The 230,686-nt window shown below is 61.9% G+C and carries 198 protein-coding genes, 1 pseudogene and 1 riboswitch (2 of these 200 cut by a window edge); of the genes and pseudogenes, 110 read left to right on the forward strand and 89 right to left on the reverse strand.

Annotated elements, in window-relative coordinates; all coding sequences use genetic code 11:
• The 4 genes from JH15_RS09105 to JH15_RS17505 all read left to right on the forward strand — a co-directional run.
• Positions 1-396, forward strand: the 3' portion of a protein-coding gene (locus JH15_RS09105) for a hypothetical protein (protein WP_043529594.1). Its footprint begins 192 nt before the window's first position; only the last 396 of its 588 coding nucleotides appear in the window; its start codon lies off the left edge, out of view; the stop codon is at positions 394-396.
• 92 nt (positions 397-488) lie between these two features.
• Entirely contained in the window at positions 489-713 is a 225-nt protein-coding gene (locus tag JH15_RS18605; RefSeq protein WP_081948956.1) for a helix-turn-helix transcriptional regulator, read from the forward strand.
• Positions 713-904 (forward strand): hypothetical protein, encoded by a 192-nt coding sequence (locus tag JH15_RS18215; RefSeq protein WP_197053298.1) that lies wholly within the window; start codon positions 713-715, stop codon positions 902-904. Before JH15_RS18605 ends, JH15_RS18215 begins: the two co-directional genes overlap by 1 nt.
• Complete coding sequence (locus JH15_RS17505) at positions 901-3,582, forward strand: VapE domain-containing protein (RefSeq protein ID WP_052383998.1); 2,682 nt, start codon at positions 901-903, stop codon at positions 3,580-3,582. The genes JH15_RS18215 and JH15_RS17505 overlap by 4 nt, the downstream gene beginning before the upstream one ends.
• Positions 3,583-4,002: 420 nt before the next feature.
• On the opposite strand, the gene JH15_RS17510 is transcribed toward JH15_RS17505, so the two are convergent.
• Positions 4,003-5,754, reverse strand: a complete 1,752-nt coding sequence (locus tag JH15_RS17510; RefSeq protein ID WP_081948957.1) for an NUDIX hydrolase — start codon at positions 5,752-5,754, stop codon at positions 4,003-4,005.
• 458 nt (positions 5,755-6,212) lie between these two features.
• Between JH15_RS17510 and JH15_RS09125 the strand changes: the two genes are divergently transcribed.
• From JH15_RS09125 to JH15_RS09135, 3 genes are all read left to right on the forward strand, one after another.
• Positions 6,213-8,390, forward strand: a complete 2,178-nt coding sequence (locus JH15_RS09125; protein ID WP_043529596.1) for a type I restriction-modification system subunit M — start codon at positions 6,213-6,215, stop codon at positions 8,388-8,390.
• Positions 8,391-8,490: 100 nt separating this feature from the next.
• The gene (locus tag JH15_RS17785; protein ID WP_081948958.1) at positions 8,491-9,759 is read left to right on the forward strand and encodes a restriction endonuclease subunit S; all 1,269 of its coding nucleotides are present in this window, start codon (positions 8,491-8,493) and stop codon (positions 9,757-9,759) included.
• The gene (locus JH15_RS09135; protein WP_043529599.1) at positions 9,759-12,824 is read left to right on the forward strand and encodes a type I restriction endonuclease subunit R; all 3,066 of its coding nucleotides are present in this window, start codon (positions 9,759-9,761) and stop codon (positions 12,822-12,824) included. The genes JH15_RS17785 and JH15_RS09135 overlap by 1 nt, the downstream gene beginning before the upstream one ends.
• A gap of 425 nt (positions 12,825-13,249) precedes the next feature.
• Here the strand turns inward: JH15_RS09135 and JH15_RS18610 are convergent, their stop codons facing one another.
• Positions 13,250-13,339: a tyrosine-type recombinase/integrase gene (locus JH15_RS18610; protein WP_081948959.1), complete on the reverse strand. Its 90-nt coding sequence runs from the start codon at positions 13,337-13,339 to the stop codon at positions 13,250-13,252.
• Positions 13,340-14,582: 1,243 nt separating this feature from the next.
• Between JH15_RS18610 and JH15_RS17525 the strand changes: the two genes are divergently transcribed.
• From JH15_RS17525 to JH15_RS09155, 3 genes are read left to right on the forward strand one after another with little or no spacing between them, the layout of a single operon-like run.
• Entirely contained in the window at positions 14,583-18,590 is a 4,008-nt protein-coding gene (locus JH15_RS17525; RefSeq protein ID WP_052384002.1) for an EAL domain-containing protein, read from the forward strand.
• 2 nt (positions 18,591-18,592) lie between these two features.
• A complete protein-coding gene (locus JH15_RS09150; protein ID WP_043529602.1) occupies positions 18,593-20,044 on the forward strand; it encodes a GAF domain-containing protein in 1,452 nt (483 codons plus the stop codon).
• Positions 20,041-20,664, forward strand: a complete 624-nt coding sequence (locus JH15_RS09155; protein WP_052384003.1) for a biliverdin-producing heme oxygenase — start codon at positions 20,041-20,043, stop codon at positions 20,662-20,664. Before JH15_RS09150 ends, JH15_RS09155 begins: the two co-directional genes overlap by 4 nt.
• A gap of 369 nt (positions 20,665-21,033) precedes the next feature.
• Here the strand turns inward: JH15_RS09155 and JH15_RS09160 are convergent, their stop codons facing one another.
• From JH15_RS09160 to JH15_RS18080, 5 genes are all read right to left on the reverse strand, one after another.
• Entirely contained in the window at positions 21,034-21,285 is a 252-nt protein-coding gene (locus JH15_RS09160) for an integrase core domain-containing protein (RefSeq protein ID WP_422730559.1), read from the reverse strand.
• Between the two features lie 192 nt (positions 21,286-21,477).
• Positions 21,478-21,624 carry a hypothetical protein gene (locus tag JH15_RS18075; RefSeq protein WP_156105287.1) on the reverse strand — a complete coding sequence of 49 codons (147 nt, stop codon included), beginning with the start codon at positions 21,622-21,624 and terminating at the stop codon, positions 21,478-21,480.
• A 223-nt stretch (positions 21,625-21,847) separates the two neighbouring features.
• Positions 21,848-22,039, reverse strand: a complete 192-nt coding sequence (locus JH15_RS09165; RefSeq protein ID WP_043529604.1) for a hypothetical protein — start codon at positions 22,037-22,039, stop codon at positions 21,848-21,850.
• Positions 22,040-22,070: 31 nt separating this feature from the next.
• On the reverse strand, positions 22,071-22,340 hold the full coding sequence (locus tag JH15_RS09170; RefSeq protein WP_081948960.1) for a glutaredoxin family protein: 270 nt from the start codon (positions 22,338-22,340) through the stop codon (positions 22,071-22,073).
• Positions 22,341-22,452: 112 nt separating this feature from the next.
• Positions 22,453-22,611, reverse strand: coding sequence for a hypothetical protein (locus tag JH15_RS18080; protein ID WP_156105288.1), 159 nt, complete (start codon positions 22,609-22,611; stop codon positions 22,453-22,455).
• A gap of 330 nt (positions 22,612-22,941) precedes the next feature.
• Here JH15_RS18080 and JH15_RS09175 point away from each other — a divergent pair, with 330 nt between their 5' ends.
• The 3 genes from JH15_RS09175 (at position 22,942) to JH15_RS09185 (ending at position 25,773) form a co-directional block, all read left to right on the forward strand.
• A complete protein-coding gene (locus JH15_RS09175; protein WP_197053319.1) occupies positions 22,942-23,562 on the forward strand; it encodes a LysE family translocator in 621 nt (206 codons plus the stop codon).
• A gap of 139 nt (positions 23,563-23,701) precedes the next feature.
• Positions 23,702-24,880: an EAL domain-containing response regulator gene (locus tag JH15_RS09180; protein WP_043529608.1), complete on the forward strand. Its 1,179-nt coding sequence runs from the start codon at positions 23,702-23,704 to the stop codon at positions 24,878-24,880.
• Positions 24,877-25,773: a sensor histidine kinase gene (locus JH15_RS09185; RefSeq protein WP_052384006.1), complete on the forward strand. Its 897-nt coding sequence runs from the start codon at positions 24,877-24,879 to the stop codon at positions 25,771-25,773. Before JH15_RS09180 ends, JH15_RS09185 begins: the two co-directional genes overlap by 4 nt.
• Before the next feature lie 9 nt (positions 25,774-25,782).
• Here JH15_RS09185 and JH15_RS09190 read toward each other — a convergent pair whose 3' ends face one another.
• Both JH15_RS09190 and JH15_RS09195 read right to left on the reverse strand, forming a co-directional pair.
• On the reverse strand, positions 25,783-26,268 hold the full coding sequence (locus tag JH15_RS09190; RefSeq protein WP_043529610.1) for a copper chaperone PCu(A)C: 486 nt from the start codon (positions 26,266-26,268) through the stop codon (positions 25,783-25,785).
• A 30-nt stretch (positions 26,269-26,298) separates the two neighbouring features.
• Positions 26,299-27,945, reverse strand: coding sequence for an acyl-CoA dehydrogenase family protein (locus JH15_RS09195; RefSeq protein ID WP_043529612.1), 1,647 nt, complete (start codon positions 27,943-27,945; stop codon positions 26,299-26,301).
• 161 nt (positions 27,946-28,106) lie between these two features.
• On the opposite strand from JH15_RS09195, the gene JH15_RS09200 reads away from it, so the two are divergent.
• The gene (locus JH15_RS09200; RefSeq protein WP_043530618.1) at positions 28,107-28,607 is read left to right on the forward strand and encodes a glutathione peroxidase; all 501 of its coding nucleotides are present in this window, start codon (positions 28,107-28,109) and stop codon (positions 28,605-28,607) included.
• Positions 28,608-28,622: 15 nt separating this feature from the next.
• Here the strand turns inward: JH15_RS09200 and JH15_RS09205 are convergent, their stop codons facing one another.
• Positions 28,623-29,012: a DUF7079 family protein gene (locus tag JH15_RS09205; RefSeq protein WP_043529614.1), complete on the reverse strand. Its 390-nt coding sequence runs from the start codon at positions 29,010-29,012 to the stop codon at positions 28,623-28,625.
• Between the two features lie 167 nt (positions 29,013-29,179).
• Here JH15_RS09205 and fabV point away from each other — a divergent pair, with 167 nt between their 5' ends.
• The 3 genes from fabV to JH15_RS09220 all read left to right on the forward strand — a co-directional run bounded on the left by fabV (position 29,180) and on the right by JH15_RS09220 (position 31,787).
• Complete coding sequence (gene fabV, locus JH15_RS09210; protein WP_043529616.1) at positions 29,180-30,379, forward strand: enoyl-ACP reductase FabV; 1,200 nt, start codon at positions 29,180-29,182, stop codon at positions 30,377-30,379.
• 58 nt (positions 30,380-30,437) lie between these two features.
• Complete coding sequence (locus tag JH15_RS09215; protein ID WP_043529618.1) at positions 30,438-30,650, forward strand: hypothetical protein; 213 nt, start codon at positions 30,438-30,440, stop codon at positions 30,648-30,650.
• Positions 30,651-30,809: 159 nt separating this feature from the next.
• Positions 30,810-31,787, forward strand: coding sequence for a GlxA family transcriptional regulator (locus tag JH15_RS09220; protein ID WP_052384007.1), 978 nt, complete (start codon positions 30,810-30,812; stop codon positions 31,785-31,787).
• 11 nt (positions 31,788-31,798) lie between these two features.
• On the opposite strand, the gene JH15_RS09225 is transcribed toward JH15_RS09220, so the two are convergent.
• Positions 31,799-32,455, reverse strand: a complete 657-nt coding sequence (locus JH15_RS09225; protein ID WP_043530620.1) for a class I SAM-dependent methyltransferase — start codon at positions 32,453-32,455, stop codon at positions 31,799-31,801.
• A 141-nt stretch (positions 32,456-32,596) separates the two neighbouring features.
• Here JH15_RS09225 and JH15_RS09230 point away from each other — a divergent pair, with 141 nt between their 5' ends.
• The 5 genes from JH15_RS09230 (at position 32,597) to astB (ending at position 38,814) form a co-directional block, all read left to right on the forward strand.
• Positions 32,597-33,811, forward strand: a complete 1,215-nt coding sequence (locus JH15_RS09230; RefSeq protein WP_043529620.1) for an aspartate aminotransferase family protein — start codon at positions 32,597-32,599, stop codon at positions 33,809-33,811.
• 50 nt (positions 33,812-33,861) lie between these two features.
• On the forward strand, positions 33,862-34,926 hold the full coding sequence (locus JH15_RS09235; protein ID WP_043529622.1) for an arginine N-succinyltransferase: 1,065 nt from the start codon (positions 33,862-33,864) through the stop codon (positions 34,924-34,926).
• Positions 34,926-35,942, forward strand: coding sequence for an arginine N-succinyltransferase (gene astA, locus JH15_RS09240; RefSeq protein WP_043529623.1), 1,017 nt, complete (start codon positions 34,926-34,928; stop codon positions 35,940-35,942). Before JH15_RS09235 ends, astA begins: the two co-directional genes overlap by 1 nt.
• 62 nt (positions 35,943-36,004) lie before the next feature.
• The gene (gene astD, locus JH15_RS09245) at positions 36,005-37,474 is read left to right on the forward strand and encodes a succinylglutamate-semialdehyde dehydrogenase (protein ID WP_043529624.1); all 1,470 of its coding nucleotides are present in this window, start codon (positions 36,005-36,007) and stop codon (positions 37,472-37,474) included.
• Positions 37,471-38,814, forward strand: coding sequence for an N-succinylarginine dihydrolase (gene astB, locus JH15_RS09250; protein WP_043529625.1), 1,344 nt, complete (start codon positions 37,471-37,473; stop codon positions 38,812-38,814). Before astD ends, astB begins: the two co-directional genes overlap by 4 nt.
• 78 nt (positions 38,815-38,892) lie before the next feature.
• Here the strand turns inward: astB and JH15_RS09255 are convergent, their stop codons facing one another.
• The 4 genes from JH15_RS09255 to JH15_RS09270 form a co-directional block, all read right to left on the reverse strand.
• A complete protein-coding gene (locus tag JH15_RS09255) occupies positions 38,893-39,882 on the reverse strand; it encodes an SDR family oxidoreductase (RefSeq protein ID WP_043529626.1) in 990 nt (329 codons plus the stop codon).
• Positions 39,883-40,018: 136 nt separating this feature from the next.
• Positions 40,019-40,222, reverse strand: coding sequence for a hypothetical protein (locus JH15_RS09260; protein ID WP_043529627.1), 204 nt, complete (start codon positions 40,220-40,222; stop codon positions 40,019-40,021).
• Positions 40,223-40,311: 89 nt separating this feature from the next.
• A complete protein-coding gene (locus JH15_RS09265) occupies positions 40,312-41,691 on the reverse strand; it encodes a 3-hydroxyacyl-CoA dehydrogenase NAD-binding domain-containing protein (RefSeq protein WP_052384008.1) in 1,380 nt (459 codons plus the stop codon).
• 2 nt (positions 41,692-41,693) lie between these two features.
• Positions 41,694-42,464 (reverse strand): enoyl-CoA hydratase-related protein, encoded by a 771-nt coding sequence (locus JH15_RS09270; RefSeq protein WP_043529629.1) that lies wholly within the window; start codon positions 42,462-42,464, stop codon positions 41,694-41,696.
• Between the two features lie 167 nt (positions 42,465-42,631).
• Here JH15_RS09270 and JH15_RS09275 point away from each other — a divergent pair, with 167 nt between their 5' ends.
• From JH15_RS09275 to JH15_RS09335, 13 genes are all read left to right on the forward strand, one after another.
• Entirely contained in the window at positions 42,632-44,917 is a 2,286-nt protein-coding gene (locus JH15_RS09275; RefSeq protein WP_043529631.1) for a bifunctional salicylyl-CoA 5-hydroxylase/oxidoreductase, read from the forward strand.
• The gene (locus JH15_RS09280) at positions 44,914-45,678 is read left to right on the forward strand and encodes an SDR family NAD(P)-dependent oxidoreductase (RefSeq protein WP_197053299.1); all 765 of its coding nucleotides are present in this window, start codon (positions 44,914-44,916) and stop codon (positions 45,676-45,678) included. Before JH15_RS09275 ends, JH15_RS09280 begins: the two co-directional genes overlap by 4 nt.
• A gap of 22 nt (positions 45,679-45,700) precedes the next feature.
• The gene (locus tag JH15_RS09285) at positions 45,701-46,153 is read left to right on the forward strand and encodes a MarR family winged helix-turn-helix transcriptional regulator (protein WP_043529633.1); all 453 of its coding nucleotides are present in this window, start codon (positions 45,701-45,703) and stop codon (positions 46,151-46,153) included.
• Positions 46,150-46,959: an enoyl-CoA hydratase family protein gene (locus JH15_RS09290; RefSeq protein ID WP_422730556.1), complete on the forward strand. Its 810-nt coding sequence runs from the start codon at positions 46,150-46,152 to the stop codon at positions 46,957-46,959. The genes JH15_RS09285 and JH15_RS09290 overlap by 4 nt, the downstream gene beginning before the upstream one ends.
• Positions 46,959-48,107, forward strand: a complete 1,149-nt coding sequence (locus tag JH15_RS09295) for an acyl-CoA dehydrogenase family protein (RefSeq protein WP_043529635.1) — start codon at positions 46,959-46,961, stop codon at positions 48,105-48,107. The genes JH15_RS09290 and JH15_RS09295 overlap by 1 nt, the downstream gene beginning before the upstream one ends.
• A gap of 99 nt (positions 48,108-48,206) precedes the next feature.
• Positions 48,207-49,895 carry an AMP-binding protein gene (locus tag JH15_RS09300; RefSeq protein ID WP_052384009.1) on the forward strand — a complete coding sequence of 563 codons (1,689 nt, stop codon included), beginning with the start codon at positions 48,207-48,209 and terminating at the stop codon, positions 49,893-49,895.
• A complete protein-coding gene (locus JH15_RS09305) occupies positions 49,892-51,040 on the forward strand; it encodes an ABC transporter substrate-binding protein (RefSeq protein WP_043529637.1) in 1,149 nt (382 codons plus the stop codon). The genes JH15_RS09300 and JH15_RS09305 overlap by 4 nt, the downstream gene beginning before the upstream one ends.
• Before the next feature lie 89 nt (positions 51,041-51,129).
• Complete coding sequence (locus tag JH15_RS09310) at positions 51,130-52,050, forward strand: branched-chain amino acid ABC transporter permease (protein ID WP_043529639.1); 921 nt, start codon at positions 51,130-51,132, stop codon at positions 52,048-52,050.
• Positions 52,051-52,066: 16 nt separating this feature from the next.
• A complete protein-coding gene (locus tag JH15_RS09315) occupies positions 52,067-53,110 on the forward strand; it encodes a branched-chain amino acid ABC transporter permease (RefSeq protein WP_081948962.1) in 1,044 nt (347 codons plus the stop codon).
• A complete protein-coding gene (locus tag JH15_RS09320) occupies positions 53,103-53,846 on the forward strand; it encodes an ABC transporter ATP-binding protein (RefSeq protein WP_043529643.1) in 744 nt (247 codons plus the stop codon). The genes JH15_RS09315 and JH15_RS09320 overlap by 8 nt, the downstream gene beginning before the upstream one ends.
• A gap of 1 nt (position 53,847) precedes the next feature.
• On the forward strand, positions 53,848-54,528 hold the full coding sequence (locus JH15_RS09325; protein ID WP_043529645.1) for an ABC transporter ATP-binding protein: 681 nt from the start codon (positions 53,848-53,850) through the stop codon (positions 54,526-54,528).
• 12 nt (positions 54,529-54,540) lie between these two features.
• Positions 54,541-54,954, forward strand: a complete 414-nt coding sequence (locus JH15_RS09330) for an acyl-CoA thioesterase (protein ID WP_043529646.1) — start codon at positions 54,541-54,543, stop codon at positions 54,952-54,954.
• Between the two features lie 4 nt (positions 54,955-54,958).
• Positions 54,959-55,366, forward strand: coding sequence for a RidA family protein (locus JH15_RS09335; RefSeq protein ID WP_043529648.1), 408 nt, complete (start codon positions 54,959-54,961; stop codon positions 55,364-55,366).
• A gap of 7 nt (positions 55,367-55,373) precedes the next feature.
• Here JH15_RS09335 and JH15_RS09340 read toward each other — a convergent pair whose 3' ends face one another.
• Complete coding sequence (locus tag JH15_RS09340) at positions 55,374-56,222, reverse strand: alpha/beta hydrolase (RefSeq protein ID WP_043529650.1); 849 nt, start codon at positions 56,220-56,222, stop codon at positions 55,374-55,376.
• A 165-nt stretch (positions 56,223-56,387) separates the two neighbouring features.
• On the opposite strand from JH15_RS09340, the gene JH15_RS09345 reads away from it, so the two are divergent.
• Positions 56,388-57,275, forward strand: coding sequence for an NAD(P)-dependent oxidoreductase (locus tag JH15_RS09345; protein ID WP_043529652.1), 888 nt, complete (start codon positions 56,388-56,390; stop codon positions 57,273-57,275).
• Here JH15_RS09345 and JH15_RS09350 read toward each other — a convergent pair.
• From JH15_RS09350 to JH15_RS09365, 4 genes are all read right to left on the reverse strand, one after another.
• Positions 57,258-58,034 (reverse strand): PEP-CTERM/exosortase system-associated acyltransferase, encoded by a 777-nt coding sequence (locus tag JH15_RS09350; RefSeq protein WP_052384010.1) that lies wholly within the window; start codon positions 58,032-58,034, stop codon positions 57,258-57,260. The genes JH15_RS09345 and JH15_RS09350 overlap by 18 nt on opposite strands.
• A gap of 90 nt (positions 58,035-58,124) precedes the next feature.
• Complete coding sequence (locus JH15_RS09355; protein WP_043529654.1) at positions 58,125-60,959, reverse strand: bifunctional diguanylate cyclase/phosphodiesterase; 2,835 nt, start codon at positions 60,957-60,959, stop codon at positions 58,125-58,127.
• A 17-nt stretch (positions 60,960-60,976) separates the two neighbouring features.
• Positions 60,977-62,197: a hypothetical protein gene (locus tag JH15_RS09360; RefSeq protein ID WP_231566409.1), complete on the reverse strand. Its 1,221-nt coding sequence runs from the start codon at positions 62,195-62,197 to the stop codon at positions 60,977-60,979.
• Positions 62,166-62,612 carry a type 2 periplasmic-binding domain-containing protein gene (locus tag JH15_RS09365; RefSeq protein ID WP_231566410.1) on the reverse strand — a complete coding sequence of 149 codons (447 nt, stop codon included), beginning with the start codon at positions 62,610-62,612 and terminating at the stop codon, positions 62,166-62,168. Before JH15_RS09365 ends, JH15_RS09360 begins: the two co-directional genes overlap by 32 nt.
• A 437-nt stretch (positions 62,613-63,049) precedes the next feature.
• On the opposite strand from JH15_RS09365, the pseudogene JH15_RS17795 reads away from it, so the two are divergent.
• A pseudogene (locus tag JH15_RS17795) lies at positions 63,050-64,126 on the forward strand (DUF3541 domain-containing protein); the annotation flags it as partial.
• A 45-nt stretch (positions 64,127-64,171) separates the two neighbouring features.
• Here the strand turns inward: JH15_RS17795 and nhaD are convergent.
• Both nhaD and JH15_RS09375 read right to left on the reverse strand, forming a co-directional pair.
• Positions 64,172-65,656 (reverse strand): sodium:proton antiporter NhaD, encoded by a 1,485-nt coding sequence (nhaD, locus tag JH15_RS09370; RefSeq protein ID WP_052384011.1) that lies wholly within the window; start codon positions 65,654-65,656, stop codon positions 64,172-64,174.
• Between the two features lie 118 nt (positions 65,657-65,774).
• A complete protein-coding gene (locus JH15_RS09375; RefSeq protein WP_043529660.1) occupies positions 65,775-69,191 on the reverse strand; it encodes a hypothetical protein in 3,417 nt (1,138 codons plus the stop codon).
• Positions 69,192-69,390: 199 nt separating this feature from the next.
• On the opposite strand from JH15_RS09375, the gene JH15_RS09380 reads away from it, so the two are divergent.
• Positions 69,391-70,104: a DUF3581 domain-containing protein gene (locus JH15_RS09380; RefSeq protein WP_043529661.1), complete on the forward strand. Its 714-nt coding sequence runs from the start codon at positions 69,391-69,393 to the stop codon at positions 70,102-70,104.
• 26 nt (positions 70,105-70,130) lie between these two features.
• Here the strand turns inward: JH15_RS09380 and JH15_RS09385 are convergent, their stop codons facing one another.
• Complete coding sequence (locus JH15_RS09385; RefSeq protein WP_231566411.1) at positions 70,131-71,198, reverse strand: acyltransferase family protein; 1,068 nt, start codon at positions 71,196-71,198, stop codon at positions 70,131-70,133.
• Between the two features lie 62 nt (positions 71,199-71,260).
• Here JH15_RS09385 and JH15_RS09390 point away from each other — a divergent pair, with 62 nt between their 5' ends.
• From JH15_RS09390 to corA (JH15_RS09400), 3 genes are all read left to right on the forward strand, one after another.
• A complete protein-coding gene (locus tag JH15_RS09390) occupies positions 71,261-72,166 on the forward strand; it encodes an alpha/beta hydrolase (RefSeq protein ID WP_052384012.1) in 906 nt (301 codons plus the stop codon).
• 113 nt (positions 72,167-72,279) lie between these two features.
• Positions 72,280-73,089 (forward strand): 2,5-didehydrogluconate reductase DkgB, encoded by an 810-nt coding sequence (gene dkgB / locus JH15_RS09395; protein ID WP_043529666.1) that lies wholly within the window; start codon positions 72,280-72,282, stop codon positions 73,087-73,089.
• Positions 73,090-73,187: 98 nt separating this feature from the next.
• The gene (corA, locus tag JH15_RS09400; RefSeq protein ID WP_043529668.1) at positions 73,188-74,156 is read left to right on the forward strand and encodes a magnesium/cobalt transporter CorA; all 969 of its coding nucleotides are present in this window, start codon (positions 73,188-73,190) and stop codon (positions 74,154-74,156) included.
• Positions 74,157-74,226: 70 nt separating this feature from the next.
• Here corA (JH15_RS09400) and JH15_RS09405 read toward each other — a convergent pair whose 3' ends face one another.
• The 3 genes from JH15_RS09405 to JH15_RS09415 form a co-directional block, all read right to left on the reverse strand.
• Positions 74,227-75,417: an MFS transporter gene (locus tag JH15_RS09405; protein ID WP_052384013.1), complete on the reverse strand. Its 1,191-nt coding sequence runs from the start codon at positions 75,415-75,417 to the stop codon at positions 74,227-74,229.
• 47 nt (positions 75,418-75,464) lie between these two features.
• A complete protein-coding gene (locus JH15_RS09410; RefSeq protein WP_231566412.1) occupies positions 75,465-79,052 on the reverse strand; it encodes a S41 family peptidase in 3,588 nt (1,195 codons plus the stop codon).
• A gap of 152 nt (positions 79,053-79,204) precedes the next feature.
• A complete protein-coding gene (locus tag JH15_RS09415; RefSeq protein ID WP_231566413.1) occupies positions 79,205-80,809 on the reverse strand; it encodes an alpha/beta fold hydrolase in 1,605 nt (534 codons plus the stop codon).
• A gap of 136 nt (positions 80,810-80,945) precedes the next feature.
• On the opposite strand from JH15_RS09415, the gene JH15_RS09420 reads away from it, so the two are divergent.
• Both JH15_RS09420 and JH15_RS09425 read left to right on the forward strand, forming a co-directional pair.
• The gene (locus tag JH15_RS09420) at positions 80,946-81,272 is read left to right on the forward strand and encodes a thioredoxin family protein (RefSeq protein ID WP_052384014.1); all 327 of its coding nucleotides are present in this window, start codon (positions 80,946-80,948) and stop codon (positions 81,270-81,272) included.
• A gap of 123 nt (positions 81,273-81,395) precedes the next feature.
• Complete coding sequence (locus JH15_RS09425) at positions 81,396-81,818, forward strand: CBS domain-containing protein (protein ID WP_043529670.1); 423 nt, start codon at positions 81,396-81,398, stop codon at positions 81,816-81,818.
• A gap of 63 nt (positions 81,819-81,881) precedes the next feature.
• Here the strand turns inward: JH15_RS09425 and arfB are convergent, their stop codons facing one another.
• Positions 81,882-82,295, reverse strand: a complete 414-nt coding sequence (gene arfB, locus JH15_RS09430) for an alternative ribosome rescue aminoacyl-tRNA hydrolase ArfB (RefSeq protein ID WP_043529673.1) — start codon at positions 82,293-82,295, stop codon at positions 81,882-81,884.
• A 187-nt stretch (positions 82,296-82,482) separates the two neighbouring features.
• Between arfB and JH15_RS09435 the strand changes: the two genes are divergently transcribed.
• From JH15_RS09435 to JH15_RS09455, 5 genes are all read left to right on the forward strand, one after another.
• Entirely contained in the window at positions 82,483-83,103 is a 621-nt protein-coding gene (locus tag JH15_RS09435; RefSeq protein ID WP_043529675.1) for a PRC-barrel domain-containing protein, read from the forward strand.
• 359 nt (positions 83,104-83,462) lie between these two features.
• Complete coding sequence (locus JH15_RS09440; RefSeq protein WP_043529677.1) at positions 83,463-83,894, forward strand: phage holin family protein; 432 nt, start codon at positions 83,463-83,465, stop codon at positions 83,892-83,894.
• Positions 83,891-84,382 (forward strand): DUF3618 domain-containing protein, encoded by a 492-nt coding sequence (locus JH15_RS17530; RefSeq protein ID WP_052384015.1) that lies wholly within the window; start codon positions 83,891-83,893, stop codon positions 84,380-84,382. The genes JH15_RS09440 and JH15_RS17530 overlap by 4 nt, the downstream gene beginning before the upstream one ends.
• A gap of 189 nt (positions 84,383-84,571) precedes the next feature.
• Positions 84,572-85,630 carry an SDR family oxidoreductase gene (locus JH15_RS09450; protein ID WP_043529679.1) on the forward strand — a complete coding sequence of 353 codons (1,059 nt, stop codon included), beginning with the start codon at positions 84,572-84,574 and terminating at the stop codon, positions 85,628-85,630.
• Between the two features lie 89 nt (positions 85,631-85,719).
• Positions 85,720-86,784 (forward strand): aldo/keto reductase, encoded by a 1,065-nt coding sequence (locus JH15_RS09455; protein ID WP_043529680.1) that lies wholly within the window; start codon positions 85,720-85,722, stop codon positions 86,782-86,784.
• A gap of 87 nt (positions 86,785-86,871) precedes the next feature.
• On the opposite strand, the gene JH15_RS17800 is transcribed toward JH15_RS09455, so the two are convergent.
• Positions 86,872-87,036 (reverse strand): YjiS-like domain-containing protein, encoded by a 165-nt coding sequence (locus tag JH15_RS17800; protein ID WP_081948964.1) that lies wholly within the window; start codon positions 87,034-87,036, stop codon positions 86,872-86,874.
• 169 nt (positions 87,037-87,205) lie between these two features.
• Here JH15_RS17800 and JH15_RS09460 point away from each other — a divergent pair, with 169 nt between their 5' ends.
• Complete coding sequence (locus tag JH15_RS09460) at positions 87,206-88,681, forward strand: aminotransferase-like domain-containing protein (RefSeq protein ID WP_052384016.1); 1,476 nt, start codon at positions 87,206-87,208, stop codon at positions 88,679-88,681.
• Between the two features lie 11 nt (positions 88,682-88,692).
• Here JH15_RS09460 and JH15_RS09465 read toward each other — a convergent pair whose 3' ends face one another.
• The 6 genes from JH15_RS09465 to hmuQ form a co-directional block, all read right to left on the reverse strand.
• Positions 88,693-89,475 carry a DUF1499 domain-containing protein gene (locus JH15_RS09465; protein ID WP_043530647.1) on the reverse strand — a complete coding sequence of 261 codons (783 nt, stop codon included), beginning with the start codon at positions 89,473-89,475 and terminating at the stop codon, positions 88,693-88,695.
• A 79-nt stretch (positions 89,476-89,554) separates the two neighbouring features.
• Positions 89,555-90,583, reverse strand: a complete 1,029-nt coding sequence (locus JH15_RS09470) for a DUF1853 family protein (protein WP_052384017.1) — start codon at positions 90,581-90,583, stop codon at positions 89,555-89,557.
• A complete protein-coding gene (locus JH15_RS09475) occupies positions 90,570-91,202 on the reverse strand; it encodes a hypothetical protein (RefSeq protein WP_043529682.1) in 633 nt (210 codons plus the stop codon). The genes JH15_RS09470 and JH15_RS09475 overlap by 14 nt, the downstream gene beginning before the upstream one ends.
• Before the next feature lie 46 nt (positions 91,203-91,248).
• Positions 91,249-91,461 carry a DUF3820 family protein gene (locus JH15_RS09480; RefSeq protein WP_043529684.1) on the reverse strand — a complete coding sequence of 71 codons (213 nt, stop codon included), beginning with the start codon at positions 91,459-91,461 and terminating at the stop codon, positions 91,249-91,251.
• Between the two features lie 38 nt (positions 91,462-91,499).
• Entirely contained in the window at positions 91,500-92,438 is a 939-nt protein-coding gene (locus JH15_RS09485; RefSeq protein WP_052384018.1) for an oxidoreductase, read from the reverse strand.
• A 6-nt stretch (positions 92,439-92,444) separates the two neighbouring features.
• Positions 92,445-92,768 carry a heme-degrading protein HmuQ gene (gene hmuQ, locus JH15_RS09490; RefSeq protein ID WP_043529686.1) on the reverse strand — a complete coding sequence of 108 codons (324 nt, stop codon included), beginning with the start codon at positions 92,766-92,768 and terminating at the stop codon, positions 92,445-92,447.
• A gap of 118 nt (positions 92,769-92,886) precedes the next feature.
• Between hmuQ and JH15_RS09495 the strand changes: the two genes are divergently transcribed.
• The 5 genes from JH15_RS09495 (at position 92,887) to JH15_RS09510 (ending at position 96,088) form a co-directional block, all read left to right on the forward strand.
• Entirely contained in the window at positions 92,887-93,252 is a 366-nt protein-coding gene (locus tag JH15_RS09495) for a helix-turn-helix domain-containing protein (RefSeq protein ID WP_197053300.1), read from the forward strand.
• Positions 93,224-94,054, forward strand: a complete 831-nt coding sequence (locus tag JH15_RS18465) for a type II toxin-antitoxin system HipA family toxin (RefSeq protein ID WP_197053301.1) — start codon at positions 93,224-93,226, stop codon at positions 94,052-94,054. Before JH15_RS09495 ends, JH15_RS18465 begins: the two co-directional genes overlap by 29 nt.
• Positions 93,976-94,494: a type II toxin-antitoxin system HipA family toxin gene (locus JH15_RS18470; protein ID WP_331280877.1), complete on the forward strand. Its 519-nt coding sequence runs from the start codon at positions 93,976-93,978 to the stop codon at positions 94,492-94,494. The genes JH15_RS18465 and JH15_RS18470 overlap by 79 nt, the downstream gene beginning before the upstream one ends.
• Before the next feature lie 68 nt (positions 94,495-94,562).
• Entirely contained in the window at positions 94,563-94,859 is a 297-nt protein-coding gene (locus tag JH15_RS09505) for a YciI family protein (RefSeq protein WP_043529690.1), read from the forward strand.
• A 65-nt stretch (positions 94,860-94,924) separates the two neighbouring features.
• The gene (locus JH15_RS09510) at positions 94,925-96,088 is read left to right on the forward strand and encodes a GGDEF domain-containing protein (RefSeq protein WP_052384019.1); all 1,164 of its coding nucleotides are present in this window, start codon (positions 94,925-94,927) and stop codon (positions 96,086-96,088) included.
• Here JH15_RS09510 and JH15_RS09515 read toward each other — a convergent pair.
• Together JH15_RS09515 and JH15_RS09520 are read right to left on the reverse strand one after the other, a co-directional pair.
• A complete protein-coding gene (locus tag JH15_RS09515) occupies positions 96,076-96,930 on the reverse strand; it encodes a sirohydrochlorin chelatase (RefSeq protein WP_043529692.1) in 855 nt (284 codons plus the stop codon). The genes JH15_RS09510 and JH15_RS09515 overlap by 13 nt on opposite strands.
• A 167-nt stretch (positions 96,931-97,097) precedes the next feature.
• Positions 97,098-97,322 carry a hypothetical protein gene (locus JH15_RS09520; RefSeq protein ID WP_043529694.1) on the reverse strand — a complete coding sequence of 75 codons (225 nt, stop codon included), beginning with the start codon at positions 97,320-97,322 and terminating at the stop codon, positions 97,098-97,100.
• Positions 97,323-97,793: 471 nt separating this feature from the next.
• Between JH15_RS09520 and nfsA the strand changes: the two genes are divergently transcribed.
• On the forward strand, positions 97,794-98,525 hold the full coding sequence (gene nfsA, locus JH15_RS09525) for an oxygen-insensitive NADPH nitroreductase (protein ID WP_043529696.1): 732 nt from the start codon (positions 97,794-97,796) through the stop codon (positions 98,523-98,525).
• 90 nt (positions 98,526-98,615) lie between these two features.
• On the opposite strand, the gene JH15_RS09530 is transcribed toward nfsA, so the two are convergent.
• On the reverse strand, positions 98,616-99,317 hold the full coding sequence (locus JH15_RS09530; RefSeq protein WP_052384020.1) for a GntR family transcriptional regulator: 702 nt from the start codon (positions 99,315-99,317) through the stop codon (positions 98,616-98,618).
• A 279-nt stretch (positions 99,318-99,596) separates the two neighbouring features.
• On the opposite strand from JH15_RS09530, the gene JH15_RS09535 reads away from it, so the two are divergent.
• From JH15_RS09535 to JH15_RS09580, 10 genes are all read left to right on the forward strand, one after another.
• Positions 99,597-101,036, forward strand: a complete 1,440-nt coding sequence (locus JH15_RS09535; protein ID WP_052384021.1) for an NAD(P)H-dependent oxidoreductase — start codon at positions 99,597-99,599, stop codon at positions 101,034-101,036.
• 66 nt (positions 101,037-101,102) lie between these two features.
• Positions 101,103-102,065: a Bug family tripartite tricarboxylate transporter substrate binding protein gene (locus tag JH15_RS09540; RefSeq protein WP_231566414.1), complete on the forward strand. Its 963-nt coding sequence runs from the start codon at positions 101,103-101,105 to the stop codon at positions 102,063-102,065.
• Positions 102,066-102,176: 111 nt separating this feature from the next.
• Complete coding sequence (locus JH15_RS09545; RefSeq protein WP_043529699.1) at positions 102,177-102,662, forward strand: tripartite tricarboxylate transporter TctB family protein; 486 nt, start codon at positions 102,177-102,179, stop codon at positions 102,660-102,662.
• Between the two features lie 14 nt (positions 102,663-102,676).
• Positions 102,677-104,167, forward strand: coding sequence for a tripartite tricarboxylate transporter permease (locus JH15_RS09550; RefSeq protein WP_043529700.1), 1,491 nt, complete (start codon positions 102,677-102,679; stop codon positions 104,165-104,167).
• Between the two features lie 19 nt (positions 104,168-104,186).
• The gene (gene otnK / locus JH15_RS09555; RefSeq protein ID WP_043529702.1) at positions 104,187-105,485 is read left to right on the forward strand and encodes a 3-oxo-tetronate kinase; all 1,299 of its coding nucleotides are present in this window, start codon (positions 104,187-104,189) and stop codon (positions 105,483-105,485) included.
• A 4-nt stretch (positions 105,486-105,489) separates the two neighbouring features.
• A complete protein-coding gene (gene otnC, locus JH15_RS09560) occupies positions 105,490-106,137 on the forward strand; it encodes a 3-oxo-tetronate 4-phosphate decarboxylase (RefSeq protein WP_043529704.1) in 648 nt (215 codons plus the stop codon).
• Between the two features lie 94 nt (positions 106,138-106,231).
• Positions 106,232-106,576, forward strand: a complete 345-nt coding sequence (locus JH15_RS09565; protein WP_043529706.1) for a DUF427 domain-containing protein — start codon at positions 106,232-106,234, stop codon at positions 106,574-106,576.
• A gap of 29 nt (positions 106,577-106,605) precedes the next feature.
• Complete coding sequence (locus JH15_RS09570; RefSeq protein ID WP_043529709.1) at positions 106,606-107,004, forward strand: GFA family protein; 399 nt, start codon at positions 106,606-106,608, stop codon at positions 107,002-107,004.
• Positions 107,005-107,061: 57 nt separating this feature from the next.
• Positions 107,062-108,309 carry an AGE family epimerase/isomerase gene (locus JH15_RS09575; RefSeq protein WP_043529711.1) on the forward strand — a complete coding sequence of 416 codons (1,248 nt, stop codon included), beginning with the start codon at positions 107,062-107,064 and terminating at the stop codon, positions 108,307-108,309.
• A gap of 166 nt (positions 108,310-108,475) precedes the next feature.
• A complete protein-coding gene (locus tag JH15_RS09580) occupies positions 108,476-109,561 on the forward strand; it encodes a mechanosensitive ion channel family protein (RefSeq protein WP_043529713.1) in 1,086 nt (361 codons plus the stop codon).
• 229 nt (positions 109,562-109,790) lie between these two features.
• Here JH15_RS09580 and JH15_RS09585 read toward each other — a convergent pair whose 3' ends face one another.
• The 5 genes from JH15_RS09585 to JH15_RS09605 form a co-directional block, all read right to left on the reverse strand.
• Positions 109,791-110,546 (reverse strand): phosphatase PAP2 family protein, encoded by a 756-nt coding sequence (locus JH15_RS09585; protein ID WP_052384023.1) that lies wholly within the window; start codon positions 110,544-110,546, stop codon positions 109,791-109,793.
• A 73-nt stretch (positions 110,547-110,619) separates the two neighbouring features.
• Entirely contained in the window at positions 110,620-112,740 is a 2,121-nt protein-coding gene (gene recD, locus JH15_RS09590; RefSeq protein ID WP_231566430.1) for an exodeoxyribonuclease V subunit alpha, read from the reverse strand.
• 197 nt (positions 112,741-112,937) lie between these two features.
• Positions 112,938-116,915, reverse strand: coding sequence for an exodeoxyribonuclease V subunit beta (gene recB / locus JH15_RS09595; RefSeq protein ID WP_043529716.1), 3,978 nt, complete (start codon positions 116,913-116,915; stop codon positions 112,938-112,940).
• Entirely contained in the window at positions 116,912-120,541 is a 3,630-nt protein-coding gene (gene recC, locus JH15_RS09600; protein ID WP_043529718.1) for an exodeoxyribonuclease V subunit gamma, read from the reverse strand. Before recC ends, recB begins: the two co-directional genes overlap by 4 nt.
• 88 nt (positions 120,542-120,629) lie before the next feature.
• On the reverse strand, positions 120,630-121,559 hold the full coding sequence (locus JH15_RS09605; RefSeq protein ID WP_043529720.1) for a siderophore-interacting protein: 930 nt from the start codon (positions 121,557-121,559) through the stop codon (positions 120,630-120,632).
• A gap of 147 nt (positions 121,560-121,706) precedes the next feature.
• Here JH15_RS09605 and JH15_RS09610 point away from each other — a divergent pair, with 147 nt between their 5' ends.
• Both JH15_RS09610 and JH15_RS09615 read left to right on the forward strand, forming a co-directional pair.
• Complete coding sequence (locus JH15_RS09610; protein WP_052384024.1) at positions 121,707-122,183, forward strand: hypothetical protein; 477 nt, start codon at positions 121,707-121,709, stop codon at positions 122,181-122,183.
• The gene (locus JH15_RS09615) at positions 122,180-122,731 is read left to right on the forward strand and encodes a sterol desaturase family protein (protein WP_043529721.1); all 552 of its coding nucleotides are present in this window, start codon (positions 122,180-122,182) and stop codon (positions 122,729-122,731) included. Before JH15_RS09610 ends, JH15_RS09615 begins: the two co-directional genes overlap by 4 nt.
• On the opposite strand, the gene crtB is transcribed toward JH15_RS09615, so the two are convergent.
• The 5 genes from crtB to fni are packed head-to-tail and all read right to left on the reverse strand — an operon-like array spanning position 122,670 to position 128,659.
• A complete protein-coding gene (crtB, locus tag JH15_RS09620) occupies positions 122,670-123,611 on the reverse strand; it encodes a 15-cis-phytoene synthase CrtB (protein WP_043529724.1) in 942 nt (313 codons plus the stop codon). The genes JH15_RS09615 and crtB overlap by 62 nt on opposite strands.
• Positions 123,608-125,131: a phytoene desaturase gene (locus tag JH15_RS09625; protein ID WP_043529726.1), complete on the reverse strand. Its 1,524-nt coding sequence runs from the start codon at positions 125,129-125,131 to the stop codon at positions 123,608-123,610. The genes crtB and JH15_RS09625 overlap by 4 nt, the downstream gene beginning before the upstream one ends.
• A complete protein-coding gene (gene crtY, locus JH15_RS09630) occupies positions 125,128-126,330 on the reverse strand; it encodes a lycopene beta-cyclase CrtY (protein WP_043529728.1) in 1,203 nt (400 codons plus the stop codon). The genes JH15_RS09625 and crtY overlap by 4 nt, the downstream gene beginning before the upstream one ends.
• Positions 126,327-127,601, reverse strand: a complete 1,275-nt coding sequence (locus tag JH15_RS09635) for a glycosyltransferase (protein WP_043529730.1) — start codon at positions 127,599-127,601, stop codon at positions 126,327-126,329. Before JH15_RS09635 ends, crtY begins: the two co-directional genes overlap by 4 nt.
• On the reverse strand, positions 127,601-128,659 hold the full coding sequence (gene fni / locus JH15_RS09640) for a type 2 isopentenyl-diphosphate Delta-isomerase (protein WP_052384025.1): 1,059 nt from the start codon (positions 128,657-128,659) through the stop codon (positions 127,601-127,603). The genes JH15_RS09635 and fni overlap by 1 nt, the downstream gene beginning before the upstream one ends.
• Positions 128,660-128,768: 109 nt before the next feature.
• Between fni and JH15_RS09645 the strand changes: the two genes are divergently transcribed.
• The gene (locus JH15_RS09645; RefSeq protein WP_231566415.1) at positions 128,769-129,743 is read left to right on the forward strand and encodes a polyprenyl synthetase family protein; all 975 of its coding nucleotides are present in this window, start codon (positions 128,769-128,771) and stop codon (positions 129,741-129,743) included.
• Between the two features lie 19 nt (positions 129,744-129,762).
• Positions 129,763-130,260, forward strand: coding sequence for a metallophosphoesterase family protein (locus tag JH15_RS09650; protein ID WP_043529732.1), 498 nt, complete (start codon positions 129,763-129,765; stop codon positions 130,258-130,260).
• A gap of 29 nt (positions 130,261-130,289) precedes the next feature.
• On the opposite strand, the gene JH15_RS09655 is transcribed toward JH15_RS09650, so the two are convergent.
• The gene (locus tag JH15_RS09655; protein WP_043529734.1) at positions 130,290-130,964 is read right to left on the reverse strand and encodes a hypothetical protein; all 675 of its coding nucleotides are present in this window, start codon (positions 130,962-130,964) and stop codon (positions 130,290-130,292) included.
• A gap of 204 nt (positions 130,965-131,168) precedes the next feature.
• On the reverse strand, positions 131,169-131,996 hold the full coding sequence (locus JH15_RS09660; protein ID WP_052384026.1) for a DNA-3-methyladenine glycosylase family protein: 828 nt from the start codon (positions 131,994-131,996) through the stop codon (positions 131,169-131,171).
• Between the two features lie 157 nt (positions 131,997-132,153).
• Here JH15_RS09660 and JH15_RS09665 point away from each other — a divergent pair, with 157 nt between their 5' ends.
• The 3 genes from JH15_RS09665 (at position 132,154) to JH15_RS09675 (ending at position 137,286) form a co-directional block, all read left to right on the forward strand.
• Entirely contained in the window at positions 132,154-133,644 is a 1,491-nt protein-coding gene (locus JH15_RS09665) for a protein adenylyltransferase SelO (protein ID WP_043529736.1), read from the forward strand.
• A gap of 132 nt (positions 133,645-133,776) precedes the next feature.
• Complete coding sequence (locus tag JH15_RS09670) at positions 133,777-135,276, forward strand: CoA-acylating methylmalonate-semialdehyde dehydrogenase (RefSeq protein WP_043529738.1); 1,500 nt, start codon at positions 133,777-133,779, stop codon at positions 135,274-135,276.
• Between the two features lie 141 nt (positions 135,277-135,417).
• Positions 135,418-137,286 (forward strand): sensor domain-containing diguanylate cyclase, encoded by a 1,869-nt coding sequence (locus JH15_RS09675; protein ID WP_043529740.1) that lies wholly within the window; start codon positions 135,418-135,420, stop codon positions 137,284-137,286.
• 64 nt (positions 137,287-137,350) lie between these two features.
• Here the strand turns inward: JH15_RS09675 and JH15_RS09680 are convergent, their stop codons facing one another.
• Complete coding sequence (locus JH15_RS09680) at positions 137,351-138,022, reverse strand: hypothetical protein (protein ID WP_043529742.1); 672 nt, start codon at positions 138,020-138,022, stop codon at positions 137,351-137,353.
• Between the two features lie 102 nt (positions 138,023-138,124).
• A riboswitch (TPP riboswitch) is annotated at positions 138,125-138,238 on the forward strand.
• Here JH15_RS09680 and JH15_RS09685 point away from each other — a divergent pair.
• The 3 genes from JH15_RS09685 to JH15_RS09695 all read left to right on the forward strand — a co-directional run bounded on the left by JH15_RS09685 (position 138,228) and on the right by JH15_RS09695 (position 142,936).
• The gene (locus JH15_RS09685) at positions 138,228-139,628 is read left to right on the forward strand and encodes a sodium:solute symporter family transporter (RefSeq protein ID WP_043529744.1); all 1,401 of its coding nucleotides are present in this window, start codon (positions 138,228-138,230) and stop codon (positions 139,626-139,628) included. (Overlaps the previous riboswitch by 11 nt.)
• 83 nt (positions 139,629-139,711) lie before the next feature.
• Positions 139,712-141,403, forward strand: a complete 1,692-nt coding sequence (ilvD, locus tag JH15_RS09690) for a dihydroxy-acid dehydratase (protein WP_043529746.1) — start codon at positions 139,712-139,714, stop codon at positions 141,401-141,403.
• A gap of 93 nt (positions 141,404-141,496) precedes the next feature.
• Positions 141,497-142,936, forward strand: coding sequence for an APC family permease (locus tag JH15_RS09695; RefSeq protein WP_043529748.1), 1,440 nt, complete (start codon positions 141,497-141,499; stop codon positions 142,934-142,936).
• Positions 142,937-142,956: 20 nt separating this feature from the next.
• Here JH15_RS09695 and JH15_RS09700 read toward each other — a convergent pair whose 3' ends face one another.
• From JH15_RS09700 to JH15_RS09720, 5 genes are all read right to left on the reverse strand, one after another.
• Positions 142,957-144,447, reverse strand: coding sequence for a PhnE/PtxC family ABC transporter permease (locus JH15_RS09700; protein ID WP_043529751.1), 1,491 nt, complete (start codon positions 144,445-144,447; stop codon positions 142,957-142,959).
• A 31-nt stretch (positions 144,448-144,478) separates the two neighbouring features.
• On the reverse strand, positions 144,479-145,132 hold the full coding sequence (locus tag JH15_RS09705) for an ATP-binding cassette domain-containing protein (protein ID WP_043529753.1): 654 nt from the start codon (positions 145,130-145,132) through the stop codon (positions 144,479-144,481).
• Complete coding sequence (locus tag JH15_RS09710; protein ID WP_043529754.1) at positions 145,132-145,983, reverse strand: putative selenate ABC transporter substrate-binding protein; 852 nt, start codon at positions 145,981-145,983, stop codon at positions 145,132-145,134. The genes JH15_RS09705 and JH15_RS09710 overlap by 1 nt, the downstream gene beginning before the upstream one ends.
• Before the next feature lie 108 nt (positions 145,984-146,091).
• Positions 146,092-146,361, reverse strand: coding sequence for an XRE family transcriptional regulator (locus JH15_RS09715; protein WP_043529756.1), 270 nt, complete (start codon positions 146,359-146,361; stop codon positions 146,092-146,094).
• Between the two features lie 127 nt (positions 146,362-146,488).
• Positions 146,489-147,175 (reverse strand): SDR family oxidoreductase, encoded by a 687-nt coding sequence (locus tag JH15_RS09720; RefSeq protein ID WP_043529758.1) that lies wholly within the window; start codon positions 147,173-147,175, stop codon positions 146,489-146,491.
• Between the two features lie 153 nt (positions 147,176-147,328).
• On the opposite strand from JH15_RS09720, the gene JH15_RS09725 reads away from it, so the two are divergent.
• The 7 genes from JH15_RS09725 to JH15_RS09755 all read left to right on the forward strand — a co-directional run bounded on the left by JH15_RS09725 (position 147,329) and on the right by JH15_RS09755 (position 156,058).
• Positions 147,329-147,874, forward strand: coding sequence for a YaeQ family protein (locus JH15_RS09725; RefSeq protein WP_043529760.1), 546 nt, complete (start codon positions 147,329-147,331; stop codon positions 147,872-147,874).
• A gap of 181 nt (positions 147,875-148,055) precedes the next feature.
• A complete protein-coding gene (locus JH15_RS09730) occupies positions 148,056-149,018 on the forward strand; it encodes a TAXI family TRAP transporter solute-binding subunit (RefSeq protein WP_043529762.1) in 963 nt (320 codons plus the stop codon).
• 67 nt (positions 149,019-149,085) lie between these two features.
• Entirely contained in the window at positions 149,086-149,631 is a 546-nt protein-coding gene (locus JH15_RS18225) for a DUF1850 domain-containing protein (protein ID WP_081948966.1), read from the forward strand.
• Positions 149,632-149,653: 22 nt separating this feature from the next.
• Complete coding sequence (locus JH15_RS09740) at positions 149,654-151,669, forward strand: TRAP transporter permease (RefSeq protein WP_043529764.1); 2,016 nt, start codon at positions 149,654-149,656, stop codon at positions 151,667-151,669.
• A gap of 133 nt (positions 151,670-151,802) precedes the next feature.
• Positions 151,803-152,309 (forward strand): 5-(carboxyamino)imidazole ribonucleotide mutase, encoded by a 507-nt coding sequence (gene purE, locus JH15_RS09745; RefSeq protein WP_043529766.1) that lies wholly within the window; start codon positions 151,803-151,805, stop codon positions 152,307-152,309.
• A gap of 19 nt (positions 152,310-152,328) precedes the next feature.
• Positions 152,329-153,456, forward strand: a complete 1,128-nt coding sequence (locus JH15_RS09750) for a 5-(carboxyamino)imidazole ribonucleotide synthase (protein WP_043529767.1) — start codon at positions 152,329-152,331, stop codon at positions 153,454-153,456.
• A gap of 226 nt (positions 153,457-153,682) precedes the next feature.
• A complete protein-coding gene (locus JH15_RS09755) occupies positions 153,683-156,058 on the forward strand; it encodes a putative bifunctional diguanylate cyclase/phosphodiesterase (RefSeq protein ID WP_081948967.1) in 2,376 nt (791 codons plus the stop codon).
• A gap of 23 nt (positions 156,059-156,081) precedes the next feature.
• Here JH15_RS09755 and JH15_RS09760 read toward each other — a convergent pair whose 3' ends face one another.
• Complete coding sequence (locus JH15_RS09760) at positions 156,082-156,882, reverse strand: TraX family protein (RefSeq protein WP_043529769.1); 801 nt, start codon at positions 156,880-156,882, stop codon at positions 156,082-156,084.
• Between the two features lie 129 nt (positions 156,883-157,011).
• Here JH15_RS09760 and JH15_RS09765 point away from each other — a divergent pair, with 129 nt between their 5' ends.
• The 8 genes from JH15_RS09765 (at position 157,012) to JH15_RS09800 (ending at position 166,242) form a co-directional block, all read left to right on the forward strand.
• Positions 157,012-157,974, forward strand: a complete 963-nt coding sequence (locus tag JH15_RS09765; protein ID WP_043529771.1) for a LysR family transcriptional regulator — start codon at positions 157,012-157,014, stop codon at positions 157,972-157,974.
• A gap of 167 nt (positions 157,975-158,141) precedes the next feature.
• Entirely contained in the window at positions 158,142-158,669 is a 528-nt protein-coding gene (locus JH15_RS09770; protein ID WP_043530670.1) for a TRAP transporter small permease subunit, read from the forward strand.
• Positions 158,666-159,988: a TRAP transporter large permease gene (locus JH15_RS09775; protein WP_043529775.1), complete on the forward strand. Its 1,323-nt coding sequence runs from the start codon at positions 158,666-158,668 to the stop codon at positions 159,986-159,988. The genes JH15_RS09770 and JH15_RS09775 overlap by 4 nt, the downstream gene beginning before the upstream one ends.
• Before the next feature lie 82 nt (positions 159,989-160,070).
• Positions 160,071-161,126: a TRAP transporter substrate-binding protein gene (locus tag JH15_RS09780; protein ID WP_043529776.1), complete on the forward strand. Its 1,056-nt coding sequence runs from the start codon at positions 160,071-160,073 to the stop codon at positions 161,124-161,126.
• A gap of 98 nt (positions 161,127-161,224) precedes the next feature.
• Complete coding sequence (locus tag JH15_RS09785) at positions 161,225-162,604, forward strand: glutamine synthetase family protein (RefSeq protein WP_043529777.1); 1,380 nt, start codon at positions 161,225-161,227, stop codon at positions 162,602-162,604.
• Positions 162,605-162,825: 221 nt separating this feature from the next.
• Positions 162,826-164,211 carry an aldehyde dehydrogenase family protein gene (locus tag JH15_RS09790; RefSeq protein ID WP_043529778.1) on the forward strand — a complete coding sequence of 462 codons (1,386 nt, stop codon included), beginning with the start codon at positions 162,826-162,828 and terminating at the stop codon, positions 164,209-164,211.
• Positions 164,212-164,260: 49 nt separating this feature from the next.
• Complete coding sequence (locus JH15_RS09795; RefSeq protein ID WP_043529780.1) at positions 164,261-165,442, forward strand: iron-containing alcohol dehydrogenase; 1,182 nt, start codon at positions 164,261-164,263, stop codon at positions 165,440-165,442.
• A gap of 74 nt (positions 165,443-165,516) precedes the next feature.
• Positions 165,517-166,242, forward strand: coding sequence for a glutamine amidotransferase-related protein (locus JH15_RS09800; RefSeq protein ID WP_043529782.1), 726 nt, complete (start codon positions 165,517-165,519; stop codon positions 166,240-166,242).
• Here the strand turns inward: JH15_RS09800 and JH15_RS09805 are convergent.
• Together JH15_RS09805 and corA (JH15_RS09810) are read right to left on the reverse strand one after the other, a co-directional pair.
• A complete protein-coding gene (locus JH15_RS09805) occupies positions 166,199-168,487 on the reverse strand; it encodes a heavy metal translocating P-type ATPase (RefSeq protein WP_081948968.1) in 2,289 nt (762 codons plus the stop codon). The two genes, JH15_RS09800 and JH15_RS09805, sit on opposite strands and share 44 nt — an antisense overlap.
• Positions 168,488-168,605: 118 nt before the next feature.
• Positions 168,606-169,559 carry a magnesium/cobalt transporter CorA gene (corA, locus tag JH15_RS09810; RefSeq protein ID WP_043529784.1) on the reverse strand — a complete coding sequence of 318 codons (954 nt, stop codon included), beginning with the start codon at positions 169,557-169,559 and terminating at the stop codon, positions 168,606-168,608.
• Between the two features lie 102 nt (positions 169,560-169,661).
• Here corA (JH15_RS09810) and cadR point away from each other — a divergent pair, with 102 nt between their 5' ends.
• A complete protein-coding gene (gene cadR, locus JH15_RS09815; protein WP_043529786.1) occupies positions 169,662-170,120 on the forward strand; it encodes a Cd(II)/Pb(II)-responsive transcriptional regulator in 459 nt (152 codons plus the stop codon).
• A 119-nt stretch (positions 170,121-170,239) separates the two neighbouring features.
• Here the strand turns inward: cadR and JH15_RS09820 are convergent, their stop codons facing one another.
• The 6 genes from JH15_RS09820 to JH15_RS09845 all read right to left on the reverse strand — a co-directional run bounded on the left by JH15_RS09820 (position 170,240) and on the right by JH15_RS09845 (position 175,470).
• Positions 170,240-171,010 (reverse strand): ABC transporter substrate-binding protein, encoded by a 771-nt coding sequence (locus JH15_RS09820; RefSeq protein ID WP_043529788.1) that lies wholly within the window; start codon positions 171,008-171,010, stop codon positions 170,240-170,242.
• A 161-nt stretch (positions 171,011-171,171) separates the two neighbouring features.
• The gene (locus JH15_RS09825; RefSeq protein WP_043529790.1) at positions 171,172-171,903 is read right to left on the reverse strand and encodes an ABC transporter permease; all 732 of its coding nucleotides are present in this window, start codon (positions 171,901-171,903) and stop codon (positions 171,172-171,174) included.
• Positions 171,903-172,607 carry an ABC transporter permease gene (locus JH15_RS09830; RefSeq protein ID WP_043529792.1) on the reverse strand — a complete coding sequence of 235 codons (705 nt, stop codon included), beginning with the start codon at positions 172,605-172,607 and terminating at the stop codon, positions 171,903-171,905. Before JH15_RS09830 ends, JH15_RS09825 begins: the two co-directional genes overlap by 1 nt.
• Positions 172,608-172,636: 29 nt before the next feature.
• Positions 172,637-173,407: an ABC transporter ATP-binding protein gene (locus JH15_RS09835; RefSeq protein ID WP_043529794.1), complete on the reverse strand. Its 771-nt coding sequence runs from the start codon at positions 173,405-173,407 to the stop codon at positions 172,637-172,639.
• A gap of 223 nt (positions 173,408-173,630) precedes the next feature.
• Positions 173,631-174,614, reverse strand: a complete 984-nt coding sequence (locus JH15_RS09840) for a succinylglutamate desuccinylase (RefSeq protein ID WP_043530674.1) — start codon at positions 174,612-174,614, stop codon at positions 173,631-173,633.
• Positions 174,615-174,648: 34 nt separating this feature from the next.
• Entirely contained in the window at positions 174,649-175,470 is an 822-nt protein-coding gene (locus JH15_RS09845; protein WP_043529796.1) for a DUF1338 domain-containing protein, read from the reverse strand.
• Between the two features lie 321 nt (positions 175,471-175,791).
• Between JH15_RS09845 and wrbA the strand changes: the two genes are divergently transcribed.
• Positions 175,792-176,394 (forward strand): NAD(P)H:quinone oxidoreductase, encoded by a 603-nt coding sequence (wrbA, locus tag JH15_RS09850; RefSeq protein ID WP_043529798.1) that lies wholly within the window; start codon positions 175,792-175,794, stop codon positions 176,392-176,394.
• 117 nt (positions 176,395-176,511) lie between these two features.
• Here wrbA and JH15_RS09855 read toward each other — a convergent pair whose 3' ends face one another.
• On the reverse strand, positions 176,512-177,471 hold the full coding sequence (locus tag JH15_RS09855) for a YihY/virulence factor BrkB family protein (protein ID WP_043529799.1): 960 nt from the start codon (positions 177,469-177,471) through the stop codon (positions 176,512-176,514).
• A 215-nt stretch (positions 177,472-177,686) separates the two neighbouring features.
• Positions 177,687-178,715, reverse strand: a complete 1,029-nt coding sequence (locus JH15_RS09860) for an SMP-30/gluconolactonase/LRE family protein (protein WP_043529801.1) — start codon at positions 178,713-178,715, stop codon at positions 177,687-177,689.
• Between the two features lie 294 nt (positions 178,716-179,009).
• On the opposite strand from JH15_RS09860, the gene JH15_RS09865 reads away from it, so the two are divergent.
• Positions 179,010-180,590: a methyl-accepting chemotaxis protein gene (locus JH15_RS09865; RefSeq protein WP_052384089.1), complete on the forward strand. Its 1,581-nt coding sequence runs from the start codon at positions 179,010-179,012 to the stop codon at positions 180,588-180,590.
• A gap of 75 nt (positions 180,591-180,665) precedes the next feature.
• Here JH15_RS09865 and JH15_RS09870 read toward each other — a convergent pair whose 3' ends face one another.
• Positions 180,666-181,739 (reverse strand): tartrate dehydrogenase, encoded by a 1,074-nt coding sequence (locus JH15_RS09870; protein WP_043529803.1) that lies wholly within the window; start codon positions 181,737-181,739, stop codon positions 180,666-180,668.
• Positions 181,736-182,635, reverse strand: coding sequence for an alpha/beta fold hydrolase (locus tag JH15_RS09875; protein ID WP_043529805.1), 900 nt, complete (start codon positions 182,633-182,635; stop codon positions 181,736-181,738). The genes JH15_RS09870 and JH15_RS09875 overlap by 4 nt, the downstream gene beginning before the upstream one ends.
• 109 nt (positions 182,636-182,744) lie before the next feature.
• On the opposite strand from JH15_RS09875, the gene JH15_RS09880 reads away from it, so the two are divergent.
• Both JH15_RS09880 and JH15_RS09885 read left to right on the forward strand, forming a co-directional pair.
• Positions 182,745-183,677 carry a LysR family transcriptional regulator gene (locus JH15_RS09880; protein WP_043529807.1) on the forward strand — a complete coding sequence of 311 codons (933 nt, stop codon included), beginning with the start codon at positions 182,745-182,747 and terminating at the stop codon, positions 183,675-183,677.
• Positions 183,674-184,990: a glycosyltransferase gene (locus JH15_RS09885; RefSeq protein ID WP_052384027.1), complete on the forward strand. Its 1,317-nt coding sequence runs from the start codon at positions 183,674-183,676 to the stop codon at positions 184,988-184,990. Before JH15_RS09880 ends, JH15_RS09885 begins: the two co-directional genes overlap by 4 nt.
• A gap of 5 nt (positions 184,991-184,995) precedes the next feature.
• Here JH15_RS09885 and JH15_RS09890 read toward each other — a convergent pair whose 3' ends face one another.
• The 5 genes from JH15_RS09890 to JH15_RS09910 all read right to left on the reverse strand — a co-directional run bounded on the left by JH15_RS09890 (position 184,996) and on the right by JH15_RS09910 (position 190,021).
• Positions 184,996-185,685 (reverse strand): TVP38/TMEM64 family protein, encoded by a 690-nt coding sequence (locus JH15_RS09890; RefSeq protein ID WP_043529808.1) that lies wholly within the window; start codon positions 185,683-185,685, stop codon positions 184,996-184,998.
• A 92-nt stretch (positions 185,686-185,777) separates the two neighbouring features.
• Complete coding sequence (locus JH15_RS09895; RefSeq protein WP_081948969.1) at positions 185,778-186,743, reverse strand: ABC transporter substrate-binding protein; 966 nt, start codon at positions 186,741-186,743, stop codon at positions 185,778-185,780.
• 95 nt (positions 186,744-186,838) lie between these two features.
• Entirely contained in the window at positions 186,839-187,411 is a 573-nt protein-coding gene (locus tag JH15_RS09900) for a TauD/TfdA family dioxygenase (RefSeq protein WP_052384028.1), read from the reverse strand.
• A gap of 157 nt (positions 187,412-187,568) precedes the next feature.
• Complete coding sequence (locus tag JH15_RS09905) at positions 187,569-188,441, reverse strand: M90 family metallopeptidase (protein ID WP_081948970.1); 873 nt, start codon at positions 188,439-188,441, stop codon at positions 187,569-187,571.
• 8 nt (positions 188,442-188,449) lie between these two features.
• Complete coding sequence (locus tag JH15_RS09910; protein ID WP_043529811.1) at positions 188,450-190,021, reverse strand: carbon-nitrogen hydrolase family protein; 1,572 nt, start codon at positions 190,019-190,021, stop codon at positions 188,450-188,452.
• Between the two features lie 244 nt (positions 190,022-190,265).
• On the opposite strand from JH15_RS09910, the gene JH15_RS09915 reads away from it, so the two are divergent.
• From JH15_RS09915 to JH15_RS09935, 5 genes are all read left to right on the forward strand, one after another.
• Positions 190,266-191,435, forward strand: coding sequence for an ABC transporter ATP-binding protein (locus JH15_RS09915; protein WP_081948971.1), 1,170 nt, complete (start codon positions 190,266-190,268; stop codon positions 191,433-191,435).
• Positions 191,432-192,724, forward strand: a complete 1,293-nt coding sequence (locus JH15_RS09920) for an ABC transporter substrate-binding protein (RefSeq protein WP_231566416.1) — start codon at positions 191,432-191,434, stop codon at positions 192,722-192,724. Before JH15_RS09915 ends, JH15_RS09920 begins: the two co-directional genes overlap by 4 nt.
• A gap of 301 nt (positions 192,725-193,025) precedes the next feature.
• Positions 193,026-193,913, forward strand: a complete 888-nt coding sequence (locus JH15_RS09925; RefSeq protein WP_043529813.1) for a carbohydrate ABC transporter permease — start codon at positions 193,026-193,028, stop codon at positions 193,911-193,913.
• Entirely contained in the window at positions 193,910-194,752 is an 843-nt protein-coding gene (locus JH15_RS09930; RefSeq protein ID WP_043529815.1) for a carbohydrate ABC transporter permease, read from the forward strand. The genes JH15_RS09925 and JH15_RS09930 overlap by 4 nt, the downstream gene beginning before the upstream one ends.
• A 37-nt stretch (positions 194,753-194,789) precedes the next feature.
• Positions 194,790-195,695, forward strand: coding sequence for an NAD(P)-dependent oxidoreductase (locus tag JH15_RS09935; protein WP_081948972.1), 906 nt, complete (start codon positions 194,790-194,792; stop codon positions 195,693-195,695).
• Between the two features lie 15 nt (positions 195,696-195,710).
• Here JH15_RS09935 and JH15_RS09940 read toward each other — a convergent pair whose 3' ends face one another.
• The 8 genes from JH15_RS09940 to JH15_RS09975 form a co-directional block, all read right to left on the reverse strand.
• Positions 195,711-196,409 (reverse strand): dienelactone hydrolase family protein, encoded by a 699-nt coding sequence (locus JH15_RS09940; RefSeq protein ID WP_043529818.1) that lies wholly within the window; start codon positions 196,407-196,409, stop codon positions 195,711-195,713.
• 55 nt (positions 196,410-196,464) lie between these two features.
• Positions 196,465-197,025 carry a gamma-glutamylcyclotransferase gene (locus JH15_RS09945; protein WP_043529820.1) on the reverse strand — a complete coding sequence of 187 codons (561 nt, stop codon included), beginning with the start codon at positions 197,023-197,025 and terminating at the stop codon, positions 196,465-196,467.
• A 16-nt stretch (positions 197,026-197,041) separates the two neighbouring features.
• Complete coding sequence (locus tag JH15_RS09950) at positions 197,042-197,941, reverse strand: DMT family transporter (RefSeq protein WP_043529822.1); 900 nt, start codon at positions 197,939-197,941, stop codon at positions 197,042-197,044.
• A 127-nt stretch (positions 197,942-198,068) separates the two neighbouring features.
• Positions 198,069-198,470, reverse strand: a complete 402-nt coding sequence (locus JH15_RS09955) for a GlcG/HbpS family heme-binding protein (protein WP_043529824.1) — start codon at positions 198,468-198,470, stop codon at positions 198,069-198,071.
• A gap of 63 nt (positions 198,471-198,533) precedes the next feature.
• Positions 198,534-199,769, reverse strand: coding sequence for a glycolate oxidase subunit GlcF (gene glcF, locus JH15_RS09960; RefSeq protein ID WP_043529827.1), 1,236 nt, complete (start codon positions 199,767-199,769; stop codon positions 198,534-198,536).
• A gap of 3 nt (positions 199,770-199,772) precedes the next feature.
• Entirely contained in the window at positions 199,773-200,897 is a 1,125-nt protein-coding gene (gene glcE / locus JH15_RS09965; RefSeq protein ID WP_081948973.1) for a glycolate oxidase subunit GlcE, read from the reverse strand.
• A 10-nt stretch (positions 200,898-200,907) separates the two neighbouring features.
• Positions 200,908-202,407 (reverse strand): glycolate oxidase subunit GlcD, encoded by a 1,500-nt coding sequence (glcD, locus tag JH15_RS09970; RefSeq protein WP_043529829.1) that lies wholly within the window; start codon positions 202,405-202,407, stop codon positions 200,908-200,910.
• A 211-nt stretch (positions 202,408-202,618) separates the two neighbouring features.
• On the reverse strand, positions 202,619-204,316 hold the full coding sequence (locus JH15_RS09975; protein ID WP_043529831.1) for an L-lactate permease: 1,698 nt from the start codon (positions 204,314-204,316) through the stop codon (positions 202,619-202,621).
• A gap of 307 nt (positions 204,317-204,623) precedes the next feature.
• Here JH15_RS09975 and JH15_RS09980 point away from each other — a divergent pair, with 307 nt between their 5' ends.
• Positions 204,624-205,334 (forward strand): glutathione S-transferase N-terminal domain-containing protein, encoded by a 711-nt coding sequence (locus tag JH15_RS09980; protein WP_043529833.1) that lies wholly within the window; start codon positions 204,624-204,626, stop codon positions 205,332-205,334.
• An 83-nt stretch (positions 205,335-205,417) separates the two neighbouring features.
• The gene (locus tag JH15_RS09985; RefSeq protein ID WP_043529835.1) at positions 205,418-206,107 is read left to right on the forward strand and encodes a glutathione binding-like protein; all 690 of its coding nucleotides are present in this window, start codon (positions 205,418-205,420) and stop codon (positions 206,105-206,107) included.
• Positions 206,108-206,169: 62 nt separating this feature from the next.
• On the opposite strand, the gene JH15_RS09990 is transcribed toward JH15_RS09985, so the two are convergent.
• The 3 genes from JH15_RS09990 to JH15_RS10000 all read right to left on the reverse strand — a co-directional run bounded on the left by JH15_RS09990 (position 206,170) and on the right by JH15_RS10000 (position 209,775).
• The gene (locus JH15_RS09990) at positions 206,170-208,305 is read right to left on the reverse strand and encodes a pyrroloquinoline quinone-dependent dehydrogenase (RefSeq protein ID WP_043529837.1); all 2,136 of its coding nucleotides are present in this window, start codon (positions 208,303-208,305) and stop codon (positions 206,170-206,172) included.
• Positions 208,302-208,673: a hypothetical protein gene (locus JH15_RS09995; protein ID WP_043529839.1), complete on the reverse strand. Its 372-nt coding sequence runs from the start codon at positions 208,671-208,673 to the stop codon at positions 208,302-208,304. The genes JH15_RS09990 and JH15_RS09995 overlap by 4 nt, the downstream gene beginning before the upstream one ends.
• Before the next feature lie 157 nt (positions 208,674-208,830).
• Entirely contained in the window at positions 208,831-209,775 is a 945-nt protein-coding gene (locus JH15_RS10000) for a LysR family transcriptional regulator (protein ID WP_043529841.1), read from the reverse strand.
• A 206-nt stretch (positions 209,776-209,981) separates the two neighbouring features.
• Between JH15_RS10000 and JH15_RS10005 the strand changes: the two genes are divergently transcribed.
• From JH15_RS10005 to JH15_RS10020, 4 genes are read left to right on the forward strand one after another with little or no spacing between them, the layout of a single operon-like run.
• Positions 209,982-210,941, forward strand: coding sequence for an ABC transporter substrate-binding protein (locus JH15_RS10005; protein WP_043529843.1), 960 nt, complete (start codon positions 209,982-209,984; stop codon positions 210,939-210,941).
• A 1-nt stretch (position 210,942) separates the two neighbouring features.
• The gene (locus tag JH15_RS10010) at positions 210,943-211,959 is read left to right on the forward strand and encodes a FecCD family ABC transporter permease (protein ID WP_081948974.1); all 1,017 of its coding nucleotides are present in this window, start codon (positions 210,943-210,945) and stop codon (positions 211,957-211,959) included.
• Positions 211,960-211,999: 40 nt separating this feature from the next.
• Positions 212,000-213,094: a FecCD family ABC transporter permease gene (locus JH15_RS10015; protein WP_156105290.1), complete on the forward strand. Its 1,095-nt coding sequence runs from the start codon at positions 212,000-212,002 to the stop codon at positions 213,092-213,094.
• Positions 213,091-213,909, forward strand: a complete 819-nt coding sequence (locus tag JH15_RS10020) for an ABC transporter ATP-binding protein (RefSeq protein WP_043529847.1) — start codon at positions 213,091-213,093, stop codon at positions 213,907-213,909. The genes JH15_RS10015 and JH15_RS10020 overlap by 4 nt, the downstream gene beginning before the upstream one ends.
• On the opposite strand, the gene JH15_RS10025 is transcribed toward JH15_RS10020, so the two are convergent.
• Positions 213,906-214,853, reverse strand: a complete 948-nt coding sequence (locus JH15_RS10025; protein WP_043529849.1) for a threonine ammonia-lyase — start codon at positions 214,851-214,853, stop codon at positions 213,906-213,908. The two genes, JH15_RS10020 and JH15_RS10025, sit on opposite strands and share 4 nt — an antisense overlap.
• A 180-nt stretch (positions 214,854-215,033) precedes the next feature.
• On the opposite strand from JH15_RS10025, the gene JH15_RS10030 reads away from it, so the two are divergent.
• The 3 genes from JH15_RS10030 to JH15_RS10040 all read left to right on the forward strand — a co-directional run bounded on the left by JH15_RS10030 (position 215,034) and on the right by JH15_RS10040 (position 219,013).
• Complete coding sequence (locus JH15_RS10030) at positions 215,034-215,402, forward strand: phasin family protein (protein WP_043529851.1); 369 nt, start codon at positions 215,034-215,036, stop codon at positions 215,400-215,402.
• A gap of 142 nt (positions 215,403-215,544) precedes the next feature.
• A complete protein-coding gene (locus JH15_RS10035; protein WP_043529853.1) occupies positions 215,545-217,062 on the forward strand; it encodes an NAD(P)H-dependent oxidoreductase in 1,518 nt (505 codons plus the stop codon).
• A 202-nt stretch (positions 217,063-217,264) separates the two neighbouring features.
• Positions 217,265-219,013, forward strand: a complete 1,749-nt coding sequence (locus JH15_RS10040; RefSeq protein ID WP_043529855.1) for a sensor domain-containing phosphodiesterase — start codon at positions 217,265-217,267, stop codon at positions 219,011-219,013.
• 59 nt (positions 219,014-219,072) lie between these two features.
• Here JH15_RS10040 and JH15_RS10045 read toward each other — a convergent pair whose 3' ends face one another.
• From JH15_RS10045 to JH15_RS10060, 4 genes are all read right to left on the reverse strand, one after another.
• Positions 219,073-219,366, reverse strand: a complete 294-nt coding sequence (locus tag JH15_RS10045; protein WP_043529857.1) for a hypothetical protein — start codon at positions 219,364-219,366, stop codon at positions 219,073-219,075.
• Between the two features lie 250 nt (positions 219,367-219,616).
• Positions 219,617-220,468 carry a deoxyribonuclease IV gene (nfo, locus tag JH15_RS10050; protein WP_043529859.1) on the reverse strand — a complete coding sequence of 284 codons (852 nt, stop codon included), beginning with the start codon at positions 220,466-220,468 and terminating at the stop codon, positions 219,617-219,619.
• An 88-nt stretch (positions 220,469-220,556) separates the two neighbouring features.
• Complete coding sequence (locus tag JH15_RS10055; protein ID WP_043529862.1) at positions 220,557-221,924, reverse strand: HlyD family type I secretion periplasmic adaptor subunit; 1,368 nt, start codon at positions 221,922-221,924, stop codon at positions 220,557-220,559.
• On the reverse strand, positions 221,924-223,711 hold the full coding sequence (locus tag JH15_RS10060) for a type I secretion system permease/ATPase (protein ID WP_043529864.1): 1,788 nt from the start codon (positions 223,709-223,711) through the stop codon (positions 221,924-221,926). Before JH15_RS10060 ends, JH15_RS10055 begins: the two co-directional genes overlap by 1 nt.
• Positions 223,712-224,284: 573 nt before the next feature.
• Between JH15_RS10060 and JH15_RS10065 the strand changes: the two genes are divergently transcribed.
• Positions 224,285-230,686 carry the start of a carbohydrate-binding protein gene (locus JH15_RS10065; protein WP_052384029.1) on the forward strand. It continues 7,350 nt past the right edge of the window, so 6,402 of the gene's 13,752 nt are visible here — the first part of the coding sequence; the start codon lies at positions 224,285-224,287; the stop codon falls past the right edge of the window.

Consider the following 230,686-nt stretch of genomic DNA (forward strand, 5'->3'; position numbering starts at 1 on the left):
GTACCGGAAGAGGATTGGCGACTGCACCCCATTGATGAGGTGCGGCTTACCTTCGAGCGCGCGGAAATCTACCGTTGGCTGCGAGAATTAGGCTATGCCGATAATGATATAAATGAGGATCTACGTGTCCCGAGGAAGCCACAATCGCAGGCAGAGCAGCAAGACAAGCCGATAAATGCTCGCCGCCGGCAAACTTACCTGAAGCTGATAGAAGGGCTGGCGCTTGAGGTACTGGGTGGTGAGATACCGGCAGAGCCCTACAAAGCCGCCGCCGTGCTACAAGCTGTTCTGGCGCGCCACGCGCTGAAGCTGGACGATGAGCCAATAGCTAAGATAGTGAAGGAGATTCAAGCCGCCCGGGAGGAGCGCAACAGCGATCCGTTTGATGCGACATAGGCCTATTACGGACAGTAGTTATCCGATATAGGACTACCGGCCAAACCGCCACGTCATGCTGCCTGTGAATCCTCAATGCAAGGCAGTACCACATGACAGTTTCTACTTCCCCCACCAATACGAACAGCCAAGGCGCCAGTATTGCTTGGCTGTCCGTCAAACACTTACGCCATCGCTTTGGCGTACACGATGCCACCATCTGGCGCTGGGTCCGTGAGGGCCGCTTTCCTCGGCCAGTAAAACTAGCCGGCAATATTACCCGTTGGTCCCTTTGTGACGTCGAGAGCTGGGAGCAAGCTCAGCGGAGGGCATCGTAATGGAAGTGTTTTCCCACTACATCTGCGCGCCTTACCACCTTCCGACAATTCTCAGCAGGCGCGAGTTGGCAGGCCATGAAAATCGACCTCTGGCCTGCCTTCCTGCCAATGCGCTGATGTCGCCTTACACCCTAAAGCAGCTCGACGCCATTTTCATGGCCTGTCTAGGAAGAAGGAGGGCGGCGGTATGATGACGGCTGACAGCATCATCGATAAGTTTCGTGCCGCCATGCGTCAGCAAGGTATTAATGTATGCGAGCAGATCATCGCCGACGGAAAAATCCACCGTTACCACGTGGAAGGCGACAGGAAAGGGTCGCGCAATGCCTGGGCGATTTTGTATATCGATGACAAGCCGGCCGGCAGCTTTGGCTGTGCCAAGCGCCACGGCATCGACGCGAAGTTTTCCTGGTCGGCCAAGCGCCCGGCCAAGCCGCTGTCCCGCGAGGAGCGCCAGGCGTGGCACGAGAAGATGCAGCAGCAGCAGGCCGAAAAGGCCGCGCTCGAGGCGGCACGACACGCCGCCGCGGCAGCACGCGCCCGGGATATCTGGGACAACGCCCACCCGGTGGACGCGCACCCCTATCTGGCGAAGAAGGGCATCGGCGCGCATGGTGCCCGCCTGGGTGTCTGGGAACTCATCAACGAAAATAGCGGCGTCGTCAGCCAGGTGACCGACAACGCTCTGCTGATCCCCATCAGCAAGCTGGGCGTGGGCGTGGTGTCGCTGCAGGCCATCTTCCCGGATGCCAACAACTTCCTAGAGCGCGACCGCGACTATCTCAAGGGCGGCGAAAAGAAGGGCTGCTATTTCGGTATCGGCACGCCCAGGCTGCACGATGAACGAAAGGTATTCATCGTCTGCGAAGGCTTCGCCACCGGCGCGGCTATCCATGAGGCGACCGGGCATTGCGTGATCGTGGCGTTCGACACCAGCAACCTGGCCACCATCGCCACGGCCATGCGCCAGCGCCAGCCCGAGGCCATCATCGTGCTGGCGGCCGACAACGACCAGTGGACCACCCGTCCGGTCGCCAACCCGGGCGTGCACTACGCGCGCGCCGCGGCGACCATCGTCAAGGGCCGTCTGGCGATCCCGCCGTTCGACGCCAGTGAAGGTGAAGCCCAGTCCGATGGCCAAGTGAAGGGGCCGACCGACTTCGACGATCTGCGCCGGCTGCGTGGTGACGACGCGGTCAAAGCCGTGCTGGAGGCCTGTCTTAATGATTCACAGGGCCCCGACACGCCGCCTGCATCGCCGGCGGTATCCATGGGGGCCCAGATGGCGGAGCAGGGTACAGCGGGACAGGTTGGGGACGGTAGCCTGCTCAACCAAGGTACGTTGCGACTGCCCACCGATATAGGGGTGATTCCCCTGGGGACCACCGGTTATTACTACGGTTTCTGGCGTCGTAGTACTGGGCGTGTTGAGTTGATTCGCCAGCAGGATATCCTGCATGAGGCTCAACTGCTGCGACTGGCCGACCGCACTCTCTGGGAGCAGTGGTGCCTAAATGGGCCGGGAAAACTTGATCGCAGCTATATCGGCAACCACCTGGCGCAGGTCTGCCAGCATCTGGGAGAAATTAGTATTTCCCGGGTTCCCTCAGACCTGGCGAACGCCGAGGAAGCTAGACTTGCGCTGTCGATAGCCTGGCTAACTACGTCCCCCTCGGCAGGGCACTTGGTGGAGGTATTGCGCCTTCATCCTGATTGGCGCGACGTTGGAGTGTGGCGGAACCTGCTATCGACCGAGATTCACTGTGATCATGCCCCGCCGTGGGGTGGTGAGGCCGGTGTCTGGGGCGATGATCACGACAGGCAGCTTAGCGCCTGGGTTGCACAGCAGTTGGGTATTTCGGTCAGCGCCCGCCTTGCGGGGGAAGCGATCGAAGGGGTGGCTAATCAGGCTCCACGCCACCCGGTGCGTGACTATCTGGAAAGCCTGACGTGGGATGGGACGCCGCGCCTGGATACTTGGCTGACCGACTGTGCTGGGGTGGAGGCCACCCCGTATAGCCAGGCCGTCGGCGCCAGGACACTGATTGCAGCCGTAGCGCGGGCCATAAAGCCCGGCTGCAAGGTCGATACCATGCTGGTCTTAGAAGGCCCCCAAGGGCTCAAAAAGTCCTCGCTGATTGCCGCTCTGGTGCCCGATGAACGCTGGTTAGCCGAAGACCTGGGCGCCGACATTGGCGACAAGGATGCGCTGCAGGCCCTGCGTGGTAAGTGGATCATTGAACTGGCGGAAATGGCCAACATGGCGCGCTCCCAGGTGCGCAAAGTCAAGCAGTTCCTTTCCAGTCGTGTGGACCGTTATCGGCCATCCTATGGGCGTTGCACCAAAGACTTCCCACGCCAGGCGATCTTCATCGGTACCATCAACCCGGAAGGGGGTGGCGGCTACCTGAGCGACCCCACCGGCGGGCGTCGTTTCTGGCCAGTGGTGTGTGTGCGTGTCGATATAGAGCGGATGCAGACCGAGCGAGAACAACTGTGGGCCGAGGCCGTGGCGCGATATCGGCAAGGGGAGCCTTGGTGGCTGGACAGTGCCACCGAAGCTGTAGCCCGTGAGGAGCAGGCGGCCCGTCAAATCGAAAATCCCTGGGAGGAGCGGGTTTGCCAGTTTATCGATGAGCTGCCTCCGACCAGAGCGGGGGGCTGCTGGGGAGGGCGCCGCGCAGTCTCGCTGACAGAGACTACGACAGCGGAGGTATTCCAGGCCTTCGAGGGGCGTCTGGCCGGTGATCGAGATATGCGTGACTTGAAACGTATCAAAGCTGCTTTTGTTGGCCTCGGCTGGGCGCAAGGGAAGCAGACGCTAGCAAGCGGCCGCCGAGTCAAATGCTGGCGAGCCCCGTCACCCTAACGCCACATGATCGTCACACAGCCCGGCTTCGTGCCGGGCTTTTTGCTTTCCAGGGCCCGAGGCGTTCTACGTAGGACAGAAGCGTTCCGCCGCTAGCCTGCACCACCACTGGCTTGGCCCGGGTGGAACGGGTGGAACCCCTGATCTAAAAACTTTTTCTCTATAGGAAGCAGGTTATAGGGAAAGGGATATAGAAGGACGGTCTCATGCATATAGTAGGGTGAGAAGTGTAGCGATCAGGCGTTCCATGCGGGACAGGCTTGCCAGCCCGCAGGAGACGTAGCTTCCAGTAGGAACGGGTGTGTCCCGGGTGGAACGCCTTCAGTGCATCAAGCGACTGACCCTAGCTTTCCCATCACAAAAAAGGGGCCATTTTGTTCGGCGCAGTCTATTGTCAGATCTCCACAGTTCCCTAGTGTGTCACTCGCTCTCTAACCCTTGATCCTCAACCAGCCCCCGAAAGTAGGCTGTGTGCATTTCGACGTCTTCTGCCATCTCTCGGATCTGTTTCTCGAACCACTCGGCGGATATCGCCTGCTCGGGTTTGAAGATGCATTGGAAGTGCAGGTTGGCGGCTTCAGCGCACGCCTCCAATACACCCATAACAACCACGTTCAGCGGCGGCACGTCCTCCCACTCGGTAAATTGATCTTGGTGGTAGTAGACCTGGCGCAGATAGGCAGGCATTTGCTCTAGGTGCCAGGCGGGTAGTATGGCGTAGCATTGATGTTCCCCTGCGAAGATCGCCGTGGCCCAGCGCACCTCCACCCGCTGTCGATAGTGCGCTTCAGCTTCGCTGATCTCGCCGCGCCACCAGGCGCACCACGCCGCCCAGGTCGCCGCCTGCATTTCACTCAGCACCCGCTCCACCACGCCCGGGGCGTTTAGCCAAGTCTGTCCCTGGGCTTCGGCCTGGCCCTGGGCGTTCACGGCAGCGAGGGTATGCCAGGGTGGGGTAGTGGAGCTGAGGTAGGGAGTGGACTGGTAAGTAGCGCACCGGGGCGAGCCGGCCTCGCTACTGGAGTAAGTTTCTTCTCGTGATGCCTTGGCCTCTCTTATTTCCCTTGTCTCTCGCATCTCGTCTTGATCCACCCGACAGTCACCACGGAGCGCACAGGCCTCGGGTACTGGGCAGAAAGGGCACAGTGGCAGTGTCTGAATATCGAGACTGGCGGGCACATCGAGCAGCACGTCAAGCGCATGCGCAATGATGGGTGCCTCTGGATTGTCCTGGCTCCGCCATGCTGCCAGAAAGGGTCTCTTCGCCCCACTGTAACGCGCTAGCACGCGACGACAGCCTGGGCTATGCCCAGGGCCTAACGCCGCCGACAGGCCTTCCAGTAGCGAGGGAAGGCTCGCTAGCTCAGTGTCGGGCTCGGGGTCAAAGCTCCGGTAAACTTCACTCGGCGAGAATGCCTGGCCGTCGTGGATGATAGTTAATATTGCGACACGCTCGCGCTGGTCTAACGGTAGGTGCTCAGGCAAGCCCGTGGACATGTTTGTCGGGCTGGCGTGATGCTCGGAGCTATCTTCTGTATCATCTGCCAGTTGCTGAATAGCATCTAGAAGCGGCTTATCGTTCGGATGGTGCAGGACCTCAGCCAGATGCTTTCTGGGCACCAGGCTCACCGCCTGGCTCTCCCAGCCCATGGCAGCCGGGGTGCCGCCGATCCGCCGGGCCGTGAAATAGCGTGTCGTGCTGGTCGAGCGCGGCACGTCGGAAAGCCAGCCGGTCAAAGTGATTGCCAAGCCAGCCTCCTCGAACGTCTCCTTGATAGCGGTCTGTTCAAGGCTTAGCCCAGGCTCCTGCTTGCCTTTGGGAAAGGTCGCCTTGTAGCCGCCAAAGGCGTTGCTTGGGTGGATAACCCATACCCGGCCGTCGGGCTCCAGCACCACTGCCCCTGCCGCCGGCGACTTGCCTGAGGCGAGCTTAAGCTGAGGTGCTTGGATCGGTGTGTCGGATGCGGTTTTCCACAGCGCTTCAAGGGCATTCTCAGCTTCTCGCCAATGCTCAAGCGCCAGCCCGTTCAGTTCATCTGGTAGTGGCCCGTCCGGCACCACTCTGGCGATAGTCGTGGGGTCATCCCAGCATGACAACGACGTCGCTGTAGAAGGGGTTTTCAGGACGACCGGTTTTCCGGCATCGTTGTGTCGCGGATGGATCTTAGACATGGCACGGCCTCAGCAGGGTAACCAGCCATGCTAGCCGGGGTCGGGCAATATCTCCATTGGGTCAATGGCTTGACTAGGCCAAGGTCAAACTGGTGCCCTCAACTTTGCTCGGCGCAATAGCCCAAAATTTGCCTTTTCCCCAGCCTGGCCGGGCAACTCCATGCCTACTCCATGTGGCTTGCCCGGCGATGCATAGAGGCGTAGGCATCGGCTTCTGTATCGAGCCGGCCCCCTCACTACGCTTTGTTGGGTATGATACTCCTCGTCGACGGAATCATAACCAAGAACGCAGGGGCGTATCAGTGAACACTGAAAGGCACCCTCTGCCACCTTGCTAAGGCTGCAGCCAACCAGGCGAGAAGGCGTCAGAAGCTCCTGCCCCTGCTTCTAGACGACCCAGCCGCTGTGGCTTAGCGCTCACATACCAAATTCAGCATGACGCCAAGGATGTTTTTCGAATGAACTTGCAGGTGCATGACCAACTAAAAGGCCACATTTGGGAAATCGCTAACCGGCTTCGAGGTCCCTATCGACCTCCGCAGTATCGCCTGGTCATGCTGCCCATTGTGGTGCTACGTCGCCTGGATTGTGTGCTGGAGCCCACCAAAGACAAGGTGCTCAAGCAATACGAAAAGCTGACTGCCCAGGGTATGCCGGAAAGCGCGATGGAGAAGTTGCTTGGCAGGGCAGCGGACCCAAGTCGCAAGAACCCACTCTACAACACCAGTCCATTCACCTTTCAGCGACTGCTAGGTGATCCGGAGAATATCGCATCCAACTTGGTAGCCTATATCAACGGTTTTTCGCCTACCGCTCGCGCCATCTTCGAGCGTTTTAAATTTAATGACCAAATAGAAACCCTGGAAGCTAGCAACCGCCTTTTCACAATCGTCAAAGCTATGGCGGCAGTTGATCTACATCCAGAACGTATCAGCAACCTGCAGATGGGATATTTATTCGAATATCTCATAATGCGCTTTAACGAGCAGAATAACCAAGAGGCCGGAGATCACTTCACTCCTCGTGAGGTCGTCCGTCTGATGGCCAACCTCGTCTACACTGGCGAGCAGGATGTATATACACCGGGCATCTTCCGCACGATTTATGACCCGGCCTGCGGCACCGGCGGTATGTTGTCGGAATCCGAGAAATTCATCCTCGACCAGAACGACCAGGCCAACCTTGCCCTGTTCGGGCAGGAGTATAATGACGAATCCTGGGCCATATGCTGTTCGGACATGCTGATCAAGGATGAGGACACAAGCAGCATCGTTCTCGGCGACACTTTGGGCGATGGCAAGACCCGTGATGGTTTCGAGGGCAAGAAATTCCATTACATGCTGGCCAACCCTCCCTTTGGCGTAGAGTGGAAAGATCAAAAGAATGTCGTCGAGAAGGAGCATAAGGAGATGGGCTTTGCCGGGCGATTTGGCGCCGGGCTGCCCGCCATTGACGACGGCTCGCTGCTGTTCCTTCAGCATATGATCTCCAAGATGCATCCTTATAAAGATGGGGATGAAAACGCTGCCGGCTCAAAGATAGCTATCGTGTTTAACGGCTCACCATTGTTTTCTGGCCACACAGGCAAGGGAAGCTCAAGTATTCGCCGATGGATCATCGAAAATGATTGGCTCGACACCATCGTAGCGCTACCCAACCAGCTATTCTACAACACCGATATTTTCACCTATGTCTGGCTGGTAACCAACCGCAAGGCTCCCGAGCGGCGCGGCAAAATACAACTCATCGACGGCACACTCTTTTTCCAGCGTATGAAGAGGAGCCTAAATAAAAAGCGCAACGAAATTACGGAAGACCAGATCCGCGAACTCACTCGCCTTTACGGTAATTATCAAGATGGCGAGACGGCCGAGGTGGAAATTAACGGCATCTCCGAGACCCGCGTAGTCTCAAAGATTTTCGAGAATCGTGAGTTCGGTTTTCTCAAGGTAACGGTGGAACGGCCCCTGCGCATGAGCTTCGAGGCTACTCCGGAGCGCATTGCCCGGCTGGATGAGCAGACCGTCTTTGCCAATCTGGCTACTTCCAAAAAGCGCAAGAATGAAGCCGCCGCTGAGCGGGAAATCGAAGAAGGCCGTCAACTGCAGTCATCTATTCGCACCGTTCTGGCGACACTGACCGATAACGGCCAGTACAACGATCGCGCTATCTTCGACGCCGATCTGAGCACTGCTGCTAAGAAGGCGGGGATGAAACTTCCGGCGCCCATCAAAAAGGCTATTTTCAGCGCGCTTGGCGAGCGTGACCCTGACGCAGAAATTTGTCGTGACAGCAAAGGCAGACCAGAGCCGGACAGCGAATTGCGCGACACGGAAAACATTCCGTTGCCGGCGGGCACCCGGCTGCCCTTGCCCATGCAAATGGGGCCAGACAAGCCCAATGACGAACTGATAGAAACCTTTAGAGGCGATATCGATACTTACATGACTAGCGAAGTGCTGCCGCATGTGCGCGACGCCTGGGTGGACTACAGCAAAACCAAGGTAGGCTATGAAATCCCCATTAACCGGCATTTCTTTGTCTACAAGCCACCGCGTCCGCTAGATAAGATCGAGGCAGAGATTAACGAGCTGGAAGGTGAGATCGCTGGACTTTTGAAGGGGTTGTTGTCATGAGCAATGATGAAAAATTACAGCTGGGCGAGCAGGTAGCCGTAAGAAGTAAAAATAAAAGGGTTAAAAGCAAGCGCGGCGCGAAAAAGAGCGAAGGCGATTTATGAGTTTCTTTTCCTATAGTGACGAATTGCCAGCGTGGATCGGCACCCCGCCAGAAAGCTGGGGAAAGAATTGGCTTAAGTGGAGCGTTTCACTATCTACCGAGCGGCCAAATGAACAAGAGCAGAGCGATCTGCCCTACCTTTCCAATGAGGATATCGAATCTTGGACAGGAAAATTGTTAAGAGATGAGCTTGAGTCTTCGGAGTCTGATAGCCGCAAGTTCAAGGCCGGCGACGTGTTATTCAACAAATTGCGTCCCTATCTTGCTAAGGCCTTTCATGCTGATTTTAGCGGTGTCAGCTCAGGCGAACTACTGTGCTTGCGTTCGTCCAGCCGGGTAGTCCCTCGCTATCTTTTCTATTTAGTTACTTCGAAAGGCTTCATCGATGCGGTTGACGCTGAAACGTTTGGCTCAAAAATGCCTCGCGCCGATTGGGAGATCGTTGGTCATCAGCCATTGCCTTTACCACCCTTAGATACCCAACATCGCATCGCGCAGTTTCTAGATGAAAAAATAGACCGCATCGACGGTCTGATTGAGAAAAAACGCGCCTTGCTGAATCGCTTGGCCGAAAAGCGTCAGGCTCTTATCACTCGAGCAGTCACAAAGGGCCTGAATCCCGACGCCCCCATGAGACCTTCTGAAATTGACTGGCTGGGGGATATTCCGGCGCATTGGGAGATCAAGCAGATAAAGCATAGCTGTCGGATACTTAGGGGTAAGTTCTCGCATAGACCGAGAAATGCGCCTCATCTTTATAATGGCGAATATCCATTTATTCAAACAGGAGACGTTGCTCGAGCTGATAAATACGTAGAAAGCTACGCTCAAACACTCAGTGAAGAGGGCTATGCTGTTTCAAAAGAGTTTCCCGAAGATACTCTTTGCATGGCTATTGCTGCAAATGTTGGAGATGTGGCCATTCTTCGCTTTAAAGCTTGCTTTCCGGATTCTGTTGTTGGCTTTGTGCCTGGCCCCTCGACAGAATTAGATTACCTCTACTTTCTTTTTGCTGCATGCGTAAAGCAGTTTGAGAAAGTCTCTGTGACTAATACTCAGGCCAATCTAAATATAGACCGGATTGGTGGATTAATGATACCGATTCCACCCCCTAATGAGCAGGCGGAAATATCTTCGCTCCTTAATGGCGAGGACGAAGAAATTCGTCAAATTTCTGCCGAAATCAACCGATCGATTAACCTACTCGTAGAATATCGCGCTACGCTCATCGCCGCTGCCACCACTGGCCAACTGGAGGTCGACTGATGTCCGGTCACACAGAGCCCGATTTTGAAACCGCGATTGAAGCAGGCCTGATCAGCGCGGGCGGTTATGAAAAGCGAGAAGCGACTTCCTATGATGAGGCGCTGGCGTTATGCCCCGAGGACGTGACTAACTTTTTGAAAGACAGCCAGGCCGCTAAATGGGGGCAGTTGGAAGCGCTGCTTGGTGATAAGACCCAGTCCACATTGCTTGACAACCTCGTCAAGGAACTCGCGATCAAGGGGACGTTGCATGTGCTGCGCTATGGCTTCAAGTGTTACGGCAAGACCTTCCGGCTGGCCCACTTTCGTCCCAATTCCGGCATGAACCCGGAGGCGGCGGCGGCCTACGCCAAAAATCGCCTGACCATTACGCGGCAGGTGGCCTTTACCTCGGTGATGAAAAGTGCGAACGGCAAGAACCGCCGCTGCATTATTGATGTAACCCTGAGCCTGAATGGCCTCCCGGTAGCCACTGTTGAGTTGAAAAACCCACTTACGGGACAACGGGCTGCGGATGCAGTCACGCAGTACAAGCAGGATCGCGATGAGCGCGACTTGCTGTTCAGCTTCAAAAAGCGTGCGCTGGTGCATTTTGCCGTGGACCCGGACGAAATATGGATGACTACATGCCTTAAGGGCAAGGATACGGTATTCCTGCCTTTCAACCGCGGACACAAGCATGGCGCAGGCAACCCGCCCGTGGAGAACAATTGGAAGACTCACTATCTCTGGGATGAGGTGCTGGAAAAGAATAGCTTGATGGATATCCTGCAGCGCTTTATGCACCTGGAGGTGAAGGAGCGGCAGGTCAAGACCGAAAAAGGCGTGCGCACCATTCGCAAGGAAACCATGATTTTTCCGCGCTATCACCAGCTTGACGCAGTGCGCAAGCTGGTGGGCCATGCGCAAGCCAACGGCTCCGGGCATAACTATTTGGTGCAGCACTCGGCTGGGTCGGGTAAATCCAATTCTATTGCCTGGCTAGCGCATCGCCTGGCTAGCCTGCATGATGCCGAGGATCAAAAGGTCTTCCATTCGGTGGTAGTGGTCACTGACCGCCGCGTGTTGGACCAGCAATTGCAGAACACTATCTACCAGTTCGAGCATAAGACCGGGGTGGTGGAAAAGATCGACGAGAATACGCAGCAGCTCGCCCAGGCCTTGTCCAGCGGAACGCCAATCATCATCACCACCTTGCAGAAATTCCCCTTCATCTCTCAGGCGCTATCCACGCTGGAGAAGAAGGGGGAAAGCGTGAACATCAGCACCGTAGGCAAGCGCTTTGCAGTTATTGTGGACGAGGCGCACTCGTCGCAGAGCGGCGAGACGGCCACCGAGCTACGGGGGATGCTCAACAAAGATGGCATCGAGGCGGCGATTGCCGCTCAGTTGTCCGATGAAGAAGACGACGCGCTATCCGATGAGGCCAAGGCGGCCATTCTCCGTGATTCCCTAAAGCGAGCACGTCAGCCGAACCTGAGTTTCTTTGCTTTTACCGCCACTCCTAAGTTCAAGACCAAAGCTTTGTTCGATGAGCCAGGCCCTTCCGGCACGTCACCTTTTCACGAGTACTCCATGCGGCAAGCTATTGAAGAACGCTTCATCATGGACGTGTTGCAGAACTACACCACATACAAACGCTTCTTTGGCCTGATCAAGCAGGTGGAGAATGATCCGGAGGTGCCTCGAAAGAAGGCGGCCAAGGCTTTGAGCCGTTATCTAGAATTGCACCCGGTCAACATTGATCAAGTAGTGTCGGTGATTGTCGAGCACTTCCGGTTGTATGTGACGAGCGAAATGGGCGGGCGCGCTAAGGCCATGGTGGTCACCGGTTCGCGACTGGCCGCGGTGAAGTATAAGTTAGCATTCGATCAATATATCAAGGATAACGGCTATAGCGGTATCCGCTCATTGGTCGCCTTTTCGGGCAGTGTGGAAGACCCCGAAGACCCCGGCTCGGCCTACACCGAAGTGGCGATGAATGACGGCTTGGCGGAAAGAGAACTGCCCGAAGCCTTTGAGCGTGACGATTACCGAGTTCTTTTGGTGGCGGAGAAGTACCAAACGGGTTTTGATCAGCCGCTGTTGCAAACCATGTATGTGGTTAAGCGATTGGCTGGTATACAGGCGGTACAAACACTGTCACGACTCAATCGCATGGCGCCGGGCAAGGCCCGCACTTTTGTGCTGGATTTTGCCAACGAGGAAGACGACATCTATCAAGCTTTCAAGCCCTACTACGAGGCAACACCGGTCGGTGAGAATGCCGATCCGCATCAACTGTCCGAATTGCAGCACAAGCTGTTGGCATGGGCGATCTTTGCGCCTGATGATATAAATGCCTTTGCGGAAGTTTGGTATCGCGGCAAACGTGATCACTCAGCCTCGGATCACAGGGTGATGAACGCTGTACTCGACGCGGTTGTCGTCCGCTTCTGTGAGCGAGAGGAGGCAGAGCAGGAGGAGTTTCGCGGACAGCTGACCGCCTATCGCAACCTTTATGCATTCCTATCGCAGATCATTCCCTATCAGGATAGCGAACTGGAAAAATTCTACGCTTTCGTGCGCAACCTGTTTGCCAAGCTGCCACCGTCGGGTGATGGCCAGGTGTTCGCCCTGGATGACGAGGTGGCTCTGCGCTATTTCCGCCTGCAACAGATGACGGAAGGCTCCATCGACTTGGGCACAGGCGAAGCCTGCCCCCTCAAGGGGCCTACCGATGTAGGGACTAGCGGCGTAAGGGATGAAGCCGTCGCGCTGTCATCGCTGGTTGAAAAGCTCAATGAACGCTTCGGCACGGACTTTACCGAAGCCGATCAGCTGTTCTTCGACCAGATCAGCGCCAGCGCGGAAGAAAATGAAAAAATCGTTGAAGCCGCAAAAGCGAACAACCTGCCCAACTTTTCAGCATTCTTGGAACGTATGCTCGATGAGCTGTTCATCGACCGTATGGAAAACAATGAAGATATCTTTTCCCGTGTAATGACGGATAAGGAGTTTCGTTCGGCTGCGCATGAACATCTAGCGGAAGAAATTTTCAAGCGTGTACGAAGAGGTAAGGGCTGATTAGGCCCTGAGCCATGCGTGATCAACTTTGAGAGAAATGTAAGAAGTATTCACATTCTTGTCTGGCGTCTCTTTTGCGCTTTGTCATAGCAGCGGGAAAGGGTTGCCAGCCATTGGCGCATACTGACGCGGCGAGTAGCATCCAAGCGCATGCCTAGATGTTGGTAAGGTTGTTGGTTATTTTGAAAAATTCTACCTAAGTTGTTGATTAATAAATAAGCGCTGCGGATTCAAAATCCGCCGCTAGCGATAGCGTGTCGGTTCGAGTCCGACCACCGGCACCATTTCCCGATTAGTATCTTCGCTTCAATCCCCCTCTCGTTTTAACCTCGTTTAATGCTTGGTCGCAGAAGGCGGCACTCAGGCTTTCAACCTAGCCTAGTTTTCGTTCAGGTTGGCATAAAATATATGAGCGTAGCGGCACGTCACGTAAGGCTTGAATGACCCAGCAAATCCCTCACCGTCGTCATGCTTCCTCCGGCTTGAGCCAGCAGACTCGCGTAGCTGTGCCGCAAATCATGAAAACATGGTTACTGAGTCTGTCAGGAAGACGGATTCTTCCCTTGCTTATGTACGCTCCTCCCTGTGTATCATGGCTGCCCTTCGAACTCCGGCCCTACCCGACGCCGACGCTACGGCCAGAAGATTCTACTTGCAGGCGGTCTGGCCTAGGTCAGTTTACCCTTTGGCGGATCATTACGGTGTGAAGATAAAGCTTCCCTCCGTCTCTCCCCAGCCCCGCACGGACCTTGCTTGGGAGGGCTATCAGTTTGCTCGAGACCACAACAAGGACAACGATCGGCTGCTCTAGGCGTTCTTTAAGGAGAGCAGGATATCGGTGATATTGTTGTTTTGACCAACCTGGCTGGGGAGGTCGGTCCCAATACGGGCGGACTCAGACAGGCGCTTTACAGCGAAGTTGCCGCGATCTCCACATAAGGGCACTAAAGTCCGCGTTGGGTAACCAGGTCGATTCGGTGCCGATGATAATCATCGGCCACCAGCGATTCGCTGGGGTGCAGTCCAAGGAGGTGCTGCTCAAGGCGCTGCTTGCTGAAGCAGGTAAAAAAGGACTTGGACGATGCCAAAGCCCATTAAAGTGTATATCACATCGGATTTTCTTTGTTCGTGGTGCTATCTGGGCGTAGCTCGCCTGCAGACGGCGGTGCAGTCGCTCCGGATGGAAACGAGGTTGAGCTTGAGTAGCTACCTTATAAACTCAACCCCGATATGCCCTCGCAAGGCGTGGATCGCAGGCCTATCGCACGGAATTTGGCTGGAAGCGCTCGTTGTGCATGGATACGCAATGGCTGCGCTAGGCGTGGGGGAGGGGCATGACTACAACTTTCCCACTATCACCCAAGCAGCTAATACTCGGCTGGCTGACCGCCTGACCCAGCTCGCTCAGCTTAAACCAAGGCGACGGCGAGGCTCGTCTGGTGGTACTGTGTTAGCCGCGATAATGGTGACATTCACGCAAGTTTTACTGGGTTAGGCCTATAGATAGAAGGCCTATGCCATCTTTGTCAAAATTAGATCTAATTTATTTTATGCGCGCTTATGGCTTTGGCATGTTTTTATAAATATAACGTTAGGACCAAAAGTTATCAGGTAAAACGACACGCTTTAAGACGAGAGAAAAAGCTATGCTCCCCATGAGTGCATCAGGGTCAAAGGGTGCGACGATAGCTATTTTCTCATTGCCCTATATTTGTTCACGAATTGTAACATATCCAAGGACTGGCCAGAGGGCGCCCAATGCTTGTTGAACATGAGCATGGCGCCGGGCTACTGGCCATAGTGGGTATCTGGGTTTCGGTGGAAGACCAAGAGTCGCTATCTAATTTCATATGTGACCTGGATCCGGCACTGCCCTGCGCCTTTGTCATTCAGCAGCATTCAACAGCTGGCGATAGCTTGCAGTGTGATGATTTATCCGATGGGACTTCGCTGAAGGTACGCCTGCTCAATGATGGAGATCGGCCCCAACCAGGCACTTTGTTGTTGGCGCCGGCCAATGCCGGTGTGACGTTCTACGCTGGGCAGCTGCGCCTGACCCCTGGGAAATCAGAGGACGCGTACTCCTGGGCGCATGACTTCCTTCGCTCACTAGCGTCGGATGCCGGCCAAAGGGCTATCGGTGTGCTTCTTTCGGAAGCCGGCCCCCGGATCAACGCCACGTTGCATGCCCTCAGGGCTGCCGGTGGGTTCGCCATGATCAAGTTGGCCACCGCCCTTCATGACAATGGCTTGAGCGTAGCCATCGAAGCGGAAAACGCCGGTTTTATACACGAGCCCAGTGACATGGCGCGCCTATTGGCGCGTTTAGGGTATCTCTCTGAGTATGACATGAATGAACATGGTGCGGCGACCAGGCAACTGCTCGAGATGATACGCACCCAATGCCTGATCGATTTTTCTAACCATGAGCCCACTGCCGTGGCCAGGCGATTACACCGGCGCATGGCGGCCAGTGGCGTCAGTAGTCATGCTCAGTACCTGGCGCTCGTCGAGAGCCGACCGGAAGAGCTGAACTTACTGGTACAGGATCTACTGGTCTCGGCCACCACCTTCTTCCGCGACCCGGCTACCTTTGAGGCCCTGTTGCCCCATGTTCTGGAAATATTTCAGCGCTGCCTGAAGCAGGGGCGGGGGGCGAGAATTTGGGTGGCGGGCTGTGCCACCGGCGAGGAAGCCTATTCCATCGCCATGTTGTTCGATGAAGTATGGGGCAACACTTGGAAACCCCCCAGTATTCAAATATTTGCTACAGATATTGATGATCATGCATTGGCCATTGCTAGGCGCGGCTTCTATTCCTCTGAAGCCTTAAAAGGTCTCGCACCGGAGCGTGTGCAACGTTATTTCCAGCGTGGCGAGGGAGGCTACGAGGTCGGCAAGCGCCTGGGTGACATGGTTATCTTCACCCGCCACCAACTGATCAGTGACCCCCCCTTCAGGCGTATGGATGTGGTTGCCTGCCGCAACGTGCTGATCCATTTCGATGCCGCTCTTCAGGCTCGTGTGCTCAAGCGGTTTCACTTCGCCCTGCAGAAGCAAGGGGTACTGGTTCTCGGCGGCAGTGAAAGCGTTGGCCAGTCTGATGCCTTGTTCATGCCACTGAATCGATCACAGCGCATATTCCGCAAGCGGGAAGAATCAGTCTCGGTTGCGCAGACAGACCGACCCCAGCGATTGCAGGAAACACCACGCCTGCCCGCTCCTGAGAAAACCGTCCCTTATGCTAGCAGGGATAGAGTGACGTCCACCCAGGAGCTCGAAGCGACCAACCAGGCGTTGCAGTCCTCCAATGTAGCGCTAGTCAGTCTCAACGAGGAACTCAACGCCAGGTCCAGCGCGCTTCACCAGCTCAATGAGGAGTATACCCACCTCTACGATGCCCTGGATTTTCCCATCCTGGTTTTCGATGCCGAGCACCATCTCCTCCGATTCAATGCCGCAGCGGGGCGCCTCTTCGATCTACGTGCTACGGCGATCCAGCAGCCCTTCAATCGTTTGGACTTGCCTGGCATGCTGGTCGAACTCGAAAGTTATCTAGCCCGGGCCACGGTGCATGGCGAGCCTGAAGAGGCTGTGCTCAAGACCGAGGGGCAGGTGCAACAGCTGAAGGTCACGCCGGGCACCAATGCTCAGGACAAAGTGGTGCGGCTGGTGGTCACGCTGGTGGATGTGACCGAAGTCAGCCGGACACAATCGGCACTCGAAGCCTCCCGCTCTCAGCTCGATACCCTGATGGAAAACACCACCCTCCTTTTGGCCATGAAAGACCTTAGTGGCAAGTATCTTTTCGCCAATACGAGCTTTCTCGAGGCGTTCGGGCTCAGCAAGGCGGACATCCATGGCCGCAGCGACTTTGAGCTGTTTCCCAGCACCTTCGCCGGTGACATTTGGGGCTGTGATCTTGAGGCCCTGCGTGGCCAGAAGGTGATTGCCGCGGAGCACCTCCTGCCCGGTGAGCCGCCGCGCGTCTTCCGCACCGTCCACCAGGTGTTGCGCCATAGAGATGGTCAGCCCAACGTAATCATCACCGAGGCCGAGGACATTACCCTGCGCAAGCAGGCCGAGGGCCAGCTGCGCATCGCTGCCAAGGTCTTTGAGCACGCAGGGGAAGCGATTGTGGTGACTGACGGTAGTTCGTGCATCCAGTCAGTCAACAATGCCTTCACTCGTATCACAGGCTATTCCCCGGAGGAGGCCTTGGGGCGTAACCTCGGTCAGCTGCTCAAGTCGGGAGAGACGGAGCAATCATTTTATGAAGCTATGTGGAAGTCGCTCGATAGCTGCGGTTTCTGGCAGGGCGAGATCTGGAATAAGCGCAAGGATGGCGAGCTCTATCCCGAGTGGCTGACCATTAACCGTATCGAGGGTGGAGAAGAAGAGGACTCTGCCAATTACGTGGCGGTGTTCGCCGACATCTCGAGCCTCAAGGAGTCTCAGCGCCAGGCTGAATACCTCGCTACCCACGATGCCTTGACCGGTCTGCCCAACCGCACTCTTTTTCATGATCGCCTCGACCTGGCCATGGCTCAGGCACGACGTCATGCTGCCATGGTAGGGCTAATGTTCATTGACCTGGACAACTTCAAGTCGATCAACGATACCCTGGGACACGACATGGGCGACCAGTTGCTCGTGCAGGTGGCCGAGCGGTTGCGCAGCAACCTGCGCGACCTGGATACGGTAGCCCGCCTGGGCGGTGACGAATTCACTCTCATTCTTACCGATGCCAAGCTTGATACCGCTGAGCATCTCGCCCATCGCATCGTTGAGATGCTAGCGCGGCCCTTCCAGGTAAGGGATCACTCTCTGTTCGTCTCCTCCAGTATTGGGCTGGCCTTCTTCCCTGACGATGGTGATGATGCCTCGGCTCTGATCAAGGCGGCGGATACCGCCATGTACCGAGCCAAGGAGAAAGGTCGAAATCGCTTCGAATTGTTCAAGCCTGAATTGCAGCAGCGCTTGGTACAGCAGGCCCGGCTGACCAGCGCCATGCGCGAGGGGCTTCGGCAAGAACGCTTCCGTTTGATGTTTCAGCCCAAGTATGACACCGCCGAGCCGCCACGCATTGTGGGCGTCGAGGCGTTGCTGCGCTGGAACGATCCGGAACTCGGCGAAGTGAGTCCGGCACAATTCATCCCCGCCGCTGAGGCAACGGGCCTGATCCAGGTCATCGACCGTTATGTTGTCCAGCTTGCAGTTCAATATATCTCCGGCTGGCTGGCTCAGGGGCTCGCCGTCGTTCCGGTCGCTATGAATATCTCGGCGTACAGCTTTCAGGAGGAGAGCTTCACGGGCTATCTCTTCGAGCGTCTGAAGCGTTATGGCGTTTCACACGAGTTGATTCAGGTCGAGATCACCGAAAGCACCCTGGTGGAGCGCACCAGCGCGGCTTTGGGAAATATCGAGAAACTGCGAGAGGCGGGCATCCTGTTGTCCATCGACGACTTCGGGACGGGCTACTCATCCTTGAGTTACCTCAAGCGCCTGCCCCTGGCAGAGCTCAAGATCGATAAGAGCTTCGTTGATGGCCTGGGTGGGCCAGACCGCAACGACGAGGCCATTGCTCAGGCGATACTCGGCATGGCGGCAGCCCTGGGCATACGCACCGTGGCCGAGGGTGTCGAGACCCCTGCTCAACAGGCCTGGTTACGCGAGCATGGCTGCGACTACCTGCAAGGCTATCTATTATCACGGCCCCTGGAGGCTGAGGACTTCTCAAGCTACCTGCTCAAGACGAGAAATTGAAGATGACAACTAAACGAGGTTTTCTGGCGCAGTGCGAGCATGAGCAGCTGCATCTCTCGGGGGCCATCCAGGCCCACGGGGCGTTGCTGGTCGTGGCCGCTGATGGGCGCGTGACCCACGCGTCAAACAATCTTGAAACAGTGCTGGGCCTCGACCCTCACAGCCTTCTCGGCCAACCGCTTCCTGACGCCTTGGCATCGCCACTGGGCCGGCTGGGGCAGCACGCCGGTGATCGATTATCGGTCCCGCTTGTCGATGGCGAGATGGGTGAATTCGCCCTGTTGGCCTCACGCAACGCCAATGGGGAGGTGGTTATCGAGCTGTTGCCCGATAACGAAGAGGCTACCTTTGTCGATGAGGTGGCATCGTCAGTGCACATCGGCTCACGCGATGAATTGATGATGCAGCGGCAGGCCTTGGTGGAACGAATCGTTCAACTCAGTGGCTTCGATCGGGTGCTGTTCTATCGCTTCCTGCCCAGCGGTGACGGAGAGGTAATGGCCGAAGCGCTGGGTACCGGTGCTCAGGGACGCTACCTGGGGCTGCGTTTCCCCGCTAGCGATATTCCAGAGATTGCCCGAGCACTTTATGTAAAGAATCCATGGCGCAGTATCCCAGACGCCGCGGCGGAGTCGGTGCCATTGGTTGCCCTCAACGAGGCGCCGCAGCCGGATCTGACACTGGCGGATCTACGCAGCCTTTCACCGGTGCATCGTATCTACCTGCACAACATGGGCGTGGCGTCAGCGATCTCCTTCCCGGTATCCATGGGCGATGAGCTGACCGCCTTGATTTCCTGTCATGCCGACCGGCCACGCCAACTGCCACTATCACGGCTGAACCACCTGTCCCGAGAAGTAGAAAGCTTCGCCCTGGCCGAGAAGACCTACCACACACATACTCGCCAATCCATGCTCGATGGGCTGGAGCGTCACTTCAGCGGGGTGCGTAGCCAAGTGAAAGCGCAGGGTGGCCTGATTCAGGCGTGGCCCTTGCTGAGTACCTGGTTGATGGCAGAGTTCGATGCAGACGGGGTAATGTTGTGTGGCGAGGGTACTGAGCTACGCGAGGGGCTTATCCTTGAGCCCGAGGCTTTAGATGCTGTGGAGCAATGGTGCGCGGAGAAGGAGACAGTCCGAATCAGCGATCACCTTCTTGCTGATTGCCCCGACATGCCGCTCTCCGAGGTGGCTGGGCTGCTGGCGATATCCTTGCTCACTGCTTCGGGAGAACAGCTGCGTTGCTATCTGTGTCGGGCCGAGGAGGCGCAGGAAGTGGCCTGGGGCGGCAATCCCGACAAGCCAGTAGAGTACCGGTCAGACGCGGTCCCCATTGCCCCGCGACGCTCGTTCGAAAAGTGGCTCGAGACACGCCTTGGTTATAGCCGCCCCTGGCCTGAGCAGTCTCGGCTCAAATTGCTCAAGCTTCGTCAGCTGCTGCAGGAGGCGACTTGACGGCAATCCCCTTGGCTCGACAGTTGCGAGACGGCACCCGGCGGGCACATCACTTACTGGATCACCATCCGCTTCTTCAGCAACTGATCATCCCGGGCCTGTCCCGTACTGCCTATGCGCGTTCGCTACTGGCGATCCATCGGCCCCATGGCCGGCTGGAAGCATGCGTGCTGGCAGGAGCACAACAACTAGACATAACGCTCAGTGAGGAGATCAAGGTTTCTTCGCGCACCCATCGCCTTGAGACGGACCTGGAGGCACTGGGGGTCGTGCCTCCCTGCGTCTTGCCATCGGCCTTGCCGGTGGCAGTAACACCCGCCGTCCTGGCAGGGCAGTGCTATGTGCTGGAGGGCTCCCGGTTGGGCGGTCAGGTGATCGCCCGCCAGGTGCAGCGGGCACTTGGCGCCAAGGTACCGGTGTCCTACTTCGACTCCCCGCAACCGGAAGTGCACTGGCGGCGATTCCTTACCTTTCTGGACGAGAACTGTCGGCCCGACGAGGCGCCGGTCGTCGTAGCTGCGGCACAGCAAGCCTTCGATGACTACCTATCGGCACTGAGCGAGGCGGAACCTTCACGAGGTTGGCCGCCCTCAGGCGATGGCGTCTCGCTAGTTCGCTGAGCCACCAGTCGGGCGGCAATAACACGGGCCAGATGATCAGCCAGTAACCCGGTGCTGCGAGGGTCATCCTTAAGAGAGGAAGTTACCGTCATGCAGAGCTGCGCGCGAGTCGGGTCTGCCTGTCCTAGCCTGCGATGTGCCGAGAAGTCCGGCATAATTTCTGCCATCCCTTCTTCGACTACGTTGGCCCGCAGGTAAAGATGAATGCTCTCCAATGGTTTGGCGAGATGGACGCCAAAGGTGGAGCCAGCGGGTATAAATTACTTTCGAAAGTAACAGGTTAGATTCACCACGGACACAAGCAATCGCTTGATTGTGCATCGGGCAATCTGAAGTGGACCCCATCCGTTGGGCCACCTGACAGACGATTTAAGCTCTGACCGGAATCATTATCAGGGTCAGGCCGCCTGAGTCAGTGGTTGATCGAGTACACCTCATTGGGTGTCGCACCGTCCAGCCTTGATGGGGCCGCTGGCGGTTGTGCCAAGTGAAGTACTTCCTCAGCTCCCGGCATAGGTGGGCATCATCTTCGAGGGCCTGCAGATAGACGCACTCGTACTTCACGCTACGCCAGAACCGTTCGGCGAAGATGCTGTCCCGGTAGCAGCCTTTTCCATCCATGCTGATCCGGACGCTATGGGCCTTCGGTACCTCGGTGAACGCCTGGCGGGTGGATTGGCAGCCCTGATCGCTGTTTAAGATGCTCGGCGGCCCATAGCGGTCCACTTCCCATTTAGTCTTAGCTTTACCCCTTCCTTGCTTTTAGTCGCATTTTCACTGACGACGCGTACCGACACGCCCTTGCGTTCTCCCTCACTTACGCACTGCATCAGATTCGGCTTGCAACTCTTTTGTCCAGGCACCGGAGCCGGCTGTCTGTTCGCCGGGCGGGTCGTAAGCGGCAAACAGAATCGCAGTAGCGACAGCGAGCATGGCGACGGTGACGAGTACGATCCTCATGGTTCTCCCCAGATTATCTGTTATGAGTTAACGCATTACTACTCCGTACAGTGTGCTGCGTTTGCGATATTGCACAAACTCACTCAGTGATACGCAGTGTAGGAAAAGGAAGCCTGATATCACAACCCAGGCCCTCAGAGGCCTGGGAAATTCGGCGTGTCGCGGTAGGGCGGGGCTGGTAAAAAGTGAGAAGGCGGCGGGGGATCGTATCTACTCGATGGCTTTAGCTAGGGTCTTTTGGCGTCTCGCCGCGGTTGAGGTTCTCGCAGATTTGCTGGGCCTCCACCTCGGTCTGGTAAACGCCATACTCTCTATTGGTGTCGGTGTCATAGACGACGAAGCCATCGGAGTGGTTGCCTTCGGTATCTGAGCGGATCTTTTCATCTTCGCTGGCATGGATGTAGCTGTAGGGCATGTCGCATTTCTCCTGGGCATGACGCTCTGTGTTACGAAAACTTGCGTTCCAGATAATTGATGATGTCGCGGGACTCATACATCCAAGTGGTTTTTTCCCCTTCGTCGATCCTCAGGCAAGGCACGGTCTTTCTGCCCCCGCCGGCGATCAACCTTTGCCTGGCGCCAGGGTCTCGCATGATGTCGTGCAGTTTGAGGTCGATGTTCAACCGGGAAATGGCGTTTCGCACCCGCGTGCAGAAGGGGCAGCCCTCGTAATGGTAAAGCGCTAGATCCTGCGGTTTCCTATCGCGTTCAGACATGATCAAAAACCTCGCTTGGCTGTCCGGAGCACTGTCACCGACAGGGTAGAAGATAAACGGGAGATAGGCTCTCGTTCACTCCGCGGCGTATCGCTCCCTCAAGCGACCCGCGTCAATCGCGCGGGCGCTGGCGACGTGTCCATTGCAGGACCAGCCCGAGTATGATCAGTACTACACCGACGAAGGCGGCGGGTGGGGTGTTCAACCAGCCGAGGACGATCAGTGCCACACCGAGCAGTTCCAGGATCATTGCGAATATCCTGACGTTCATGAGCGACTCCTTTTTATGGTGAGTTCCAGTCTAACGTGGGCGCTACGCGTGACGATGCTGCCTTGGTCGTGCTCATGGTTCGGTCAGGCTTCGCTGACGCGGCTTGTCGGTGATTTCCTACGCACAGGGTGCGAATTGGCTCACATCGTGGCGGGCCGTGAGCGGCTAGAGTGAAGCAGGTTCTCCAGTCGTGTTCCCTGCTTTCCGGCCATCTTCGAGGTGGCCGGTTTTTATTGTGTTTCGCCCTGCTCTTCTTATCATGATCGGGTGCGCTTGATGTTCAGGCGCGTTCTGCGCATGTTCATTGCGCTCATTCAGACCGGAGGTCAGGTGCCGCTTTCGTTATGGTTGTCGCTGGTAGCCGTATGTGCCATGGGGGCCATGTCGCCGGGGCCGAGCCTGGCGTTGGTATTGCGCCATACCCTGGGAGGCGGTCGTTTGCCCGGGGTCACTGCGGCGTTGTTCCATACCCTTGGTGTCGGGTTCTATGCGCTGTTGACCGTATGGGGGCTGGGCGCACTGATCGCCCGCCAACCGGTGCTGTTCCAGACAATTACCTGGCTGGGGGCCGCCTATCTGGCCTGGCTGGGCATCAAGGCGCTGCGTGCTGGGCGAGGCGGCACTTGGCAGCGTGCCGAAGTTCACCCCACGACACGCACCCAGGCGGCTCGCGAGGGCATGTTGGTTGCGCTCGGCAATCCCAAGCTGATCCTGTTCTTCATTGCCCTGCTCAGCCAGTTCGTCAGCCCCGACATGAGTATCGCCGCCAAGGCACTGATCGTGGCCACCGCCATGGTCATTGACGGCGGCTGGTACTTGCTGGTCGCAATGGTCCTCTCGCACTCCTCGGTACTGCCCTGGCTTCAGGCCCGGGCGCACTGGATCAATCGCCTGACCGGCCTGGTGCTGCTGGGGCTGGCGCTGCGTGTGGTGCTCGGCCCGTTAGGCTAGCCCTTTGTTGCTGCTCTTGGATCGGGCCTCTTGGGTTGAGGGCGGGGCCCGCTTGCGTGGAAGGTGGCGCTCACGCCTAGGCCTTGGGCAATGATACAGTTGTTTACATTGCCAGGCCTGCGCCCCACCGAGAGAGACAATGACCGCCATACTTCACCCGTTCGCCGCCGTGCTGGATGACGATCCGGACGTGGTCGTGACGCTCTCGTTGCAGTTACGTGCCCTGGGGATCGAAGCGCATTGCCATGCCCGCCCGGAAGCCCTGTTGGCCGAGTTGCCCACCTTTTCGCCGCGCCTGCTCATTCTCGATCTGGAATTGGGGCACTCCGACGATGGCATCGACGTTCTGCGCCGGTTGGCCGATTGTGACTATGCTGGCGCCGTGCTGCTCTTGAGTGGGGTCGAAACCAAGATCATCCAGATTGCCGAACGTGTGGGCCTTTCGCTGGGGCTCAACATGTTGAGCCCGCTCTCCAAGCCGTATCGCCTGGCGGATCTGCGGCGTCGGCTCGAGGGCATCCGCCCACAGGTGGTGGCCGTCACCCGCCCCGATGAGGTGCTGCGGAGCCAGGAGGAGATCGAGCGCGCGCTGGATGGCGATGAATTCATCGTTCATTACCAGCCCCAGATCGAACTCGCCTCGGGTCGGTTGAGCGGGGTCGAAGCCTTGGCACGTTGGCAGCATCCCGAGGCCGGACTGCTGGCACCGGCCAAGTTCCTGCCGCTGATGACGCCCCGGCAGTACCAGGCCCTGACCCGGCGGGTGCTGTCGGTCGCGTTTGCCGATACGCAACGCTGGCTTAAACATAGTATCGCGATATCGCTCGCCATCAACGTTACGCCCGATGAGTTGATGAACGATGACCTGTTGGCGCTGGTTGATGCGGGGCGCCGCCAGCTTTCACACCCCTTGCCGATCGTGCTCGAAGTCACTGAAAGCGACTCCATGGATGACGAGCTCCTCGGGGGGGAAGTGGCGGCCAGGCTTCGCCTGCATGGGCTCGAGGTGTCGGTGGATGATTTTGGGGTCGGCTTCTCTTCCTTGTCGCGGCTTCAGCTACTGCCCATCAGCGAGATCAAGATCGATCGAAGCTTCGTAAGTGACATGCATGAAGCCTCGCAGAATGCCGCCATCGTCGAGGCGGTCGCCTTGCTGGGTCAGCGGCTGGGTATTCGGGTCGTGGCCGAAGGGGTCGAGTCGCTGGATTGCCTGCCCTTGTTGCGCGCCTTCGGTTGCACTCATGTTCAGGGCTACGCCTTGGGTCGGCCGATGTCGGCCGATGATATCGTGCGCGTTCAACACCTGTTGTTGCTATGAGCCATCTGGTTACTGCGATACTGGCGCTCCTGGCGATGCTGTCGACCTGGCAGTGGGTGAGAGCGCACAGGCGTCACCGACAGTTGGCCGAGGCGCAGGCGCATCTTGAGCGTCAACTCCAGGAGGCGCAGAAACTGGCCGCCCTGGGGCGGCTCACGGGCGGTATCGCCCATGATTTCAATAACTTGCTCACAGTCATCATCGGTAACGCCGAGCTGCTTTCGGAGGGCCTCGAGCGGCACTCGCCGCTACGCCAGCCGGCCGAGCTCATGCTGCACGCTGGCGAGCGTGGGCGCGAGCTGACCCAGCGCCTGCTGGGCTTTGCACGTCGGCAGACCCTGGCCCCCGAACGGGTCGATGTGAATGCGCTGCTCAAGGCGTGCCGTTCGATACTGACGACCAGCCTGGGGGAGGCGGTAGACCTCGAGTTGCACCTGGCACCAAGCCTGGCACAGGCCTATGTCGACGCCGCTCAACTCGAATCGGCGATCCTCAACCTGGCGGTGAATGCCCGCGACGCCATGCCCGACGGCGGCCGCCTTCAGGTCGCCACGTCCAATGCCGCGGTCAGTGAGGAAGGGCTCAGCCGTGCCCCGCAGTTACGTCCGGGGCGCTACGTGCGAATCGTGGTCAGCGACACCGGCCAGGGCATGAGCGATGCGGTGCGGCGTCAGCTGTTCGAGCCCTTCTTCACCACCAAGGAGGGCGACAAGGGGACGGGCCTGGGCATGAGCATGGTGGCCACCTTCATTCGCCAGAGCGGGGGGCATGTGGCGGTCTTCAGCGAGCCCCGGGAGGGGACTCGCGTGCATCTCTACGTGCCATGTCGCGCACCCGAAGCACCCGAACCCGATGAAACCGTTACCGACGTAACGGCGCGCGACGCCTCCTGACCCTGCTATTCAATGGTCGTGATGGCCATCGGCGGCTTCGATCCCGGCATTGGCTTCCTGGACCCGGACCTCGACCTCGACCGCCTCTCGCTCGGCGAACTCCAGCATCAGGGGGAAGGTATCGCCCTCGCTGAGCGTCGAGGTGAGCCCGAGCAGCATCAGGTGGGGGCCGCCGCCCGGGCGAAGGGTGACGGTCTCGCCGGGTTCGATGACGATCTCGTCGAGCTTGCGCATGCGCATGGTGCCCTCATCGAGGCGCATGTCATGCAATTCAACGCCTTGGCTCATCGGCGTGCTGGCGCCGACCAACGTTGCCGTCTCGCCGTCTTCGTCGATGCTGATATCCAGATAGGCCGCCCCATGCGGTGCGCCAGGGGGCGTAGGCGTCGCGAACGGGTGAGCGACGCGCAGGTGAACCTGACGCACCTCGTGGGCGAGGGAAAGACCGGGCAGAAGCACGGTGGCGAGGCACAGGGCCATCAGTGGTAAGCGCATGATTGTTCTCGTTGAGCAAAGAGGCGAAGTCTAGCTGGCGATACGTGACAGGATCGCAGCGACGGGCGCATCGGTAGGCAGTATGCCATACGCCGGACTGACTTCTGCACCCAGGCGCGTGCGACAGAAGGTGTCGGCGACCTCGGCGGGGGCATGGCGGAGCAGGAGCGAGGCCTGCAGGCACTGGGCCAAGCGCTGGGTCAGCCAGCGGGCCCGGGACTCGAGGTGGGCCGGTTCGGTGGTGAGCTCCTTGTCGAGCGATGCGATCGCCCGGTCGTAAGTGGCATTCGCCCCACGGGCCGCGGCCAGTTCCGCATGCAACGACGCGAGGGACTCCGGATGGCGGGTCATGACACGCAGCACATCGAGGCAGATGACATTGCCCGAGCCCTCCCAGATCGAGTTGACCGGTGCCTCACGATAGAGCCGGGCCAAGGGGCTCTCCTCGACATAACCGATGCCGCCCAGGCACTCCATGGCTTCCGCCATGAATCCCGGCCCGCGGCGGTTGTGCCAGTACTTGGCCAGGGCCGGGGCCAGCCGCGCCAGGCCGCGCTCATGTTCGCTGCCTGGCGTGTCGAAGGCACGTGCGGTACGCATGACCAGCGCCAGGCCGGCCTCGACCTCAAGCGCCAGGTCGGCGATCACGGCACGCATCAAGGGCTGCTCACTCAGGGTCTTGCCGAAAGCGGCTCGCCGACTCACATGCCACCAGGCTTCCATAAGCGCCTGACGCATCATGCCTACCGGGGCGGCGGCCGCATCCAGGCGCGTTTGTTGCACCATCTCCAGGATCGTGGCGATGCCGCGCCCTGGTTCGCCTATCGCCTGGGCCCAGGCGCCGCGATATTCGATCTCGGCCGAAGCGTTGGCCCGGTTGCCGCACTTGTCCTTGAGCCGCTGTATTTCGATGGCGTTGCGCTGGTCGTCAGGCGTGAAGCGGGGCACCAGGAAACAGCCGAGCCCCTCGTCGGTCTGGGCCAGGCAGAGAAAGGCATCGGACATGGGCGCGCTGCAGAACCACTTGTGGCCGGTAAGACGATAAGCGTCACCATCGGGATCGGCCCGGGTGGCATTGCTGCGTACGTCGCTACCGCCCTGTTTCTCGGTCATGGCCATGCCCAGGGTAACGCCGGGTTTGTCCCAGGCCGGGATGGGGCGACCGTCGTACTCCCAGGCCAGGAGACGAGGCGCCCATTGCGAGCAGAGCTCGGGATTGTGGCGAAGTGCCGGCATGGCCGCGTGGGTCATGGTCACCGGGCAACAGAAACCGGGCTCGGCCTGGGTCAGCAGGTACAGCGCGGCGACATGGGCCTGGTGGCCCCCCTGGGATTCTTCCTGCCAGGCCACCGCGTGCCAGCCGTGGTCGCAGGCGAGGTGCATCAGTTCATGGTAGGCCGGGTCATAGACGACCTCATCCAGGCGACGACCGTGTCGATCGAACAGGCGCAATTCGGGAGGATGGCTATTGGCTGTCTCGCCCAGCGCCTGGACGCGCTGGCTGCCGACTTGCTCTCCGAGCGGTGCCAGGCGGCGCGCGACCCACTCCGGTGCTTCCCTTGCCACGGCCTCGCGCAGGGGGCGGTCCTGCGCGTACAGGTCACGGTCCTCGCAAACTGGCGGCTGGTTGTCGACCTCATGGGTGGCGAGACGGGTACGTGGTGAAACGTCGGCCATGGCGACACTCCCTCTAGAACCAGGCTACAAGCGGCTCTCTGGAGCATGGTCGCACGTCCAGGTGGGGTCAATGGCCGGTGGGTGAGTATGCCGCGGGCGGCTGGTGCACGGACCCAAGTCGTGGCATCGTGGGCACACATGCCATGCGGTTATTCTCGGCCATGCAGATATACGATTTCGACTGTGCATACCACAGCGGTGAGCCTTTCAACCTGCGCGCCCTGCGCGGTCAGGTCCTGCTTGTGGTCAACGTGGCCAGCCAATGTGGTTTCACGCCACAGCTCAAGGAGCTGGAAACACTGTATCGCCGTTATCGCTACCAGGGGTTCACCGTGCTGGGGTTCCCGTGTAACCAATTCGCCCGCCAGTCGCCGGAGGCGGCGGCCGATTTCTGCAGTTTTGGCGAACGCGAGTTCGGGGTCACCTTTCCGCTGATGGAAAAGGTCAACGTCAACGGCGCCAATGCCCACCCGTTGTTCGTGGAATTGCGTCGTCAGGCGCCCGGCGTGCTCGGCAGTACCCTGATCAAGTGGAACTTCACCAAGTTCCTGGTGGGGCGAGACGGGCGCGTGGTCCGCCGGTTCGGCCCGCGAGACGGGGCCGAGAAACTCAAGCCCGAGCTCGAGCGCGCCCTCGAGACACCCTTCCGCCCCGGGGCCTAGGCCGGCCATTCCGCCTCATCGGGACAGCTCGCCACGCGCCACCATCACGCGCTCCATCAAGTCATTCCAGCGATGGCGGGTCATCATGGTGGTCATGCCGGAAAACAACAGCCACATCTTGCGCCGCCACCCCTTGAGCCGCAGATTGTGCGCCACCAGTTGCCCCATCAACTGATAGTCGTCGAATGCCCGCCACTCGCCCGCCACCGACATCTGGTGGCGGACCATCACCGGTGCCAGCTCCAGTCGAAACACCCACTCGAGTTCCGTCAGGGTCAGGTCGTAGCGCTGAATCACGTCCACCATGCGGGCATAGTCGGTTTCGCGTGGCTCCCGCTCGAGCCAGAGCGGAGCCAATGTCAGCCAAAGTTCACCGCGTTCGTCGACCAGGGTCTGGGCATCCATTCAGTGTCTCCGGTTGGGCCGCTGCCGGGCGGGGTGGAACTATGGTCGAGCATCCTGACGCCGGGCTCAAGCGCCTGTCCACAGCCGTGACCTGCCAAGGGCGGACAGGGGCGACTTGAGCCGCTAGAATGCCGACAGGTTCTTTCCACGTAATGTCGAGGTCTGTCGTGATCATCAAACCCAAGGTTCGCGGATTCATCTGTACCACTACTCATCCCGTCGGCTGCGAGAAGAACGTGCTCGAGCAGATCGAGGCGACGCGTGCCCGAGGGCTGGATACACGCGACGGACCGAAGAAGGTATTGGTGATCGGGGCTTCCAGCGGCTATGGGCTGGCGGCACGCATCACGGCGGCATTCGGCTACGGGGCGGATACGCTGGGCGTGTTCTTCGAAAAGCCCGGCACCGAAAAGAAGCCGGGCACGGCAGGCTGGTACAACTCGGCGGCCTTCGACAGGTTCGCCAAGGCCGAAGGGCTCTACAGCAAGGCGATCAATGGCGATGCCTTCTCTCACGAAGTGCGGGACCAGGCCATCGACCTGATCAAGCAGGACATGGGGCAGGTCGACCTGGTGGTCTACTCGCTGGCCTCACCGGTGCGTCGTCTGCCTGACAGTGGCGAGATCAAGCGCTCGGCGCTCAAGCCGATCGGCGAAACCTATCGCGCCACCGCCATCGACACCAACAAGGACACCATCATCGAGGCGGAAGTCGAGCCGGCCACCCAGCAGGAGATCGACGACACCATTGCGGTCATGGGCGGCGAGGATTGGGAGCTGTGGATCGATGCTCTGGACAAGGCCGGGGTACTGGCGCCGGGCGCCAAGTCGGTGGCCTTCAGTTACATCGGCACCGAGATCACCTGGCCGATCTACTGGCACGGTGCACTGGGCAAGGCCAAGGAAGATCTTGATCGCGCTGCCGGCGAGATCGACCGCAAGCTCAAGGCCAGTGACGGTAGCGCCAACGTCGCGGTACTCAAATCCGTCGTCACCCAGGCCAGTGCCGCGATTCCGGTGATGCCGCTGTATATCGCCATGGTCTACAAGATCATGAAGGAACAGGGCCTGCACGAAGGCACCATCGATCAGCTCAACCGCCTCTTCAGTGAACAGCTCTATAGCGACACGCCCGTGGATACCGATGACGCCGGTCGCTTGCGTCTCGACGACTGGGAGCTGCGCGATGACGTGCAGCAGGCCTGTCAGGACCTGTGGCCGCAGGTGACCAGCGAGAACCTGTTCGCGATTACCGACTACGCTGGGTATAAGCACGAGTTCCTCAAGCTGTTCGGTTTCGAGCGTGAGGACGTCGATTACGACGCCGATGTGAATCCTGACGTGGAATTCGATGTCGTAAACGTATAGCCGCGTCGAAGCTCGCCTCGGCGCGGCCTGAATGTATCGGGAACGCAGGAGGCAAGGTATGGATACCCGAGAGAGCAAGACCCGAGAGGAAGTGAAGCAGCATATGCTCGATGAACGGCTGCCGGAGGACATGGACAATCCGCAGCCGGACGCCGAGCAGCCGGAGTCGCAGCGTCCACCCTCCAAGGCGCACAATATTCTGCCCACTGTGCCGATCATCATCGGCCTCTTGTTGCTGGCCGGCATCGCCTATTTCCTGTTCGGCCTTTAAGAACGTACGGAAACGTCCATCCGGGGCGTATCTCGCCCCGGTATTTTTCATCCTTGGCTACCGATATTGCGTTCCAAGCGTGACCGCTCGCGGTCGGGCTTTCGTTTGCCGGGCGTTTGGTTAAGATGATCGATCGTTCCGTACAGCGTGCTGCCTCCGATGCAAGACACCCCCACAACGTTCTCGGTCGATGGCCCTCCTCGTCAGGTGGGGATCGTCGTGCTGCCCGGCTTTTCGCTGCTGGCCCAGGCGTGCGCGCAGGAGCCGCTGGTGATGGCGAACCAACTCGCCGGGCGACGTTTGTACACGACGGATGTGTTGGGACTCGACGCACGCCAGGTGCGTAGTGCTGCCGAACTGGCCGTCACGCCTGTCGCAGCGTTCGGCCAGGGCGAGGGCGCGCTGGACCTCGTGCTGGTTTGTGCACCGGCTCCTTTGCCAAGCATCGATCTGGAGAGACTGACCCAGTGGCTCAAGCGGCTGTCGGGACGTGGCGTGGTGCTTGGCGGCATTGCCGGCGGCGCCGAAGTGCTGGCGCAGGCCGGGGTGCTCGAGGGATACCGGGCCACGCTGCCCTGGCAGCGCCTCGATACGGTGGCCCATACCAACCCCGGGATCAGCCTGTCGCACCAGCTATTCGAGATCGACCGTGACCGGCTGACCTGCGGGGGCGGCACCGCGGCCATGGACATGATGATGACCTTGATCGGCATGCACCATGGGCAGCGTCTGGCCGAACGCGTCTCGGAGCATTTCGTCTGCGAGCGCATTCGCATGGCCGATGAACCGCAGCACGTGCCGATGCGTTCACGCCTGGGGCATGCGCCCACCAGCCTGATCGATGCGGTGACCTTGATGGAAGCCAATATCGAAGAGCCGCTGACCACCCATGAACTGGCCGAACACCTGGGCATCTCGCGGCGCCAGCTTGAACGGCTGTTCAAGAAATACCTTCAGGCGGTACCCAGCCGCTACTACCTCGACCTACGCTTGCAGCAAGCGCGCAAGCTATTGCGCGAATCGGATCAACCGGTCGGTGATATTGCCCTGCAAACCGGCTTTTCGTCCGGTGCGCACTTCTCCACGGCCTATCGCAATCATTTCGGCATGACACCGCGCGAGGAGCGGCTCATCTGAGAAGGGGCCGGCTACGCGGTGGCCTCAGGGGGGCCATGGCGTGATGGAACGGGCGCCTTGCTCGCCAGAAGGGCGCGAAACAGCGACCCCATCATGACGGGTGTATCACTCTCGATGAGGAATCCGGCCTGGGTCAGTAGCGGTCGGGCCTGGCGGGTGATATCGGTGGCCAGGGCTGAGGTGAATTGGTTCAGCAGGCGGCGGCCCACCCCGGCGGGGCGGTCGTCAGGTTGGAACTTGTCCATCACGCAGAGCTGGCCGTCTTCGGTGAGCACCCGGTGGGCCTCGGCCAGGCCTGCAGCGGGGCGCGGCATCACGGCCAATATCAGGTGCATCACCACCACATCGAAGTGACCGTCGGGATAATCCAGGCGCTCGGCATCCATGACCCGGCTGGTAGCGTCGATCCGCAAGGCATCGGCACGTTCCTGAAACCGTGACACCATCGCCGGGGCGAGGTCGGTGCCATGCACTTCGATATCCCTGGGCAGGTAGGGCAGGTCGAGCCCGGTGCCGGCGCCCACGATGAGCACCCGCTGTCCCGGTGCCCACGCCACGGCCTCGAGTGCCTCGCGCCGGGCACGGCGAAATGCCCGCTCGGCCACCCGGTCATAGATCGGCGCGTAAAAGGTATAGCGAAGTCGATTCCAGGCGGTGGTATTGAACATGGCGATCACTCGGCAGCCGACGAGAACATGCATTCCAGTCTAACCGCTTTTCATAATTCGCCGTCCCATTACTGTAAGCCCAGCATGACAACGCCCCCGTATACTGCAGGTATCGCTTGGTCCCACTGGATGGAGAACACCATGAGCTACACCCCGACGCGCAGCGACTTCGATCAGTACATGGCGCCGAACTACTCACCGCAACAGGTCATTCCGGTGCGAGGTAAGGGCAGCCGCCTGTGGGACCAGGAGGGGCGCGAGTACATCGATTTCGCCGGCGGGATCGCTGTAAATGCCCTGGGGCACTGTCATCCGGTGCTGGTCGAGGCGCTCAAGACCCAGGGTGAAACCCTATGGCACCTATCCAATGTCTATACCAACGAGCCGGCACTGAAGCTCGCCAAATCGCTGGTCGAGCGGACCTTTGCCGACAAGGTGTTCCTGTGTTCCTCGGGCGGTGAAGCCAACGAGGCGGCCCTGAAGCTGGCACGTCGCTACATCTACGAGAAGCACGGCGAGCAAAAGGACAAGATCATCTCCTTCCGCCAGTCGTTTCACGGCCGTACGTTCTTCACCGTCAGTGTGGGTGGCCAGCCCAAGTACTCCCAGGGCTTCGGCCCGGTGCCTGGCGGCATCCAGCATGCCGAATACAACGATCTCGATAGCGTGCGCGCGCTGATCGACGACAACACCTGCGCCATCATGGTCGAGCCGATGCAGGGCGAGGGCGGCATCGTTCCCGCCACCCAGGAGTTCCTGTCCGGGCTGCGCGAGCTGTGCGACCAGCACCAGGCACTGCTGATCTTCGACGAAGTCCAGACCGGCGTCGGCCGCAGCGGCAAGTTCTTCGCCTACATGCACTACGGCGTGACCCCCGACATCCTCACCAGCGCCAAGTCGCTGGGTGGTGGCTTCCCCATCGGTGCCATGCTGACCACGGACAAGATCGCGCCGTCGTTGGCCATCGGCACCCATGGCTCCACTTACGGTGGCAACGCCCTGGCCTCCGCCGTGGCGCTGGCCGCGGTCGAGCATATCGACACACCCGAAGTCCTTGAAGGCGTACAGAAGCGCCATGACCTGTTCCGCGAGCATCTCGAGGCAATCAACGAAAAGCACGGCGTGTTCAAGGAGATCCGCGGCATGGGCCTGCTGGTCGGTGCGCAGATGAGCGATGCCTATGAAGGCCGGGCCAAGGACATCCTGCCGCTGGCCATCGAGGAAGGGGTCATGGCCTTGATCGCCGGACCCAACGTGCTGCGCTTGGCACCCTCGCTGGTGATTCCCGAAAGCGATATCGACGAGGGCATGACACGCCTGGCACGGGCCATCGACAGGCTCGTCGAAAAGGCATGAGCATGCCCGGACTCGATGCCACAGTGGATTCGACAACGAGAGGACACGCCATGCTGGTCGTTCGTCCCGCCAGGCCGGCCGATCTGCCGGCACTGGAGCGCCTGGCTTCCAGTGCCACGCCGCGCCTGACCAACCTGCCGGCCCATCGCGACCGTCTAGAGGAGCGCATTGCGCGCTCCCAACGTGCCTTCAGCCACGATATCGATTTCCCCGGCGAGGAGAACTACACCTTCGTGATCGAGGATCGCGAGCGTGACGAGGTAGTGGGCACGGCCACCATACGTGCCCTGGCCGGGGCCCACGAGGCCTATTACACCTATCGCCAGGAAACCCTGATTCACGCTTCGCAGCAGCTCAACGTGCGTCGTGAAGTGCAGACCCTGGCGCTGTCGCATGAAGTGTCCGATGCCAGCTTGCTGTGTGCGCTGTCGCTGCATCCACGCTACAAGGACACCAGCGCCGAGAGCCTGCTGCGCCGATCGCGGCTGATGTTCATCGCCCAGTATCCCGAACGCTTCTCGCAAATCCTCGCCGTGGCATTTCCTGGCTACCTGGATAACGACGGGGAATCGCCCTTCTGGAATAGCGTGGGGCGGCACTTTTTCGTGCGCGGCTACCAGGAGATGAATCACGTCGCCGGGGTGCGCTCGAAGAGTTTCATCGCCGAGGTGATGCCGCAATTTCCGCTCTACCTGCCGCTGCTCACGCCCCAGGCGCGGGCCGCCATCGGCCGTGAGCACCCCGCACACGAACGCGCCCTGGAGGAGATGCTCGCCGAGGGCTTCCTGCGCTCGCGGCATGTCGACATCTTCGATGCCGGCCCGGTGGTCAAGGGTGAGCGCGATCGGCTGGCGACCTTCCGCAACGCAGCCTGGCATCCGGTGAGGATTCGCCCGCAACACACCTTGCCGGACGCCGAGCCGGCCATGATCGCCAATCAGAAACTCGGCGATTTCCGCTGTGTGGTGGCGCGTTATGCCCTGTCACCCACGGGCCAGTTGATGCTTTCGCCCGAGCATGCCGAGGTGCTCGGCGTCGAGGAGGGGCGCGCCGTGCTCGCCGCGCCGCTTGCACTGCCCGATGCCATCGATGCACTCGACGAGGGGGAACTGTAATGCGCATCCGTCCGATCGCTCGCGGCGATATCGACGAGCTCCAGACCTTGGCACAGCAGACCGGGGTGGGCTTTACCTCGTTGCCCGACAACCGCGACTTCCTGGCCAGCAAGATCGAGAATGCCGCCCGTGCCTTCGAGGAGCGCACCCCGGTCGACCACCGTCTGTACTTCTTCGTGCTCGAAGACGAGACGAACGGTGAACTGGCCGGCTGCTGCGCCATCGAGAGCCAGGTGGGTCGCGAGATACCGTTCTACAACTACCGCCTGGGAACGCTCGCTCACTCCTCGGTGCAACTCGACCTGCATCGCACCATCGATACGCTGTTTCTGAGCTCCGACCATACCGGCGATGCCGAGGTCTGCTCGCTCTACCTGCGGCCCGAATACCGGCGCGATCGCAACGGCGTGTTGCTGTCCAAGGCGCGCTGGCTATTCATGGCCCAGTTCCGCGACCAATTTCCGGCCAAGGTGCTGGCCGAGATGCGCGGTGTGTTCGACAAGAACGGTATCAGCCCGTTCTGGGAGTGCCTGGGCAGTCATTTCTTCCCCATGGATTTCAACGAGGCCGACCGCCTGACCGGTCTGGGGCAGAAGAGCTTCATCGGCGAGCTGATGCCCAAGTTCCCGATTTACACCACCTTCCTCACCGAGGCGGCGCGGGCCTGCATCGGCGAGGTACACGAGCATACCCGCCCGGCGCTGGAGATGCTCAAGAAGGAGGGCCTGCGCTGGGAGGGCTACGTCGATATCTTCGACGGCGGCCCCACCGTGGAAGCATACATCGATGACGTACGCGCAGTGCGTAACTCCCGGCTTTGCAAGGTCGAGGTTGCCAAGAAGGGGACTGAGAGCGAGCGCCCGACCTGGCTGGTCGCGACGACCCAGATGCTCGATTTTCGCGCTGCCTGGGTCGGACGCGGCCCCGACGAGAGCGATGTGATCACGCTGACCGAGGAGGAGGCGCGGCGGCTGAATGTCGTTGCGGGCGATTCCCTCCGGGTCCTGGAAACCTAGGCGAAGAGCGACACTGCGCGCCGGGCATCTGTCCCGGAGTGCGCTGCGCTGAAGGAGGATTCATGAACGCCAAGCAACAACTACTGATCGATGGCCGCTGGATCGATGGCCAGGACGAACAGTTTGCCAAGGCCGATCCGGTGTCCGGCGAGCCCTTGTGGACCGCCGCAGCGGCCAGCGCCGAGCAGGTCGAGACGGCCGTGGCAGCGGCACGTCGTGCGTTTCCGGCCTGGGCGCGTAGCGCCTTTAGCGGGCGTCAGGCGCTGGTCGAACGCTTCCGCGAAACGCTCGAGCGTCATCGCGAGAATCTCGCGGAGGCGATTGCCCATGAGACGGGCAAGCCGCTTTGGGAAGCGCGTACCGAGGTCGGCGCCATGATCGGCAAGGTGGCCATTTCCACGCGTGCCTACCATGAGCGTACCGGGACCCATGAGCGCGAGGCCGGTGACGCCAAGGCGGTGCTGCGTCATCGCCCGCACGGCGTCATGGCGGTCTTCGGGCCGTATAACTTCCCCGGCCACCTGCCCAATGGGCATATCGTGCCGGCGCTACTGGCCGGCAATACGGTAGTCTTCAAGCCCAGCGAGCAGACCCCGCTTACCGCCGATCTGACGATGCAGTGCTGGGTCGAGGCGGGCCTTCCCGAGGGCGTGATCAACCTGGTACAGGGCGCCGCCCCCGTCGGCCAGGCGCTGTCCCAGGCCAAGGACATCGATGGCTTGCTGTTCACTGGCAGTGCCAAGGTCGGCGGTATCCTGCATACCCAGCTGGCCGGCCAGTTCGATAAGATCCTCGCCCTGGAAATGGGCGGTAACAATGCGTTGGTGGTCAAGGACGTGCCCGACGAGGACGCCGCCGTACTGACCATCCTGCAGTCGGCGTTCCTTTCCGGGGGACAGCGATGCACTTGCGCCCGGCGCTTGATGGTTCCCGAAGGCGAGGTGGGCGACCGGCTGATCGATGCACTGGTTTCTGCGATCGAGCGTCTGCGTATCGCGCCTCAGTTCGACGAGCCGGCACCGTTCTACGGCGGTCTGGTCGGTGCCGCCTCCGCCGACGGCCTGCTCAAGGCCCAGGCCGACCTTGAAGCGCTGGGCGGCACCGTCCTGACGCGCATGCAGCGCCTGAAGGAGGGGACTACCTTGCTGTCCCCGGCGCTGATCGATGTGACCGGTCTCGAGATTCCCGACGAGGAGCATTTCGGTCCGCTGCTCAAACTTCAGCGCTATCGCGACTGGGACGAGGCGATCACTCTGGCGAACGACACCCGATACGGGCTCTCTGCGGGGCTGATCGGCGGCGAGCGCGGGGATTGGGACGACTTCCTGCTGCGCATCCGCGCCGGTATCGTCAACTGGAACCGTCAGACCACCGGCGCCTCGGGCGATGCACCCTTCGGTGGGGTGGGCGACAGCGGTAACCACCGCCCCAGCGCCTACTATGCCGCCGACTACTGCGCCTATCCGGTGGCCTCCATGGAGGCCGAGGCCCTGGTGCTGCCGGATAACCTGCCGCCGGGAGTCAGCCTGTGAAAGACGTCCAAGAGGTCAATTTCGACGGTCTGGTCGGCCCGACACACAATTACTCTGGACTGGCCCATGGCAACGTGGCCTCAATGAGCCACGTGGGGTTGGTCTCCAACCCCAAGGAGGGCGCGTTGCAGGGCCTGGCCAAGATGAAGTCGTTGCTCGATGCCGGCTTTGCCCAGGGCGTGCTGCCGCCTCAGCAGCGCCCCGATCTGGGTGCCCTGCGTGCACTGGGTTTCAGCGGCACCAACGCCGAGGTCTTGTCACGCGCGGCGCAGGAGGCCCCGCAGCTTCTGCGGGCGGTGTGTTCGGCCTCGAGCATGTGGACCGCCAACGCCGGGACCGTCACGCCGAGTGCCGATGCTCCGGACGGCAAGGTTCACTTCACCCCGGCCAACCTGCAATCGAGCTTCCACCGTTTCCTCGAGCCCGAAACCACGGGGCGCGTCCTGGCATCCATCTTCCGTGACCAGGCGCACTTCGCACATCATCCGGCATTACCCGCAACCCCGGCCTTTTCCGACGAAGGGGCGGCCAACCATACCCGCCTGTGTGGCGCCTATGGCGAGCCCGGCGTGCACCTGTTCGTGTATGGCCGGCAGGCCTTCGGCGGAACACGTGAGCCCCAACGCTACCCCGCTCGCCAGACGCTGGAAGCCAGCCAGGCGATCGCCCGCCAGCATGGGCTCACACCCGCCCAGACGGTATTCGCCCAGCAGCACCCGGACGCCATAGATGCCGGGGTGTTTCACAATGACGTGATTGCGGTCGGCAATGGCCCGGTGCTGCTTTACCACGAGATGGCCTTCCTCGACGAGGAGGCCACGCTCGAGGCACTGCGGGCCAAGATGACGACACCATTGATTCCGGTGCGTGTACCCTCCGAAGCGATCAGCCTCGACGATGCCGTCTCGACCTATCTGTTCAATTCCCAGCTATTGTCCCAGCCCGACGGGAGCATGACCTTGGTGGTGCCGGGGGAGTGCCAGGAGAACGAGGCGGTGTGGCGCACCATTCAGGACCTGTTGCTGGCGGGAGCCAACCCGATTGGCGAGGTGCTGGTCAAGGACGTCAAGCAGAGCATGCGCAACGGCGGCGGGCCTGCCTGTCTGCGCCTGCGGGTAGCGCTATCCGAAGAAGAGCGCCAGGCTATTGGCGGCCGTGTGCTCCTCGACGAGGCGCTTTATACGGAGCTCACGGCCTGGGTGGAGCGGCACTATCGTGACCGACTCGCGCCCGATGATCTCGCCGATCCCCAACTCGCCGAGGAGACGCTCACGGCGCTCGACGAGCTGACCCGCCTGCTGGGTATCGGTAACGTCTACCCGTTCCAGCTCGGTCACTGATGACGCTAACGCACGCAGACAAAAAAGGGGCCCGGCATGCCGGGCCCCTTTTCGTTACAGGCGATGCACGTGCGAATCTCAGTGACGACGCTGTGATGTGACTCGTGCCAGGGCGGCCACCCCGATGACGGCACCGGCAACGGCGGAGGTCGCGATCAGCGGATGCATGGTCGCCCGGGTATAGATACTGGTGCTGGCGACGGACTGATCGTATTCGGCACGCTCTTTCATGTCCTCGGCAGCATGATGGAGCGAGAACTCGCGACGGCGCTCGGGCCGGCCTGTCTTCTGCCGACTGAACATGGACTTCTCCATGATCTTGTCGGCAAGGCGCGGCGCGTACTGACCCAAGGCGCTGAGCATCTTGCCGCCACCGCCGACATAGATGTCGCGCCGGGGCGTGGTGGCGCAATGCAGAATGCTCTCGGCGACGATGCTCGGCTCGTAAAGCTTGGGCGGCAGGGTCGGCTCCTCTTCCATGTAATTGGCGGCATGCTCCGGGTAGGGCGTGGCAATGCTGCCCGGCTTGACCAGCGTGACCGCAACTGGCGCCCCTGCTTCCTCCAGCTCCATGCGCAGGGCGTCGGTAAAGCCCATCACGGCGTGCTTGGAGGCGGAGTACATGCCCTGCAGCGGAATGGCGCGATCCGAAACGATCGAGCCCAGATTGAGGATAGCGCCACCATAGCCGTCCTTGCGCTTGCGCAAGTGGCGGGGCGCCTCGCGGGAGCGGCGGTGATCCTCCATCGGGACGTCGACTACTTCGCCATAGATGGTGACCCCGGCATTGTTGATCCAAGTATCAAAGCCGCCGAAACGCTCGATGGCGGTGTCGGCGAGATTGCGAACCTGAGCCTCGTCACCTACATCGGTGACGACATAGGTCGCGTCCCCACCGCGCTGGCGCACTTCCTCGGCCAGTTGAGCCAGCGTCTGTTCGTGGCGGGCGGCCAGTACTAGGCGGGCGCCATGGTCGGCCGCCAGGCGTGCCGTGGCCAGGCCAATGCCTGTCGTGGCGCCGGTGAGGACGATAGTTTGATCGTGTAATTCGCGTAGACGTAGTGCCATTATCGCTCTCCTTGCCCACCGCAGATGCCATGCAGATCGGATCGTGCACAGCGCTAGCGGCGTGGCTTCTCTCCTGAGAATGTCCCCTCAGGATAGAAGTCTCGGAGAGATTGCCAAAGCGAAGCGGCCGCTTGCGTCAGTCTTCGGGGAGCTCGGTCTGGCCACGCACTTCGCCCGTCTCGTCGCGGATGGTACCCGGGCGATAGGCGTCGTTGCCGGTATCCTGAGGGGCGCCCCAGACGGTCTCGCGCCGTCCGTCCGGATACGTGTTCGTGGTGCAGCCGACCAGGCTGGTGACAACCAGGGTCACGGTAATCAGCGCAAGGGAGAAGCGGGGCATCGAAGCGTTCCTGTCACGTTCATATATGGGCATATGTTCGACGAATAATGGCAGGAAAGCGCAGCGTTGCCCATGACGGCAAGGCATCCTCAGTCCAGATAGCGGCCCCGGTCATCCTCGGAGGCAGCCCCGGCCAGGGTCGTTTCCACCGGCTCACTGCCCAGCCGCTCCAGCATGTCCCACGGCCCTAGGGCGAAATTGAGCCCCAGGCGCATGGCCGTGTCCATGGCGTCTGCCGTGGCGACACCTTCCGCGAGCGCCCGTCTTGCCTCGCCTATCAGCATCGTGGCAACGCGCAGCACGACCAGCCCGGGGCGGTCCGGTACCTCGACCAGGCGCACCCCGAGGGTCGCGGCCGCCTCGATCAGCTCTACGTGCTCGGCCTCGGAGAGACCGTGGCTGGCGAATGCCAGTGTCATTGCGCGCTCCTTGGGCCAGGGCACCAGGCTGACATCGAATAACGTCACCGGTTGCGCGTGCCGACGCGACAGCGCGGCAGCCGTATGGCCATCGCTGACCTGACTCAAACCAGGCAGTCTCAACGGTAGCTGGGCCAGCAGGACATCGAGCGAGTCGACCTGGGCGGGTGGCAGCGCAGTGGAAGGTGGCGTTTCTCGATCATGGCGATAGAACCCCTGGCCGGACTTCTTGCCGAGTTCCCCTGCCGCGACCTTGGCCTCGATCAAGGGCGAGGGGCGAAAGCGTGGGTGACGGCCAAAGGCCTCCCAAAGCGTGGTGGTGGCCTTGAGATTGATATCCACCCCCACCAGGTCGATGAGGGCGAATGGCCCCAGCGGGAACCCACCGCCACACGTCAGACAAGCGTCCAGCGTCTCTGCGTCAGCTGTGCCTTGCTCTAGAAGGTGCAGGGCTTCCCCATAGAAGGGGCGTGCACAGCGATTGACGATGAAGCCGGGGCTATCGTTGACGGCTACGGGTGTCTTGCCGAGGGTTCGGGCGAACTCGAGCAAAGCGTCGCGTGTCGCTTCGGAGGTATCCGGCGCGCTGACGACCTCGACCAGGCGCATGGCCGGGGCCGGGTTGAAAAAGTGAAGCCCGGCGACGCGCTGTGGTGCTGTCAGCCCCTCGGCAATCGCACCGATCGAGAGCGACGAGGTATTGCTGCACAGCAGGGCGTGGGCGCCGCAGATCGCTTCGAGGCGGCGAAACAGGTCGCGCTTGACGGCCAGGTCCTCGACGATTGCTTCCACGACCAGGTCGGCATCCCCCAACGCCTCGAACGTCTCGGCGAGCCGCACCCGGGAAAGGGTTTCCTGCGCCTCGGCATCGCTCATGCGCCCCTTGTCGATCCGACGCTTCAAGGCCTCGGCAACCCGCTCTCTAGCAGCGGCGGCCGCACCTGGCTGGACGTCGTAGAGCGTGGTGATGACGCCTTGCTGGGCACTAATCTGAGCGATGCCCTGGCCCATGATACCGGCACCGATGACGGCGATGTGGTCGATCGACATGATCATTCCCCTCGAAAGGTCGGTGTGCGTCGTTCGCGGAATGCCGCAATCCCCTCGGCCTTGTCGTGGCTGGATAGCAGCAGCTCGAACGAGCGGCGGCCCAGGGCAAAGCCGGCCTGATGTGGGGCCTCGGTCATCGCCAGCACCGCCTGCTTGGCTAGGCGTTGTGCCAGGGGAGCGCCTTCAACGAGTCGGGTCGCCGTGGCCAGTGCCGTATTCAGCGCCTGGCCGTTTTCGCAGCTCTGTGACGCCAGTCCCCAGGCATGGGCATCGCGACCGCTGAAGCGTTCGCCGGTCAGCACCAGATGCAAGGTGCGCGCCTTGCCCAGGGTAAGCGCCAGGCGCTGTAGCCCCCCCGCACCGGGAATCATGCCCAGGCGAATCTCGGGCTGGCCGAGCGCGGCGTCCTCGGCCACCACCAGCAGATCGGCGCACAGCGCCAGTTCGCAGCCGCCACCCAGGCAATAGCCCTCCACCGCGGCGATCCATGGCTTGGCGATTCGCTGGATGCGTTGCCAATGGCCCAGCCGCGGGTCGGTCGGGCCATTCGCGGCCGTGCGTTCGGCGAGTTCGTCGATATCGGCGCCGGCGGCGAAGTGATCGCCGTGGCCATGAACCACCATGCAGTGCACTGCGGGGTCGGCATCGCCTCGTTCCATGGCGTCGGCCAGCTCACCCAACAGGGCGGTGTTCAGGGCGTTGCGGGCAGCGGGGCGGTTGAGCGCCAGCTGAAGGACGCCCGCCTCCTGACGGGAAAGCAACAGGTCGCTCATGGAATCCTCGGTCGGTTGTTGTTGTGTTGATGAGGGGATCTGTAGATCCTCAGAATATTTTTCAACGTTAAACTATTCAAGCATGAAATTTTAAGCTTGAACTATTTTTTCGCTAGGCCTAACGTTAGCTCATGCACGGCCCACAACAACAACAGCGAGGGGTGTCGATGAATATCGCGTGTCTCGGCGGCGGTCCAGCCGGCCTGTACTTCGCCATCAGCATGAAATTGCGTGAGCCCGACCACCGCATCGTGGTCATCGAGCGCAACCGTGCCGACGATACCTTCGGCTGGGGGGTGGTGTTGTCCGACGAGACCCTCGACAACCTGGCTGCCAACGACAGCGTCAGCGCCGAGCGTATTCGCGAGCATTTCGCCTACTGGGACGACATCGCGGTCATCCATGGCGGCGTCAAGACCCTTTCCACCGGGCATGGTTTCTGCGGGGTCGGGCGTCGGCAACTGTTGATTCTGCTACAGCAGCGGGCTCGCGAATTGGGAATCGAACTGCGCTTCGAGACGCCGTTCGACGCCGAAGATGTGGATGGTTATCGCCGTGAGTTCGATCTGGTGGTTGGAGCCGACGGGATTCATTCCCGGGTTCGCCAGCGCTACGCTGACCACTTCCTTCCCAACATCGAGACGCGGGCCTGCAAGTTCGTGTGGCTCGGCACCCGCCAGACCTTCGACGACGCTTTCACGTTCATCTTCGAGCGCACCGAGCATGGTTGGGTATGGGCACATGCCTATCAGTTCGATGCCGATACCGCGACCTTCATCGTCGAGTGCAGCGAGGCGACGTGGCAGGCATTCGGCTTCGGCGAGATGAGCCAGGAAGAGAGTATTGCCGTGTGCGAGCGCATCTTCGCGCGCCACCTGGGCGGCCATGGCTTGATGAGCAATGCCAAGCATGTGCGCGGCTCGGCATGGATCAACTTTCCGCGGGTGCTGTGCGAGAAATGGCGGTACGAGAACGTGGTATTGATGGGCGACGCTGCCGCCACGGCGCATTTCTCCATCGGCTCCGGCACCAAGCTGGCGCTGGAAAGCGCCATCGCCCTGGCCGAGTACCTGCATCGCGAGCCGGACATGACCGCGGCCTTCGTCCGCTACGAGGACGAGCGTCGCCTCGAGGTGCTGCGCCTGCAATCGGCGGCGCGCAACTCCACCGAATGGTTCGAGCAGGTCGAGCGCTATCTCGATCTCGATCCGGTGCAGTTCAACTACGCGCTGCTGACCCGTTCGCAGCGTATCAGCCATGAGAATCTGCGCCTGCGCGATCCCGAGTGGCTGGCCAGCGCCGAAACATGGTTCCAGCAGCAGGCCGGCAATACCGGCAGCCGCCGTGCACCGATGTTCGCCCCCTTCACGCTACGCGGCCTGAGCCTTGCCAACCGGGTAGTGGTCTCGCCCATGGCCCAGTACAAGGCGCGCGAGGGGTGCCCCACCGACTGGCACTTCGTTCACTACGCCGAGCGTGCCAAGGGCGGCGCCGGGCTGATCTACACCGAAATGACCTGTGTGAGCCCTGAGGGACGCATCACGCCGGGGTGCCCCGGGCTATACGCCCCGGAACATGAGGCGGCCTGGAAACGACTCTGCGATTTTGTGCATGCCGAAACCCCGGCCAAGCTGTGCGCTCAAATCGGTCATTCGGGGCCCAAGGGCTCGACCCAACTGGGTTGGCAGGAGATGGACGCGCCCCTGGAGGCAGGCAATTGGCCGTTGCTGGCCGCCTCCGAGGTTGCCTGGTCCGAGCGCAACCAGGTGCCCAAGGCCATGGACCTGGACGACATGCACCGGGTCCGTGCCCAATTCGTGGCCGCGGCCCAGATGGCCGAGCGCGCCGGCTTCGACATGCTCGAAATTCATGCCGCCCACGGCTATTTGCTGTCATCGTTCATTTCGCCGCTGACCAACCGTCGCGATGATGAATACGGCGGCTCGCTGGACAATCGCATGCGCTTTCCGCTGGAGGTGTTCCATGCCGTGCGAGGGGTATGGCCCGACGCCAAGCCCATCTCGGTGCGTATCTCTGCCACCGACTGGGTGGACGAGGACGGGGTGACGCCGGAAGAGGCGGTCGAGATCGCTCGCCGCCTCAAGGCGGCCGGGGTGGATATCTGCGATGTCTCGGCCGGCCAGACCTCGACCCGTGCGCGCCCGGTCTACGGCCGCATGTTCCAGACCCCTTTTTCCGACCGCATTCGCAACGAGGTGGGTATGCCGACCATGGCGGTGGGCAACATCTACGAGCCCGACCACGTCAATTCGATCCTGATGGCGGGGCGGGCCGACCTGGTCTGCCTGGCCCGCCCGCATCTCGCCGATCCCTACTGGACGCTGCATGCCGCGGCGCGCCTGAACGATCGTGAAGTGCAGTGGCCCGCGCCCTATCTGGCCGGCCGCGATCAGCTGTATCGACTGGCCGAACGCAACGAGGCCCCGGCATGAGCCAACTCAACAGTAGCCCGCACGACATGACCGACAAGCGCGTGGTGATCACCGGCGGTGGCTCCGGTATCGGTGCCGACATGGCGCTCGGCTTCGCCAACGCCGGGGCCCGCGTCACCATCGTCGGGCGTCGTCGTGAGGCGCTCGAGGCAGTGGCCGCCAAGCAGGCCGGCATCGAGATTCGCGTGGCCGACGTGACCAACGAGGCTGCCGTGGTCGGGCTGTTCGCGACCCTCGGTAAGGTCGATGTGGTGGTGGCCAATGCCGGTGCGGCCGAGAGCGCGCCGCTGGAGAAAACCGAGCTCGACCAGTGGCAGCGCATGCTCGACGTCAACCTGACCGGGGTGTTCCTGACCCTTCGAGAAGGATTGAAGCACCTCGACAGCGGCGGACGCCTGCTGGCTGTGGCGTCCACCGCGGGCCTCAAGGGGTACGCCTACGTCGGGGCCTACTGCGCCGCCAAGCATGGCGTGGTCGGCCTGGTGCGCGCCCTGGCCCAGGAGACCGCCCAGCGCGGCATTACCGTCAATGCCCTGTGCCCAGGATTTACCGAGACCCCACTGCTCGAGGCGAGTATCGACAGCATCGTCGACAAGACCGGGCGCAACGCCGAGCAGGCGCGCGCGCACTTCACCCGAACCAATCCCACTGGCCGACTGATCCAACCGGCCGATGTGACGGCGACCGCCTTGTGGCTGTGCAGTCCCGGTAGCGAGGCTATCACTGGCCAGGCCCTGTCGATTTCCGGAGGTGAGATTTGACTGCAAGACAGGAGAGGGCGGCATGAGCCCCCAGACCACCAGCAAGGAACGCCTGCGCCTGTGGCTGCGCATGCTACGCGTGACGCGGCAGATCGAGGCCGAACTGCGCGAGCGGCTGCGCCTCCAGTTCGACAGCACCCTGCCGCGCTTCGATGTCATGGCAGCACTGCAGCGCCACGCCGAGGGGCTCAAGATGAACGAATTGTCACGCCAGTTGCGTGTCTCCAACGGCAACGTCACCGGCATCGTCAATCGCCTGGTGGAGGACGGCTTCATCGACCGCATCGCCATCGAGGGCGACCGTCGTGCCACTCGGGTGTGCCTCACGGCCCGTGGCCGCGACGCCTTCGGTGAAATGGCCGAAGCCCACGAGGCCTGGGTCAGCGAGCTGCTCGATGGCGTGACCGAGGACGAGGCCCACCATATCGGTGAAGTGCTCCACCGCCTGCCTGCCGAACCGGGAGCCGAACGATGAACATGGCCCAGCACCACCCCGAACACTTCCTCTGGCGCATGCAGGGCGAGGTGGCTGTCATCCAGCTGGCGCGCCCCGAGCGCAAGAATCCACTGACCTTCGAGAGCTATGCCGAGTTGCGCGATACCTTCCGCGACCTGGCCTATGCCGACGACGTCAAGGCGGTGGTATTCGCCGCCAACGGCGGCAACTTCTGCTCCGGCGGCGACGTGCACGACATCATCGGCCCGCTGGTGGGGCGCGACATGAAGGATCTGCTGACCTTCACCCGCATGACCGGCGACCTGGTCAAGGCGATGCTCAATTGCGGCAAGCCGATCACCGCCGCCATCGACGGCATCTGTGTCGGGGCGGGAGCGATCATCGCTATGGCCTCCGACATTCGCTTCGCCACGCCCGAGGCCAAGACCGCCTTCCTGTTCACCCGGGTCGGGCTGGCCGGCTGCGACATGGGGGCCTGTGCGATCCTGCCGCGCATCATCGGCCAAGGCCGCGCCGCGGACCTGCTTTACAGCGGGCGCAGCATGAGTGCGGAGGAGGGCCATGCCTGGGGCTTCTATAACCGGCTGATCGACGCCGAGCAGCTCGAAGCCGCAGCACTGGAATACGCGCAACGGCTCAGCGAGGGCCCTACCTTCGCCCACGGCATCACCAAGACGCAGCTCAACCAGGAGTGGTCGATGAGCTTGGAACAGGCGATTGAAGCCGAAGCCCAGGCCCAGGCGATCTGCATGCAGACACGTGACTTCGAACGCGCCTATCGCGCCTTCGTGGCCAAGCAGAAACCCCAGTTCGGAGGTGACTGATGAGCGATCGCAGCTTCCTGCAATGGCCCTTCTTCGAGGAACGCCACCGCGAGATGGCCGAGCGCCTCGAGGCGTGGTGCGAGACGCACCTGCCGGTCGCCCATGATGAGGTGGACGATGCCTGCGTCGGGCTGGTCGGCGCGCTCGGCGAGGCCGGGTTCCTGCGTCATTCCGCAGGGGAGGCCATCGACGTGCGAACCCTGTGTCTGCTGCGCGAGACCCTGGCGCGCCACGACGGCCTGGCGGATTTCGCCTTCGCCATGCAGGGCCTGGGTACGGGGGCAATCAGTCTCTACGGCACACCGGAACAACGCCAATGGCTCGACAGGACGCGCAGCGGCCAGGCCCTGGCTGCCTTCGCTCTGAGCGAACCGCGTTCGGGCTCGGATGTGGCGAATATCGAAACGACGGCCACCCGGGACGCCGATGGCTTCGTGCTCAATGGCGAAAAGACCTGGATTTCCAATGGCGGCATCGCCGATGTCTATACCGTATTCGCCCGGACCGGCGAGGCGCCCGGGGCCAAGGGGCTTTCTGCTTTCTTGGTGCCCGCCGACACGCCCGGGTTCGAGATACGCGAGCGTCTCGAGACCATCGCGCCGCACCCCTTGGCCCGTCTCGGGTTTCGCGACATGCGCCTGCCGCGCGAGAGCCTGATCGGCGAGGCAGGGCAGGGCTTCAAGATCGCCATGTCGGTGCTCGACGTGTTCCGCTCCACGGTGGGCGCCGCGGCACTGGGCTTTGCGCGGCGTGCCCTGGACGAATCGCTGGATCGCTGTCGTCATCGTGAATTGTTCGGTGGGCCGCTGGCCGACCTGCAATTGGTTCAGGGGCATCTTGCCGACATGGCACTCGATGTCGATGCGGCTGCCCTGCTGATCTACCGCGCAGCGTGGACCAAGGATCAGGGGGCCGAGCGGGTGACGCGGGAGGCGGCCATGGCCAAGCTCTACGCCACCGATCGCGCCCAGCAGGTCATCGACAAGGCGGTGCAGTTGCATGGCGGTGACGGGGTGCGCAAGGGCCATATCGTGGAGAGCCTGTATCGCGAGATCCGGGCCTTGCGTATCTACGAGGGTGCCTCGGACGTCCAGAAAGTCGTCATTGCGCGTAACGTCCTGGAGAGTCGCGCCCTGGCGGGAGGATAGCGATACCGTACGACAAGCATTCGAGAAACGAAGCAGACACAACAACAATCACGCCGTCGGCACACAACAACAATAATGCCCAACCCTGGAGAAATCGCGATGTCGGGAATCTCTGCCCATGTCGACACCTTTACCCGGGATAACCTGCCGCCCCGCGAGCAGTGGCCCGACCTTCTGCTGGCGGGGTTCGATTACCCCGACCAGCTCAATGCCGCCGTCGAACTCAGCGATCGCCAGGTCGAACGTGGCCATGGCGAGCGCATCGCACTGATCGGCAATGGACGACAGCGCACCTACCGCGAACTCACCGAATGGACCAACCGCCTGGCCCATGCCCTGGTCGACGACTATGGTCTCAAGCCCGGCAACCGCGTGCTGATCCGCTCCGCCAACAACCCCGCCATGGTCGCCTGCTGGCTGGCGGTGACAAAGGTCGGTGCCGTAGCGGTCAATACCATGCCCATGCTGAGGGCCGGGGAGCTGTCCCAGATCGTCGACAAGGCCCGGATTTCTCACGCCCTGTGCGATACCCGACTGCTCGGGGAACTCGAGACCTGTGCTGAGAGCAGTGCCTTTCTACAACAGGTCGTGGGCTTCGACGGCACGGCGAGCCACGACGCCGAGCTCGACCGCGCCGCACTGGGCAAGCCCAGCCACTTCAAGGCAGCCGACACCTCCCAGGATGACGTCGCGCTGCTGGCATTCACCTCGGGGACCACGGGCGAGCCTAAGGCCACCATGCACTTTCATCGTGACCTGCTGATCATCGCCGACGGTTATGCCCGTGAGGTGTTGAAGGTCACGCCGGATGATGTGTTCGTGGGCTCGCCGCCCCTGGCCTTTACGTTCGGGCTCGGCGGTCTGGCGATCTTTCCGTTGCGTTTCGGGGCCACCGCCACGCTGTTGGAGAAGGCCTCCCCGCCCAATATGATCGAGATTATCGAGACCTATCGGGCGACCATATCGTTTACGGCGCCTACGGCCTACCGTGTTATGTTGCAAGCGATGGAGGGCGGGGCCGACCTGTCGAGCCTGCGTATCGCGGTGTCGGCCGGCGAGACCCTGCCGGCCCCCATCTTCGAGGCCTGGACGCAGAAGACCGGCAAGCCGATGCTCGACGGTATCGGGGCCACCGAGATGCTGCATATCTTCATTACCAACCACCTCGAGGATGCCTGCCCCGGTTGTACCGGCAAGCCGGTGTCCGGTTACGAGGCGCGTATCGTCGATAGCCAGATGCGTACGCTGTCACCGGGTGAAATCGGCCGGCTGGCCGTGCGCGGCCCGACCGGTTGCCGTTACCTCGCCGATCCCCGTCAGGCCAAGTACGTGGTCGACGGCTGGAATCTCACCGGGGACAGTTTCGTTCAGGACGCCCAGGGTTATTTCCATTTCGCGGCGCGCAGCGATGACATGATCGTCTCGGCGGGGTACAACATTGCTGGACCGGAAGTCGAAGCCGCATTGCTGGCGCATCCCGACGTGCAGGAGTGTGCCGTGATCGGGGCGCCCGACGAGGCCCGGGGGCAGATCGTCGCGGCCTTCGTGGTTCTGGCGCCGGGAGTCGATGCCGACGCGGCGTGCGTCAAATGCTTGCAGGATTTCGTCAAGCAGTCCCTGGCGCCCTACAAGTACCCGCGTTCGGTGCGTTTTCTCGAAGCCTTGCCCAAGACGGCCACCGGCAAGATCCAGCGGTTTCGTCTGAAACAGCAGTACACCGTATCGGCATCCGGCAACCACACGACATCGAGCGACAACAACAGGCATATCCAAGGGGATCTCACATGAAGACGTTGAACACACTCGGCCTCGGCCTTCTGCTGTCGTCCAGCCTGGTCTCGCTGCAGGCCCAGGCCGAGGACGTCAAAATCGGCATGATCACCACGCTGTCCGGCGGCGGCTCGCACCTGGGTGTGGACACGCGCGACGGCTTCCTGCTGGCCGTCGAGCAGGCCGGTCGCGACGATGTCGAGGTGCTGGTCAAGGACGATGCCCAGAAGCCGGATGTCGCCAAGAGCCTGGCTGACGAGTTCATGCAGCGCGACAATGTCGACCTGCTCACCGGGATCATCTTCTCGAACCTGGCCATGGCGGTCGTGCCCGGCACCGTTCGCCAGGGGACGTTCTATATCTCGCCCAACGCCGGCCCGTCCGACCTGGCGGGTCGCATGTGCCACGAGAATTACTTCAACGTCGCCTACCAGAACGATAACCTGCACGGCGCCATGGGCGCGTACATGAAAGAGCAGGGCTTCGAGCGCCCCATCCTCCTGGCGCCCAACTACCCGGCCGGGACCGATGCACTGGCAGGCTTCAAGCATCTCTATGAAAACGAGGTGGTCGACGAGATCTATACCCAGCTCGGCCAGACCGACTACGCCGCCGAAATCGCCCAGATTCGCTCCAGCGATGCCGACAGCCTGTTCTTCTTCCTGCCCGGCGGCATGGGCATTTCGTTCATGAAACAGTGGGAGGGTTCCAGCGTCGACATGCCGGTATTCGGGGCGGCCTTCTCCTTCGACGAGACGTTGATCAAGGCCGTGGGCAGTGCCGCCATCGGTGCCAAGAACACCTCGTCCTGGGCCTATGACCTCGACAACGAGACCAATCGGGCCTTCGTCGAGAGCTACCGCGAAGCCTACGATCGCATGCCGACGCTCTACGCGGCGCAGGGCTTCGATACCGCCAACCTGATTCTGGCGGCACTGGACAAGGCGCACCCTAGCGATCAGGAGGCCTTCCGCGAAGTGCTGCGCGAAGCCGACTTCGATTCGGTACGCGGCGAGTTCCGTTTCGGCTCGAACCATCACCCGATCCAGGACATCTATGTCCGCGAGGTGGTTGAGGGTGACGACGGCCAGCCGACCAACCGCCTGGTAGGCCTGGCGATCGAAGACATCCAGGACGTCTACGCCGCCGACTGCAATATGTAAACGACTGCCCTCGGCAATACGTATAGGACCGCCGGGCCTAGCGGCCCGGCTCGCTAGACTTTGCCCAGACTCTGCCCGGGATCATCGACGTGACCCTATCGCTGCTTTTCGAACAACTCCTGAACGGCCTGCAACTGGGCACCATGCTGTTTCTGATGGCCAGTGGCCTGACCCTGGTCTTCGGGGTCATGGGACTGATCAATCTCGCCCATGGCTCGTTCTACATGGTGGGTGCCTTCGTGACGGCCTGGACCGCCGGTATGACCGGCTCGTTCTGGGTCGGCCTGGTGGCCGGCGTGCTGGCGGCAGCCGCCACGGGGGCGGTCGTCGAGTTCCTGGTGATACGGCGACTCTATCGGCGCGACCATCTGGACCAGGTGCTGGCCACCTTCGCGCTGATCCTGATCTTCTCCGAAGGCACGCGCTGGCTGTTCGGCTCTTCGCCCTTGTGGCTCAACGTCCCCGAGGTACTATCCGGGTCGGTGGCATTGCCGGGCGGTTCGCGCTATCCCGTGTTCCGGCTGGTGATCATCGGTGTGGGGGTGCTGGTGGCGGTGGGGCTGTTCCTGCTGATCTCCCGGACCCGACTCGGCATGCGCATCCGCGCCGGCGAGAGCGACCGCGAGATGATCGGCGCCCTGGGAGTCGACATCGCCAAGCTGTATACCGTGGTCTTCGCGCTAGGGGCCGGCCTGGCCGGGCTCGCGGGCTCGATGATCGGGGCGCTGCAGTCGGTCCAGGTGGGCATGGGCGAGCCGGTATTGATCCTGGCCTTCGTGGTGATCGTGATTGGCGGTATCGGCTCGATCAAAGGCGCCCTGGTGGGGGCACTATTGGTCGGCGTGGTCGATACCCTGGGCCGTATCTTCCTGCCTTCGTTGTTCAAACTGTTCATGACCACCGCCGATGCGTCCGGGGTAGGCGCGGCCATCGCGTCGATGCTGATCTATGTCCTGATGGCCTTGATCCTGGCTTTCAGGCCCAAAGGGTTGTTTGCCGCCAATGACTAGACATAGCAAGGGCATCATGCCCGAACCTGCGATGGGTGCCTTGGCCGGACCGGTGTCACTCTCGAGCGCCAGGCCCTGGCTCAACCGCGAACGCCTCATCAACGGGCTACTGCTCATGGCGCTGTTCGCGTCGCCGTTCATCGCCCAGGCGGTTGGCGAAACCTATTACATCAATCTGGCCTCGCGCATCGCCATCGTGGCCATGGCGGCCGTCGGCCTCAACCTGGCGATCGGCTACGGCGGCATGATCAGTTTCGGGCATGCCGCCTTCTTTGGCCTGGGCGGTTATGTCGCTGGTATCAGCGCCTTCCATGCCTTCGACATGAGTCTGTTATTGAGCTGGCCCATCACGCTGGGCGGCAGCGATTTCATGCCCGGTATCTGGCTGGCCGCGATGGTGCTGTGCGCCTTGCTGGCGCTGGTCATCGGGGCGATTTCGCTGCGCACCTCGGGGGTCTATTTCATCATGATCACCCTGGCGTTTGCCCAGATGCTCTATTACTTCGCAGTCTCCTGGCCGAGCTACGGGGGGGACGACGGCCTGCCGATCTACCTGCGCAACCAGTTCCCCGGGCTCAACACCAACGATCCGCTGACCTATTTCCTGATCTGCTTCGTGGCCCTGGGGTTGTCATTGGCCCTATGCGCCCGCTTGATGCGGTCGCGCTTTGGTGCGGCGCTGACCATGGCTCGGCTCAACGAGACGCGCCTGGCGACCGCGGGGATCTCGCCCTTTCCGATCCGGCTGGTGGCCTTCGTGCTCTCGGCAGTGATCACTGGGGTGGCGGGCGCGCTATTTGCCGATCTCAACGGGTTCGTCGGCCCGTCCATGCTCAGCTGGCACCGCTCCGGCGAGATCATGGTCATCGTCATTCTTGGCGGGGTGGGGCGGCTCTATGGCCCGGTGGCCGGCGCGATCCTGTTCGTGCTGATGGAGACGCTGCTCGGGGGGGTGACCGAATATTGGATGCTGTTCCTGGGATTGGTGCTGCTGGGCGTGGTGCTGTTCGCCCGCGGTGGCCTGATGGGCTTGCTGGCAGGGAGGGCACGCCATGAGTGAGGCCGTGCTCGAACTCAGGAACCTGCACAAGCGATTCGGCGCCCTGCAAGCGACGCGTGACGTCACGCTCGACCTGCGTCCAGGTGAGATCCATGCCCTGATCGGGCCCAATGGCGCCGGCAAGTCGACCCTGATTGGCCAGATCGCCGGGCACATCGCCCCCGATGAGGGTCAGATTCGATTGTCGGCCGAAGATATAACCGGCTTGAGCGTCGCCGAGCGTGCCCGGCGAGGGCTGGGGCGTAGCTTTCAGGTCTCGTCGCTGGCCGATTCGCTCAGTGTGTTGCGTAACGTGATGGTCGCCGTTCAGGCCATTCAGGGTCACAGCTTTCGCTTCTGGAAACCGGTGGATCGCGATGCGAGCCTGATCGAGCCGGCGCGGGCCGCCATCGCTCGCATGCAACTCTCGTCGCGGGCCGATACGCCGGTCTCCGAGTTGTCCCATGGCGAGCGACGCCAGGTCGAAGTGGCCTGTGCGCTGGCGCTCAACCCCCGCGCGCTGCTGCTGGACGAGCCCATGGCCGGTTTGGGGCCGGAGGGTTCATTGAAGCTCACCGAACTGCTCGAGACCCTCAAATTGGAAGTGCCGATCCTGCTGATCGAGCACGATATGGATGCCGTGTTTCGTCTGGCGGATCGTGTCACGGTGCTGGTATCGGGCGAGGTGATTGCCCATGGCACCTGTGACGAAATCCGTACGCACCCGCGCGTCCGCGAAGCCTACCTGGGAGACTGAGATGCTGCGTATCGCCGGACTGGAAACCTTCTACGGCCCCTCTCAGGCGTTGTTTGGCGTCGATCTCGACGTGGCCGCGGGCGAAATGGTGGCCTTGATGGGGCGCAACGGTATGGGCAAGACCACCACCATTCGCTCCCTGTTCGGGCTGACGCCCGCGGCACGCGGCACCGTCGAATTCGAGTCGCGAGATGTGCGTCGCCTCCCGGCGTATCGTATCGCCCGCCTTGGGCTGGGGCTGGTGCCGGAGGGGCGACGCTGTTTTCCCAATCTGAGCGTACGCGAAAACCTGCAGGCGACGGCACGCGCCGGCGAATGGGGCCTGGCCCGCGTCGAACGGCTTTTCCCGCGCCTGGCCGAGCGCGCCACCCAATCGGCGCGCACCCTGTCCGGCGGGGAACAGCAAATGCTGGCCATCGGTCGCGCCTTGATGACCAACCCCCGTCTGCTGGTGCTCGACGAGGCCACCGAAGGATTGGCGCCGGTCATCCGCAAGGAGATCTGGGTTGCCATACGCACACTGAAAGAGCAGGGCCAATCGACACTGATCGTCGACAAGACCCTGTCCGAACTGCTGCCCGTGGTCGATCGCTGCATCATCCTGGAAAAGGGGCTGACCGCCTGGCGCGGCTTGCCCAGCGAACTGGACGACACCATCCGCGACCGTTACCTGGGCGTCTGACGAGGAGACCGCATGGCTTACGTAACCCACTGCAAGGTACGCTTTCAGCACTGCGACCCGGCCGCGATCGTCTTCTATCCGCGCTATTTCGAGATGATCAATTCGGCGGTGGAGGACTATTTCGCCGATGTCGTCGAGGCGGACTTCAACAGCATGCATGTCGAGGGACACGTCGGGGTGCCTACCGTGTCGCTCGAGACGCAGTTTCACGCGCCAAGCCGCCTGGGCGAGGTCCTCAGCTTCAGCGTCGCTCCCACGGCGGTGGGCGCCACCAGCCTGACCCTGGCCATCCACGCCCATTGCGGCGATCACCACCGGGTGAGCTGTCGGCTCACCCTGGTCTATGTCTACATGACGACCGGCCGCCCCGTCCCATGGCCCGACCCCATGCGCCAACGCTTCGTCACCGAGCCTGAAAAAGGATAATTCCATGGATGCACGCCCCGTCCACGAGCAGTTACACCCCTCCCACTGGAAGGCCGCGGTGGGCTATGCGAACGGCATGCTTGCCGAAGGCCGGATGGTCTTCGTGGGTGGCCAGATCGGCTGGAACGGCGACCAGGTCTTCGAGTCCGACGATTTCGTCGCCCAGATCAAGCAGGCGCTGGAAAACATCGTTGCCGTGCTGAAGGAAGCCGACGCTCGCCCTGAACACTTGGTACGGCTGACGTGGTACGTCATCGACAAGCATGAGTACCTGGCACGCCTCAAGGAGATCGGGCAAGCCTACCGCGCCGTGCTGGGCAAGCACTTCCCCGCCATGACCATGGTCCAGGTTGCCGGTCTGATCGAAGACCGCGCGAAGGTCGAGATAGAAGCGACCGCCGTCGTGTCTTGAGCGTTTTCTATGCGCTGAGCCGCTTGAGGGTCGCGGCGAATTCTCCCTCGGGGCGGTAGTGATCGAGAATCGAGAAGTGATCGTCGCCGGGCATCGACTCGGCCTCGACCGGCACATCGTATCGACGAAGGTGCTCGCCATGGGCGTGCATCTGCCGGGTGAATTCCTCTGACTCCCGGCTCCCCGCCGTCAAATGGACGGGGGCCGCCACGCGGGGTGACAGGAACAGCGGACTGTAGTTAGCCACCTCGCGTCCGGTCAGTTGCAGCTTGGGCTGAAGCCAGGAGTAGGGGAAAGGCCGCAGGTCGTAGAGACCGCTGATGGCCAGTGTCCCCTTTATCAGCGTGGAGGGCAGGCCGAAGACCCCCTCCCAGTCGGTTGCGGCGAGCATGGCGCAAACATGGCCACCGGCCGAATGCCCCGAGACCGTCAGGCGTTCAGGGTCGGCACCCCAGGCGTCGGCATGGCGGTAAAGCCACGCCAGTGCGGCCTGGCATTGGCGAACCAGTTCGCTGAACGGCACCGCCGGGCACAGGGCATAGTTGACTACCGCGACATTCAGCCCGGCGTCCACCAACCCCTCCGCGACGAACGAGAATTCCTTGTGGCTCAGTGCGCGCCAATAACCGCCATGGAAGAATACGTGTAGCGGGGCGTCGGGCGCGGCGGCGGGAAACAGGTCCAGGCGCTCGGCCAGGGTGGGGCCGTAGGGGATGTCTTCATGCACGGCCAGATGTGCTCGCGTCTCGGCACTACGCTGCTGCCACTCGGACAGCAAGGCGGCCCCGTCGCGCCCACGCATGGGATCATACTGGGCATCGATCTGTTCCTGAGTAGCGAAATCGCGATAGAGCATCGGGCTGTCTCGTTTTGGCGTCCTGAATACGATATCAGCATTCCCCGGTCCATTGGCGTTGGCTCTGGCTACGACCAAGGTTTACCCAGGTGAGGCGATGTTATGCATGCGTCGCGTAGCGGTGTCCGGCTATGGTGAAGGTCTCCCTCGTTACAGGAAACGGCCATGGCGTCTAACTATAGAATCGGCTTGATCGGTGTTGGCCTCATGGGCCACGGTATCGCGCGTAATCTGCTGTTGCATGGCCATTCACTGGCCTTCCTGGAACACCCCGGCAACCAGCCGGTCGATGACCTGCTGGCGCAGGGGGCCGAACCCCGAAATTCTGCAAGCGACGTGGCCGTTGAGGCCGACGTCGTGATGCTCTGCGTGACCGGCACGCCCCAGGTCGAGGCCGTGCTGTTCGAATCGAACGGGGTGCTCGCAGGGCTGCGCCCCGGCACGATCGTCATCGACTGTTCGACGGCGATTCCTGACTCCACCCGAGCCATCGCCGAGCGCGTGGCCGAGCGCGGCGGACGCTTCATGGACGCCGCCATGACGCGTACGCCCAAGGAGGCCGAGGCAGGGCGGCTCAACCTGATCGTCGGGGCCACGGACGACTTGTTCGCCGAGGTGCGTCCTTTGCTCGAGTGCATTGCCGAGGTCATCACCCATGTCGGCCCGGTGGGAAGCGGCCATCAGGTCAAGCTATTGCACAATTTCGTCTCACTGGGCTTTTCCGCCGTATTGGCGGAAGCCGCCGCCGTTGCTCGCGACGCCGGTATTTCACGGGAGGCATTCGTCGAGGTGTTGGGCAACGGGGGCGGCGGTGGGGTGGTCTTCGAGCGTCTCAAGCCTTTCGTGTTGGCCGACGACGCCTCGGGCTTCCGTTTTTCTCTGGCCAATGCCCACAAGGATCTGGGCTACTACACCGAAATGGTCGATACCCTGGGCGCTGCGCATGGTGTGGCGGAGGGCATCGATGCACTTTATCGTCATATGAACGAGCAGGGGCACGGCGAGGCTGCCGTACCCGAATTGGTGCGATTATTGTCAACGCGAGAGGGCTGATCGGCCCCTTGCCTCGACAGGGGCCCGGTACTGCTCCCCCAGTTCCTGCTCGATGGTTTCATACAGCGATCGTAATCCCGGTACCAGCGAGCGCACGGCCTGCCGCTGGTCGATGTAATAGGGGGCCCTGGGACCTTGGTAATCCACCAGGGCACCGACCCGTTCGAAGCGCAGCCCGGAAAGGGCCAGCAGCCGGGCAAAGCGGGGCTCCATCATGGCGAACACATGAGGGCGTTCAAGCAGCCCCACCAGCGCGGTCGCAGTCAGAAACAGGCTGACACCGACCAGTGAGAAAGTACGTGTCTCTTCTTCCGAATAGGTTTGGGCTCGCGCGTCCTCGAGGCTCAAGTCGGCCCCGCCCAGCCGGTGGCGAAAATAGCTGGGTACGGCCAGGCGAGACACTTCACAGATCTCTTCGCGAGGAAAGAGGTCGGGACGCAGCTGGGGGTGATCGAGGCTCGCTGCGCAGTGATGTTCAAGGGGTAACCGGTCGAGCGGATGAGGTGCGTCGGCGCAAGGCACGACCAGGCGCATACAGCCAGCGATGGCCCCGGTACGACGGTGTTCCACCAGACACAGCAGCGCTTGCGTGTCGTATTCGTCGCGCTCTTGGTGGGTATCCGCCTCGCGCAGAAACGTACGGTAATTCAGCTCGCGGAGGAACACGTCGTAGCGGACCTGATAGGCCAGGGTGCGTTCCTCGTCGGTCCTGGCGAGGCGAAAGCGAAAGTGGTCCGGGAAACGGGTCGCGGTACTCATGGGAAGTCCCTTTGTCGTTATGGTTCTGCATTCCTTGCATCAACCCTGCTGCCCCGACCTTACCTCATGTCACATTACAATTCCGCACTCTCATTGTTTCTCGTTGGGCAGGGGGCCGATGTCGGACAACAGATCGTCCATGGGTGCCGGCGCGGAAAGATAATAGCCTTGAGCATAGTCCACGCCGAAATCGCTCAGCATGTCCAAGGTCTCCTTGCGCTCGACGAACTCGGCAATGCTCTTCTTGCCGAAGCCCGTGGCGATGTCGGCGATGGCCTTGACGATCAACTGGTTTTCGGGGCTGGTCTCCAGGTTGCGAATGAACGAGCCGTCGATCTTTATGTAGTCGGCGGGAAGCTGTGCAAGATAATGGAAGCTACTGAATCCGGCGCCGAAATCGTCCAGGGCGACCTTGCAGCCCAGGCCGCGAATCGCCTCGAGGATTCGCTGGGCGGTGGTGAAGTCCGTCACGGCAGCCGTCTCGGTGACTTCGATGATCAAATGGTCGGGTCGGGCGCCGCTTTCCGAAAGCTCCTTCTCGAGAAACGCCTGGAGCGTCTCGTCGTGGAGGGAGGGCCCGCTCAAGTTCACGGCAAGATGGAAACCGCGGTCCTGAAGTTTCCTGAGGGCCCGCAGGCTGTGCCTGAGCACCCAGCGATCGAGGGCGACGATCTGACCGCTGCGTTCGGCGACCGGGATGAAGTGCCCCGGCGAGACCAGTTGGCCCTGCTCGTCACGCAAGCGAATCAGGATTTCATAATGGCTGATGGAGTGTTGGCTCAGGCTCATGATGGGCTGCGCCATCAACACGAAGCTATCGTTGTCGAGTGCGTCGCGTAGCCGCTCGACCCAGTAGACCCGCTGCTTGAGCTCTTCCTTGCGATTGGCATTGACCGAGAGCAGATGCCAGCGTTGTCCGCTCTTGCTCTTGGCCTGATACATGGCGAAGTCGGCACTGGCCATGACCTTGTCCGGTGAGTCGCCATGCAGCGGGTACATGGCGATGCCAATGCTGGCGACGGTGCGATGACGCCGTCCTCCCACGGACAGACTGATATCGCGCAACAGCAGCTCGATACGGCCTGCCACCTCGATCGCCTTGGTTTCGTCGTAGTCTTCCAGAAGCAGAGCGAATTCGTCACCGCCCAGGCGAGTGACTACGCAGCGATTGCTGAAGGCCGAGTTGAGCACATCGGCAACCAGGCGCAGCAGCTGATCGCCGACGTGGTGACCACTGAGTTCGTTGACTTCGCGAAAGCTGTCCAGATCCAGGAACAGGACCGCGCCACGTCCCTTGGCATCCAGTGAACTGCGCAGGGCATTCTCGAAACAGCGCCGATTGTAGAGATTGGTCAACGGATCGCGATGGGCCAGCCAGGCCAGGCGTTCTTCGGCCTGCTTGCGGTCGGAGATGTCCAGGCCGACCGAGATCGTGGCATTGGCAGGCTCGTCGTACAGCGAGAGCGGTGAGTGGTACCAGAGGGTGGTGAGCTCATCGCCATCCACGCTCAAGGTCCGCTCATCTTCGGCATTGTCGCCGACATAGGGCGCATCGGAGCGCGGGCGGCTCACGAAGATATCGTCGAAGTGCAAGCCCAGCAGGGAGCCCCAGGACTCGCCGACCATGAGTTCGGTATAACGATTGAACATGGTGATTCGCCCTTGGGCATCCTGGGTCAGGATGAATACCTGGGCGGTATCCAGCAGTCCTCCGATGAAATCGCGCTCGTGCTTGAGTTCCTGCAGGTTCCGGGCAAGTTCCAACTGGCGGGTCTGTATCTCCTCGTTGAGGGATTCCAGTTGCGTGGTCAGCCCCAGGGTGGTGTCGTCGAGAATATCGATCTCATCCCTGAAACGTTTCGAGGGGGGCTCGATGGTGTGCCTGACCAGGCCATACTTGCCGCTTGCCAGTGCGGGGAGCACCTCGGCCAGTCGACGTAGCCGTTCCATCGGCCTCCACAGGATCCACAGCAGCAACAGCTCGGCGCCCAGCCATCCACTCAGGGCATAGGCGAGTACGGTACGCGTATCGTTGTCGATGGCCGCGATCTGCTCGGTGATGTCACTGTTCAGCAGGAAATAGGCTTGGCGTACCTGGCCGCTGCTCTGGCTGACTTCGATGGCCGAGACTTCGTAATGGCGGCGCTGGAACTCGACCTGCTGCGGGCCGCTCGTCAATTGTTCGAAGTCGAGTTGGCGTGATGCATGACGAAGCACCGGCAGGTTCCGGTCGACTTGGGTAATCGCCACCAGGCGGCCATCCCATCCTCCGATGATACGTTCCGGTTCGGGGATTCGCTGATCGCCTTGGCCACGCACGAACAAGGCCAGGTCGGCGCCGGAGATGTCCTGCACGTTGCGAATCACATCGGCGAGACTGCGTGCGACGATCACCACCCCACGGCTCTCGCCTTCTATAAGAATGGGCACCGCAGCAAACTGATAGCAGGTAGCCTGACAACGTGTCCCCAGGCGAGGCACTTCGCTCTGCATCACGTCGCCCACCCACGATCCCAGGGCGATATGCGTTTCACTCACCTCGTCGCCCCAGGTATGGAATTCACGGCTCGAGGCGTCATAGACAATGGCTTCTTCGAGGCCGGCATCGAGCTGCAGCGTTGGCCACTGCTCGTTCAGGGCGGCATCGATGGCCTCGCTGTCGCTGGCATCCACGGCACTCCTGAGCTCGGAGGAGGCTGCGACGACGCCGGCCAGGAGCCGCAGGTTATCCGAGGCATCGAACATGACCTGTTCGATTTCGCGTAGCTGCCGCAGGTGATTGAGGGAGCGGCTGGTTTCAAGCTGGCTGGTCAGGTTGTAATTGCTGAGTAGGGTCATCAACGTGGCGATGCCCAGCAGCAGCAGGCTGGTGAAAGCAAAGGCGCGCCATTTGAGACTAAAGCCAGGCTTTTGGTTCTTGGCCATGGGAGTCACGGAATTACCTAAAAGCGCCATGAGGCCTGGAATAGCCACATGTTCCAGTACTTCTGTGTTTCATCCGGCGGATTGTCCTGATTCGGCAACCAGCCAGTGCCTTCCACATAGTGATACTCGGTCGACAGTAACAGACGAGGATGGGCACGCCACTGTAAACCAAAGGCGAGATCGCGGGCATAACTGCCGTGATCCGGTCCGTTGCCCCGCGCCTCGAGCCAGCGGCCGGAACGATCGTCACGGTTACTCACCAGCACGTCGTAGCGAAGCAGCCATTGCCAGTCGCGGTGGAAGCGACGCAGGTACTGGACGTACCAGCTTTCGCCAGCGATATCGAAATCGACCCCCGGGGCATCGAAGCCCTGCAGGGCCACGTTGCGTATGGCGTACTCTGTTGTCAATGTCCAGAATTCCTGATCGTACTGCAATGACAGAATCCATGGCTGGAAACGCATCTGGCCGTCGTTCAGGCCGGGCAGGCTCGATTCGTAGGTACCATTGACCTCGGCGGCGCTCAGCGCGGCAGTGAAGTTACCAGTAGGATGCTCGTAGAGTACCTGGCCGATGAAGGAGGTGTCGCTGGCGAGCTCGCCGGGATGGCCGTCAAGTCCAAGCGTTGCCGAAACGTCATCATCGATCTGCGGTCGGCCGGCCCCCACCTGCGCCCGAAAGGTGCCCAGGGGAATACGCTTTTCACCGTAGACGGCGATACCATCCGCCGCCAGCCCCAGCGAGCGGGTACGATCGAAGTAGATCGACTGCGGTAACAGGATGCTTGGACGTGTGAAGGCGATATCGCGCGTTTGATTATAGAAGCCGAAGGGATTCTTGAAGCGGCCGATCTGCGTACCGATACGTGTGGTGGCATCGGCGTAGGCCTGGTAATCGAAGACCCCGTGGTCAAGTTCCGGCCGCATGTCGTCGCGTTCGCCTCCCGCTCGCCGGCTCAGGATCTGGGCAGCCAGCAGGACATCGCGATGGGGGCGAATCGAGGCATTGAGGCCGATCTCGGTGAATTGAAAGCTGCCCTGGTCCTCACTGCTGGGACCGAAGAAACGGTTATGATCGGACACGACCCAGGCCTGGCTGATGAAGCCGTGTAGCTGCAGGGTGTCCATGGCATCATTGGCCCAGACACTTTGACCCCAGCCCCCCAGCGTCAGTGAAAGTACCGACAGTAGCAGCCTAGCTCCGGCCCTAGTCCATGGGCACGACTTGCACACGCTCATCCACGTATCCTCGCTCAATGTATCCTACGGCTCCCGGCGTCGTTGCGATCCGTTCCAACATGCTGCGCGGCGTCGAGACCTGATCGGGCGCCTGCCCCGTTCCCGAAAACACCAGGCGATCCCAGGAGAGCTGCAACTGGTGGGGATAGACGCCGAGAATTTCCTTGGTGAAGCGCTCATGAGTGGGATGCCCGTTGGGCATCACCACGACATGGATGGCCTGGCCGTCGGGCCAGGTACGCTGACGCATGGCGAATACCGCCCTGGCCGTATTGCGCGTAATGCGTTGATGCTCGACACTGGGATGGACGATCAGCAGCAGCTCTTCACTCAAGGCGACGGCATGCGATGGCAGCATCACAAGGCCTGACGCGAGTAGCATCGTCACGTACAGCAGGCGACATCCAATCGACACGTTAGCCCCAGGACGCCGGGATGCGGGACGGGGTGAAATGACGCATGACGTTGACGCTCCCTTGGTGACTAGCCCGTATAAGCGGGGCAGTATTCAGTATCAGCGTACATCGAAGCCGATTGCATTAACCATTGCTTAGTCCGTCAGGTGTTACCTGTCAGATGCAAGGTGACGCACTGCTGTTCATTTATCGGCACGGGCTTGAGGCACTTGAGTGAACCCCAGCCGTCAGGCTTTCATACCAACCGATCTAATGCCTCAATCCTAAACGGTTTTCACGGATGTGTCGTTCGTTGCAGGCTACGCTTCTTGTCTGCCGTGGCTGGCCGCGTTGAAGTACCACGAAACGTCAGCGATGCACAGCATCCGAATCGCTTATAAAAACCAATGACGGACGTGATGTCGAGCGCGCACGAAGCGCATGCGAGGTGGGTCATATGGGTCTTTCCTACTTGCACGCCTGTGCTTCCCGCAGGCCTGCCTGGCAAGTAGCGTGGTTGGGATGGCTTGCGCTGGGAATCCTGCTTTCAGGATGTGCGGCCACCACGCGCCTATCGCCCGATCAGGTGGCCGATGGCATTCAGAATCGGTACGAATCCGAGCTCGATACACTGCCTGCCCTCAAGCAGCGTCATTATGCCCAACGGCTGTTTCGCATCACCGGTGATGCGCGTTATCTGCCGCTCAATCGCCAGTATGCAAATCGGCTTCTCGAGGATGTGAGCGCCGATATCGAGGGTCTGCGCCGCCCTGGCCATGCCGCCGTACGCAGCCAGATGTTGATAACAGCCTATCCCACCCGTACTCAGAAACAGCGCGAGCGCAAGCAGCTACTGGCAGGGTGGGGGGAGATTGCCTTTGCCCGAAGCCTGCTGTTCCGGCTGGCTCAGCTCAAGTACTACGGCCTGTTGACCGACGAGCATCTGCCTGGCCATTCACGGGCCCTGGCGTATCTGGACTCGGTGGACTTCGCCACCTTCCTGAGCCATCCCGAGGTGATCTCGAAGTACGCTGCCCAGATAGCGAATATCGTGCATTTCTTGTACCAACTCGACATCGTCGACCTGCGTGAGCCGGTGATTGCCGCGTTTCGGGCACATTACTCTCAAGACAAGGAAGAGGTGCTCTCCACGGAGGCGTTTCACAATATGCTGTACGGCCTGACGCATTTCGTCATTGCCGACAGTCGCTACTACCAGCGCAAAGTGGGCCTGGAAGACCATGCCTGGGTTTTCGACGCGTTCGAGCGCCACCGTTTCCGGCTGCTCGACGAAGCGACCGAGGATATTCTGGCCGAAGTCGGCATCAGCTATCGCCTTGCGGGGCTGGACGCGCATCCGTTGCTATCCTCGGCCCGAGCGTCCTTGGTGGGGGCCTACCGCCCCGATGTCGGCATGATTCCCTCGCCGACAGGGGACACCGACCTTGTGCGGGGCGAGCATCGCAACGTGCTCGCCCTGATGCTGTTGCGCTGGCCCCAGCGGCTCCATCCGGGCCCCGATCTCTCGAAAGACCCGGCAATAACGCGGCCCGCCGCCTTGCGGCAGGACGCGCTCGGCTCAGCCGAAGCGCAGGAAGCTATCGGCGTTGAGCCAGAGGTGTACGAGGATGCTCGCCACGTAGCCGAGGAAGATGACCGGCGCCCAGCGCAGGTGGCCCATGAACGTGTACGAGCCCCGCGCCTGTCCCATCACCGCAACGCCGGCCGCCGAACCGATCGACAGCAGGCTGCCGCCCACGCCCGCGGTCAGCGTAATCAACAGCCAATGGCCATGTGACATCTCGGGCTGCATGGTAAGCACCGCGAACATGACGGGGATGTTATCGATCACGGCTGACATCAGCCCGAGGAAGATGTTGGCCCAGGTAGCGTCCCATTGGGTGTAGAGCACTTCAGAAAGCAGTGACAGGTAGCCCATGAAGCCGAGCCCGCCGACACACATCACCACGCCATAGAAGAACAGCAGGGTATCCCACTCGGCCCGGGCGATGCGGTTGAATATATCGAAGGGCACGACGCTGCCCAGCCGGGCCAATGCCTGCTCGTCGCCGCGACGCACCGCGATGTCGCGCTTGCGGGCCAGCGAGCGGGCCAAGGTGCGGCGCAGGTAGTACCCGAAGAACTGCAGGTAACCGAGCCCGGTCATCATGCCGAGTACCGGTGGCAGGTGCAGCAGGGTGTGGCATGCCACAGCGCTGGCCACGGTCAGCAGGAACAGCAGGATGATGCGGCGCGCGCCGCGCTTGAGCTCGACGTGTTCGGTATGCGGTTCGGGCGTATGGTTCTTGACGAATACGCTCATCACGACGGCCGGAATCAGGAAGTTGACCACCGAAGGCAACAGCAATTCGAAGAATTCATAGAAAGCGATCAGCCCGGCCTGCCAGACCATCAGCGTGGTGATGTCGCCGAATGGGCTAAAGGCACCACCGGCGTTGGCGGCCACCACGATATTGACGCAGCACAGGTTGATGAATCGATGGTCGCCCTCGGCGACCTTGGTCACCACGGCGCACATCAGCAGGGCGGTGGTCAGGTTGTCGGCGATCGGCGAGATCACGAAGGCGAGGATGCCGGTCATCCAGAATAGCGTGCGGTAGCTGAAACCGCGTTCCAGCATCCAGGCACGTAGGGCGTCGAAGACCCGCCGCTCCTCCATGGCATTGATGTAGGTCATTGCCACCAGCAGGAACAGCATCAGTTCGGTGAACTCCAGCAGTGTCTCCCGGAAGGCATGCTCGGCAGCGTCAGGCAACCCGTTCGAAACATAGACCCAACCGATCAGCCCCCAGATGATCCCCGCGGCCACCAAGACAGGCTTGGATTTGCGCATGTGCAGCTTCTCTTCGCCCATCACCAGCAGATAGGCAAAGATGAAGATGCCGACCGCAAACAGCCCGACACCAGTACCCGTCAGGTCCAGTAGCCCGGTAGCGGCGTGGGCCGTCGGGCTGTAGAGCGCCAGCACGACGATCGACAGAAAAGCGGCGAGGCTGGAAATACCAGAAGCAGCGAGACGAGGAGGCCGGGCAGGGGGGAGCATGGTGGCGTCTATCCGATGTCGCGAGTGGGCCGAAGGCGGCTGAGTGGCGACGAATATTAGCATGCGCCACTTAGGGGCATATCGGCGCCGTGCACGCCGACTTTAGATGATGCGACATTCAGTCCCGTGGCTGGGTCTCGAGCGCGTCATGCCAGCCTGATGTTGGCGCGGGGGCTTCCGGTGGCTCTCCCTGCGATGGAGTATCCAGGGCCTGGCGTTCATACCACTGACGCGACCGCCACCAGCGCCAGTTGCGCTCGCCACCATCGAGTTCGATACCCACGCGAAGTGCGCCATAACGGGCGAACAGGTGCCCCTGAGGTTGCCGGTCACGAAAGCGCAGGCTCCCTCGCAATTCCAACCCTTCACCTTCAATCACCGCGTCGCGAAGCGCCACGCTGTGATCGTCCATGATCACTCGGGCACGGCCCTGGACATCGCGAATCGTCAGGCGGTCACGTAACCAGCGGCGTTCTCGGGCGGCATCGACGAATAGATTGACCAGCAGGCTGCTGTCCCGCATGGCCAGGTCGAGCGTCGCATCCAGTGCCAGTGGCTGGGTCCAGGTGAGCTGGCCTGACTCCAGCGTCAGGTGCGCCCACCAGTGCCTGTCGCCTGTACCGCTGCGCTCGAGCTCGGCATTGTCGAGGCGCAGTGTCGAGCCGGAGACATTGAACGTCAGCGTGTCGAGATCGCCTTCTGTCAGCCGCGCATCCAAAGATAGATCGCCGTTCACGGTCTGATCCTGCAGGCGAATCCTCGCATCGCTGGCCTCAAGGCTGACCTCGCCTAGGGCGCGCCTGCCGATGAGGCGCAGTTGAGTGCTCATGCGCGCCCGGCCGCCGAGTAGCTCGAGCCCGGAGTCGGTAGGCAGGAAGGCATTGAAATGCGACAGATCGGGCGCCTCGACACGCTCCAGCGTGAGTTGCGTTTCCAACCCGTCGAGGGTATCGAAGCTATCGATGTCTTGGGCCTGGGTACGCAGGCGAAGCATGTGGCCATCGAGGTACGCCTGAGCACTGTCACGACGGCGCACACCGAAGCTGGGCAGGGCCAACGCCAGCGTGGCTCGAGGCGCATCCTCCTGGTCCGACATCACGATATCGAGCGAGCCTGAACCCTGCGCTTCGTACTGCAGGAAGTGCGCCTGGAGTCGATCCGAACTCACATACAGGTCGCTTCCCGGCGCCAGTTGCCCTTGGGCGAGATGCAGGTCGGCGCTCAGGCGGCCACCGCCGGCCACGGCAATGCCATGCGCATCGGGAAGGAAGGTATCTAGAAAGCCGAGATTCTCGACGCTGGCATCGAACAGCAACCGACCGCCCAAGGGACGTACTTGCTCATCCGGCGACTCACGCCAGCCGAGATCGCCATCGAGACGCACCTGTCGTGCTACCAGGCGGGTCGTCAGTCGGTCGTCATCCCCGGCTTCGTTGGCGTGCAACGTCAGCTGGCTGCCGGATAGATCGATGTGCTGGCCATTCAGGCTCGCGTCGCGAACCCGCAGTTCGAGTTCGAGACTCCCTTCGACGCGCTCATCGAACAGCACGCCGGCAATCGACGGCCCATCGAGGCCGATATGCCCGGCGAGTCGTCGCTCGGCCAGCGTCAAGCGGCCTTGGCTTCGCGCTTCTCCAGACTGAAACCTGAACGGTGCCTGGGCCGGTAGATAGCGGTTCAATACCGCGACATCCGGCACGCGAGCCGCCTGCCAGGCGATCGAAAGGCGCGGCTCGTCGAGTGGCATGCCAAGCTGTGGGGCGTCTCCGCGCGCCTCGAGGCGCAACTGGCCGGCACGCAACAACGGGCGTGCATCGTCCAGGCGCGTCACGGTAACCTCGTTGAAGTCGAGGTCGGCCTTGAGTGTCGGCGATGGGTCGTTGCCAAGCACCTCGGCATCGATACGGCCCGTTCCTGTGGCCTGGATGCCCTCGAAGCGTGCCTCGATCGTCTCGGAACCGACCGACAGGCGAGACGGTGGTCGCAGCCGGCCGGCCTCGAGATACAGGTCGGCGTCGACACGGCCTCCACCCGCCAGGGCGAGTCCGCGCCCTCCGAACAGGCCTGCCAGAAAGCCATCCAGGAAACCAAGATGCGAGACCTGGCCTTCCAGACGCAACTGGCCCTCTAGTTCGGGGGGCGTTTCTGCTTCCGCGCTGTCTGGAAGCCACAGGGAGGGTGCGCTCAGGCGTGCCTGGGGAAAGGCAAGCTGCAGGGTGAACGGCTCTCCATCGTCGCCCACATGCGCAGCCTGGATGTCGACCCGTGTTCCTGAGGCATCGATCCGCTGCGCCTGGGGATTCAGCTCGGGGAGGGCCAGCTCAAGGGCCAGCGACCCCTGGATATCTTTCTCGCCCACCCGCAGTGCGACCTCGCGGCCATCCAGGGAAAAATGACCTTCGACTCGCTCCTCACGGTAATGCAATTCGCCCTGGAGCCGAGCCTGGCCGGCTTGGAGCGAGAGCGGCAGATCGGGGGGCAGATAGCTTGAAAGCCTGGCGATGTCGGGGACGGTCATGGCCGTCCACGCCAGGGAGGCCTCATCGAGTGCCACGGGCGCACGATACAGCGTGGGCGCTTCGGCACGCAGCGAAAGCCGAAACTCCTCGCCTTGCAACAAGGCAGCCACGCCATCGTTTCGGTGCATTTCCAGCTTGTCCAGGGCGATTTCGAGGCGGGTCTGAGCGTCTTGCTCAGCCCCTTGTGCCATGGGGGTGACGCGGGCCGTCAATTCGCCCTGGCCCCTGAGTCGGTAGCGTCGGTCGCTGGCCGACAGCGAGGACTCGTCGAGCGTGACCGTAAGCGCTGTCGAAGTGAGGCTGAATTCGCTCTCGGGAAGCAAACGACCCTGCTCGATCTCGAGACGTCCCTCGAACGCGCCACGTCCCTGGACGCCGAGCCAGGCCTGATCGGCAAGGAAACGGTCGAGCAGGGCGTCGGCATCGCCCTGGCCGGCCAGATCCAGACTCCCGGAAACCGAACGCAGTGCTTCAGCTCCCCGCCGCTGAGAGGGCGCCAGCGGATCGAGCGATAGCCGGCCCTCGAGCCTGAGGTCCTCACCCAGCGGCGTGTCTGCGTCGCGTAGCGTGGCGTTGTCGAGTGCGAGGACCACTGCCGAGATGCTCAGCTCGCCTTGGCGCCACGAAGCCCCGTCCAGCGATAGACGGCCGCTGCCTTCGAGCAGGATATCGCCGAGTGAGAAGTGTCGGATGCCTCTGGCCTCAACGCTGGCCAGACGCCATTCGCGTCGCAGCAGTGCCGTCAGCCCGAGCCAGGCCGTGATCTCCTGAGCCTCGAGGCGCAGCGGGCGCCGCTGCGCACCCGACATATCGAGCGTGAGATCCTGCAGCGCCAGGTGGCCAGGAAAGGCGCTCCATGCCGCGGACCACTCCAGGTGAGTGCCAGGCAGCGCCTGCGACAGGCGACGCTCGGCCAAGCCTGATTGCAGCAGGGCATTGGCCAGCAACAGGTAGAGCAGCAGCAGGGCGAGCAAGCCCCCACCCAGACGTATCCCGACCTTGCGTAGCGTGGTCATCGAACCCTGCAATCCTTGTCCTCTCGTTTCGTCCCAGGCGAGCCGCCCCACGCTTCAGACTCGTATGGCTGGACTTTACCCCTCGTATGGTACAACCTCCGCTCCTCGTTGACGGCCCATCTGTGGCATCATCTACGCTTGAATGGAATCAAGCGTAAGGCATCACACGTGTCTCTACCTATGTGCAAGCAGGCATCGCATGTATCTCGATGAGTTCTTTACCCGTGCAGCGGGGCGTACCCGAATCTCTGCGGAGCAGGCGAGTCGCTTCGCCAAGCAGGTCGCAGGGGATTACAACCCGATCCACAATCCCGACGCACGGCGCTTCTGCGTTCCCGGCGACCTGCTGTTTGCGTTGATGCTGTCCCGCTTTGGCCTGTCGCAACGCATGAGCTTCCGCTTTCTCAGCATGGTCAGTGCCGACGTGGCGCTCGATTTTGTCGAGAATGCCGATGGCAGCCTGCAAGTCGTCGATGACAACGGCAAGACCTTCCTCGAGGTGGAACGTGAAGGCGAGGTGACGCACGATCCCCAGGTCGTCGAGAATTTTGCCCGTCGCTACGTCGCGTTCTCGGGGCGTAATTTCCCCCATTACCTGAAGCCGCTGATGGAAGCGCAGGGTGTCATGTTCAATCCACAGCGTCCGCTGGTGATCTATGACAGCATGGGGTTTTCCATGGAGCGTCTGGATGCGGCCGACCCGGGACTCGAACTCACCCATTCGCAGCTCGAGGTCAACGGCAAGCGGGGTGACGTCACCCTGGAGTTCGACCTCACCTCAAATGGCAATGTCATCGGTCATGGCTCGAAGAAGCTGGTGGTCAGCGGCCTGCGTGATTATGACGCCGATGCCATGGATGCCATCGTTGAGGAGTTCTACCGCCTCAAGGCCTACTACGAGACGACGGCCTGATCCCGCATTAGGTACATCGCGCCTCATTAGTGGATGACCAATCGCTTGCCAAACAACAGGCCTCCCAGTTCAAAGCGGTTGGCCGCCATGTTGAGGCCTACCGAGCCGGCGAGGCCGATGAGGATCATCAAAAGCGTATAGGGCAGCGGGCCAAGATCCCACCAGCCATTGGCGACGTCCACCAGGGAAAAGAACAAAGGGTGGGCAAGATAGATGCCGAAGGAGTATTCGTTGACCTTCTTGACCCAGGGGGTTGCCGGTCGACCGTGCAGATAACGCATCATGACCAGGATATAAATCACGAATAGCGGGACGACCCAGGGCTCCTTCGACGAGTACTCGAGCCAGTCCGGCAGCGTCAGCACGACCAACAGCACCAGACAGGCCCCCAGCCACCCCGGATGCGATAGCGTGCGCAGAGCCTTCACCTGGCCCAGTCGGGGATAATGCCTGGCCAGCAGCAGCGCCAGGAAGAAGACGTAAATCCAGCCGAGCGGAACGATCCAGGAAAGATAGCCAGGCGGTTCCCATGCCAGCCAGTAGCCCAGACACCAGTAGCCTGCACTGATCAACGATCCGACGATCAGCCATGGCCCTGGAGGCAGGGCACGCTCGAGTTCGAAGCGCACGAAGAGCCAGTACAGAAAGTAGAACTGTACCGCGATCAGCAGGAAGTAGCCGTGCCAGCCGGCGAACAGCAGATACTCGACGAGGTTGTTCACCAGTTGGCTGTCTCCCCCCTCCATCTTGCGCCCGACCGAGTTGCCCACGGAGTAGATCAGTCCGTAGGCGACATAGGGCACCAGGACATAAACGATGCGTCGTGAGAGGAAGCCGTCAGGAATCCTTGACGCATAACGCATCGAGAACAGGAACGTCGACATGAAGATGAACGTTGGCGTTCCCACCACTGTGGGTATGCGCAAGAGGTCCAGATAGACATTGTCGTGATGCTGATTGAGCCGATCCAGCAGGTGAAAGCTGAAAACGGCCAGGCAACCATAAAAACGCAGCCAGTATATTTCCTCGATGGGTTTCATCGGCACCTGTCGGCTCAGAGGATGAACGAATCGACTCGTTTCGCTGTCGGACATCACGAATACCGGGTAATTCCCTTTATTAGCGTATTCTTCGACGATCCGCCAAGGAGGGGCGCATGGGATTACGTCGCATCCTGAGCTGTCTGTCATTTTTCGTCCTGCTGCATGCCGGAAGTGCTGCAGCGGGTCAGGTCTCCCATCATACGTTCGACTCCGATGTCCTCGGCCGCCCCTACCCCTACACCCTTTACCTGCCGGATGGCTATGCCATCTCCAACCTCGAATATCCCGTGGTCTATCTGTTACATGGGTCTTTCGGCAGTGCTTATGACTGGACCCATAAAGGGCGCTTGAAACCCACCGTGGATCGCATGATCGCTGCGGGACGAATCCCTCCGGCGATCTTCGTCATGCCGGGTAGCCAGAGCTGGTGGGTCGACGGTCATAACGAACGGGCCAGAACCGCCTTTCTCGAGGAATTGATTCCGCATATCGAAGCGACCTGGCACGTGGCCGCCGAGCGGGCGTGGCGAGGCATCGGCGGGCTCTCGGCCGGCGGCTACGGCACGATCAATTTCGTCATGGAGCGCCCCGATCTGTTCGCTGCCGCTGCCGCGCTGAGCCCGGCGAGCTATCATCCGCTGCCGCCCCGTACGTCATCGGCGTGGCGACATCCGGCCTTCAGCGGGGAAGATGGGGAGTTCGATGCCGATCTCTGGCGGGCCTTGAACTACCCGGCACGGCTCGACGGCTATCTCGACCAGTCCCATGTGGTGCCGCTTTACCTGAGTGCCGGCAATCGTGACCGGCACAAGGCCGTCGCCCACGCCGAGCGGCTGTACGAAGCGCTTCATCCCCATCAGTCAGGGGAGTTGGCACTGCAGGTACTGCGCGGCGGGCATACATGGCGGGTATGGCGCTCGAGCTTGCCTGCCGCGCTGGATTTCATGTTCGGCTATCTCAAGCCTCCCCGGGAGATGAGGGTAGAGGCCTCTCCGACGGTGTCGACCCCACCGCAATGAGGTAACTTCGCGATGGGCACCGTAAGCCGATTCGAGGAGCTTCCCTTGAATTTCGCGCCGGGGAGTGCCATGCCTTGAAGGTCTTTTCACTCGCATGCAGGAGCAACGATTCTATGGCAAAGCACATCCCGCGCATTGGCCTCGGCACGTTCCGCCTCAAGGGGCAGGATGTCATCGACTCGATCGGTTCGGCCCTCGAACTGGGCTATCGGCATATCGACACGGCGCAGATGTATGGCAACGAGACCGAGGTGGGCCAGGCGATTCGCGAAAGCGGAATACCGCGGAAGGATATCTTCCTGACCACCAAGGTGTGGTGGGATCGCCTCAAGGGCGATGACCTGATTCGGAGTCTCGAGGAGAGTCTCGAGCGGCTGGGCGTTGAACAGCTCGATCTGGCACTGATCCATTGGCCGTCGCCCAACGACGAAGTCCCGATGCGTGAGTACATCGGTGCCCTCAATGAGGCGCGCGAGAAGGGCCTGACCCGGCATATCGGCGTCTCGAACTTCACTATCGCCCAGATCGACGAGGCACTGAGCGTACCGGGGGGTGAGCACATCATCACCAACCAGATCGAAGTGCATCCCTACCTGGCCAACCGCACACTGGTGGCCCATTGTCAGGCCAAGGGCATGCAGGTGACCGGCTACATGCCACTGGCCGTGGGCAAGGTCATGCAGGAACCCATCCTTCAGGAAATTGCCGATGCCCATGGCGTGAATCCGGCTCAGGTGGCCCTGGCCTGGGTGGCAGCACGCGACATCGTCGTGATTCCCTCCTCGACCAAGCGGTCGCATCAGCAATCCAACCTCGCTGCGCTGGACCTGGAACTCAGCCGCGATGAGATCGCGCGCATCGACGATCTCGATTCCGGTGAGCGCATCGCCAATCCCGACTTCGCGCCGAAATGGGATGAGTGAACTGATTCACCGCGGTCATCTGCGCTAGACTCGAGAACCCAAGCGAGTGGATGCCTCCCGGGAACGCACCCGGGAGGCCGAACGGACAAGGAGCGCCCATGATACGTACCCTGCTGGTGACGGGAGACGGTAAAACGCACAGCGGTGACGCATCACTCATCGAGCAATGGCAGCAGGACCCCGAGAGCCATATCTGGATCGACCTGCAGGGAGAAACCCAGGAGCATGAGCGCGAACTGCTGGAGTATTTCGACTGTCATCCCATGGCCATCAACGATGCCCATCGCGAGCGCCATCCGCCTAAAATCGAGGAATTCGAGACACATACGCTAATCATCTACCGGGGCATCTCGGCCTTCGATGCCGAGCTCAACTACGAGCCCCAACAAGTCGCCATGTTCCTGGGCACTCGCTACCTGATTACCCTGCACCCGGGCATGGCCATGAGCATCGACCGGTTATTCGCCGGCGACGGCAACACGCTTCTCGCCAAGTCGCCCGAGTTCGTGGCACTCAAGATCATGTATACCTCGGCGGGCTTCTATCAGGACAGCCTGCTCGAATTCGAGAACCAATTGAGCGATCTCGAGGACGAGCTACAGGACGCAGGCACCGATGCCCTGATGCGCCGGATCATTGCCTACCGCTCGCGGCTGGTGAAGATGCGTCGCATCTTTAACTATCATCAGGGCATCACCCAGGAACTGATCGCTTACGACTATGAGCATTTGCCGCGCGAAGAGGCAGAGACACTGCACGCCATCAATGACGTACACGAACGCTTCGAGCGGCTCTACAGCCTGACCCAGATGTATTACGACATCTGTGGCGACTTGATCGATGGCTACATCTCGATCTCATCGCATCAGTTGAATATCACCATGCGGGTGCTGACGGTGATCACGGCAATTTTCGTTCCGCTGACATTCATCGCCGGTATCTACGGGATGAACTTCGCCTATATGCCCGAGCTGGAGATGCGCTATGGCTACTTCATGGTCATGGGCATCATGCTGGGTATCGGTGTGGCACTGGTGTGGCTGTTTCGACGCAAGGGCTGGTTCTGATTCCGCCCGAGCAACGATTCGCCAGGGATGCCACATCCCCGGCGAGCGATTGAGCCTGCATCGGATGTAATCAGGCCTGGTAGCCCTCATGTGGCGTATGGGGGTTCCCGTGGCTCAGGCGCAGACGCAGGCAGTACAGCCCGGCGCCAAGCAACAGCAGCATACTGGCCAGCAATAGCGGCAACGCTTGCGCCCCGGCCAGTTCGAGCAGTGGGCCAGCCACTGACGGCACCACCATGGCGCCGAGGCCAGCCGCCATGAACACCATGCCGGTATAACGGCCTGTCATCGCCACCGACAGGTTTGCCAGGCTGAACAGCGTGGGGAAGAACGCCGATGCGGCCAGACCGAAGAGTACGGCCGCCATCGGCAGCGGCATGACCATGCCATACAAGCCTATAGCAGTGATCAGGCCCAGGCCGAGACTGGCGTTGAGCAGCTTCCACGGCGACCACCAGCGCAAGGCAGGCACTGCCAGTAGACGGCCCAACGAGAGCATCAGCCAGAACAGCGAAACCAGTAGGCCGGCATCCTCGGGGGGCATGTCTTGCAGGACGCCATAGGCGGTGATCCAGCCAGCAAAGGTGACTTCGATTCCCACATACAGGGCGAACAGCAGCATGAACATGCCGAGTAGCAGATTGTCGCGTCGCTTGGTAGGCAGCACGCCAGGATGCCCCTCGGTTTGCGGCATGCTCGGGCTTTGCAGACGCGATAGCGGCCAGGTCAGCAGCACCAGATAAAACGCTACGACCCAGAACGTCCAGCGGAACTGCCCAGTGAACACGATGGCAGCCAGCATGACCAGCGGGACCAGCACATTGCCGAGCCCGAAGAAAAAATGCAGGACACTGACAAACGGGGCTGCCGAACGGCGATGTGACCACAGCATTAGCGTGTTCCCGCCCGCATTCATCGACACCTCTGAGAAGCCCAGCAGGAACATCATCACTGCCAGCATCCCCAGGGTCGGGCTATACGGAGCGATCAGCAGGCCCCCGGCCGTCATGAGTGCCATGCCCATCAGTACACGATGCCCGGCATAGCGATCCATCAGCATGCCGGTGATGAATCCGCCGCCGATATTACCCAGGGCGCGAAAGGTGAACAGAATGGCAATTTCGCTCATGGTGGAGCCGGTCATTGCCGCGAAATGGGGTAATGCAGGCCCCAGCAGGCCTCCCGTCATCCCCACGCCGATGAATAGAAGAAAATAAAACAACGTCACCCGACGTTGTGATGAATCCGCAAAACGTAACATGTCCAATCCTTGGCATAAAAAACGTAACGTCCAGTAATAAAGTTAGCCTACTCTTTCGAATCGAGCCGTGCGAGAAGATCCTCGACTGCCTGCTCGAGTTGCCGATCCCGATTGGCAACCTCATCCTGGGGCGCCTGTGGCACGTATAGGTCGGGCATCGCTCCGTGATGCTCCATGTCCGTGCCGTCGGGCAGATACCAGCCTCGAAACGGACGCCGCACCGTGGCGCCATCGATCAGGTAGTGGGTATCGGTCGATATCACCCCGCCATAGGTCTGTTCGCCGACCAAGGTCCCGCGGTCCAGGGTCTTGAAGGCATGCGCCAGGATCTCCGCATTGGAGTAGCTCTTTTCATTGGCCAGCATGTTTACCGGTAGCGTATAGCGCGGGGCGTCGAGGCGATCCTGGGGATAATGCCCCGTTCGCTCAGGATCCGCACCGGCCGGGACCGTGTACGCATGCTCCTCGGCCATGATCGAGGTCAGTATGCGATCGGTCGTATTGCCACCCCCATTGTTGCGCACATCGATGATCAAGCCATCCTTACCTTGTGCAGCGGCATAAAGATCGCCCTGAAAGCCTTCCAGGGAAGTCTGGTTCATGGCCTGGATATGCAAGTAACCCAGGCGGCCGTCGGATAGCGACTCCACCTGCTGTCGATTGGCCTCGCGGAACGCATCGTACTTCAACTGTGCCAGGCCACTCAGGTCGGTGGGCGTGATCAACGTGCGGAACTCGCGCTGACGCCCGAAGCTATCGGGGCGTTCGAAGGTCACGATCACTTCTCCACCGACGCGCCCGCTCAGACGTTGCAGCAAGGTCTCCTGGGGCTCGAATTCGCGCAGGTCGATCGCGGTAATGATATCGCCTCGTTGCAGCGGCATCGGACTGCGTTGTACCGGGCCGTCAAGAATGATTTCCGTGACTCGATAGCCCTCACGACCATCCTCGAGCATGATGCGTGTCTTTTCGATGCCGAGTCGTCCCGAAGGCTCGCGCAATGCCGACGCGGGTCCCGGATTGCTGATTCCGATATGCGAGGCCGCCAACTCGCCCATCAGCTGATTGGCGATGTCACTGAACTCGCTCGAGGTACGGGCTCGGCGGATGAGCGATGCATAGTCCTCGACCAGCGCCTGCCAGTCGAGGCCTTTCATGTCCGGCCGGTAGAAATTTTCGCCTATCAGGCGAGCCGCTTCATGAAACTTCTGCAGCGATTGCTTGCGCAGATCGATGCGCAGGCGGTCGCTGATATCCGGATGGCGAGGCTTACCGCCACTCAGGCTAACCACGCCGACACGGCCGTTATCGATATAGACCACATGTTCACCCGTGGTGCTGATCTGCTGCACATTGACACTCGGGCCAAGCCGGATGCGCTCGCTGCCGTCCCAATTCATGGCCATCAACCCGTCGTTGCCGGAATTGAATACGTAGCGATCGCCCCCGGGGGTCATCTCGTTGGCATACTGGTGGCTGGGCGATGCCGTGACACGTTCCAGCCGACGCCAGGCGTCGTCGAGCTCCAGTGTAGGCGCCTCGTCGTCGGTCGACTCGACGGTGCCCCGTTCCAGCCTCTCCGTGGACAGGGGCTGGCGCTTGGCGGCCGCCTCACGGCTTCGACGGTAGTAGGTGTTTAGCTCGCGGGCGGTATAGGTCTGCAGCTCGCGATCCAGGTAGACGCGGTAGAGGTCATAGCTATCGCCGGAACGGTTGGAGATAAATGTCAGCTTACGACCATCGGCCGACCAGCGGGGGTTGAGGTCGTTTCGGGGGTGACGCGTGATATTCACCGGGGCGTCACTGCCATCAGCCGGTACGACGAAGATATTGCTGCTGAAATTCAGGTCGTTCTGCGCATAGGCGATATAGCGGCTGTCCGGCGACCAACGCCAGTGCAGCGAGGTATCCCACCCCTCGACGAGAGTGCGTACATCACCACTGTCGATATCCATCACCATCAGGTCACCGCGACCGCGGCGAAAGGCGAGGGCGCTACCGTCGGGCGAGGGCGATACATCGCGGTCGTTATGCTCGCTTTCCAATACCGGGGTGACCTCGAAACGTACCGCATCGTGCCAGCGTGTCGGGTCGCGATTCGCCGGCAATGCCTCCGCCGGGGTAGCGTCGAGCGCTGCCTCGGGCACGATCTCGGGGTCCACGAGCTCAGGTTCCACGGGCTCAGGTTCCACGGGCAATTGGTGCAATGGCTCGGGCACGTCGATCGGCGTGTCCGGCTCGGGCTCAGGTGGAGGGCTGGTCGGTAACCCCGGCCCGGGTGGGGCAAAGGGATCCTCCGGCTCTTCATGCTGCAAGCTGGGAATCGGTGGCTCGCCATGGGGCTCGCCCGGCTCGGCAACCAATGCCGTGGGCTCGCTGCGGCTGGTACCGCCGCTGGGCGGCGGCGCGGGCTGCGAACGCTCCGCGGGGGGTTGGCGTTCCGCCTCGCGGCGAATCTCTTCACGGGTCAGACTGACCTGGGCCTCATGAATGGTCCGGGTGCCATCGGCATCGTTGGTGAAATACAGGCTCAATCCATTCGGCGACCAGGCCAGGTCGTGATGTCGGGCATGGGTGCGGGGCGTGACCAGCCGGGTCGGGCTGTGTTCGTCCATGTGCCTGACATAGACCCGACCATAGGCGATGTAGGCCATGGTCTTGCCGTCGGGGCTCAGGGCGGCTTCGCTGACGTCACGATCGATTCGGTGCAGCTGGTAGTCGTCTCGGCCATCCTCGGCGGCGCGCAGCATGATCGGCTCGGGCGTGGCCTCGGGATCGTCCAGATCCATCCGATAGAGGGTGTCCCATACGTGAAAGACGGCAGTGCCGCCATCCCGTGAGATATCGAAAGACTGCAGGTCACGCTCATCGAAATGTGTAATGCGCTCGAACTGGCGGGGGGATTCATCCAGGTCAACACGATACAGGTTGACGGTGCCGTCCTGGCGATCCGACATGAAGGCCAGGCTATCGGAATCGATCCACTGGGCGCTGCCATCGTCACCGTCCCGTTCGGTGATTGCCTCGAAGCGCTCCGCCCGGCGATCGTAGAGCCAGACATTCATGGCATCGGGGCCCCGATAATGGCGACGGTTCCAGCTGTGATAGGCCCCATCCCGGGTGAAGGCGACGCGTTGCCCGTCCGGCGACAACTCCGGCTCGGAACCGAACGCATCGTGCAATCGACGATGTTGCCCGCCTTCTGGCGATATCCGATAGGGGCGTTCGTCACGGTGAACGTCAGCCTCGAGCATGGTCGAGAACGTGACGACCGCTTCCCCTTCGTCGTCCTGTCCATAGGCAGGGTGACGCATGTGCTGGTCGGCGTGGGTAAGCTGGGTCAGACGGCTGCCGTCACGGTGGATACGCCATAGGTTCATGTAACCATCGCGCATCGAGGTGAAGACGATCCACTCACCATCCGGGCTCCATGTGGAATGTAGATCGTCGAGGTTATGCCGGGTCAGGCGGTTTGCCTGGCCCCCGTCGATGGAGGCACGCCATAAATCCCCACCCCAACTGAATACCAGCTCGGAGCCATCCGGGCTGACGGAGGGAAAGCGCGGTAATCCCACCTGTTCGGCTTGCGCCAAGGCGGGTACTGGCAGGAAACCCGTGAAAAGAGCGACGAGCACGGCTCTTCTGAGCCGTGTTAGATGCCGGGTGACCCGAACATCACGCCGCAGCGAATCGACTCCCTTGATTCGAACTGCTTGCATAACCCCATTGCGACCTTGTTACTGCGTGCAACTACGGTAGCACTCCTCGGGCTGTCATTCGAGATGACTCAGCTTGGCGGTTCGAGAACCCAAGGCTCGAGTGCGACCTCATCCCGGCACGATGTATCGAGTTCGGCATGCGGATCGTCAAGAAAGGCATTGACCAGTGTCGAGCGGCACTCGGTCACGGGACTGTGTCCCTTGGCCTGGAATTCGACGTACTGCAGGTCGGGTAAGGTGCGCTGCAAATGCTGGCTCCAGCGCGTGCCGCAGCAGGGATCCATCTGTCCATGAATGGCCAAGGCCGGTGTATCGCCGTGAGGTGGGTCATTGTGTTCGTCAGGTACCGCGCCGTCCTCACCCCACCAGGCACACAGCCAGGGGGGCTCGAAACCCAGCACGGCCGGTTCACGCTGCACGGCTGTCCTTGAATCCTGTGGCGTGGGGCGGTTGCTGCCCATGTCGTTGCATACGTGGGCGAGGAAATAGCCCAGGGCATAGTTGGGCGCCTCGGGGTTGGGATTGTAGTCCTCGACCCGGAAGAAATCCGGCAAGCGGGAATAGTCGCCAGCCTGGATATCCGCTACCAGGCTTGGCAGCAAGGCGTAATCGGACGCCAGCGAGAGATAGAGCGTATCGAGGAACGCGGCTCCGTCGAAGTAGAGCGTCTTTTCACTTTCACCTTCACCCACCTGAGCGATGTAGGGGCGTTCATCGAGAACACGCCGCGCACGGTCGATGGCTTTCAGCCAGTCAGGTATGAGCGTGCGACACGCTTCGTCCTGAGCGACGCATAGCGCCAGCGCATCGGTGAAGGTTTGCTTTGCCGTATAGAACTCATCCACCGGCGGGCGATTGCGCAGATGGTTGAACCAGGGCCAGCCGAAGATGGCCGCACGGGTGCTGTCGGGATAATACTGCACGTAGGAGGCAAGCGTGCCACTGCCGGTCGACGAGCCAAAGCCATCGATGGTTTCGTACTCCAACAGGCGGCGCAGCTCGTCTACGTCGCGCGAGATGGCGTAAGAATTGTACTGAGAGACGTCGATGCCTTCCTCGACGAGCTTGCGATAACACTCGCCCACGGCCGGGACGATATGCTCGAGGCGCTGCATCGGGTTCAGTGACGCGGTGATGGCCGGCGTATGGAACACGTTATGGTAGGGCGACACCTTGGCGTATTCAGGGCATTCCAGGCTGGGTTCGGCATGGATGAACCCTCGGTGGTCGAGGGTTATGAGGGTCCGGTTGCCGATGTCCTTGCGAAGCTGTTCGAGATAGTCCCGCTCACCCAGCGAAGAGTAACCGGGACCGCCGGGGAAGAAGACCACCGGCACACTTTCAGGCTCTCCGGATTCGGGCGCGATCACCGCCACCGGTAACTGAACGCTGTTGCCGTTGGGGGCGTCCCAGTTCTCCTCGCCATGGAACGTATAGCACTTTGCCTCCATCGCCTTGAGCGCCTCGGTGACACACTCCGATGACTCGAGGCGGGGTAGGCCATCCTTCTCCGTTGACGTTGACTGGGCATGCACCGTGAGCGGCGTGGCGAATGACAGGGCCATACCCAGCAGTGAACCCAGGGCGAGGCGATGATACGCAGGCTGAGTAGACGCTGAACGAGGTTGTCCGGGGAGAGCGAGCAACAGGTGAGGCAACCCAAGGTGAGACATGACGAACCCTCGTGACCTGGCTGGTCTTTTCACACTAGCATCCGCTTCGCTGGGGTCAATGTGCCTACCCGGTTGAGCGCAGCGGGCGTCGGCTTCTAAATTGTACTTATCACGCTGGATAAAGGAGGTAACGCCTATGTCCATGCAATTCACGTATAAGCCCGTCGACCTGGATCACGAGCAGGTCAAGTCTCTCAAGGGACCCACCATTCTCGAATTTGGAACGCAGTGGTGCGGTTTCTGTCAGGCAGCCCAGCCCAAGTTGGAAACGGCCCTCGCCCAACACGGCGATATTCGGCACATCAAGGTGGAAGACGGCCGAGGGCGTCGTCTTGGGCGAGCCTTTCGCGTCAAGTTATGGCCGACGTTGGTGTTTCTCGAAGATGGCGAGGAAGTCGCTCGTGTGGTTCGTCCAGGCAGTACGGACTCCATCAAGGATGCGCTTCAGCGCATCGCGGCTTGATAAGCGAAACGAGTTACCGATCGACAAGAAATAGTTGCTGCTCACGCTTTGATGTGACTTTTACCAGCAGCTATCACTACTGTGTGTACAGAGTGGAATAACGCACGCAAGGAGGAGGTGTTTATGCAAGTACGCGAAGTCATGACCAAACGCCCCGATTACCTGACCGTAGACGCCACGATACGTGACGTTGCGGAACGGATGCGGCGTGACAATTCCGGTTTCGAGCCTCTGGTGCAAGGCGATAAAATCGCCGGCACAGTGACCGATCGCGATATCACCGTACGCGCCATTGCTGAAGGCAAGAGCCCTGACGACAAGGCGAGCACGATTGCCACCAATGAAGTGCTCTATACGTTCGAGGACAAGGACCTGAAAGAAGTCTTGCGCAACATGCAGGATCAGAAGGTCCAGCGCTTCATTGTATTGAATAACCAGAATGACAAGGATCTGGTGGGGGTCGTCACGCTCAGCGATCTCGCGGACCACTGTGAGGATGATGACATGGCCCGCGAAATCGTCAGTGCCACCAGGCATTATCTCTGATCGAGCCAGACTGGAATGCTCCGGGGCACCGCGCTAGCGGTGCCCCTTTTCATGGTTGGCTACCTATGCCTTTACTTTGCCGCGCAAGGCCTTGGTGTGGCCCTTTCGGGTCTTCTTGTCTACCCGACGTCGCTGGGAAGCCTTGGTGGGCTTGGTGGGGCGGCGGGCCTTTTGCAACTTCACCGCGTCCTGAATCAGTGTCTTGAGGCGCGCCAGGGCATCTTCTCGATTCAGCTCCAGCGTACGGTGGCTTTGCGCCTTTATGATGACCACGCCCTCCTTTGTGATACGGCTGTCGCGCAGGGCCAACAAGCGCTCCTTATGGAAAGCCGGGAGGCTCGAGTTGGCAATGTCGAAGCGCAAGTGTACGGCCGAGGCCACCTTGTTCACATTCTGACCACCGGCACCTTGGGCACGTATCTGACTGATTTCAATGTCTCCCTCCGGCAGCGATACCGTATTGGAGATTGTCAGCATGCTGGACTCCCTTAAGAAGTTATATGCTCAGGCTATCACACCGTGACGCTACGCTGGACGTTCGCTTAGGTAGGAGAGGGTGCCTGAGCCACGGTTCATCAAGGCTGCGTTACGTTATTTTTTCTTGGCGGCCCTTTTTGCACCGAACTATCTTGCTTGGGTAAGCCTTACTCAAGGAGGACGTATCATGAAACGGACACTACTCGTACTTGCCATTGGTTCGATTTCGGCCGCCCTGGCTGGCGGTGTGCTGGCCCAGGAGTCCGGCAGCAACACGAGCGGCGGTCAAAGCCAAGGCAGCGGCCAGGCTGCAGGCGCGGTCGAGATGGACACCGAGAAAGCCGAGATGCCACAGGACAGCGAAGGCCAAATGGAAGACGATCAGGCCTCGCAAGCCAGCGGCCAGGAGCCTGCCAGTTCCTCTCAAAGCGGTTCAGGCAACACTAGCCAGGCAGGGGGCGGCCAGGACAGCGCCTCGAGTCAGCTCGACGAGTCCATTCGCCACATGCAAGCCAGTGAACTCGAAGGCATGACCGTCATCAATCAGGAAGACGAAGAGATCGGCGACGTCAAGAATGTCGTCAAGGACGACCAGAGCGGTGAGCTTTTCGTCGTCGTCACCGTGGGTGGCTTCTGGGGCTTAGGGGGCGATGAAATCGCTCTGCCGTTATCGGATATCCAGATTCAGGAAGACCAGCTGCAGATGCAGACGACCTATGGTGAAGACCAGATCGAAGAGTCGGCCAACGAGTACGATGAAGAAAGGTACAGTGAAGTGGATGGCGAAACGACACTCGACGACGCTTGAAATCCATCCTGCTATCAAGCGAGCTAAGCAAGACAGTAACGAGGCAAGGCCAAGGGCCTTGCCTTTTTTTATAAAACAAGCGGGACCGATTAATAATAGTTCGGAGTAACGCAAGTTAGTCGGTTGTATATTTACTTACCCCTAGGGTGATTGTTTGTTGGTTTTAGAATCCATGGCTCCTATATCAGCTACATAAGGCGTGTTCACTAGTTAATCCGGTTGACGCCAAATTGGTCTGCACTAACTTCAAGGAAGTGAAGCAACGCTTGAAGCGATATTGCCGTTTCGCTGTTTTAGATGAAACAGATGAACTCGCTCGCTTGTTTTGCATTCTGAATAACTCAGGGAGGTAGAAGGACATGGACGCGCATACTCGAAACGAGCCCTCTTCCATCGGGACGCTCTTTTCCAGCTTGACCAACGAAGTCACCACCTTGGTGCGTGGCGAGGTACGCCTTGCGCAGGCCGAAACGGCCGAAAAGGCAACGCAGGCCGGCAAAGGGGTCGCTTTCATCGCCGCATCGGGGGCCATACTATTCTGTGGCTTCATCGTGCTACTGGCCGCGGCGGTCTTCGGGCTGAATACGGTATTGCCTCCCGAAACGACACCGTGGCTTTCCGCGCTCATCGTGGGCGGCGTCGTGCTGGTCATCGGGGCTATTCTCTTGCAGATGGGACGCAAGAAGCTCCAATCGCTCGACTTGACGCCCGATAGAACAGTAGCCAGCTTTAAGAGTGACAAGGATCTAGTCGCACATCATAAAGTCGAGGCCAAGGAGGAGATGAAATGAGTCAGCGAGACGAGAACACCAGCCCGGACGACATCGAGGCAGAGATTCATCAGACCCGCGAGGAACTCGACGACACGCTCCATGAGTTGGAGCATCGGCTCTCTCCGCAGCATGCCGTGGATGTCGCCATGGATCGGGTGCGCAATGGCGGCGCCAACGAATTCCTGTCCAACCTGGGCAGGACCATCAAGGAAAATCCGCTGCCTGTGCTCGTTACCGGCATTGGCTTGGGCTGGTTGATCCTATCCCAGCGCAAGTCGCAGAAACAGGAGCAGGACTATTCCTATGCGGACGATTACGCACTGGCCGCCTACAACGAAGGCACAGGTATTGCCGCGCGCAATGAAGCGCCGCAACGTATGACGGCCGTACACCTCGGCACCCAACAGGATCGTAGCCATCCGTCTCAGCACCGCCCCGAAGTGGTGGGCGAAGCGACCCACCTGGGTACGGGCCAAGGCTGGAACGGATACGTACGTCCGGCCTGACGATCCGCGCTCGTTGAGCCGCAGCGACACCCGCAGCTGATTGGCTGCGGGTTTTTGTGTCGCTTTCGGTTGACGGGACCTTTGCCAAAGTGAACAAAAGTTAACCCCCGGCGCATTGTATTCCTGCCTGACGCAACTAAATTTAATTTAGCTTGGATGCGAATCAGGATTATTCACAGGGAGACATCAATGCAATCCGATCAACCCTTCGACGCGACACGCCGTAAATTCGTCGGTGGCCTGGCTTCCGGCGTGGCTGCGGCCGCCGTGGCCGGGCCTGCGCTGGGACAGCAGACGCAACAGACGAACGCCCAATCCAATGCCCAATCGGCGTCCGGCCAGGCAGGGGCCGCAGGCAGCGGTCTGACTCAGAAGCAGGATCCTACCAGCCAATATCCTCAACCGCCATTTCCTGAGCAGCCCCAGGAATGGCCCGGTCTGGCCAGCAAGATGGAACCGCGTCCGGATCATGGCGAGGAAAGCTACCGCGGCAGCGGCCGGCTGAACGGACGCAAGGCCCTCATCACCGGGGGTGATTCCGGCATCGGGCGCGCCGCGGCCATTGCCTATGCCCGTGAAGGGGCGGACGTGGCGATCAATTATCTCGAGGCCGAAGAGTCCGATGCCCAGGAAGTGATCGAACTGATCGAGGCGGAAGGGCGGACTGCCGTGGCCATTCCCGGCGACATTCGCGAGGAAGCGTTCTGTCGTGATCTGGTCGAATCGGCCGCGCAGCAGCTTGGCGGGCTGGATATCCTGGTCAACAACGCCGCGCGGCAGCAGTGGAAGTCGTCGATCACGGATATCACCACGGACGACTTCGACGCCACTCTGAAGACCAACCTCTATGCCATGCTGTGGATCACCCAGGCGGCCATGCCGCACCTGAAGCCGGGTGCTGCGATCATCAATACCTCATCCGTCGTGGCCTACGACCCGCCCGAGATCCTGCTCGACTATTCGATGACCAAGGCAGCGATCGTCAACTTCACCAAATGCCTGGCCAAGCAGGTCGCCGATCAAGGCATCCGGGTCAATGCCGTGGCGCCCGGCCCGTTCTGGACGCCCTTGCAGCCCAGCGGCGGTCAGCCCCAGGAGAGCGTACAGAGCTTCGGCGAAGATACCCCGATGGGGCGTCCCGGCCAGCCGGTGGAACTTGCCGGCGTCTATGTACTGCTCGCCTCGCAGGAAAACAGCTACGCCACGGGCCAGGTCTACGGTTCCACGGGCGGCAGCGGTGGGCCGTGATCGGGCCACAGTCGACAAAAGGCAACCGTCGACACGGGCGCCTTGGAACGGCTACGTCGCGAATAGGACCATGAAGGAGCAATAGCGATATGGTATATCGCCCCCTTGGCCATTCTGGCCTCAAAGTGTCGCCGTTGGTGCTGGGATCGCTGACTTTCGGTGGCGATGCCGGTTTCGAGAAGGTAGGTAACGTGGATGCCGATCAGGCGAGGCGCTTGATCGACATTGCCTTCGATGCTGGCGTCAACATGATCGATACCGCGAACCTGTATTCAAAGGGGCTGGCGGAAGAAGTGCTTGGCAAGGCATTGAAGGGCAAGCGCGAGGATGTCCTGCTGGCCTCCAAGGTGCGTACGCCGATGGGCGAGGGGCCCAACGACGGCGGCGCCTCGCGCCATCACATCATCCGCGAGTGCGAAAATAGCCTGCGTCGCTTGGGCACCGACTACCTCGACCTGTACCAGCTCCACCAATGGGATGGCCTCACGCCCATCGAAGAGAGTCTGTCGGCCCTCGATCATCTGGTGCAGTCTGGCAAGGTGCGGTATGTCGGTACCTCGAATTACAACGGCTGGCAGATGATGAAAACCGTAGCGACTGCCCGGGAACACCGGCTGACGCGGCCCATCAGCCAGCAGATCTACTACACGCCGGAATCCCGTGAAGCCGAATACGAGATTCTGCCGGTGGGGCGCGATCAGGGGTTGGGTACCTTGATATGGAGCCCCTTGGGCGAGGGCCTACTGACCGGCAAGATCCGCCGTGGCCAAGAAACTTCGGCCGATCATCGCCAGGGCACCGACTGGCCCGAGCCTTACGTACATGATCGTGAGCGGCTCTATGACATCATTGAGCTGCTGGTCGAAATCGGCGAGGGGCACGGTGTCTCGGCTGCCCGGGTCGCGCTCGCCTGGCTGGTCGATCGCCCCGGTGTCACTTCGCTGATTCTGGGCGCGCGCAACGAAGATCAGCTCAAGGATAATCTTGCCTGTCTTGAGCTTACGCTAAGCGATGCCGAGAAGGCGCGTATCGAGGAAGCCACCCGCCCGGCGCCGATCTATCCTTATTGGCATCGGGCGATGAATGGTACCGACCGTCCCGAGCCGGCGGACGAACCCTTCATGGAGAACTATCGCAAGACGATGGGGCTCTAGCCTGCTGTGATCCTGCCCAGGGAGGGGGTTCCCCTCCCTGTTTTCTCCCTGGTTATTCTTACCTCACCTTCCTTCGTGACACTTGCGTCACTCCCAGAAGGACTTGCGGGCTTCGCGTTCCGCCTCGAAGCGTGTCATGCCGATGTCCTTGAGAAGATGGCTGTTGAGGTCGCGCAGACGTTGGCGTGTGCTGCGGCGCTGACGGTAACGACGGAATCGGGCGACGAGACGGTCGAGTCGAGTGAAGCGCATGGCGATTACTCCTGTTGCGGTGCCTGCAAACAGGGTATGGTTTGCTTCAACAGCGATACAGATTCAGTTTATATTTTATTTTACGGTACAGATAGGCGCATGGATGGACTGTACCGGTGGGGTGATTGGATTCTGTACCGTTTTCGATTGACGGGCCGAGGGGGTTGTCGTGAAACGCTACGAACAGGTTGCCGCCACGCTGCGTCAGCGCATTGAGCAGGGTCGGTATCGTGTCGGGGATCGATTGCCCTCGATACGCACGCTGTGCGCCGATCTGAAGATCAGCGTTTCCACGGCCCAGGAGGCTTACCGACGGCTGGAAGACGCTGCACTGATCGAGGCCCGGCCCAAGTCCGGCTACTACGTGTTGCCACGTCAGGTGCCGGAGATTCTGCCGTCCATGACGCGTCCGGCCCAGCGCCCCCTGGATGTCTCCCAGTGGGACCAGGTGCTCGAACTGGTCGGCAAGCCGCGGGATGCCGAGGTACTCATGCTGGGGCGGGGAATACCCGACCTTGAGAGCGCGACGCTGAAGCCGCTGTCGCGGTCGCTGGCGAGCCTGCATCGGCGTGGCGATGTGCATGGCCTCAATTACGATAGCCTGACGGGCAGCCTGGCATTGCGTGAGCAGATCGTTCGCCTGGCCACGGCGTCGGGCTGCCTTATGCACCCCGACGATGTCCTGATTACCACCGGCTGTCAGGAAGCGCTGGCCATCGCCATTCGTACGCTGACCTCGCCGGGCGATGTGGTTGCGGTCGATTCGCCGAGCTTCTATGGCACCATGCAGATACTCAAGGCGAATGGGCTCAAGGCGCTGGAGATTCCTACCGATCCGCAGACTGGTATCAGCCTCGAGGCGCTGGAACTGGCCCTGGAGCAGTGGCCGATCCGTGCCATCCAGGTCACGCCAACCTGCAACAATCCGCTGGGCTACACCATGCCCGAGCCGCGCAAGCGTGCCCTCGTGGCGTTGGCTCAGCGCTTCGACGTGGCAATCATCGAAGACGACATCTACGGCGATCTGTCCTTCACCACGCCTCGACCAAAAACCCTGAAGGCCTTCGATGACGATGGCCGCGTCCTGCTGTGCAGCGCCTTCTCGAAGACGCTGAGCCCAGGGCTGCGGGTCGGCTGGATCGCCCCGGGGCGCTATCGCGATCAGGTCACGCACATGAAGTACGTATCCACCGGGGCCTCGGCGACGCTGCCCCAACTGGCGGTGGCCGAGTTCATTGCCAAGGGATATTACGAGCGCCACCTGCGTGAGATGGTTCGCCAGTATCAGCGCAACCGCGACACGCTGCTCGGTTGGATCAAAGCCCATTTTCCCGACGGGACCGGGGTGAGCTATCCCCAGGGCGGCTTTTTGTTATGGCTGGAGCTCCCGGCCGGTGTCGATTGCGTTCGCCTCAATGAGCGATTGGCGCCGGCGCATATCCGCATCGCCCCCGGTTCGCTGTTCTCCGCCTCGGGCAAGTACCGCCACTGCCTGCGGCTCAACTACGCTTCGCCGATGACCCCCAGGGTGGTCGACGCCATTCGGCACGTGGGCGCCACGGTCACCGACATGGTGGCCGAAGCCGCGGAGCTGGCTGTTCCCGGTCTGTCTATCCCCGATCTAGCTACGCCCGACCAGCCCTGATCGGGCGCCGTTCAGGGGTTGCCTCGGTCTTTGACGCGCTCGCGCAGGATCTCCATGAATTCGCGAATACGTCGGGCGTTGGTGCCGACATCGCCACGCCCCACCCGTGATGCCGAGCGCACGTCCACCCGGACGCCATCCTCGCGCTCGCTCAGGCGGACCACTACATCGTCCTTGAAACCGAACCAGCGGGTGGTGGCGGTGGCTTCCAGCCTGGCCTCGCCGACCTCGGCAATCTCCCAGCCCATGTCGCTGGCGGTGGCCTCGACGGCTTCCAGGGTGTCGTCCAGCGTGAGTTCCGAGGTAATGGGCCGAATATCCTGATACGCCTCGCGCTGCTGGCGCGCCGTGTCTTCGCCCGGGTAGTCGACGGCGTTGGGCGTGGCTTCCCGCGCCGGGGCCAGCGCCTCGAAGGCCGGTGGGTTCTGCATGTCGGTAGTGATGTCATGAATCGGTGGCACTTGTCCGGCACGCTGCTTCATCTGCCAGGGCACCACCATCATGGCCGCCACCGCAACAATCACCAGGCCCCCCACCAAGGCCGGTCGCAGCCGCTTGCTCAGGCTGGCCGCGATGAGTGTCACCAACCCCAGGACTGCCGCTCCCAGGGCCAGGAGCGCGCCCTGGCGCAGCAGGCTGAACGCTGTGCCCAGCGCCACCAAATCAAGACGATGCAGCGGGCCCGCGCCGCCCATCATCAAGGCGGACACGATAAGCAGCCCCAGGCTGAGCCAGGCGAGCCAGCGAAGCCAGCGCCCTTTGTGTCGTCGTGGTGTTGTCGAAAACGTCGCCATACGTACCTCGCTTCGCCCACCTTGTGTCAATGAACCGGGATCATCCTTCCAGAGCATAGCGCTTGGTGACGCTCACGCGTCAGGCGGTTTCATTTGCAGGCGGCAACGCCACGACGCGAGGCCAGCCATTGGCAACCACGAAGACGCGACATATCCCGCCATCCGCTCTTGAGAGCAGCACATGCCGGGCAGCGCGGTGTTCGCTGAAATGGGCGACCAAGCGATCGCCAATAGCGTCGAGAGGCTCCCACGCGTTCGGCTGCGGCGGGGCCAGCCAGTGCGGCTTGTGGATCAGCACCCCCTGGTAATCGGCGGGCAGGTGGGCGGCCAGATCATGCCAATCCTCGAAATGACACCACACACCGCGCATGGCCTCCGGGTGGGCCAGCCGCGGCAAGGGTAGGTCATGACCCCAAGGGCTGTAGAGGCATCCCGGCATGATTACGCGTTGCTGGAAATGCGCTACGGGAAGCGAGCGGGCGAGGTGCGGATCGGCAAGCGCCGTAAGTCCCATCGGTAACTGCTTGTCACCTAGGCGCTGGGCCTTGATCGCCAGGGAGTCGACACTGTCGAGGCCTATCCAGCGGGCGGCATCGTCGGCGTCGCCCGGTCCGTCGGGCAGGCCCAGATAGAACTTGATGGCAAGTTCGACATGCGTGGGATTGGAAGGGCCTTCTTCGGGTGTGCGGTCGGCATAGACCAGGTCCAGCTCACCCAGCGTGCGCGTATCGTCGCGTAGTGCCACGTTGGTTGCCAACAGGCGCGTATGCGGTGCTCGCGCAAGGATCCATTGCCACAACGTTTCGTGATAGATCCCCAGCCGCGACGAGCGGCGCTGCTGCAACCATCGAGCAAAGTCGTCCGCCTTTCGTTCCTGCTGCCTGAGCCAGGCACGGCGTCGGTCATCCTCGTCCAGCCCCAGCTCAGTGAGGCTCGGGCGGCCGCGATAGCCGATATCCGCCATGTCAGGCGCATGCAGTAACCAGGCAATATCCCGAACCCACGGCTCACCGAGCGAGGCAAGATCGCCACTCAGCGACGCGGAGCAGGGCGCGAAGCTCTCCTTCAGCAAGCGTTCCCCGTGTTCATGCTTTTCAGGCTGCGTCATGGCCAAGGTGGCGGCTCAGTTTGCCGATGCGATATAAGTCGTGCATATACCGGTCGAAACGAGCCAGCACGTCGGTCATTACGATCAACCCACAGATCGCCGCCAGCAGGATATATGCGTTATTCGCCCAGGCGAGCGGGCCTGGCGGAAGGGCATAGCCCAGGGTGAACACGCTCAGCCCAGCCAGGAACAGCACAGCCAAGGTATTGAATACAACGATGGAAAGCAGCGGGCCTCGGATATCGTGACGGGGCGGGCGTGTCCTCACATTCAGCAGGTGGCGGATCCTGACATCACCGTGCTGTTCCATCCGATGCTGTCGGCGAAGCAGCATCTCGATATCGATGAGGCCATGCCCGGCGCGAAAGGCCGCCCATGCGAAGCGATGATCGAAGTCCTCGCCGAACACACGCGTGGCCGTACGGTCGAACTCCGCCGTGTGCCCTGTCTGGGCGCAGGCATCCGCCTCGCGTGCCAGGTCGATCAAGTCCTGGCTCTCTTCGATGGGCTTTTCCAGTTCATCCTTCTGCACGGTCCGGCTGCAGTAGATGGCGTACAGTTGGTAGATCGAGATACACACGCCAACATAGATCAAGCACAGCGCCAGAACGCTCAGCATCATTTACTCCCGTTATCGTTAGCCAGGGGGCGAGCCCAGGAGGCCATCATCGCTGGCGCAGCGGGTCGAGTAGCGCGCTCAGCCCGTTATGATCGATTTCATGCATCAGATGCAGTAACTGACCGATCTCGCCCTTGGGGAAGCCCTCGCGTGCGAACCAGTTGAGATACGGCCCCGGCAGGTCGGCGATGAGCCGGCCTTCGAACTTGCCGAAGGGCATCTTGAGGGTGACCAGCTTCTTAAGATCTTCCGGATTCACGTCTCGGGTTCCTTTCATTCCTGGCGCGTTTCACCGCGCTACTCAACCCACGTCGCTCCGGTCAATTCGCAAGAGACGTTCCACAGCCGCTCGGCAATGGCTCGGTCCCGCGCTGCCGTGGCGATATGGGCGCGCTTGGGCTTACCTCGCGTCTCGCCTAAGCCGTTAGGGCCGATATAGTCGCCGGGTCGAACGTCGTTGTCGATGGCGGCATGCAACACGGGGCGTGCTCCCGCGGCAGCGGTTTGGCTGATAGCCGGCAGGGCCAGGCGGAAGACCCTCCCCAGCATGCCACGGCTCTTGACGCCATGTTCGAACAACGCCGTACGCGATAGACCGGGGTGAGCCGCCAGGCTGGCCAGTCCCCAGCCATGTACCTGGCTACGCTGGTGCAGCGCCTGGCTGAACACCAGCATGGCCAGCTTGGATTGTCGGTAAGCCCGCCAGGGATTGTAGTGGCGTTCGCCCTGCAGATCGTCGAAATCGATGCGGCCACTGCGGTGTGCCAGGCTCGCGAGCTGCACCACGCGCGGCGCCGGTGCGGCCACCAACAGTGGAAGCAGCCGGCTCGTCAGCAGGAAGTGGCCAAGATAGTTGACGCCGAGCTGCCGCTCGTAGCCCTCCTGGGTCAGCTCCCGTGTCGGTAACGCCAGAACGCCGGCATTGTTGATCAGCAGATCCAGCGACGCTTCGCGGGAATACAGCTGGTCAGCGAAATCGCGTACCGAGGCCAGGCTATCCAGGTCGAGCGGTTCATAGCGGACGTCGGCTTCCGGGTATTCCCTGCGGAGCGCATCCACGGCGGCATGGCCCTTGTGCGGTGTACGCGCCGTCACGATGACGCGATAGCGCTCGCGCAACAGACCCCGGGCGGTTTCAAGGCCCAGGCCGGTGTTGGCCCCGGTGACTACCGCCAGGAGCCGGGGTGCCCGGCCTGGTGTCGCGCCGGGCTGCTCGGGTTGCCTATTGAAAGGCATGACGCCTCAGGCGTCGCCGATGGTCTGGATGACCTCGAATCCCTCGAACTTGGGCGGGCCGAGATACAGCCCCTCACGGCGGCTCTGACCGGCGTTGGCATGCGCGGCACGGAACGCTTCGGAGTGCGTCCAGGCCTCGAAATCCTCACGCGACTTCCAGATGGTGTGAGAAGCGTAGAGCACGTGATCCTCTTCCTCGGGGCCACGCAGCATGTGGAACTCGACGAAACCCGGCAGCCCCTGCAGGTGGGTCTCCCGCTCCAGCCAGATCTGCTCGAATTCTTGGGTTCTCTCGGGATTGACTCGAAAACGATTCATGGCGATGAACACAGCGCACACTCCTTATGGCCAGGGGTAGTTCCGGCTGACGATGACACCTAACCTTGCGGGGAGCAAGGTGGTGAGGAGGTCCCGCTAACGCTAGCGGCCTCTCTATAAAGTCGCTAATATGCATCAAATGAGTTGCTTTTTAACCATCAGTGCAACTTTTAAGGTGCTTATGAGTCTTCAGGACCAATACCGCCAGCGCCGAAAGGCACTCCATTTTACCCAGCAGGATCTGGCTGATCGTACCGGCATGGTGCGCCAGCAATACCAGCGCCTGGAACGAGGCGGTAACCCGCGGCTGGATACCCTCGAATTAGCTGCAGATGGCCTCAATGCCAAATTGATGCTGATCCCTCAGGAAAAATGGCATGCGGTGACGGCACTTCTGCAAGGAGAGGCCAGTTCGACTTCAGGGCTCGACGCCGATCCCTGGCAGGGGCTTCTGGGTGAGAGTGACCATGATGAGGGCGGCCGCGATGGTCAATGAAGCGGTCGAGATGCTGTCTCTCGAACTGCATGGTCGGCGAGTAGGCTATCTGGCCGGCTATCAAGGGGGGCGCAATGTCATGGTCTTCGATGAGGCCTGGCGGCTTGATGACTCACGGCCTACGCTCTCGTTGACACTACATCCCAACTTTCCCCGCGCCGCCGAGCTTATGCAAGCGCCATGGGTTCGGCAGCAACGTCTGCATCCCTGGTTTTCGAATCTCCTGCCGGAAGGGGCGCTTCGCGACTGGTTGGCACAACGGCTCCGGGTGCATCCGGACAGCGAATTCCCGCTATTGGCCAGTCTGGGCCATGATCTTCCCGGCGCCCTGCAAGTCTCTGCGGTGGCGCCTGACGACATGCCGGACTGGGTACTCAATCATCGGCGTAGCATCACCCCGGTGCGCCAAGTGGCCGAAGTAGGCGGGGGGTTCTCGCTGGCCGGCGTGCAGATGAAATTTTCCATGCGTGAGCGGGATGGGCGATTCCACTTCGGCCACGCTGACGAACTCGGTGACTGGATCGTCAAGACACCCTCGACACGCCATCGCCAAGTACCGGAAAACGAGGCCACCGCGATGTGGCTGGCGCAGAGCGCCGGGGTCGATATCCCCGAGGTACGTTTGATATCGCTGGACACGCTCGAAGGCTTGCCCCGATCAATCTGCCGGACGAGCACATGGCCTACGCCATTCGCCGGTTCGATCGCGCAGGGGCGCAGCGCATTCATGCCGAGGATATGGCACAGGTGTTGTTCCGCTATCCTCATGAGAAATATGAAGGCCCCAACTATGAGCAGCTAGGGCGCCTGCTACGAGAATTCACGACCGATGGCCTGGCCAACGTTCAGGCCCTGGCACGCCGCCTACTGGTCGACGTTCTTCTGGCCAATGGCGATGCGCACCTCAAGAACTGGAGCTTGTTGTATCCGGACCGGCGCTCGCCGCAACTGGCCCCCGCCTACGATATCGTTACCACACTGGCCTACCTCGAAGGCGACCACCGCTTGGCCCTCAACCTGAATGGAAAGAAGGACTGGTATCGGCTAGGTGAAGACGATTTCCGCCGTTGGGCCGATAAGGTCGGCGTCGCCTGGCCCTCCATTCGCACAATACTCGACGATACTCTGGAGCGCGCACGCACCCAGTGGCCTCGCCAGCTGGAAGCGATGCCCATGACCGATACCCACAAGGCAATTCTCAAGAGACATTGGCGAAACCTGGCACCGGAATGGCGGTTCTGAGCCGGCTGTTGTTTCCTTCCGAAACACTCTACATTCAAGCGCTACACAACGAGCCAGGGAGTCGAAAAATGAAGCAGTACGCCGTGGTGGCTTACGATTACACCGATGACGAGGCGTTGGCGCGCAGGCTAGCCAATCGCGATGCCCACCTGGAAGGGGTGCGAACGCTAGCCCAGCAGGGATGCTTTCTCAGTGGCGGGGCCATTCTCGACGAGGCAGGCAAGATGATCGGTTCGAATGCCCATTTTCAGTTTGCCGACCGACAGGCACTCGATGTGTGGCTCGATACCGAGCCCTACATGACCGGGCGCGTCTGGGAACATGTCGATATCAGTGAAGTGAAGCTCTTCGATCCGACCGTGTAATAGCGATAGTTGGAGGGGGCGGGGTGCCATGGTATACAGCCTTGGCGCTTTGAGGAGAGACTTGCATGAAGGCCCAGAATTCGGGCGGTACGAGCCCGTTGCGGCCGATCACGCTGCATTTTTACGACCCGCAGCTGGAACGGGCCTTCCGCCATGCCACATTGCCCCGGGTGCGCGCCCATGGGCGTACGGCCATCCTTGTCGGCATAGTCGTCTACCTGCTGTGCGGATTGCTGGATATCTGGCATGTGCCGGACGCGGCCAGGGCAGGGGTATGGCAGGCGCGCCTTACGGCGCTGATGGTGCCCACCCTGGTCATGCTGGTGAGCTTCACCGCGCTCTTTCAAAGCCACGCCCAATGGTGGCTCACCAGCGTCAGCCTGGCCGCCGGCCTTGGTCTCATCGCCATCCAGGCCCAGGTGCCACTCGAAAGCTCGGCTTATTACTACCCCGCCATGGTGATGGTGACCTTCTATACCTACAACTTCATCGGTGTGCGCTTCCCCTACGCGCTGGGCATCGATGCGTTGCTGCTGGTGAGCTACAACCTGATCTTCGGTGGCCTGCTGGACTACCCTGGACACATCCTCTTTGGGCACAACGTCTTTATCGTCTCGGCCAACCTCATCGGCGGCACCACCGGCTATCTGGCGGAGCGCCAGGGGCGGTTGCTCTACCTGAAGGAGACGCAGCTCGAGGAGGAGCGGCACTATCATCGGCAGCGCTCGCTTCACGACCCGCTGACCGGACTGCCCAATCGCGACTTGTTGTACGACCGTATTGACCAGGCGATAGCCAGCAGCCGGCGTTATTCCGGTCTCCATGCCGGCTTTTTCATCGATCTGGATGGCTTTAAACGACTCAACGATCGCCTGGGCCACAGGGTCGGCGACCAGGTGCTGATCCAGATCGCCGAGCGGCTACGCAACTGCATACGCGACGTGGACACGGTGGCCCGTATCGGCGGCGATGAATTCTTCGTGCTGGCGCGTGACTTGGATTCGGAGCACGACGTTCACCGGCTGGCCGACAAGCTTCTTGAATGCATGCGCACGCCGCTGGCCGACCTGCCGGAACCTACCCAACTGCGGGGAAGTATCGGCATATGCCTGTTCCCGTACCCCGACATGAGCGTGACCGACATCATTCACCGTGCCGATACCGCCATGTACCAAGTGAAATCGGCACAGAAGGATGGTTATCGTATCGACTCGTTTCAGGCGGAATGAGGCAATTCCAGCAATAGAGGCTCGCCGGCAAGCGCCTGCTGCAGGCGAGCCTTCAAGATATCCACGATGCCGTCATGCTCGCCGACCAGGCGCGTGGTGGTGATGTCCAGGCCTGGCGACTGCGTCATTGCCTGCTCGCACATCTCCGCAATATCGCCGCCTTCGCCGGCGTGTCGCCCCGGCGAGAGAAACAGCATGGCCAGGATCACATCACGCTGGGCCAGGGTAGGCGAGGCCAGTAGATCGACCAGCAGCGGCTCGTTGAAGCGGTAGGCGTCGCCGTCGCGGCGCTCCATGGAAGCAAAGGTGACACAGCCGGCCTCCTCGGCGAGCAGCACGCTCAATTGCCCCGCCAGATAGTTACGCACCGCCGTAACCTCGGGAATCGGGCTGCCATGATCGACGAGCACCACTGCAGGCCGCGTCAGCCCTGGCATACGCTCGCGCACGTTGTCGGCCAGTAGCTGCGCCAGGCGCAGGTCCGGCGTTGCCTGGCTATCGACCAGTGGCAGGGCGACCTTGACCCCGAGCTGCGGATAGCTGGCTTGTACCTCGGCCAGGCGTTCCGGCAGGTAGCGGGTCAATGCCTGGCTGGGGCCGAAGAAGAACGGCAGGATGATGAGCTCGGTCACGCCTTGTGCGGCGGCGCGTTCGGCAAGCGGCCCCAGGGTGATGGCCTTGTCGCCGTCGAGCTGTTCAGGGGGGATCTTGTAGGAATGAAGCAGCGAGGCGGCGTCGACCGGTTCTCCGGTGATTTGGCCCAAGGCCCGTGCCAGACGGCGCAAGTTAAGCGTGGCTTGGGGGCGCAGGGAGCCGTTGTCGACGAGCACGATCTTTCGCATGGAGGCCTCGAGGCTGGCCAGCGGGGTGTCGCTGGCATGACGTTGGGCCTCATCACACTACCGTAACCGGCATCGGTCAAGAAATGATGAAAACGGCGAGAACCCTTACCCTCGGCACCCTATGCACAGGATGACCGAGGGTAAGGGCTCATGCCAAGTACGTCGAATCACTCCTCGTTTACGGCCATGACGCTGATCTCGCCAGCGCGCACTTCATCCCAGGCCTGGTCCAGGGTGTAGCCCTGGCGGGTATCGATGGCATCGATGACCTCCACGGCATGTTGCAGGGAGTCGCCGCTGGCTTTCAGAGCGACCACCAGCTTGGCAAGCTCCTGCTTGCTGAAAGTATTGGCAATGGCGTCGGCTTGTTGGGTCAGTTGGATACAGTTCATGATTCATTCCTCATGCTAGGTCATCATCCCCCGGGGGAATCCCGTCTTGGGGCGGCCATCTCCGATGGCGTTCTGGTGCCTTAGCTCGCATGCCGGGGCCGGTAAGCACCCAAGCTGCGCTGTGGCAGGTCATAAGCGTTCCAAGACCTTCATACCTGGCGCCGGGATCGACATACCGCGTGGCGCTCAGGGTGTAGCCGGGTGTGAGACAGAGAGTCGAGGTAGCGAACCTTGCCTGACACCGTGATTTCACTATGGGGTAGTACGAGGGCTTCCACAAAGCGCCATTAGGTGCATGGCAAGTTGTAGTAAAACTACAAAACCGAGTTTCTGGACCCGGGCGGGTAGCCGAATTACGGGAGGTTTGCTGCGGTGCCGCAAATCAATGACTTGGCGTGCCCCATGCAAAGCGTCGTCGAACGAATATAATAAGCAGGTTAACTATCGATACGCATATTTTTTCGAGGCGACATGAATCCCACCATTGAATTGCTGAAATCCCACCGCTCGATCCGTAAGTTCACCGACCAGAAGATCCCTCACGAGCTACTGCTCGAGCTGATTCGCGCCGGCCAGGCGGCCGCCACGTCCAGCCATATCCAGGCCTACACCGTCATTCACGTCAAGAACCCCGCCAATCGCGAGAAGATCGCCGAACTGGCAGGTGGCCAGGCCTACGTGGCCAACGCATCGGACTTCCTGGTGTTCTGTGCCGACATGAAGCGCCCCACCGAGGCTTCCGAACGCACCGGCGCCAACGTCGTGCGCGGCATGACCGAACAACTGCTGGTAGCCAGCGTGGATGCGGCGCTGATGGCCCAGAACGTGGCGATCGCCGCTGAATCCGAGGGGCTCGGCCTGTGCTACATCGGCGGTATCCGCAACAACCCCCAGGCCGTCAGCGACCTGCTGCAGTTGCCGAAGCACGTCTACCCGGTATTCGGCATGTGCCTCGGCTATCCCGCCGCCGATCCGGACGTCAAACCGCGTCTGCCGGTGGAGGCGATCCTCAAGGAGGATGTCTACACCGACGACAGCGAACTGGTCGCTGCCTTCGATGACGCCATGCTGACCTATTACGGCAACCGCACGGGTGGCAACAAGGAGACCAACTGGTCCAGGAACCTGACCCCACTGTTCGACAGCAAGCTGCGCGCACACATGCGCGAGTTCCTGGTCGAGCGCGGCTTCGAGATGAAGTGAGGGGTTCGTTCCACCTGCTCCCGTTTAAAGACGACGGGGGCAGATAAGGAAAAATGGTTATGGGCTCGGCTGAGCCGCTCTAGCCTCTGCCTATTTGATCTTGGCAAGGGTAGGCGTACTCTTCTCTACGCCTTGAGAGTTATCTTCATGGGCATATTTTACCCAAGTCTTTCCGAGGTGATTCCGCAATTCTCGGCCGATCTGCTCTGCATCTCTGGCTTCCATAGCAGCCATGATCGCTTCATGCTCGGCCATGGCTACCGACCATTTTTCATTCTTCTGGTTTGATAGATACCGAACACGATATAGCTGGCGGCTGAGTTTGGCATGGATCTCAATGAGAGATGAGTTACCAGAAAGCAATACGATCCGGTTATGAATGTCCTGATTCAACCGGAAGTAGTTCTGCCGATCTCGGCGCAGGAATGCGGCTTTCATCTCGAAGTGCAGAGCCTGCAGCTCGGCGATATCGTCTTCGGTAGCTTTAGTACAAGCCAACTCGGCGGCAGCCTGTTCAAGCACGCTCAATACATACGCTTTTTCCTGAATATCTTCCGGGCTGACATCAGCCACCACAGCCCCTCGATGGGGGGAGATAACGACTAATCCCTCCGACGCCAGGATTTTAAGCGCTTCTCGCATCGGTGTGCGTGACACCTTCAGCTGATCGGCCAACGTCCGCTCGGGCAACCGCTGGCCAGGTTGGAAATGGTCCATGACGATATGTTCGCGCAGGTAGTCCGCCACCTTTTCTACCAGGCCTGCTCGGTTCGTAGACTCAATGTCGTCCATTAGCTCAGTCACAATGATCCGAAAGTTAATAAGAGAATGGCATACCAAATAGTTGCTTTCAAATCATTCCTCAAGCTGGCGTAAAAACTAAAGTATTTTAAATACAATCACTTATACCTATTCGACGGCCGGTTGAGACCAAAGTCGAAGCGGGTCTTCATTGACCTCAAAAATGGTATACCACTACATTGCATCCACACGGTCTCGCTTCGTAAATACGCATTTGACGCATCGTAGCCATGACCTTACCGAGGCCGCACCGGGAGGCATCTTCAAGTCATGAATTATCTGCAGCACTTCGATTCTGAGAAAATTATTGAGGCATGTGTTGCCGGGGCCGGTGACTTTGGACGCGGTATACTGCGGCAGGCCGGGCAGATGAAAGGTCTGTCCGTGCGCATTGCAGTAGACGTCAATGCTGAGTCGGCCGCTCGAGCCCTGCAGCTCTCAGGTGTGCCGGACGATAAAATAATGGTATGCCATGACGAGTCACAGGTGAATGAAGCCTGGAAAAAAGGGTTCTTTATTGCTTCAGGGAGTCTTGAACTCGTCACTCACTTACCTTTCGACATCGTAGTGGAGTCGACTGGTATACCAGACGTTGGGGCGCGCCACGCCGAGCTCGCTATCCAGGCCGGTAAGCACGTCGGCATCGCGACGAAGGAGACAGAGTCGGTTGTCGGACCATATCTGACTCGCCTGGCCGAACGCCAAGGGCGGCTGTTTACACCTCTGGACGGTGATCAGCCTAGTTTGCTGATTGGTCTTGTCACGTGGGCTCAGACACTGGGTTTCGAGGTCGTGGCGGCCGGCAAGAGCAGCGAATACGACTTTATATGGGATGAGCAGGACGGCGCAGTCTGGTGTAACGGCCAACGCTATCCAGCTCCCGATTTGAAAAACCTATGGGCTCTCGCTGAAGACCAGGAAGCCGCAACCGTCTCGGCACGCAGTGAGTCGCTTTCAGAGATCCCGCAGATTTCAGTGCCGGATCTCTGCGAGATGACCAACGTCGCCAACGCCACCGGCCTGATCCCCGACCGGCCAGATTTTCATGCCATGGTGTTGCGCACCCATGAAGTTCCGACCCTGCTCGACCACCAGGAGTTTGGGGGCGTGCTGCAGGGCAGCGGCCGCTTGGAGGTGTTCAATTGCCTACGTCGACCCGATGAAGTCAGTTTTGCCGGCGGTGTATTTGTCGTCCTGCGCTGTGAGGATCAGGAGACTTGGGAATTACTGCGTGGCAAGGGGCATGTGCTTAGCCGTAGTGGTAACAGTGCAATGGTATACCTTCCACGCCATCTGCTGGGACTCGAAGCGCCGATTTCCATGCTCGATGTTGTGCTGAAGGGACTCCCTTCTGGCGGCGGATCGGCGGTCAAACCCCATGTCGATCTCATTGCTCGCGCCACACAGGACTTCGCAAGCGGTCAAACGCTGGAAATGAAAGGGCATCATCGCCACATCGAAGGATTAAGGCCTGAAGTCCATGCCGCGGCCCCGCTATCAGCGTCTTCCCCGGTCCCTTTTTACCTTCTCCCTGGCGCTGAGATTGTTCGACCGGTGGCAGCGGGTCAGCCGATTACGCTCGCCGATATTTCATTGCCCGATTCCCACATGCTCCGGCTTCGTCGGGCGCAAGATGCCATGTTCTTCAAGGACGCGGCGCCAACCACGCAATCCCCACATAAGGAGACCCAGTCCACACAGCACCTTTAACCTCGTTCGTTCATTAACCGACGTGACGCCCTAGATAACAAAACCTTTTTGGAGAATGCCATGTTCATGAAGCACTCACTCGTAGCGGCAAGCTCTCTCGGTCTGGCACTGGTGGGATATGCCTCGGCAACCATCGCTAACGAAGCTGCCGAAGACTACCCCACCAAGCCTCTGCAATTCCTGGTCGCGGCTGGCGCGGGCGGCGGTACCGATAACTTCGCACGTACCGTGAAGCCGATGCTGGAAGAGGTGTTGGATACGCGTGTCACGGTCGTGAATTTACCCGCGGCCTCCGGTGCCATTGCGCATCAGCGTACTGCGAACAGCGAGCCTGACGGCCATACCCTGGACTTTGCTTCCTCGACCTTGGTGACTTCTCTGGCCGCTGGGCAGAACCCCACGGGACTGGACGAACTAACCCCGGTCGCTCGGATGCAGTCCGATGTGATGACCTTGATTGTCGACCCTGAAAAGTACCCCGACTTCGAATCGTTCCAGAAACATGCCGAGGAGAACCCGGGCGAGGTCATTATCGGTGGTACTCACGCGGCCAGTCCCGACCGCATGGCATTCCTGTCATTCAGGGACGCTTCGGGGCTGGATATCAACTTCATTCCCTACGATGAAGAAGGCAGTGTTTCAGCCAACGTGATGGGCGGAAACATTGATGGCATGTTCGGTGAAATCAGCTCGACCCTGAGTTATATGGAGTCAGGCGAGATGATGCCTATCCTGGTTTTTGCCGAGGAGCGCCTGGAAAACTTCCCCGATATCCCAACGACGGTTGAGCACGGCTGGGACCTGACCGATGGCAACGAACGTGGCATCTTCGTCAACGCAGATACGCCTGAAGCCATCTTGGCAAAAATCGAGTCCTCCTTAAAAGAAGTGTACGACTCCGATGCCTATCAGGAATACGAAGAGCGCGTAAATCTTCATTATCGTGAAGGCTGGCTGGGCAGTGAAGAATATCGCCTGCAGTTGGAAGAGAACTTGGAGAACTACAAGCGTCTGCTCGAAGAGAACTGAGGGTTGAATAAGTTTTAACCTGAGATCGGGTTGGCCGAGCATAGGCCAACCCGATATTTCAGAAATCCATCTTCGTGTCACTTGATCGGCACATTATCATCGGGCCCGACCATGCAAGCCAAGGTAATGACTTTCTCTGCCGCGATAATACTGCTTGCTATCGTGGCACTCATACCCACTCTCCAGCTCCCCAGTGCCGAGGAAGTTTCGACCTTTATCGGCCCACGTTTCTGGCCATTGTGCTTGCTGATCGCCCTATTGGGACTGAGTAGTTTTCTACTGCTGACGACCTGGCGAAGCAGACACCAAAAAATTGACGAGGGCGAAGAGACTTCTTCTGACGAAGCCAATGGCAAGGCCGGTACAGCGACACGGACCCTGGCAGCGACGCGTCACTGGTGGCTGATGCTAGGCACCGTTGCCTACACCATGTTGATGCAGGGGATTGGTTTTCTCCTGGCTACCGTCGTTTTCGCCTTGTTCTGCACCGTGTTATTGGGTGCTCGCCATTGGGGCGCGATCCTTGCAACCGTCGTCGTTGCTGTCGTGCTGATCCAAGGCGTGTTCTCGTATCTTTTGGGAATTCCCCTGCCCTGACCTAGGAGTTGAACATGCTCGACAGCTTTCTGAACGGGTTGGCAGTGGTTTTCCAGCCCATGAATTTCCTGCTGCTGACCTCTGCGGTCTTCATCGGCTTTATTGGCGGGGCCTTGCCCGGCATCAGCGGGGTTATTCTGGTGGTGATTCTGCTGCCAGTCACCTATGGCATGGACCCCACCGCAGCGTTCATGCTACTGACAGCCATTTATGGCTCTACCGTTTTCTCAGGCCTGATCACCGCCATTCTTTACCGTGCGCCGGGAACACCGGAAGCGGTCATGACCGCGTTTGACGGCTATCCCATGACGCAGCAGGGCCAAGCCGGTAAAGCGTTGGGCATCGGGGTCTTGAGCTCAGCCATTGGCGGCCTGGTGGGAACCATCGCTCTGATCATTTTTACCCCGATGCTCGCATCGGTGGCACTCAAATTCTCGTCTCCCGAATACTTTGCCTTGGCTGTCCTGGGCCTCACTGTGGTGGCTTCCCTGGGCGGCCGATTGATCTATGGCCTCATCGGCGCATGTCTCGGCCTGTTTATCGCCACCATCGGTTTCGATCCGCTGACAGGCACCAGCCGTTACACGTTTGGAACTCTGGAGCTTGCCGAAGGGGTAGGGTTGATTCCCGTCATCGTTGGGCTGTTTGCCATCTCGGAAGTCATGAAGCGCGCCTTGGGCGAGGAGACCCATCAGCCGCTGAAGAAGGTGTCCATCAGGATCTTCGACATGCCTATCCTGCGCAAGATCGGCGTTACCTTGTCGCGCTCCTCGCTCCTGGGAGTCGTCATCGGGATCCTGCCTGGCATCGGCGCCAGTACGGCGGCCATGGTCAGTTACAGTGAGGCGGTGCGCTGGTCCAAGACCCCTGAGCAATTCGGGAAAGGGGCGCCGGAAGGCATCGCTGCCCCCGAAGCGGCGAACAATGCCGCCGCGATGGGTGCCCTGGTGCCTCTGTTCGCCCTCGGCATTCCCGGTAGCGGAACGACCGCTATCATCCTCGGTGCGTTCATCATGCATGGCTTGCAGCCTGGGCCCATGTTCATGGTAACCAGCAGCGATCTGGTCTATGCCGTGTTTGCCGGGCTGTTCATCGTCAATTTCATGATCCTGCTGTTCTCGAAGCCGTTCATCGCCCTGTTCACGCGGCTGTTGAACATACCGTACTCGGCCTTGGGTCCGATCATCGTCATGTGCTGCATCATCGGTACGTACTCGGTCCGTAACTCGATGTTCGATGTCTGGCTGATGCTTGGGTTTGGCGTCCTCGGCTTCCTGCTGGAAAAGCTCAAGTTCCCCCTGGTTTCGATCATTCTCGGTCTGGTGCTCGGGCCGATTGCCGAAAGCGAGCTGCGCCGGACCCTGGCCATGTCTCGAGGCGATTTCACGATCTTTTTCGAGCGGCCCATCAGCGCCACGTTGATCGTTATCTCGATCCTGCTGCTCACCGCCGCCATTGTCGTGCCCCTGCGCAAGCGGGCAAAGCTGAAGGCAGCGAATACTTAATCTGCAAAGGGAGAATTCCATGACGCTTGTCCTGGGTGCCATCGCCGATGACTTTACCGGCGCTACGGACCTTGCCAACAACTTGGTGCGTGCTGGCATGCGTTGCGTGCAGACCATCGGCGTGCCGAGTTCCGACTTCGCCCTCGACAATGTCGATGCCGTGGTGATCGCGCTCAAGTCACGCTCGATTCCGGCCGCTCAGGCAGTGTCGGATTCGCTTGCCGCGCTGGCCTGGCTTAAGGAGCACAACGCCCGGCAGATATTCTTCAAGTATTGCTCCACGTTCGACTCCACGGACGCGGGCAATATCGGGCCGGTGGCCGATGCACTGCTGGAACAACTGGGTGCAACGCAGACGGTGATGGTACCGGCGTTTCCCATCAACGGGCGCACCGTCTACCAGGGCCACCTGTTCGTGGGGGATCGTTTGCTCAGCGAGAGTGGCATGCAACATCACCCCCTCACGCCGATGACAGACGCTGACCTGGTTCGCGTTCTGGCCCGCCAGACGCCGCATGAGGTCGGCCTGGCTGCATATCCGGTTCTTGCCAGTGGTTCAGCACCGACGCGTGAACATCTCGATAAATTATCGGCCGATGGTGTTCGCCACGTCATCTGCGACACCCTGAACGAAGACAACCTGGACGTGCTTGCCGAGGCCGTGGTCGATTATCCGCTGGTCACCGGCGGCTCCGGTCTTGGTCAGGCCCTGCCTGAGCATTACCGGCGCAAGGGGTGGCTTACCGAGATCAGCGACCCGGGGCGCCTGGCACCGGCTTCCGGCAGCGCCTTGGTGCTATCCGGCAGCTGCTCCAGGGCGACGCTGGGTCAGGTGTCCAACTTCCTTGAGCGCCATCCAGGGATGGGACTCGACCCGTTGCTATTGGCGAAGGATCCCGCTCACCTTGAGAACGCACTCGCCTTCGCCCGTGAGCATCTCGCCAAGGGTGGGCCGGTATTGATCTACGCCTCCGCCGATGCGGGTCGCGTCAAGGCTGCCCAGGCGGAGTTGGGGGTCGAACAAGCCGGCGAGCTGGTCGAGCAGGCACTGGGTGAGCTAGCCCGGACGCTGGTTTCAGAAGGGGTAGGGCGGTTGGTCGTCGCTGGTGGCGAGTCATCGGGTGCCGTGGTCTCGGCCTTGGGCATACGTCAGCTTCGCATTGGCGATCAGATCGACCCCGGCGTGCCCTGGACCCAAGCGCCCCTGGAAGGGAAGGACGCGCCGCTGTCCCTGGCATTGAAGTCGGGCAACTTTGGCAGTGAAGACTTCTTCTCGCGCGCCTTCGAGGTGCTAGAGACACGAACCAAAGGAAACTAACGCCATGAGCCTGCATGACGAGAATCGCCTTCGCGAACAGATCGCCACTCTGGGCAAATCCCTGTTCGACCGCGGCCTGACCATGGGCTCCAGCGGTAACATCAGCGTGCGGACCGATGACGGTGGATGGCTGATGACGCCCACCAATGCCTGCCTGGGCCGCCTGGACCCGGGCCGTATATCACGACTGGACCGGGATGGTGGCTGGAAAGACGGGGACAAGCCCACCAAAGAGAGCTTTCTGCATATGGCGATGTACGCGGAGCGCCCCCAGTCCGAGGCGATCGTGCATCTGCATTCGACCCATTCCGTCGCGGTGTCCTGCCTACCCGGCATCGACCCCTGCGACTGCATTCCGCCGTTGACCGCCTACTACGTGATGCGCGTCGGTAAGCTGCCTCTGGTGCCCTACCATATCCCGGGGGACGAGAGCCTGGGCGATGCCGTGAAAGGGCTAGCCGGGCGCCACAGCGCCGTGCTGCTGGCCAACCATGGCCCGGTGGTAGCGGGAAAGAGTTTGGAAGCGGCCGTCTATGCCACGGAAGAACTCGAGGAAACAGCCAAGCTATTCTTGCTGCTGCAAGGCAAGAACCCCCGTGCCCTGACGCCCGAGCAAGTGGCAGAGCTTGAGGCGCGCTACCCCAGAGATTGATGCGAGGCGCTGGGTATCCCTCCGATAGCTTCCCTGCGGTGCTAGGCTGAACAACGGTTCCTGACTAGCGCCGATACCCATAAGGGAAGCTCCTATGACGTCCACCGAACCCCGTATCACGCTGGACCCGCTTAATCGCCGGGTGCAGGCCACGCTTGGCGACACGCTGCTTGCCGACACCACCCGCGCCATCGAACTGCGTGAACGCGGCTATCCGCCCCGCCTGTATCTTCCCCGCGAAGACGTACGCATGAACCGACTGACCCGCTCAGACACCGTGACTCACTGCCCCTTCAAGGGCGATGCGGCCTATTTCTCGGTAGGCGATGATGCCGACGTGGCGTGGAGCTATGAGCAGCCAAAGGAAGACATGAACCAGATTGCCGGGTACCTAGCGTTCGATGACGCCAAGATCAGCCTGACATCAACAGACCCATAACGACAACCCCATAAACAGAGGCACCGTCTATGCACACGGGTAGCTGCTTGTGCGGCAAGGTCCGCTACGAATACCGCGGCGAGATCGATGAAGTCTCCATGTGCCACTGCACGCAATGCCAGAAAGCGCAGGGCAGTGCCTTCGCCGCCGTGGCACCCATTCGCTCGGCCGACTTCCGCATTACCCAAGGCGCCGATTACCTCAAGGAGTACCGCGCCACGCCGAACAAGGCGCGGGTATTCTGCGCGGAGTGCGGCAGCCCCCTATTCAGTGCCCGCGACGACCTTCCCGAAGCCAAGCGGCTGCGGCTGGGAACCTTGGATTCGGCAATCTCACCCAGCAAGCGCTACCACGCCTGGGTCTCGTCCAAGGCCGCGTGGTTCGATCTTACGGATGAGCATCCTAAGTTCGAGGAGTTTGCACGCTGACTCTCGTGATTTCTCCCATGCTAGGCTAACGACGGGCGCTTCGATCCAGGTGCAATGATGACTCCCAACTCCAATCACACATCCCGGCGCTGGCTTGATAGCGCGACTCACCACCACTGGCTGACCCGTGAAGGGCTAGCGCTGCTCGATTTTCATCGCCAAGCGCGTCTGGCGTCCGGCGGTTTCGCGGCGCTCGATGGCAACGGACGCATTTTTGAGGGCGCTGGGGCCGACACCATGATCACCGGGCGCATGGCGCACAGTTATGCGCTGGCGGCATTGCAGGGCGTGCCGGGCGCCGCGGCGCTGGCCGAGCACGCCATCCGCGCATTGAGCGGTGTGCTGCGCGACGAACGCCATGGCGGCTGGTTCGAGGCCGACCCCGCCACAACCGAGGATCACACCAAGCAGTGTTATCTCCACCATTTCGTCGCCCTTGGCGCGGCCACCGCAACGCATGCCGGGATTCCCGGCGCGGCTGAACTGCTCGAGGACGTCGTCGGGGTGATTGAAACCCGCTTCTGGTCATCGAACGAACAGGCCTTTGTCGAGAGTTACGACCGGGACTGGCGCAATCTTGCCGACTATCGCGGCGGCAACAGCAATATGCACGGTGTGGAGCTTTGCCTGGCGCTGGCCGATGTGCGCAGCGAACCGCTATGGCTCGACCGAGCGCTGGCCATCGTCGAGCGGCTGATCCACCGCCACGCCGCCGACCGCGACTACCGAATACTCGAGCACTTTCACGGCGATTGGTCCGAATGGCCGGATTACAATGCCGACCAGCCCGACGACGGCTTTTACCCCTATGGCGCCACGCCGGGACATGGCTTCGAATGGTCGCGGCTGATGCTGCACCTGGAAGCTGCACTGGAAGCCCGTGGTCGGGCCGCCCCGGGTTGGCTGTTCAGCGATGCGGCGGCGTTGTTCGATGCCAGCCTGCGCGACGGCTGGGCAAGCGATGGTTCTCCGGGACTGGTCTACACCGTGGATTGGCAGGGCCGACCCCACTCCCGCCGTCGGCGTCACTGGACCCATGCCGAAGCACTGGCCGCCGCGGCCGCCTTCCTGCAACGCACCGGAGACGCCCACTACGAGAAGTGGTACCGGCAATTCTGGGACTTCATCGATACCACGTTCATCGACCGTGCGCGGGGTGGCTGGTACCAGGAGCTCGACAGTCAGTTGTCGATCGACCCGAACGAGGGCGACGTCAAGCCCGACCTCTACCACGCCTATCAGGCCACGCTGTTACCGCGGCTGCCATTGGCGCCCAACCTGGCGCTGGCCGTCAAAAAGCTATAAGCGTTTACCGGTTGTTTTATCAGCCAAGGCTCTTTGGGAGGCGCTAATTTTCTAAGTGCCGACAGTTACAGAGCTTTATCAAAGACTCTGGGTGACTTTCTGGCCTTTCCGAGCCGCCTATCTTAGGTTATTCGGGGTGGAGCCTCCATCGAGGATGGAAAGAGCAATGCTGAAAACTTTGGAAGCGAGTTTACAGGCCTGGATGTTGCCGGGCATTTCGGCATTGCTTGCCGTGATAGCCAGTTATACCCTCTACCGGCTGACGCTAGCGGTGATCCGGCACTTTTCGAAACAACGAACCGTCCCCCGGCTGTTTCTGGACGCGGCTGCCAAGGCGCTGGGCTTGGTCACTAGCCTGCTGGTACTCAGGGCCACGCTCAATGGCGCTCCGGATGACCTGTTGCTCTTGGCGCCGGTGAAACAGGTTGTCACATTGCTACTGATTCTGTCCATGACGTGGGCAGCGGTTCGACTGACCTCAGTCATTGGCGACGTTATCGTGTTGCTGAATCCGGTATTGGAAGGACAGTGGAAGCGGGCCCGCAAGGTAGAGACACAGACACGCTTCCTGGTCCGTTGCTTGAATGTCCTCGTTATCATCGTAGGTGTTGGTGCCGCGCTGATGACCTTCGAGCCGGTACAGCAAGTGGGCGCCAGTCTGCTCGCGTCCGCGGGTGTTGGCGGCATTATCCTGGGTTTTGCTGCACGGCCGGTATTCAGTAACTTGTTGGCGGGCATTCAGATTGCGCTCACCCAGCCGTTCCGCATTGATGATGTGCTGAACGTGCAGGGCGAGTGGTGCTGGGTCGAGGAAGTGACCGCCACCTATGTAGTCCTGCGGGTGTGGGATCAGCGTCGGCTTATAGTGCCGTTGCAGTGGTTTATCGAGAACCCTTTCCAGAACTGGTCGCGGAATACGGCGGATTTGCTGGGCACGGTCTTTATCTGGGTCGATTACACCATGCCGATCGAGCCACTGCGCCAGGAGTTCTCTCGCTTGCTGGATACGACGAAGCAGTGGGATGGCAAGGTGGCGATTGTTCAGGTTACCGACTCCAATGATCAGGCGCTACAGGTTCGCTTCCTTATGAGTGCACCTAACTCCAGCCAGAACTGGGATCTGCGATGCGCTATCCGTGAGGGGTTGGTGACATTCATACAGCAGCATTACCCCTCGCAACTGCCCCGCCTTCGTGCGCGATTGGTGGATACTTCGCCGGAGTTTGAGGACAACGCCAAACAACCAGGCTGAACTCCAAAGAGAACCGCCTGGGTTATCTGGGCTTGGATACCGATTCCAATCTGGCAACCGAAAGAGCCGTAGGGCTGTCGCCGAACCTTTCCAATTCTGGCTGGGCCTAAAACGGGTCAGGGTCGCCAATCTTATATGCGGGCGACCCATTGCCTCCCAGATGGCCGCAGCATCGACTCGATCATTCTTGTTGCTCTTCACATCAGGTTTAATGCCATTAAGCGCAAACCTACTCGGTCCCCGACCAGCTCTCTTCCGTTTCCACCTGCCCGCGCCGCTGCATCCAGCGCATGACGAGCCAGCACAAAGATGCCCAGGCTGCCCCGGCTGTCCACCCGGCAAGTACATCCGTCGGCCAGTGAACGCCAAGGTAGACGCGGCTTGCCCCGACCAGCAGGGTGAGTAGTACGGCGATAATGAGAAGGTACGCCTTCAGCCGCAGCGAGGGCTGCACGCGGGTGAGCAGGGCGGCCAGGGTGAGGTAGGTCACGGCCGACATCATCGAGTGGCCGCTGGGAAAACTCGCGGTGTAGACCATGGCTTCATGAGGCACGAGATCGGGCCGGGCGCGGTCGTAGCCCATCTTCATTACGGTGCTGAGCAGGATGCCGCCGGGCACCGCGATCGCGGTAAAGAGGGCCGCGCGATAGCGGCGGGCGAGCAACAGGTAGCCGAGGGCGCCCAGCGTGATAAGGACCAGCACGCCGACACCGCCGAGCGCGGTGAAGTCCCGCCCCATTTCCTCGACCCAGACCGGCCCGAGCGGGTCGCTGAGATCGGCCGGGTTGCGCAGCGAAAGCAGCAGGCTCTCATCGACGCTCTGTGTCTCTCCTTCGGTGACTTCATCGGCCAGCGCGACGAACCCCCACACCCCGCCGGACAGTACCGAGACGCAGAGCAGTATCGCTAGTTCGTAGCGGCCGAACCGAGCCAGCAGGCTAAGGCTTTGACGCCCCACATGGCCGATTTTTCCATGGTGCTTCATACGCAGCTCCCTTGCTTTTCCCTTGCTTTGAACCGTACACAACGTCGTCCAGACGGGCTCTAGTGTGACCAACTTATTGCAACGTGCCCAGCCCGCTCACCCTGACGACGTCCCTCGCCACCGCGTCGTCCAGCATGCCACGGCCCGTCTCTACCAGCGTGAGCCAGTGCTTGGCGCGGGTGATGCCGGTATAGACCAGTTCCCGCGTGAGGATGGGGTTGGGGGCATCGGGTAGCAGCAGGGCGGTATGCGTGAATTCCGAACCCTGGGATTTGTGAACCGTCATGGCGAAGACGGTTTCCACTGCCTGCAGGCGGCTGGGCAATACCCACTTGATGTTGCCGCTGCCGTCACTGGCAGGGAAGGCCACCCGCAGCAACGTGCGGTCGGGCTGTGCGGTGTGGCGGGCATCGGGCACGGCGAGGGTAATGCCGATATCGCCGTTCATCAGCCCCAGGCCGTAGTCGTTGCGGGTCACCAGTACCGGGCGGCCTTCGAACCAGCCCTGGTCGAGTTCCAGGTCGCTGGCCTGGAGCAGCCCGGCGAGGCGCAGGGCGCGGCCGATGCGTGGGTTCAGGCCTTCGATACCCCACGGGCCCTTGCGAAGGGCACACAGCAATTGGAATTGGCCGTGGGCATTAAGCACGTCACGGGCCCAGTCGTCGAACGGCTTGCGTGCGTCGCCTTCTCCGAACGTGGCCTGCTCGGGGCGCTGTGTTCGCATCACGTGAAGATAGTTGGCGTAGCCCACCGGCGGAGCAATGGGCTCGCCGCGGCCGTCCTGGCGGCGTTCGCCGTTATGGGTGAAGCCACCCGGGTGGCCGCTCACCGCCAGCCGGTCCAGCGCCGGGCCGTCGGCGTCCGCCAGGGCGAGGCGGGCGATATCGGCGTAGTTCTGCTGGAAGACCTCGCGCACGGCGCGTTTCTTGTCTTTGGAGCCGTGGCCGGGGCCGAGCGGGCGGTTGACCGCTTCGGCAAGCTGGCCGATGCCGCTGGCCGCATCGAAGCGGTGGCTCACCCGCAGCATGGCGATGGCCTGGTCGAGCGGCTGGCCGTCTGCGTCCTGGTAGTCGTCAGGGATCGGCGTGCCGGTCACGGCTTCAAGCCATTGGCAGGTTGCCGGGGTGTAGTGGCCGCCTTCGGCGCGCTGGCACAGGTCGCCGAGCACGGCGCCGGCCTCGACCGAGGCGAGCTGGTCCTTGTCGCCGAGTAGTACCAGGCGGGCGCGGGGCGGCAGGGCGGTGAGCACGGCGGCCATCATCTCGATATCCACCATCGAGGCTTCGTCGATCACCAGCACGTCGAGCGGTAGCGGGTTGCCGGCGTGGTGGCGGAAGTGGCGGGTATCGGGGCGGGAGCCCAATAATCTATGAAGTGTGGTGACTTCAGTGGGTATATCGAGCGCTACTGCGCGCTCGGCGACGTTGAATTTATCCAATAACTCATCCAACGGCAGGCGGCTGACCTGCCCGGCAATTGATTCGTTGAGACGTGCGGCGGCCTTGCCGGTGGGGGCGGCCAGGCGGATGCGCAGCGGGCGCGCGTTATCGGCCAGTTGCAGCGATTGCAGCAGGGCGAGCAGCTTGACCACCGTGGTGGTCTTGCCGGTGCCGGGGCCGCCGGTGATCACCGCGAAGCGCGAGCGGGCGGCAAGGGCGCAGGCGATCTTTTGCCAGTCGAGTTGTGAATCGGCGCGGGCGGGAAAGAGCGCGTCCAGGGCGGTGGAAAGGGTTCGCGTGTTCTGCGGGTCGCTTGCCGTGTGCCCGCCGCCATCGCGCAGAAAATCTGCGCTCCCACAAGGACCATTCAGGTCGAGGCGGGTGCCGATCAGCCCGCGAATGTCCTGCTCATACTGCCAGTAGCGGCGCAGGTAGAGCCGCACGTTGCCGTCCTGTTCGCTGCGAACCAGCGGTGTATTGCCGGGGTTGGGGGCGTTGCCGTCGGCGATCAGCCCGGGGTGCTCGAGCGCAGCGCGCCAGATGCTGAGTTCCAGCCCCTCCAATACCTCGCTGGGTAGCGGCGGCGGGTCGCTCAGGTCGTCGCCCTCTGGCGGTAATGATAGCGCCAGGTTGGGGGCGGCGAGGGTCTGGGCGAGGTCCAGGCACACATGGCCGCGACCGAGCTGGTGGCTGGCCAGTGCCGCAGCCAGCAGCAACAAGGGTGAGGCCTCGGCCACTTCACGATGCAGGAACATCACCAGCGCACGGTCCAGCGCGCGTAGCCAGGCGCGTTCTACCCAGCGGTCGAGCAGGGCGACAAGGGCGTCGACGCTGTCCAGCGCCTCGCGCGCGTTCTCGTTCGCCGGCGTGTCCGTGTGTTGGGCGGCTTGCGAGGTGTCGTCGTCGAGCAGATCGCCGAACAGGTGGGGCGTGGCGTCATGGGTGCGCTCGATCATGCCGGCGTCTCCGTGTGGCTCGGTGCGTTGGCCGCGGCGGGCTGCCCCTGGAACAGCGCGTCCATGGCTTCGATCAGTTCGCGTGGCGGGCGTTCGGCATGCACGCCCCGGCTGTCGGCATTGGCGCCCCGCAGGAAGACCGTCAGCGAGCCGCCGATGTGGCGTTCGTAATCGTAATCCGGCAGGCGCGCCTTGAGCAGGCGATGCAGCGCCAGCAGGTAGAGCGCGTATTGCAGGTCGTAGCGTTTCTCGGCCACGGCCAGACGCATGGCCTCGGGGCTGTAGGCGCTGTCGTCCGGCCCCAGGTGATTGGATTTCCAGTCGGCCACGTAATAGCGCCCCTCGAACTCGAACACCAGGTCGATGAAGCCCTTGAGCATGCCGTTGAGCGTATCGGCATCGAGCTCGGGGCGAGGCGTGGTCGTACCCGCGCTCGGCAGTGTGTAAGCACTTACGAGGGCATCCAGGCGGCGGGTATCGACGTGGTGCGCCGCGAACCAGAATTCCATCTCGACCTGGTAGGTGGCGAGCGATTCCAGGCTGAACGCCGTGCCGGCTTGGGGCAGTGGCAGCGGGGCGCCGAGCAGGGCGCCGAACCACTCATGCAGCGTGGGCAGCCACTGCTGCCAGCCACGCACCTGGCAGCGCCGCGCCAGGGTGTCTTCGCGCAGGGCGGGGTCGCTGGCCACCCGGGCGAAGCCTTGTTCGCCAGCCCACTCGAGAATCCCATGTAAAAACGTGCCAGGTCCGGGGCCTCTCGGGAACCGATGCAGGTTGGCGATCTGCACGGTAGTGCCGCTATCGTGGGGTTCCTCGATCACCTCTAGGGCAGTGGCTTCCAGTGCGGTGGCCGGTTCGGGCACTGGGGTGGCGCTTTCCGCGCTACGCTCAGGCACCTCCGGTAAGTCAGCACTTACTGGGGCGGGCTGGGTGGCAGGCATAGTGGCTCCGTCGGCGGAGGTGCGCAGTGCCGAGTAGCTGGCGATCCACCAGTGTTCGCGGGCGGAACGTGCCGGTATCAGTGCATCGCCCAGGGGCGCATCGTTGGCATCCAGCGAGATGACGCGCTGCTCGATGGGGGGCGCGAGGACAATCTCGATGGCGGCGCTTCCCGCTTTGAGCTGCTGGAGCTCGCTTTCGAACGACGCAGGATCGATGGGCTCGCCATTGTTGAGCATCTGGCCGATGGCGCTGCCTTCCAGCCCCTTGAGCGGAGCCATGCCCAGCCAGGTGGCGTGGCGGGCGCGGGTCAGCGCCACGTAGAGCTTGCGCAGGTCTTCGCCCAGGCGTTCGCGATCGACGATGGCTAGGGTCTGCTCGTCGGCTTCCAGGCTGATGCGCAGCCGGCCTTCGGCGTCGTGCCAGCGAAGCGGCGAGTCTTCTTTCTTGGCCGGGCGATGGCCGCAGATGAACGGCAGGAACACCAGCGGATACTCCAAGCCCTTGGACTTGTGGATGGTGATGACCTGCACCAGGTCGGCATCGCTTTCCAGGCGCAGCTTGTGGGTATCGCCCTGGCCGTCGGGTTGGGCGATGGATTCGGCAAGAAAGCGGATCAGCGCATGTTCGCCGTCAAGCTCCTGGCTGGCCTGTTGTAGTAGCTCGCCCAAGTGCAGCAAATCGGTGAGGAAGCGCTCACCCTCGCTGGCGGGCCCGCTCGAGAGCAGCTGCCGGGCGATGGCGAAATCGTTGATCAGGCGACGCACCAACGGCAGCACGCCTTGGCGCTGCCACAGGCGGTGATAGTCGCGGAACTGCATGACGCGCTGCTCCCAGGCCAGCTCGTCCTCGTTGAGGTCGTTCAGCGTGGGGATATCCAGCCCCAGGGCCGGCATGGCCAGGGCGGTATGCAGCTTGCGGGTATCGTCGGGCTCGGCGCAGGCGTGCAGCCAGGCTTCAAGCTGCGGCGCTATGGGTGAATCGAACACCTTGTCCTTGTCGGAAAGATAGACGCTCTTCACGCCCCGGCGTGCCAGCGCCTGGCGGATCGCCCGTGCCTCGCCCAGGCCGTTGACCAGCACCGCCATGTCGGAGGGTTTCAGCGCTTTGAACGTATCGTTCTCGACCTGTGTTTGGAACCCGGCACGGCCGTGTTGGCCCTGTTCCAGCAGCTCGGCCATGTAGGAGGCGCAGCGTTCGGCCAAGTCGGCGTGATAGGCGGTCTTGGCCAGCGGTTCGTCACAGGCAAGGTGCCACAGCGTCATCGCGGGCAGCGGCTGGCCGTTGACGGTGAGCGCATCCTTGCGGCCCTTGGCGCCGACGCTCACGAACGGGACGGGATTCTCCCCCTCCGCCGATTTGAACAGAAACGCGCCGGGCGGGTGCGCTTCGGCGTGCTCGAAGCAGCGGTTGACCGCCTCGACCATGGCCTGGGTGGAGCGAAAGTTGGTGCCCAGGGTGACGTGACGGCCCTGGGTATCGCGGCGTGCCCGCAGGTAGGTGTAGATGTCGGCACCGCGGAAGGCGTAGATCGCCTGTTTGGGATCGCCGATCAGGAAAATGCCGCACTCGCGGCGATTCTCGCGGATGCGGTAGACGCAATCGAAAATGCGGTACTGCACCGGGTCGGTGTCCTGGAACTCGTCGACCAGGGCGACCGGGAACTGGCGGCGGATCTGGGTGCCCAGCGCTTCGCAGTTGGGGCCGGACAGGGCGCGGTCGAGGTGCGTCAGCAGTTCGTTGGGGCCCATCTCGGCGCGGCGTTCCTGCTCGCGGTCGAGCCGTTCGCGGCACCAGTGCACGGCATGGGTGAGCAGGTCGGTATACGGGTCGGGCAGGGCGTGCAATTCGTCCTGCAGCGATTCCAGGGCGGCCAGCGCCGGGTGGTTCGGCGGCTCGCCCTTGACCCAGATGTCCGCCATGCCCTGGGGCGTCAGGCGTTTCCAGGCGGCCTCGGTAAGGCCGGGCCAGGTGTCGTCTCCCTGGCACCAGTCGCGCAGCGCACCCAGCCAGTTGGCGCGGCTTCGGGCATTGAAACTCTGTCCCTTGAAGGCCTTCTGTTGGGCGGCTTCTTCGAACAGGGTTTCGCACTCGTCGAGCCATTGCGGCCAGGGCGCCTTGAGCTCGGCCAGGCGCTGGGCGGTCTCGCGTTGGGCGTTGGCAACCGTCTCGGCCGGGGGCGGGGCGCCTTTATCGAGCGCCTGGCATTCGGGCATCAGCCCGCGCACGGCCTGGTGCAACGCTTCGGGGGTCTTCCAGTGGCGCACCACGGTGGCCAGCTCATCGGCATTCAGCGGATAGTAGAAGCTGCGCCAGTAGTCGCGTACCACCTCAAGCTCCAGCTCGCTCTGGTCGGTCTCCAGGTTCAGGGAAAACAGGCTGCCACTGTCGAAGGCGTGCTCGCGCAGCATGCGGTAGCACCAGCTGTGGATGGTCGAGACGGCGGCCTCGTCCATCCACTCGGCGGCGAGCTGCAGGCGCCGGGCGCAGGCGGGCCAGGTGGCGGGATCGTACTCGTCGCGTAGGGAGAGAAGGAGCGGATCTGTCTTGAGCAGCTCTACTCTTGCTACATTGTCTGTTCCGGCGTCAGGCACCGGGGCTTCTTGACTAGCCGCATCGGCAGCTTCGTCAGTAGAACTCCGCGGAGGCGCTGTGAACCCTTCCCTGGGCGCTACATTCGACATCCATGTCGAATGACCTCCGCTCTGTTCTGCTCCCGAAGCTTCGGCAATGTGTTGCGTGGCTTCTGGCGACTGAAGAAAGACCCCCGCCGCTTCTACCAGCCGTGCACGTATACGCTCGCGCAGCTCCTGGGTCGCGGCATTGGTGAACGTCACCACCAGGATTTCCGGCGGGGTGAGCGGGCGTTCAAAGGCGGCGTCATCGCCCTCCGAGCGTGCGCCCAGCACCAGGCGCACGTAGAGCAGGGCGATAGTGAAGGTCTTGCCGGTGCCTGCACTGGCCTCGATCAGGCGGCTGCCGTGCAAGGGGAAGTCGAGCGGATTCAGGGCAACTGGCTGCGCGACGTCGTTCATTTCTTGCCTCCGGCTTTCGTGTCGCTCTCTTTCCTGCCGCCTTTGACGGCCCGATGCACCGGGGCGAGTAGCCGTTCGGTCAGCTGGGCGAAGCTGTCCGGTGACTCGCGCTTGGCTTCGACAAGGGTCCGGAAGCTCGGCCATTGGTGAACGAGATAGGGGTTACGACCGGCCTCGCCGGCATTGAAGGCGTCGCCATTGTAGGCGGCAGCTGCGGCGCGCCAGGCATCGCTTTCGTCAGTGCTCCCGGGCGTGCCGGCCTTGCCCAACCAGGCAAAGGCGGTTTCAGTGGCCAGGGGCAGCGGGGCGCGCATACCGTTCTGCCAGGCGGCAATGAGTTCCTGTAGATGGCGAGTCGCCGCGTCGGGGTCAAGCGGAGGCAGCGTCACATGGCCGGCCTTGGAGAGCAGCCGGGTGGTCAGCGGTTGACCATTCACATGCCCGGCAAGATGCGCCACCCACGGGCGCAGCAGGTGGTGCCAGTGATACTTGTTCTTCTTGATCAGGCTGCTGCTGGACAGCACCAGGCGGCAGCGGCGGCCTTCGTCATCCTGTCGCAAATCTTCCAGCCAGTCCTCCAGTGGCGGGGCGCCAGGGATGGTGAGCTGCACCGCGTCGGGCGCCTCCAGGGCATGGGGCCATTCCTCCAGCGCGTCTTCATAGGCCTCGAACAGCTCGCCCATCGGTTCGATGAGCTGTTCGCGCATGCGATACCCGAAGGCGCCCATGGCCAGTACCCCCTCGCCCTGGAGACGGTCCAGTGCCTCGAGCATGGCGGATTCGCGGGGCCTGCCGCTATCCACGGCGCGGCGCTGCACCTGAATCAACCGGTCCTGCAATTGCCAGTTGCCTAGGCCATCCAGGGCGAAGGGCTCGTGGTCGAGGCTGGTGAGGTCTTCCTGTTCGAGGAAGACGTTCAGGCGCGTGGTGAAGAAGGCCCTGGCCGGATCGCGCAGGAAATTGCCCAGTTGGATCAGCGTCAGAGGCGCGTCCTGGTTGTACGTCTCCAGTTCGCCAGAGGGTGCTTCCGCGGGCTGACTATCATGCACGTCTCGCCACTCATGGGCGTAGGTGAACAGCCGCCGGGACGAGACACCGCGCTCAGCCAATGCCTCCCGGGTGGGGAAGTAGCGGCGGCTGAACGGTTGCAACGGATGCTCGGTGGTCAGGGCATCGAGCAAGGGGCTCCCATCGGTGGTGTGCCAGCCGGCCTGGAGATGGTCGCGTAGCTGCCCGACCAGCACCGAAGGCGGTTTTTCGGCGTTATCGACGATGCTGCGGCCGATCCAGCTCACGTAGAGCTGATCGCGGGCCGAGAGCAGGGCTTCGAGGAACAGATAGCGGTCGTCTTCACGGCGCGAGCGGTCGCCGGGCCGGTAGTCGCCATTCATCAGGTCAAAATCTATCGGCGGGTGGCTGCGCGGGTAGTCGCCATCGTTCATCCCCAGCAGGCAGACCCGCTTGAAGGGAATCGCGCGCATCGGCATCAGCGTGGCGAAGTTGACCGCACCGGCCATGAAACGCTGCGAGAGGCTGTGCTCGTCGATCTGAGACAGCCAGTGTTCGCGCACCACCGAGAGCGGCAACTCGCGGGTCAGGCCGGCCTCTTCGGCGCTCTCCTGCCAGGTCTGCAGGGTCTGTTCGAGCTGGGTCAGCATCAGGCTGTCCTGGGGCGCCTCGGCGCTGAAACAGGCCTCGAGCAGCTCACGTAGTCGCTGGGCCCAGCCGTTTACATTGGTGGGTTCGCGTAGCGTATGCCATTGGTCTTCCAGGGTTTCCAGCAGCAGGGCCAGGGGGCCGGCAAGCTGGGCGTCGAGCCCGCCGATGTCGTCGAAGGGTTCGATACCTTGCCAAGGGCCGGTGGCGGCGTCGCCCACGGTGTAACCCAGAAGCAGCCGGCGCAGGCCGAAGGCCCAGGTGTTTTGCTCCATGCCGTCGGGCAGGTCGAGGCTGGAACGCTGCCGGCCATGCAGGCCCCAGCGAATCCCGGCGCCCTCGATCCAGCGGCGCAGGGTGGGCACGTCCGCTTCGTCGAGCCCGAAACGCGCGCGCAGGGCGGGCACATCGAGCAGGTCGAGCAGTTCTCTCACCGAAAGTCGCAGCTCGGGCAGGCGCAGCAGCTTTTCCAAGGCGATCAGCAGCGGCAGGCGATGGCGGTCGCCCTGGTCGGATAAGGTAAAAGGGATGAAGCGCGGGTCATCGTCCCGGCGCTGGTCGCGGGCATATTGCCCGAACACGGCCTGGATGTGCGGTGCGTAGTGGTCGATGTCCGGCACCATGACGATGATATCGCGCGGGCGCAGATTGGGGTCGGCACTGAACGCGGCGAGCAGTTGGTCGTGAAGGATTTCGACCTCGCGCTGGGGGCTGTGCGCCACGTGAAAGACGATGGAATCGTCCTGGGCAGGCGCCACGGCGGGCCACTGCTCGCGGGTCTCATGCACGGGCCGCAGTTCGCGGATGTCGTCCTGCAGTTGGTTCAGCAGGCGCGTCTGGCCCTGGCTGCTGACGAACGGCTCGAACAGGTCGATACGCAGCGAGTCGGCGGCAAACAGGCGCTCGTACTGCTGGGCATCGTCGTGCTCGTCGAGCAGGCGCAGGTAGTCGCGGCCCTGCTTCCCCCAGGCGGCGAGCAGCGGCTGGGCGTGCAGGTGCAGGCCAGCATCGCCGTCGCCATCGCCGAGCACATCGAGCCGGGCGGGCATGCCACCCTTGCGGCGCTGGCGGTAGCGATCGGCGCGTAGCAGGTCCTTGTGCTCGATGATGTCCGCCCAGTAGTGTTGGCAAGGGTTATGCACGCACAGCACCACCTGGCAGCAGCGGGCCACCACGGCCAGTGCCTCGAGTGCCTGCTGGGGTAACGACGAGATGCCGAAGACCATCACCCGGCGCGGCAGCCCGGTCGGGCGGTTGTCGCAGTCCAGGTGGCGTGCAGCCTCCATGAACCGACGGTGCACCATGGCCCGGCTGGAGTCGATGCCGTCGTCCCCTACGTCCTCGATCAATGCCCGCCAAAGGGCCGGCTGCCAGCGCTGGGCCTCGTCGATCGGGCGGGACTCGCCACGCGCAGAGATTAGTACGTCCTCGCCGCGCCCCCAGGCTTCCAGCCAATCGGCCCGGTAGACCTGGTACTGGTCGAACAGATCGGCCAGCCGTTCGGCCAGTTGGTAGTGCTTGCGCAGGTCATCATCATCGGCCAGGAACTGGCGCAGCGGTGAGAAGGTCTCGCGATCCAGCAATTCGGGAAGCAGGCGCAGCAGCCGCCACAGCAGACGGGCCTTGTCGAAGGGCGAGGTCGCCGGCACCGCGTTGGCGTCCTGCTCGACGTGGGTGAGCACCGCACGGTAGGCTTGCCACAGGAAGCGCGCCGGCAAGGTAATATCCAGCGCCGCGGCAATCCCAGAGCCGCCGCTGCCGTCATCGCTCTCGTCGGCGGCCAGGGCGAGTTTCATCCATTGCCCGATGCCGTTGCTCTGCACCAGGATCACTTCGTTTTCGAGCGGGGCCAACGGATGCCGCTTCATCCACTCTACCGCGACGCCGCGCAGGTCCTCCAGGCGATTGCCATGAATGACCATGAAGCCCGGTGTGAGGGCATTCTCCTGGGGGGCGGCGAGCGACGGCATGCAAAGTCCTTGGCGGGGAAACGACTGCCGCTATGGTGCCGCAAATGCAGGCACCGTTAAACGCGTTTTGTCGGGCCGGGCGCGTCGCTCAACCCAGCACCTTGCCCTCACACCAATAGCCCATGCTGGTAACGTAACGCTTGGGGAGACCGCACTCGTTGACCAGATAGCGGCGGATGCCCAGCGCGACCTTGGTCTCGGCGGCAACCCAGGCATAGAAAGGGGCGCTGTCGTCGACCGTGGCGGCTTCCCAGAAGGCTTGATCGGTGGCTGGCTCGTCTATCGTTTCGCTGCTTTCGGCCTTGCCGCCCAGGGCGACGATCTCGTAGCGCAGGTCGATGTCGCGCACCGCACGCAGCAAGTGCTCGCCATGCGCGCAGCCGGGCGTGGCGTCACGCGGGAGCCAATGTACCTGGGCTGAACTGGGCAGGGCTTGCACGTCGCCACGCAACGGCATTTCGATCAGGGCGTCGACGCGGGCCGGGCCGGCACGTTCGGCAAGCTGTTCGATAATCCCCGCCGCCGCCGGCAGGGCGGTCTCGTCGGCGACCAGCAGGATCCGGCGAACGTCCCGCGGTGGCTTCCACTCGAAACCGACCTGGGCGCTTTCCGGCCCGGCGATGGGGGCCGTCATGGCCAGGCGGTCGCCCGGTTGGGCCCGCATCGCCCAGCGTGAGGCCGGCCCCGTATCGCCATGCAGCACGAATTCGACATCCACTTCTGCGCTCTCGGGGCGCAGGGCGCGGATGGTGTAGGTGCGCATCGCGGGGCGCTTGGCTTCCGGCAGGGCGCGGAAGGCGGCGTACCATTCATCCTGATGCTGGTGCACGACGTCGAACAAGGCATCCAGGCTGCCGGGGGCCTCGCCAAAGAACAGCTTGATACGCTGGTCGGGGGCGTGGGTCGCCATCTGGTTGACCTCGGGGCCGGTGAAGGTGAAGCGAACCAGTGACGGGCTGACCTGTGTGCGTCGGGTAAGGGTGACATCGAAAAGGCGATAACTGTGTCGTGCGGCCATGGAGGACTCCCGATGAGATTTCCGCAAGCTACCACTTTCGATAATAGTTCTCAATTGTGTTGGTGCGAAGACTGGCGTGGGCGATCGGTCTCGGCTGGGGTACGATGGACGTGACGATGCGGAACCCCGACACACGAGGAGGCTGCGATGACGATGCGTTTTCTGGTGATGGGTCTGGTGTCTGGCGTGATGCTGCTCAGTCAGGCGAGCCTGGCGGCTACGCCGGGCGAGACACTCGAGCCTTGGACTCTTGAGGATCAGCGTGGCGAGCCTGTCCAGCTCGATGACCAGACGCGGGTATTGCTGTTTGCGGGCAGTCGCAACGCCGCGGACGTGGTCGACGACGCCCTCGATGGCCTACCGGAAGGGGCGCTCGAATCGCATGACGTGCTCTACGTGGCTGATATCTCCCAGCTTCCCTGGTTGGTCGAGAAGGTGATGGTGCCGATGATGCGCTCGGCCGATTACCGCATCCTGCTGGATCGCGAGAGCGAGGTCGCGCCCGATCAGCTCGGCAACGACACGGTGCTGTGGCTGGGGCTCGACGAGCGGGTGGTTCAGGAGCGTCGCAGTTTCGACTCGCCCGAGCAGTTGCGCCGGGCGCTGGAGGCGCTCGAACCATGAATGTCGCGATCAATGGGGCGATCGTCGTGCTGACTGTGATTGGCATGGAAGCGTTTGCCTGGTTCGCGCACAAGTACATCATGCACGGCTGGGGGTGGGGATGGCACCGCTCGCACCATGAGCCCCACGATTCGCCCGCGCGGCGTGGTTGGTTCGAGAAGAACGATCTGTATGCGGTGGTCTTTGCGGGTGTGGCGATTGCCCTGATCGCCCTGGGATCAGCCGGCTGGCATCCGCTGCAATGGATCGGCGCGGGCATGACCGCCTACGGTGCGCTGTATTTCATCGCCCACGATGGCCTCGTTCACCAACGCTGGCCGTTTCGTCATGTGCCGCGCCGCGGCTACCTGAAACGTCTCTACCAGGCGCATTTGATGCACCACGCGGTGCAAGGCCGCGAAGGGTGCGTGTCGTTCGGGTTTTTGGTGGCGCCGCCGGTGGCCACGCTCAAGCGTCAGTTGCGCGAAGCGCATGGCGGGCCGCTCTCTAGGCAGGGCGCGTCCAGAGCTGAGCAGGGCGAGGCTCGGGCGTCACGAAACGTGAGCTGACCGCCACTCCTGCGCCGCGCATCAGTAATCCCGCTTTTTCCGTCTTGCTTGTCGAAACTCGGCGATCCCAAGCCTGAGCGCCCCGTTCCTTCACCTTCACGCCAATCTCACGGTACACGCCGTGGGCGGTGGCGATCGCCCACGCTGAGCGCAGCGGCAGCGCCGGCAAGCCGCCACGTGCCGAGTGGTAGTAGGGCTCGGCGGTATCCACCAGGCGTTGGGCGAGTCCGGCCAATGCCGGGCGATGCCGCGGCGCGGCGATGTCATCCTCAGCAATGCCCACCTCGGCCAACCAGGCGGCGGGCAGATAGCAGCGGCCCATACCGGCATCCTCGACTAGATCGCGGGCGATATTGGTCAACTGGAACGCCAGGCCCAGGTCGCAGGCGCGATCGAGGGTCGCCTCGTCACGCACGCCCATGACGTGGGCCATCATCACCCCCACCACACCAGCCACGTGGTAGCTGTAGCGCAGGGTGTCGTCGATCGTTTGGTAGCGTTGGCCCTGCACGTCCATGGCGAAGCCGTCGAGGTGGGCCATCGGGTAGCGCTCGGGAATGTCGTGGTGTCGGACCACTGCTTGCAGCGCAGCGAAGGCCGGCGTGGCCACCGGTTCGCCAGTGTAGGCGCGGAGGGTCAGTTCGCGGAGTTCATCGAGACGTGCCTGATCGCCATGGCTATTCGCAATGGTGTCGTTGGACCCGGTGTCGTTGAAGCCGAGCACTTGGCCATCAATCACGTCGTCGCAGTAGCGGCACCAGGCGTACAGCATGATCGCGCTGCGTCGGGTCTCGGAGTCGAACAGGCGTGCGGCGGTCGCGAAGCTCTTCGAACCGACATCGATGGTCTGGGTCGCATGATCGAGCAGGGCTTGATTCATGAGGCGCTTGGCTCCCGTGTCAGCGATTCCAGCATCAGCCCGGCGGTGGCCTTGGCCGAGCCGATCACCCCGGGGACCCCTGCGCCGGGGTGGGTGCCGGCACCCACCAGATACAGGTTATCGACCTCAGCATCGCGGTTGTGTGGGCGGAACCAGGCGCTCTGGGTGAGAATCGGCTCCAGCGAAAAGGCCGAACCCAGATGGGCGTTGAGTTCGTCGCGAAAATCATGGGGGGTGAAGGTGCGGCAGGTCACCAGGTGCGCTCGGAGCCCGGGGATGTAGTGCGCTTCCAGATAGTCGAGGATGCGATCTCGATAGCGCGGGCCTTCCCGGTCCCAATCGATGGGGGCATTGCCCAGGTGAGGGACCGGCGCCAGGACGTAGTGTGCGCTACCCCCGGGAGGGGCCAGCGACGGGTCGGTGACGCAGGGCGCATGCAGGTAGAGCGAGAAGTCGTCGGCCAGCTCGTCGGCGGCGAATATCTCCTCGATCAGTTCGCGATAGCGCGGCCCGAAACACACGGTATGGTGCGCCATGCCGTCAGGCGGAGGACGATCCAGCCCGAAGTAGATCACGAACAGCGACATGCTGAAGCGCTTGCCCGTCAGGCGCCGGGCTTCGCTCTGCCCGCGTGAGGACTGGCCCATCAGGGTCGCATAGGTGTGCACCACATCCGCGTTCGAGGCCACGGCATCGGCGGCTAACCGTCGGCCGTCGAGGAGTGTGACCGAACGGGCCTTTCCCTCTGCCAAGTCGATATTCTGGACCGCGGCATTGAGCTCGAGCGTGCCGCCCAGGTCCTCGAACAGGCGCACCATGCCCTGGACCAGGGCGCCGGTACCGCCTCGCGGGAACCACACGCCCCATTCTCGCTCCAGAGCATGGATCAAGGTATAGATCGAAGACGTTGCAAAGGGATTGCCACCCACCAGTAGCGAGTGGAACGACAGCACCTGGCGCAGGTGCTCGTCCTCGACGAAACGCGACACCATGCCGTAGACGCTGCGCCAGGCTTGCAGCCGGGCTAGCTGCGGGCCGGCGCGAACCATGTCGCGAAAACTGAGGAAGGGAACGGCGCCGAGCTTGATATAGCCTTCCTTGAACACCGCCTGCGAGTATTCGAGGAAACGGCGGTAACCAGCCACGTCCGGCGGGTGGCGCTCGGCGATCTGCCGCTCGAGCTCGGCCTGGTCATTGACGTAATCGAACGGCGCCGCATCTTCCCAGCACAGGCGATAGAAGGGCGCGACCGGCAACAGGTCGACGTAGTCCGCCATGCTGCGCCCGGCCAGGGTGAACAGTTCTTCGAGCGCCGACGGGTCGGTGATGACCGTGGGGCCGGCATCGAACACGAAGCCCTGGTCTTCGTAGACGTAGGCACGCCCACCCGGCTTGTCGCGTTTCTCGAGCAAGGTGGTCTGGTAGCCACCGGCCTGGAGCCGAATGGCCAGGGCCAGGCCGCCGAAGCCGGCACCGATCACCACGGCACGAGGTGGTGCGGTATCTGAAGTTTGGCTCATGATTCGTGCTCGCTGCGTTGTGTGGCGGTGCGATGGGCCATCACCTGCTCGGGGTGGGTGAGGCGCGCTACGCGCATGGCCTCGCCCAAGGGCACCGGCGGCTTGCCGGAAACGATCCGCAGCTTGTCCATGGCCGTCAGCCGACCGGCATAGAAACGCTTGATCAGCGGTTCCGATAACCCGTAGAAGCGCTGCATGACTTTCCAGCGCCGTTCGGGGTGGCCCGCCAGGAACAGCATGCGATTGAGGAGTCGGAAATAGCCCTGGCGCTGCCATTCCCGGGTCGCTTCGTCACGCACCAGTGAATACAGGGCAGGGGCCCTGAGGTCGTACTGGCGGGCAATGCGCTCTGCCAGACGTACGGCGTGCGGCAGCGAATAGCCGGTGGTGGGGTGAAACAGCCCCGCACTCAGGCCGCTCATGGGCTGGCCTTCGGTGGCGTTCCAGTAGGCCTCTATGTCGCCGGCCAGCGTGATCGGCAGCACCCCGCTCTCTTCGCGAATCGTCTCGCGGACCGTCCAGCCTTTGGCCCTGGCATAGGCCTCGATATTGTCGCGCAACAGGGTCGGGTCGGTTGCCGGGCCATCGACATAATGGGTGTCTTCGATCAACACGGTGTCTTCGGTGAATGGCAGCACGTAGACGAACCGATAGCCTCTGTCCTGGCGAACGCTTGCGTCCATCAGGGTCGGCACGCTCAGCCCGTGCGGTTGGCTTAGACGAACCTCCTGACCCAGAAAGGTCTGGTAACCCAGTGCCAGGTGACGGGTGTCCGGTGCGCCACGGCCATCGATGACTGCGCCGGCCTCGAGGCGTCGGCCGTCGGCTAGATGGACGTGGGTTGGGGAAAGATCGATGACCATGGAATTGAGCGACAGGGTGTCGCCCAGCGTGCTGCTCAGGATGGTGGCGAAGTCTTCCGAGAAGATACTGGCATAGCCGCTGTCGAGCGTGCGGTTACGCCCTGGGAATATCACGCGATGGCGTGGCCAGCGGCGCCCCACCAAGGGCCCGACCCACTCCCACTGGGCTACGGTGAGATCGCTGTCATGGAACGACCAGGTGTGGTTACCCCCGGCCCGCGAGGATTGCTCCAACAGCAGTACGTTGAGTTCCGGCCGCGTCTGTTTGAGCCTCAGGGCGATCAGCCCATTGGCCAGGCCGCCGCCCACCAGGATCAGGTCATAGTGAGCCGTCATGCAGAGCGCTCCATGGGTGTATCGGTCAAGGTCAGGGCGTGCTCCACGATGCCGGCAGCCTTGAGCGACCCGCCAGCCTCATCGACCTCGCGGCCGAGGCGTGCCAGGGGGGGAGTGAAACGGTCACTCTCGAGCAGTGCTTTCAGGGCGTTGCGTAGCCGCCTGACGGTCGCGGTGTGCGGCGAAACGCGAACGCCCACCCCGGTGTACTCGATGCGTGCCGCCACCCCGGGCTGGTCGAAGGCCAGCGGCAATACCAGCAGAGGCGTGCGGGCAGAGAGGGCGTCCATCACCGTGTTCATGCCGCCGTGGGTGATCACCGCATCGGCACGGGCGATGGCCGCTCGTTGGGGCACGCTATCGGTGACCCAGGTGGCTCCGTCGCGGTAGAGCATTTCACTCTGGCGAGCATTCAAGGCGCCACAGTGGGCGATCAGCAATTGCACGCCGAGTGCCCGGCATGCCCGAGCCATGCGTCGGAACAACGTCAGGCGATGTCCCTGAAGCGTGCCCAGTGAGGCGAAGACCAGCGGCTTGTCGTCGGCCACTGCAAGCCCCAGGGCTCGTTCATCCACCGGGGCAGGACGCAGTGGCCCCAAGTGGTGCAGTCCGCCGGGCGGCGACTGCCGCGGAAAGTCGAACCCCGGAATCGTCTGGCTGATCTGCGCCTGTGGCGAGAGACATTCGTGCAGGCCTTGGCGGGGTGAGAGTCCGAATTCCCTGGCGTGGCGGGACACCACCCCGTTCAAGGGCGTCATCATCAGATCATGGACGCGTTCGCTGCCCTGTATGATACGTATATCCGTGCCGTAGCCGAAGGGCATCACCGGCAGCGGCAACCCGGCTTCACGATTGATGGGCAAGGCACAGGCCACCGAGACGAACGGGCGTCCCATCCCCTCGGCGACAAGCCCGCCTGCGGCTTCCATCTGATCGCAGATCAGGGCATCGACACCCAGGGCATCCAGCGCGGAGGGCAGCGTGCGACACAGCATATCGGTGGTGCGCGCCATGTCATGGATCAGCCGATAGAGACCGATCGGCCCACCGGGACTGGCTGCCAGGCGTAGCGTCTGGCCCAGCGAGCCGGTCGGATGGGTATCTTCGCCCAGCGCGTGAAAGGCGATGCGCGAATCGTCGAGCCAGCGTGCCGCGTCAGGCTGATGCAGGAAGGTCACCCGATGGCCACGCTCCAACAAGGGGCCGGCCACGGCCTGCAACGCGCGAAAGTGACTGGGGAAGGGTGGCGCTACGACGGCGAGGTGAGCCATTAGCCCACCCGCGGCGCGGTGTCGTCGTCACCACCGATCCACGGCGCCCGGCGCAGGGCGGCAAGGTCGGCACTGCCGGTACAGAAGCAGGCGATGCGCAGTTGTTGAATGATGATCTGAAAATGCTCGATGACGGCCTCGCTGGAGTGCAGTGCGCTGCGCAGGACGCCCGAGGCCTGCCCGACCAGATCGGCACCCAGGCGAATGGCCTTGGCCACGTCCACGCCATCGCGAATGCCGCCCGAGGCGATCAGCGGCGTATGCGGGAGCGCGGCACGTGCCATCAAGATGGCCTGGGCCGTGGGGATGCCCCAGTCGCTGAAGGCCATGGCGATCTTTCGCTCGGCCTGGGTCGGGGCGCGCTCTGCTTCCACGGCCGCCCAACTGGTGCCTCCGGCCCCGGCCACATCGATCGCCGCGACGCCCGCCGCGACCAGGGCGCGGGCCTCGGGGGCGGCGATGCCCGCACCCACTTCCTTGACTACTACCGGTACCTCGACCATAGACACCAGATGAGCAATGGCCTCGAGCACGTTGCGCCAGTCGCGGTCGCCTCCCACCTGCACCGCTTCCTGAAGGGGGTTCAGGTGCACGATCAGCGCATCGGCGCCAATCATCTCGACTGCCCGGCGTGCCCAGTCGAGCCCCGAGGGTTCGAGCAGTTGCGCTGCGCCGAGATTGCCGAGCAGTGGCACGCTGGGGGCGTAACGACGCAGCTCACGGGTCAGCCCATGATCGGCATCGGACTGCAGGGCCACCCGCTGCGAGCCGATGGCCAGGGCAATGCCCAGCGTCTCGGCGGCCTCGGCCAAATGATGATTGATGGTACGGGCACGCTCGGCGCCGCCGGTCATCGAGCTGATAAGCAACGGAGCGCGAATCGGCTTGTCGAACAAGGTGGTGCTCAGGTCGATCTCGTCGAGGTGGAGCTGGGGCAGGGCGCAGTGACGGAAGCGATAGGCCGCCAAGCCGGTATCGGCCGTGCTCACGGCCCGCCCGGTATCGAGCACGATATCGAGATGGTCATTCTTGCGATGGATGAGATCGTCCCCGCCCATTGTACCTCCTGTCCGATCCGCGGCTGGCGTATCGGGAATTTTGTGCAAGACTTATACAATAATAACAATTAAAGTAAAGCTTACGTCAACCTGGCGATGAGCGCACCGTATGGATCGCTTGCACCGCGAGGCGGTCGAGGCGCGCACTAGAGGAGTATCGCTGATGGAGTCATCCCTTGCCGTCAACGAAGACAGCCAGCAGACCCATGATCAACTGAAGCTGCGGATCGAGGCCTGCCTGGCCCAGTGGGCTCCGGATGCAAATCAACAGAATGATCCGGTCGCCTGCGCGATGCGCGACAGCCTGCTTTCGGGGGGCAAGCGTGTGCGCCCGTCCCTGATGGTGCTCGCTGCCCAGGGGCTGGGTGAGACGCACGAAAGGTTCTACGATCTGGGCTGTGCGATCGAGATGATCCACACGGCCTCGCTGATCCTGGATGACATGCCATGCATGGACAATGCCAGTTTGAGACGGGGACGGCCCGCCATCCATCGTCACTATGGCGAGGATGTCGCAATGCTATCGGCCGTGGCGCTACTGTCCCGGGCGTTCGGCGTCGTCGCCTCGATCGAGGGCATCGCTGCGCCCTCCCGCCTGTGCATGATCGAGACGCTATCCCGGGTGGCCGGGATGCAGGGACTGGTCAAGGGGCAGTATCAAGACCTGCGTGAGGGTGCGCGCCCGCGCTCGCCGGAAGCGGTCGTAGAAACCAACACATTGAAAACAGGGGTGCTGTTCGAGGCCGCGATGACCCTGACCGCCCTGGCCGCCAATGCCGACGCAGCCACGACACGCTCGCTCAAGGCCTTTGCACTGGCGCTGGGGCAGGCCTTCCAGCTTCACGACGACCTGGCCGACGGCACGGTGGGCGGGGACAAGGATGTGGGCCAGGATCGGGGCAAGACGACCTTGATTGCCCTGCTGGGGGCGGATACGGTGCGTCAGCGGCTAATGGAACAGCGGACCAGCGCCGAGCGGCACCTGAACGACGCGCTCGGCCCCGGTTCCGCACTCCAGCATTATGTCGAATATCTCTTCGTGCGCCTGGAAGCTCAGCTGGTCAACGTACCTCACACGTATTGATCGCATCGGGTAACGAGACATGAACCTGACGACCGCCACCTATCGCATCGATTCGCCAATTGGCGTGATTTCCGACACACACGGCCTGCTGCGTGACGAAGCACTCGTGCTCCTGGAAGGATGCGACCTGATCCTTCATCTGGGGGATGTCGGCGCCAAGCCCGACGACGAGGCGATCCTGTCACGACTGGCCGAGATGGCGCCGGTGCACGCCGTGCGAGGCAATATCGATACCGCGGACTGGGCGAAAACGCGTCTACCGCCGACCTTGGACATCGAGGTCAACGGCTGGCGCTTGCATCTAGTCCATGCCATCGGCGATCTCGACCCGCACGTCACCTGCGATGCGGTACTGCACGGCCATTCTCATAAGCCGCGCAATACCTGGGAAGCCGGACGACTGTTGTTCAACCCCGGTGCCGCCGGCAAGCGACGCTTCAAGCTGCCTATCACCCTCGGCAAACTCTGGGCCCAGCCCTCGGGGTTGAGCGGTGCGATCCTGCATCTGCCCCTCTAGCGCGTATTTATACTCTGGGCGCAGCGAGCCTATTGACTGTCGGTACCGCTCGAATGTTGCTGGAAGAGTTGCTCCATGGTCATGGCATCGTCGGGCAGCTCGAAAAGATCCGGTGACGGCGATTCACCACTCAACTCCTCGACGTAAAACTTGTCATCGAAGCGCAACATGCCCAGATCGCGTTGAATCACGGCATCGCCGATGGGGTCGCCTTCATCCATCACCGTGATGACGTAGCGCTGGAAGGCACGCAGCATGTCCTTCGCCAGTGGGTCGTCGCTGAGAACTATTTCGTTGTCATGGGTATTGCCGGTGAGGTCGGTCCAGGCCACACGGTAGAGGTCCCCCTCGATGCCGGCGATGGTCTCGGTCTCGCCGGTGGCTTCGAGACTTTGTACCGATTCAGCCTGGCTCTCGCTCATGGATTCGGCCTCGTCGCCCATGGCATCGGTCATGTTCTTGAGCCGGTCCATCTCGATGATCATCAGCTGCTCGCCCTGGCGGGCAATCATGAAACCATCATCACCGCGCAACAGCAGGTAGCCATGCTCCTGCGTGGGGAAATCCATGCGTACATGCTCGTCGTTCCAGTGCACGACCATGGGCAGGGATTCCTGGGCATCCCCGGTGTGGATCAATGCCTTACCGTCGGCAAAGGCGGGCAGGGCCGCGGTCAGCAACATCCCTGCGGCTAGCGTTCTCATGGTGTTCCTCCTGAACTGGCGTGGAACGGAAGCGTTTCGCTTGGGTAATTGGCGAAACACACCGTTACCGTTCATACACTAGCCAAACCAGCCAAGAGGGCCAAGGGCGAAGCCGGATTAAATTGTTACTGTCGATCGGTTGAGTCTTTTCCCTCGGCGAGCTTGCCGCGTTCCAGATCGACCTCAGAGAAACGCAGGGGCCACTCAGCGATTCCAGAGCTGGAAGGTAAGATAGCTGCGCCAGGGGGCGGCGGCGTCGGGGTCGGCCCCGCCCAGTTCGCCCAGCGCCTTCTTGACACCCAGGTCGCCGCCCAGCCAGATATCGGGATGGCTGGCGCCACGCATCTGGGCGTAGCTGACGGTCCAAGGGCCGATGCCCTTGAGGCTCAGCCACTCGCTCGCCTCATGATCGTTGCCGTGGTTTACGTGCCACTCCGCGAGCCGTCTCACGGCATCGCGACGCGCGCCGGGCATGCCGAGAAAGGCCAGATCGCTTTCTGCAATGGCGGCAGGTTCGGGAAAGTGCCGCTGCGACTCGCCCCAGGGTTCGCCGAGCGCATCGACCAGCTGTTGAGCCAGGCGACGGGCAGCGGCCACCGAGACCTGCTGGCCGAGAACGGCCTTGATGCCCGCTTCGAACTGGCTCCAGATCCCCGGCAGGCGTAGCCCTTCCACCAGGGCCAGGCCGGGTACCGCCTGCGTCAGGTGCGTCTCGATGGCCTGAGTGTCCCTATCCACGTCGAGCACGCGGCGAATGTTGCCTTCCATCGCCTCGAGAGCATTCGGCTCATCGACAACCAGCACTACCCTGAAGCGGTTTGCGCCGGGGTCATGGTAGGCGGTGAAGTGGCCCTTGGCCCCTTGCCAGACGACGCTGCGCCCGTAGTGGTCGCTGCCGACCCATTCGAGGCCGGTGATGGCGCGCTGGGCGAGAAAATCGCACAGGCGTTCCCAGTCATACGGGGGGCGATAGGTTAAATGCAGGGTGAATTCATGGCCACCTGCCTGGCGGCGGCGTTCAGGGTCGAGCACGGTCGTCCTCCTGACAATGATGGGCGTCGTCATGCCACGTTCGTGCAGTAAAGATAGCGGTGCTGGCAACACTCCCTTGCAATCTCGAGCGTCGCTATCACCTATGCTCTATGACATGAGGTGTCCCCATTTGCAATCGACCCGACCGGGAGGGTAGATGTTTCCCACTTTCACCCTGCGTTATGCACGTCTGCCATCGCGCTTCTTCGAGCGCTTCGACCCTGTACCCGTGCCATCGCCCACGCTGGTAGCGTTCAATCGGCCCCTGGCCGAGGAGCTTGGCTTCGATCTCGAGGCTTTTGATGAAAGCCTCGCCACCGAGCTCTTTTCCGGAAACCGCCTGCCCGAAGGCGTCGAGCCACTGGCGATGGCCTATGCCGGGCATCAGTTCGGCAATTTCGTACCGCGCCTGGGCGATGGGCGCGCCGTCCTGCTGGGCGAGGTCACGGATCGCAAGGGACGCGTGCGGGATATCCAGCTCAAGGGGGGCGGACGCACGCCGTTCTCGCGGGGCGGCGATGGCCGCGCGCCGCTCGGGCCGGTGCTGCGCGAGTACCTGGTCAGCGAGGCGATGCATGCGATGGGTATACCCGCCACGCGCGCCTTGGCTGCAGTGACCACCGGCGAACGCGTGATGCGCCGTGTTCCCGAACCCGGTGCGGTGCTGACCCGCGTGGCGGCCAGTCATATCCGGGTCGGCACCTTCCAGTACTTTGCTGCCCGCGGCGATGTCGATGGCCTTAGAGCGCTGGCCGATCACGTCATGGAGCGCCATTATCCTGAGCTTGCCGACACCGAACATCTCAACCGGCCCGAAGGCGAGCGCTACCTGGCGCTGCTCGAGGCGATACAGAAACGCCAGGCCCGCTTGATCGCCAAGTGGATGGGGGTGGGCTTCATTCACGGCGTGATGAATACCGACAACATGACCGTGTCCGGTGAGACCATCGACTTCGGTCCGTGTGCGTTCATGGAAAGCTACGATCCACGTACCGTCTTCAGCTCCATCGACGAAGGCGGGCGCTACGCCTACGGCAACCAGCCGGGTATCGGCCAGTGGAACCTGGCCCGCCTGGCCGAAACGTTGCTGCCGCTCATCGATGAGGACCAGGAGCAGGCCATTGCCCGGGCGACTCAACTGCTCGAGAGCTATTCCGCGCATTTCGAAGCCGAGAAGCACTGGGTCATGCGCGCCAAGCTCGGGCTGGCCCGGGAAGAGGAGGGGGATGGCGAACTCATCGACTCGCTGCTCGAAGCCATGCAGACCGGGCGTGCCGACTTCACCCTGACCTTCCGTCAGTTGAGCGATGTTGCGGCCTCTCCCGAGTCGGAACCGGCGCTGCTGGAGCTATTCGAGCGGCCCGAGGTGATGCAGGCCTGGCTGGGACAATGGCGGGAACGGCTGACCCGAGAATCGGTAGGCCTGGATGCCATCGCAGCGCGCATGCGCGAGAGCAACCCGCGCTACATCCCGCGCAATCACCGCGTTCAGGAAGCACTGGAAGCAGCGGACCGCGGCGATTTCGCCCCCTTCGAGACGCTTCGACAAATTCTGGCCAGGCCCTTCGACGACCAGCCAGGACGCGAGGAGTACTCTTTGCCTGCCGCACCGACAGAGCGGGTGTTCCGTACCTTCTGCGGTACCTGAAGAGCCCAGGGGAAGGACGAAAGTCGTACGTGGGGCATCGTTGTGGCATTTCGCTGGCCGCGTAAACTAGCGAGACACTATTCATGACGACTCATAACGACAACCGGCGATAACGACAACAGGAGCCGCCCCATGTCAGTCAGAGAAATCGCACTCTTCATCGATGGCCAGTACGTACCTTCGGAAAGCGGGGAATGGCGCGACGTGGTCAACCCCGCTACCCAGGAGGTGGTCGCCCGGGTTCCGTTTGCCAGCCTTACCGAGGTCGACCGTGCGGTGGCCAGTGCCCAGGCCGCATACAAGACATGGCGCAAGGTGCCCTTGGCCAAGCGCATGCGCATCATGCTCGCCTTCCAGGCGCTGATTCGTCAGCATACCCCTGAATTGGCGGCGCTGATCACTGAAGAGCACGGCAAGACCCTGCCCGATGCCGAAGGCGAGGTAGGGCGCGGTCTGGAAGTGGTGGAGCACGCCTGCTCGATCACTTCGCTGCAACTCGGCGAGATGGCCGAGAACGCAGCCAGCGACGTCAACGTCTACTCCCTTCACCAGCCCCTGGGGGTTGGTGCCGGGATCACTGCCTTCAACTTCCCGATCATGTTGCCGTGTTTCATGTTTCCGCTGGCCATCGCCACCGGCAATACCTTCGTGCTCAAGCCCTCGGAGCAGGATCCGAGTTCGACCATGCGGCTGGTCGAGCTGGCCCATGAAGCCGGCGTTCCCCCGGGGGTGCTCAACGTGGTGCACGGTGGGCCGGAGGTGGCCAACCGCCTATGCGATCACCCCGATATCAAGGCGCTGTCCTTCATCGGTTCGACCCACGTCGGCACCCAGATCTACGAGCGTGCCGGTCGAGCCGGCAAGCGCGTGCAGTCGATGATGGGCGCCAAGAATCACTGCGTGATCATGCCCGACGCCAACCGCAGCCAGGCGATCAATAATGTGCTGGGCTCCGCATTCGGGGCGGCCGGCCAGCGCTGCATGGCCAACTCGGTTCTGGTGCTGGTGGGCGAGGCGCGGCAGTGGCTTGACGAGATCGTCGAGAAGTCTCGAAACATGACCGTTGGCCCCGGCACCCAGCGCGACGCCGACCTCGGCCCGCTGGTGTCGCCGGCGGCTCGCGACCGCGTGGTATCGTTGATCGGCAAGGGCGAGGCCGAAGGGGCGACGCTCGATCTCGATGGGCGCAACGTGCAGGTCGAAGGCTACCCGGAGGGCAACTTCGTGGGCCCGACGATCTTCAGCGACGTCACCGGCGAAATGACCATCTACCGCGAGGAGATCTTCGGCCCGGTGCTATGCGTGGTTGGCGTGGAAACGCTCGATGAGGCCATCGCCTTCATCAATACCAACCCCAACGGCAACGGCACCTCGATCTTCACCAATTCCGGCTGGGTGGCCAAGCGCTTCGAATCGGACATCGATGTCGGGCAGGTGGGCATCAACGTGCCGATCCCGGTACCGGTCGCCTACTTCAGCTTCACCGGCTCGCGCGCCTCGAAGCTGGGCGACCTGGGACCCAACGGCAAGCAGGCGATCGCTTTCTGGACGCAGACCAAGACCGTGACCGCCCGCTGGTTCGAGCCCGAGAACGTCTCGAGTGGCATCAACAGCACCATATCGCTGAGCTGAGCCTGGCCCTAGGTGATGGGCGATCGCAAGACCACGGCCCCGTCTTTCAGGCGGGGCCGTTGCGTTGACGAACCCGCAACGTCTGAGTAGGAAAACAGGGGTAAACTGGCGCAACGCAGGGATCGTTCCGCCGGAGCCGTCGTGATTCGTAACCTTCTTTCGTTGCCTCCCGTGATGGTCGCGGTGTGCTGGTCCTTGTGGCTGGGGCTTCTACCATCGCTAGCCCAGGCCGCCATCTCGATTGCCGAATCGCCCGACGACCTCAACCCCAGCCCACGGGTCGAATTGCTGGAAGACCCTGAGCGAAGGTACTCGATCGAATCACTGCTGGAAGGGTGCCAGGCCCTCTCCTGGCAGGATTCCGAGCAGGAGGCGCTCAACTTCAGCTTCTCCGGATCGGCCTGGTGGGTGCGCTTCGAGCTGGTCAACGATACCTCGGGCCCGGTACGCCGACTGCTGGAACTGGCCATGCCGATGCACGACTATCTCGATGCCTGGGTGGTGAATGACGGCGGGGCGGTGGTGCAATCCTGGCAAACCGGCGATCGACGCGGTTTCGATTCGCGTCCAGTGGCGCATCGCACCTTCGTGTTTCCGCTCTATCTGGCCCCGGGCGAGGCGTATAGCGTCCTGTTGCGGCTGGATACGCATGACGGTCTGTTCGACGCCACCCCCCTCTACCTGATGGAAGATGAGCGCTTCCTCGCGAAGAGCCAACGCGAACTGATGGCCTTCAGCCTCTACTTCGGCGCGTTGCTCGCGCTCATGATCTACAACCTGCTGCTGTTCCTGGCGACGCGGGAGCGCATCCTGCTGCATTATGTCGTGTATCTCGGGTCGTTCTTCCTGTTGATGTTCCTGTCCCGGGGCTTTGCCTTTCAGTACTGGTGGCCAAACTGGCCGACGTTCAACAACCAGCTGGTGCCGGTGAATATCGGTCTGTTCGCGGTGGCATTGGCCATCTTCAGTGACAGTTATCTCAACCTGCCTCGGCATTCCCCCCGGCTTTCAAGCGTCGTACGTTGGGTCGCCTTTCTGAGTATCGTGTCGACCCTGCCCGCGCTATGGGGGAACTATGGGCCACTGTTCCTCCTGATCATTCCCTCGGCCATCCTGTTATCGATGTCGCTGCTGGTCCTGGCCGCCTGGCGAAGCTGGCGGGGCGACATCTTGGCGCGCCTCTATCTGGTGGCATGGTCGGTGTTGCTGGTCGGTATCACCCTTTACCTGCTGCGGGTGGCCGGCGTTCTGCCTTATAACCTCATTACCGAATATGCCATTCAGGTAGGGTCGAGCATCGAGTTCCTGCTGCTTGCCCTGGGCCTGGCCTGGAAAATCAATCGGCTCAAGAACGACAAGATCGCCGCCGAGCGTGCCACCCTCGAGATGCAGCGCTTGGCCAACCAGCGGCTCGAGGAGCAGGTCATGGCACGCACGCTCGCCCTCGAAGAGGCCAATCGGCAGCTGGTCGACATGGCACGTACCGACCCCTTGACCGGGTTGCTCAACCGGCGCCAGTTCGGCGAATGCCTCGACGAGGAGCTCCGGCGAAGCGGCCGGAGCGGTCAACCGTTGCTGTTTGCGGTCATGGATATCGATGCCTTCAAGACGTACAACGACACCTACGGCCATCAGGCGGGGGATGAGGTTCTGGTTCGTGTCGCAGCGCTGTTGCACACGCACTTTCGACGCTCGGGCGACCGGCTGTTTCGTCTGGGTGGCGAGGAATTCGGCTTACTGTTCGAGGCCGATAGCCTGGAAGCGGGCTACGAGGCCCTGGAACGATTCCGTGCCTCGCTCGAGGCGCTGGGTATAACCCATCGGGGCGCTGCCCATGGGGTGATCACGGCATCCTTCGGTCTGGTGACCTGTGAGGATCAAAGCCAGATCGTCGATGCCCAGTCGCTTTACTTCCAGGCCGATCAGGCCATGTATGAAGCCAAGGCCCAATCACGCAACCGTATCGTGACGCGCCATCTGGCAAGCGCCCGGGAGGGCCTGGCCGAGTGAGAGAGTGGGCTGCTCGTCCTGCCGGAGCTGCGCTGACCGCCATCGCCCCGGCACCAGAGCGTACCTAGGCCAGATGACTCTCCAGGCATGTCACCAGCGTATCCAACTGGCCTTCATGAACCAGAATGAGCGTGGGGCGATTGCTGTCGGGGTCGGGCGGTACGCAGATGGCGAATTCGCACACATCGAGATGGAACTCATGGATCTCGAGAGGGCCCTCTGGCGTGTCGCAGTGAATCGAACGGTAGCTATCGTCCTCACCGTAAACCAGGCGGTGATAGACCTTGAAGAAGGTATAGAGCGTCAGGCCGCCTTCGAAGCTCGGCCAGCGGGCTGGATTCAGCCGGATGGTATCGTCGATCTGCTGTCCCGAGTCGCGGGCGCGGGCGATCGCGGTATCGCGGGGCTGGGCCAGTAACGAGACGTTATTGCGGGGCAGGGCCATATCCCGCTCGATGCTGGCCCGGTAATCGGCCTTGACGGGCGTCAGGTCGGCCAGGCTTCGCAGGGGGTGGTCGCAGTGAACCAGCGCTTCGGGGGTATCGTCGCCGTTTTCCCATCCATACAGGACCCGCAGCTTCAGCAAGCCTTCGTCCAGGGGCTTGCTGAGCAGGGCGCGCAGCGCCACGTCCAGGTGCAGCTTGCGCTCCAGTACGCCGTTCTCGAACGCCTCGTAAGGGGCGGCGAAGATCGCGTGCAATCGGCCTGGCGCATGTTCCTTGGCTTCGTTGTACATGGTGTCCCTGCTTTTTTCGAGTAGTTTCGCCATTATGTCAGTTTGGGTTTTATAAACCAGTTTATTGACAAGCGTTCTTAAACGTAGAATGTCCTTTCATTCACCTGTCGCCAGGGGAGTCCCGTCACGCTGACCGGACTGAGAGTGCGCCATCAGCGCAGACCCTGGAACCTGATCCGGTTGATACCGGCGGAGGAAGTGCGACATGCCCTACCTGACGTCTGCCGCGCTGGGCGCGGCCCTGCTGTTGTTCGCCTTTCTGGGGCTTCGGGCGCGCCGCGCCGACGGCGCCCTCGATGACTACATGACCGCTCGCAATTCCCAGACGGCCTCGACCCTGGGGTTGTCGTTCCTGGCCTCCGGCATGGGGGCCTGGATCCTGTTCGCCCCGCCTGAAGTGGGGGCCTTCGTGGGGCCGGTGGGGCTGGCTGGCTATGCCATCGGGGCCGCCCTGCCATTTCTCGTCTTTGCTTTGCTGGGCCCCTCGATCCGCCGCTTCCTGCCTGAAGGCAGAAGCGTTGGCGAATTCGCCCAACGCCGCTACGGTCAGGGTGTGCGCCGATATGTCTCGCTGATCTCGATACTGTACATGGCGATTTTCCTGGCGGCGGAGCTCACCGCCATTGGCGGCATTACCGCCTTGCTCTCGGGGGTTCCCGGCAGCGCCGTCGTGGTTGGGGTGGCCCTGACGACGCTGCTCTACACCGCCCTGGGTGGCTTGCGGGCAAGCCTGGCCACCGACCGTTGGCAGGCATGGCTGCTGATCGGTTTGCTGGTCGTGGTCGGTGGGGTCGGCTGGCAGCGGCTTCCCTCGCTGCCGACCGACGCAGCGATCCCCGGCATTCCCGTCGCGAGCGCCCTGAGCGTTGCCTTGACACTGGTCATCGCGGTGACGGCCGCCAACCTGTTTCACCAGGGCTATTGGCAGCGGGTGTGGGCCGCGAAGACCGGCCAGGCACTGGGGCGCGGCGCGCTGCTGGGCGGTGCGACGACCGTTATCGTGGTGGCCGTCGTGGGAGGGCTGGGCATTCTCGCGGCCATGTCGGGTACGCCGCTGGGCGAGCCGCCGATGCCGTTCTTCGCGCTACTGAGCGAGGCGCCACCTGCCTTGTCGCTGCTGGGGCTGGTACTAGCGGTCACCTTGGTCGCCTCGAGCGTGGATACCCTGCAGAACGGCATCGCGTCACTGGCGGTCAGCGAAGGGGAGGGCAGCCACCGTCAGGTCTCGTTGACCACGGCCCGCTGGATTACGGTGCTCATCATGCTGCCGGTGGTGCTCGTGGCGCTGCAGGGGCTGTCTGTCCTGCGCCTGTTTCTGATCGCCGATCTACTTTGCGCCACGGCGGTGGTGCCGGTGCTGTTGGGTCTATGGTCTCGCATGACCACAGGTGCCGCGGTTGCCGGAGGCATTGCCGGCCTGGTGGGCGCCATCATCCCCGGCTGGGTAGCCCAGGGGAGCCTGGCGGCAGGTGTGTTGACGGCGAGCTTCCCGGGGGGCGTGCCCACCCTGGGACCGTTTCTGGCGGCACTGGTCGCATCGACTGCAGTGAGCCTGCTGGTCGCCTGGTGGCGGCCGGCCATGTCACGGCCGGCCCGGGTCTATTGATGCGCTTGCAAGCCCGCGGAACGACGCCCACCCTGTAAAGCGAAACGTCGACTAAAGACGAAGTGCTTGAGAAGGGGAAACGCATGAGCGAGCAAAGCGATCCACGGCGTCGTTATTCCAGTCCGGTGGTGGATGGCCTCGGCAAGTCGGCGAGCCGGGCCATGCTGCGGGCCGTCGGGTTCACCGATGAGGATTTCCGCAAGCCCCAGGTGGGTATTGCCTCGACCTGGAGCCGTGTCACGCCCTGCAACAGCCACATCCATGAGCTGGCCGAGGCCGCCAGCGGTGGCGCGGATGCGGCGGGCGGCAAGGGGGTGATCTTCAATACCATCACTATCTCCGATGGCATCGCCAATGGCACCGAGGGCATGAAGTACTCCCTGGTCTCGCGCGAGGTGATCGCCGATTCCATCGAGACCGTGGCCGGGTGCGAGGGCTTCGATGGCCTGGTGGCGATCGGCGGCTGCGACAAGAACATGCCGGGTTGCCTGATGGGCCTGGCGCGCCTCGACCGGCCCAGTGTCTTCGTCTACGGCGGAACCATCCTGCCCGGCGAGAACCACACCGACATCGTTTCCGTATTCGAGGCGGTGGGGCAGCACGCCAAGGGCGATCTGGACCTGATCGCGGTGAAGCACATCGAGGAAACGGCCATTCCCGGTCCCGGCTCGTGCGGCGGCATGTATACCGCCAATTCCATGGCCTCGGCGATCGAGGCGCTGGGCATGAGCCTGCCCGGGAGCTCGGCGCAGAATGCCGTCTCTCGGGCCAAGCATGACGACTGCGAAGCGGCCGGGGCTGCCGTGCTTGAATTGCTCGAGCGCGACATCAAGCCTTCCGACATCATGACGCGCAAGGCCTTCGAGAATGCCATCACCGTGGTCATCGCCCTGGGCGGCTCGACCAACGCCGTCCTGCACTTGATCGCCATGGCCAACACCATCGGCGTGCCGCTCTCTCTCGAGGATTTCACCGAGATTGGCCGGCGCGTACCGGTCGTCGCCGACCTGCGGCCCAGCGGTCACTACATGATGAGCGAACTCGTCGAGATCGGCGGTATCCAGCCGTTGATGAAGACCCTGCTCGATGCCGGGCTGCTGCATGGCGACTGCCTTACCGTAACCGGCCGCACGCTGGCCGAGAACCTCGCCAACGTGGCCCCCTATCCTGCCGAGCAGCAGATCATTGCCCCGCTGGATCGGCCGTTCAAGGCCGAGAGCCACCTGCGTATCCTCTACGGCAACCTGGCGCCCGAAGGGGGCGTGGCCAAGATCACCGGCAAGGAAGGCACCCGCTTTACCGGCACGGCACGGGTCTTCGGTTCGGAAGAAGAGGCCCAGGCACGCATACTCGATGGCACCGTGGTCGCCGGGGATGTGCTGGTGATTCGCTACGAAGGGCCGCGGGGAGGCCCCGGCATGCGCGAAATGCTATCGCCGACATCGGCCATCATGGGACGCGGCCTGGGCAGCGATGTCGCACTGATCACCGATGGTCGCTTCTCCGGGGGCAGCCATGGCTTCGTGGTGGGCCACATCACACCCGAAGCCTACGACGGCGGTCCCATCGCACTCGTCCATGACGGCGACGAGATCACAATTGATGCCGAAGCCGACACCATCGAGGTGAATGTCAGTGACGAAGAGTTGATGCGCCGCCGGGCGGCCTGGCAGAAGCCCACCCCACGTTATGCGCGCGGGGCCCTGGCCAAGTACGCCAGGACGGTGAGTTCGGCCTCGACGGGGGCAGTAACGGATTTGCCGGACGTCCGTTAGTCGCCCTACCAAGGCGAGGCCTTGCATGGGAAGCGGGGACTACTAATTTTAAATTAGAGAGACATAACAACTTACGAACAGGCGGACCCCACCATGAAGAACGAGACGTCGTCAGGCAGTGGTCTTACCCGGGTGCTGGCACGCAAGGACGTGCTGGCCCTGGCCTTCGGGGCCATGATCGGCTGGGGCTGGATCGTGATGACGGGGGAGTGGATTCAATCCGCCGGCAGCCTGGGTGCCGTCACGGCCTTTGTCGTCGGTGGGCTCATCATCGTGCTGGTCGGCTTGACCTATGCAGAGCTGGCTTCCGCGATGCCTCAGGTCGGCGGTGAGCACGTCTACAGCTACCGTGCCCTGGGTCATTTCGCATCGTTCTTCTGCACATGGGCCATTGCGCTGGGGTATGTCAGCGTAGTGGCCTTCGAGGCCGTCGCGTTGCCGACGGTGGTCGAACACCTCTTCCCGAACTACGCCGTGGGTTACCTATGGACGATCGCCGGCTGGGAAGTGAATGCCACCTGGGTAGCGGTTGGCGTAGCGGGATCGCTGGTGATGCTATGGATCAACTATCTGGGCATTCGTATGGCGGCGCTGGTGCAGAAGCTCGTCACGCTGTTGATCCTGGCCATCGGCATCATGTTCATTACCGGGGCGCTGTTCGAGGGGGAGGGCGCCACCATGGAGCCGCTCTTCAATGTCGAGAACGGCATCATCGGCGGGATCATGACGGTCATCATCATGGTGCCCTTCATGTTCGTGGGCTTCGATGTGATTCCCCAGGCCGCCGAAGAGATCGACCTGCCATTTCGCGAGATTGGTCGTGTATTGATGATGTCGGTGATACTGGCCGTTTTCTGGTACGCCCTGATTATTCTCGGGACCGGGCTGATGCTCACCCCCGAGGCCCTGGCCGAAAGCTCACTGGCAGTGCCCGATGCGATGCAAGCGGTCTTCCAGGCGCCCTGGGCGGGCAATCTCATGATCCTCGCGGGCATCGCCGGTATCCTGACCAGTTGGAATGCCTTTTTCGTCGGGGGCTCACGGGCCATCTATGCCTTGGCGCATGCCGGCATGTTGCCTGCGTTTCTTGGCAAGCTGCACCCCACCTACCGCACGCCGGCGAACGCCATCGTCTTGATCGGCGTGCTGTCATGTCTCGCACCGTTCCTGGGGCGCCCGGCACTGGTTTGGCTGGTAGTGTCCGGCGGGTTGGGGATCGTCATCGCCTACTTGTTCGTGGCGATCTCCTTTGTGGTGTTGCGCCGGCGCGAACCTGACCTGGTCCGCCCTTTCCGCGTGCCCTACGGCATGCTGGTGGGATGGCTTGCGGTGCTGTTCTCGCTGGGCTTGATCGCCATGTACTTGCCTGGAAGTCCTTCAGCGCTGGCGCCGATGGAGTGGGGGATTTTCTTGGGCTGGATGATCATTGGGCTGGCACTCTATGGCTGGTCGCGCATGCGCTACGGTACGGCCCATAGCCAAGCGGTCATGAACCGGGAACTGGCAGGCAATGAGCGGCATTCTGGGTCTTGAAGCACTTCAGGCGCAGCGGGCTAGCAGCTCTGCCGGTTGATGCTGTGACGCAGGCGCAGATAGTTGCGCAGACGACGCGCCAGGATATCCACACCGATATTGAGCAGGGCAGTGATCAGGATCAGCACCATGGCACGATCGAAGCGAATCTCCTGGATGGCGCTGTCAACGTAGAAGCCCAGGGTGGTGATGCCCAGGATGCCGAGGATCGCCGTCTCGCGCATGATGATCTCCCAGCGATAGAACAGTAGCGCCAAGAACGGCCCGTAGACCCGGGGCGCAACTTCATAGGCGTAGCGGTCGATCCCGCGAGGCGCATCCTGTCGCAAGGTGATCTGGTTGCTGCGCTGACCTACCAGGTGGGCGATGATCCCGCCGTTGTGCAGGGCCAGCGCAGCCACCGCCGGCAGCATCGACGGGCCCCAGAGTTGCAGCAGGATGAAGGCGAGCAGCAGTTCCGGTGTTGAGCGCATGACCACCAGAACGATATGCCCCAGCATCCCCTTGAGCCGGCCGGTGCCGTGGCGTCCCGTGAAGTGATGCGATATCAGCGGGAACAGGGCCATGGCGAGGATCCCGGTCAGGACCAGGGCGATCTGGGTCAGCAGTAGCGTGTTCCAGATACCGGGCAGTGCCTGATTGACGAGGAGATTGCCGAGCCAGGGTATCAAGCCCTCGAGCCCTTCGCCGTTGCGCAGGGGGGCGGGGACGATATCCTGGGTGAAGAAGCGAGAGACGTTGCTCCATACGATGGGCAGCCCGGTGCCCAGCAGGAATGGAGCGGCGATCAGATACAGTGGCAACAGGCGGGGCCGGACCCACCAGCGCAGTGTGCCGATCAGCAGATAGAAAAGTATCAGTAGCGCGCCTACCGAACCGTAGGCACCTTGGGCGAACGCCGACTCCAGATAGAAGCCGAGGGTGGGCATGCCCACGAACCCCAGCACCGCACTCGAACGCAATCCGCACTCCAGCCGGTAAGCGGTATAACTGACGACATGGGGCCAGGCCTGGGCCAGGCGAGTGTAGACAAGCCCCGACACATGGTCGGTCCCCCGGGGCAAGGTGTGTGCTGGTTGCGGATCGCTCTCGTCGAGAATCTCGGCATAGACCTTGGCGAAGATGCCGGCATAGGGGATGGCGATGGCCAGCACGCCCGTCAGCGGATGCAAGCCGAAGAACTGCAGGAAGATCAGGGCCCAGAACAACTCGTGAATGGCCCGTACCACGGCGCAGAACGTTCGCACCCACAGATGACGGAAGAGCAGCGCCAGCAGGAACCCGCCGGCAGCCCCGAGCCCCACCCCGACAAAGGCGAAGGCCAGGGTGCGGAGGATGGCTTCACCGAGGAAGTCCACGGCGGCGAAGTCGGGAGCGATCAATCCCAGGAATATCCGCCCTAACTCCTGCCAGGGATCATGCGTGCTGATCTCGAAGTCGCCAAAGGCCAGACACACCATGGCCAGGGCAATGAAGCCCAGGCTGACGCGCAAGCTGGCCGAGCGGCTCATCGGCTTCTCGTGTCGGTTGTGGCGAGGGACATCAATAGAGCGGCATCAGGTCATTGGTGGTAAGGCGGTCGCTGGGCTGGTCGATGACGATCCCTCCGTCATGAATGCCCAGGACCCGGTTGCAGTAGCGCAGCGCCAGGTCGAGGTCGTGCATGGCCAATACGGCCGTAGGAAATGCATCGACGAGCATCTGCATGACCACCTCGGCTTGCGGACCATCGAGGGCCGAGACCGGCTCGTCGGCGAGCAATATCCCGCCGCCCTGATGGATGGCCCGGGCCGCCGCCACACGCTGGCGCTGTCCCCCGGAAAGCTCGCCACATGGCGAGCGGGCCTTGTCGCCCAGGCCCAGCCGCTCGAGGAGTGGCTGAATCGTCTGGCGATCACGGTGAAAAGGGCGCAGCAGGGTCGCCAGGTTGTACCAGGCTCGATGGCGTGCCAGCCCTCCCATGTAGACGTTGTGAAATACCGAAAGGGTGGGTACCAGCCCCAGGTCCTGTGGCAACAGGGTCGCTTCACGATCGCGCCACTGCGCATACATTACGCTCAGCAGGCTCGACTTGCCGACGCCGCTCTTGCCGACCAGGGCGATGCGTTCGCCCGGGTCGATCGTCAGGCTCAGGGGGCCGAGCACGCGTGTCGCGCCGTAATCGGCGACGGCGTCCTGTAAAGCCAGCGATTGCATCAGTCGATCAGATCCAGTTCCTGACCGATCTCGCGGATGATCGTATAGTCGTCATTGCTCGCCGGGATGAACCCTTCGCGCGGAAAGCTCTCGAGCAATTCGGGATCGTCCATGTCGAGCAGCGCCTGTCGTACCCGGTCGGTGAAGCCCTCACCGAAGCGCTCATCGGCATCGCCGCGGATGGTCCACTGGTAATCGGGATATTGTGGGGACTCCCACACGACCTGCACGGTATCGGTGTCGACATTGCCGGCCTCGACTTCGTTCTCCCACGCCGTGTAATTGACGGCGCCCAGTTGGTAGGCCCCGGAAGCGACCAGCGACACGGTGCGGCTATGGTTATCGCTGAAACCGACGCGCGCGAAGATATCCTCGGGGGCTTCGCCGAAATGCTCGCGCAGGAAGTATTCGGGCATCAGCCGTCCGGAGGTCGATCCCTTGGCACCGAAGGTGAAGGTCAGGTCCCGCATGTTGTCGCTCAGGCTGTCACTGGGTTCGAGCCCGGCGCTCTCATGGGCGATGAAGTAGGTCACGAATCTCGCATCCTCGACACCCTGGGCCAAGGCCTGGGAACCGGGAACCTGTTCGCGCGCCTGGACGCCCGAGAGTCCGCCGAACCAAGCCAGCTGCACCTGGTTGTTGCGGAATGCCGTCACTGCCGCGGCATAGGACTTAACCGGTACGAAACGCACCTCGACATCCAGTTCGTCTTCCAGGTAATCGGCCACTTTCTGGAAGCGCTCCTGAAGACGAGTCTCGTCTTCGTCGGGAATGGCGGTGAACACGAAGGTATCCGCAACGGCCAGCGGTGTAACGAGCATGGCCAGGGTCATCACGACAGGGCGAAGCATGGGCAGCGTCTCTTGGCAAAAAAGGGCTTAAAGGATAGCCAAAAAGCCCCTTTCATCACAGGAATACATCCGCTGCCCGGAGGCGTGTCGGTTATCGATGCTGGGCGATCAGGACTCATCCTCTACGCAATCGCGCAGGGCCTGAAGTTCGTCGACGGAAAAATGTTCGATCTTGCCGGCCAGCAGGTCGCTGAGCCGTTGGGGGGGGATGCCTGCGCGCTGGGCGATTTCTCGGTTACCCAACTCGGAGATGGCGATGCGTCGTGTAACGACGCGCATCAGGCGACTGCGTTTTTCCAGTTCCCTGACATCAAGGTCGGGCGCCATTCGGGGAGGTTCAAGGGCGTCCCAACCGGTCAATAATCGTGCCGTGCTCATGTGGCTCCATTGGCTTGGCTTGCAACACGTGAAGCATGCAAGTTTTTCGAGCGATGCGCCAGCGTCGCGATGAGGAATTTTTTCACTGCGCGAGGCGCTGACGCATCGATACGATTCATGTTACCGATCACTCCAGGGGTGGGGTCGGCCGCACCAGGATTTCATTGACGTCGACGTGCGCCGGTTGGCTCACGGCATAGATCACCGCATTGGCGATGTCGCGGTCTTGAAGGGCGTGCTGGGGCGGCTCGTCGAAGAACGGCGTATCGACCATGCCGGGTTCGATCAACGTCACGCGAATACCCGTACCGCGCAGTTCTTCGCGTACGTTGTAGCCGATGCCGCTGACGGCCCACTTGGTTGCGCTGTACATGGAGCCGGGGATGGTGGTGCGCCCGGCGGCAGAACCGGTCAACAGTACGTGGCCGCGGCTGGCGCGCAGGGCCGGCAGGGTGGCCTGCAAGGTCAGCCCCACACCGTAGACGTTGGTCAGGATCATGTCGCGCCAGGCCTCGGCATCGGCGCCACTGAAACCGCCGGGGGAGCCGCCTCGTCCGGCATTGGCGAATACCACATCCAGGCGACCGAACGTCTCCAGCGCCTCGTCGACGGCGGCTTTTTGATTATCCAGCGAGGTGACGTCGCAGCCGATCGGCAGTACGTTTTCCGGCCCCAGCTCCTGGGCCAACGATTCCAGCTTTTCCTTGGAGCGTGCGGTCAGCACCAGCTTGTAGCCTTCCTTTACCGCAGCACGTGCCGTGGCCGCGCCAATACCACTCGATGCCCCGGTAATCATCATTACGCGATCGCCCATTGTCCTATGAACTCCTTCCTTCCGTGAATGTGCTCTCCTAGCAGGATGGGTCAGCATTTGGCATGGGACAAGCCGGTCTATGCCCCGTTTCGCTGCGTTGCGTCAGCGATGGGAGTAGACTGCGCCTCCCTTGTTCCTGATTTCGAGACCGACATGGCCCTTAGCGCAACTCCCTACAAGGTCGAGCTCAACATTACCGACCTCGATCGCGACGTCTATGCCAACCCCCGTTTCACCATGGCGCGTCATCCTTCGGAAACCGAGGATCGGTTGGCATCGCGCCTGCTGGCGCTGGCGCTGTGGTACGACGAGTCGCTGAGCTTCGGACGGGGCCTGTCGAATGTCGAGGAGGCGGCGCTATGGCAAAAAACGCTGGATGGCCGGATTGCCCACTGGATCGAAGTCGGCCAGCCCGATGCCGACCGCCTGACCTGGTGTTCGCGGCGCTGCGAGCGCCTGTCGTTGATGGTCTATGGCGAGCGGCGCGTCTGGGAGAGCAAGGTATTGGCCGGGGTTTCCCTCGACAATCTTTCGGTGGTCGCCTTGCCGCCCAAGGAATTGTCCGAACTGGCGGCCGGCATGTCGCGTAGCCTCGATTGGACCGTGATGATCAGTGGCGACACCCTATTCGTGACCGTGGACGAGGAACAGCACGAACTGCCACTGACCTGGCTGAAGGGAGAGCGTCACCAGAGGTAGCACGCTACGACCAAAGTCCTTGTTGAAGAAATTCCTGCAAAATGTCGAAATATTCGACGGTTACCCGAGTCGATACAGACATGCTAGCTTTCAACGAGGCGCTGTTGCAGGGTGGGTTTGCGGCAATGCCCTTCGACCGAACGTCTATAACAATGTCAGAGAACTGACCGGAGGAATACAGATGCGAGTGCTAACGTATGCCGTTGCGGCAACCCTAATTGCCACGGCGCCGGCCGCCATGGCTCAGCAGCAGGTCTCTATCGCCACGGGGGGTACAGGCGGCACCTACTACCCTTATGGGGGTGGTCTGGCTGAACTGATCAACAATAACCTCGAAGGCTATAGTGCCGTGGCTGAAGTCACCGGCGCTTCGGTCGAGAACATGGGCCTGATCTACCGCGGCGATTCCGATATCGCTCTGGCGCTGGCCGACACCGTCTACCAGGCCTATTCCGGCACCGGCGACTTCGAAGACCGTCAGCTGCCCGATACCCGCGCCCTGGCCTCGATTTATCCCAATGCCGTCCAGTTGGTGACCATGGCGGATTCCGATATCGAATCGCTGCAGGACCTCAAGGGCAAGCGTGTTTCGGTAGGCGCACCCGGCAGCGGCACCGAGCTCAATGCGCGCGCGCTGCTCGAAGCCAATGGCATTACTTACGACGATTTCGATCCCCAGCGCCTGAACTTCAACGAGACGGCCGACGCCATCCGCGACGGCGATATCGATGCCGGTTTCTGGAGCGTGGGCCCGCCCACCAGTTCCATTCTCAACCTGGCGACTACCCGCGACGTGCGCCTGATCCCGCTGTCCGACGAGGAGATCGCCAACGCTCGCGAGGAAGAACCGGTATTCGCGGCCTATGACCTGCGTGCCGGTCTCTATGAGGGCATGGACGAAGCGGTGCAGACCATTTCGATTCCTAACGTGCTGGTGGTCGACGCAAGCCTGGATGAGGAACTGGCCTACCAGGTCACCAAGCTGCTGTTCGAGAAGACGGACGAACTGATCGCCATCCATCCGGCAGCCAACGACACGACCGTTGAATTCAGCGTCAATTCGACGCCGATTGCCTTCCACCCGGGGGCACTTCGCTATTACGAGGAAGTCGGTGCCGAGGTGTCGGACGAGCAGCGTCCCTGATCGAGCAATAGACGAATGAAGCAATGGCACGTCAAGCCATGACGAGTCGCGCCATGACGAGTCGCGCATGACGAGACAATCCAAGCCATGGGGGCGGGCCTTGCTGCCCGCCCTTTCCTTGTGTGTGGCAGTGAACACGCTGTGCCTGGTGTCGAGCGTGCAGGCCGGTGGCCCGCAGCAGGGCGAGTCGCCCGAACCAGCGACGCCGGCAGGCGCCTGGTTGGACGTACTCGATGCCGAGCAGCAGCGTATCGCTACCCTGGCCATGCCTTCCGGGGCAGGGTGGTGCATGGTATGGAACCACTCCGTGGAGGGGTTTCCGGTGCATGACTGTTACCGCAATCGGGACGGTCGCATGGTGCTCGAGCGCAGTCATCAACCCGATTACGCTGCGGGGCTGGGGCCCGTACTCGGTCGCGGCAAGCCGCGCTCCGACGGCGCAGGCGGTTACTGGATCGAGGATATCGATGAGCCGGTAATCGGAAATCGCTATCTGCTTCGGGTCGGTTCGCCCAAGGTCAATCATCGGTTGGTGAATGGCGACACGCTGATCAGTCTCAGTGAGCTGGCCGCAGGGGAGCGGGTGGAGATTCACCTGCGCACCGAAAAATAAGTAAGTAAAACACGAGGTCCTTATGAGCGAGCCTGGAACGTCGGCCATCGTACCCGGGAGCCAAGCCAACCACTCCCGCCCCATCCTCTGGCTGATCACGCTGGTGGCGGTGGCGCTATCGCTGTTTCAGATGTACTCCGCGGGCATTCAGCCCCTGGGCCTCTTCTATCAGCGCAGCATTCACCTGGCCCTGGTGATGATGCTGGCCTTCCTGATGTTTCCGGTCTTCGGACCCCACCGCAAGCGCGGCGTGGTCGGAGGCATCATCGATCTGGCATTCTTCGGCGGGGCGTTGCTGACCGGCGGTTACCTGGTCCTGTACCTCGACGAAATCATTTCGCGGGCGGGGTTCTGGAGCCAGACCGATATCGTCGTAGGCTGCATTGCCACGATCACCGTGCTCGAGGCCAGCCGGCGGGCGGTGGGGCTGGGCATGACGATCATCGGTCTGCTGGCCATCGTCTATGCCTTTGCCGGGCCAAGGGGGGAGTTGCCCTGGTTGAGCGACTTTATGCCGGGGATCATGGAGCACCGGGGCTACGGCCTCGATCGTCTGGTCGGCCAGCTCTACCTGGGGCAGGAAGGGATTTTCGGTTTGCCGCTGGGCGTCGCGGCAACCTATATCTTCGTCTTCGTACTGTTCGGCGCCTTTCTCGAGAGTACGGGCGCCGGCAAGTTCTTCATCGACATGGCCTATGCCGCCACCGGGCGCCAACGCGGCGGGCCCGCCAAGGCGGCGGTACTCGCGTCGGCCGGCATGGGGTCGATTTCGGGAAGCGCCATCGCCAACGTGGTGACCACCGGGGCCTTTACCATTCCTCTGATGAAGCGTCTGGGCTACAAGCCGCACCAGGCAGGCGGTATCGAGGCGGCAGCCTCGACCGGGGGCCAGATAACGCCGCCGTTGATGGGCGCCGGGGCCTTCCTGATTGCCGAATATACCAACGTGCCGTACCTCGAGATCGTCAAGATCAGCATCCTCCCGGCGATCATGTACTTCGCCACGGTCTACCTGTTCGTGCACATCATCGCACTCAAGCAGGGCATGCAGGGAGTACCGCGCTCGGACCTGCCCAAGATGCGCGACGTGATGCATGCGGGCTGGCACTTCCTGCTGCCACTTGCGGTGCTGGTGTGGCTGCTGGTGATGAACATGTCGCCGATGCGCGTGGGCTTCTATGCGGTGATTTCGGTGATCGCCGTGGCGGTGTTGCGCTATGCGATCTGGTTCTTCTTCGTAGCGCCCCAGCAGGGCCAGAACGTGACCCTGGCGAGTACCGCCGGCGTGGTGAAGGCGGGTCTCGTCAAGCTGGTCGAAGGCCTGGAGCTCGGCGCACGCAATGCCGTTGCGGTTTCCATGGCCTGTGCCGTGGCCGGCATCATCGTCGGTGTGGTGGGCCTGACTGGGCTGGGGCTTAAGTTTTCGGCCATGATGATGGCATTCTCCGGCGGCAACCTGTTCCTGGCCCTGGTCATGGTGCTGCTGGCCAGTCTCGTATTGGGCATGGGGCTTCCGGTCACCGCAAGCTACATCGTGCTGATCGTGTTGGTTGGCCCGGCACTGACCAATGAATTCGGCGTGCCGCTGGTGATCGCGCATCTGGTGGTGTTCTGGTACTCCCAGGATTCCAACGTCACGCCACCCATTGCGCTCGCCGGGTTCGCCGGGGCGGCGATTGCCGGCAGCAAGCCCATGGAAACCGGGTTCCAGGCCTGGAAATTCGCCAAGGGCCTCTACCTGATCCCGCTGTTCATGGTCTACAACCCCGAAATCATCATAGGTGGGCCGGCGGTGCTCGTTGCCTGGAATGCGCTGATTGCGATTGCGGCACTGCTCGCCTTTGCGGCGAGTCTCGAGGGGTACCTGTTCACGCGCATGGACCCCGTTTCGCGATTGGCCCTGGTGGCGGCCACCGTCGGCGTGTTCTACCCCAACCCCTATGCCGAGGTGGCAGGGCTGGCAACGATCCTCGTGGTGCTGGCATCCAACTGGCTGAATTACCGTCGCCATGGCAGTGCCGTGACCGATCCCATGTAAGGTGGGCGGACCTTTCCTCTCCGGGGATATCCCGGTATGCTGCGCGGTTTTCGGACGCTCTCGCCCCCCGACTCCGCACGCATGACGCTGGCACATCCCGGGGGAGGAGACGCCAACTGGCAGGGGGAGAGGCATGTCAACGTCGAAGCAAGCGCCGCGAGTGGGCGTGATCATGGGTTCCAAGTCCGACTGGCCGATCATGGAGCATGCCGTGGCCATGCTGGAGCACCTCGGTGTGGCTTGCGAGACGCGTGTCGTTTCCGCCCACCGCACACCCGATCTGCTGTTCGATTATGCCAAGAGCGCCGCTGAACGTGGCCTCCAGGTGATTGTCGCCGGTGCGGGCGGGGCGGCTCATCTCCCGGGTATGGTCGCTTCGCAGACCGCGCTGCCAGTGTTGGGGGTTCCGGTAGAATCCAAATCGCTGAAAGGACTGGATTCCTTGCTTTCAATTGCTCAGATGCCCGGCGGCATCGCCGTGGGCACATTGGCCATCGGCAAGGCGGGTGCGACCAATGCGGGGCTGCTTGCCGCACAGATCGTGGCACTTCAGGACGATCGTGTACGTGCCGCCGTCGAGGCTTTCCGCACCGAACAGACCCAGAAAGTCCTCGACAACCCCGATCCGCGGGCCGAGTGAGCAGACGAAGGAGAGCGACATGAATATTGGCATCCTGGGTGCTGGCCAGCTAGGCCGCATGCTTGCACTGGCGGGCTATCCCTTGGCCAACCGCTTCACGTTCCTCGATACCACGGGTCAGCCCAGTGCCGGCATCGGTGACATCATGGTGTTCGAAAGCCACGCCGAGAACGACCCGGGGCAGCTCGACGCCTTCCTGGCCAAGGTCGACGTGGTCACTTACGAGTTCGAACACTTGCCCGTCGATCTGGTACGTGCCATAGAAGCCCAGAAGCCGGTCTATCCCTCCAGCCAAGCCATTCAGGTGTGCCAGAACCGGGCCGAGGAAAAGGCGCTGTTCGATCGCCTGGGCATTCCGACCCCGCGCTATCGACTGGTGGAGAGTGCCGAGCAGCTCGAGGCGGCGGCGCGCGAGCTGGGCTGCCCTGTCGTGGCCAAGTCGATCACCGAGGGCTATGACGGCAAGGGCCAGGCCGTGCTGCGCGACCCTGCCGAGGCGGCCGAGGCCTGGCAATCCATTGGCCATTCCCGGTTGATCGTCGAAGCCTTCGTCGATTTCGTCCGTGAGGTTTCCATCATCGCGGTACGGGGCCGTGACGGGCAGGTGGTTTTCTACCCCATGGCCGAGAACGTGCATGTCGACGGTATCCTGCGCTACTCGCTGGCGCCTATGCCCGATCTTGATGCCCAGGTACAGCAGACCGCCGATGACTACATCCGCGCCTTGCTCGATGCGCTCGATTATGTCGGTGTACTCACGCTCGAACTGTTCCAGACCCGGGATGGCGAATTGCTGGCCAACGAGATGGCGCCCCGGGTCCACAACTCGGGCCATTGGAGCATGGATGGTGCCGTGACCAGCCAGTTCGAGAACCACCTGCGTGCCATCCAGGGGCTGTCGCTGGGCGATACGGCGGCGCGACAGCCCACCTGCATGATCAACGTCATCGGCCGCGAAGGCGACCCGGAATCGATCCTGGCGATTGGCGACGCCCACCTGCATCGCTACGACAAGGACGAGCGTCCCGGCCGTAAGCTTGGGCATGTCAACCTGGTGGCGCCCAGTCATGCCGAACTCCTGGAAAAGGTGCGCGCCTGTGCGGCCCTCTTGCCCGACGCGCCTGAGCCGCAGTTCAGCTTCGAGTAACGTTCCCGTCCTTCCTGCTTCACACCACGAGGCCGCCGTTTTTCACGGCGGTCTCGTGGTGTGAAGCACTCCTCGCCCGCCCGGTAAATAGAGCGATCATTTCGGCCGGCCGATCCTGAAGGGGCCGTCGTCAGCGCTCAGTCAACGCGCACCACCCTTGGCCAATCGCCAACCCCGTTTAAATCGGTTACAAGTATTCCATCTTGTTAACGTGACACGACGGCACATGTATCAGATAACCGGAAAGCAGCAGGGTGGGGCGGATGATGCGCCAGCGCCGAGTGGCGAGCGGTATCTGGGTGCCTATCGGACCAACGCCAGGCGGCTCCAGGCCGAGCAGGTCGCCCTGCTGTTTCAGGGCCTGTGGCAACCGGTGCTGGCCAGTGCCACAGCGGCAACTCTGCTGGTAGCCGCGATGTGGCCGGTGCTCGATCGGGTCATGTTGCTCACTTGGCTCGCTGCGCTGCTGAGCGTATCGGGATTGCGGCTATGGCTGGCCCGCTGGTATCTACGCTTGCCTAGCGAACGCCAGCGGCAGCAACGCTGGTTGTGGCGTTTTTCCCTGGGCACCGTGGCCTCCGGCGCGGTCTGGGGCATGGCAGGCATCGTCATGTTCGCCCCCCAGCACCCGACGCAACTTGCTGCGTTGGCCATCGTCCTGGCCGGGATTGCCGCCGGTGGGATCACGACCCTTTCCTCGGTCTGGTGGGTGGCGTTGGCCTTCGTGATACCCATCCTGTTGCCCTTGATGGTTCAGTTCCTGATCCAGGGTTCTGCCGTATCACTGCTGATCGGGTTACTCATGCTGCTCTTGCTGGGTCTGGTGACCGTCTCCAGCGGTCGGCTGAGCAAGATCATCCGCGACAACATCGGCTTGCGCCTAACCATGGCGTCTCGCGAGGCGCAGCTGTTGGAGAGCGAGAACCGCTATCGAATGATTTTTCATTACTCGCCCCTGGGGGTCTTTCATTTCGACCGCCATGGCGTTCTGGTCGACTGCAATGACAAGTTCATCGACATCATGGGCTCCGCCCGAAGCCGCCTGGTGGGACTGAATCTGCTGCATGCCATTGACGATGTCAGCGTCAAGGCAGCCATACGCAACGCGCTCGACAGTGGGGTTGGCTACTACGAAGGGGTCTACCGTGCGACGACGTCCGGAAAGGTGACGCCATTGCGAGGCTTTTTCAGCGGTGTGCGTAACATGGGCGGCGATATCAGCGGTGGGGTGGCCGTGGTCGAGGACTTCACCGAGCGCAAGCGTACCGAAGCCATCATCCATCATCAGGCCTACTACGATGCGCTGACCGATCTGCCCAACCGCCGCATGCTCCTCGATCATCTCGCCGAAACGCTCAAGACGCATCGTGGCGAGGGAGAACATGGCGCGCTCTTTTTCCTCGATCTGGATCGTTTCAAGTCGGTCAACGACTCCCTGGGGCATGCCTACGGCGATCATCTTCTGATCCAGGTCGCGGATCGCCTCCGCGACGTGCTGGGTGACGAGGACATGGCGGCGCGCCTGAGCGGGGACGAATTCGTGGTCATGCTACCGCGGCTGGGGCGCCGGGAGGCGACCGTGCGCGACGATGCTCAAATGCATGCAGAGCAACTGCTGCAAGCGCTTACGCAGCCCTACCAGATCGATGACCGACGGGTGAATGTCACCCCCAGTATCGGCTATGTGGTATTTCCGGCTGCAGCCGAGACCCCGGAAAATGTACTCAAGTACGCGGATACGGCCATGTATCGCGCCAAGGCCCGGGGGCGGGCGCAGGTGTGCGGTTACGAGCCGAGCATGCAGGCAGAGGTCGAAGAGGGCCTGGCTCTCGAACAGGCGTTGCGCTCGGCCGTGCATGATGGCTCGCTGTACCTTCACTATCAGCCTCAGGTCGACGGTCATGGGCGTATCGTCGGAGCCGAGGCGTTGCTGCGCTGGGAGCATCCGCAGTGGGGGCGGATCCCGCCAGACCGGTTCATACCCGTAGCCGAGGAGAGCGACCTGATCGTCGAGCTCGAGGTCTGGGTGCTTCGGCAAGCCCTGGCATGCCTCGCCGAGAGTGGTGCCGCGCGTCTGCCCACGCTTTCGGTGAATATCAGTGCACGCCACTTCAGTCACAGCGATTTCCTGCCGCGCTTGGCCGAGCTGATCATGCATGCGGGCGTTGCGCCGTCTCGTCTGGTGCTGGAACTGACCGAAAGCGTGCTGATCGATAGCCTGGACGCGGCAGCGTCACGCATGCAAGCGATAAAGGACATCGGTGTGGGGATTGCCATCGATGACTTCGGTACCGGCTACTCATCGCTCTCCTATCTCAAGCGCTTACCGGTCGACGAGCTCAAGATCGATCGTAGTTTCATCGACGATATCGACGAAACAGGTGCCGAAACCGGCATCGTCGAGGCGATCATTGCCGTGGCGCACCACTTGCGCCTGCGGGTGATTGCCGAGGGGGTCGAAACGCAAGCGCAACGCGATTTCCTGGCCGAGCACGGCTGCTGTCTTTACCAGGGCTTCTGGTTCCATCGCCCCATGCCGTTAAGCGACTTCAAGCGTTGCCTGGATGCGCCCCGGCGCCCGCATTCGGCGCCGGCCTCATAAGCACCACCGGGGTAGGCAATCGATCAGCCAAGCCCGCCGACCCACCATAGCCACAGGGCGATCAGGGCGAAGTGGCCGGGGTACCAGGCGAGCCACAAGCGGCGCGGCATCCTGACCGCGACCCTGGGTAGCCATTGCCCAGCGCCGGCGGCAATCAGAAGCACGGCCAGGCAGGTGCCTACGGTGAACGACTTGGCCAGGTCACTGCTGTTCATCAGACCGCAGACCAGCAGTACCGGTAGCGCAGCGGCCACCGCCGTCAGCCGTTCGAGCAGGGCATCGCCCCCGGCCTGAAGATGATGCATGGCCAACATGTAAAGGGGAACCAGCAACAAGCCACGATGACCGTATTCGACCCAATGGCCCAGCAGATACCACAGCGCCAGGGAGGCCACCATGGCGAACACGACCCAGGGGGTGCCGAGCGTTCCGTCCCGTTGCCGTTCGAGCAGCAGACGAAGCCCGGCTCCCCAGGCAAGCCCGGCGGCCAGGGTAAAGCAGATGTTGAGAATCAACCCATCGAAGACGCGCGGCATCATCATGTAGGGAAGCTGGGCCACCAGGCCGATGACTAGAATGCGGCGCGCGTAGCGCAGGGGGTTGCGGGTATTGAATAGCCCATGCCAGGCAACCATCGCGGCAAACAGCGGGAAGGCGATGCGCCCGATCGATGAGCCGGCCCAATCGAGCTCCCATGCCTGGGGAACCACGTAGCGGCTCAAGTGATCGACGGTCATGGTGAACAGGGCCAGCCATTGGCCCCAGCCGGTCCAGTTCGAGGAGGGGCGGGACGAGGGGAGTGCGTCGATCGCCGGTGCGGTCATCGTTACCTCCTGTTGTAAGCGATGGCGCGGCCATGATACTGGCTTCGGCGCGCGCTGTGTACGCTTGCGATGCGGCATTCACGCATTGCGACAGACCTGTACGAGGGGGTCACTACCGGAGAGAAGAGAATGCGCAACGGCTTCGGCTTCGATCTTCGCAGTCTGGAACTGTTCGTCGAAACGCTCGAGCGCGGTAGCCAGAGCGCTGCGGCACGCCATCTTGGCCTCAAGCAATCGACGGTCTCGCAGAGCCTGGCCAACCTGGAACAGGGGCTCGGCGTGGTGCTGTTCCAGCGTCACTCCCGGCCGCTCGAGCCCACCAGTGCCGGCCGTTTCTTCTACGATCGTGCCAAGCGCATGCTGGCCGAGGCGCGAACGACGCGACGCGAACTGGTTTCGGGTGCCTTCGGCCAGTTGCACCAGGTACGCATGGCGCTGGTTGACTCGCTGGCAACGGCCGTAGGACAGCCGCTGATCGAGGTGATCAAGCGTCACACCAGCGATTACACCCTGACGACGGGACTCTCGCACATGCACGGTCATGCCCTGTTGACGCGGCATGTGGATATCATCATTTCAGACGACCGCCTGGAGAACTACGACGGTCTCGAACGGCATGCCGTTCTCGGCGAGCCGTTCGTGCTGGTGGTGCCGGGCGAATGGCACGGCCCGGTGGATAACCTGCGCTGGCTGGCTCGTCAGATGGATTTCGTGCGCTATACGCCGCAGTCGCTGATCGGGCAGACCATCGAGCGTCATCTGCGGCTCAACCGGCTCGAGCTGCCAGGGCGGCTGCATCTGGACAATACCTTCGCGGTGCTGCGTCTGGTCAGTGCCGGGGCGGGGTGGACGATTACCACGCCGTTATGTCTTTACCAGGCGGGGCTGCAACAGCTCGGGGTGCGTGTGGCCCCGCTACCCACTGCACCGCTGCGGCGCGAATTGACCCTGGTGTCACGGCGCGACGAACTGGGCGGCCTCCCGGCCCAACTGGCCCGAGATAGCAGGCGCTTGCTGGCCCGGCACTTCCTGCAAGAGATACAGCATACCTGGCCCGACATCGCCGCCGAGCTCGACCTGCTCGCGTCGTGAGCGTGCCTTATTGGTGAAATGCCGTCATCGGCAGCGCTTTGATCGTGCACTATCGATTTTATCGATAGGCAGGGCGTCGCTGGCATCGATGGTCTTTGCGCTTTTGCCGATCCTCTGCAAAGACTGATTGAAATAACAAACGTCACGTGCCGGGGCGCACCGATACGATGCCAACAATAATCACCTGCTACGTACGCTGGGTAGACGCCTTCAACCGCCGGGTGGGGCGGATCATCATGTACCTGATCTTCGTGATGATCGCCGTGCTGCTCTACTCCTCGATTTCCCGCACCGTCTTCGATGCGCCGCTGATCTGGGGCGTCGAGGTCTCGCAATTCCTGATGGCCGCCTACTTCATGCTGGGTGGGGCGTACTCGATGCAGATGGGCGCGCACGTGCGCATGGACCTGTTCTACTCGCGCTGGTCCGACCGGACCCGGGCGGGCGTCGACATCGCCACCATCGTCCTGCTGTTCGTCTTCCTGGGGGCACTGCTCATGGGGGGCATCTCGAGTACCCAGTACGCCCTGAAGTATGGCGAGACGAGCTACACCTCCTGGGGGCCGCCCCTGGCGCCGATCAAGATCCTGATGACCTTCGGCGTGCTGCTCATGCTCCTGCAGAGCCTCTCGTCACTGTTCAAGGATATTGCCCGGCTGCGCGGCGTATCGCTCGGCGGGGAGATCTCGGAATGAGTTACGAGACGATCGCCCTGCTGATGTTCTCCTCGATGATGCTGTTGCTGCTGACCGGGCAGCGGGTATTCGGCGTGATCGGCTTCGTCGGTGCCGCTGCATCGCTGCTGTTATGGGGGCAAGGCGGGGTGGAAATGCCCTTCAGTGCCGCCATCCAGTTGATGAACTGGTACCCGCTGCTGACCCTGCCGCTGTTTATCTTCATGGGCTACATGCTTTCCGAGTCGGGGATTGCCAGCGAACTCTACGAGATGTTCCACGTGTGGATGGGGTCGCTGAAAGGCGGGCTGGCGGTGGGCACCATCGGCCTGATGGTGGTGGTGTCGGCCATGAACGGCTTGAGTGTGGCGGGCATGGCCATCGGTGCCACCATCGCCTTGCCGGAACTGCTGCGCCGGGGCTATGACAAGATCATGGTCACCGGGGTGATTCAGGCGGGCAGTTCGCTGGGGATACTGGTGCCGCCCAGTGTGGTGCTGGTGCTTTATGGCATGATCGCCCGCCAGCCGGTCAGTCAGCTATGGCTGGCCGGGGCGATCCCGGGGCTAATACTCGCGGCGCTGTTCGTGATCTATATCGTGATTCGCTGTCGCCTGCAGCCGCACCTGGGCCCGGCGCTGCCCGAGGAGGAGCGCCAGATCGGCCTGGGCGAGAAGCTCAAGCTGCTGCGGGCCGGCATCCTGCCGCTACTCATCTTCTTCTTCATGACCGGCCTGTTCCTGATGGGCGTCACCAGTCTGGTGGAAAGCTCGGCGGTGGGGGCGGTGGCGGCCACCCTGGCGGCCTTGGTCAAGCGTCGCCTGACCTGGGCGGTGATCGAAAGCACCGTACGCAAGACGCTGGGCATCAGTTGCATGTTCATGTGGATTATTCTTGCCGCGCTGTGCTTCGGGGCGGTGTTCGATGGCCTGGGTGCGGTGCGCGCCATCGAGAACATCTTCCTCGACCGCATCGGCATGAGCCCGTGGCAGATCCTGGTGATGATGCAGCTCTCCTACATCCTGCTCGGCATGTTTCTCGACGATACCGCCATGCTGGTCATCGTGGCGCCCTTGTATGTGCCGCTGGTCATCAGCCTGGGGTTCGATCCCATCTGGTATGGCGTGCTTTACACCATCACCGTTCAGATCGCCTACATGACGCCGCCGTTCGGCTACAACCTGTTCCTGATGCGCGCCATGGCGCCGCCCGAGATCTCGCTCGGCGATATCTACCGCAGCGTCTGGCCGTTCGTCGGCATCATGTTGATCGGCCTGGCGCTGATCACGATCTTCCCGCAACTGGCGCTGTGGCTGCCGCAGCTCTACCGCGGTTACTGAGCCGCCCTGGAGGTTTTCACCCGAGCCGAAACCGATTGACCGACACGTTGCTTCCAAGAACAAGCACAAGCAGGAGAGACTCATGACCAATCGTCGCGATTTCCTCAAGAAGGCGGGCCTGGCCACCGCCGCCACCGTCGGGGCCACCACCCTGTCGGCGCCCTACGTTCATGCACAGCGCAGTCCGATTCGCTGGCGCCTGCAGACCTATGCCGGGCCGGCCCTGGCCGAGCATGTCATCAAGCCTTCCATCGACGCCTTCAATAAGGCCGCCAACGGCGAGATGGAGATCGAACTCTATTACTCGGACCAGTTGGTGCCCACCGGCGAACTGTTCCGTGCCATGCAGCGCGGCACCATTGATGCCGTGCAAAGCGATGACGACTCGATCAATGCCCCGGTCGACGTATCGGTATTCGGTGGCTACTTCCCGTTTGCCTCACGCTACAGCCTCGATGTGCCCACGCTGTTCAACCACTACGGCCTCAAGGAAATCTGGGAAGAAGCCTACGGCGAGGTGGAAGGCGTCACCTGGCTGGGATCGGGGGCATGGGACCCGTGCAACTTCGTTACACGCGACCCGATTCGCAGCCTGGACGATCTCAAAGGCAAGCGCGTGTTCACTTTCCCCACGGCGGGCCGTTTCCTCAGCCGCTTCGGCGTGGTGCCGGTGACTCTGCCGTGGGAGGACATCGAAGTCGCCATGCAAACCCGCGAACTCGATGGCATCGCCTGGGCGGGAATTACCGAGGCCTACACGGTGGGCTGGGCGGATGTCAGCAACTACTACCTGACCAACAATATTTCCGGTGCCTGGTCGGGCTCGTACTTCGCCAATACCGAGCGCTGGAATGAGTTGCCCGAACACCTCAAGACGCTGTTCAAGCTCAGCATGGATAGCTCCCACTACTACCGGCAGCACTGGTACTGGTGGGGCGAGGCGCACTACCGCACCAAGGGCGGCAAGCTGGAGCTGACCTCGATTCCCGAATCGGAGTGGCAGACCATCGAGGACGAGGCCTTGGCCTTCTGGGACGAGATCGCCCAGGAGAGCGAGCGCAGCGCCAAGGTCGTGCAGATCCTCAAGGATTATCGCGCCACCATGCAACAGGCGGGACCGCCGTACCGCTACTCCTGAGCGGACGGGCGACGCTCGTCTGGGCGCCATGTCAGATTAGAAGGCAGGCGAGAAGGCAGATGAGCGTCGGTTTACAGGCCAGTGGCGAGAGGCACTCCATGAGTTCACTGACAGCAAGAAAGATCACCGACATTGACCTGGCACGGCGGCTCGTCGAACAGCGTGGCCTGAGCCACGTCAAGGTGGGGGTATTCGATATCGATGGGGTCCTGCGCGGCAAGTACATGCAGCGCGACAAGTTCTTCCATGCCCTCGAGCATGGATTTTCGTTCTGCGATGTGGTGCTGGGCTGGGACAGCAAGGATGAGCTCTACGACAACGTCACCTACACCGGTTGGCATACCGGGTACCCCGATGCGCTGTTGCGTATCGTGCCCGAAAGTTGCCGTGACTTGACCTGCGAAGGCGACATGCTGCTGTTCCTGGCCGAATTCGATGGCCCGGCGGGTGAAATATGTCCGCGTCGCTTGCTGCAGCGGGTGCTCGCGCGGGGAGGCGAGATGGGCTTCAAGGTCTGCGGCTCGCTGGAATACGAATTCTTTCTCTTCCAGGAGACGCCCGAGTCGATCCGCGACAAGGGCTACCGCAACCTCAAGCCGTTGACGCCAGACATGATGGGCTACTCGATGCTGCGCAGTTCGGTCCACAGTGAGCTCTATCACGAGCTGCTGGCGCTCTCGGAAGCCATGGATTTCCCTATCGAGGGGCTACACACCGAGACCGGCCCCGGTGTGCTGGAAGCAGCCATTGCCGTGGACGATGCCCTGCCAGCCGCCGACAAGGGGGCGCTGTTCAAGGTCTTCACCAAGGTATGGGCCCAGCGGCGCGGCTTGATGGCCACCTTCATGGCCAAGTGGTCGCCGGACTATCCCGGCCAGAGCGGGCACATCCATCTCTCGCTGCGTCATACCGACAGCGATACATCGGCCTTCTTCGACGCTGACAAGCCCTTCGGCATGAGCGATATCCAGCGCCATTTCGTCGCCGGCCAGCAGAAGCTTATGCCCGAATTCCTGTGCCTGTTCGCGCCGACCATCAACAGCTACACGCGGCTGATCCCGGGCTTCTGGGCGCCCACCGAGGCTACCTGGGGCGTGGAGAACCGCACCACGGCGTTGCGGGTGATTCCCGGCAGCGACAAGTCGCAACGGGTCGAGTACCGGCTGGGAAGCGCCGATGCCAATCCCTACCTGGCCCTGTCAGCAGCCATCGGTGCGGGGCTTTACGGCATCGCGCATCGCCTGGAGCCCGATGAACCGGTCAAGGGCAACGCCTACGAACTCGATCACCCTGAACATCAATCGTTGCCACGAACGCTATGGGACGCCGCGCAGCGACTCAAGGCCTCCGAGGCGGCGCGGGAGCTATTCGGCGATGCCTTCGTCGAGCATTTCGCGGCGACGCGGGAATGGGAGGAGAGGCAGTTTAGAAAACATATAACGGATTGGGAGCTTGACCGGTACTTCGAAATTATTTGAGAAACAGGAATGCGCTGTTGCGCTCCTCATCGCTCGGAGATGTCTAGTCGGGAGGGGTGTCTGTAGGAGCGCAATTCATTGCGCGATGAGTGGCCCGGTCCATCGCGCAGCAAGCTGCGCTCCTACACACGCCAAGCGTCGAGCGGAGATGTCTAGTCGGGTGGTGTATTTGTAGGAGCGCAATTCATTGCGCGATCAATGGCTGAAAGAAAGGGGATGACATGGCCATACAAAAGACGATTTCGCCGGTCGACGGGTCGGTCTACGTCGAGCGGGAGCAGGCCGACCCGGAACGGGTCGAGGAAGCACTGGCGCGGGCCGTTGCGGCGCAGCGTGAATGGCGGGAAACGCCGCTCGCCGAGCGGGCGCGGCTGTGCTCGGCCATGGTCGATGCGTTCGTTGCGCGTCGCGACGAGCTTGCCGAGGAGTTGACTTGGCAAATGGGGCGGCCGACCGCCGTGGCGGGGGGTGAAATCGGCGGCTTCGAGGAGCGCTCGCGCGGCATGATCGCGCTGGCCGAGTCGGCGTTGGCCCCCATTACGCTACCCGACAAGCCGGGTTTCACCCGCTATATCACCCGGGAACCGTTGGGCGTGTCGTTCATCGTGGCACCGTGGAACTTTCCCTTCATGACCGCGGTGAATGCCGTCGTGCCGGCGATCATGGCCGGCAACGCCGTGATCCTCAAGCACTCGGCGCAGACGCCGCTGTGTGCCGAGCGTATCCAGGAAGCGTTCGATGCCGTCGGTCTGCCGACAGGTGTTTTCCAGCATTTGCATCTCTCTCACTCCGCCACCGAAACGTTGATCCGTGACCCGCGTATCCAGCATGTGTCCTTCACCGGATCGGTTGCGGGGGGTGCGATGGTCGAGCGCAATACGGCGGGGCGCTTCATCGCCACGGGGCTGGAACTGGGCGGCAAGGATCCCGCTTACATTCGCGCCGACGTGGATCTCGACGAGGCGGTGCCGGGCGTAATGGATGGCGCGTTCTTCAACTCGGGGCAGAGCTGTTGCGGAATCGAGCGCATCTACGTGCATGCTGATATCGCCGAGGATTTCATCGCTCGTGCGGTGGCCTGGGTGAAACAGCTCACGCTTGGCAACCCCACCGACCCCGGCACCTCTCTAGGGCCCTTGGTGCGTCCCGCGGCGGCCGACTTCGTCCGCGGCCAGATCGAGGAGGCGGTGACGGCGGGGGCCAAGGCGTGGATCGACCCTGGCGACTATCCGTTGTCGACGCCGGGCAGTGCCTATCTGGCCCCGCAGGTCCTGACCCAGGTCGATCACGGCATGCGCATCATGACCGAGGAGAGCTTCGGTCCGGTGGTGGGCATCATGACGGTGGATTCCGACGAGGAAGCCGTTCGGCTGATGAACGACAGTGCCTTCGGCCTGACCGCGGCCGTGTTCACGCGCGACCTGGCTACCGGTGAGGCGCTGGCACGCCAGCTCGATGCGGGAACCGTATTCACCAACCGATGCGACTATCTCGATCCGGAACTTGCCTGGACCGGCGTCAAGCAGTCGGGGCGGGGCTGTTCGTTGTCCCGCATCGGTTACGAGACATTGACCCGGCCCAAGTCCTTTCACTTGAAGCACGCCTGACAGGTCGTGCGCAAACGAATGAACACTCGTGAATGCTCAGGAGACCCGCATGAGCCTTGATATCAATCATTTCTCCACGGGCTGGAACTATCCGGCCCAGATCCTCACCGGGGCCGGGCGTATCCGTGAGCTTCCCGGCGCCTGCCAGGCCCTAGGCATGAAAGCGCCGCTGCTGATCACCGACCCGGGGCTCGCCGGCTTGCCAATGGTCAGCGATATACGTGCGGCCTGCCATGAGGCTGGCCTGGCGATCGACGTATTCAGCGAGATCAAGGGCAACCCCACCGGCAAGAACGTACTCGATGGCGTGGCGGCCTTCCGCGAAGGCGGGCACGATGGCGTAATCGCTTTTGGGGGCGGTTCGGGACTCGACGCTGCCAAGGCCGTTGCGCTCATGGCTCACCAGCGCGAAGGGCTGTCGCTGTGGTCGCTGGAAGATATTGGCGACAACTGGAAGCATGCCGATGCCGCGGCCATCGTACCGGTCGTCGCCGTGCCCACCACGGCGGGGACCGGCTCGGAAGTGGGGCGGGCCTCGGTCATCACCGATGAAGTCGAGCACGTCAAGCGCATCATCTTTCACCCCGGCATGGTACCCAGCACGGTGATCCTCGATCCCGAGTTGACCGTTGGCCTACCCCCCAGTATCACGGCGTCTACGGGGATGGATGCGCTGTCGCACTGCCTGGAGGCCTGGTGTTCGCCCAATTACCATCCCATGGCCGAAGGCATTGCCGTGGAAGGCATGCGGCGCATCTGCCATTACTTGCCGCGGGCGTTCTTGCACGGTGACGACCTTGAGGCGCGCATGAACATGCTGGTTGCCTCGATGATGGGCGCGACTGCCTTCCAGCGTGGCCTGGGCGCCATGCATGCGCTGGCGCATCCGCTGGGGGCGCTCTACGATGCCCACCACGGCACGTTGAACGCGATCCTGATGCCCTATGTGCTCCGCGCCAACGAGTGCGCCATCGGCGAGCCCATGGTGCGCCTGGGCCGTTATCTGGACCTTCGCCAGCCAGGCACCGCAGCAGTCATCGACTGGGTGCTGGAGCTCAGGGAGCGGTTGGGGATTCCGCATACCCTGGCCGCGCTGGACATCGACACTCGCCAGGCCGAGAAGGTGGGGCAAATGGCCGTGGTGGACCCGTCGTCAGGTAGCAATCCGATCGCGTTCGATGCCCAGGCGTACCAGCGCATCTTCGTCAATGCGGTGGAAGGACGGCTTTGACTCGACTGTGAGGATTGAGAGAATCGTCGCGCTTCATATCCCTATGCCATCAAGGAACCTCAAGAGGAGCGCCAATGGAACTTGGCCTGTTGCAATGCGATGACGTGGCACCGGAGCTACGCGACACGCACGGAAACTATCCGGAAATGTTCACCCGGCTGTTCCAGGCCGTCGACCCCGACGTGACGTTCCGGGTCTGGCGGTGCCTGGATGGCGAGATTCCCGAGGATGTCGATGCCGTGGATGCCTGGGTCACTACCGGCTCCAAGTTCGGCGTCAACGACGGTTTACCCTGGGTCGACCAGCTGAGCGATTTCGTGCGCCGGTTATGGGACGCAGGCAAGCCCCTGATCGGGGTTTGCTTCGGCCATCAACTGATGGCCAAGGCATTGGGTGGCGAAGTGATCAAGAGCGAGCGCGGGTGGGGGGTCGGCATGTCGTTCAACCGGGTCGAGGATCGGGCACCCTGGATGGCGCCCTGGCAGCCGGGCCTCGACTTGCTGGTCAGTCATCAGGACCAGGTCGAGCGGCTTCCTCCCGAGACCCATGTCCTGGCAGGCAGCGCTTTCTGCCCCTATTACCTGATTCAGATCGGCGAGCACTTCCTCGGCGTGCAGGGCCATCCCGAATTCACCAAGGCCTATTCACGCGACCTGATGAACCTGCGAAGCGAACTGGTGGGCAGCGAGCGCGTCCGTGAAGGCCAGGTCTCGCTGCACGCACCGGTGGACGATCAGCTGATGGTACGCTGGATGCTCAATTTCCTGCGGGCGCAGCGCGCCTTGTCGCGTGCGTCGTGACGCTGCCGTCGGCCTGGTCGTGACTCGGGCTCGCGCCACGCAGCAGCCGCAGCCCATTGGCCACCACCAGCAGGCTGGCACCCATATCGGCGAATACCGCCATCCATAGCGTGGCGTGACCGCTGAAGGCGAGAGCGAGGAATACCGCCTTGATACCGATGGCGAAGGCGATGTTCTGAATCAGAATCGACCGGGTATTCCTTGAAAGCTGCACGAAGCGGGGAAGCTTGCGAAGATCGTCGTCCATCAGTGCTACATCGGCCGTTTCGATGGCGGCGTCACTGCCTGCTGCGCCCATGGCAAAGCCGATATCGGCCCGCGCCAGTGCCGGAGCGTCGTTGATGCCATCGCCGACCATGCCAATGGTGCCTTGGTGGGCCTTGGTCTCGATCAGCGCGAGCTTGTCCTCGGGCAACAGCTGACCGTGGGCTTCGTCGATGCCGGCTTCCTGAGCCATGGCAGCGACGCTGACGGCGTTGTCTCCCGAGAGCACCATGGTCTTGACCCCCAGCCGATGCAACGCCTCGATGGCCTCGCGACTGGTCGCCTTGAGCGGATCGGAGACTGCAAACAGTGCCAGGACCCGTTGAGTGTCGCCCAGCATGACGACACTGGCTCCGCGCTGCTCCCAAGGTTCGAGCTGCTCGCTCAACGCCGCGGTATCCAAACCGTAGGTTTCAGCCAGGCGGCGGTTGCCGAGCCAGACTGTTCTGCCAGCGACCTTGCCTTCGATGCCGCGCCCTGGATGCTCCGTGACGTCATCGATCTCGTCGTTGGCGATACCGGCCTCCTTGGCTGCCGTGGCGATGGCCTGCGATACGGGATGGTTCGAGCGCCCGGCCAGGCTGGCCGCCAGACGTCTGGCTTCCTGAGGTTCTATGCCTTGAAAGGCTTGCCAATCCCCTTGGCGAGGCCGACCCTGGGTCAGGGTGCCGGTCTTGTCCAGGGCGAGCCAAGCCAGGCGGTGGCCTTGTTCGAGAAATTGCCCGCCCTTGATCAGAATGCCGGACCGTGCCGCGGCTGAGAGCCCACTGACGATGGTCACGGGTGTGGATATCACCAATGCGCAGGGGCAGGCGATGACCAGCAGTACCAGGGCGCGGTAGATACCGTCGAGCCAGGCCGTGCCTGTCAGCAGGGGCCAGAGAAGTGCCGTGGCAATGGCCAGGATGAAGACGGCCGGGGTGTAGACGGTGGCGAAACGATCCACCAGGCGCTGTGTGGGGGCGCGGCTGGCCTGGGCGTCTTCCACGGCATGGATGATTCGCGCCAGGGTCGTATCGCGCGATAGCCGCGTGGTCTGGAAATCGAACTCGCCGTGGCGGTTGATCGTCCCGGCGAAGACGCCGTCGCCCACCTGCTTGTCACGGGGCAGGCTTTCCCCGGTGATGGGGGATTCGTCGAGCGCCGGGCTACCGCGTACGATGTCGCCATCCAAGGCCACTCGTTCTCCGGCACGCACGCGTATACGGCTGCCTATTGGGATGCGGTCGGCATCGACCTCCTGCCATTCTCCATCCTCCTGTTGCATCCGGGCGCGGGGCGGGGCCATATCGAGCAGATCGCGAATGGCATGGCGGGCACGCGCCAGCGAACGCGCCTCGATGCGTTCGGCCAGCGTAAACAGCACCAACACCATGGCGGCTTCGGCCCACTGCCCGATGAGAAGCGCGCCAGTGACGGCCACGCTCATCAAGGCGTTCATGTTCAGTGAGCGATGGCGCAGGGCGATCATGCCTTTCTTCCAGGTCGGTAGACCCACCAGGGCGATGGCACCCAGTGCCAGGGCCGGCGGCGCCCAGGTCTCGAGCCAGGGGGCGGCACCGAACCAGTGGATGCCTTCGGCGGCAAGGGCGAGCAGGGCGGCCAGCGCCATTGGCCACCAGCGGGATGGGCGGTCGGCGTCCGCGCTCTCGTCGTCATGCGGTGCATCGTCGTCGATATCGACCGGGGTCATGCCGGTGCTGCGGACCTGCCGCTTGAGAGCGTCGGTATCCGCCTGACGATGGTGCACGGTCATGAGCCGGTCCATCAGATTGAAGTCCAGCGACACGACGCCGGGTTGGTCCTTCACCGCCTTGCGCAATACCCCCTCTTCGGTGGGACAGCACATTTCATCGATGCGCAGGCGCAACGCCTGAGTATCGGGCGGCTGTGCTGGCGTCTGGGGAACCGCTTGGGGATCCCCGGACTCGGTGCGCGGCTGGCAGGCGCCGCCGCAGCAACCTGTATTTTGCTGGGACATGACGAACTCCGTAAGGCTCGATCTTGTCCCATGAAACACCCTGTAGTGACTACAGGGTCAAGTCCGATAAAGGCCCAAGCTAAACGGGAGCCTGTCTGACTGGACCCGCGGTGCCATGTTACAGCCAGTTCTTGTGCTTGAAATAGAGATAGGGCGAGACGCCGGCAACCGCCATCAGGAGCAGGGCAAAGGGGTAGCCGAACGGCCACGAGAGCTCGGGCATGATCTCGAAGTTCATCCCGTAGATACTGGCGATCATGGTCGGTGGCAGGAACACGACGGCGGCGATCGAGAAGGTCTTGATGATCTGGTTCTGCTGGATATTGATGAAGCCTTGCGTCGAGTCCATCAGGAAGTTGATCTTGTCGAACAAGAAGGTGGTATGCGTCATCAGGGTTTCGACGTCGCGCATGACCTCACGCGCGGTCTCCTGGAGCTCGGGGCTGCCGCGCAGGTGCCGAGTGAAGAAGGAGATCGAACGCTGGGTATCCATCAGGCACAGGCGGATCTTGCCGTTGCTGTCCTCGAGCTTCGCCAACTGATCGATGGCATCCTCGAGATCGGAGTCTTCCTCTTCGAGCACCAGATGGCTGACATCCTCGAGCTTGCGATGGATGTCCTCCAGGGTATCGGCGAGGTTCTCGACCTTCTGCTCGAAGATGGTCAACATCAGCGACTGGGGGGAGTCGGCCTCCACCTGGCCGCTGCGTGCCCGCAGGCGTAGCAGTCGAAAATCGGCCAGGTCGGTGTCGCGGAAGGTGATCAGTCGCTCGGGCTGCAGAATGAATGCGACCGTAGAGTTACCGTGGCGCCCTTCACTTTGAGAAAGGAACAACGAGTGCACGTGGATGCCATCGGCATCGACGAAGTAGCGTGCCGAGGACTCGATCTCCTCGACGTCGTCAGTGGCCGGGAGTTCATCGGCCAGGAAGCTGTTGAGGCGCTCGCGCTCGTCCTCATCGGGGTCATGGGCGTCGATCCAGGTCGCCCTGGCCAGCCGCTCGGCCAGCGGCAGCGTTTCCTTGGCGACTTCCTGGATGGTGCGGCGACTGAGTTGGAAAGTCCGGATCATCGTCGTCCTTGTTCGTCTCGTGGCTTGCGCAAAGCGTAGGCAATGGCTCTATTGTCGCCAATTGCAGCAGGGTTTGAAACGTTTCATCCCGGGAGGAAGAACATGAAAATTGGAGAGTTGTCGCGTCGCTCAGGCTGCCCCGTGGAGACCATCCGCTACTACGAACGCGAGGGTCTGATCCCCGAGCCCTTGCGCAGTGCAGCCAACTATCGTCTTTATGGCGAGGCGCACGCAGAGCGTTTGAGCTTCATTCGCCACTGCCGGGCGCTGGACATGACCCTGGACGAGATTCGATCGTTATTGATCTACCACGATCATCCCGAGCAGCCTTGCGGGGAGGTCAATGCACTCATCGACAACCACCTCGAGCACGTGGCTGCGCGTATCGCCCAGCTGCAGGCGCTCGAACAGGCGTTGGTTGCCCTGCGGGCGCGTTGTAACGGCGTGAGTGCCGCGGGGGAGTGCGGCATCCTCAGTGAACTGGCACGCCCGGTGGAAAGCGAGGCCATTCAAGAGACTGAATCGGTGGGGCATGTGCCCGGAACCCATCGACGCGTCTAGGCGATCGATCTCTAAAGGAAGACATTAGATTGGGAAGAGGGACTGAAGAGAGATAGGAGAGAGGTTAGAGAGTACCGCGAGGCGAGGACGCTCCCCCGGCAGGCCGGGGGAGCCGGCGGTTACTGCTTTTCGCTGAAGTAGCGGTTGTAGATTTCGTCGTAGGTGCCGTTGTCGCGCAGGGTGGCCAGGGCATCATTGAATTTTTCGGCCAGGGCCTCGTCACGCTTGCGGAAGGCAATACCGAAGCCGTCGCCAAAGTACTCCTTGGGTTCGGTGATCATCTCGCCGACGACCTTGTAGTTACCCTCTTCGCTGTCGAGCAGGGTCGCCTTGCCGACCGGGAAGTCGAGGAACAGGATATCGAGACGGCCCGAATCCATGTCCAGCACCATGTCATCGGCGGTGGCGTAGCGATTGACGTCGGCCACGTCACCGAAATTGTCGGTCACGTAGTTGTCCTGCAGAGTACCGCGTTGTACGCCGATGGTCTTGCCTTCCAGCGTTTGCGGATAGGGCATTTCGATATCGGTATCGGCCGGGGCGAACCATGCGGACGGCGGCGTGAAGTACGGATCGGAGAACAGTACCTGTTCGCGGCGCTCATCATTGATGGTCATCGAGGACATGATGGCGTCGTACTTGCGGGACATCAGTCCGGGGATGATGCCGTCCCAGCCCTGCACGATCCACTCGCACTCTACACCGATCTCGTCACAAAGCGCATTGCCCAGGTCGATGTCGAAACCGGTCAGTTCCCCTTCGGGCGTCCGGTATTCCATCGGCTCGTAAGGAACGTCGACGCCGATGCGTACCTCTTCGTAATCGCGTGCCTGGGCGCTGCCGGCCGCGATGGCTGCGCCAAGGAGGGTCACGCCAAGAAGTTTCTTCATGAATACAGCTCCTTCATTATTGGAATGATCGTCTAGCCACGTCGGGCAGGCTGACGAATATACCGGTAGGGACTTCCACACAGTAGCGTACCCATCCCCGCTCCGGAAGAGGGAACCCATCCTCGACGGACTGGATTCCCAACGCTCGTTTGACGCTCATGTCATTGATTGGCCGGCTTGAGATGTGCCAGCAGGCGTTTCTCGAGGTAGCGGAAGAAGTACAGGATGGCGAAGGTCAGGCACAGGTAGATGCCGGCCACAAACAGGAAGGCTTCGAATGGCGCGTAGAAACGTGCATAGACGAAGCGGGCCGCGCCGGTCAGGTCCATGATCGTGACCACGCTGGCAATGGCACTGGCATGCAGCATGAAGATCACTTCGTTGCCGTAGGCCGGCAGCGCGCGACGGAAGGCGCTGGGGAGGATGATGCGTCGCATCATGAGTCGCTGCGACATGCCGTAGGCCCGTGCCGCCTCGATCTCGCCGCGCGGGGTGGATTTTATCGCACCGCGGAAGATCTCGGTGGTATAGGCGGCGGTGTTCAAGGTGAACGCGATCAACGCCGGTACGAACGGCTTCTCCAGGATCAGCCAAAGCCAGGTGTCCTGGATGCCGTCCACGAAGACCACGCCGTAATAGATCAAGTAGAGCTGGACCAGCAGCGGGGTGCCGCGAAACACATAGGTAAAGAAGAAGATCGGCATCTTGATCCAGGCATGCCGCGAGCCACGGCCGATCGCCAGCGGCACCGCCAGCACCAGGCCGATGATCAACGAGAGGAACACCAGCTGCACCGTCGTCACCAGGCCTTCGCCGTAATAACCCAGCGTCTTCATGGTGAAGATGGTGTTGTCTGCCAGCAGTTCGGTCAGCGCGTTCATCAAGGCTTCCATCAGTGCGACTCCCCGAAACCGACGTCATAGCGCTTCTGCAGGCGCGCGAACCCCCATTCGGAAAACGTGGCGATCAGCAGATAGATCAGCGCGACGATGATCATGAAGGTGAACGGCTCGCGGGTGGCCTTGGAGGCCTCGGACGCCACCCTGACCATATCCGACAGCCCGATCACCGAAACCAGTGCCGTGGTCTTGAGCAGCACCATCCAGTTATTGGACAGCCCCGGCAGGGCATGGCGCATCATCAGCGGGAAGCGGATGCGGCGAAACACCAGCCAATGGCTCATGCCGTAAGCACGCCCGGCCTCGATCTGACCGTTGTCGACGGCCATGAAGGCGCCGCGGAAGGTTTCTCCCATGTAGGCACCGAAGATCAACCCGATGGTGATCACGCCGGCCACGAACTCGTTGACGTTGATGAAGATATCGATGTCGAAGCGGTCGTAGAGCATGTCGGTGAACATGTTGATACCGATCTGGCCGCCGAAGAACATCAGCATCATCAACACCAGGTCCGGCACACCGCGAATCACCGTGGTATAGAGTGTGGCGACCTTGTGCAGCATCCAGTTACGCGACATCTTAGCGCTGGCCGTGAGCAGCCCAAGCACGACGGCGACCACTAATGACAGCACCGCCAGCTCGATGGTGACCAGAGCGCCTTCGAGAAGACGCGGGCCATAGCCATGCAGATCGATCATGGTTCTCTCCTTGGTTCCCGGTCGCCCGGTCAGTGCTTGGGCGCGAGGAACTGCTTGAGGCGACCGGAACGGGGATTGCCGAGCACTTCCGCCGGTGGCCCCGCCTCTTCGACGTGCCCTTGATGCAGGTAGATGACTTGGGTGGAGACATCGCGGGCAAAGGCCATTTCGTGGGTGACCACGATCATGGTGCGACCCTCCTCGGCCAGGTCGCGCATGACCTTGAGCACATCGCCGACCAGTTCCGGGTCGAGCGCCGACGTGGGTTCATCGAACAGCATCACTTCGGGATCCATGGCCAGGGCGCGAGCGATGGCGCCACGCTGCTGCTGGCCCCCCGACATCTGTGCCGGGTAGTAATCGGCCCGCTCGGCCAGGCCTACCCGTTCGAGCAGGGCGCGGCCATGTTCGATGGCCTCTTTCTTGGATTTGCCCAGTACATGCACCGGCGCTTCGATGACATTCTCGAGCAAGGTCATGTGCGCCCACAGATTGAAACTCTGGAACACCATCGACAGCTTGGCGCGCATGGCGACGACCTGTTTCCAGTCGGCGGGTTCGCGTCCATGGCGGGTCTGCTTGAAGCGGATCTCTTCGCCATGAACGAGAAGATCGCCCTCGTCAGGCTGTTCGAGCAGGTTCATGCAACGCAGGAAGGTACTCTTGCCGGAGCCGGAAGCGCCGATCAGGGTGATGACATCGCCCTTGTGGGCCTCGAGCGAGAGGCCCTTGAGCACCTCGACATCGCCAAAGCGCTTCTTGATGTCACGCACTTCGAGGGGGATGGGTGTAGCGGCCATATCGGACTCCAGAACTTGGGTTGCCGCGAGTTCTCAGCGGCCTAAGGATCGTGGCTGGCGCGAAAAGGGGGCGATTCTAGCAGGCCGATCGCGTCTGGGCAGAGCCCGATGTGGTGTTTGTCTTACAACTTTGGTCGCTCATGCGATGATTCATGGTCATAGGGGCCTGCAACGTCTTGTTATGTTTGAAAATACTGCCGCCTTCGGTTCGCTTCGTGAGCGGTCACTCGGGTGGCGTGGCCGGGCTGACCAATAGCGCCGCGCGGGCGCCGAGTTCGACCCGGGCATTGGGAAACACCACCGCGAGGGGGTGTTCGCCGACCACGCAATCGCCGGCCACGCTATCCCGGGCCAGGCGCGTGCCGGGGGCGAATTCGGTGAAGTTGGGCGTATCGTCGGCAAAGCACAGGGCGAAATCGTCGGCTTCACGCATCAGTTCGTGCTCGACGCGAAAGAACGCCATTCGCGATGCCTCGGCACCAGGCGGGTCACGCCCTTCTACCAATGCCTCGAGCAGTGCACCCATCGGGCGCAGGGCGTCGAGATCATTTTCGCCGAATGGGGCGACCTTGCCCAGTTCCAGAGTAAACGCTTGGGCCTGATGGTAATGCTTGGAGTAATGCGAAAAGGTCCAGCTATGCCGATGCTGATGCAGCACTGCCTGGATTCCAGCGGCGGCCAGCCAGCGCCACTGCTCGCCTTCGATGCGGACATCGGCGAACGGCTCCACGGCGAATCGTGGGTAACGACTGTCGCGAATCGCCGTATGCATGTCGTAGTGCAGCCGGGGCAGGGGGTGACGTGCGTAGAAGCCATCGACGGCGTCCATCAATGCCTTTGCCCGCTGGGGCTCGTCACCGCTTTCGTCGAGGTCGCGTCGAAACAGTCGATTGAGATTGGTGGCGATGAAGCGTGTCTGGGCATGCACGGCGGGAATGTTGCCCAGAATCACCAGCACCGGCGCCCCCAGGCGCAGCAAGCCAGCTTCCAAACGTGCCAGCAACTCGCCCAGCAGCTCGATGGGTGCTGTCTCGTTACCGTGGATCCCCACCGAGAGCACGCAAGCCCGCGCCTGAGGCTGAACGTGATCGGGCTCGAGTTCGAGGATACCCGCTGCGTGTACGCGATACTGGCCGGCGGGTATTCGCCCCTTGTCGGCCTCGTCGAGGGTGCCGTCCGGGGAGCGGTCCAGCCAGTGTCCCAGCATGCCGAGGCGCTGCGTGTCATTGGCTCGCATATCTTTACCCGGCATGGGAAGTGCGTTGTCCGCTGTCGGTAGATTCGAAGATCTTGTCGGCACTGGCCGCCACGAAGCCCTGATAGAGCTTGCCATCGGCATCGCGATAGCGCTTGGCGAATTCGTAGTAACAGGTCGGGATCTCTTCGACCTGGCCTCCGGCAAAGGTGAATGGCTGGCGATCGGCCAGGGTCGAGCCCTGTTCAAGAAGCACCTCGGGCGAGCCCTTGATGCGTCCGCCGGATTCATTGATGCCCAGCCCCAGGGATTCGACCTTGGCGAGCACCTTCTCCAGGGTATCGAAGTGCTGGAAATGGTTGACGCTAATGGTGAAGTGGTTGGCACGAAGACCGATGATCGATAGCCAGGCGGCGTATTCACTCTCTTCCATCAGGGTGCGGTAGTCGTCGAAGCTGGGCGCTTGCCACAGGCGCCCGGCCCACATCACGTCGGGGGTTTCCACACGCGACGGATCGATCTGGCCGACCAGGTCGTCGATGATGGACTGGGCGCGAGTCGAAAGTTCGCTGCACATCAGTTCCGACAGGAAGACCCTGGGCAGCCCCTCGGCGGGGGGAAGGTAGCCATAGGCACGAAGCTTCTTGGCCTCGAACGTATAGGGCTCGTAGCGTGTATAACCGAGCGCCAGCAGGTGGGGTTCGAGGGTGGCCAGGGTAATGGCGCCACGATCGAAGGTACGAAAGGCGACATGATCGTTGACGATGGTCTCGCCGGCGTCGACGAAGGCATCATGAATTCGGCTGGCCTGGGGCGTCATGGCGGTGTAATCGTCCCAAAGCCGCGAGAAAAACGTATCGATATCCATGGTCAGCCCTTTCCTCTTGTTGTTGCCCGTTTAGCCAGCAAGCGTCGGCCGGCAGGTGACCCTCACCTTCCCGGGCCGACCTCACGAGTACAAGTACCGGCGTCGAGCTGATGAAAAAGCCGGGTGCGAACGTGAAAAATCGCGTCATCGGGTTCGACAGGGTGAGCAGCCTGCTAGGCTGACGAGTCGATAAAATCGTTTCCTGGACACGAAATCATTCGCTTAACCCGCGGTGAGGCTTCGCTAGACTAGGCACCTGGACGAACCATTACGAACCGTATCGGCAATCCAACTCTCGCAAGAGTGACAAGGAGTGGCAGCATGACAAAGGTATTGGTGCTTTATCATTCGATGTATGGACATATCGACACCATGGCCAAGGCGGTGGCCGAAGGCGCACGTCAGATCGACGGGGTCGAGGTCACTATCAAGCGTGTTCCTGAGACCATGGATCCCGAGACCTTTGCCAAGGCCGGAGGCAAGCAGGATTTCGATACGCCGGAAGCCCGCCCGGACGAGTTGGGCGATTATGACGGGATCATCTTCGGAACCCCGACTCGCTATGGCAACATGACCGGGCAGATGCGCACCTTCCTCGACCAGACCGGTGCTCTGTGGGCCAAGGGCGCCCTGCGCGGCAAGGTGGGTAGCGTGTTCACCTCGACAGGTACCGGTGGCGGTAACGAGACCACCGTTTTCACCTCCTGGACGACCCTGGCCCACCACGGCATGCTGATCGTCCCGATCGGCTACGGCATTCAGGAACAGTTCGATATTTCTGAAATGCACGGGGGCTCCCCGTATGGCGCTGCCACACTCGCGGGGCCTGACGGTTCACGCCAGCCCAGCGATCGCGAGCTCAAACTGGCGCGCCTGCAGGGCGAGAGCGTCGCCAAGGTGGCGGCAGCGCTCAGCGCCAAGTAATGGCAACGATGGGACAGTCCTTACACAGCGACTGACCATGCAAGTGGCCATTCAAATAAGACGCCCCGCTTCAGCGGGGCGTCTTGCGTTGCGGGGCGGCGTCCACCTGAAACGATCCTACTGGCTTCGTCCCAGTGAATCGGCCGCGTATGCGTCGCGTTTTCCCATGCGATTGCGCTGGCCGTGTGTGGTGTCATGTTTGGTCTGTTTTTCCATCTCGCTGTTGAGTTCGGCGCCCATCAGTACGATGAACGCAGAGAGCCAGAACCACATCAGCAGAATGATGACCGCACCCAGGGAGCCGTAGGTTTCGTTGTAGCTGGCAAAATTGCGCACATAGAGCGAGAAACCGATCGAGCCGATGACCCACAGGACGACGGCCACCGTCGAGCCCGGACTCGTCCATTGCCAGCGCGGTTCCTGACGATCCGGCGCGTAGCGATAGAGCACGGCAAGCCCCACCATGACGACAGCCAGCAATAATGGCCAACGGGCGATATTGATTGCAGTGCCGATGACTCCGTCAAGGCCTAGAAGGTCGACCAGGACGGGGATGGCGGTGACGGTGCCCAGTGCGACGACCGTCATGACGATGCCGCCGGCGGTGAGCACCAACGTGAGCAGCGTTTTCTTGATCATGCCGCGCTCATCGAGTTCGTCGTAGGCAATGTTCAGCCCTTCCATGAGGCCCTTGGTTCCCTTGGAGGAGCTATAGATCGCCAGCAAGATCCCGCCGATGGCTGCCAGGCTCATGCCCACACTGGCATCTTCGGTGGCTTGTTCGGCCTGTTGCGTGATCAGGTCGGCCGCCTGGCCGGGCAGCAGGTGGCTGACGTTCTCGATCTGCTGAGAAATTTCCTGTGGGTCGAAGACCAGTGCCCATACCGAGGTGATCGCCACAATGGCTGGAAAAATGGCCAGCAGCGCATAGAACGCCACGCCGGCGGCAATGATGGGTATATGGTCCCGATCCATCTCGCCCTTGACTCGCTTGAGGATATCCCACCAGCCGCGTTTGGGAATCTGGCCTGGGCGATCGGCTTGGCGCCCATGCTCGGCCTGTGAGGTGTCCGTCATGTGTATTCACGTCCCGGTGTTGAAGTGACCTGATAGAAGGCATTTCCAATACCTATGCACTCAAGCTAGAACACTGGGCGAGCGAGAACCCCCTATTCTCACCAGGCGCTACAAAAAGCCGCGAAATGTAGGGCGGCGGAAACGTCCTGAAGCAAACGCAGGGCCTGCGCCCCCGGCCTGTGACCCGGGGGGCGCTAAGGAAGTGATGAGGAGGTTCAGGCACCGCGGGTGGCGGTATAGACCGTATAGACGGATTGGCTGGCCGTCATGAACAGGCGGTTGCGATTTTCGCCGGCGAAACACACGTTGGAGCAGACCTCGGGCAGAAGAACGCGGCCCAGCAGGTCGCCCTCCGGCGAGAAGACCACCACGCCATCGATGCCTTCGCCGCCGTTGGCGCTCGACCAGATATTGCCGTCCTGGTCGCAGGCCATGCCATCGAAGATCGTGTCTTCGCTGGTGACGACCACCTGCCGGTCGCTGACGCTGCGACCGTCGTCGCCCAGCGTCCAGCGAATGATCCGGGCCGGCTCGTCGAAATGGGTCGGGGCGCTGTCGCTGGCATAGAACCCACTACCATCCGGCATCAGAACGATACCGTTGGGTTTATGAATGTCCTCGGTCAGCTTGATCGGCTCGTCAAGGCTGTCGTCGACATAATAGATGGCCGTCTCGAGCTCCAGCTCACGCTTCTTGCCTTCGTAATCGAAATGGGCGCCATAGCCTGGGTCGGTAAAGATCACACCGCCGGAGGGCAGGGCGACCACGTCGTTGGGGGCATTCAGCGGCTTGTCCTGATAGCGCTCGGCGAGCACCGTGGTGCTGCCGTCCCACTCGTAGCGTAGAACCCGGGCGGGGTGATGCTCGCATGAGACCAACCGGCCTTGATGATCGAACGTGTTGCCATTGGAATACCCGACGTTGTTCCTCAGCACGCTGACCTGCCCGGTAGCCTCATCCCAGCGCATCTGCTTGGCACGCGGGATGTCACTGAACACGACATAGCGTCCCACGGCGTTCCACGCCGGCCCCTCGGTCCATAACCCCCCGCTCCAATGGCGTTCCAGAGGGGTGTTGAAGATCATGTAATCGTTGAAACGGGGATCCTCGACCTTCCAGGCATCGATGGGATAACGATCGGGGGTGGGGCCCTTCGAGCCCTGGAAGGCAAACAACTGAGGTGACGTACCGACAGCGGCCAGGGCGGCCGTTGCCGAAAGGAACTGACGGCGTCCAAGTTTCATGGGTCTGTCCTGGGATTGTTGCCTGATGGCGTTGTTGTGAGTGAAGCGAACCCGAAGGTGCCTCCAGGACAAAGGTAGAACCCAACCCATGAAAAGTCAGACATAGAGTCAAGGGCTCTCTTGGAGACTGCGTTCTTCACCGGCTATCAAGTAAGCGCTTACGCTGCCGATAGATTGGTGATTCAAGACTAACGTCGAATGACGGAGAGGGGAGCGATGGCAGGCAGCGCAGCAATACTGAGACAGGAGGTAGTGCCGACCGGACATTCACTGACTCGGGTCGTGCGAGAAAATATGACTTCCACCAGCGGTTCCGAATCATCGAGCTGGACGCTGAAGCAAAAGCTCTGGTTCACACTCGGACTGATGTGGCTCGTGATGATCGGCATCGTGGTCAGCATGGCCTGGCAGGGCCGGCAGGTCATGTACGAAGGGAGACAGCAAGCGCTGTTCAATACCGTCGGGATGGTCACTACCCTGCTGGGTGGCTACCAGGCGCGTGTCGAGACGGGTGAGCTTAGCCTCGAGCAAGCCCAGAGACTGGCTTTCGCCGACCTGGATGCCATGCGCTTCGGCGATGAGCGCGACAACTACGTCTTCGTTTTCGACGCGAATTCCACCCTCGTCTATCACCCCCGGCGCGATCCAGGTACCAGCATGCGGGATTACCTGGATCCCAATGGCGTGGCCGTTTATCGAGAGCTTGCCAAGCTGGCGGATCAAGGGGGGTATCTTCCTTATCATTCGCAGCGAAGTTCGGTGGATGATCCCACGCTGCAGGCCAAGCTGAGTTATGTCGAGCGCTTTGAGCCCTGGGGTTGGAACATGGCCGCCGGCGTCTATACCGACGACATTCAGGCCGCTTTTATTGGCAAGCTCTGGCAATACGCATTGGTTCTGCTGTGTGCCGGGGGGATCCTCACGGTGGCGTTCCTGCTGTTGATCCGCTCCGTCTATCGCAGCCTCGGCGGTGAGCCGTCTCAGGCGGCCAAGGTTGTCGAACGTATCGCCGATGGCGACCTGACCCAGGAAGTCGTTTTGCGTCCGGGCGATCAATCGAGCCTGCTGTATGGCATCGAGCGCATGCGCCGTGAGCTGGCCAGTACCATTGCGCGAATTCGTCAGTCGACCGAAGCGATCGATACCGATGCGAAAGACGTAGCCAGTGGCAGTGTGGATCTGGCCGCGCGTACCGAACAGCAATCGGCGTCACTGGTCGAGACTGCCGCAAGCATGGAAGAGCTGACCACCACCGTCAGTCAGAACGCCGAAAATGCCGACACCGCCAACCGTCTGGCTGCGCAAACCACCCAGTCCGTTGCCCAGGGGCAGGCGGTGATATCACAGGTCGTCACGACCATGGGCGGTATCCGCGAAAGCTCGGGGAAGATCGCCGATATCATCAGCTTGATCGATGGTATTGCCTTCCAGACCAACCTCCTTGCGCTTAACGCCTCCGTCGAAGCGGCAAGAGCCGGAGAGCAGGGCCGCGGGTTCGCCGTCGTTGCCAGCGAAGTGCGTAATCTGGCAGGTCGCTCGGCCCAGGCCGCCAACGATATCAAGGCACTGATCGAACGTTCGGTGAGTCAGGTCACGACCGGGGCGAAGCTGGTCGACGAAGCGGATACCGCCATGGCCACGATCCGGGACAGCGCTCAGCGCGTCAGTGACATCATGGGGGAAATCTCGGCCGCCTCGCACGAGCAGTCGGCGGGCATCGAGCAGATCAACCACGCGGTCACGCAGATGGACCAGGTAACCCAGCAGAACGCAGCACTGGTGCAGCAGACGGCATCTGCGGCGGGGTCACTGGAGGCCCAGTCCGGCTCGCTTTCTCAGGCGGTAGGGCGCTTCAAGGTCAGCGGTACGTTCTGATTCCCAGAGGCGTTCGACTGACTTGTCCAAGCATGACGGCCTGCCCGAAACGGCAGGCCGTCATTTTTTTGACGATCACTCGTTGATGGCGTCGGCTATGGCCTGGCCGAGGCGCTCGGTCGTGCCTTCGCCGCGAATGTCCGGCGTCAGCACGGCCGGGTCGGCCTGCTCAAGTACGGCCTCGATGGCGTCGACCATGGCCTTGCCGGCCTCGGGATAACCTAGGTGCTCGAGCATCATGGCGCCCGACCAGATCTGGCCGATGGGGTTGGCGATGCCACGTCCGGCGATGTCCGGGGCGCTGCCGTGGACCGGCTCGAACAGACTGGGGAAATGTCCCTCGGGATTGATGTTGGCTGAAGGCGCCACGCCGATGGTACCGGTACAGGCGGGACCGAGATCGGAGAGGATGTCGCCGAACAGGTTGCTGCCCACCACGACATCGAACCAATCGGGATGCATGACGAAGTTGGCGGTGAGAATGTCGATGTGAAACTTGTCGACCGACACCTCGGGATACTCAGTGGCCATGGCCTCCACGCGCTCGTCCCAGTAGGGCATGGTGATCGAGATGCCATTGGACTTGGTCGCCGAGGTGAGCTTCTTGCGGGGGCGAGTGGCGGCCAGGTCGAAGGCGTACTTGAGCACACGGTCGACCCCGGTACGGGTCATCACGGTTTCCTGGATGACGACTTCACGCTCGGTGCCTTCGAACATCTTGCCGCCGATGCTCGAATACTCGCCCTCGGTATTCTCGCGCACCACATAGAAGTCGATATCGCCAGGCTTGCGGTCGGCCAAGGGGCTGCGAATCCCCGGCATCAGCCGACACGGGCGCAGGTTGATGTACTGATCGAAGCGACGCCGGAACTGCAGCAGCGAGCCCCACAGGGAAATGTGATCGGGCACCTTGTCGGGCCAGCCCACCGCGCCATAGAACAGGGCATCGAAATCCTTGAGCTGATCGAACCAGTCGTCGGGCAACATCTTGCCGTGCTCGAGGTAGTAATCGCAGTTGCCGAATTCGAAGGTCGTAAACTCGAGTGCGATATCGAAGCGCTTGGCGGCGGCCTCCAGGGCGCGTAGCCCTTCGGGCATCACCTCGTTGCCGATGCCGTCGCCGGCGATGACGGCGATGCGATGAGTCATGGTGTGTCTCTCCTGGTGTCTTCGTTGAAAAATTCGCGGATATGCGCGTACAGCGCATCCGGCGCTTCCTCGGGGATATAGTGGCCGCAGGGCAGCGCCTTGCCATCGACCTGCTCGGCCACAGCACGCCACTCGGCTAGGGGGTCGAAACAGCGCTCGATGATGCCGTGGCGGCCCCACAGGATGCGAACGGGGCAGCGGATGGTGCGACCGGCTTCGCGATCGGCACGATCATGCTCGAGATCGATGCCATTGGCGGCACGGTAGTCCTCGCACAGGGCATGGGCAGCCCCCGGCTGGGCCAGGCAGCGTTGATATTCAGCGATGGCTTCCGGCGCGAAGGCGTCGAGGCGCGCATGGCGGCCTCCCATGGTGCGCGTGACATAGGCTTCGGGCGAGGCCTCGATCAAGGTCTCGGGCAGCGGCGCCGGCTGGATCAGGAAGAACCAGTGGAAGTAGGCCGTGGCGAAGGTGCGATCGGTCTTCTCGTACATGGCGAGCGTCGGTGCTATATCCAGCAGCATGAGCTTCTCGACGGCCTGGGGATGGTCCATCGTCAGGCGATGCCCGACGCGCCCACCGCGGTCGTGCCCGCACAGATAGAAGCGATCGAAGCCCAGCTCGGCCATCACGGCGACCTGATCCGCTGCCATGGCGCGCTTGCTGTAGTTGGCGTGATCCTCGTCACTCTTGGGTTTCGAGGAATCGCCGTAGCCACGCAGGTCGGTCGCCACGACGGTGTAATGCTGCGCCAGGCGTTCGGCGAGCTCATGCCAGATGACGTGGGTCTGGGGATGCCCGTGCAACAGCAGCAACGGGGGACCCTCGCCTTTGATCCTCCCCTGAATATGAACGGCGTTCACATCCAGCTCGAAGCTGCGATACCCCTCGAACATGGCTCTCTCCGAATCCGTGTGCGTCTTACGACAGTCTAGCGTCTGTCGAACGGTAGATATTCAGGCTAAAGTGAAAGTTATTGTTGCGTATAAGTTGAGAATAAACGGCATGGCAGAGATCGATGACCTGGCCTTCTTCCAGTGTCTTGCCCGGTGTGGGAGCCTGACAGCGACAGCACGCGAGCAGGGCGTATCGCTGTCTGCGGTGAGCAAGCGTCTCAAGCAGCTCGAGGCCAGGCTGGGCGTGGCGTTGGCCAGCCGAACCACGCGCCGGCTGACATTGACCGCCGAGGGAGAGCTTTATCTTTCCCGTGGTAGCTTGATCTTGGACGATCTCCACGAGCTGGAAGCGGCCCTCGGCGAGCGCCAGGCCCGGTTGACCGGCCGCCTGCGGATCAATGCCACCTTCGGCTTCGGTCGTCGCCACGTGGCGCCGTTGCTGTCGGCCTTTTGCTCCAGGCACCCCGAACTCGACGCCTGGCTCGAGTTGACCAATTTCCCGCTGAATCTCGCCGATCATGGCTTCGACGTGGGCATCCGTGTCGGCCTGCCTCCGGACTCGCGGCTGGTGGCGACACGTATCCTCGAGAACCGGCGCGTGCTGTGTGCGTCGCCGGCCTTTATTTCGGGCTGCGCGGAACTCCGGGCCCCAGGCGACCTGTCTACCCGGCAGTGCCTGATCTTGCGGGAAAACGATAGCGACTATGCGCTATGGCGCTTCGTCGATCAGGCGGGAGAGGAGCGTGCCGTCAAGGTGGGGGGTGGGCTGGCCAGCAACGATGGCGAAGTGATCACTCGTCTGGCACTGGACGGACACGGTATCATGTTGCGCTCGTGGTGGGACGTGCACGAACATCTTGCCAGCGGACGTCTGGTCGAGCTGTTGCCGAACTGGCGGGGGGTACGGGCCGATTTCTATGCGGTCTACGACCAGCGCCGCCATGTGCCGACGCGAATACGCACCTTCATTGCCTACCTTCAGGAACAGATGGCCGGGCGTGTGCCACAGGCACCACGAAAGACAAGGGAGTCTGCCGAGTGAATATTCTCATGTTCACCAATACCTACCGACCGATCGTAGGTGGGGTGAGCGAGTCAGTGCAGCGACACAAGAGTCGGCTGCAAGAGCAGGGCCACCGGGTCATGGTGGTGGCGCCCAAGATGGATGGCCAGCCGCCCCACGAATCCGATGTGGCGCGGGTGGCGGCCGTCCAGCATTTCAATGGCAGCGATTTTTCCCTGCCGGTACCGATTCCCGGACAGCTATCCGATGCCATCGAGGCCTTCGAGCCGGATGTCGTTCATTCACATCATCCCTTTCTGCTTGGCGATACGGCGGCACGCGCTGCCAATACCTATGGGCTGCCACTGATTTTCACCCATCACACCCTCTATGAGCATTACACCCATTACGTGCCAGGCGATTCCCCCCGCATGCAGCGCTTTGCCGTAGCGTTATCGACCGAGTACACGCGTCTTTGCGATGCAGTGATCGCCCCCAGCGAAAGCATCCGGGACCTGCTGGTGCGCCGTGGTGTGCGGCCCGAGGTCACGGTGGTTCCCAGTGGCGTGGATACCGGAAAATTCGCCCTGGGTGACGGCAAGCGCCTTCACCGTGCGCTGGGCATCCCCGACGATGCCTACGTGATCGGCCACGTGGGTCGACTCGCCCATGAAAAGAATCTGCCGTTTCTGGCCCGGGTCGCGGCCGAGACGCTGCGTCGCGAGCCGCTGGCTCATTTTCTGGTGGTGGGTGACGGCGACGCCCGACCCGCCATGGAACGCGCGGCGGAGCAGGCCGGGGTCGCCGAGCGATTCCACTTCACGGGGCGTCTGCAGGGCCAGGCACTGATCGATGCCTACCACGCCATGCATGTGTTCGCCTTTGCCTCGCACAGTGAAACCCAGGGCATGGTATTGGTGGAAGCCATGGCGGCAGGCTTGCCAGTAGTGGCCATCGAGGCGCCGGGCGTGCGTGAAGTGGTCAGCGATGGCGTCAATGGCCGACTTCTCGCGAATGATGACGAGCCAGGCATGGTCGATGCCTTGACCGAGCTTGCCGATCTCGAGCGCCAGCTCACGCTGCAGCAGGCGGCATGGCGTACCGCGCAGGAATTCGAGGAGAGTCTTTGCACCTCGAGATGTCTGGAGGTGTATCGCCGGGCGATTGCCGACGGGCCCTCACGCCAGGATGATGTGTCGGGCTGGGAGCGGGTGAGGGCTCGCCTGGAAGCGGAGTGGAGCCTGTTGCGCCACCGTGGGCGAGTCCTTCGTTCCATGCTGCAGGAGCCGCAGCAGGATGGCACTACCGGCTACCCCACCCTGGATGACGAAACCCGCTTGTCCCCCAAGTAGAACGCCTAGTTGCCTCGGCGTCGGCGCTGGCGGTACGCAGCGTAGCGCCGGAGGCCATAAAGCAAGGCAATACCCGCGACGATACCGCCGGCGCCCCAGATCAATTCCTGACGATCTTCCGCGGTCAGCAGCGTCGTGACCTGGCTACTGAGCAGGATGATACCCGCGAGACCGGGAACGATGCCGATCAGCGTCCCCAGCATGAAGTCCCGAAAGCGAATGCGAAACGCCCCGGCCATCATGTTGGTCAGGGTAAACGGTGCCAGCGGCAACAGGCTGATCAGCGTTATGGTACGGATGCCGCGTCCGGCGAAATAGCGAGACACGCCCAACAGACGAGGCCCGCCATGGCGCAGCAGGGCATCCCGTCCCAGCCGATGCCCGAGCCAGTACGTCAACACCGAAGCTGACAACGTGCCTGCCAGGGCATAGCCGAACCCCCACCAGGGGCCAAACAATAACCCCGTCAGGACCACCAGTACGCTCAAGGGAAACAGCACCAACGACGTACTGGTATAGACCCCGATCACGACCAGCAACGCCCAGGGGGTATCCCGCCAGGCCAGCGAGCCCTGTAACAGGGAATAGAGCACCTGGGCATTCAGCAGATCCTGCATCGCCAACCATCGCCACAGCAGGAGCAGGGCGGCGATCACCGCAATGGCCAGCAGGATGAGGAGGTGCTTTCGGGTCATGAAGGGCTGCCCTGCGCTGAAAAAGACTTACAGCATACGAATACCACGCCCAGAGGCAATGCCCCTGGACGTGGCGGGCAGTATAGGCGGAATTATAGCGAGAAGGTGTCCTGAATCACTTCCCAGGCCGACTCACCCTCGGCGGTGGTCACGCCCTCCAGCATGGCTTCCACCCGCTCGGCGTTGTCACGAATCCACTGCTCGGCGACTTCATCGGCGGGGCGTTCCTCCAGGCCATATTCGAGAATCATCCAGCTCTGCTCCTCGGCACTGAAGGTAAACTGCTCGAAAAAGGCCTTCAGGTTGGGGTGGGCCTCGGCGTAATCGCCGCGCATCACGGTCAATACTTCGCTCTCGCCATTGTTTTCACCGAACAGGTTCTTCGAGTCCGCGAGATACGCCATCGGCAGTTCGAGGTTCATCCAGTGCGGGGTCCAGCCGACCCAGACGATGGGCTCTTCCCGCGAGATGGCGTCACGCGCGGCGCTCAGCATGCCTACGGTGCTGGTGTCGACGATCTGCCAGTCACCCAGGCCCCAGGTGTCGTTGTCGATCGCCTCGTTGAGTAGCTCGCTGGCCGCCGAACCGGCGCCGAAGCCATGAATCTTGCCCTCGAACATGTCGCGGTTCTCGTCGAGATCGGCAAAGCTCTGGATGCCGGCCGCGTAGGTATACTCGGGCACGGCGAGGGTCATCTGGGCGCCATCGACATTGTTGGCCACGCTGATAATCGCGCCACTCTCTTCACGCGGTCCGTACATGGCTTCCTGCGCCGGCATCCAGCCGCCCAGGAACACGTCCAGATCGCCGGTCTCCAGGCCCTGGTAGATCACTTGCAGGCCGAGTTCCTGGCTTGTGGTGTCATACCCGAGCGGGGCCAGCAACTGTTCGGCAATCTCGGTCTTCACGGTGATACCCGGCCAGGCGGGCACGCCGATGTGCAGCGTGTCATCGTCGGCCTGGGCCGAGGCTACCATGCCAAGCGTCAAGGGCAGCGCCAGTGCCATGGCGGCAGGCAGGCGCGCCTGCGTGGCGCGAACGTTCAGGGGGAAGGTCATGCATAGTCTCCTTGTCTAGGATGTCACCGAGGTTGTTATGATTCTGAGGCGGTGGATGATGAGCGTGGCATGCGTACGTCTCTTCGGGCGTCTCTTCAGACGTTTCGGGCCAGGACCCGCAACCGCGATTCGAGCATGTCGCGATCAAGATAGGTGCCTTGCAGGTGACGGCGGCCGGTATTGGGATCGAAAGCGCGGCGGCCGTGCAAGACACGACGGTTGTCGAAGGTGATCATCTGGCCGGGCTCGAGCGAGAATTCAATCAAGTGACGTGGATCGTGAAGCAAGCGCCAGAAACGACGATAGGCTTCATACCAGGCATCCATCATATGCTCGGGTAAGCGTAGCGTATCGCGGATCCAATTGTTGAAGCGAACCTCGACCACGTGGTCGTGGGCATCGCACTCGATCACAGGGGCCCGGACGGCGATGTCCTGGGTCTCATCCTGGAAACGGAAATCCACAGGGGTTTCGCTCAGGACCTGGAAGGCCTCGGGCGCCTCGATGGTCCCGAAGGGGACGATATCGAAATGCGTTACGGGCGGGGGGATTGGTCGGGCACTGAAGTGGCCTCGCTTGGCGAGGAGTCCCTGCTGCCTGCATGTGCGCCGAGGCTGGCCGACAAGCTGAAGACACCGGCTGACCTTGCCGGCTGCACCCTGTTGCATGCGGTAGGCTTCGCGGTGGGATGGCCAACCTGGCTGAAGCAGGCCGGCGTGGCGGGCCTCGAACGGGAGTGTACGGCCCTGACCTGGTCGCGCCGTTCTCTCTGGCAGTCCCCAGCGATGAGTGTTTCTGGCTGGTGCGCTCGGCCCGGGGGCAACGTCAGGAGGAGGCGTCGCTGTTATGGGACTGGCTGGTGGCGGGGCGGGACACCGACGACGCCTGAGCCTGGCTGCCAGCCTGCAGACGGGCCAGGGGATCCTGGCGGAAGTACTGGCCCAGCAGGGCATAGAGCTCGGGGTAGGCCTCGGCGAGTATGTCCGGGGCGGCGAAGAAATACTCGCAACACACCGCGTAACACTCCCCGGGGTGACTGGCGGCGTAATCATCGATGGGGGGCTCGCTGCCGCGTGCAAGCTGCGCCTGCAGGTCGTCCCAGGCCGCAGTGAATATGCGATGCCATTCGCGCGGATCGATGTCTCGCGGCAGGGGGGGAAAGCCGTCGATGTCGCTGGCGTTACCCATGTCGAGCTTATGTGCCAGTTCATGGATGAGCACATTGAAGCCGGTCCAGTCGCCGCTTGCCATGAGATCGGCGAAGGAGACCACCACCGGCCCCTGATAGGAGGTTTCCCCGGCGCGCTCGTCCTCGTATTCGTGCATGACCCCGAACTCATCCATCTCCTCGACCCGCCGGCTGAACGCATCGGGCAGCACCAGGATTTCATGCACATTGGCGAATGCCTCTGCGTGCTCATGCTCTTGCCAGTTCATTGTCAGAAGACAGGCCTGTCCCGCCAGTACCAGGCGTGCCGGCAGGTCGAATCGGGTGGTCTCGGCAAGCGTCGGATGCAAGGTGAGGCGCTTGGCATGGGCGAAACGCCAGGCGCGATGGCCCAGCCGGGTGGCTTCGTCGTCATCGATCAGCGAGGCGAGCAGAGGCACCCGCGCTCGCGCCTCGTCCCAGGCGTCCTGTGGGAAGGGATGGCGGGCCTCGAACAGCTCGGCTCGCCACCGTCGCCATTTATCGAACATCGAGTGCCTCAGTGTTCATCCTGCCGGCCTCCGGACTTCCACGACCAATCGCGCCAGCGCAGGTCGAACAAATCCTTGCGCCGATCCTTGAGGTTGGTCACCGAGCCTTCGCTGCGCACCACGGTGAGGCGCGTCAGGTCGAGATCGGAGAACATGATCATCTCGGTGTTGGGCGTGGTTTCGGCGAGTACCGCATCGTGCGGGAAGGCGAAGTCCGACGGTGAGAATACCGATGACTGGGCATACTGGATATCGAGGTTCTTGATCGACGGCACGTTGCCCACGCTGCCACACAGCACCACGTAGCATTCGTTCTCGATGGCACGCGCCTGGGCGCAATGGCGTACGCGCAGATAGCCGTTCTTGGTATCGGTCCAGAAGGGTACGAACAGAATGTCCATGTCCTGGTCGGCGAGCAGCCGCGACAGCTCGGGGAATTCCACGTCATAGCAGATCATGATACCGACCCGGCCTGCGTCGGTATCGAATACGCGCAACTCGTCACCGCCCTCGATCACCCAGTCGCGGCGCTCCTGGGGGGTGATATGCAACTTGGACTGCGACTCCATGCTGCCGTCGCGGTGGCAGAGGTACGAGACGTTGTAGAGCTTGCCGTCCTCGCGCTCCTCGATCATCGAGCCGGCCACGATGTTGATGTTGTACGAGACCGCCATGCGTGACAGCTCCGACTTGAACTGCTCGGTGAAGCCGGACAGGAAGCGGATGGCGGCAAGCTGATCGAGCTGGGCGGCACGATCCTGCAACCCCATCAACGGCGCATTGAACAGTTCCGGGAAGACGGCGAAGTCGCTTTGGTAGCCCGAGAGCGCATCGACGAAGTACTCGATCTGTTCCAGCACGGCTTCTACCGAGGCAAGCTCGCGCATCTGCCACTGTACGGCGGCGACCCGCACCTGGGTGCGTCGCGTTTCCAGTACCCGCTCGGCGGGCTCGAAGAGTATGTTATTCCACTCGAGCAGTGTGGCGAAGCCCTGGGACTTCTCATCCTCGGGCAGGTACTTGCGCAGCAGGCGCTTGACCAGGAAGTCGTTGGCCAACTGAAACGACAGGATCGGATCGTGCAGCTCCTTGCGCGAGACCTTCTCGATGTACTCGGTAGGCGAGAGCTCGTCGGCATGCTGGTGATAGTTGGGGATGCGTCCCCCCGCGAGGATCGCGCGCAGATTCATCGAGCGACACAGTTCCTTGCGCGCTTCATAGAGACGGCGGCCCAGCCGGTAGCCGCGATAGGCCGGGTCGATCAGCACGTCGAGCCCGTACATGGCGTCGCCTTCGGGATCGTTGAGGATCGTCTCGCGCTTGCCGATCAGGTCGTCGTACTTGTGCGGATTGGAAAACTCGTCGTAATCGACCAAGGCGGTCAAGGCCACGCCGACAATAGTCTCGTCATCCTCGATCAGGATCTGGCCATCGGGAAACTCTGAGATCAGCTTGTCGATGGTGAGCTTCGGCCAGGCGCCACCAATGTCGTGATAGACCCGGTCCATCAGGGTCTTGAGCTGCGGATAGTCATCCGGTGTCAGGTTGCGCAGATTGAGATGCAAGTCGTCGAGGGACATGTATGGCGTGTTCCTGAACAAAAATTGATCACCCATTCTAGCACGACGCTGGACGGCCGCTCGGTGACGACGTGTCACGTCACATGCCTGACACATATCCATCATGTAACCGTAACGTGGGTTGCCGACCATAAACATAATGAAAAACCGGCCGCAGGGGCTACGCTTGGAAACAACAGGGATGACAGGCCTGCCGAGAGCGATAGTCGGCTCACTGTCTGGCGGTTACACGCCTGGGAACGTCATGTCCGATAACAACAAGCGCATTCGTCTGGAAAACGTCAGCAAGCAGTGGGGAGACACCCCTGCCGTCGATGGCATCAGCTTCGATGTCACGCCGGGCCAGTTCGTGATCCTGCTTGGCCCGTCAGGCTGTGGCAAGTCGACCACGCTGCGCATGATCGCCGGCCTCGAGCAGGCCTCGAGCGGGCGCATCCATATTGGCGACCGCGACGTTACCTCCCTGCCTCCTGGTGATCGCGGGTTGAGCATGGTGTTCCAGAACTATGCGCTGTTCCCCCATCTCAACGTGGCCGAGAACATCGTTTTCGGCCTGCGTAGCCGCAGGGTGGCGGGTGCCGAGCGCCGCGAGCGACTCGCCCGCGCTGCCAAGCTGGTGGACCTCGAAGCCTACCTGGATCGCAAGCCGGCGCAGCTCTCGGGCGGGCAGCGTCAGCGCGTGGCATTGGCCCGCGCGATCATCGCCGAACACCCGATCTGCCTGATGGATGAGCCGCTATCCAACCTTGATGCGCGCCTGCGTGGCGAGATGCGCCGCGAGATCAAGGCCTTGCAGCGCCGGTTGGGCATGACCGTGATCTATGTCACCCACGACCAGGTCGAGGCCATGAGCATGGGTGACCGGGTCATCCTGATGCAGGGTGGACGCATCGTCCAGGACGATACACCAAGCGAACTCTACCGGCGTCCGGCCACCGCCTTTGCCGCCAGTTTCATCGGCAGTCCGGCGATGAATCTGTTACCGCTGGCTGCGGCCTCGGACGGAGCGGTGATCGAAGGCGAACCGCGCTGCGCCGTGGCGAGCCATGAGGCAGTAGGCAGCCAGATTGGGGTGCGCCCGGAGGACATACGTATTGCTGCCTGGGATGCCCCGGGGGTGCCGGCCGAATGGCAGGACACCGAATACCTCGGCGCAGACAGCATCGTGCGTCTCAAGGTCGGCGAGCATGAGCTGCGCGCGCGGCTCGATGGACCGGCCCCCGAGCATCCGCCGGGCCGATGCCGCCTGCAATGGTCGGCCGAGGCGGCTCACTTCTTCGACGCGGATGGCGGGCAACGGCTCGCCCTACGCGGCCACGACGTTTCCGCGACCGTGAGTCGCGTCTACCGGGAAAGCGAGGCGCAGACCTCGCCCCCTCAAACTGGGACCCAGCGTCCAGGAGTGAACCGATGAACCCGCGTATTTCCAAGTTGAGCATGCTTGGCGGCCTGGCCCTCGGTGGCTTGATCTCGGCCGGGCTGAGCCAGGCGCAGGAGACGACCTCGCTGACCATGTATTACCCGGTCGCCGTCGGCGGCGCCCTGACCGAGGTGGTCGATGGCCTGGTGGCCGATTTCGAAGAAGCGCATCCCGATATCGACGTCGAAGCCATCTACGCCGGCAACTACGACGATACCCGCGTGCGAGCGATGTCGGCGATCGAGGCGGGCGACACGCCTCAGCTATCCGTGCTGTTTTCCATCGATATCTATGAACTGCTCGAGCAGGACGCCATCGTGGCCTTCGACGATATCGTCGAGAGCGGCGAAGAGCGGGAGTGGCTGGACAGCTTCTATCCCGGCCTGATGGAAAACGGACGGGTCGACGGCAAGACCTACGGCATCCCGTTCCAGCGCTCGACCATCGTCTTCTACTGGAACAAGGAAGCGTTCGAGGCCGCCGGGCTCGACCCCGAACAGCCCCCCGAGACCTGGGAAGAGATGGTCGAGATGGGCGCCGCGATTCGCGAGGCCAGCGGTGGCGATCAGTGGGGCGTGATGGTGCCCTCGACCGGTTATCCCTACTGGATGTTCCAGGCCTTCGCCTTCCAGAACGGCCACAAGCTGATGAGCGATGACGGCACCGAGGTCTATTTCGATGACCCCGCGGCGATCGAAGCGCTGGAGTACTGGGTATCCCTCGCCGACGAACACGACGCCATGCCCGACGGCACCGTCGAATGGGGCACGCTGCGCCAGAACTTCATCGAGCAGTCCACCGCTATGATGTGGCACAGCACCGGCAACCTTACCGCGGTGAAGAACGAGGCCGGCTTCGATTTCGGCGTGGCCATGCTGCCGAAGAAGACCCAGCGCGGGAGCCCGACCGGGGGCGGTAATTTCTACATCTTCAAGGACACCAGCGAGCAGGAGCAGCGTGCGGCGATGACCTTCATTCGCTGGATGACGGCGCCTGAGCGTGCAGCGGCGTGGTCGATGGAGACCGGCTACATGGGCGTGAGCCCCGCGGCCTACGAGACCGAGGCGCTGCAGCAGTATATCGAGTCATTCCCCCCGGCTGCGGTGGCCCGCGATCAGCTCGAACACAGCACGGCCGAACTGGCGACGTATCAGGGTGGTCGTGTACGTCGGGCACTGGATAACGCCGTACAAGCGGCGCTGACCGGTCAGATGTCAGCGGAAGAGGCGCTCAAGCAGGCGCAGGCGGAGGCCGAGGCAGCCTTGCGTCGGTACGCCCGCTGAGGGAACGCTTAACAAATGTCTGCGCGAGCGAATCGCTTCATCTCGCTATGGATGAGCGCTAAGCAGGTGCAAGAAGGGCGTCGGGGGTAAGGGCGGAGAGGAGTCATTTGCATGGGTGAGGCGGAATTAGAAGAACGTTTATATTTCTTCCCGCCGAACGGGTTGGCCAAGGATGGCCAACCCTGGACCTGCAAGCGGAGCAAGATGCGAGAGCGATGCAGGGCAAATGTAGCGTCCAAGGAAGGATTCATAGCGCCTCCTCACAGCCCTTGCCCCGGATCAGCCCGTTACGGGACGTACCATGGTGATCCAGAGCGATACCCGACGCATGCAGGTCTATGGCGCACTGCTGCTGCTCCCGGCAGCGGTACTGCTTGCGACGTTTGCCTATCTGCCGACCGTCGCGACGGTCATCAATAGCCTGTTCCTGCCCGGGTTTGGCGGGGCGCCTGCCCAATTCGTGGGCCTGGAGAACTACGCCCTGCTGTTCGAGGATGCCACGTTCTGGAAGGTGGCCCGCAACAACCTGATCTACGCGCTGGGCACCATCCCCACCTCGATGGCCCTGGCACTGGGCATGGCCCTGTTCGTCAATGGCCGGCTACCGGGTCGCAGCTTCGTGCGTATGGCCTACTTTACGCCCACCGTGCTACCGATGATTGCCGCAGCGAACATCTGGATGTTCTTTTACGCTCCGCAAATCGGCCTGTTCAATACCCTCCTCGGCGCGTTCGGCATCCCCGGGGTCAACTGGCTGGGCGATCCCGGCGTGGCGCTCTATTCCGTCATTGCCATGGCGGTATGGAAGGAGGCCGGCTTCTTCATGATCTTCTATCTGGCAGCGCTCCAGAGCATCCCGCCCGAGCTCAAGGAGGCTTCGGACCTGGAGGGCACCAGCCGCTGGAGCTTCTTCCGACGCGTGACCTTCCCGCTATTGATGCCGACCACGCTGTTTGTACTGATCAATGCGCTGATCAATGCGGTGCGGGTGATCGATCACCTGTTCATTCTGACCAAGGGCGGCCCCAACAATGCCACCAACCTGCTGCTCTACTACGTCTACGAGAACGCCTTCTCGTTCTTCGACCGTACCTACGCTGCGACCATCACGGTGGTGATACTGGTGGTACTGGCGGCGGTGGCCACGATCAAGTTCGCCGTGCTCGACCGCAGGACCCACTACCAATGACTACCGTGGCTCTCTCTTCAATCAGGCGGCAGCGCCTACGTGTGCCGAGCCTTGAAACCGTGGCGGCGTGGCTGCTGGGCATCGTATGGGTTTTTCCCTTGCTCTATGCGCTGTGGGCCGCCTTTCACCCCACCGAGTTCATGGTGCGCTTTGATCTGCTGGCGCCACTGACATTGAGCAACTTCGCCGACGCCTGGGCCCAGGCCCCGTTCGCGCGCTATTACCTCAACACCTTCGCGTTGGTGACCGGCATCGTCATCGCCCAGTTCGTGGTGTGTACATTGGCCGGGTTCGCCTTTGCCCGCTTTCCTATCCCGGGCAAGAACGTGCTGTTCATGCTGGTGCTGATCCAGCTCTTCGTATTTCCCGAAGTGCTCATCGTCGAGAACTACCGCATCGCCAGCTCGCTGGGGCTCGTCGATACCATTACCGGCATCGGGCTGCCCTACGTGGCCAGTGCCCTGGGAATCTTCCTGCTGCGACAGACGTTCAAGACGATTCCCCGCGAACTCGAGGATGCCGCACGCATCGAGGGCTGTGGCTGGATGGCGGTGCTGCTCAAGGTCTACGTGCCGCTGGCCAAGCCCACCTATCTTGCCTACGGGTTGGTCTCGATCAGCCATCACTGGAACAACTTCCTGTGGCCGCTGGTGGTGACAAACTCGGTGGAGAGCCGCCCGCTTACCGTGGGGCTGGGCATCTTCTCGGCGCCGGAAACTGGCGTCAACTGGGCCACCGTCAGTGCAGCAACGCTGCTCAGCATCGCGCCGCTACTGGTGGCCTTCCTGTTGTTCCAGCGTCAGTTCGTACAGTCGTTTCTGAGGGCCGGGATCAGGTAGGCTGGGTGACTCTGGCGCGAGGTGAACGATGATGACAATGACTACACCCAGCATAGGTTTCCTTGGCACGGGCCTGATGGGCGAGCCGATGGCGCTCAACCTGCTGGCTGCCGGCTTCCCGGTATTCGCCTGGAACCGCTCACCAGAAAAGGTGGGAGCGATAACCGCGGCGGGCGGTGTCGCCTGCTCGACACCGGCCGAGGCCGCCTCCAGCGCCGATGTACTGATCGGCATGCTGAGCGACGGTCCGATCAGCGATGCGGTCCTGTTCGGCGATGGCGACAGCGACCATGGCCAGGGCGCAATCGATGCCTTGGCGCCAGGTAGTGGCTTGATCGTAATGAGTTCGGTCCCGGTTGAAACGGCAATCCGGCAGGCGCAACGCTGTGCCGAGCGGGATGTCGCGTATCTCGACGCACCGGTGTCGGGCGGGCGGAAGGGAGCGATCAAGGCCACATTGGCGATCATGGTCGGTGGTGAGGCCAATACATTCGAGGCGTACCAGGCCGTATTGTCGGCGATGGGCCGTCCGGTGCACGTCGGCCCGGCCGGCACAGGGCAGCAGACCAAGCTTGCCAACCAGATGATCGTGGCCAGCACCATCGCGGCGGTGGCCGAGGCGCTACTGTTCGCCGAGCGGGGCGGCGCCGACCCGGCCAAGGTGCGGGATGCCCTGGCCGGTGGCTTTGCCGACTCGCCGATCCTGCGTCAGCATGGCCAGCGAATGATCGACGAGGATTACGCGCCGGGCGGGCCGGCGAAGTACCAACTCAAGGATACGCGTACCGCGTTGGCAAGGGCCGAGGCGCTTGGCCTGGAATTGCCCGTGGCGCGTGTCGCCGATGCGCTGTACGCCGCCATGGTCGAGCATGGCGACGGAGAACTCGACCACAGCGGGGTGATGCGCGAACTGCGGCGGCTCAATTCGCTGACCCTTCGCTGAGGTGATCGCATCGCTTCAGCGAACGCGGGTCTCGAGGAAGCTCAGCGTGCGGCCATGGGAGAGTGCGGCGGAAGGCTGATGGTAGGCACCGCGGGCCCAGCAGTTGAAACCGTGGTCGGCGCCTGCATAAACGTACGTTTCGACATCGTCGCGCCCCTGGAACGCCGACTGGACCTGCTCGATATGCTCTTCAGTGATATGAGCATCCCGTTCACCGAAGTGAAACTGCAGCGGCACGCGGATGTCTGCGGCCCCGTCGAGCAGGTTCGCGATGCCGCCGGGATAGAAACACACCGCCGCGTCGACACCCGCCTCCTGCGCGCAGAGAAAGGAGAGCCTGCCGCCCAGGCAGTAACCCAGTGAGGTCACAGGCCCGTCGCATTCCGGCCGTTCGCGCAGGGTCGTCACGACGTGCTTGAGGTCATCGACGGCTTGATCGCTATCCAGTGCCTTCATCAAGGTGAAGGCTTTCTCCATGTCGGCCCCTTCATAACCCAGCTCGACCTTCGGCTCCTGCCGCCAGAACACATCCGGGGCCAGCACCACGTAGCCGTCCTGCGCGTACTGCTCGGCGACGCTCCTGATATGTGCATTGACGCCGAAAATCTCCTGGATCAAGACGATCCCCGGCCCTTTGCCGGCGGGGGGAAGTGCCAGGTAGCCTTGAAAGGTACCGCCGTCCCGGGCGGTGATATCGATCCACGTTGCCGTCATTTGGCGCCTCTTGGTTGAATGTCCTGTAAACAGAACGTCAGCCTAGCTGAGGATATCAGCGCTGTCGCACCTGGTCTGCCAGGGCGAATACATGGGCGTCTTCCGCGCCCAGGGCTTCCAAGGCGCTGGCCAAGTTGAGCAGATAGTCTCGATTGGGTCCGCTGGGTCCATGAGCCTGGTGAATCTGCTCGGCCATCGTCTCGATAGGCGCATCGCCCAGGAAGGCAGCATTGTCTTCGGTGGCGATGTAGACCAAGCCCTCGGCATGGCTGCCGTCATGGAAGTACAGCGTCACGGTTTCGCGCACGTACCCGTTCTTTTCGCGATGATCCAAGGGGCCGAGGGTCTTGGCATCGATGTGATAAGCCATGCCATGGCAAAGCGCCTCGGGCGCCCCGATTAGCGTGACGACGCGTCCGGGGGCGTCGGGGGTGCCTCGATGGTCATGGGAGCCCTGCCAGAAGCGGCGGGCCCAGCCTGAAATAGTCGCAGGCTTACGCTCATGATAGGGAAAGCCGGCTTTCCAGATCAGCGACCCATAGCCGAACAGCCAGACCGTGGCCTCGTCATCCAAGGGCATGCGTTGCTGATTGAGGTGGCGAGTGTCGAACGACATCGTAATACGATCCTGACTAGCCGGTGGAAGTGGCTCGGCGCACCAGAGGCTGGGTGAGTTTCTGCGCCATGATCACGCCGATGAGCGTCAGGCCGCCACCCAGGAGGTGCCAGCTGGCCAGGCGCTCACCCAGAAACAGCATGGCGATAAGCGCGCTGAATAGAGGCATCAGATTAAGAAAGATACTCGCCTTGCTGGCGCCGATCTGGCGAACGGCACGCATCCACAAATAGGTGGTGACGATCGAGGCGGGAATCCCTGCATACAGGATCAGGCCGATATTGTGGGCGTCGATGGGTGTCTTGGGGCCGAGCAGGAAGCCCGGCAGCAAAAATAGCGTGGCGAAGCAGGCCTGAACGTAGAGCATCACCCAGGGCGGAATCGTCATTTGCCAACGCTTGAGCATCACCCCATAGGACGCATAACAGGTCGCTGCGACGACCATCAGCAGGTCGCCGATCGCAACATCGAGGCTGAGCAGCGTTAGGGGATTGCCCCTGCCCAGCAGCACGAGAACGCCAAACAGCGCGACGGCCCCCCCGGCTATGCCCCCCAGGGTCGGCGGCTCGCGCAGTATCGCGGCACTGAGCAGCACGGTCAGCAGGGGAACCGTCGCCGCGAGGATGCCCATGTTGGTGGCCGAGGTGGTTTCGGCGGCCACATAGGCCAGCCCTTGCCACATGGCCATGCCCAGCAGGCCCAGGAAGGCGAGCTTGGGAAGCTCGGGGCGCAGTTCATGCCGCAATCGCCACACGGCGGGCAGTACGAAGGGCGATAGCACGGCGAGCGCCAGCACCCAGCGCTCGAACGCGATGGTGCTGGGGGCGATCGCGCCCACGGTCAGCTGATTGATGGTCATGTTGCCCGACCAGATCAGTACGGCACCCAGGGGCGGCAGGAAAAACAGCAACGGCATGGCGACCTCAGGCAGACCTACATCAGGGAAGGCAACTACTATAACGCGGTGTAGCGGGCGGTTCGATGGCTGAACGGCACGACGCCCACGATCCTTGATCGCAGGCGTCGAGCGGGGGAGGAAGCGGTCAGGCGACTGCTGCGATACCCGCCTTGGCTATTTGCACGTCCTGATCCGGCTTGACGCCGGACACACCCACGGTGCCGGCCACCTGGCCATCGACCAGCACCGGCACGCCCCCTGAAAGCATGCCCTGAAGCGGTGCCGAGACGAATGCCGTGCGTCCGCCGTTGATCATGTCCTCGAACACCTGCGTTTCCTTGCGGCCCAGTGCGGCACTGCGAGCCTTTTCCGAGGCGACGCCTGGCGTCATCGGGGCGGCGCCATCGAGGCGGCGCAGGCCAAGCAGATGACCGCCGTCATCGGCCACGGCGATGGTGACGGCCCAGCCATTGGCCTCGGCCTCTTTCTGGGCGGCATCGAGAATCGCATTGACGTCGCTGAGGGTGAGTACGGATTTGGTCTGCATGGGAGCTCCTCGTGTGTCTACTGTGTTGGGCTGTCGTTTCGGATCATCTTGTGTCAGGGCGAACTACGGTGCCATGGCCTGATCGACGATTTCGATCCAGTGCAGCACCGGGGTGCGACTGCCGCTGGCCAGGTGGGTCTGGCAGCCGATATTGGCGGTGACGATCACCTCTGGATTGCCGGCTTCCAGATTGGCGATCTTGTTGTCGCGCAATTGCCTGGAAAGGTCGGGCTGGGTAATCGAATACGTGCCCGCCGAGCCGCAGCATAGGTGGGGATCCTGCACTGGGGTCAGCGGAAAGCCCAGCCGGGTGAGTACCTTCTCCACGGCACCACCGAGTTTCTGTGCATGTTGCAGGGTGCACGGACATTGAAAGGCCAGTGCCGGTGTCTCGCGGGGTTTGACGGCCTCTAGCGCCTCGCCGTCAAGGATCTCGACCAGATCCTTGGCCAGGGCACTGATGCGCCGGGCTTTCTGTGCATAGTCGGGATCGTCGGCGAGCATCTCGCCGTATTCCTTGACGAAGGCGCCGCACCCGCTGGCTGTCTGCACGATGGCCTCGCAGCCCGCTTCGACATGGGGCCACCACGCATCGATATTGGCACGCATTCGATCCCGGCCGTCGGCCTGGGCATTGAGGTGGAAGTCGATCGCCCCACAACAGCCGGCCTCGGGCGCCGGCGTCAGGCCGATTCCCAGCCGGTCGAGCACGCGGGCGGTCGCCGCATTGGTATTGGGCGAAAGGCCTGGCTGGACACAGCCTTCGAGAATCAGCATCTGTCGTGCGTGTTGCGAGTGGCCCGGCCGGGTGCCGGCATCCGGTGCCTGGGGTGGCATCTTGGCCTTGAGGGGGCCTGGCACCAGCGGTTTGAAAGTCTGGCCGAGCTTGAGCAGGGCCTTGAACCGCTTGGGGTCGACCAACGCCTTGCGCAGCCCATAGCGCAGCGCCCGGTCACGCGCATTGCGCGGGACGCGACGCTCGATCTCTGCACGGCCGATATCGAGCAGCTTGTGGTATTCCACGCCAGACGGGCAGGTGGTTTCGCAGTTACGGCAGGTCAGGCACCGGTCGAGGTGTAACCGGGTTTCCTCGGTGACCTGGTCGTCATCATCACGGCTCTCTAGCAGCTCCTTCATCAGGTAGATCCGCCCCCGTGGGCCGTCACGTTCGTCGCCCAGCAACTGATAGGTGGGACACGTCGCGTTGCAAAAGCCGCAATGCACGCAACTGCGCAGTACCCGGTCGGCCTCACGGATATGCGGCTGCTTGAGGGCGTCTTCGGTGAAATGCGTCTGCATGGCTCAAAGCTCCGCGTAGAGTCGCCCGGGGTTGAAGATGCCCTGCGGGTCGAGCTGGTGCTTCAACTGGCGATGATATTTGGCAAGCACCGGGGAGAGGGGGGTGAACGGCTCGATATCGGCCTGGTTGCAGGCCCGGTAACACGTAGCGTGGCCGCCGACACGTGCCGCCGCTTCGCGGATGGCCTCGGCGGATGCCTCGCTTCTCAGCCAGCGCTGGGCACCGGCCCAGTCGTAGAACGTTTCGCCGTCGAGTTCGAGGCGCGGCGTATGGTTGGGCAACGAAAGCCGCCACAGCGAACGAGTATCTTCTGTATCGAAGAAAGCCAGGCGGTGTTCGCGAAGATCGGTCCAAAAGCTGTCTTCGGGGGCATCGCCGCCGAGTCGCTCGCGAGTGGCGGCGACGGAACTCGGGCCGCCTTCCAGGCGCAGGTAAAGGGCGCCGTCATGCCAGGCTGCCGCGGTGATCGGTAGCGGCTGGCGCCCCCACTCGGCGAATCGCGCCAAGGCATCGTCCAAGCTCATGTCGAGCCTCAGGCTCGCTTGGGCACCGGGCTTGGGCAATACCTTGAACGATACCTCCGTGGCCAGGCCCAGGGTTCCTTGGGCACCCGCCATCAGACGCGAGAGATCGTAGCCGGCGACATTCTTCATGACCTCGCCGCCGAAGCGCAGCTCCTTGCCTTCGCCGGTAATGACCCGGCTACCCAGGACGAAATCGCGAACGCTCCCGGCCCAAGGGCGGCGTGGGCCGGATAGACCGGTGGCAAGCATGCCGCCGACAGTGGCGCCTTCGCCGAAGTGGGGCGGTTCGCAGCCGAGCATCTGGCCCTCGGCGTCCAGTGCGGCTTCCAGTTCAGCCAGTGGCGTACCGGCGCGTACCGACACGACCAGCTCGACCGGATCGTAATGGCGGATGCCACGGTGATCGCGGGTCGAGATAGCTTCGCCCTCGATGGTGCGACCGTAGAACGTCTTGCTGCTGCCGCCTACGATATGCAGCGGGGTGCGTTCGGCCAAGGCCTGGCGGACGCGTTCGCAGAGCATGTCGGCCCTGTCCTGGCCCGCAGCGGCTTGGGTGCCGCGTTCGGCATGGGTAGGGTGCTGATCCTGTTCGTGCTGTTCCATCGCCTGCTCCTTAAAAACGCGGCAACTCGGGATGCGGCAATTCCCCATTGTGCACATGCATGGCGCCGAATTCGGCGCAGCGCTGCAGGGTGGGGATGTTCTTGCCGGGATTGAGCAGTCGATGCCGGTCGAAGGCGGCCTTGACCGCGTGGAACGCGGTGAGCTCATCCGGCTGGAACTGGGCGCACATCTGGTTGATCTTCTCGCGACCCACACCGTGCTCGCCGGTAATGCTGCCTCCGGCTTCGACACACAGTTCGAGGATCTTGCCGCCGACGTCCTCGGCGAGTTCGAGTTCGCCGGGCTGGTTGGCATCGAACAGGATCAGCGGGTGCATGTTGCCGTCGCCGGCATGGAAGACGTTCGCGACCCGCAGGCCGGACTCTTCCGAAAGGGCCGCGATACCCTTGAGCACGCGCGGCAGTTCGCGGCGTGGAATGGTGCCGTCCATGCAGTAGTAATCCGGCGACATGCGCCCCACGGCAGGGAAGGCATTCTTGCGGCCAGCCCAGAATTTGGCCCGCTCGGCATCGTCGCGAGCCTGGGCGATGTCCGTGGCACCGGCGGCCTCCAATACCCTGCGCACGGTGGCGCAGTCATCGTCGACATCGGCTTCGACCCCATCGAGCTCGCACAGGAGGATCGCTTCGGCCTCCACCGGGTAGCCTGCCTGAACGAAATCCTCGGCGGCCTTGATGGCCAGCTTGTCCATCATCTCCAACCCACCGGGGATGATGCCCGCGGCGATGATGTCGCCGACGGCCTTGCCGGCCTTCTCCACGTCATCGAAGCTTGCCATGAGTACCTTGGCCGTCTCGGGCTTGGGCAGCAGCTTGACGGTAATTTCGGTGATCACGCCGAGCATGCCTTCCGAGCCGGTAAACAGCGCCAGCAGGTCGAAACCGGGCGCGTCGAGCGACTCCGCGCCCAGGGTCATGCGCTCGCCCTCGATGGTGATGACATCGACCTTGAGTACGTTGTGAACGGTCAGGCCGTACTTCAGGCAGTGCACGCCACCGGCATTTTCGGCGACGTTGCCACCGATCGAACAGGCAATCTGGGAAGACGGGTCGGGGGCGTAGTAGAGGCCGTAGGGCGCGGCGGCTTCCGAAATCGCCAGGTTGCGCACACCTGGCTGCACCCGGGCGATACGGGCATCCGGGTCGATATGCAGGATCTGCTTGAAGCGCGACATGACCAGCAGTACCCCCTGCTCGAGTGGCAGGGCGCCCCCGGAGAGGCCGGTGCCCGCGCCACGGGTGACGATCGGCACGCCAAGCGAGTGACAGGTCTTGAGTAGCGTCTCGACCTGGTCGAGCGTATGCGGCATGGCGACCAGCATGGGCAGGACGCGATAGGCGGCCAGCCCGTCGCACTCGAAGGGACGCAAATCCTCCTCGCGGTGCAGCAGGGTCATGTCGGGCAGGGATTGGCTCAGCGTGGCCAGCACCTGCTGCTTGTCGTTGAACGGCAGTTCGCCATCGAGCTGCGGGTCGTAGAGGATATTCATGGCGTGTCCTCACGGTCAGTCCGGACTATTGGTCAAACCAATCTTGTTATGATGGAAACCTTTTCCAATTTACCTATCCAGAGGAAAATTGGAAGGCCGGGCTTGGTATAAAATGGCCAATTGGGGATGTTTGCCGTCGAAGCAAAAAGCGATGGCGCCCATCCAACAATAGGGCGCCATCGCTAGCCTTGCGCTCGTACTATCTAGCGCTTCAGCCACCCATCAGCGGATCGCTGACGCCCAGCACGTAGAAGGCGATCAGCGCGATCAGTCCGGTGAACACCAAGTAGTAGATTGTGGGCAGGATCGTCTTGCGCAGGGTGGTGCCTTCACGGCCCAGCAGCCCGACGGTTGCCGAGGCGGCCACCACATTGTGTATGGCGATCATGTTGCCTGCCGCGGCGCCCACGGCCTGCAGCGCGACCATCATCGCGGTCGAGAGACCGAGCTGTTGAGCGACGTTGAACTGGAAGTCGGCCAGCATCAGGTTGGACACCGTATTGGAGCCGGCAATGAACGCTCCCAGGGCCCCCACGGCAGGTGCGAAGAACGGATACACACTGCCTACCCCGTCCGCGACGAACTGCGCCATGGCCACAGGCATCGACACCAGGTCGGAGGCGTTGACTCCCGAGTTGATCAGGATGCGCACCATCGGGATGGTGAAGATCAACACGAAACCGGCGCCCAGGATGGTCTTGGTCGATTCACTGAAGGCCGCCTTGACTTCGCTACCGCGCATGCGATGCAGCGCGATGGTCAGCAGCACCACCATCAGCAGGATGCCCCCCGGCAGATACAACGGCTGAATGCTGCCCGAGACGCCCGCTTCGCCAAGGATATTGCTCCAGCCGACGCTCAGTGAGGTGAGGAAGTCACGGAACGGCGCGATGGTGCGTGACGCTACCAGGATCACTGCCAGCAGGACATACGGCGTCCAGCCCATGAACGTCGAGATGGGCGTCTTGCCCGCGACCTGCTCGAGCTTGATCTCGATCTTGCCGATCCATTCGTCCGGCCAGGAGGTGCTGGGCGGGAAATCCCAGGTGTCCTTGGGCAGCAGGAAGCCCTTGCGTGCCGCCGGCACGACAATGGCCAGGCCGACCATGGCGCCAATCATCGACGGGAACTCGGGGCCGAGCAGAATGCCCGCCAGCATGTAGGGCACCACGAAGCAGACACCGGCAAAGATCGCGAACGGTGCGATCGACAGACCTTCCTTCCAGGAGCGGTTGGCACCGAAGAAGCGCACCATGATCAGTACCAGGATCAATGGCATCAGGATACCCACGATGCCATGAACGATGGCGACCTCGGCGGTGATCAGGCGGAAATACTCCAGCCAGGAGCCGCCCTGGGCCGACAATTGCTCGCTGATGGCTTCACGGTTGATGCCGCCCGAGACCCCGACGACGATAGGGGTGCCGACGGCCCCGAACGAAACCGGTGTGGACTGAATCATCATGCCCACCACCACCGCGGCCAGCGCCGGGAAGCCCAGCGCGACCAACAATGGCGCCGCGACGGCGGCAGGCGTTCCGAAGCCGGAGGCGCCTTCGATGAAGCAACCGAACAGCCAGGCCACGATGATGGCCTGCACCCGACGATCGGGACTGATGCCCGAGAACCCGTTGCGGATGGCAGCGATGCCTCCGGAATGCTTGAGGGTATTGAGCAGCAGGATCGCGCCGAAGATGATCCACAGTATCGATACCGTCAGGATCAGCCCTTGGAAGGTCGAGGCGAGAACGCGGTTGAAGGTCATGTCCCAGGCGAACAGGGCAATGACGGCGGTTACTAGGAATACGATAGGCATGGCGACCTTGGCTGCCATGCGGAATCCGATCAATAGCACGCCCGCCAGTACCAGCGGCAGAAAGGCGAGCAACGGGAGCAGGGTTGATTCCATGGAGCTAGGTTCCTCTGTTATCTCATGGTTGTTGGAGTGAATCAGCGATGGGCCGTTTCCCTGCGGTGGACAATACGGCGAGTAGTGCGAATTCGCCAGCTGTGGTGAATTGGTAAGACCAATGCGACGAAAGTCGCTTTGTACTGAGTATCTTGTTGTTATCGCACTTGTTTTTTGTGCGTTGATGCGAGACAAGGGGAAGTGTCCCCCACTGGAATTCGACTAATGGACAGGGGGCGAGTGCAAGGTGGGATGCCACCCTGATCCGGATTGTCAGAAGTGTCACAATGCTTAATCAGGAGGTCACATGACCCGAGTGCTTTACGATCTGTGCGGTATCGACGAAAGCTTGCGCTTCTCGCCTTATTGCTGGCGGGTCAAGTTCGCCCTGGCACACAAGGGGCTCGACTACGAGACGCGCGCTTGGTGCTTCACCGACAAGCAGGACATCGAGTTTTCCGGCCAGGGCACCGTGCCGATTCTGGTCGATGGGGACGAGGTCGTCGGCGACAGCTACGAGATCATGCGTTACCTGGATCGGGCCTATCCCGACAAGCCTTTGCTGGGCGGCCCTGACGCCGAAGCCCGCGCTCGTTTCTTGAAGTTTTACGCCGAGCGATCGCTGGCGCCGGGCATGATGCGCACCATTGTCATGGATCTGCACAACGCCGTCGCCCCCAAGGATCGGGACTATTTCCGCGAAAGCCGTGAAGCGCGCTTCAAGCGCACGCTCGAAGAGTTCCATTCGCCCGCCAAGGGCCTGACGCAACTCGACCAGGCGCTCGAGCCCCTGCGTGGTCGGCTTTCCGAGAGCGATTTCATCGATGGCGACAGTCCCGCCGCCGCCGATTATCTGGTGTTTGGCTTCTTCATGTGGGCGCGCACGGTATCCACCGCTGATCTGGTCTCCAATGCCGACCCGGTCTATGCGTGGATGGAAAGAATGCTCGACCAGTACGATGGCCTGGGACGCAACGCGATGCGTATCGTCGATATCGACCATGCTTATGGGACATGACGATACACGCCCATGAGGATATGCGATGCTGGGGAGAACGGCGTTAGCCGACTGCGCTAGACGACGCGACAACGGAGGTTGGCATGATCGATCTGTATTACTGGACGACGCCCAATGGGCATAAGATCACGATCTTCCTCGAGGAAGCGGGTCTCGAGTATCGCCTCAAGCCGATCAACATCGGGCGGGGCGATCAGTTCTCTACCGAGTTTCTGGAGATCGCCCCCAACAATCGCATTCCTGCCATCGTCGACAAGAAGCCCGAGGATGGCGGGCAGCCCCTGCCCCTGTTCGAGTCCGGTGCCATTCTCGAATATCTGGCTGATAAGTGTGGCCAGTTCCTGCCCAAAAGTGGGCGAGAGCGTTATGTCACGCTGCAGTGGCTCTACTGGCAAATGGGCGGGCTCGGTCCCATGGCCGGTCAGAACCACCATTTCCGGAATTATGCCCCCCAGAAGATAGAGTACGCCGTCGAGCGCTACATCAACGAGACGTCACGTCTCTATAGCGTGCTGGATAAGCGACTGGACGATAACGAGTTCGTGGGTGGCGACGAGTATACGATCGCCGACATGGCAATTTGGCCCTGGATCAAGCCGCATGCCAACCAGGGGCAGGACATCGAAGACTTCCCCCATGTGCTGCGCTGGTTCCGCGCCCTCGAAGCCCGCCCCGCCATCAAGCGCGCCTACGCCGTGGCGGAGGACATCAATCCCCAGGATGGGGTGAAGATGGATGAGGAGGCGCGCAAGCACCTGTTCGGCCAGCGCTGAGATTGCATTTAACAAATCGCCCGGCAATGCCGGGCGATTTTTTGCGTAGGATTCCGTTCTTCTCATTCATCTTCGGGCAAGGCATAGGCGATAACGTGATCACCTATCGGCGTTTCCATGAAGTGGTGCCCCCCGGGTGCGATGACAACGTATTGGCGTCCATCGACCTCGTAGGTCATGGGATTCGCCTGGCCACCTGCCGGCAAGGTGTCTTTCCATACCACTTCGCCATTCTCGATATTGATGGCTCGAAACAAGTCGTCGGTGGCAGCTGCAATGAAGATCAGCCCACTTCCGGTGATCAGTGGCCCGCCATTATTGGGCGTGCCGATCGTCAATGGCAGGTAGGTGGGAATACCGAACGGCCCATTCTTGCGCGCTTCGCCCAAGGGCTTGTCCCATAACGTTTCACCGCTGGCGAGATCAATCGCGCGAATTCCGCCATAAGGCGGCGCCGTACAGGGCATGCCCGTGATGGGGGCGCGCCAGCCGGCGTTGACATCGATGGCATAGGGTGCCCCTACCTGAGGATCGCCGGCCCCTTCGGCCGGGCCGTCTTCCTCGCTATCGCTACCGTCGCCGCCCGCGTAGATCGGCTGCAGATTGCGCTCCTCAGCTTCCTCGCGGGTCAAGAGGCGGTTGTAGTTAGGTATGTTGTTATAATTGGCGATGAGAACGCCACGCTCGGTATCCACCGCCACGCTGCCCCAGTCATTCCCGCCATTGTACCCAGGATATTGAATGAAACGACGCTCCGAGGTGGGCGGTGTGTACATCCCTTGATACTCGGCGCGGCGGAACTGAATGCGACACCACAATTGGTCGATGGGTGTCATGCCCCACATATCCTTCTCCTCGAGATCGGGGAAGGCGAGGGTGTGGTAACTCGAGCTCGGCTGGGTCTCGGAGAGGTTGTCAGGTTCCACGCCGCCGCGGGGGGCCTCGACCTCTTCAACCGGGAACAGCGATTCGCCAGTACGACGATCAAGTACGTAGATATCGCCCTGCTTGGAGGCCAGGATCAAGGCCGGAACGGTGCTCCCATCTTCCTGGGGAAAATCCACCAGGCTTGGCTGAGAGCCGAGATCGTAATCCCAGACATCGTAGTGCACGGTCTGGAAATGCCAGACAGGCTCACCGCTATTGACGTCGATAGCTACGAGCGAGGTGGAGTATTCGTTTTCCTCTTCGCTGCGGTTGCCGCCGAAATAATCGACCGAGGAGTTGCCCATGGGGAGGTAGACGTAACCCAGTTCCTCATCCGAGGCGGCAGTCGTCCACATGTTGGGGGTGCCGCGGGTGTAGGTTTCGCCTTCGGGCGGGGCACCGTCCAGATCGGGACGCCCCATGTCCCAGGCCCAAGCAAGCTCCCCGGTTTGGGCGTCGTAGCCGCGTATGACGCCGGAGGGCGCATCCTCAGCCTGACCATCCTTGACCTGTGCGCCGGTAACGATGATGCCCTGGACGATCGTCGGTGGCGCTGTGACTGAGTACCAGCCGGGTACCTTTTCGCCTATCCCTTCCCAGAGGTCCACCATCCCGCCATCACCGAAGTCCTGGCAGAGTTCCCCGGTATCGGCATCGACGGCGATCAGACGCCCGTCGAGGGTGCCTTCGATGATGCGCGCGGCACACTGCTGCTCGTCGCCTGCATTCGGTATTTCGTGATACGTCACCCCGCGACAGCTGGCGCTGTAGGGGATTGCCCCCGCATCGACCTGAGGGTCATATCGCCATTGCTCCTCCCCGGTCCGTGCATCCAGCGATATCATGATGTTCATGGCCGAGCAAAGGTAAAGGCTGTCGTCGACCTTGATGGGGGTGGTTTCGGGGGCGTATTTGCTCTCCGCGTGGTCGCCCTCCGGCATGTCACCGGTACGGTAGGACCAGGCCACTTCCAGGTTTTCGATATTGTCCGCAGTGATCTGATCAAGCGGCGAATGCCGCGTGGCGTGGCTTTCCCGACCCCAGGCGGCCCAGTCGCCCGGTGCGGGTGCGTCGCTGGGCTGTGGGTCGGTAGCGTCTTGCTGTGACGAGGTCGCGGTGGAAGCGCTTTCTGAGGCTGGTGGCGCTTGGCTCTCTTGCGCCGAGCTCTCCTCGCTGGGTGCCGTTGGCTCCGTTTCCTGGGCAAGGCCGGGCAATGCGAGGGTGAGAGTGAGGCCAGCCATCAGTAGGGGGGCTTGTATGTTCTTTCTCATGATGCCTTTCCTCCGCTCATGGCCTGGCGGCGTTTCAATGTGGGCAAGAGCACTGCGACGACGATACCAAGCACGATGTAACCGAATACGCGAGGCAGTAGCTCCCAGGGCGAGAGGCCGACCTCCCATAGTGCCCATATCACGGTGCCAACCAGCACGACAAAATAGAGCCACGCACCGGTCAGTGAGTCTCGAGCCATCAGGCCGCCGGAAACCATCAGGCCTAGTCCGGCGATGAGGTAGTACCAAGATCCCCCCAGACTCGCCAGCCAGAGGCCGCCAGCCATCAGTATTAATCCCAGGAGAATGAGGATTAGGGAGAATACGAGCAGGCACCAGCCGCTCGCACCGCGGGAAGACGTGGGCATGTTAACGCTCTCCATGTAGATATTGGCCTGGACTCTTCGTATGGCAGGTGGCTCGGTGGGTAACGCATCTCAGCGAAGCCCACCTCATCAGGTCAGACCAATATACGAAGGTTGTAAAGGCGGCTGACATGGAAAGCGCTAGCCGTATTGACGAATCTCACGCCAAGGCGGGGGTAGGTCTACTGAGCGAGGGCGAGGTAGTGCCTTGCCACTCTTCAGGCGTGGCTTGCCTCAAATGCTTGATCAGGGCGGTCAGCTTGCGGGGCTGCCGGCCGAAGGGATAGAGCAAGGTGACGGGGAGAGGCGGGGCTTGCCATTGTGGCAGGCACGCTTTCAGCGACTCAGGGTGATGGCTAAGCCGCTGTTCGGCCATCCAGTGCGGAAGCAGACCCAGCCCCTTGCCACGGGCAATGGCGTCGATATGCAGGACATGCTGGTCGACACGCAGCCAGGAGGGCGAGGGCAGGATCTGACACTCGTCCTCGTCGCCCATATGGCGAAGCCATAAGCCTTGTGAGGACTCCCCCAATAAATCGACCCAGGCATGTTCGCTTAGCTCTCGAGGGTGTCTTGGCTCCCCTCGCTTGGCGAGATAGTCGGGGTGGGCGTACAAGCCGCGCGTCATGGCGCCCAGTGTTTCCTGGCGCAACCCGCATTCGGGGGGCATGCCGAGCCATAGGCACAGTGCCGTGTCTTCGGGACCCCGCGGTGGGGTGAGCTGAGTGTGAAGAGTGAGCCGGAGTGCCGGATAGCGACTCAGGAACGTTTCCAATTCTCGAACGAACCAGCCGCGGGCAAAGGCCTCATGCATGTGGATGACCAATTCGCCACTGACCTCTTCGCGGAGTTCATCGAGTGCATGTTGGCTTTGCGAGGCAAGGCTGAGGATCTGCTCGCAGTAACGATGAAAGAGAATGCCGGCTTCGGTAGGGATCAACCGATTGGCCTGACGTCGCAGCAAGGGCTGCCCCAGCTGCGACTCGAGCTGGCTGAGACGGCGGCTTAACGTCGATTTCGCCACACCGAGCTCACGTGCGCTATTGGTCAAGCTGCCGGAGCCATACACGGCAGAGAAAGCGGCCAGTTCATCGAGGTTGTACATGGGACGTCTCGTGTAAAGCGAACTACGCGTCGAACAGAACAATTAGTTTCGCACAGTCAAATGTTTTTGAAAATCATTCCCGAATGCGATGCAGTTGATGGTATCGGTTGGTGTTGCAGGATAGGGAACGGGGCGTTGTCGATAAACTCAATGCAGACGCTTCTGAGAGTCATTATCATCCTCGCCATATTGTCAGGAGAGCATTCATGTCGACGCGCATCCCTTTTTCCACAATCCGCCTGTCTCGACTGGTTTCCGCCGGCGCCGTGTCGCTTCTGCTGGCCATGGTCAGCGCTTCGCCTGTGCTGGCAAGGACCCTGGATACCGCCTATGGCGAAGTGGAGATCGAAGGCGAGCCACAGCGTGTCGTGACGCTTTATGAAGGCGCGCTGGATGTCTCCGTCGCGGCCGGTATTACGCCATTGGCGGCTGTTGCCACTCGCGGTGGGGAGGGGGTGGCCTCGTATCTGGAGAGTGACGTTCCGGGCATCGCCATCGTGGGTACGGCCCGTGAAACCAACCTGGAAGCTGTCGTGGCGCAGTCGCCGGATCTCATCCTGGCCTCTCCGCAGCTGCCCCAGGAACAGTACGCCATCCTGTCGCGCATCGCTCCGACGCTGGTGCCGCTCACCGAAGAGACCACCGCCGAGAGTTGGAAAGACGAAGCCCGCTTTTTCGCCAAGGGGCTGGGTAAAGCGTCCCAGATCGAGCAGCGCTTAGAGGAGCTGGAACGTCGCGCCGAAGCGATCGCTGAACACGTATCAGCCCAGGGCAGCCCCGGGGCCAGCCTGGTGCGTTGGATGCCCCAGGGACCGCTGGTCATGTCCGAACAGCTTTTCTCGACCGGTTTGCTGGCAGCGGCAGGCTTCGAGGTGACCGATGCCGGCCTGGTCAAGGGCGGGCGTCCGCATAGTGATCCGCTGAGCCTGGAAAACCTGGCCCGCATCGACAACGATTGGCTGTTCCTGGCCACGCTCAATGAAGAGGGCGAAGCCGCGCTGGAATCGGCCCGAACCTCGCCGGCTTTCTCGCGTCTCTCTGCGGTGGAAAACGATCGTGTCGTGCCCGTGAATGGTCAGCTCTGGACGAGCGCAACAGGGCCGCTGGCCGCCAGCGCTATCCTGGACCGCATTGCCGAGGTGACCGGTGCCGGAACCGGCGACTGACATGGTGCTATTGAAAGCGGCGGGAACCCCGCCGCGATTGCTTGCCAAGGCGTTATTTCTGGCTGGGCTGCTGCTGTTGGCATGCCTGGCCAGTTTATTGTTTGGTGCAGGGGACGTGGGCCCGGTCCGTGCACTCACCTGGTTACTCGGAGGAGGGGATGACGAGGCTCACTTCGTCATCTCGACCCTGCGCGCCCCCCGTGCCCTGATCGGGTTGACCGTGGGCATGGCATTGGGGGTTTCCGGTGCGCTGCTTCAGGCCGTGGCCCGTAATCCATTGGCGGAGCCTGGGCTGCTGGGTGTGAGTGCTGGCAGTGCCTTTGCCGTGGCCCTGATCCTGGTCATGGGGGCGAGCGCTGCCACGCTGCGGGTCGGCGTGGCCCAAATCGGTGCCCTGGTGGGCTGCCTTTGTGTTCTGGGCGTGGCACGGCTGCGCGGTGTCGACGGTGATCCGATCCGTCTGGTGCTTGCTGGCGCGGCCTTTACTGGATTGCTGGGCGCTCTGACCTCGCTGCTGTTGCTGTACGACCAGCGTGCCGCTGACGAGATACGCTTCTGGGTCGTGGGTAGCTTGTCTGGCCGCCGTTTGGACGATCTGGTGGCGATAGCGCCGGGCCTGCTGGTGGCGGGAGTCATCACATTACTGATTGCCCGCCCACTGGCATCGCTTGCGCTGGGCGAGCGTGTCGCCACCGGACTCGGCCATCAACCCAAGCTGATTCGCCTTTTGGTGATCTTCTCGGTCGCGCTGCTGGTAGGGTCGGCCACCGCGGTGGCCGGGCCCATCGCCTTCGTGGGACTCGTGGTGCCGTATGCAGCCCGGGCACTGGCAGGGCCCGATATCCGCCGAACGCTATGGCTGTGCCTGTTGCTGGGGCCGCTGATGGTCATTACCGCCGATATCATTTCCCGGTTGCTGGTGGCCCCTTCGGAAATGCCGTTGGGGGTCCTGACGGCGCTCTGTGGCGCGCCGGTATTGGTGGCCGTGGTGAGAGCCCGCCGCCTGCCGTCCCTCTAGGCCATGTAACATGAACTCCTATTCTTCCAGTGATGTTGCCATGAAGCGTTCAGCTGACCGGGGCCCAACGCTCCACGGGCCGGCACATGCCCCGAATGGGACATGGTGTCTGGCTTGGTCCGGAAACGGCGGCCAGCAACACAGCCTATTGATAGACCGTCGCGGCCTTGCAGCCAATCTCCTGCTCGCCCTGGGATTGATGGCCTCTTCCTTGGCCTATCTCAGCTTGGGTAGCCTGACTGTCGCTCCCTGGGAGCTCATCGACGTACTGGCCGGAGGGGGCGATCCGGTGGCTTCGTTCATGGTTCAGGAGTTGCGCCTGCCGCGCCTGGCAATAGCGTGCTTGACCGGGGCGGCCTTTGCCTTGTCCGGCTGCCTGATGCAGACCCTGGCGCGCAACCGTCTGGCGACACCGGGCATCATCGGTATCGACAATGGTGCCACTGCGTTCGCGGTGGCCTCGGTCGTCGGTATCGGTGTGGTGATTGCGCCACCGGCAATGGCCTTAGCCGGGGCGGCAACAGCAACGGCCCTGACCTTCGGGTTGGTCGGCGGTGGCGGCGCGCGGGGGTACCGCTTCATCGTTGCCGGTATCGGTGTGGGTGCCGTCTTCGGTGCGATCACCCAGCTGCTCTTGGCGCGAGTGTCCATCGATGTGGCCAATTCCGCCTACCCCTGGACGGTAGGCACGCTGAATGCACGGCCCTCCAACGCCGTAGCCGCGCTGGCGTTGGGCTTGCCGCTGGGGCTGTTGGCCGCATTGGGACTCTCCCGGGCGCTTGCTGTGATGCGCTTCTCCGAGTCTGTGGCCAAGGGGCTGGGCCAGCCCGTCAATCGTCGACGTCACCAGGCGCTGATCCTGGCGGTCATCCTAACCGCGCTGGCCGTCGCCGTTGCGGGCCCCGTTGGCATGGTGGGATTGATCGGTCCTGAAATCGCGCGTTACCTGTCTTCTTCACGCAGTGTACCCATTGTCGCCTCGGCGCTGGCCGGTGCCTTGGTCATGGTACTTTCCGACCTTGTGGGACGTACGCTTTTTACGCCCATCGAAGTGCCGGTAGGCATCGTGACGTCGGTTGTCGGGGCGCCTTACCTGCTGTGGATATTGCTACGTACCTCCAGGAGCCTTGCATGAGCACACCCTCCGATGCCCTTGGGGACGAGGCCGCGGGTCTCGAGGCCAGCGACCTGGGACTTGCCTACGGTAAGCACACGATCATCGAGGCCCTGAATCTTTCGCTTCCCCAAGGCCAGGTAACGGCCATCGTCGGGCCCAACGGGTGCGGCAAGTCGACGCTCTTGGCCGGGCTGGCGCGGCTGCATACGCCCAGCCAGGGCCATGTGCTGCTCGATGGCCAGGATATCCAGCGGTTGCCGTCGCGCGCCCTGGCAACGCGCCTGGCCCTACTTCCCCAGGAAACCCACGCGCCCGAAGGGTTAACGGTCAGCGAACTGATTCGTTTCGGACGACAGCCCCATCAGGGGTGGCTGCGTCAATGGTCGGAGGAGGACCAGTGTGTGGTCGCCCAGGCCATGGAGGCGGCAGACCTGCAAGGGTTGGCCGACCGCAGCCTGGACGCGCTGTCCGGCGGCCAGCGCCAACGTGCCTGGATAGCGATGACTATCGCTCAGCACACTCCGTTGTTGTTGCTCGACGAGCCCACGTCGGCACTCGACCTGGGACACCAGATCGAGGTGTTCGAACTGATACGGCGCCTGGCCGCCAAGGGCAGAACGGTGGTGATGGTGGTTCACGACCTGGCCAGCGCATGCCGCTATGCCGACTATCTGGTGGCCATGCATGAAGGTGCCATCATCGCTGAAGGCGATCCACGCGATATCGTCACGCCCACTCTGGTACGGCAACTCTACGGGATCGACTGCACCCTCATCCCCGATCCCGAGACGGGGAGCCCGCTGCTGGCGGGAATACGGCGCGCCTCGAGCTAGACGAGGCCCTTCAGTTCATCCCACCCTACATTGCCTCCGGTAACGACAACGACGATATCGCCCTTTGTAGGTAGCGACACCAGCCCTTCTTGAAGGGCAGCGATACCCACGGCAGCGCCAGGCTCGACATAGAGCTTGGCGCTTTCGAGCAGATGTCGCATGGCGTCGAGGATCGCTTTGTCATCGACCGCTGTCATGGCATCGACATGCTGTCGACACAGGGGATAGGTATGTTCACCCACGCGAGCCGCTGCCAGGCTCTTGGCACAGGTGTCGACCTCGCTCAGCGACTGCGGCGTATCGTGGCGCCAGGCGTGCGCCATGCTAGCCGCGCCTTCGGGTTCCACACCGATCAATTGCATGTCGGGCCGCAAGGCACGTACCGCGATGCCGATCCCGGAGATCAGCCCGCCCCCGCCCACTGGACAAACGATCGATGCGGCAGCGGGTGCCTGCTCGAGGATTTCCAGCCCCACGGTGCCCTGGCCCGCGATAATGCGGGGGTCGTCGTAAGGATGGACCAGGGTCAGTCCTCGCTCGTCTACCAGGGAATGCATCAGCGCCCAGGCAGCATTGATGTCGCCCTCGAGTATCACTTCGGCACCCAGCTCACGGCTGCCTTCGACCTTGAACGCGCTGGCGTCGGTAGGCGTGGCGATCGTTACCGGTATGTTGGCCTCACGCGCCGCCCAGGCGAGCCCCAGGGCATGGTTACCTGCCGACACGGCGCCTAGCCCCTTGTCGAGCTCTGACCGGTGCGCAGTGCGGATCCAGTTCAGCCCCCCTCGAGGTTTGAACGAGCCGGTCTGCTGTAGCGATTCGGCCTTTAACCAGACGCGCCGCCCCAGTCGCTCCGATAATGAATGATCGGCAATCAGCGGCGTGGGGGCCAGGCGATCGGCGATCCGGGCCTGGGCCTGCCGGAGCGTGTCGAGAGTGATCATGGCGATACCTTGTTGTGGCGACGTACTAGGAAATAGCCTAGTTCACGCTTGGGGGAGACATCGCCATGATTCCTTGTTGCAATGCAACAAGGTCATTGCTATGCTGCTTTGCAACAAGGAGGCCATCATGGCTTTCTCACACATGTCGCTACACACATGTCTATTGATGGAGGTGTTACCATGAGCAACGCCAATTCCGAGCAAGCGAACAAGCAATTCGAATCACTGTTCCTGTCACCGGCACGCGCTTACGCATCGCTGGCGATCGATTACACCGAGCAGCTGATGAATACCCAGTACGACGCAGCCAAGACCTATGCCGAAGTGGGCCTCAATCAGTTCCGCTCGGCGCTGTCCATCAGCGATCAGGAAGGCCTGCGCAATTACGTCGAAGGCCAGCAGCAGGTCGCCAAGGATGTCAGCGAGCGCCTGCAGCGTGATACCCAGAAAGTGGTGTCGCTGAATCAGGAATTCATGCAGAAGAGCCAGAAGCTGGCTGAAGACAACATGAAGTCCGCATCCAAGTCGACCGCTAAAGCGACCAAGTAAGTCGCTCCGGTCTATGGATCGTGAACCGCCGCCCCATGGGGCGGCGGTTTTCGTTGTGGCCTCCATCGCGTTCGTGCCGAACAGGCAAAACCCCCTGGGCGTCCTATGCTGGGATGAAGTTTCGCTGATGTAGGGAGCATGCATGCGAACGTTGATCATCCTCGGCCACCCTCGCCGAGACAGCCTGTGTGGCGCCATGGCCGAGGCCTACCGGCAAGGGGCGGAGCAAGCCGGGGTCGAGACCCACCTGTTATCCCTTGGCGAACTCGACTTCGACCCGCATGTGCGCGAGGACTCGCCCGAGCTTCAGCCTCTGGAGCCGGACCTGGAGCGTGGCCGGGCGTGGCTTGCCTGGGCCGAGCATCTGGTTTTCGTCTACCCCAACTGGTGGGGTACCATGCCGGCGCTGCTCAAAGGCTTCCTCGATCGACTCGTGATGCCCGGCGACGCGTTTCGCTTCTATGGCCCCGGAGCCACCCAGTGGGAAGGCCTCTGGGCGGGCAAGACGGCTCAACTGATCACCACCATGGACACGCCGCCCCCCGTGTATCGATGGCTTTTCAAGGCGCCGGGAACCCATGCCATGCGCAATGCGACGCTGGGATTCTGCGGAGTGAAGCCCGTACGTTCACTCGTGGTCGGTCCCGTACGGACGTCGGACGACCCGCAGCGTCGCGAGTGGATCGAACGGGCCCGGCGTGCCGGGTTTGCGCTGGGGGGCGGGATTAAACGTCCTGCAGCGCGAGTCATCGAGCGAGCCAGCCCCTGGCTCAAGGCGCTTCGCCTGCAGTTCTATCCGATGACCTGGGCTGCCTACACGGTAGGGGCATTGACCGCGGGCGTGAGCGGCTTGGCTTGGGGGCCCTACCTACTGGGTTATCTCTGCCTGTTCTGCCTGGAAGCCGCCACGGTTTTCTCCAACGACTATCAGGACTATCCCAGTGACCGTATCAACGCCAATCATGGCCCGTTTACGGGGGGGTCGCGCGTTCTGGTCGATGGCGAGCTGAGTTTTGCCAAGTTACGACTGGGGATCGGTCTGGCCTTGGTGGGCTTTTTCGCGGCCGGCGGATTGGCATTGCATACCGCGGGCCTACCCTTGGCGGCGGCGGGATGGCTGCTGCTCGCGCTGGTGCTCACGCTGGGGTATACCTCGCCCCCCTTGAAGCTGAGCTACCGGGGCCTGGGTGAAATGGATGTGGCCTTTACCCACAGCGCGATGGTGCTGTGGGTTGGCTACACGTTGCAGGGCGGAGAGGCCTCGGATAAGTTGCCCTGGTGGCTGGCCACGCCCCTTTTTCTCGCCATCCTTCCTGCCATCCTGTTGGCCGGCGCGCCCGACCGCGATGCCGATTCCCAGGCGGGAAAGCGGACCCTGGCGGTGCGCTTGGGTAACCGTCCACTTCTCATGCTGGCGGGGTTGGCCGTGGTCGTTGCAGCGCTCTTGGCCGTCCTGTTCGAGCATGGCGGTGGTGTCGTCGGTGAGCTCTATGCGGGACTCAGCGTTTTTGTCCTGCCCCATGCCGCCTTGTGTCTGGGGCTGTTGTGGTTCTACTACCAGCGAGGCACCGATCGCCTGAAGCGCATCAATGGCCTGCTGATCGTCACCCTTCACTATATGGTGTGGTTCGTGGCGGTACCGTTCTATCACTTGCTGTGAGGCAAAGGCCCGACGGGCTCAGGCGTCACCCTATGTTCGTACCGCAGTCGCTAGTCATCCGTTTCGAAGCATCGCTTAACCTATGTTAATTAACATGAATTTTTGTTTCGCCATGTTATGGTCGCGATAGCATGGTTTGATTAGTCTCAAGGTAGGCGAGCTGGTATTTTGCCGCCGCAGCTACGGCGGGGGACGATGATAGATGCACAACAATTACGAACAGGCGCGGCTCTATACGCTACGCCAACTCAACCTGCTGGACACGCCGCCAAGCGAGAGTTTCGACCGTATAACACGCATGGCGAGCCAGTTCTTCAATCTGCCGATCGCGGCGGTTTCACTGACCGATCAGGATCGACAGTGGTTCAAGTCGCGTGTCGGGGTGGACCATTGGGAAATCCCCCGGTTCAAGGCGTGCTGCGGCGAAGTTGCCGACGAATCCGAACTCCTGGTCATTCCCGATCTGGCGTCCTCAGCGACATACCATGACAGTGTGCTTGCCGAGTCGGGAATCCGCTTCTATGCGGGTGCCCCGCTGACCACTCAGGACGGCTACACGCTGGGAGCAATGTGTGTTCTGGGTACCGAGCCGCGCGAGGTGACCGAGCAGGAGATCGCCGTGCTCAAGGATCTTGCCGCCATGGTGATGGCCCAGATCGAGTTGCAGCACGCCTTCGGACGCATCGACCCACTGACCGGGTTACCCAATCGCAGCCAGTTCGGCGAGGATCTCGAGGACCTTGGTCGTGATGCCAGCGGCGAACTGCGTTATGCCCTGTTCACGGAAATTCTCGACGTCACCCAGACGACGACCCTGAATCGGGTCATGGGGCCGGCGTATCTGGATGAGCTGATTCAAGGCGCAGGGCAGGGCTTGCAACAGGGCGTCGGTAGCGGCGTGCGGCTTTACAGCGTGGGGCCTGGCCAGTTCGTGCATCTCATTCCAGGGGGCAACGAAGGCGAAGCGTCCAGCGAGGCCCTGCGTATCCGACGTGAACTCATGACACAGAGCCTGGCTGAAAATGCGGCAACCTTGATACGGCCCGTGGTGGGTGTTGCCCCCTTGCGGCTCGGCGAGGACAGCCCCGCGCATGTACTGCGTACCGCACATAGCGCGTGCCAGGACGCTCGTCAGGGTGAGACCGGCGTGGGCATCTACTCAATGGCGATAGATGCGAGTCATCGGCGCCGCTTTGCGCTCCTCTCGGGGTTCCGCGAGGCGCTGGAACATCCCGATCAACTGCACCTGGTCTATCAACCTCGTGTGACCCTGGGCGATCAGGCCTGCCGGGGGGCCGAGGCGCTTTTACGATGGCATCACCCCGAGTTGGGTGCGATATCTCCTGCCGAATTCATCCCCCTGGTCGAGAATACGCCTCTCGCCCGCCCGCTGACCGACTGGGTCATCCGAACTGCCATCGCTCAGGCGGTGAGGTGGTATCGCCAGGGCCAGCCAATCTGCATTTCGATCAATATTTCGGCCGTTAATCTCGAAGAGGACGACTTTGCCCAGCGGTTGCTTAGCCTGTTGGATGAGGCCGAGCTTCCGGCGGATTGCATTGAGCTCGAGCTGACTGAAACGGCCTTGCTGGGCCACGGTCGGGCAGCCTGGATACAGCTAGAGCGGCTGGTAGAAGCGGGCATCCGCGTGGCCATCGACGACTTCGGTACGGGCTATAGCAGCCTGGCCTATCTACAGAGTATTCCGGCTCAGGTAGTCAAGATCGATCGTTCCTTCATCCATGGATTGGATGAGGACGCTCGCAGCCAGACGCTGGTCAAATCGATGATCGGCATGGCACACGACCTGGGGTACCACGTCGTCGCGGAGGGCGTGGAAACCGAGCCGACATGGCGTTTCCTTGAACGGCTGGGATGCGATGAATTCCAGGGCTTTCTATTTGCCATGCCGATGGCGCCGGATGCGTTCGAGGCCTGGCTGAGTTCATAGTTAAAAAAACGGCGACGACCAGGCTTGCTGTTCGTCGCCGCTCGTCTTGTTTCCCTTCCCTAGGGGCTGACCGCTGCGACTTCGCTGTCCACGGTAGTTTTACTCACGTCATGCTCAAGATCGTTTGGCCACCAGTCGGCATAGGCCAAGCGGACCTTGGCGCCGAAATGTTGTACAGAATCCTCGACGATGAACTCACGCTGTTCATACATCGATTCCCAGCATGGACGCAAATCATCGAGAACGGCCACGAGGTCCGAAGGCCGTCCGCGCAAGCGTACGGAGAGATCCTGAGTGGCGGGGTTGTACAGGCGGGCTTCGTTGTTAGCGTAATCGAGCTGAAGGTTCTTCATTATTGTCTCCCTCGTTGGGACCTGCGTATTGCGGAATTGCACCACTGAAACCGTACATTCTCCTTGGATGGGTTGAACAGCCCTTTAATAGGAAATGAATGTTACAGCACAGGTTTATATAGAATAGATGACCGAATGCTCGGCGTCGGGGGGAGATTTGTCCTCCTTTAGCCGTAATGCATGGCCAGATTAATAACGTCCTACTAATAACCCATGATTTGATAAAAAAAGGCATCACGAGCGTAATGGCTCATTGTCTGGTTATAGTCTGCTGACGCAACCAGGCAATTTCTTCCGCCCAGATATCGGGCTCGATCGTCTCGAGAATCAGCGGTATCCCATCGATCCGTGGGTCCTGCATGATCGTCATGAAGGCGTCGAGACCGATATTGCCCTGGCCCAGGCTGTGATGTCGGTCGACGCGGCTGGCGAACTCGCTCTTGGCATCGTTGAGATGCATGCCACGCAGGTAGTCGAAGCCGACCACGTCGCCAAACTCGTCGAAGCTGGCGGTACAGGCGGCCGAAGTCCGCAGATCATAGCCGGCGGCAAAGGCGTGGCAGGTATCGATACACACGCCCACCCGCGTCTTGTCCTCGACCTGGTCAATGATCTCGGCCAGGTGCTCGAAGCGCCAGCCCAGGTTCGATCCCTGACCGGCAGTGTTCTCGATCACGGCGGTGACACCGCGTGTCTCGGCCAAGGCCATGTTGATCGATTCGGCAATCCTGGCCAGGCATTCGGCTTCGCCGATCTTGTTAAGATGGCTGCCAGGGTGAAAGTTGAGTAGCGAGAGGCCTAGCTGCTCACAGCGCTGCATCTCGTCGAGGAAGGCCGCGCGGGATTTCTCCAGGCCCTCACGCGCCGGGTGCCCGAGATTGATGAGATAGCTGTCATGCGGCAGGATCTGCCGGGAAGAAAAGCCGTGCGTTTCACAGGCCTCACGAAAGGCTGCAATCGTCTCGTCGGTGAGCGGTTTGGCCTTCCATTGGCGCTGGTTCTTGGTGAACAGGGCGAACGCGTCGGCACCGATCTCGCGGGCGCGGGTCACTGCCTGTTCCGGCCCGCCGGCTGCGCTGACGTGGGCTCCTATATATTTCATGGCACGCTTTTCCTCACTGGGGTCCAGCGGCCTACCTTATCACTGCACGCGGCGTGGGCCAGCCCGGCCTGGTTCCGTTGTACGCGGTTCACTCCTCCCTCATCGCGCGAGCGATCAGGTCGGTAAAGGGTTTGGCCACGTAGCTGGCAAACGTGCGTTCGCCGGTCTTGATCATGACTTCGGCGGGCATGCCGGCCAGGAGTTGCATGGTCTCGGTCATGCTTTCCTGGCCTGCGTCGGTCACGTGGATACGGGTCTTGTAGTAGCGGGTACGGGTGGCTTCGTCCTCGAAGCTGTCCGCCGAGACATGCGTCACTTCGCCATCTATGACATTGGACATGCGTTGGTTGAACGCGCTGAAGCGAATTTCGGCCGGCTGGCCCAGGTAGATATTATCGATGTCTCGGTCGGGCACGCGGGCCTCGACGACGAAACCATCGCCGGAAGGCACGATGTCCATGAGCGGATCCCCTGAGCGGATCACGGCGCCGAGCGTATGGATCTGCATCCCCACCACGGTGCCCGAGACCGGGGCAATGATCTGTGTGCGCTGAACCTGGTCGTCCAGTGCGGTGATGCGCTCCTCGCTGTCGGCAATCTGCGCCTGGGCCGTGCGTAACTGCTCGCCCACCTCTTGCAGGAACTCCTGGTTGCGTACGGCCTTCTGCAATAGATTCTCACTGATCTGCGAACGCAGGCGGGCCGCATCCGCGTTGTAACGGGCATTTTCGGCCTGATACTCCATGATTTCACGCTCCAGCTCGCGCAGACGTTGGCTGTTGCCCAGGCCCGATTTGAATAGCGAGCGGTGAGCGTTGGCTTCTTCCGCCAATGAAGCGATGCGGGATCGATTGATACGCTGGGTAGCCTCCAGCCCAACGATCTGCTCTTGCATCTGCAGGGCCTGTTCATCGAGCGAGGCGAGTGCCCCGTGAAGGGATTCGCGCCGTGCGGCGAACAGTTTTCGTTGCACGCTGAGAACGGCCTGGACTCGGGGTGAGGGGGACTCCAGCAAATCGTCGGGGAAGACCAGCGCTTCCTCGCCGGCCTGCTCGGCCAGTAGACGGATTTCGCTGGCGCGAGCGATATGGTACTCGGATTGGGCAATCTGCAGCTGAGCGCGAGATTGGGTGTCGTCCAGCACCAGGAGCGGTGCGCCGGCCTCCACCTTGTCACCGTCCTGGACCAGGATGCGCTCGACGATGCCGCCTTCGTAGTGCTGAAGGGTCTTCTTGAAGGATTCCACCGAGACGGCACCTGGGGCCACGACGGCGATGGCCAGGTTGGCTGTCATGGCCCAGCCACCGAACCCGCCGAAGGCCACCAGCAGAATGAGCATGCCCAAACGCCGGTAGCGTCGATCGCTGGTGGGCAATTGCTCGGCCTGGTCTGACTCGATCTGACGCGTTGTCGCTTCGCCGGGAAGATAGTCGGCGGGGCTGGCCTGGTATGTCATTATTCTGCCTCCTCTTGCCCGGCGAGTGGCGCGTTCTTGCCTCGGGCGGCCTGGCGAATCGATGTCGGACGGCTACTGGCGGCTCGTGGTGCGCCAGCGACACCGCGTACCGGTCTGCTTTGCTGTGCGGCGATCTGCTCGGGAGGGGCAAGCATGTTGAGCTGGCCATCCTTGAGCACCAGCAGGCGGTCGACATGCTTGAGGATCGAGTGGCGGTGGCTGATCACGAACAGCGTGGTGCCCTCCTGCTTGAGACGTTGCACGCACTCTGAGAGGGCGTGCTCTCCGGCCTTGTCGAGGTTGGCATTGGGTTCGTCCAACACGACCAGCACGGGATTGCCGTACAGGGCACGGGCTAGCCCGATGCGCTGACGCTGGCCGCATGACAGGCTGCTGCCACCCGCGGAGAGGTAGGTGTCGTAGCCATTCGGTTGCCGCAGGATCATCTCGTGGACACCCGCCTTGCGCGTGGCTTCGACCACCTTGGCCGGGTCGATTTCACCGAAGCGGGCAATGTTCTCGCTGATCGTCCCGTCGAACAGTTCGATATCCTGGGGCAGGTAGCCCAGGTAAGGGCCGAGCGCCTCACGCTTCCATTGAGTGATATCGGCACCATCCAGACGCACGCAGCCCATCTGGGCCGGCCAGATGCCGAGTATCGTCCGGGCCAGAGTGGACTTGCCGGCGGCGCTGGGGCCGACGATGCCGATGTGTTCGCCGACCTCGACATCCAGATCGATGCCGCGCAGGGTCAGATGGCGCTCACCCGGCGGGGCGACCGATACCTCCTCTAGCGTCACCCGACCGCGAGGGGCAGGCAGGGGCATATTGGGCTCATCCGCCGGAATTACATTCAGCAGTTCATTGAGGCGTTGATATGCCGTTCGGGCACCGACGAACCCTTTCCAGCCGCCAATGATCTGGTCGATGGGCGCCAGGGCGCGGCCCATGATGATCGAGCCGGCGATCATCATGCCGGCGGTCAGGCTGCCCTGAATGACCAGATACGCCCCCAGGCCCAGGATGAGCGACTGAAAGAGCACACGTAAGACCTTGGACAGGTTAGTCAGGGTGCCGGCATGGTCACTCGCCTTGGATTGGTGGATCAGATAGTCCTGATGCTTGGCCGACCAGCGTCCCATGATGGCCGGCAACATGCCCATGGCATGCAGCACTTCGGCATTTCTCAGGTTGCTGTTGGCCAGGTCCTGAGACTGCACGTGCTCGATGTTGGCTTCTGCCAGCAGGCCACGGGTGACCCGTTCATTGATCAAGGCCAGCGTGAACAGGATCACGCCGGCGCCCAGGGCGAAGTAGCCAAACCAGGGATGGAATAGAAACAGCACGCCCAGATAGACGGGTACCCACGGCATGTCGAAAAACGCAAAGAGACCGTTACCCGAGAGGAACTGACGGACGCTGCTCAGATCGTTGAGCGGTTGGGCAGAGGGCTTTCCGGGGAGCGCTAACGTCTTCTTGAACATGGCGCTGTACAAGCGTTGATTAATCATCGCGTCCAGCCGGTTGCCTACCCGCACCAGAATCCTTGACCTGACGAGTTCCAGTCCACCCATCACCACGAACAGGAAGACAATCAACAAGGACAACATGAGAAGCGTTTCATTACTTCGCGTGGTAATGACTCTGTCATACACCTGAAGCATGTAAAGGGGCGGGGCCAGCATTAACAAGTTGACGAACATGCTGAAAAACGCGACGGCGATAAATGAGCCTCTGCATTGGGACAGCACGGTTTGCAGTTCCTTGGCGCTTTGGGTAGTCGACATCGCCGTTCTCACTCTTCTTGTTTGATTCGAGGAACTCGGTGCGAACTGGCATTCCTCCATGTAAGTCAACGTAACACATGATTGCTTGGATGCCATCGTTATTTTTTAAAGTTAGCGATTTCGTTTGTTCAGTTAATTCTTTATAAATCATGGGTCTAGAATTATTTTTGTTTGTGCGATTAGGTTTTTAATGAAAGTGTGTGGGTATGACCATATACGAGGGATTAAAGTATTGATGTTTTAAAGTGGTGCGCTTTCCATGCTTCGTAATCGAGACCGGATCATTTTTTTGAATCCGCAGGCCTGCCTAAAATCAGTGGTTTCGTTTTGTTCTAATCCACTGTGCATTTAGCGCAATGTTTTCATTGGGAATATTTTTATATCGCTGGAGTTTGCTTTTACGTGGGATGACCGCGGGCTGTTTAAGGACTTTAAAGGCCTATTGCCAAGTTCTAGGAGTAATCTAAGGTGTGCTTGAGTAACGAAACGATACTTTTCGGTCCTGGTGCGTGGGTAATTCCTTCCTGGCTCTTCAAATGAAGAGACAAAAAAACAAGTTGAGTGAGGTGTCGCATGTTTTCTTTTTCCCTGGTTGATGCGGTCAATGGTGAGCTACGTCGTGGTCTCAAGGACACACAACGGCTCGACGCAGAGGATTTCTCAGGGGCGGCCCTTCGCGTCATTCCCACGCCGGAGAACGGTCTTGATGTGTCGCTGGTTAAAGCACTCCGGGTATCACTCACCAATGGCGATGGCGACCCCACGACGTGGACCGATACCTCGGCTCCGTTCATCTTCGCTGAGCTGCCTGCACTAATGGCAGGCGCAACCCGTTTCAACGTCGAGGCGCTGGACGAGCAGGGCGCGGTGCTTCCCCAAGGCACAGGCCAGCTGGCCTTCGACGTGACAGAAGGCAGCGAGGAACCCGAACTCTTCACGCCACTACGCATCCAGGCTGAAGATACCGACGACATCGAGGCCGATGGAAATTACACGACCCTCACCGGCGAGAATCTTCTTCCTCAGGGAGGCGAAGACGAACCCAATGCCATCAATGCCGAGGGCGGCGCGTATATCGACTATGGCGACCCCAGCGGCGAAGCATTGGCGTTCCATGTCGATATTGCCGAGGCTGGCGAGTACGAGATAGCGCTGCGTTATGCGCTCAGCCAGAACAGCGATGGCACCGACCGCAACCGACCGTTGCGGCTTGAACTGAATGGCGAACTCATCGACCGCCAGTTCGACTTGCCGAGCACCACGGACACTGCCGATAACGGCGATTTCACTACCTTCGCCGAGCGGACACTCCTGCTGCAGCTCGAGGCCGGTCAGAACATCATCAGCTTTACCTCCAATGGCGAAAGCGGTCCCAACGTTGATGCTCTCGAGGTTCGACAGCCTGCGGAGGGCTCAGTGGTCATCCAGGGCGAAAACCTGGCACTATCGCCAGCGCAGAGCCTCACTGATAACACCACGAACCGTGTCGTCACGCTCGATTCCATCATCACGATCGACGACACCTTCCGTATTGGCGCCGAAGGCGCCAGCTATTTAGACTGGGCTTTTGGCAATGCCGATGCCTATGCCGAGTTCGGCTACGAGGCGCCCGTTGCCGGCACCTATCGAATCACCGTGACCTATGCCGGTTCCACCGATCGACCGCTTGACCTGATGCGCGTGGAGAACGGCGAGACCACCGTGCTCGATACCTTCGATTTCATCGCCTCCGCCGCTCCCGAGTCACTGCCGGACGATCTCGACGATATCCCCGAGGGTGTTGAGGTCGCCGAGCAGCCGAGCGAATGGGAGGGCTGGACCACCGAGACCTTGGAAATAGCGCTCGGCGCGGGGGACCATCTCCTGCGCCTGGGCGGCTACGCCAATGGCCCCAACATCGACAAGATCGAAATGGCTCTGGTGGCAGCGGATCCGGTGCCGGCGAGTCTGGCGCTCGATAATGCCAGCGTGCTTGAAAACGACGATGGCGCCGTGGTCGGCCAGTTGACGATCGAGGGCGGCGCGGAAGCGTATGTTTACAGTGTCGATGACGATCGTTTCGAGGTCGACGATGCGGGAATGCTGCGGCTCAAGGAGGGGGTGAGCCTCGATTTCGAGACCGAGGCAAGCGTCGAAGTCCGCGTCACGGCGACCGATTCCAACGAAGTGAGCCTCACCGAGACGTTCACCCTGGCCGTGGGCGATGTCGAGGAAGAAACGCAAGCTACCGTGCTGATCGGTATCGCCGATGCCGCGCCGCTGGTCGAAAGCGGCGACGACGGCGTGACCACGCTGAACTTCGCCCTCAGCGCCAGCGAGAACTTCAGCGGCGAGGTGGCGCTGGACCTCGAGATCGATGGCGTGGCCGAGACGCGTAGCGTGACGTTCACTGACGGCAGCGCCATGTTGGCCGTGGACGTCGCCAACGACGACGAAGACAACGGCAGCGAGACGGTCAGCGTGAGCCTGATTGGCGTGACCGGCGACAACGTCGATGTCGACGCCACTGCGGCCACGGCCAGCGGCAGCGTGAGCGAGGATGACGAGGCACCGGTCGAGCCCGTCGACCCGATCCGCCTGCAGGCCGAGGACTTCGACAGCTCCTTGGCGTTCAGTGTCGAGTCCATGGCCGCCGCGGACGGTGGCCAGGGCATCCGCTTGCCGGCCAGGACCGAAGGCAGTGCCCGTTATGAGCTCGACGGCAAGGTGGCTGCCGGCACCTATACCGTGATCGTCCGCTACTTCGACGAAGACGACGGCGAGAGCACGGCGCAACTGAGCATCGGCAACGCCGAGGGCGAGAGCTTCAGCGGTAGCTGGACCTTCGACGACGACGGTGGCGGCAACGGCCTCCAGGCCCAGAACCTGCGCACCGTGACGTTCGAGAATGTCACAGTTGGCGAGAATGCCGCGCTGGATCTGAGCGTCACCTCGGATGCCTTCGAATACGCCCGTATCGACTATATCGAGTTCGTGCCCGGCAGCATCGAGCCGACCCCTACCGCACTGATCGGTATCGCCGATGCCGCGCCGCAGGTCGAAAGCGGCGACGACGGCGTGACCACACTGAGCTTCGCCCTCAGCGCCAGCGAGAACTTCAGCGGCGAGGTGGCGCTGGACCTCGAGATCGATGGCGTGGCCGAGACGCGTAGCGTGACGTTCACCGACGGCAGCGCCACGTTGGACGTGGGTGTCGCCAACGACGACGAAGACAACGGCACTGAGACGGTCAGCGTGAGCCTGATCGGCGTGACCGGCGACAACGTCGATGTCGACGTCACTGCGGCCACGGCCAGCGGCAGCGTGAGCGAGGACGACGAGGCACCGGTCGAGCCCGTCGACCCGATCCGCCTGCAGGCCGAGGACTTCGACAGCGCCTCGGCGTTCAGTGTCGAGTCCATGGCCGCCGCGGACGGTGGCCAGGGCATCCGCTTGCCGGCCAGGACCGAAGGCAGTGCCCGTTATGAGCTCGACGGCAAGGTGGCTGCCGGCACCTATACCGTGATCGTCCGCTACTTCGACGAAGACGACGGCGAGAGTACGGCGCAACTGAGCATCGGCAACGCCGAGGGCGAGAGCTTCAGCGGTAGCTGGACCTTCGACGACGACGGTGGCGGTAACGGCCTCCAGGCCCAGAACCTGCGCACCGTGACGTTCGAAAATGTCACAGTTGGCGAGAATGCCGCGCTGGATCTGAGCGTCACCTCGGATGCCTTCGAATACGCCCGTATCGACTATATCGAGTTCGTGCCCGGCAGCGTCGAGCCGACCCCCACCGTGCTGATCGGTATCGCCGATGCCGCGCCGCTGGTCGAAAGCGGCGACGACGGTGTGACTACGCTGAGCTTCGCCCTCAGCGCCAGCGAGAACTTCAGCGGCGAAGTCACGCTGGATCTCGAGATCGATGGTATGGCCGAGACGCGTAGCGTGTCGTTCACCGACGGCAGCGCCATGCTGGCCGTGGATGTCGCCAACGACGACGAAGACAACGGCACCGAAACGGTCAGCGTGAGTCTGGTCGGCGTGACCGGCGACACCGTGGCGATCGACGCCACGGCGGCCACGGCCAGCGGCAGCGTGAGTGAGGACGACGAGGCGACAGTCTTCGTGCCGATCGTCATCCAGGCCGAGAACGGCGATCTCACGATCTTCGATGACGGTTCGAATACGACCGTCACCACGGTACGTGACGCGGACAATCCCGAGACGGGAAGTGGTTTCAGCGGTTTGCGTCCCGACTTCTCCGGCACCGGTTATGTCGACTACGGCGACACGGCCGGCGATGCGGTGACGTTCGAAGTGTCGGTCCCCCAGGCGGGAAGTTATGACCTGAACATCCGCTATGCCAGCAATACCGGACGTCCCCTCGACTTGAGCATCAACGGCAATGATGCCGGTGCATTGCCCTTTACCAGCACCGATCCCGATGGTGCCGGTGAGGAGGAGGGTTTCGACCACTGGCTGTTCGAGACCGTGACCGTCACGCTCGCGGCGGGCAGCAACAGCGTGTCATTGGCGATCCCCGAGGGGGCCAGCACCGGCCCCAACATCGATCGCATCGAAATCACCGAGGCGGGTAGCGGGCCGCTCCCTGAAGACCCCGACGGCGAACCTCCCGTCGAGGTCGATCCCATCGTCATCCAGGCAGAAAATGCCTCACTGGTGGCGATCAACGATAGTGGCAGCCCCGACGAGGGCGCCTTTACTCGCGTGGTGGATGCCGCCAATCCTGATGCCTTCGGCAACTACCGTGAAGGGGCCGAAGGCGGGGCCTATGTCGACTTCGGCTCCGACCCCGGCGATGAGGTGGTCTTCACGGTCAACGCCGAGGTGGCCGGTACCTACACCGCCACCATCCGTTTTGGCAATGGCGGCGCCGATCCACGTCCGCTCAATCTCAGCGTCAACGGCAGCGATGCGTCCCAGGTCGCCTTCCCCCCGGCACCCGACGACGGTGTCACCGATCCCTGGGATATCTGGCAGGAAATCGAGATCGAGGTCGAACTCGAGGCCGGCGCCAATAGCGTCTCCTTTGCGATCCCCAGCGTGGCTGAAGGTGGCGTCAATAATGGGCCCAACTTCGATTGGATCAAGTTCGATCACCAGGCCGACGATGGCGGAGAGCCCCCTGTCGAACCGTTCCTGTTCGAGATCGAAGGCGAAGCCCTCACTATTCACGACGACGAACCGACGCCGGATACGGTGGTGCGCGACGCGTCGAACCCCGAAACCAACACGGGCGCCGGTCCGGATGGCTTGTGGGATGGCTTCGGCGGTGAGGGTTATCTCGATATGGGCAACGAGACGGGTGATGCGGCCTCGTTCGAGGTGACGGTCGAGGAGGCCGGCACCTATACCCTGACCGTACGTTACGCCAATGGCGATGGGGCCGGTGCCAGCCGCCCCATGGATATCCTGGTGGGTGGCGAGTCGCAGGGTTCGATGGGCTTCCCCACGACCGGCATCGGCGATGCCGGCTGGCTCAACTGGTCGGAGGCCACGATCGAGCTCGATCTCGAGGCGGGCAGCAACACGATCCGTCTGGAAAACCTCGGTAACGCCGGGCCCAATATCGACAGCCTGGCGGTAAGCCGTGAGGGTGACGAGGAGCCGCCGTTCGTGGAGCCTGGCGAGCGTTTCGCGGTCAAGATCAATTTCCAGCCCGAGGGCTTCGCCACGCCGGAAGGCTACGTGGCGGATACCGGCCAGGCGTTCGGCGACCAGTCGGTCACGGCCGGCGGACAGACCTACCAGTACGGCTGGGTCACCGAAGCATCGATTGCCGATGGCACTGACAACGGCACCACACCGCTGGCGATAGCCGACCTGACCAATGTGGCCGTCAATGACCGTACCGACGAGATCGCTGGTGTCGATCCGCGCCAGGGTACCTATGCCCACTTCGACCAGCCGGCAGCCAATTACGTGCGTGCCGGGTGGGAGATCGAGCTCGAGGATGGCTACTACGAGGTGACCCTTTCCATCGGCGATACCTCCGGCCCCTATGACAGCGTCAATGCCGTCAATGCCGAGGGCGAGGCATTCAACGACGCCTTCACGCCCTTCCGACCCGATGATTTCCCCGAGGATGGCAATCCCGCCAACGATACCGAAGGGTTCCGGTCGGACCTGGTGACTCGGGTGGTGCTGGTGACCGACGGTCGCCTGACGCTGGATTCGATAGGCCTGGGGGAAAATACCGAGATCCAATACGTCGAAATCAAGGCGTTGCCCGACCTGACCCCCGAGGATGATCGCGAGGCACCGGCGGACTATGCCTTCTTCACCGACCCGCGGGCCATCGCCGGGGTAGGCGAGAACGAGGTCGAGGTCGATCTCGACGCTGAAGACGGCACGCCACCCACCGGCGTCGATCCCAATTCGGATATCTTCGTGGGCATCTCGGTGGTCGATGGGCGTGGTGGCGCGCTGCTGGAGAGCCTCAATGACGGTTCGGTTCGTTTGTTCAAGACCGTCAGCGGCCAGGAGGTCACCTTCAACGTCAACACCACCGGTGGCTTCGACTCGCTGACCATTTCACCCAGCGGGACACTGCAGGAATTCACCAGCTACACGCTGGTCATCGAGGGTTTCCAGGACCGCGGGCCCAACGACGATCCCGATGCCCCGACCCGTGAGTTCCAGAAGTTCACGACCACCTTCGTCACTGGCGAAGCCGCGGAAATCGTTCCCCGTGAAGTGGCCTTCAACGACGTGGTCGAGATCAATGGTGCCACGGACGGTGCCTTCCAGTTCACCTCGCTCGAAATCTCACCGGACGGCAGCAAGATGTACGTCTCGGATATGCTCGGGCAGCTCAAGCGCTACGATATCGATCCGCAGACCGGGGCGCTGTCCAACGAGCAAGTACTGGCGCTGGATCACTTCAACGGTGACAGTGCCGGGGCGCGTGGCATCATCGGTCTGACCTTCGATCCCACCGATCCCAATGTGATCTGGGTCACCGACAACTAC

Source organism: Litchfieldella xinjiangensis (assembly GCF_000759345.1).
Classification (GTDB): Bacteria; Pseudomonadota; Gammaproteobacteria; order Pseudomonadales; family Halomonadaceae; genus Litchfieldella_A; species Litchfieldella_A xinjiangensis.

What these genes read in the sequence shown, in the direction of transcription:
- JH15_RS18605 (WP_081948956.1), top strand. Translation starts at nt 489, where the DNA reads ATGACAGTTTCTACTTCCCCCACCAATACGAACAGCCAAGGCGCCAGT.
- JH15_RS18215 (WP_197053298.1), top strand. Translation starts at nt 713, where the DNA reads ATGGAAGTGTTTTCCCACTACATCTGCGCGCCTTACCACCTTCCGACA.
- JH15_RS17505 (WP_052383998.1), top strand. Translation starts at nt 901, where the DNA reads ATGATGACGGCTGACAGCATCATCGATAAGTTTCGTGCCGCCATGCGT.
- JH15_RS17510 (WP_081948957.1), bottom strand. Translation starts at nt 5,754, where the DNA reads ATGTCTAAGATCCATCCGCGACACAACGATGCCGGAAAACCGGTCGTC.
- JH15_RS09125 (WP_043529596.1), top strand. Translation starts at nt 6,213, where the DNA reads ATGAACTTGCAGGTGCATGACCAACTAAAAGGCCACATTTGGGAAATC.
- JH15_RS17785 (WP_081948958.1), top strand. Translation starts at nt 8,491, where the DNA reads ATGAGTTTCTTTTCCTATAGTGACGAATTGCCAGCGTGGATCGGCACC.
- JH15_RS09135 (WP_043529599.1), top strand. Translation starts at nt 9,759, where the DNA reads ATGTCCGGTCACACAGAGCCCGATTTTGAAACCGCGATTGAAGCAGGC.
- JH15_RS17525 (WP_052384002.1), top strand. Translation starts at nt 14,583, where the DNA reads ATGCTTGTTGAACATGAGCATGGCGCCGGGCTACTGGCCATAGTGGGT.
- JH15_RS09150 (WP_043529602.1), top strand. Translation starts at nt 18,593, where the DNA reads ATGACAACTAAACGAGGTTTTCTGGCGCAGTGCGAGCATGAGCAGCTG.
- JH15_RS09160 (WP_422730559.1), bottom strand. Translation starts at nt 21,285, where the DNA reads ATGGATGGAAAAGGCTGCTACCGGGACAGCATCTTCGCCGAACGGTTC.
- JH15_RS18075 (WP_156105287.1), bottom strand. Translation starts at nt 21,624, where the DNA reads ATGAGGATCGTACTCGTCACCGTCGCCATGCTCGCTGTCGCTACTGCG.
- JH15_RS09165 (WP_043529604.1), bottom strand. Translation starts at nt 22,039, where the DNA reads ATGCCCTACAGCTACATCCATGCCAGCGAAGATGAAAAGATCCGCTCA.
- JH15_RS09170 (WP_081948960.1), bottom strand. Translation starts at nt 22,340, where the DNA reads ATGTCTGAACGCGATAGGAAACCGCAGGATCTAGCGCTTTACCATTAC.
- JH15_RS18080 (WP_156105288.1), bottom strand. Translation starts at nt 22,611, where the DNA reads ATGAACGTCAGGATATTCGCAATGATCCTGGAACTGCTCGGTGTGGCA.
- JH15_RS09180 (WP_043529608.1), top strand. Translation starts at nt 23,702, where the DNA reads ATGACCGCCATACTTCACCCGTTCGCCGCCGTGCTGGATGACGATCCG.
- JH15_RS09185 (WP_052384006.1), top strand. Translation starts at nt 24,877, where the DNA reads ATGAGCCATCTGGTTACTGCGATACTGGCGCTCCTGGCGATGCTGTCG.
- JH15_RS09190 (WP_043529610.1), bottom strand. Translation starts at nt 26,268, where the DNA reads ATGCGCTTACCACTGATGGCCCTGTGCCTCGCCACCGTGCTTCTGCCC.
- JH15_RS09195 (WP_043529612.1), bottom strand. Translation starts at nt 27,945, where the DNA reads ATGGCCGACGTTTCACCACGTACCCGTCTCGCCACCCATGAGGTCGAC.
- JH15_RS09200 (WP_043530618.1), top strand. Translation starts at nt 28,107, where the DNA reads ATGCAGATATACGATTTCGACTGTGCATACCACAGCGGTGAGCCTTTC.
- JH15_RS09205 (WP_043529614.1), bottom strand. Translation starts at nt 29,012, where the DNA reads ATGGATGCCCAGACCCTGGTCGACGAACGCGGTGAACTTTGGCTGACA.
- JH15_RS09215 (WP_043529618.1), top strand. Translation starts at nt 30,438, where the DNA reads ATGGATACCCGAGAGAGCAAGACCCGAGAGGAAGTGAAGCAGCATATG.
- JH15_RS09220 (WP_052384007.1), top strand. Translation starts at nt 30,810, where the DNA reads ATGCAAGACACCCCCACAACGTTCTCGGTCGATGGCCCTCCTCGTCAG.
- JH15_RS09225 (WP_043530620.1), bottom strand. Translation starts at nt 32,455, where the DNA reads ATGTTCAATACCACCGCCTGGAATCGACTTCGCTATACCTTTTACGCG.
- JH15_RS09230 (WP_043529620.1), top strand. Translation starts at nt 32,597, where the DNA reads ATGAGCTACACCCCGACGCGCAGCGACTTCGATCAGTACATGGCGCCG.
- JH15_RS09235 (WP_043529622.1), top strand. Translation starts at nt 33,862, where the DNA reads ATGCTGGTCGTTCGTCCCGCCAGGCCGGCCGATCTGCCGGCACTGGAG.
- astA (WP_043529623.1), top strand. Translation starts at nt 34,926, where the DNA reads ATGCGCATCCGTCCGATCGCTCGCGGCGATATCGACGAGCTCCAGACC.
- astD (WP_043529624.1), top strand. Translation starts at nt 36,005, where the DNA reads ATGAACGCCAAGCAACAACTACTGATCGATGGCCGCTGGATCGATGGC.
- JH15_RS09255 (WP_043529626.1), bottom strand. Translation starts at nt 39,882, where the DNA reads ATGGCACTACGTCTACGCGAATTACACGATCAAACTATCGTCCTCACC.
- JH15_RS09260 (WP_043529627.1), bottom strand. Translation starts at nt 40,222, where the DNA reads ATGCCCCGCTTCTCCCTTGCGCTGATTACCGTGACCCTGGTTGTCACC.
- JH15_RS09265 (WP_052384008.1), bottom strand. Translation starts at nt 41,691, where the DNA reads ATGTCGATCGACCACATCGCCGTCATCGGTGCCGGTATCATGGGCCAG.
- JH15_RS09270 (WP_043529629.1), bottom strand. Translation starts at nt 42,464, where the DNA reads ATGAGCGACCTGTTGCTTTCCCGTCAGGAGGCGGGCGTCCTTCAGCTG.
- JH15_RS09275 (WP_043529631.1), top strand. Translation starts at nt 42,632, where the DNA reads ATGAATATCGCGTGTCTCGGCGGCGGTCCAGCCGGCCTGTACTTCGCC.
- JH15_RS09280 (WP_197053299.1), top strand. Translation starts at nt 44,914, where the DNA reads ATGAGCCAACTCAACAGTAGCCCGCACGACATGACCGACAAGCGCGTG.
- JH15_RS09285 (WP_043529633.1), top strand. Translation starts at nt 45,701, where the DNA reads ATGAGCCCCCAGACCACCAGCAAGGAACGCCTGCGCCTGTGGCTGCGC.
- JH15_RS09290 (WP_422730556.1), top strand. Translation starts at nt 46,150, where the DNA reads ATGAACATGGCCCAGCACCACCCCGAACACTTCCTCTGGCGCATGCAG.
- JH15_RS09295 (WP_043529635.1), top strand. Translation starts at nt 46,959, where the DNA reads ATGAGCGATCGCAGCTTCCTGCAATGGCCCTTCTTCGAGGAACGCCAC.
- JH15_RS09300 (WP_052384009.1), top strand. Translation starts at nt 48,207, where the DNA reads ATGTCGGGAATCTCTGCCCATGTCGACACCTTTACCCGGGATAACCTG.
- JH15_RS09305 (WP_043529637.1), top strand. Translation starts at nt 49,892, where the DNA reads ATGAAGACGTTGAACACACTCGGCCTCGGCCTTCTGCTGTCGTCCAGC.
- JH15_RS09315 (WP_081948962.1), top strand. Translation starts at nt 52,067, where the DNA reads ATGCCCGAACCTGCGATGGGTGCCTTGGCCGGACCGGTGTCACTCTCG.
- JH15_RS09320 (WP_043529643.1), top strand. Translation starts at nt 53,103, where the DNA reads ATGAGTGAGGCCGTGCTCGAACTCAGGAACCTGCACAAGCGATTCGGC.
- JH15_RS09325 (WP_043529645.1), top strand. Translation starts at nt 53,848, where the DNA reads ATGCTGCGTATCGCCGGACTGGAAACCTTCTACGGCCCCTCTCAGGCG.
- JH15_RS09330 (WP_043529646.1), top strand. Translation starts at nt 54,541, where the DNA reads ATGGCTTACGTAACCCACTGCAAGGTACGCTTTCAGCACTGCGACCCG.
- JH15_RS09335 (WP_043529648.1), top strand. Translation starts at nt 54,959, where the DNA reads ATGGATGCACGCCCCGTCCACGAGCAGTTACACCCCTCCCACTGGAAG.
- JH15_RS09340 (WP_043529650.1), bottom strand. Translation starts at nt 56,222, where the DNA reads ATGCTCTATCGCGATTTCGCTACTCAGGAACAGATCGATGCCCAGTAT.
- JH15_RS09345 (WP_043529652.1), top strand. Translation starts at nt 56,388, where the DNA reads ATGGCGTCTAACTATAGAATCGGCTTGATCGGTGTTGGCCTCATGGGC.
- JH15_RS09350 (WP_052384010.1), bottom strand. Translation starts at nt 58,034, where the DNA reads ATGAGTACCGCGACCCGTTTCCCGGACCACTTTCGCTTTCGCCTCGCC.
- JH15_RS09355 (WP_043529654.1), bottom strand. Translation starts at nt 60,959, where the DNA reads ATGGCCAAGAACCAAAAGCCTGGCTTTAGTCTCAAATGGCGCGCCTTT.
- JH15_RS09360 (WP_231566409.1), bottom strand. Translation starts at nt 62,197, where the DNA reads ATGAGCGTGTGCAAGTCGTGCCCATGGACTAGGGCCGGAGCTAGGCTG.
- nhaD (WP_052384011.1), bottom strand. Translation starts at nt 65,656, where the DNA reads ATGCTCCCCCCTGCCCGGCCTCCTCGTCTCGCTGCTTCTGGTATTTCC.
- JH15_RS09375 (WP_043529660.1), bottom strand. Translation starts at nt 69,191, where the DNA reads ATGACCACGCTACGCAAGGTCGGGATACGTCTGGGTGGGGGCTTGCTC.
- JH15_RS09380 (WP_043529661.1), top strand. Translation starts at nt 69,391, where the DNA reads ATGTATCTCGATGAGTTCTTTACCCGTGCAGCGGGGCGTACCCGAATC.
- JH15_RS09385 (WP_231566411.1), bottom strand. Translation starts at nt 71,198, where the DNA reads ATGTCCGACAGCGAAACGAGTCGATTCGTTCATCCTCTGAGCCGACAG.
- JH15_RS09390 (WP_052384012.1), top strand. Translation starts at nt 71,261, where the DNA reads ATGGGATTACGTCGCATCCTGAGCTGTCTGTCATTTTTCGTCCTGCTG.
- dkgB (WP_043529666.1), top strand. Translation starts at nt 72,280, where the DNA reads ATGGCAAAGCACATCCCGCGCATTGGCCTCGGCACGTTCCGCCTCAAG.
- corA (WP_043529668.1), top strand. Translation starts at nt 73,188, where the DNA reads ATGATACGTACCCTGCTGGTGACGGGAGACGGTAAAACGCACAGCGGT.
- JH15_RS09405 (WP_052384013.1), bottom strand. Translation starts at nt 75,417, where the DNA reads ATGTTACGTTTTGCGGATTCATCACAACGTCGGGTGACGTTGTTTTAT.
- JH15_RS09415 (WP_231566413.1), bottom strand. Translation starts at nt 80,809, where the DNA reads ATGTCTCACCTTGGGTTGCCTCACCTGTTGCTCGCTCTCCCCGGACAA.
- JH15_RS09420 (WP_052384014.1), top strand. Translation starts at nt 80,946, where the DNA reads ATGTCCATGCAATTCACGTATAAGCCCGTCGACCTGGATCACGAGCAG.
- JH15_RS09425 (WP_043529670.1), top strand. Translation starts at nt 81,396, where the DNA reads ATGCAAGTACGCGAAGTCATGACCAAACGCCCCGATTACCTGACCGTA.
- arfB (WP_043529673.1), bottom strand. Translation starts at nt 82,295, where the DNA reads ATGCTGACAATCTCCAATACGGTATCGCTGCCGGAGGGAGACATTGAA.
- JH15_RS09435 (WP_043529675.1), top strand. Translation starts at nt 82,483, where the DNA reads ATGAAACGGACACTACTCGTACTTGCCATTGGTTCGATTTCGGCCGCC.
- JH15_RS09440 (WP_043529677.1), top strand. Translation starts at nt 83,463, where the DNA reads ATGGACGCGCATACTCGAAACGAGCCCTCTTCCATCGGGACGCTCTTT.
- JH15_RS17530 (WP_052384015.1), top strand. Translation starts at nt 83,891, where the DNA reads ATGAGTCAGCGAGACGAGAACACCAGCCCGGACGACATCGAGGCAGAG.
- JH15_RS09450 (WP_043529679.1), top strand. Translation starts at nt 84,572, where the DNA reads ATGCAATCCGATCAACCCTTCGACGCGACACGCCGTAAATTCGTCGGT.
- JH15_RS09455 (WP_043529680.1), top strand. Translation starts at nt 85,720, where the DNA reads ATGGTATATCGCCCCCTTGGCCATTCTGGCCTCAAAGTGTCGCCGTTG.
- JH15_RS17800 (WP_081948964.1), bottom strand. Translation starts at nt 87,036, where the DNA reads ATGCGCTTCACTCGACTCGACCGTCTCGTCGCCCGATTCCGTCGTTAC.
- JH15_RS09465 (WP_043530647.1), bottom strand. Translation starts at nt 89,475, where the DNA reads ATGGCGACGTTTTCGACAACACCACGACGACACAAAGGGCGCTGGCTT.
- JH15_RS09470 (WP_052384017.1), bottom strand. Translation starts at nt 90,583, where the DNA reads ATGACGCAGCCTGAAAAGCATGAACACGGGGAACGCTTGCTGAAGGAG.
- JH15_RS09475 (WP_043529682.1), bottom strand. Translation starts at nt 91,202, where the DNA reads ATGCTGAGCGTTCTGGCGCTGTGCTTGATCTATGTTGGCGTGTGTATC.
- JH15_RS09485 (WP_052384018.1), bottom strand. Translation starts at nt 92,438, where the DNA reads ATGCCTTTCAATAGGCAACCCGAGCAGCCCGGCGCGACACCAGGCCGG.
- JH15_RS09495 (WP_197053300.1), top strand. Translation starts at nt 92,887, where the DNA reads ATGCATCAAATGAGTTGCTTTTTAACCATCAGTGCAACTTTTAAGGTG.
- JH15_RS18465 (WP_197053301.1), top strand. Translation starts at nt 93,224, where the DNA reads ATGATGAGGGCGGCCGCGATGGTCAATGAAGCGGTCGAGATGCTGTCT.
- JH15_RS09505 (WP_043529690.1), top strand. Translation starts at nt 94,563, where the DNA reads ATGAAGCAGTACGCCGTGGTGGCTTACGATTACACCGATGACGAGGCG.
- JH15_RS09510 (WP_052384019.1), top strand. Translation starts at nt 94,925, where the DNA reads ATGAAGGCCCAGAATTCGGGCGGTACGAGCCCGTTGCGGCCGATCACG.
- JH15_RS09515 (WP_043529692.1), bottom strand. Translation starts at nt 96,930, where the DNA reads ATGCGAAAGATCGTGCTCGTCGACAACGGCTCCCTGCGCCCCCAAGCC.
- JH15_RS09520 (WP_043529694.1), bottom strand. Translation starts at nt 97,322, where the DNA reads ATGAACTGTATCCAACTGACCCAACAAGCCGACGCCATTGCCAATACT.
- nfsA (WP_043529696.1), top strand. Translation starts at nt 97,794, where the DNA reads ATGAATCCCACCATTGAATTGCTGAAATCCCACCGCTCGATCCGTAAG.
- JH15_RS09530 (WP_052384020.1), bottom strand. Translation starts at nt 99,317, where the DNA reads ATGGACGACATTGAGTCTACGAACCGAGCAGGCCTGGTAGAAAAGGTG.
- JH15_RS09535 (WP_052384021.1), top strand. Translation starts at nt 99,597, where the DNA reads ATGAATTATCTGCAGCACTTCGATTCTGAGAAAATTATTGAGGCATGT.
- JH15_RS09540 (WP_231566414.1), top strand. Translation starts at nt 101,103, where the DNA reads ATGAAGCACTCACTCGTAGCGGCAAGCTCTCTCGGTCTGGCACTGGTG.
- JH15_RS09545 (WP_043529699.1), top strand. Translation starts at nt 102,177, where the DNA reads ATGCAAGCCAAGGTAATGACTTTCTCTGCCGCGATAATACTGCTTGCT.
- JH15_RS09550 (WP_043529700.1), top strand. Translation starts at nt 102,677, where the DNA reads ATGCTCGACAGCTTTCTGAACGGGTTGGCAGTGGTTTTCCAGCCCATG.
- otnK (WP_043529702.1), top strand. Translation starts at nt 104,187, where the DNA reads ATGACGCTTGTCCTGGGTGCCATCGCCGATGACTTTACCGGCGCTACG.
- otnC (WP_043529704.1), top strand. Translation starts at nt 105,490, where the DNA reads ATGAGCCTGCATGACGAGAATCGCCTTCGCGAACAGATCGCCACTCTG.
- JH15_RS09565 (WP_043529706.1), top strand. Translation starts at nt 106,232, where the DNA reads ATGACGTCCACCGAACCCCGTATCACGCTGGACCCGCTTAATCGCCGG.
- JH15_RS09570 (WP_043529709.1), top strand. Translation starts at nt 106,606, where the DNA reads ATGCACACGGGTAGCTGCTTGTGCGGCAAGGTCCGCTACGAATACCGC.
- JH15_RS09575 (WP_043529711.1), top strand. Translation starts at nt 107,062, where the DNA reads ATGACTCCCAACTCCAATCACACATCCCGGCGCTGGCTTGATAGCGCG.
- JH15_RS09580 (WP_043529713.1), top strand. Translation starts at nt 108,476, where the DNA reads ATGCTGAAAACTTTGGAAGCGAGTTTACAGGCCTGGATGTTGCCGGGC.
- JH15_RS09585 (WP_052384023.1), bottom strand. Translation starts at nt 110,546, where the DNA reads ATGAAGCACCATGGAAAAATCGGCCATGTGGGGCGTCAAAGCCTTAGC.
- recD (WP_231566430.1), bottom strand. Translation starts at nt 112,740, where the DNA reads ATGTTCCTGCATCGTGAAGTGGCCGAGGCCTCACCCTTGTTGCTGCTG.
- recB (WP_043529716.1), bottom strand. Translation starts at nt 116,915, where the DNA reads ATGAACGACGTCGCGCAGCCAGTTGCCCTGAATCCGCTCGACTTCCCC.
- recC (WP_043529718.1), bottom strand. Translation starts at nt 120,541, where the DNA reads ATGCCGTCGCTCGCCGCCCCCCAGGAGAATGCCCTCACACCGGGCTTC.
- JH15_RS09605 (WP_043529720.1), bottom strand. Translation starts at nt 121,559, where the DNA reads ATGGCCGCACGACACAGTTATCGCCTTTTCGATGTCACCCTTACCCGA.
- JH15_RS09610 (WP_052384024.1), top strand. Translation starts at nt 121,707, where the DNA reads ATGACGATGCGTTTTCTGGTGATGGGTCTGGTGTCTGGCGTGATGCTG.
- JH15_RS09615 (WP_043529721.1), top strand. Translation starts at nt 122,180, where the DNA reads ATGAATGTCGCGATCAATGGGGCGATCGTCGTGCTGACTGTGATTGGC.
- crtB (WP_043529724.1), bottom strand. Translation starts at nt 123,611, where the DNA reads ATGAATCAAGCCCTGCTCGATCATGCGACCCAGACCATCGATGTCGGT.
- JH15_RS09625 (WP_043529726.1), bottom strand. Translation starts at nt 125,131, where the DNA reads ATGAGCCAAACTTCAGATACCGCACCACCTCGTGCCGTGGTGATCGGT.
- crtY (WP_043529728.1), bottom strand. Translation starts at nt 126,330, where the DNA reads ATGACGGCTCACTATGACCTGATCCTGGTGGGCGGCGGCCTGGCCAAT.
- JH15_RS09635 (WP_043529730.1), bottom strand. Translation starts at nt 127,601, where the DNA reads ATGGCTCACCTCGCCGTCGTAGCGCCACCCTTCCCCAGTCACTTTCGC.
- fni (WP_052384025.1), bottom strand. Translation starts at nt 128,659, where the DNA reads ATGGGCGGGGACGATCTCATCCATCGCAAGAATGACCATCTCGATATC.
- JH15_RS09645 (WP_231566415.1), top strand. Translation starts at nt 128,769, where the DNA reads ATGGATCGCTTGCACCGCGAGGCGGTCGAGGCGCGCACTAGAGGAGTA.
- JH15_RS09650 (WP_043529732.1), top strand. Translation starts at nt 129,763, where the DNA reads ATGAACCTGACGACCGCCACCTATCGCATCGATTCGCCAATTGGCGTG.
- JH15_RS09655 (WP_043529734.1), bottom strand. Translation starts at nt 130,964, where the DNA reads ATGAGAACGCTAGCCGCAGGGATGTTGCTGACCGCGGCCCTGCCCGCC.
- JH15_RS09665 (WP_043529736.1), top strand. Translation starts at nt 132,154, where the DNA reads ATGTTTCCCACTTTCACCCTGCGTTATGCACGTCTGCCATCGCGCTTC.
- JH15_RS09670 (WP_043529738.1), top strand. Translation starts at nt 133,777, where the DNA reads ATGTCAGTCAGAGAAATCGCACTCTTCATCGATGGCCAGTACGTACCT.
- JH15_RS09680 (WP_043529742.1), bottom strand. Translation starts at nt 138,022, where the DNA reads ATGTACAACGAAGCCAAGGAACATGCGCCAGGCCGATTGCACGCGATC.
- JH15_RS09685 (WP_043529744.1), top strand. Translation starts at nt 138,228, where the DNA reads ATGCCCTACCTGACGTCTGCCGCGCTGGGCGCGGCCCTGCTGTTGTTC.
- ilvD (WP_043529746.1), top strand. Translation starts at nt 139,712, where the DNA reads ATGAGCGAGCAAAGCGATCCACGGCGTCGTTATTCCAGTCCGGTGGTG.
- JH15_RS09695 (WP_043529748.1), top strand. Translation starts at nt 141,497, where the DNA reads ATGAAGAACGAGACGTCGTCAGGCAGTGGTCTTACCCGGGTGCTGGCA.
- JH15_RS09700 (WP_043529751.1), bottom strand. Translation starts at nt 144,447, where the DNA reads ATGAGCCGCTCGGCCAGCTTGCGCGTCAGCCTGGGCTTCATTGCCCTG.
- JH15_RS09705 (WP_043529753.1), bottom strand. Translation starts at nt 145,132, where the DNA reads ATGCAATCGCTGGCTTTACAGGACGCCGTCGCCGATTACGGCGCGACA.
- JH15_RS09710 (WP_043529754.1), bottom strand. Translation starts at nt 145,983, where the DNA reads ATGCTTCGCCCTGTCGTGATGACCCTGGCCATGCTCGTTACACCGCTG.
- JH15_RS09715 (WP_043529756.1), bottom strand. Translation starts at nt 146,361, where the DNA reads ATGAGCACGGCACGATTATTGACCGGTTGGGACGCCCTTGAACCTCCC.
- JH15_RS09720 (WP_043529758.1), bottom strand. Translation starts at nt 147,175, where the DNA reads ATGGGCGATCGCGTAATGATGATTACCGGGGCATCGAGTGGTATTGGC.
- JH15_RS09725 (WP_043529760.1), top strand. Translation starts at nt 147,329, where the DNA reads ATGGCCCTTAGCGCAACTCCCTACAAGGTCGAGCTCAACATTACCGAC.
- JH15_RS09730 (WP_043529762.1), top strand. Translation starts at nt 148,056, where the DNA reads ATGCGAGTGCTAACGTATGCCGTTGCGGCAACCCTAATTGCCACGGCG.
- JH15_RS18225 (WP_081948966.1), top strand. Translation starts at nt 149,086, where the DNA reads ATGACGAGACAATCCAAGCCATGGGGGCGGGCCTTGCTGCCCGCCCTT.
- JH15_RS09740 (WP_043529764.1), top strand. Translation starts at nt 149,654, where the DNA reads ATGAGCGAGCCTGGAACGTCGGCCATCGTACCCGGGAGCCAAGCCAAC.
- purE (WP_043529766.1), top strand. Translation starts at nt 151,803, where the DNA reads ATGTCAACGTCGAAGCAAGCGCCGCGAGTGGGCGTGATCATGGGTTCC.
- JH15_RS09750 (WP_043529767.1), top strand. Translation starts at nt 152,329, where the DNA reads ATGAATATTGGCATCCTGGGTGCTGGCCAGCTAGGCCGCATGCTTGCA.
- JH15_RS09755 (WP_081948967.1), top strand. Translation starts at nt 153,683, where the DNA reads ATGTATCAGATAACCGGAAAGCAGCAGGGTGGGGCGGATGATGCGCCA.
- JH15_RS09760 (WP_043529769.1), bottom strand. Translation starts at nt 156,882, where the DNA reads ATGACCGCACCGGCGATCGACGCACTCCCCTCGTCCCGCCCCTCCTCG.
- JH15_RS09765 (WP_043529771.1), top strand. Translation starts at nt 157,012, where the DNA reads ATGCGCAACGGCTTCGGCTTCGATCTTCGCAGTCTGGAACTGTTCGTC.
- JH15_RS09770 (WP_043530670.1), top strand. Translation starts at nt 158,142, where the DNA reads ATGCCAACAATAATCACCTGCTACGTACGCTGGGTAGACGCCTTCAAC.
- JH15_RS09775 (WP_043529775.1), top strand. Translation starts at nt 158,666, where the DNA reads ATGAGTTACGAGACGATCGCCCTGCTGATGTTCTCCTCGATGATGCTG.
- JH15_RS09780 (WP_043529776.1), top strand. Translation starts at nt 160,071, where the DNA reads ATGACCAATCGTCGCGATTTCCTCAAGAAGGCGGGCCTGGCCACCGCC.
- JH15_RS09785 (WP_043529777.1), top strand. Translation starts at nt 161,225, where the DNA reads ATGAGTTCACTGACAGCAAGAAAGATCACCGACATTGACCTGGCACGG.
- JH15_RS09790 (WP_043529778.1), top strand. Translation starts at nt 162,826, where the DNA reads ATGGCCATACAAAAGACGATTTCGCCGGTCGACGGGTCGGTCTACGTC.
- JH15_RS09795 (WP_043529780.1), top strand. Translation starts at nt 164,261, where the DNA reads ATGAGCCTTGATATCAATCATTTCTCCACGGGCTGGAACTATCCGGCC.
- JH15_RS09800 (WP_043529782.1), top strand. Translation starts at nt 165,517, where the DNA reads ATGGAACTTGGCCTGTTGCAATGCGATGACGTGGCACCGGAGCTACGC.
- JH15_RS09805 (WP_081948968.1), bottom strand. Translation starts at nt 168,487, where the DNA reads ATGTCCCAGCAAAATACAGGTTGCTGCGGCGGCGCCTGCCAGCCGCGC.
- corA (WP_043529784.1), bottom strand. Translation starts at nt 169,559, where the DNA reads ATGATCCGGACTTTCCAACTCAGTCGCCGCACCATCCAGGAAGTCGCC.
- cadR (WP_043529786.1), top strand. Translation starts at nt 169,662, where the DNA reads ATGAAAATTGGAGAGTTGTCGCGTCGCTCAGGCTGCCCCGTGGAGACC.
- JH15_RS09820 (WP_043529788.1), bottom strand. Translation starts at nt 171,010, where the DNA reads ATGAAGAAACTTCTTGGCGTGACCCTCCTTGGCGCAGCCATCGCGGCC.
- JH15_RS09825 (WP_043529790.1), bottom strand. Translation starts at nt 171,903, where the DNA reads ATGGAAGCCTTGATGAACGCGCTGACCGAACTGCTGGCAGACAACACC.
- JH15_RS09830 (WP_043529792.1), bottom strand. Translation starts at nt 172,607, where the DNA reads ATGATCGATCTGCATGGCTATGGCCCGCGTCTTCTCGAAGGCGCTCTG.
- JH15_RS09835 (WP_043529794.1), bottom strand. Translation starts at nt 173,407, where the DNA reads ATGGCCGCTACACCCATCCCCCTCGAAGTGCGTGACATCAAGAAGCGC.
- JH15_RS09840 (WP_043530674.1), bottom strand. Translation starts at nt 174,614, where the DNA reads ATGCTGGGACACTGGCTGGACCGCTCCCCGGACGGCACCCTCGACGAG.
- JH15_RS09845 (WP_043529796.1), bottom strand. Translation starts at nt 175,470, where the DNA reads ATGGATATCGATACGTTTTTCTCGCGGCTTTGGGACGATTACACCGCC.
- wrbA (WP_043529798.1), top strand. Translation starts at nt 175,792, where the DNA reads ATGACAAAGGTATTGGTGCTTTATCATTCGATGTATGGACATATCGAC.
- JH15_RS09855 (WP_043529799.1), bottom strand. Translation starts at nt 177,471, where the DNA reads ATGACGGACACCTCACAGGCCGAGCATGGGCGCCAAGCCGATCGCCCA.
- JH15_RS09860 (WP_043529801.1), bottom strand. Translation starts at nt 178,715, where the DNA reads ATGAAACTTGGACGCCGTCAGTTCCTTTCGGCAACGGCCGCCCTGGCC.
- JH15_RS09865 (WP_052384089.1), top strand. Translation starts at nt 179,010, where the DNA reads ATGACTTCCACCAGCGGTTCCGAATCATCGAGCTGGACGCTGAAGCAA.
- JH15_RS09870 (WP_043529803.1), bottom strand. Translation starts at nt 181,739, where the DNA reads ATGACTCATCGCATCGCCGTCATCGCCGGCGACGGCATCGGCAACGAG.
- JH15_RS09875 (WP_043529805.1), bottom strand. Translation starts at nt 182,635, where the DNA reads ATGTTCGAGGGGTATCGCAGCTTCGAGCTGGATGTGAACGCCGTTCAT.
- JH15_RS09880 (WP_043529807.1), top strand. Translation starts at nt 182,745, where the DNA reads ATGGCAGAGATCGATGACCTGGCCTTCTTCCAGTGTCTTGCCCGGTGT.
- JH15_RS09890 (WP_043529808.1), bottom strand. Translation starts at nt 185,685, where the DNA reads ATGACCCGAAAGCACCTCCTCATCCTGCTGGCCATTGCGGTGATCGCC.
- JH15_RS09895 (WP_081948969.1), bottom strand. Translation starts at nt 186,743, where the DNA reads ATGACCTTCCCCCTGAACGTTCGCGCCACGCAGGCGCGCCTGCCTGCC.
- JH15_RS09900 (WP_052384028.1), bottom strand. Translation starts at nt 187,411, where the DNA reads ATGCAACAGGGTGCAGCCGGCAAGGTCAGCCGGTGTCTTCAGCTTGTC.
- JH15_RS09905 (WP_081948970.1), bottom strand. Translation starts at nt 188,441, where the DNA reads ATGTTCGATAAATGGCGACGGTGGCGAGCCGAGCTGTTCGAGGCCCGC.
- JH15_RS09910 (WP_043529811.1), bottom strand. Translation starts at nt 190,021, where the DNA reads ATGTCCCTCGACGACTTGCATCTCAATCTGCGCAACCTGACACCGGAT.
- JH15_RS09915 (WP_081948971.1), top strand. Translation starts at nt 190,266, where the DNA reads ATGTCCGATAACAACAAGCGCATTCGTCTGGAAAACGTCAGCAAGCAG.
- JH15_RS09920 (WP_231566416.1), top strand. Translation starts at nt 191,432, where the DNA reads ATGAACCCGCGTATTTCCAAGTTGAGCATGCTTGGCGGCCTGGCCCTC.
- JH15_RS09925 (WP_043529813.1), top strand. Translation starts at nt 193,026, where the DNA reads ATGGTGATCCAGAGCGATACCCGACGCATGCAGGTCTATGGCGCACTG.
- JH15_RS09930 (WP_043529815.1), top strand. Translation starts at nt 193,910, where the DNA reads ATGACTACCGTGGCTCTCTCTTCAATCAGGCGGCAGCGCCTACGTGTG.
- JH15_RS09935 (WP_081948972.1), top strand. Translation starts at nt 194,790, where the DNA reads ATGACTACACCCAGCATAGGTTTCCTTGGCACGGGCCTGATGGGCGAG.
- JH15_RS09940 (WP_043529818.1), bottom strand. Translation starts at nt 196,409, where the DNA reads ATGACGGCAACGTGGATCGATATCACCGCCCGGGACGGCGGTACCTTT.
- JH15_RS09945 (WP_043529820.1), bottom strand. Translation starts at nt 197,025, where the DNA reads ATGTCGTTCGACACTCGCCACCTCAATCAGCAACGCATGCCCTTGGAT.
- JH15_RS09950 (WP_043529822.1), bottom strand. Translation starts at nt 197,941, where the DNA reads ATGCCGTTGCTGTTTTTCCTGCCGCCCCTGGGTGCCGTACTGATCTGG.
- JH15_RS09955 (WP_043529824.1), bottom strand. Translation starts at nt 198,470, where the DNA reads ATGCAGACCAAATCCGTACTCACCCTCAGCGACGTCAATGCGATTCTC.
- glcF (WP_043529827.1), bottom strand. Translation starts at nt 199,769, where the DNA reads ATGCAGACGCATTTCACCGAAGACGCCCTCAAGCAGCCGCATATCCGT.
- glcE (WP_081948973.1), bottom strand. Translation starts at nt 200,897, where the DNA reads ATGGAACAGCACGAACAGGATCAGCACCCTACCCATGCCGAACGCGGC.
- glcD (WP_043529829.1), bottom strand. Translation starts at nt 202,407, where the DNA reads ATGAATATCCTCTACGACCCGCAGCTCGATGGCGAACTGCCGTTCAAC.
- JH15_RS09975 (WP_043529831.1), bottom strand. Translation starts at nt 204,316, where the DNA reads ATGGAATCAACCCTGCTCCCGTTGCTCGCCTTTCTGCCGCTGGTACTG.
- JH15_RS09980 (WP_043529833.1), top strand. Translation starts at nt 204,624, where the DNA reads ATGACCCGAGTGCTTTACGATCTGTGCGGTATCGACGAAAGCTTGCGC.
- JH15_RS09985 (WP_043529835.1), top strand. Translation starts at nt 205,418, where the DNA reads ATGATCGATCTGTATTACTGGACGACGCCCAATGGGCATAAGATCACG.
- JH15_RS09990 (WP_043529837.1), bottom strand. Translation starts at nt 208,305, where the DNA reads ATGAGAAAGAACATACAAGCCCCCCTACTGATGGCTGGCCTCACTCTC.
- JH15_RS09995 (WP_043529839.1), bottom strand. Translation starts at nt 208,673, where the DNA reads ATGCCCACGTCTTCCCGCGGTGCGAGCGGCTGGTGCCTGCTCGTATTC.
- JH15_RS10000 (WP_043529841.1), bottom strand. Translation starts at nt 209,775, where the DNA reads ATGTACAACCTCGATGAACTGGCCGCTTTCTCTGCCGTGTATGGCTCC.
- JH15_RS10005 (WP_043529843.1), top strand. Translation starts at nt 209,982, where the DNA reads ATGTCGACGCGCATCCCTTTTTCCACAATCCGCCTGTCTCGACTGGTT.
- JH15_RS10010 (WP_081948974.1), top strand. Translation starts at nt 210,943, where the DNA reads ATGGTGCTATTGAAAGCGGCGGGAACCCCGCCGCGATTGCTTGCCAAG.
- JH15_RS10015 (WP_156105290.1), top strand. Translation starts at nt 212,000, where the DNA reads ATGAAGCGTTCAGCTGACCGGGGCCCAACGCTCCACGGGCCGGCACAT.
- JH15_RS10020 (WP_043529847.1), top strand. Translation starts at nt 213,091, where the DNA reads ATGAGCACACCCTCCGATGCCCTTGGGGACGAGGCCGCGGGTCTCGAG.
- JH15_RS10025 (WP_043529849.1), bottom strand. Translation starts at nt 214,853, where the DNA reads ATGATCACTCTCGACACGCTCCGGCAGGCCCAGGCCCGGATCGCCGAT.
- JH15_RS10030 (WP_043529851.1), top strand. Translation starts at nt 215,034, where the DNA reads ATGAGCAACGCCAATTCCGAGCAAGCGAACAAGCAATTCGAATCACTG.
- JH15_RS10035 (WP_043529853.1), top strand. Translation starts at nt 215,545, where the DNA reads ATGCGAACGTTGATCATCCTCGGCCACCCTCGCCGAGACAGCCTGTGT.
- JH15_RS10040 (WP_043529855.1), top strand. Translation starts at nt 217,265, where the DNA reads ATGCACAACAATTACGAACAGGCGCGGCTCTATACGCTACGCCAACTC.
- JH15_RS10045 (WP_043529857.1), bottom strand. Translation starts at nt 219,366, where the DNA reads ATGAAGAACCTTCAGCTCGATTACGCTAACAACGAAGCCCGCCTGTAC.
- nfo (WP_043529859.1), bottom strand. Translation starts at nt 220,468, where the DNA reads ATGAAATATATAGGAGCCCACGTCAGCGCAGCCGGCGGGCCGGAACAG.
- JH15_RS10055 (WP_043529862.1), bottom strand. Translation starts at nt 221,924, where the DNA reads ATGACATACCAGGCCAGCCCCGCCGACTATCTTCCCGGCGAAGCGACA.
- JH15_RS10060 (WP_043529864.1), bottom strand. Translation starts at nt 223,711, where the DNA reads ATGTCGACTACCCAAAGCGCCAAGGAACTGCAAACCGTGCTGTCCCAA.